The sequence below is a fragment of the Bacillus mycoides genome, from assembly GCF_018742245.1.
GTDB classification, from domain to species: domain Bacteria; phylum Bacillota; class Bacilli; order Bacillales; family Bacillaceae_G; genus Bacillus_A; species Bacillus_A cereus_U.
The window spans coordinates 1,227,354-1,458,039 of record NZ_CP036132.1; the positions used below are offsets into that span (position 1 = coordinate 1,227,354).

The window sequence follows — 230,686 nt, forward strand, 5'->3', positions numbered from 1 at the left end:
AAAGAAAACGGATATAATGAAGTGGGATTTTTTACAGGTGAGAGGGGAGACAGGATTTGAAACAAGAAAGATCAATCGCACTACCATTAGCAATTTCCATTATAGCCATTTCATTCGCAGCTGTTTTTGTAAAGATGTCCTCAGCACCATCTTCAATTTTAAGTATGTATCGATTATGGATTATCGTACTTATTATGCTGCCTATCGTTTGGAAAAAACGGGAAGAGTTTAGTAAGATTCAAATAAAAGATTGGGGATTTTTAATTGGATCTGGTTTCTTTTTAGCACTTCATTTTCTTTTATGGTTTGAATCCTTAAAGCATACGACAGTAGCAAGTTCGACGATTATTTTAGCGTTGCAACCTATCGTATCTTTAGTTGGAGGTTTTTTTCTATTTAAAGAAAGAACAACCTATTCAGCAATTGCGACGATGGGAATTGCGATACTAGGCGTAATGTGTATTGGCTGGGGAGATTTAGGGCTAAGTGAGCAAGCAATTTATGGGGATATATTATCCTTTTTAAGTGTAATAGCAGTTGTCGGTTATTTATTTATCGGACAAACGACAGTAAAGAAAGTATCGCATTGGATTTATAGTTTCACTGTATTTGCCTTCGCTGGTATATTTATAGCGATTTATAACGTTATACTTCAAGTGCCATTTACAGGCTATACGAAGTGGGATTGGAGTATTTTTCTTTTACTTGCGATTGTACCGACAGTGTCACACGTCATTAATAATTGGTTATTAAACTACGTAAATGCAACAACAATTTCAATGAGTATTCTAGGAGAACCAGTTGGGGCATCTATACTAGCGTTCTTCTTACTTGGAGAAAAATTAAACGCAATGCAAATTATCGGTAGCATGCTCGTATTGTTTGGTGTATCTGTTTTCTTACTACAGCAACAAAAGCGAACAGCAAAAAATGTAGTAAACAAACCGGTGTATACACAGGAATTATAATGTTAGGGGAGAAAAGAGAAGTTGTGATACTTCTCTTTTTGTTTTATAGAAATTTAAGTGAGGAAGGGGGAGAGAAATGGAAGAGATATTAAAGAAATATATGAAGAGTTTTACAACATTAAGTGAAGAAGAGCAGCAACTGATCCTCAGTGAATTACAAATTGAAGAATATAAAAAAGGAACAGTGCTCCTAAGACAAGGAGATGTTCCGTCTAAATGTTATTTTGTATTAAAAGGATGCGTGAGGCAGCACTGTATAGATGAAGCAGGGAGAGAGGTTACATCAAATTTTTATACAGAAGAACAAGCAATCGCAAATTTCAATCATCATAAACAAGATAAATCATCCCCGCATACGTTAACGTGTTTAGAAGACTGTATAGTAGTAGTTGGCGATCTGTATAGTGAAAAGGACATGTATAAGAAATATTCACAGTTAGAAGAAATGACGCGCCAAATGATTGAATACAATTTTGGTGAAGTACAAGAAGAACTTACATTATTTATTGCATCGACACCAGAAGAGCGCTACAAATCATTATTACAAAAACGCCCGCATTTAATTCATCGTGTTCCTCAATATCAATTGGCAAGTTATCTAGGTATTACGCCAGAATCATTAAGCAGAATTAAGAAACGACTCAAACAGTAGAGTTTTTTCCACCTCTAAGCAATAGCCATATACTAAATCCTAGTTCACCTGCGATCATCGGTAGTTGAAAGACAACGTTAAGAATGGAGATAATCGCATCATATTGTGAAAACATCGTATTCATGACGTGAATTACGATATAACCGATAGCAGCGATGAATAGTAGTACACTAATAAATTTCGGTATTTGTCTAGATAGAAAAGTTACATATCCTAAAACGAGAAGATGTAAGCCGAAAATGACTAATCCTACAGACCAAATGTATTCAAAAGCTTCTAGAAATAACATTGTATATGCTTCTGAATTAGCAACTGTACTTTTTGAAAGAAGTAATACAAATGTTAAATTGAATATAGCAATCCCAAGTATAGCTGTATACATAAGACGAAGACAGGCAGCCAGTAATGAGAAGCTAGCATGGATAGGTTTTAGAAAGAAATAAAGAGCCCACGAGGCGATAATATCCGTAATAAAAATGATAATCCATCCGAAAATTTCTGCTTTGAAAAGTGAACTTGAAGTTTGAATATTATGGAGTGTCGTGCTCGCATCTCCTTGTACAACGAGATTTCCGTGAACAAAACCGTAAGAAAAAAATGCAGCGAATGCCATAATAAGAAGAGAAGTACCAGCAAATAAGGCAAACTTTCGTTCATTCATATGTCGTCCTCCTATTTCAATATTACTTTTATTTTAATAAGAGAAGGAGGGGAATTCATTAACTTAAATCAAGAGAGGAGGGAGCGTAATGGAATTTCCATCAAAAAAAGATGCATGGTTATATCTGGTCTTTATAATCGTTATAGGTGCCTGTTTTGCTCCAATATTTGCAGGGAGAGAATACTTTCTCTTATTTTTTACAATTCCATTAGCCATACTGTTTAGTTGGAGTTGGTTTTCAACAAAATATATTGTAGGGGAAGAAGAGATTACTATTAGATCTGGTTTCGTTAAAAAACGTATTCTTATAAGGGATATAAAGCGAATTTCAGATACGAAAAATCCAATCGCAGCTCATGCACTATCATTCGATCGATTTGAAATTCTATACGGATCATATGAAACAGAACTTATTTCTCCAAGAAATAAAGAAGAATTTATTTTGTTGTTAAAAAGAAAAAATCCTGGAATTGAAATAAATTAAGAGAGTGGATTCATATCCACTCTCTTTATATCACTTTGGATTTGTCATATAAGGTTGTACGTGAACGACACATAAGTCGCGGAATTTTCCTTCAGCAGTTGTGACAATTACGACTGCTCTTCCTGCACTTTTTCCAGTAATCGTTACCGTATCACCTTTTGGATAGATTGTGATGACATCAGAATTCATATTTGTCCAAATAAGCTCTTGGTTCGTCGCTTGCATTGGCAAAACGGAAGCTGATAACTCAGTACTTTGCCCAGTTTTTATTTTTAACTTATTTTTTCCCATATGAACACCGATAACTGAAATAACAGAAGGAGCAATTGAAATTTTGGGCGGATTAGGTTGAATGTTTAAACAAGAAGCAGAAGTATTTGTGATGGGTGAAAATTTTCTTATATGTTTTTGCTGGAAAGCTGCTAACATTGGTGGAGTCCCCTTTCTGTATAGGTGTCGATACTAATAATATAAAGGAAGAATGTTATAGTAAATTTAACGAAACATAAAGAAATTGTTAAATTTGAGAAGAATATTGTCGAACTGTAGTAAAAAAAGCTCTGCTGTTACGATAACAGCAAAGCTTTTTTATAGACTATGACTATGTTGTTTTTCGAAATCCTCAAATTGCTCTTCAACTTCTTTTGAAGGTTGTGTTAGTAAACTAACGATTATGATTGCTAGTAAACTAATTGTGAAACCAGGAATCATTTCATATAAGAAGTTTGTTAAGAATTTAAATTGAGTCCATATAATAACAGTCGCGGCACCAGAAATCATACCAGCAAGCGCGCCCCATTTCGTCATACGTTTCCAATATAGACTTAATAAAATAGCTGGTCCGAATGAAGAACCAAATCCAGCCCAAGCGTATCCAACAAGAGCTAAAATCGTATCATTTTGTTTAAACGCTAATGCGCACCCAACTAAGGCGATACCAAGAACAGCCATACGACCGACAAATACAAGCTCTTTATCAGAAGCAGAACGTTTAAAGAATGTATGATATAAGTCTTCTGTTACAGCACTTGAAGTAACGAGAAGCTGAGATGAGATTGTACTCATAATAGCTGCTAAAATCGCTGCTAATAAAAATCCAGTAATAAGTGGATGGAATAAAATTTTTCCAAGCTCAAGGAAAATTGTCTCTGGGTTAGATAATGTCAAATCTTGTTGTGAATAGTAGGCAATACCGATAAGACCAGTAAACATAGCTCCGACAACAGAGAAAATCATCCAGCTCATACCAATTCTTCGTGCGCTTTTAAGTTCTTTTACAGAAGAAATTGCCATAAAGCGTACGATAATATGAGGTTGTCCAACATAACCAAGGCCCCATGCGAATAAGGAAACAATTCCTAAAGTGGAGGCACCTTTAAAAATATCTAAACGTGTTGGATCTACAGATCGAATTGTATCAAATGCAGGTCCAAGTCCGTTTGCATTCATAATTGTTACGATAGGAACAAGAATAAGAGCAACTACCATAATGATTCCTTGCACGAAGTCTGTCCAACTTACAGCTAAGAAACCACCAAATAATGTGTAAGCTACAACAACGCCTGCTACAATGAATAATCCAACATGATAGTTCATACCAAATGAATTTTCAAATAATACAGCGCCTGAAACTAGTCCTGAAGCTACATAGAAAGTAAAGAAAATCATAATAACAAGTCCGGATACTAAGCGTAGCATGTGAGATTTGTCGTGGAAGCGGTGTTCCAAAAATTCTGGGATAGTAATAGAATTATTTGCAATTTCAGAGTAGGTACGTAAGCGAGGAGCGACATAAAGCCAGTTTGCGTATGCGCCTAGTGTTAGGCCGATCGCAATCCAACTACTACTTAATCCAACGCTAAACATTGCACCGGGTAATCCCATTAAAAGCCAACCACTCATATCGGATGCTCCAGCACTTAATGCTGTTACTGCGGGGCCTAGTGTACGCCCGCCAAGCATATAATCTGTTAAGTTGGACGTTCGTTTGTAGGCGAAATAGCCGATTACTAACATCCCGAGCATGTAAATAGAGATAGAAGTTAAAGTTAACATCTGCGTACTCATGTAGTTCCCCTTCCTTTTGTCATGTCTTTTGATGCATTTTGCATATTTATAATCTATCATGATTATTCAGAAAAATCCATGCGCAAATAAGAATTTTCTGAAATTTAAGCGTTTTTTGACATCTTTTTACTTTTGGGATATATAACTTTCTGGCAAAAAACCTTAATTTTAATAGAGTATTTATTATTTTTACATAAAAACAGGTTGTTTTGTCAATATAATATCGAACGAAGAAATAATATTTTTTTCGGAAAAAGTATTGACTTATTAGAAACATGAGGAATATAATGAGTGCAACTTAAAAAAATGCAAGCGTTGATGAAGAAGAGTACACATGATGAACATGTCAGAGAGCTGATGGTTGGTGCGAATCAGTATGGGATTGATGTGGAATGGGCTTCGGAGCTTCCAAACCGAAACGAAAGAAGTAGGCTTTGGCGACATGATCTCATCGATACAAGAGACACGTATTATTTTTTGATACGGCAAAGTGCGTTACATTCGTAACGAATTAAGGTGGCACCACGGGAGTACCCGTCCTTTCTATAGGATGAGTACTCCCTTTTTGTGTACAAAAAATTGTTGAACGCCCTATAAAAATTAAATAAGTTAAATCGTTTAAGTAAGAAGAGTACGTATATTTGGAGACGTTACAGAGAGCCGGGGGCAGGTGGGAGCCCGGTACGGTGCCATATACGGAATGGGCTTACGAGAGGTATGCTGAACAATTTTATTCAGTAGGCAACCCGGGTTCCGCCGTTACAAGGATAAGGTATATATTTTGTACCTGAATAAAGCGGGATGCTTTTGCATCCAACCTGAGGTGGTACCACGGTAAATTTATCGTCCTCTACATATTTCGATATGTAGGGGACTTTTTTATTTTTCAGAGTGAGGTGAAAGGCATGATGACGAAAGAAGAATTTATGAAGCAAAAAGAACAAGGAAAAACATTTTTAGTAATCGCTGAAGAAGAAGGAGATAGCATTACGCCAATTTCTTTATATAGACGTATGAAAGGGAAGAAGAAGTTTTTACTAGAAAGCTCACAGCTTCATCAAGATAAAGGACGCTATTCTTGCTTAGGATGTAATCCGTATGGTGAAGTGAAAAGTGTTGGTACGGAAGTGGAACGAACGATTTACAGCCAAACAGAAAAGCTGCAAGGTAACGTACTGCAAGTGTTAGAAGAGGTAATCGCACCAGCGCAAGTAGAGAGTCCATTCCCGTTTTGCGGGGGAGCAGTTGGATATATCGGCTACGACGTAATTCGGCAGTATGAAAATATAGGAGTAGACTTACATGATCCATTAAATATTCCAGAAGTACACCTTTTACTGTATCGCGAGTTTATCGTTTACGATCATTTACGCCAAAAACTATCGTTTGTATATGTATGCAAGGAAGATGAATCAGCTTCTTATGAGGAAGTATACGAGAGATTGCAACAATACAAAGAGGAAGTGCTAAACGTAGAAGAAGAGAAGGTGAGTGAAGTAATATCATCTTTAGCATTCACTTCTTCAGTAACGGAAAAAGAATTTTGTGAAATGGTGGAAACAGCGAAAGAATACATTCGGGCCGGAGATATTTTTCAAGTTGTATTATCCCAGCGATTAAAAAGTGAGTGTAAAGGAGATCCGTTCGCATTATACAGGAAACTTCGAATTGCGAATCCATCACCATATATGTTCTATATCGATTTTCAAGATTATGTTGTACTGGGCTCTTCGCCAGAAAGTTTACTATCAGTAAGAGATGATAAGGTAATGACAAATCCAATTGCCGGCACGAGACCGAGAGGGAAAACGAAGCAGGAAGATGAGGAAATCGAAAAAGAACTGTTAGGAAATGAGAAAGAGCGGGCGGAGCATATGATGCTTGTGGATCTAGGCCGAAATGATATTGGCAGAGTAAGTGAAATTGGCTCTGTGACGATAGATAAATATATGAAAGTAGAGAAATACTCTCACGTTATGCACATTGTATCTAAAGTTTACGGAACATTGCAAAAACGGATGAGTGGATTTGATGCATTAGCGTATTGTTTACCAGCCGGCACAGTATCAGGCGCTCCGAAAATAAGGGCGATGGAAATTATTAATACGTTAGAGCATGAAAAAAGAAATGTATACGCCGGAGCAGTTGGATATATTTCATTCTCAGGAAATCTTGATATGGCGCTAGCAATTCGAACGATGGTTGTAAAAGATGAGAAAGCGTACGTTCAGGCAGGAGCGGGTATCGTCTACGATTCAGACCCTGTAGCTGAATATGAAGAAACATTAAATAAAGCGAGAGCGCTTTTGGAGGTTATGAAATGATTGTACTGATCGATAATTATGATTCCTTCACATATAACTTGTATCAACTATTAGGCGAGTACGAGGAAGAAATTGTTGTAGTAAGAAATGATCAAATAACAATTGAACAATTAGAGGAGATGAAGCCGAAAGGAATTGTGCTATCACCAGGACCTGGAAAACCAGAAGATGCTGGAATTTGTATCGATGTTATTCGTCACTTTTATAAGAACGTTCCCATCTTAGGAATTTGCCTTGGCCATCAAGCAATCATATCCGCATTTGGAGGAGAAATTGTTAGAGCAGAGCACATTAAACACGGAAAAACATCGCGTGTGAAACATAACGGAACGTCAATCTTTTCGTACGTTACGCAGCCGCTAACAGCGATGCGTTACCATTCACTCGTCGCAGCGCAAAATGGTTTGCCGCAGTGTTTTGACATACTCGCGACAGCGATGGATGACGGAGAAATCATGGCAGTTCGTCACAACTATTATCCGCTCTTCGGATTACAGTTTCACCCAGAATCAATTGCAACAGAAGAAGGCGGAAAGTTAATACGTGCTTTTTTGGCAGAAGTGAAAGAGGAGGAGAGAGTATGAACAGTTATCTTCGAAAGTTAGTAGAGGGACAACATTTAACAGAAGAGGAAATGTATGAAGCGGGACTTCTTTTATTAAGTGACAACATATTGGAAAGTGAAGTTGCAGCTTTCTTAGTATTGCTGAAAGCGAAAGGCGAAACAGCAGAAGAAATATACGGTCTCGTTCGTGCTCTTCGCGAAAAGGCATTACCGTTTTCAAATCATATAAAAGGCGCGATGGACAATTGCGGAACGGGTGGTGACGGTGCGCAAACATTCAATATTAGTACAACATCGGCATTTGTACTTGCCGGAGCTGGTGTAAAGGTTGCGAAACATGGAAACCGCGCTGTTTCTAGTAAAACAGGAAGTGCTGATTTATTAGAAGAACTCGGTGTAAACATTAGTTGTACGCCAGGTGAGATTGACTACTTATTAGAAAATGTAGGGATTGCCTTCTTATTCGCACCAGCGATGCATCCAGCATTAAGACGCATTATGAAAATAAGAAAAGAATTAAACGTTCCGACGATCTTTAACTTAATTGGACCGTTGACGAATCCGGTTAATTTAGAAACACAATTTGTCGGTATTTATAAACGAGATATGTTATTGCCGGTAGCGGAAGTATTGCAGAAACTAGGCAGAAAACAAGCGCTCGTCGTAAACGGAAGTGGATTTTTAGATGAAGCATCATTACAAGGAGAAAACTGCGTCGCTATTTTAAAAGACAATGAAATAATTGAAATGAGTATTGCACCAGAAAACTACGGTTTTTCAAGAGTGAAAAATGAGGAAATTAGAGGCGGAAATTCAAAAGAAAACGCAAAAATTACGCTCGGAGTATTGAGCGGAGAAAAAAGTGTATACCGCGATACCGTTTTACTAAATGCAGGGCTTGCTCTTTTCGCAAACGGAAAAGCGGAAACGATTGAAGAAGGAATTAAACTAGCAACGCATAGCATTGACTCCGGAAAAGCATTAGAAAAATTAAACTTATTAATTACAGCAAGCCATGAAAAGTTAGAAAGGGTGAATTAAAATGGGGACGATTTTAGACAAAATTGTAGAGCAAAAGAAAGTAGAAGTTGCGGAGTTATATGAAACATATTCACCAGTGAAAGAAAAAAGGAAAACACACTCACTTGTAAAAGCTTTAGAGCAATTTACTGTAATCGCAGAGGTAAAGCGAGCGTCTCCATCAAAAGGCGATATAAACTTACACGTTGATGTACCAAAACAAGTAAAAACATATGAAGAATGCGGCGCTGGAGCGGTTTCTGTTTTAACAGACGGTCAATTTTTTAAAGGATCGTTTCACGACTTACAAACTGCAAGAACAGAAAGTAACATTCCGCTTTTATGTAAAGATTTTATAATTGATAAGATTCAAATTGATAGAGCTTATGAAGCTGGTGCAGATCTTATTTTATTAATCGTTGCAGCATTGTCAAAAGAGAAATTAAAAGAGCTTTATAACTACGTACTAGAAATGGGATTAGAAGCGATTGTTGAAGTTCATGATGAACAGGAATTAGAAATTGCAACCCGATTAAATCCGCACGTTATCGGAATTAATAACCGTAATTTAAAAACGTTTGAAGTAGATTTAAGCCAAACTGAAAAACTCGGAAAACGACTGAATGAGGAAAATCTGCTTTGGATTAGTGAAAGTGGTATTCATTCAAAAGAAGATATCATCAGAGTCAAACGAGCTGGTGCCAAAGGCGTATTAGTCGGAGAAGCGCTTATGATATCATCTTCTATCAGTACCTTTTTTGAAGACTGTAAGGTGAGCATATGAAAGTGAAGATTTGCGGCATCACTGATATGGAAACAGCGAAAAGTGCGTGTGAATATGGCGCAGATGCAATCGGATTCGTTTTTGCAGAAAGTAAACGCCAAATCACTCCAGGGCAAGCGAAAGAAATTATTGGGGAAATTCCAGCCCACGTTTTCAAGGTCGGTGTTTTCGTAAATGAATCGGTAGAAGTGATCCAGAAAATTGCAGAGGAGTGCGGGTTAACGCATGTGCAATTGCATGGGGATGAAGACAACCATCAAATCAGGAGATTGAATATTCCGTCTATAAAAGCGTTAGGAGTAGCTTTAGAGAAAGATATTGAACATGCGAAAAAATACGAAACAGATTATCTGTTATTTGATAGCCCGAAAGAAAAGTTTTACGGAGGAAATGGAAGGACATTCTCATGGGAATTACTTGAGCATATGCCAAACGAGTTGCGAGAGAAAACGATATTAGCTGGCGGATTAAACGTCATTAATATAGAAGAAGCCATTCAAACCGTTCAGCCATATATGGTCGATGTGAGTAGCGGGGTAGAGACAGAAGGAAAGAAAGATTTGGAGAAAATAAAACAATTTATTAAAAAAGCGAAGGAGTGTTCCAAATGAACTATGCATATCCAGATGAAAAAGGTCATTACGGTATATACGGAGGACGATACGTTCCAGAAACGTTAATGCAATCCGTACTAGAACTAGAAGAAGCGTATAAAGAAGCGATGCAAGATGAAGCGTTTCAAAAGGAATTAAATCATTATTTACAAACGTATGTTGGAAGAGAAACACCGCTTTATTTCGCTGAAAATATGACGAAGTATTGCGGCGGAGCAAAGATTTATTTAAAGCGTGAAGATTTGAACCATACGGGAGCTCATAAAATTAACAATACAATCGGTCAGGCACTTCTTGCGGTAAGAATGGGTAAGAAGAAAGTTGTCGCTGAAACAGGAGCAGGACAACACGGAGTTGCAACAGCTACTGTATGTGCACTTTTCGGTTTAGAATGCGTCATCTTCATGGGAGAAGAAGATGTGAGACGACAAAAATTAAACGTGTTTCGAATGGAATTACTCGGAGCAAAAGTAGAAAGCGTTGCGGCAGGTAGCGGCACGTTGAAAGATGCGGTAAACGAGGCGCTTCGTTACTGGGTTTCACATGTACACGATACGCACTACATTATGGGATCAGTTCTCGGGCCACATCCATTCCCGCAAATTGTTCGTGATTTCCAAAGTGTAATTGGGAAAGAAACGAAAAAGCAATACGAAGCGTTAGAAGGAAAATTACCAGAAGCAGTCGTTGCTTGTATTGGCGGTGGTAGTAATGCAATGGGAATGTTTTATCCGTTCGTACACGATGAAGAAGTTGCTCTTTACGGTGTTGAAGCAGCTGGAAAAGGTGTTCACACAGAAAAGCACGCAGCCACTTTAACGAAAGGAAGTGTCGGTGTTTTACACGGATCGATGATGTACCTTCTGCAAAATGAAGAAGGGCAAATTCAAGAAGCACACTCTATTTCGGCAGGGCTGGATTACCCAGGTGTTGGGCCAGAACATAGCTTGCTAAAAGATATTGGCCGCGTTTCTTATCATTCCATTACAGATGAAGAAGCGTTAGAAGCATTTCAATTATTAACGAAAAAAGAAGGGATTATCCCGGCATTAGAAAGTTCACATGCTGTTGCATACGCTTTAAAACTAGCGCCGCAAATGAAGAAAGACGAAGGACTTGTTATTTGTTTATCCGGCCGTGGTGATAAAGATGTAGAGAGTATAAAACGTTATATGGAAGAGGTGTAAAAAATGGGAGTAGAAAAAATTAAAGCAGCGTTTGAAAATGGCAAGAAAGCATTTATTCCGTATGTAATGGGCGGAGATGGTGGACTTGAAAAGTTAAAAGAAAGAATTCGTTTTCTTGATGAAGCAGGAGCAAGTATCGTTGAAATCGGTATTCCGTTCTCAGATCCAGTCGCAGACGGTCCAACTATTCAAAGGGCAGGAAAAAGAGCATTAGATAGTGGTGTAACATTGAAAGGTATTTTTCAAGCATTAATAGAGGTGAGGCAAGAAGTTCAAATTCCATTTGTACTTATGACATATTTAAATCCAGTACTCGCATTCGGAAAGGAACGTTTCATTGAGAGCTGTCTTGAAGCAGGGGTGGACGGTATTATCGTTCCAGACTTACCGTATGAAGAACAAGACATTATTGCACCGCTCCTTCGCGTGGCGAATATCGCTTTAATTCCACTCGTTACCGTAACGAGCCCTATTGAACGAATCGAAAAAATTACGAGTGAATCACAAGGATTCGTCTACGCCGTTACAGTAGCGGGCGTAACGGGAGTACGTCAAAACTTTAAAGATGAGATTCGTAGTTACTTAGAAAAAGTAAAAGCACACGTCCACTTACCAGTAGTCGCAGGATTCGGTATTTCAACACGAGAGCAAATTGAAGAAATGATTACAATATGTGACGGTGTTGTCGTTGGAAGTAAAGTCATTGAGCTGTTAGAAAATGAAAAGCGAGAAGAAATTTGTGAGTTAATACATGCAGTAAAAGAAACAGAAGAGGCATAAGTCTCTTCTGTTTCTTTTATGTGAAAAGTGTTAAAATATACAGAAAACACTTATAAATTAGAGGTGAGAAGGCATGCTAAGACGGAAACTATTATATCTTCTTTTAACCGTACCACTATACGCTTGGCTAATTAGCATGACAAAAATAGAATTATTGGCTCTATTTCTAGGATATTTATTCATCTTTTCCAACTTAAATCGAATACAAGAGCAATCTATTTTCGAAGTATGTATATTTTCGGTTAGTATAGAACTATTTAGTATCGTTTCGATTGTATTATTAAATGAATTATTCCAATGGATCCATTCATTTGAATTAATAAAACTTGGGAATATTGTATTGCAAGTAATATGTGCTTATATTGTGTTTGTTGTACTAGAAAAAATGATTGGACAGCAGACGGTTTTTCAGGATAAAAGAAAATGGGAGTGATCCAAAAAAAGAGCTGTTTGGCTCTTTTTTTAATCTGTTTTAAAAATAATTGAAAATCGTGTTATCTGTTATATAATAGTTAAAAATTGTATTTTTAACGAAATGAGATGATCACATGTCCATATTGTTGGCACTTATCCCGATTATGATGATTTTCATTTGTTTATTTTTATTTAAACAAACGTCATTAAGATCCTCATTAATTTCTTATGCCGTTTCTGTTGGAATTGTTTTACTCTCGCCAACATTTCGGTTAGGGATAAGTGAAACTGTACATGCAACGATTAAAGGTTGGTTAATTTGTTTTATTGTTGGATACGTTTTGTTTTTCGGTATTTTTTTATTTCACCTCATGAACAAAATGGGATACATCGATCAAGTAGCGAGATTTCTAGAACAAGTCACGCGCGATCGATTATTGCAAATGCTTCTTATGTGTTTTGGTATTTGTCCACTTATTGAATCAGTGAGTGGGTTCGGAATTGGTTTTATGGTCGCAGCACCTATTTTTCTTTCTCTCGGTTATAAACCGTTTCAAGCTGTGCTACTTTCGTTTATCGGTTTACTTGCAAGTTCATGGGGCGCGATGGCAACGGGTACGATTATCGGTTCTCAGCTTATTAACATGCCACTCACGACTCTTGGTACAAATACAGCATTATTAAGCATTCCAATTTTTGCGTACTTCATCATCCTTTCCTTATACGTTGTCGGTGGATTTCAGGCGGTTATAGAAAAGTGGAAAGAGGGAGTTGGTTTCTTTCTATTATTTTCTCTAGGAATCTATCTTTCTAACGCATACGTAAGTGTGGAACTAGCAGGGATATTAAGTTCTATCGTTACCATTACATTTGGCTTTCTAATCATTAAACTAAAAGGAAAAGATGAGCAAAACCTTTTAACAGAACATGCGGCGGCTACGGAGAGAGAAGTATCCATTATAAAAATTATTAGCCCTTATATTTTTTTAACGGTTTGTATTTTACTTTCTCGCCTCGTTCCAGCATTACATGATCTACTCAGGTCATATGCAGTTCTCGATTTAAAATCATATTCTTACAAACTAGAGCTACTATATTCGCCAGGGTTTTGGCTCGCCATGACTTGTTTATTTACAATCATTTTCTTCCACATTCCATCTAATATTATTAAACAATCACTCTCGCAAACGATAAAACAATGGATTCCATTCGCAATTACAACGACAATGTTTATTGCGATTTCAGAGCTAATGGGGGCATCTGGTATGCATTCATTGCTCGCAAAAACAGCTGGTGAAACCTTTGGCACCTTTTTCGTTTTCGTAGCTCCGTTTATCGGCGGAATCGGTGGCTTTTTAACAGGTAGTAACGCAGGATCAAATGCGATGTTTATTAAGCTCCAAATGCAAACAGCGCAAAACGTAGCACTCCCGTGGCAATACGTCACAACACTCCAAAATACCGCATCATCAGTAGCGACAATTGCTTGCCCATCACGTATTACACTAGGTGCTTATTTATGTAATATTCCGTATCGTGAAAACGAACTACTAAAGAAGACGACGTTAATGATTTTTGGTGCGGTGTTGCTTGTAGTCGTAGAGGTGATTTTTTGGTATATGTTGATAAAGTGAAACTTTAATTAGTGGGGAGTGTTTTTCATCCCCACTAATTATTAGCTTCACCAATCGGGCTTTTATGGGCAGTTAGGCTCCAGTTAGATTTTTTGGTGGGAGTCTTACTGCCCGTTAATGCGGGGAAAAATAAAAAATCCTCCTGGTAAAGGAGGATTTTCTTTTTATATGGATAATGGCTTAAGTATGAACAGCTTCTACTAAATGAATAGGAGATGAAAGGTATGCCCTTAAAAAACTACGGTGTATTAAAAGGTACAGTTATACAATCTAAGATTGGAAAAGGCAAAACACCTCATTATCAAGTTCATTTACAAGGTGAAGCAGGAGTAGATTATCGCATTGCAATTAACGTGAAATCGCAAAGTTATCCGTCAGAAGTTTTATATTTTGCGAGCGACGATATTCGATCAGAGGCGATTCATATTTTACCGACATTACCGTTTGGTTTTACAGAAGTAAAAAACAATGAGCCGAAAGTAGCTTTAGACTACGTAAGAGGTAAGTTATTTGATTCGAAACAAATGATTCCTTTACCTGCTGAAAAAGTAGGAGTTGACAATGATTTAAATGAAAAAATAGAACGTTATATAAAACGAGCAATAGAAGAAAAAGCGACTATTTATGCGTTTGGTGAAAGGTGGGGACCAGAAGAAGAGGTTCCGGATTCGTATTTCCACTTTACACCTGGAAATGGTATACATGATATTCATATGAACCAAGGGAATGTAGAGAAATGGCAAGGTGATGATGGCAAATGGCAAGACGGTGGGATATTGATTTACTTTGAGAAGAAGGAAGAGTGGATTGGTATTTTTCTTGCCTTTCAGTCACAGTCATGGTGTACGGATGAAGAAGGGCATGCTCGTGTTTCGGTTGAGCATTGTGATTATAAGAGAAATAACTAATAAGAAGAGGGCGTTCACAATGAACGCCCTCCTCTTATTTTATAAAACCCAAAACTCACAAGTGTAGAAATACCAGAGAAAAGAAGCGCCACACTAGAAAATGCAATGAGATACATATTATATTTCATAATTTTACCGATTAGTTGGTTACTATCGTACTGAAACAGTCCCGCTATTATATTGAATAAAAATAACACGATAAACATGACGATAACACCGTCTATGGATCCTTTAATATCTGGTTTACTTAAAGCGATATGTGCGGAAATACAAATAGCGATAAATAAAAATAACCAAAAAGAAGGGGTCAATAAATTGCTCATTGTAAACAAGCTTTTTAATAAAAAGAATGTTGATAAAAACATGTTTTGGATCATGTCTAAGTTAATAGAAGTCGATGCAATTGTTGTTTCAAGAGTCGTATTAAATAAAGAATATGACTCTGGTACGAAATAGCGCATTAAAAGGATTAAGGCAGTAATACCAGAAATAATAGGACCGATGCCGATAAAGAAATTCCCGATTCGTTGATATATGCTTTTTTGATTGTATTGATGTTGTACGTAACCTAAAGCTCCCTGACTTGTATCTGTCGGGAAGAACTGCGTTGCTACAATTTTATGACGAAATAATAGACACATAATTGCATGTCCAAGTTCATGAATAGGGACACCGATCCATGCAGTCAAAAGAAAGCCTTTCCTTCCGAAAGCTCTCGACCAATACGTTCGTGTGAGAGATTCTAAATAACCTAATATAAATCCAATTACAATGATGATTCCAATTAAAGAAAATAATTGGATCACACTTGTAAGGAGTGTTTGAAAAATCGAGTTTACAAATTCCATTGTCTTCATCCAATCTGTTAAAAATGTTAGTTGCTCTGTTTCATAATAACATTATTTTTCTATATTACTAGCACGCATAGTTTCGTTTAAAAGAAGGATTTCATATTCTTTTTCTTGTAGTCATGTTTTATGTACAAAGTCATATATTGAATTTGTAACACCCTATAAGGTATATGCTTAAGGAGGGATGAGAGAATGAAATGTACGGCGTGTAATACAGAAAATGCAGCGGAAGCAAAGTTTTGCGGGAATTGTGGACATTCGTTATCGGAAGAAGTAGTAGTAAGTGGTGTGCAGGAAGAAGGGCAACTATCGAGCGCGGCACAAGTAAAGGAAACTCGCCCAAATGAAACGGTAGAGCAGGCGAAACAATTTGCAAGTGGCTATTTTCAGTTCTTTAAAAATGCTTTTAAATCACCATCGGCCATTATGGAAAGTGGAAATATTGAAGTGCGAAATGGAATTGTAAGTCTTGTGCTTATTTGCTTTTTAGGAGCATGTATTTTTTATAGAATGATGAGCACAGCGGCGACTGTTACGAGGACATTAGTGCCAGATGTATCTACTCCTACTTTCTTTGGAGAATCTGTAATGGTCTTTTTCTTTTTATTAATTTTAACTTTATTTGTCGGATTTATTATTTTTGTAAGTGGTAAGATGATGAAATCATCTTTTTCTTTTCTTGAAGCATTCGGCATATGGGGGACGATAGCGACGCCAGCTATTGCTATACTAGTTCTTTCTTTTCTTTTTAGTTTCTTATTAATCTTTTTCTTACCAATATTACTATGGATAGCTACGACATATATAGGGATTAGTATAATTGTAGCTATATTAAAACTAGATAACGGTGGATTAGATCCTGTGTACACACTTCTTATCGCAAATGTTTTAATTGGAATTGCAACGTTTATTGTGTTTTGGTCTTACATTAACACGATAATTCAAACCTTTACACAGGGATTAACTGGCTTCTAACGAAAAGGTGGTTGAATGGATGAATGTATGAACAAAGTGTGGGATTCATTTTGAAGACGGTGTGCAATTTTGTCAAAACTGCGGGACGAAGAGGGGAAATCCTGTAGTAAAGAAGCAAAAAATGAGCAAAGGGACAATAATTGGAATTACACTTTTAACATTTTTTATTATAGTATTGGGCGGATTATATGCGTATGGCTCTTCATATTACTCACAATCATCGCAAGTAGAGAGAATTATTACTGTTTTACAAGAGAGGGACGGAGAGAAATTAGCTGAGATCATAACGGCAGATGATCCAGCCGTTATTGTAACGAGAGAGAGTTTAACGCCTCTATTTTCATATATAAAAGAAAATCCATCTTACGTGAATGAATTGAAAGAATATTTGAGGCAAGGTGAAAAACAAGGGGATGGAATAGAAAGAGCAGATTTTTCTTTAACGAAAGACGGGAAGTATTTCGTTTTATTTGATCGGTATAAATTGAAAGCGAAGACGTATTATACGACTCTGCTTACAAATGAAAAAGGTACATCTTTAAAATTGAACGGAAAAGAAATTGATAAAACAAATGATAAAAAGTTTGACAAGCAATATGGACCGTTTCTTCCAGGAACTCAAGTATTTCAAGCAGAATATAAAAATGACTATGTAAAATTATTACGTGAGGAAAAGGTTGTACTTATGAAACAAAGTCAAAATAATGTAACGATAGATTTAACACTGCAAGGGCAATATATTACAGTTCAAACGAATGCGCCTGGTGCGACATTATACGTGAATCAAAAGCCAGTTACAGCGTTGACCGGAGAAGAAATTAGGTGGGGACCGATAGCGACTGATGGAAGTGCGGCGATTTATTTAGAACGAAATGGAGAAAGCGGAAGGGAAACGACAAAGGTAGAAACGGTAACGGCACTTTCGGCTTATAACCTTCCGTTTCAAAAGAAAAGTGTAGAAAAAACAGTTGTTTATAATGTCACTCCGCCAACTACTACTCATTATGTATATAATGGTTTCATCTTCCCTGATAGTGATATTCGAAAATTAACAAGTACGGACTTAACATATTTATCGAAAGAACAGTTGAAAATTGCTAGAAATGAAATATACGCAAGGCATGGACATATGTTTCAAACGAAAGATATGCAAGCGTATTTTTCAAAACAGTCTTGGTATAGAGAAAATCCGTATTTTACGGGAACGTTAACGAGTGTGGAATCTTATAATGTTGAACTGATTAAATCAAGAGAATAGAGTGCATGAAAAAGGTACAGTGTATATTACTGTACCTTTTCTATGGTTGTTTAGCTGGACCGGGATCCCTTGAGAAAAAGATGTGAAAGAGGAATGTGACTTTACTTGCCTTTCCGGATGTACTAGCCTGTACAGCGGATAACGAACTGGGTGATAAAGCCACTTCAGAATGGGGTGGTACGACTGTTTTGAGAGTATGATCTGCCTCTCCTGATGTAGTAACTGTTATTGTATCTGAAGATAAGTTAATAACTTTAATAGTACCACTTGGAAATATGGACTTACCAGCATGTGATGCTGAAGCGAAGCGAGTGCCTTTCCAAATATCTTGAGCGTAAGTATTATTGTCAGACAACCAAGCACGAGCGCTGTATATTGTTGCGTTAATGGAAAATTCTTGGTCAAGTGGCGTGGCGGCTTTCGGTTCTTGCGGTTCCTCTGGAGTTTGGGCGAGAAGGCCAGGGCACATGTATATTTCACCTACTTTCAATTGCTTCTGTTATAGCATATTACACATGTTGTTTATAAGACACGACGGATACCTATTCAAGCATAGGTTTGTGCACAAAATTTGTAGATGAAATGCACATTCTTTACAATAGAAGTAGGTGTTATTTCTATAAAATATGGAAATCGTAAAGAGTATGTAAAAAGAAGGAGTGGTAAAGTGAACTATGTCATTATTGGCGGAGATGCAGCAGGTATGAGTGCAGCAATGCAAATTGTTAGAAACGATGAAACTGCAAATGTTGTAACGTTAGAAAAAGGTGAAATCTATTCATACGCTCAGTGCGGATTACCGTATGTGATTAGTGGTGTTATCGCCTCTACTGAAAAGTTAATTGCACGCGATGTAAAAACGTTTCGTGATAAATATGGAATTGATGCGAAAGTGCGTCATGAAGTAACGAAAGTAGATACAGAAAAGAAAATTGTATATGCAGTACATACGAAGACGAAAGATGTATTTGAATTTTTATATGACCGTTTATTAATTGCGACTGGTGTACGCCCTGTTATGCCGGATTGGGAAGGTAAAGATTTACAAGGTGTTCATCTTTTAAAAACAATTCCGGATGCTGAGCGTATAGTAGACACATTACAAACAAATAGCGTTGAGCACGTAACGATTATTGGCGGCGGTGCAATTGGTCTAGAGATGGCAGAAACATTTGTAGAACTTGGTAAGAAAGTAAGAATGATTGAGCGAAACGATCATATTGGCACAATTTATGATGCTGATATGGCGGAATATATACATAAAGAAGCAGATAAACATCAGATTGAAATTTTAACGAATGAAAATGTAAAAGCGTTTGTAGGAAAAGAACGAGTAGAACAAATTGAAACAGATAAAGGTACGTATAAAACAGATCTCGTTTTAGTATCTGTCGGTGTACAGTCAAATACTGATTTTCTTGAAGGGACAAATATACGTAAAAATCCTAAAGGTGCAATTGAAGTAAATGCTTATATGCAAACGAATGTACAAGACGTATATGCAGCAGGGGATTGTGCAACGCATTACCATGTAATAAAGGAAATGCACGACCATATCCCGCTTGGAACGACTGCGAATAAACAAGGGCGACTTGCCGGACTCAATATGGTTGATAAACGAAGAGCATTCAAAGGTACGTTAGGTACAGGCATTATTAAATTTATGAATCTGACGCTCGCAAGAACAGGCTTAAATGAAAAAGAAGCGAAAGGGCTAAACATCCCGTATAAGACGGTCAAAGTAGATTCAACAAATATGGCGGGCTATTACCCAAGTGCTTCGCCACTTCACTTGAAATTACTATATCACGCCGATACGAAACAATTATTAGGCGGACAAGTAATTGGAGAAGAAGGTGTAGATAAACGTATTGATGTTATCGCAATGGCACTTTTCAATAAAATGAGCATTCACGATTTAGAAGATGTTGATTTAAGTTACGCACCACCATATAACAGCGTTTGGGATCCAATTCAACAAGCAGCAAGGCGAGCGGAATAGCACTTTTTTAAGTGCTATTTTTTTGTTAAAGGGGAATAAATAAAGTTTCACTTTATTTCGAATATACCGTTCGCTCTTGAAAACATAGTACGTATCGCTTATATTGTCATATAGTATTTATTTTTTAATAAAGCAATGAACGAACCAGGGGGCACAGTATGGCAATTAACATGAATACAATCGAAGAATGGATTGCTGAATCAAATGCAAGAAACGAAGAAGACTTAGGAAACGTTGTTGAAGAGATGAAAGAAGTATGTGTCGGACTTGATAACGCGACATTAATTTATACGAAAAACGTATTTTGTTTCGGTAAGAAAGTAGAAGTATTGTTCTTCTTCCAAGATCACGTTGTTATCGGAGAAGAGAAGGAAGAGTATATTGAGATTGGAAAATTAAAGTATGATGATATTACAAATAGTAACTTAAAAACAAATGACAAAAATACAACGTTAGAATTAAAGTTTGCTAACGGACAATCTATCAGTTTAGATAGTCTGAATGATAACTACGGTACGAAAAATTGGTTATTTGCGAGACAAATTAAGAGTATTTTTAAATTAATCTAGTGAAAAGCAGACCCCTAATGGTCTGCTTTTTTACTTATTTCCTATTACGCAAAGGCAACCTCTTTCTTCGTAACATTTCACGCTTGTAAATCCCGTCTTATAAAAAAGGTTTACTAATTCTTCGGTCGTCTTAAATTTATCCATATGATATTGAATTTTGAAAGTTTCAGCGACTAGTAAAAAGGATCCGTTCGGTTTTAAGACGCGAAATACTTCTTTCATATCATTCCCAACATCAGGCCAAAAGTAGTGGGTTTGAAAAGCGGTAATGAGATCGAAGAAGTTCGTATTGTATGGAATAGAGGAAACGTTTGCCTGATGAATGATTATTTTTTCTGTTTTTACATCCTTCATATTGGTTTTCTTTGAGTTTTCAACAGCTTGTTCTGAATAGTCAATGCCGTATATTTTTCCGTGGGGAGTTAGTCTTGAAAGGCTATGTATTGTTTTCCCACCTCCGCAACCGATATCTAAAATAACTGCATCTTCACGTATATGTATTTTTTGTAAAGCCCAATTTGTTAGTCTCGTATGCGCAGCATTCATAATGCAAAGCATAGAGGAACCAATTGTCCCGCGAGGGTTTTTCGCTTGCTCGATTAATTTTTGTAAAATACTCAATTCAAACTCTCCTTTTATATAAGAATATGTATTTATTTCGCTTTTAATAATTTAAGTCCTTTAAAAAAAGCACGCCATCAACCGGCGTGCTTCTAATTATGCAAATATCCCTTTAGCCAATTCCGCGCTCGATACGCTCCAACCGGAATTTGAATGAGTGAAGTTTTATTTCCGGCATCAATCCCGTACAATTGATCGCATGAATTTGTATCAAAACTTAGTAACGGATGCCCGCCCATCCCCAGAGCGGTTGCAGCTAAAACGAGTTTATGAACGAGCATGCCAGCTTCCATTTGATGAATTCGATATCCTCTATAACCTAATTTATTTTTATAGTAATCTTTATTTCCGATTACATGTAGACAAAGTGGTGCTTGAAAAAGATTTACGTTATCCATCGTCATACTGGACTGAAGAGAATAACGAAGGTCTCCATGCTGTATTGGCTGTAGGGAATGTGTCCTACTGTTATAAGCGTAAGCACCGTTTTCTATGTCTTTTACGTTATAAAAACATCCATATAATGAGACCCGTGCGTTTTCATTTACATACTTGCCATCAAGATCGTTGTAATAAGGGAAAGAGAGGCTCGCTTCTTGTAGTAGAGTAGCGAGCTCGGCTGCATCCCATTTCGTTAAAATGAAGTCAGAATCAGGTGAATATCGTTTTTTACAAAGTTGTAAAAAATCATATGATAAACGTTCCACTTTAGGTAGCTGTACAGCATGTGGACTATATTGTTGTCGTTCTTCACAGGTAAATGTTTGGAAGTGTTCTGTCGATTCAATCATAGATGCCGCGTTTATTTTTTTTATCATCGGATAGTCATCTACATGTTTTGAACGAACGAAATGCTCATGTGCTAATGGCGGGATTTGCTGCAGTAAGTTATGAGAAGTAACTGTTTTATTTTCGTGATGATCATCATGAAACCAATCTGTATTCGGTTCTGTACTTAAAGGAATAACAGCATACACACTTTCTTCACCTTCAGACAGTCCAAGTAAATGATTCATTGCCCGGTCTAGAAACTGAAAATATAAACCATTTGTATAACCGAATTGTTTTGCACATTCAAGTAATTGACCGATGAGCACACCGCTATCTAATCCTTGCAGACGATACGAAAAGTTATTGTATTTAAAGAAGTTTTTCCAAAACATAGTGGATACGAATGCAGCACCAAAACAAGAATGTATGTTGCAACGATTGCCGAGTGCTTCTGTAAGATAAGAATCGAAATTTCCTTCGCGAAGTAAGATAAGACGGTGATGTGCGGCGTCGTAATGGTAAATGCCGTCTGGATAATGCTCAATTTTTAAATACATATATAATTCATTTGGATATAAAGCACCCCCAGAAGGGATGAATCTTCGAAATAGAGATGTTGTTTTATTATTTTCTAGGTTAGTAGTAGGCTGACAGAATTGTGTTAAACCAAATGAGTACCAAAGATAATGACCGATATCCTCTAAGTTAGGTTTAGTAGAAGAATTCCGCAAAGTTAATGGGATTTCTAAAGAGAGAGGGATGACTGGTAAATTTCGATATAATTTATAAGGAAGTGGTGCGTCTTCCCAATCAATCTCTTTATCAGACGACATAATTTCATTAATAGAAAAATGGAGATGATGTAAAAAGGTATCCAGTTGCATCAAATTTCCCCCTCGCTATGAATTATGGAAACGGATGCGGGTGTGGATTTAACTTTTCATTCGTTAAAGGCTCAGTTCTATATCCAAGTGTCATCGGTACGGTATAGACTCTATCCAGTCCTGTAACCCGAGTAAGATGGTGACCGAACGTCATCGGTAACATGCCTGGAATAATGACTTTTACACAATGTAAGCCGTTCTTTTCTATAAGGCGGACCGTTTGATCTACAACGATTACTTCAAGTCTAGATTGATGTAGCCGGTTTAAAAGTTGATGAAGATCAGATGTTAAATCCATATCAAATGATTGTAATGCATTCATTTCTTGGAACGTTTGCACCGGAGCATCTTCACGTAAAAGGAAGTGAAGACGTTCTTCCGCTTCTTTCAATCCGTACAGCATACTATGATCTTCCATTTTATTAACGAGGTAGGGATCTTGTAAGCAGTTTTCGTAATACTCTCTTTTTTGATCGAGCTCTTCGTCTGCTATAAGTAACATGCCTGCTATTTCATGAATTGCACTCTTTAGAGCTCGGATTGGGTCTAAATGAGAGCCTCCTGCACAAACAACGTTCATTCCATTTTCACGCGTATTTTTTGCAATGACCCATAGGCTCGGGATGCCGTGTTCCATCGTTGCATTAAAAGCATGTAATTCATACCCGGTAATCGTGTGTAACCGCTGGATCATTAATTGTAATTCTGTATCATTTGCTGAACTGAGATCAAGGCGGGGAAGAGGTAATTCGGCATACCAAGTGAGCAAAAAGGCGTCACGCTCTACAATTTCTAAAATGCCGTGAAAAATTGCCTCTTCTAAACTACCACCAATTGCACATCCATTTGATGTTTCATATACGAAAGCATCTCGATGACCGAGGCTATAATAAGCGATTGATTCTGGAACTAAAAGTGGCTGGCTTTGTGATAAAGAGTATCCCCATACCCAGTTTTGCTCATAATCAGGATCAAACGGCTTAAATGGACAAGTATCACGATTGTAATGTTCAATTGTATGCACACCGAGTGTGAGGGGGTTCAGTGCAATATGCTCTAGCTCATGAAAACTACCATGCACATTTGGCTTTTTCCCGCGAGGCGACATACCGCAATATCTTTCTAACCCTTCTAGAATAGCGGTTGCTTCACTAAGTGCGAATGAATGAGTTCGGCCCGCGACACCTTCATTGCCGAACATTAATGGCATGTTTATAATAACATCAGAAAACGGTAATAAAGAATGTTGCATTTGGCCGTTTAAAATACCAGTCCGGTAATCTAAATAGTCTCTCGTTAAAAATGTGTTTAGCTCATGAATAGAACGGCAGCGATACGTTTCAGTACTCGTTTTTAAACTTGGTTGTAAAGAAATTTGCGCTGCATCTGCTGTATCGTCAGACAAATTGCTGCATACCGGACAGAGAGGGTCTGGAAGAAACGAATGCCGGGTACATTGTAACGTTTGTAAGTCCAGTAAAATGAGTTCATTGTTTATAGAAGAATGTTTGTTAGTTAATATCTTCTCTGTTTCAGCATGAATGAGCTGGCACATTTGTAACATTCCATTTTGGGTGGCGCGTACATCACGCCGTGTCACGTTATCTGCTTTTAATGCATATTTCCGTTGTAGTTCCCACATTTCTTTTTGATCAAATCCAGCTATAAACCGGCGTCCATCAGCGCAGTGGGAACATCCAGTTGTAAGAGGCTGAACGTAAGGACCGATAATACCTTCACCAAACGAAGTAAACGCGCGAAGCCATGGAATATTATTTGAGCGAAAGATAAGCTCAGCATCATGATGTACGGAAGAAGGAGACCCGTCATGTAAGACGAGAGCAAGATGAATGTTTTCAGGGAGAATTTCTGGAATGGTATGCTGGCGGATGAGTGAATATTGCTTACACAATTGCTCATGTACATAGTCTGTGAGTAGGCCATCTCCTATAAGTAATATGTTTTGAGTCATTGGTCATCCTCCTTTGCAATTAATACCCCATATACACCGTCTAAGTTGTCTCTTAAAAATGACTCAATAGCTAAATCAAAAACGAATGGATAAAAGTTGTTTTCCGTTAAATTTTGCAAAGCAACTTGTAAAGACTGTACGCCCGGAATTTCTTCCTCTTCTTGTATTGCTACTCTAACAGAATCCGTACTATATAAAACAATGGATGATTCCGGTAACATATTAGCTTTATAAGGAATCTCTTCATTTTGAATATGAAGGAGTGCTTGTTGCAGAGCATTTCTTAACGCGAGTGTTATATTAATATTTGCCGCACCATACCATCTATCATTTATACCGATCCAAACGACAGGAAAACCAAGTAACTCCTCACTCATTCCTACTTTAGGTATTTCATGAATTGTAGAGAGAGCATCGTAGTAAAACCTACAATGTTTATCATGAATTGCGGTTAAATCAAGCTCTGTAATCTCTTCTAGCATATGTGATTGGCGTTCACATAACTTATTATTTAAATGTTTTTGTAGTGCTCGGTATACACCTTCTGTCATCGTTTCCCCAGCACCAATACCGATATCAGTATGTTCGGGGATAAGACGATGAATCATTTCAGCTACATATGTTTCAACTCCTGTTAAACCAGCTTCGCGGCGTGCTTCATTATGAGTTAATCCACCGCAAGTTATAGTAGGAAGGGGAGAGGTAGGTCCATCTGATAATGGATTTGCAACTTGAATATAGCACTGTGATAAAGGCAATTGGTGTAAATCTTGTTCATCCCACATGTGGAATATGCCAGCTTCTTTAGAAGTTAACGTATCAAAAAAACGAAAAAGTTCAGTTGAAGTATATTGTCCGGAACGATGGGCAAGGTTTTCTTGAAGATTTTGCACTGTGTCAATTGTAAAGATTTCATCGGTTGCGAGAAGATGTTTTATGAAAGGGTGCCACTTTCCTTCAAGTGTTTCCAAGTTTAATAAAAAGAATTGAGGATTATGCTGCCTGTGTGAACCTTCAGCGACATGTTTAAATAACTCAAAAACGATAACATTTGCTAACATTGCAGATGCAATTGGTGAGAAAGGTTCAGGTGGATTTTCACTTTGTAAAGTAGTTTCGTGTAGACGATGCCAAGCTGATTCCCAGCATTCTTCACGGTCTGCGGTTACGACGGGTCCAGCTAAACCAATTCTTGATAAGCAAATAGCTGGTATGAAATTTTTCCTAAACTCTCTACAAATAGTATGGATTGCTCTTAAACTTTCAATATCTCCATTTTGGGAAACGTATAAAATCCAGTCGAAAGGCTCGAATACTTCATGCAAAGGGCGATCAATTGTAATATCTATTTCTTGAATAAGTACATTGTCATCATTTGCATATGCACGTTCGCTTAGTTCATGAATTCGATCGTAGTTTGTTTCAGCACGATCTGTAACAAGATAATGAAATGTAGGTAAACCAGATTCTAATAAAGAAGAAACTAGGGAAGTAAGCATATCGCCAGAACCAATTATAAGCACATTTGCTGCGCGGTACGTTTCGAATTTTAAAGCGCCTGAATGGGAATCAGCTTCTAAAAACTCAATTTGCGAAGCGTATCTGTCGAGTAATGCACTGTTTAATTCGTGGGGAGCATCTTGGCTTACATCACGAACGAAACCATTTTCATATAAAATCTCTCCAATTTCAAATACTCGATTTTGATAGGGGAGAGGGAGACCATCGGTTATTTCTGTCAAAGAATGATTACCGTTAAACATAGGCATTAATTTCTCAATCCAGTCATAAATTCCATCACCATCCATACGGAATGAACTGGAGTTATTTCGAAAGTAAACACCCCCGTTTGAATCGGGGAGGAAGAAAGTATCCTTATTTGCTTTAAGTTTTGCATGAACTGGAAGGTTACTCATTTTTATCCCCCTTACGTTTTAGACATACATTATTAGTCTATGTAGTGTGATGTGTCCCGTATGAATACAATAAAAAAAGGCTGTAGAATGAAACATTCTACAGCCTTTAATAGATTAATAATCTATCAACCTTCTAATAATAATGATTTTGGATCTTCAAGCATATCTTTAACAGCAACAAGGAAGCTAACTGCTTCTTTACCATCAACAATACGGTGATCGTAAGATAGTGCAAGGTACATCATTGGGCGGTTTTCCATACGCTCGTTATCGATCGCAACTGGACGTACTTGGATTTTATGCATTCCTAGAATACCTACTTGTGGACTATTTAGGATTGGTGTTGACATTAGAGAACCGAACACGCCACCATTTGTGATCGTAAATGTACCACCTTGTAGCTCTTTTAATGAAAGTTTATTATCGCGTGCTTTCAGACCTAAATTACGAATCTCGCTTTCAATTTCAGCGAAGTTCAATTGGTTAGCATCGCGTACAACTGGAACAACTAATCCATCTGGAGCTGCTACTGCAATACCGATATCATAGAATTTTTTAATGATAAGCTCATCGCCTTGAATTTCAGCATTTAATAATGGGAATTGTTTTAATGCTGCAACAACTGCTTTTGTGAAGAATGACATAAAGCCAAGACGTACATCATGTTTTTTCTCGAAAGCATCTTTGCGTTCTTTACGTAATTCCATGATTGCACTCATATCAACTTCGTTAAATGTAGTTAACATTGCAGATGTTTGTTGAACTTCTACAAGACGTTTTGCAATTGTTTGACGGCGGCGGGACATTTTCACACGCTCAACTGGTTTTTCGAATTCAGTTTTTGCAACTGGAGCCGGACTTTGTTTTGGAGCAGCTGGTGCTTCTTTTGGAGCTGCAGCGTGAGCTTGTACATCATGTGGTCTCACACGTCCAAGTAGATCTGTACTACGTACGTCGTTTAAGTCGATTCCTAATTCACGAGCCATTTTGCGAGCAGCTGGTGATGCGATAGGACGATTTGTATTTGGTAAACCTTGCAATGCTTTATTTTGTTCAGCACTTGGAGCTGCTGCTTTCGGTGCTTCAGTAGTTTCTTGTTTTGGTTGCTCATTAGCTGGAGCAGGTGTACTTACTGCAACTGCTGCACCGTTTGCGTCTAAAATTGCGATAGTAGCGCCAACTTCAACTGTATCTCCAGGTTCGCCTAGTAACTTCGATACAATACCTGAATCTTCTGCAATGATTTCTACATTGACTTTGTCAGTCTCAAGCTCAACAACGCTGCCACCTTTCTCAACTTTGTCGCCTACGTTGATAAGCCATTGTGAAATAGTTCCTTCTGAAATAGATTCTGCAAGCTCAGGTACTTTAATTTCGATCATTTTAAATGTCCTCCCCTTATTTGCCTAACGGTGTGTTTTGTCTTCTTTAATCTTCGGTAATCTCCATTTGTTAGCCCGGCTGTGGCAGACTATCTGCCACAGCCGGGCCTGAAAAACTCATTGTTACTTTCAGTTGCTAAAAACTTCAATTTCTTGTTTATCTTGACGGAAGTTGTACTTCACATCTAAAGCGTGTGCAACGATTAATTCTTGCTCAGCTTTGTGAGCGAATGGATCGCCACCAGATGGGCTAGAACGATCCGGGCGTCCAATGTAACCTGTTTTCACTTTATCCCCAGCTAGTTCAAACAGAATTGGAGCCATGTAATGCCAAGCGCCCATATTACGAGGTTCTTCTTGAACCCAAATGATTTCTTCTAAGTTTTTAAAGCGTTTAATAATAGATTGAACTTTTTCAGCAGGGAATGGGTACAACTGCTCGATACGAACCATATGAACTTCATCTAAGTTGTACTCATGCTTACCACTTTCGATTTCTGCTGCTAAGTCAATTGCCATTTTACCTGTACTTAAAACAAGGCGTTTTACTTTGTTTGGTTTTGCACCAAGGTTTCCTTGTTCTAAAGCAGGTTGGAAACGTCCTTCACTTAACTCACTACCTGTAGAAAGTGTAAGTGGGTGACGTAATAAGCTTTTCGGCGTCATAATTACTAATGGTCGAACAGCCTCTGTTCCTAAGATAGATGCTTGACGGCGCAAGATATGGAAGTATTGTGCCGCGCTCGTTAAGTTTGCAACTGTCCAGTTGTTCTCCGCAGCTAATTGTAAGAAACGTTCTGGACGTGCACTAGAATGCTCCGGTCCTTGACCTTCATAACCGTGTGGTAATAGAAGAACTAGACCTGATTTTTGACCCCATTTCGCTCTTCCTGCTGAAACATATTGATCAAATAATGCTTGCGCAGTATTTGAGAAGTCACCATATTGCGCTTCCCACATCACAAGAGTTTCTGGAGCAAATACGTTGTAACCATATTCGTAACCAACAACAGCAGCTTCTGATAACGGACTGTTATGAACAGAGAATGATGCGTTAATGTTCGGTAAGCGATGTAATGGTGAATATGTTTCGTTTGTATCAGTATCGTGTAATACGATATGACGATGCGCAAATGTACCACGCTGTGAATCTTGACCAGTTAAACGAATTGGCGTACCTTCTTGTAAAATAGAAGCGAATGCTAACGATTCAGCAAGTGCCCATTCAATTTTACCGTTTTCTTCAAGAGCATCTTTACGGCGCTCAAGAATTTTCTTCACTTTTGGATATACGTTAAAGCCTTCAGGCCAAGATAATAGTCCTTCATTAATTGCACGAAGTGAGTCAATTGAAACACCAGTGTCAATCGGTTGAATTCCTTTTGCAACAACTTCTGGAACTTTAACGTGAATTGTTGCAGCACTCGTATCAGCTGGTGGCACTTGTGCGTATTCAGCCTTTAATTCCTCTTGTATAAACTGAGCAATTGTTTCAACCTCATCTGCATTCAGAACGCCAGCAGATTGTAATTGATCTGCATAAATTGCTCTTACAGTTGGGTGGTTTTTAATTTTTTTGTACACTTGTGGTTGCGTAACTGCTGGATCATCCATTTCGTTATGACCATATCGGCGGTAACCGATTAAATCGATTAAGAAGTCCTTTTTGAACAGCGTACGATATTGGATCGCAAGGTTTGCAGCAGCAAGACAAGCTTCTGGATCATCAGCATTCACGTGAACAATCGGAATATCGAAACCTTTTGCAAGGTCGCTTGAATATTTAGTAGAACGAGAATCATAGCTATCAGTCGTAAAGCCGACTGCATTATTTGCGATAACATGAATAGTTCCGCCAGTTTGGTATGCATTCAATCTACTTAAGTTCAATGTTTCAGACACAACACCTTGACCAGGGAATGCAGCATCACCATGAACTAAAATTACGAATGATTTTGTAGTATCTTGTTCTGGAAGACCAGATTTTTTACGATTCTCTTGAGCTGCACGTGCGAAACCTTCAACAACAGGGTTAACGAACTCAAGATGACTCGGGTTATTTGCTAATGTAACACGAGTGCTAACTTCTTCATTACCAACGACTTGTTCTCTACCTAAATGGTATTTCACGTCGCCAGTCCAGCCAGCATTTGCCTTTACACCTTCTATTTTTGCATGTTTGAACTCAGCAAACATGTGACCATATGGCTTTTCTAATACGTGAGCGAGTACGCTTAGACGACCACGGTGAGCCATACCAATCATGACATCTTCTACGCCGCCTTTAGCACCTTCTGAAACAATTTCATCTAGTACAGGTACAAGCATATCAACGCCCTCTATTGAGAAACGTTTTTGACCAACGAATGTTTTATGCAAGAATTGCTCGAAACCTTCAACAGCAGTTAAACGTTTTAAAAGAGCAGTTCGTTTTTTATTTGATAATGGTTGACGCAATGAATTTGATTCCACCATTTGATGCAACCACGCGCGTTCTTCACTATCTTGTATATGTGAGAATTCATAAGCTAAAGATTTTGTATAAACGTCTTTTAATCTATGAATTACATCAAGTGCAGTGTGAATACCCTCTGGTGCATCTTGCCATACTGTTTTAGCTGGAATCGCTTTCAAATCAGCATCGCTCAGTTCGTTCATTGTTTTTTCGATAAGAGATTGTCCGTTTGCAGCATCTTCCATTGGGTTGATGTGAGCCAACGTATGCCCGAAAGAACGAATCTGTTCAACAAGTTGAACGACTTTAAGAATTTTTTCAATGTTACCTGTGTTTTGAGGAGAAAAATGTGTTGCTGTGTTGTCCCCTGTTACGACATCATCTTGAAACGAAGGAGCTCCAAAAATTTCAAAAAGCTCTTGTAATTCCGGATCAACAGAACCTGCTCCAGTTACGTAAAGATCATACTGTTCAATAACATAACCAAGGTTCGGACCATGGAACTTGGCCCAAGGGTTTGTCGTTGTATTCTTCCTCGTCATTTGTTTAAACCTCCCAATGCATATAATCCTTTTCCTATACAAAAGGTGCATTTTGCTCTTTTTCAATAATTGATGAACTAATAATTAATGTAAATGTTATCTTTACTCTTATGTTATTACAATAATTTACATAATACCAAACACTATTACTTATCTGTTTTGTAAAAAAACATTCACAATTACTTATCACCCAAGTTAATCTTTCATGTTATAAAGTAATTTTACAGAAAAATGGGGTGGATATATTTGGTATGCCTACATTAATAACTATAATTGTTGCATTTAAATATAAGTATAACTGTCGGAATGTTTCGATAAAGTTTAGTTCGAATTATGTATATTGAAATAATAAGCGCTTTCATTGATATTATACAACAATACAACGGAATATAGTATAAAAAATAAAAAATTATGAATTTACCATAAACTTTATATCGATAGTGTTAAATATTGAAAGGAAAATGAAGGATTTCTACAAAAAAAGTGGCTATACATAAAAAATGCTTCATAAACCGTTAGTTTCTATAAATATGGCGAAAAACAACGTAAAAACAATAGCGCACATCACCCAATAAGGAGAAGAATGAAATATTTTAAAAGGATAAAACAAATATGGAGATATTAAATTTTCACAAAAGCGGGGAGGAGATATAGTAACGGCTATATACATTGTTCCATGTTTCATTTCAAAATAGACGTGCTGAATTTGAAAAGTTTCTTCTATATAAATAGAATGCAAAATAATCTAAATGAATGTAAAGGAACCTTGACGTAAAGTTTCCTTTACCTATATACTCGGTATAAGGGAGGAGGGAGAAATTTCCTTGGAAAATAAAATGGTCGAATACCGAAAAAAATTTGGACTATCTCAAGAAAAATTGGCTGAGAAACTTGGAGTTTCCAGACAAACCATTATCTCGATTGAAAAGGGGAAATATGATCCATCACTTCCGTTAGCATTTGAAATAGCGAAAACATTTCAGACAACGATAGAACATGTATTTATTTACGAAGGAAAAGAAGAGGGGGAATAGGGATGAATTATTCACAAAAGTACTTTGTAATCATGGGAATTATTTTTCTATTTATGAGTGGATTTATGATATTAACAGGTATAATGACGCATTCTGCACCACCAGAAATAACTTATCCGTTGCTTGGGATGATGATTATGAGTTTCTGCCTAAGTTACTTACATCCGCAATTTAAAGAAAAAGATGAGCGAATGAAACTCATTCGTTACAAAGGAATGTTCGTGACATTTTTTGCATTAACAGCATACTATCTTCTTTTCTCTATTGGCTTAAACTTAAAAGTAATTACACTATCTGCGGTTGAACTATTGAACATATTAATGGCATTAACGATGAGTACAGTCTTTATCTCGTTTGTTGTTTTGTCGAAAAGATATTAAGATGTAAGAGAGAAAGGAAGATTAACATATGCAAATGATGTATGCTTTTGGCATGGGGCTTGTTTTATTTTTAGCGGTATTCTTATTTATTCGTAAAGACGTCCAAGGTGGGACGTTAACGAAAAGAGGATTTTATAAAATGATCGGCTGTTTAGTTGTTATGTTTATAGCGATTATCGTAATGATCGTTTTAATTAATAAAACATTATAGAATTTAAAAACGGAACCTTACTTTATAGTAAGGTTTTTCTATTTGAAATTAATACTAAAAATAACCATAAAAACCATTTACTAACTATACCTCCTGTTATATAATCCAATAAAATGATAGAAAGGAGAATAGTATATGAACAAAAAAGCTATCTTCTTTTTATTAACATGTCTACTACTTATAGCTAGTATTACTTATATAATATGTAACAAACGAGAACATGTACCACCTATATTAGTATGGGAGGGCCAGGAATACTACGTTACGAATGAACCTGCCAAAGCAGAAGAAGTCGGGCAAAAACTTGGCGAAGTAACAAAGAAAATGGAAACAAGCAAACAGCCTACTAAAGATAGTGAATCCAACATATTACAAGAAAAAACAGAAGTATTTGAAATAATTTTAGAAGAAGAGGATGAAAGGCGCCCATACTCGTAAAAGAACCTCATAGTGAAGAATATAGAGTAGCAAGGCCGATGTTAAAACAAGTACTATAATGAAAAGGAGATTCATATGCAGACAGTAACCTCATATCCATGGTCGTTAAGAAAAACATTTGTCTTTTTCCTTTGCTTTATTCTGCCCCCTATCGGTGCCATTTACATTTTGATGAATAGAGAGGCATTACAAAAAAGAGATATCATTTCATACCTATTATTTGCGGCTACTAATATATCACTTTGGTTATCGCTTATGGTTTTTGATCGGAGCATATGGATGGTAGCAGGACATTATGTACTTGGAGTAATTATTATTGTTTTTTCAAATATGAATAAGAGATAAACCAGCAATCTTAAAGTTGCTGGTTTTTATTTTATAAAGAAGGCCTTGTAGAAATACTACAAGGCTCTTTGTCTTTTGGGAAAGAATAGAAAACAAATCATATAAATGATATACTAAAAAATGTTTGTAATGTAAGTTTCATACTATTGTATAGTGATGACTTACTAGAAAAGATAAGAGGAGAATGAACGTGAAAAAGGTACAGAAATTATTGCTGCTAATGATGGTAATAGGATTAACAGTTGGTGTTCTAGCAGGATGTGCAAACCCGAAAGATACTGCTGAAGAATTTTTAACAGCGATACAAAAAGGTGACCTAGAAAAGGCTCGCACATTTGTTGAAAGTGATAAAGAGTTTAGTAAACTAAATGAAAAAACAGACGATGCTGACGGAAAAGCAATGCTGAGCGCAATTACGAAAAGCTTTAAATTTGAAAAGCTAGAAGAAGTATCAAAAAAGGATGACAAAGCAGAAGTGAAAGTGAAAGTTACATCTGTTGATCTGTCTATTGCCGTAACAAAAGCAATGGGAGAAGTTATGCCAATGGCCTTCGCTAGTGCCTTTAGCGAAGACAAAGAGCAATCCGAAAAAGCAATAGAAAAAACGATGACATCAACTATCATCAAAAATTTATCGGATAAAGAGGCAGCAATGGCAACTCGCGAAGTTACATTGAACTTAAAGAAAGACAAAGATGGCGACTACAAAATCGTTGCTGATGACAACCTGCAAGAATTGTTATTTGCTAATGCGAAATCTTTGGAGAAGATGTTTGGTGGGAAGTGATTAACTGGCAAGGTTTTTAGTTTTTATAAGAAGTGACTTGGAAAAAAGAGACACCATATCACCTAATAGGTTGATATGGTGTTTTTTTTATGATCCCGGAGAGGCTCGAACTCACGACCTCCACCCTGTCAAGGTGGCGCTCTCCCTGCTGAGCTACGGGATCTTCAATAATGCTTATGTAATAGCATCTTTAATCATTATGCTAAAGCAATTATATATAATTAACTGAAATTTTACAATATTTTCGTAGTAATCTTTTAAAGGTAAAGTATTTGGAATCACGCTAGTAGTGTATTAAGGAATATATAAGAAGAGCATTGAATTGAAAGTGGATTTTGAATAAACCGGTTATATTATGATTTCCGATACCAATCCAAAGGACCTTTATCGCTTAAATCAACAAGAAAAGGGAATAAGAAGTGTAAAGGTAAGCTTATGAGTTCTGGCATGGCATTCAATGTTTTCTTTGATATATATTGTCTTCCAAGACAATACGGACAATCTTTTTCAAATGTCAAGAGTATTGACCATACATCTTTTATTTTCCACTTCGTTTTACAATACGTACAACGCGCCATGGAGTTCCTCCTCATTTTAAAGTGTTTTCTAATATATTCCATTTGATTGTACTAAAGTCAAGTGTATTTGGTGTGATAGAATGTAAGTTGGTTTGTTTTTTTATATGGATGTATTCCGTAATTTATGACCAAATGAATGTAGTGTGAGGATTATATAGTAAGAGATTTTCATTTTTAATATGCAAATTGGCCAATATATCCTTTTTACAATTTTCAAGAAATCATGTATAAAAGAAGTACAAGATATTTATAAATATTCAGGAGTAGAGGGAGAATAATTGTAATGGTAAGAAAAACGTTCAAGATGCGTGTGTCTAGAAATAGAACGATTTCGATTGATGGTTCGATTCTTGATGTGGATGTGACGCATGATGAGTTTTTGCAAGAGTTCGTTGAGTGGGTCGATTCTAAAGGTTGGTCGTTTATGGGTATGACGGATGAGATTACGCCTGAGGAAGCTAGTCAAAAGTTAATAGATTCGTTGATTGATGAGAAGGATAAGAAAGAGTAATTCCTTCTTATTTTTTATTGTATATTTATGTTCCTTATCGTAAAAGTGTGATATAGTAAAAAATAGTGAATATTCTTCCAATTTAATACAAATTACATATAGATTGGTAGAGTTATTTTATAGAATGTGAAAGTAAAGGGAAAAGGGAGAGTCATATGGTAAATTTTAAGAAAATTTCGGTTTTTAGTATGGTTATTTGTTTATTTTTTTTGACACCTATGACGTTATATGCTGAGACGAATGTTGGAGTAAATCCGGAGCAAGTGGCACCTCCACCTGCGGAAGGGCCGAATGTTTTTAGTCAGTTTGCGACTACGATTGATGCGAAAACAGGAGATATGTTGTACGACAAAAATGCACATCATCGTGCGTTTCCTGCTAGTATGACGAAAGTGTTAACGGCGATTTTACTGATGGAGCATACGAAGCCAGAGGATCAATTTACGTTTTCACAGTTAGCATTAGATCAAGAGAAGAGTAATTATCAAATTGAGTTTCAACCTGGTGAGACTATTAATAGAAATACTGCACTTATGATTTTAATGGTGCTGAGTGCGAATGATGTGTCGTATGCGATTGCGGAGCGTATTGGAGGAAGTGTTGAAAATTTCGCTAATATGATGAATGAAAAGGCGAAGCAATTAGGGGCTAAAGATAGCCATTTTGTAACGCCAAATGGATTGCATGATCCAAATCATTATACGACGCCATATGATATGGCCATGATTACGAGAGGTGTGCAAAAGTATCCTGAAATTTTACAAGCGATGAATACGAAAAGAACGACGGTTACGACATCTACGCAAACAGTTTCTATTTTTAATAAGTCTACTTATTTTGAAAATCCATATAGCATTGGTGGTAAGACAGGGTTTACGAATGAAGCGCGCAATACGCTCGTTTTATTAAATGAGAAGGATGGGAATCGCATTATAAATGTAGTAATGGCTTCTCAAAGACCTGAAATTTATGAAGATTTGAAGCAGATGGCGGAATATTCTTTTGGGCAATTTACGAAGCAAACTGTATTAGATAAACATAGCTGGCATCAAAAGACAACGTATTTAAATAAAGATGTTGATTCTGAGCTCGAAAAAAGTGCTGAGCTTATGCTAAAGAAAGATGAAGGGAAAAATGTAAAAACGGCTTTTCGGGTTAATTCAGTGGATAAAGAAGCTTTGTACCAAAAAGGAATTCATCGCGGTGAAGTAGTTGGTGCGGTAGATATTATAAAAAACAATCAAACAATTGCAACTATTAATGTTCTTTCAAAAGAAGATGTTACGTTTGCGATGCCTAAAAAAGATACAGTTGCACCTGAAGTAAAGGAATCCAATGTGAAAGTGATCAGTGTTGGGATAGGTGCGATTGTATTATTTGGAGCCATTTTATATGTAGTGCTGCGCCGAAATAAACAAGGAATGAAATCAGAAGAAAAATAAATTGCTAGTATGGAGACTGTGATGAGGTTTTGTCACGGTCTTTTTGTATGCATTTCAAAAGTGATTTAACTAATAATTGTAAATTTTCTTATTGCATTTCTGTATTGTTCGTTATATTATTTACTTGTGTTCTTGTTAAAGAACTAAAGTGGATATTACATATTTCAAATAATATAAAACAACGGAGAGGGAGAGAGACGATGAAATTAGTTTGGAAGATTATTAGCAACGTTATCTCATTTGTTTTATTTGCGGTAATGGTTTGTTTAGCTTTTGTAGTTATTTCTTCAAAAGCGAGTGGTGGTGATCCAACAGTGATGGGATATCAATTTAAAAGCGTTCTTTCAGGATCGATGGAACCAACATTTTTAACAGGATCAATCATTGCGATAGAGCCAACGAAAGATGGTTCTAAATATCAAAAAGGTGATGTTATTACGTTTAAAGAGAAAGATGACAAAATTATCACTCACCGTATTATCGGTGTGAAAGATACAAATGGAAAAGTAATGTATGAAACAAAAGGGGATAACAACAACGGACCAGATTTAGCACCAGTACTTGCAGAGAATGTAATCGGAAAGTATGCAGATATTACAGTTCCATACGTTGGTTATGGACTGAATTATGCGAGTTCAAAAGCGGGAGCAGCATTACTTCTTATTATTCCAGGAGTCTTTTTACTTGGTTATTCCGCGATTTCTATTTTTGGCGCTATTCGTAGCATCGACGGAGAAAAGAAAGATAAAAAAGTAGAACAATCCGTATAGTTAGTTTGGTTATATCTTCCTATTAGGAAGTTAACAAATATATATTATGGGGGATTTGGACATGACTTTAAAGAAAAAATTAGGAATGGGTATCGCATCAGCAGTACTAGGAGCAGCATTAGTTGGTGGAGGAACATTTGCATTCTTTAGCGACAAAGAAGTGTCAAACAATACATTTGCGGCTGGTACACTTGATTTAGCGGCAAACCCATCGACAGTTGTTGATGTATCGAATTTAAAGCCTGGCGATACAATTAAAAGAGATTTTAAACTAGAAAATAAAGGCTCTTTAGACATTAAAAAAGTTTTACTAAAAACAGATTACAAAGTAAGCGATGCGAAGGGCGACAATAAAGATGATTTTGGTAAACATATTAAAGTAACATTCTTAAAGAATGTAGATAAGCATGAAACAATTGTAAAAGAAACAACGCTAGATAAATTGAAGGGTGACACACTTACAGCGGTAGATAATGATTTATCTGCTTGGTTCTGGGATGAAAAAGGTATTTCAGCAGGTAAGTCTGATAAATTCGCAGTGAAATTCGAGTTTGTTGATAATAAAAAAGACCAAAATGAATTCCAAGGCGATAAACTAAATTTAACTTGGACGTTTGATGCACAACAAACAGAAGGTGAAGTAAGATAATAATAAAAAAGGGCTATCACATGGATAGCCCTTTTTCTATTTTTCTAGCATATGGCTATCATTTTGTATAGTTCTTTATTATAATAAAGATAATGTTCTGTATAAAGAACGCATTGTTCGATGGGAGAGATTAAGATGCTGAAAAGACCGCGTAATTTAAAAAAGATGCTTATATTGCCGTGTGTGTGCTCTATTACGTTTTATTTAGGATCTCAAGTCATGACGCATACAGAAGCGGCATTTATTCATGAAACGAAAGTAGAAGCGACGCTTTCTACAGCAATTATATTTCCGAAAACAGTTAATACGTTAAAAGAGCAAGCTGAGCAACATAAACAGTTTATTGAGCATGAGTATGGAACAATGAAGGGGAAATTGAAAGCAACTTCTATTGAAGAAATAGAACAGACAATTGTAGTATGGCAGCAAGGACGTGAGAAAATTACTTCTGAGAAGGAAGCTTTACAAAATGTATATACTGCAATAGAAACTCCTTATAATCAAATACAAGAAGAATTAAAGGGAAATAAAGATGAGTCGATTCAGCAAGTAGCTTTATATGTGAATGAAGGCTTTCGCAGTATAAAAGAGAAGCGCGATTATATTGAGAAAGAAGTTAGCTTGCAAGCTATTGATGAACAGATCCAGGCTCTCCAGCAACAATTAAATGTTGCACTTGAAGCGGAAGGGCAAAAGAAAGTAGAAGAACAGAAGAAAGTAGAAGAACAGAAGAAAGTAGAAGAACAGAAGAAAGCAGAAGAACAGAAGAAAGCAGAAGAACAAAAGAAAGTAGAAGAACAAAAGAAAGTAGAAGAACAGAAGAAGATAGAAGAACAGAAGAAAGCAGAAGAACAGAAGAAGATAGAAGAACAGAAGAAAGTAGAAGAACAGAAGAAGATAGAAGAACAAAAGAAAGCAGAAGAGAAAAAGAAGGTAGAAGAACAGAAACAAACAGAAACAGCTAAGTAGCCTGAGCAAGTGATTTAATGAGAATGCTACTTCAACTAACCAATAATATTGTGGCTAGCACAACTTAGAGATCGTCATGAAAGAGAATAATGTATATAAGTGTGAGGGAGTATTTATCCTCGCACTTATTGTCTTGCTCTCGTGTGCTTCTAATAGAAAATGTGTTGGAATGAGCTAAAAAAACTGAAAAATCAAAACAATATTGAGAAATAAAAATAATTGAAAATACTAAAAAATATTGTTGTATTTATATAGGTTTGTTCGTTATAATGAACTTAAGGTTTTTAGAAAAGAACAAATATTAGCTAAGCTAATATAGTTTTAGTTACACCTCTTATTTTGAAATAAGAGATAAAAATACAAAAAACAGCTAGGGGGAATTGATTGTGAGTCTGAAAAAGAAATTAGGTATGGGAGTTGCATCAGCAGCATTGGGGTTATCTTTAATTGGTGGAGGAACATTTGCATTCTTTAGTGATAAAGAAGTATCGAACAATACATTTGCAGCTGGGACGTTAGATCTTACATTAAACCCTAAAACGCTTGTAGATATTAAAGATTTAAAACCAGGGGATTCTGTTAAGAAAGAGTTCTTATTAAAGAACAACGGTACTTTAGCAATTAAAGATGTTAAATTAGCGACAAAGTACAGTATTACAGATGCAAAAGGTGATAATGCTGGTGAAGACTTTGGTAAGCATATTAAAGTGAAATTCCTTTGGAACTGGGATAAACAAAGTGAGCCTGTATATGAAACAACTTTAGCAGATTTACAAAATGTGGATCCAGATGTTTTAGCTAAAGACATCTTTGCTCCAGAGTGGGCAGAGAACGGTGGTCTAGCACCAAATTCAGAAGACTATCTATGGGTACAATTTGTATTCGAAGATGATGGTAAAGATCAAAACAAATTCCAAGGCGATTCATTGAACTTAGAATGGACATTCAACGCAAGCCAAACAGATGGCGAAGAAAAATAATAAAGCAAAAAGCGGGGATTTCCCCGCTTTTTTTTATAAAGAAAAAAAGAAGTGCCCGTTTTAAGCACTCTTTCATATGTATTATTGTTGATTTTTCTTCCATTGTGTAAATTCAAGAAATTCACGAAACTGTTCTTTTGAGACACCGGAGCTCATCGCATCTTTAACGAGTTGTGTCCATTCGGAGTCTAGATGACTTTCTGTTGTTGTTTCATCGTGAAGTAACGTATCAACTGGAATTTGTAGAACAGCTGAAATTTTTTCGAGAAACTGAATGGAAGGGTTTTTTTGTAAATTTCGTTCTATAGAACTAATGTAAGATTTAGCTACACCAGCTTTTTCGGCGAGTTCTGTTAGTGAAATGCCTTTTTGTAAACGAAGGCGTTTTATACGTTCTCCTATCATATTTGCGCACCTTTCTATCAATATGTAGTCGTCTTATGATGTGATTATTATAACATAAACTTCGTTAAAAAGAACGAGGCTATTGAGCCTGGCTCGTATGCTTCATACGTTGAAGAAAGTGTTCAATATCTTGCAGGGCAATGCCAGCATCTAGAGCTTCAAGTATTAAATCAATCCATTCTTGATCTAGTGAGTCAGCCTTATCTTTGTACAAATGTAATTCCTCCCTAATATTGGTCATAATTGCTGCTACATAAGTAGACGATAATTAACCGAATTTTATATTTTATGTGTCAAATTATCGAATATTGTGTAGATGAAACAAAGATAAAATCCCCATTAAATTCCCTCTATGGAAATTATAAGGTCTTAGTCGAAACTTTTCAATATTTTCAGAAAACATTGTTGAATTGTGATATATTCGTATACTAACTATGAAATTTTTACAAATATATTAAAAAAATTACATAATGTGACTAAATATTGAAAAAATATTGAATATTTAATAAAATAAAATATGTAATACATATTTTATATTAGGGGAGGAAATAAGGGATGATAAAGAAACCATTTAAAGTGTTATCAACAATTGCTTTGACAGCTGCTTTAGGCCTTTCGTTTGGCGCTGGAAGCCAGTCTGCGTATGCAGAAACGCCTGGGGATAAAACAGCTACAAGCCCAGTTGATGATCATTTAATCCCAGAAGAGAGATTAGCAAATGCGCTAAAAGAACGTGGGGTAATTGATTCGTCGGCTTCAGAGACAGAAACAAAGAAAGCTGTCGAAAAGTATGTAGAGAAGAAAAAGGGTGAAAATCCTGGGAAAGAAGCGACAAATGGGGACCAACTTACGAAAGATGCATCTGACTTTTTAAAGAAAGTGAAAGATGCGAAAGCAGAAACGAAAGAAAAATTAGACCAACCTGCGACAGGTACACCTGCAGCGACAGGCCCAGTTAAAGGCGGACTAAATGGTAAAGTACCAACTTCACCAGCAAAACAAAAAGGATATAACGGTGAAGTTCGTAAAGACAAAGTACTCGTTTTACTTGTAGAGTATGCTGATTTCAAACATAACAATATTGATAAAGAGCCTGGCTATATGTATTCGAACGATTTTAATAAAGAGCATTATGAAAAAATGTTATTCGGTAACGAGCCGTTTACGTTAGATGATGGAAGTAAAATTGAAACGTTTAAACAATATTATGAAGAGCAATCAGGTGGTAGTTACACAGTGGACGGAACAGTCACAAAATGGTTAACAGTTCCAGGTAAAGCTGCTGATTACGGTGCAGATGCTGGTACAGGTCATGATAATAAAGGACCAAAAGGACCACGTGATCTAGTAAAAGATGCATTAAAAGCAGCTGTAGATAGCGGCCTTGATTTATCACAGTTTGATCAGTTCGATCAATATGATGTCAATGGTGATGGGAATCAAAATCAACCGGACGGTTTAATCGATCACTTAATGATTATTCATGCAGGTGTTGGACAAGAAGCTGGCGGTGGTAAATTAGGTGATGATGCAATTTGGTCACATCGCTGGACAGTTGGACCAAAACCATTCGCAATTGAAGGTACACAAGCGAAAGTTCCATATTGGGGCGGAAAGATGGCAGCATTCGACTACACAATTGAACCAGAAGATGGCGCGGTTGGTGTATTCGCACATGAATATGGCCATGATTTAGGTCTTCCGGATGAGTATGATACACAATATAGCGGTCAGGGTGAGCCGGTTGAAGCTTGGTCTATTATGAGTGGTGGAAGCTGGGCGGGTAAAATCGCAGGAACAACGCCAACGAGTTTATCACCGCAAAATAAAGAGTTTTTCCAAAAAACAATCGGTGGTAACTGGGCGAATATCGTAGAAGTAGATTACGAGAAATTAAATAAAGGTATCGGTCTTGCAACATACTTAGACCAAAGTGTTACGAAGTCAGATCGTCCAGGTCTGATTCGTGTTAACTTACCAGATAAAGATGTAAAAGGAATTCAGCCTGCATTTGGTAAACAGTATTACTACAGCACAAAAGGTGATGACCTTCATACAACGATGGAAACGCCACTATTCGATTTAACAAAAGCAACGACTGCGAAATTTGATTTCAAATCATTGTATGAAATCGAAGCAGAGTACGATTTCCTTGAAGTACACGCTGTAACAGAAGATGGTCAACAAACGTTAATTGAAAGAATTGGTGAGAAAGCAAATAGTGGAAATGCAGCTACGACAAATGGGAAATGGATTGATAAATCATATGATTTAAGTCAGTTCAAAGGTAAGAAAGTGAAATTAACATTTGATTACATTACTGATGGTGGTTTAGCGTTAAACGGATTCGCTCTTGATAATGCATCATTAACAGTAGATGGTAAAGTTGCATTCTCTGATGATGCAGAAGGTACACCACAATTTAAATTAAATGGTTTTGTTGTATCTAACGGAACAGAGAAGAAGAAGCATAACTACTATGTAGAGTGGAGAAACTATGCGGGTTCAGATAACGCATTGAAATTTGCTCGCGGTCCAGTATATAACACTGGTATGGTTGTATGGTATGCGGATTCAGCTTACACAGATAACTGGGTTGGCGTACATCCAGGACATGGTTTCCTTGGTGTAGTTGATTCTCATCCAGAAGCAATTGCAGGAACTTTAAATGGCAAACCAACATTTAAAAGCAGTACGCGATTCCAAATTGCTGATTCGGCGTTCTCATTCGACAAAACGCCAGCTTGGAAAGTGGTATCTCCAACGCGTGGAACATTCGTATACGATGGATTACCAGGAGTACCGAAGTTTGATGACTCTAAAAAGTATATTAATGAGCAAATTCCAGATGCAGGACGTATTTTACCGAAGCTTGGTCTGAAGTTTGAAGTAGTAGGACAAGCTGATGATAACTCTGCAGGTGCTGTTCGTTTATATCGTTAATACAGTAAAACTACCGGGAGATTTTCTTTCGGTAGTTTTTTTGTGAGCAACGAATTTTATATAAAGGGAAAAGTTATATATAATGTAACTTTAAGAATAGAAATTTGTTACATATGAAGTCTATATAAATAATGAAAGAATTGGATAAAAATAGTGGGAGAAGGTGAGCGCATGAGTATTTCCTCTATTGTAAATAAACAAAAGGAATATTTTTATAAAGGACATACGAGAAGTGTAGAGACAAGAAAGAATAATTTGAAGAAGCTTTATGATGGAATTCAGCGTTTTGAGGATGAGATTTTTCAAGCGTTGAAATTAGATTTGAATAAATCAGTTCACGAATCATTTACAACAGAAATTGGATATGTACTAAAAGAGATTTCTTTTCAAATGAAGCATATTTCATCTTGGAGTAAACCAAAGCGTGTTCGCACAGCTCTTACTCATTTTGGATCGAAGGGGAAAGTAGCGCCAGAACCGTATGGTGTGACACTTATTATCGCACCGTGGAACTATCCGTTTCAATTAGCAATTGCCCCACTCGTAGGAGCATTGGCAGCCGGAAATACAGTCGTTTTAAAGCCGTCAGAGTTAACGCCAAACGTTTCAAAAGTGCTTACGAGAATGCTAGAAGAATTGTTCCCAGAAGAGCTTGTATCGGTAGTAGAAGGCGGTGCTCAGGAAAGCACTGCACTTTTAAAGGAACCGTTTGACTATATTTTCTTTACAGGTAGTGTTGGTGTTGGAAAAGTTGTGATGGAAGCAGCGGCGAAAAAATTAACGCCTCTTACGTTAGAACTTGGCGGGAAAAGTCCATGTATTGTACATAAAGATGCAAAAATAGATGTAACCGCAAGACGTATCGTTTGGGGCAAGTTTTTGAATGCTGGGCAGACGTGTGTAGCGCCTGATTATATGTACGTTCATTCTTCAGTGAAAGAGCAGTTAATCGAGGCATTACGACATGAAATCGCAGAGCAATATGGAAAAGCTGCTTTGCAAAATGACAATTATGTGCGAATTGTGAGTGAGCGTCATTTTGAACGTCTATGTACATTTTTGCAAGACGGTAAACCTGTGATTGGCGGGAATTATAAGAAAGAAACATTACACATAGAGCCTACAGTGTTAACGAATGTTACATGGCAAAGTGCTGTTATGGAAGATGAAATTTTTGGACCTATTTTACCAATTATAGAATACGACAAAATAGAAGAGGTAATTGAAACGATTCAGCACCATCCAAAGCCATTAGCACTATATGTATTTTCTGAAGATAGAAAAGTGCAAGAGAAAGTGACGAGTAATATTTCATATGGCGGAGGATGTATAAATGATGTCGTATATCATCTTGCAACGCCATATTTACCTTTTGGGGGCGTTGGAAGTAGTGGGTTAGGCAGCTATCACGGTGAACAAAGTTTTCGGACTTTTTCACATTATAAAAGCATTTTGTCCCAATCTACAGCATTCGACATGAAAATTCGTTACTCTTCTACAAAAAGTGCTTTAAAATTCATACGAAAGTTGTTAAAATGATGATGGTGTTTATCAGTAGGCGTAGCCGTATGATAAAAACCCCTTCGCAACTGAAGGGGTTTTTCTGTTCGACATATGTATCATGCGAAAATGAATCAAACATACTACATAAAGAATAGAAGAGAACGCTGCTAAACAACCATTTTTGTTTGGATCGAAACAAAAAATAGTCTATAGAACATAAATATTTATTCATGAATATAAAAATTAAAATTTAAGGTAGATAGGACGGGAAAATGAAAAAGATTATTAAAGTTGAAGCAGTAGAAAAACATTTTGGAAATCAAGTGATTATCCCCCCTCTTTCTTTAGATATTAAAGAAGGAGAATTTTTAACAATTTTAGGACCGAGTGGTTGCGGGAAAACGACTTTACTTCGTATGATCGCAGGATTTGAAACGCCAACTAAAGGGAATCTTTTATTAGATGATGAAAAGATTAACGATTTGCCACCATACAAGCGTCATATGAATTTAGTGTTCCAACATTACGCACTATTCCCACATATGAATGTTGAAAAAAATATTTGTTTCGGTATGAAAATGCAAAAAGTATCAGCAACAGAACAGAAAGAACGTGCGGAAGAGGCAATGCGTTTAACGCAGTTACTTGAGTTCCGTAATCGTAAACCGTCGAAGCTTTCTGGTGGACAGCAACAGCGTGTAGCAATTGCAAGAGCAATTGTAAACAACCCACGTGTATTACTATTAGATGAGCCACTTGGAGCGCTTGACTTTAAGTTAAGAAAAGATTTGCAACGTGAATTGAAAAACTTACAACGTAATTTAGGAATTACGTTCATATATGTAACGCACGATCAAGAAGAAGCAATGAGTATGAGTGATCGTATTGTCGTTATGAATAAAGGGCATATCGAACAAGTCGGCACGCCTAAAGAAATTTACAATCAACCGAAAACATTGTTTGTTGCAACGTTCATCGGTGAAAATAATATCGTGAAAAATGGGGAAAACTACGTAGCAGTTCGCCCTGAAAATGTAAAAGTTCGCTCGGTTGAAGAGCCAATTTTAAAAGAATACCACCTTGGGCATATTGAAGATATTGAATTTGTTGGAAATATGGAAAAGCTATATGTACGTGAGGAGAAAACATCGGAATTACTAATGGCATACCAAACTGCTGAAGAAGCAACGCAGTGGAGCATTGGAGATAATGTATATGTAGGCTGGGAGCAAGAGGACGAGGTGACCTTAAATTGAAGAAAGGGAAATTACTCGCATTACCTACAGTCGTATGGCTGTTACTCTTCTTCCTAATTCCACTTCTGTTCGTATTAGCATTTGCCTTCATGCAGCGCGGAGCATACGGGACAGTGGAAATGAAATTTACATTAGATAACATAGCGCGTGTGTTTGATCCATTATATATGGGGACGTTATGGGAAACAGTGAAAATTGCGGTTATTACGACAGTACTATGTTTATTAATCGGTTATCCATTTGCCTATACAATTACAATTGTTGATCGTAAATATCGTTCTATCCTTTTATTATTGGCAACGATCCCGTTCTGGATTAACTTCCTTGTTCGTTCATACGCATGGATTGTTATTTTACGTTCACAAGGTCTTGTAAACACATTGCTATTGAAACTAGGTATTATTAGTGAACCTTTAAATCTGTTATATAATACACCTTCTGTAGTACTCGGAATGGTATATTCTTTATTACCATTTATGATTTTACCAGTGTATGCAGCAATTGAGCAGCTTGATAAGCGTAAGCTAGAGGCAGCTTATGATTTAGGAGCAACACCAGTAAAGGCATTTTGGAATGTAACAGTACCGATGACGATGTCAGGGATTACTACTGGTTCTATTTTAGTATTCGTTTCTTCTATCGGAATGTTTGTTGTATCAGACGTTATGGGTGGATCGAAAGTAGCATTAATCGGAAACGTAATTCAAAACCAATTCTTAGGTTCACGTGACTGGCCGTTTGGTTCCGCGTTATCTATGATTGTTGTTCTATTCTCTGTTCTGTTAATTTACTTATATTATCGTGCAACGAAAGTATATAAATATGATGGAAACGGAGGGGAATAGGCAAAAATGAAGAAGTTTTTAGTTTCTTATTCTTGGTTAATCTTATTGTTTTTGTATTTTCCAATGATGGTTTTAATGGTATATTCCTTCAACGATTCTCGCATTAATGCGGAATGGGAGGGCTTTACACTCCATTGGTATACAGATTTATTTCAAAAACAAGATGTTATTGATGCGTTTGTAAATAGTATTACGATTGCTCTTATAACGACAATTGTGACGACAGTTCTTGGTGTGATTTTTGCTATTGCATTACACCGTTACAAATATCGTTTTGAAGGGGCCATTAACGGTCTTGTATATTTACCAATTTTAATTCCTGATATTTTAATGGGGTTATCTTTACTTATCCTATTTAGTCAATTAGGTATGGAACTTGGAAAAACAACAATTATTATTGCACACATTACATTCAGTATTTCATTTGTTGTTGTTATTTTAGCGGCACGTCTTTCTGGTATGGGACGTGATTTAGAAGAGGCTGCAAACGATTTAGGAGCAACGCCGTGGCAAACGTTTCGTTATGTAACGTTTCCAGCAATTGCACCAGGAGTTATTTCAGCCGCATTATTAACATTCACATTATCGATTGATGATTTTGTAATTAGTTTCTTCGTATCAGGACCAGGATCAACAACATTGCCATTATACATTTATAGTATGGTTAAGCGCGGAGTATCACCTGAAATTAATGCTCTTTCTACAATATTAATTGTTGTAATTGTAGGATTAATGGTGCTATCGGAAATTTTCCGTAATAAAGGTGCAGACGGTGAAGAAAACTCTGGAGGACACCTTCCTTTATAATACGAATGATATAGAAAGAACGAGGAGGTAAAAAATCAATGAAATTGATGAAGACATTAGCTGGCGCAGCTATTAGCTTCGGCCTTGTTGCAGGTGTACTTGCGGGCTGTGGTGAGAAGAAAGAAGAATTGAATATTTATAGTTGGGCTGACAACTTTGATGAGCAAGTTTTAAAAGATTTTGAAAAGAAATATAACGTGAAAGTTAACTATGATAAATATGCAAGTAACGAAGAAATGCTTGCGAAATTACAAGCTGGTGGCGCGACATATGATTTAATTCAGCCATCTGATTACATGGTGAAAACGATGGCGAAGATGGACTTATTAGCACCTTTAGATAAGAAGAACATTCCGAACATCGAGAATCTTGTTTCTAACTTTAAAACACCTGCGTTTGATCCAGAAAATAAGTATTCTTTAGTATATACTTGGGGTGTAACAGGAATTGCATACAATAAAAAGTATGTGAAAGAAACACCTACAAGCTGGAATGATTTATGGAACGAGAAATATAAAGGACATGTTACTTTATTAAATGATTCTCGTGAAGTATTAGGAATGGGACTTAAGAAAAATGGTTTCTCTAATAGCACGAAAGAGGATGCACAGTTAAAGACAGCGTCAAATGATTTACAGAAGCTACTTCCAAACTTATTAGCATTCGATACAGATAACATTAAACAAAAATTCATTACAGAAGATGCTTGGATCGGGACAGTTTGGTCTGGAGACGCAGCATTCATCGCGAAAGACAATAAAGATGTAGGATACGTTGTACCAAAAGAAGGCGGCACAATTTGGGCTGACACATTAGCAATTCCAAAAGGTGCGAAACATAAAGAACTTGCAGAGAAGTTTATGAATTACTTATTAGATGAAAAAGTAAGTGTGAAAAACTACGAGTCAATTGGTTACAGTAATCCAAATGAAAAAGCTTATCCTCTTCATAGTAAAGAATATCGTGATAATCACATGATCTTCTTAACAAAAGAAGAATTAGATCGTACAGAATGGCTTGTTGATGTAGACGATAAGTTAAAAGACTACGATCGTTACTGGACAGAGTTAAAAACAAAAGGTAAATAAGTAAGAAAATGCGGTTTCTAAAGTAGAAATCGCATTTTTTCATAAGTAGGAGGAAATCGTTTGAAGAAAAAGTTACATCGATATGAGTTCATGTGTATGATTTTATTACTTGCTTTATTCGGCATTATCGCTTGGAGAGTACAAGCAAGCGGAGTTACAGCAGTGGATACATATGTCCGAGAGATGGTAAAAGGATTACAAACAGAAAGCTCAATTACATTCTTCACATATTTTACAAAGTTAGGATCTGCAATTGGAGTTATAACGACACTAATTATAAGTTTGCTCGTTTTTTGGAAAAAACGTTATTATGCTGCTATGATTGTGTATCCAATGGCTATATTAACGACACATCTTGTTAATAAAGGGATAAAAGAAATTGCAAAAAGAGACCGCCCATCATTAAATGAGGCACTTGACGCACTTGGGTATAGCTTCCCAAGTGGACATGCAATGCTATCTATCATAACATTCGGTTTTCTTGCCTATATCATTGCTGCGAATGTGAAAAGTATAGCTGGAAAATGTGGTATTACGATTTCGATGGGCATATTAATTATATTGATTGGATTAAGTAGAGTTATTTTAAATGTTCATTACCCGACTGATATTTTAGCTGGTTATTGCGCAGGTGGCATTTTGTTAATCATCGCAATTTATTGTCATCGTTTACTCACCGAGAGATTGGGACTTAATAACGAAAGATAGAAAAACGTCTAGAAAAACTAGTATTATAGTTTTTCTAGACGTTTTTTGTTTATGGAGAGATGTGATACAGTATAAATGATAAGTGAATTATATAAAGTAGGTGAAAATGTGTGAAGACAAATGTACATAAAATTGATAAGTGGGGGAAGTTAGGAACTTTTTTGTATCAATTTCGTTATACAGTAATTGTAGCATTACTACTACTTGCGATAGTGCTCGGTATTTTTGCACCAAAACTTCCAGGAGTATTGGGCGGTGATGGTTTTCAAACAGAAGGGGATTATCAAAAGACGAAAGAAATTTTAGATAAAGATTTTAAGCAGTCTCAAGATACACTTTTACTCGTTTTCGAGAAGGAAAAGGATACTTCGCATGAGGATTTCCAAAAGCGTATAGAGGGGATAATAAATCAAATTCAAGAGAAGGAAACATACGAATCTTTCCATCATCCCATGCAAAATAAAGAAATGTTACAAGATGATATCGGTTATGCGACGATTTTATTTTCCGGGAAAACAAATAAAGAACGAATGGAAAAGACATTACAATTCGCCGAAAAAATCGAGAAGGAAAGTAATAGCGTATTAAAAGTAACACCGACAGGATATCCGAAAATTAATCAAGAGATTAATGAAAGAACGCAAAATGATTTAAAAGTAGCAGAGATGATTGGATTACCTATTGCTTTTCTCGTACTATTATTCTCATTTGGTAGTCTGATTGCGTCTATTTTACCGATTGTAAATGGCGCGCTTAGTGTCATTAGTACGATGGGGATTTTATATTTTATAGGTAGTGATAAAGAGCTATCTATTTTCGTGTTAAATGTTGCGCCGATGATTGGGCTCGCATTATCAATTGATTTCGCACTGTTATTTGTAAATCGTTTCCGAGAGGAAGTTGCGAAGAGAACAGTGAAAGAAGCGATAGCGATTACGTATCAAACGGCAGGACGCGCTATCGTATTTTCAGGGTTATGTGTATTCGTCGGTTTATCAGGCTTATTTTTCTTTAAGATAGATTATATTCAGTCTGTTGCTATTAGCGGGATGATTGTCGTTATTATGAGTATTTTGTTTTCGCTCACACTTCTTCCAGCACTATTATCTTTAATTGGTAAAAGGATATTAAAAAAGAATCAGGCGGCGCCTACGCCATCAAAGGTCTGGCGTAAATTTGCACAGTTTGTAATGAAACATCCAATCGTCATGATTATTGTTGTTATAACATTTATTGTTATTTGTTTATTACCGCTACGTACAGCTAACTTGCAGTTTCCTGGTGTTGAAGCGTTACCTGAAAAGAGTGATACGAGAATTGCATTTGAGAAGTATGAAGAAGCCTTTAATAAGACTGTCAAAACACACGCCGATGTTACTTTAGTAGTAGAGACGAAGGATGATATAACAGAAAAAGAAAGCTTACAAAAGGTAGAAGATGTCGTTCAAAAGTTAAAAGATGACAAGCAAGTATATAAGGTGACAAGTGTATATGACGGGCTAAATGGAATGAAAGCAGATCAAGTTGCGGGAATGTTACAATCACCAGAAGCGGCGAAAATAGCTCCTGTATTTGAAGCGTATACGAAAGGAAATAAAACAACAATGGAAGTCTTTTTGGATACGAAGCCAAGTACAGAAACTGCAAAACAATGGGTTCGTGATTTCAAAAAGAATTATAAAGAAAACGATGTTACTTATTATTTAGGCGGGATGACAACGTTCCAACAAGAGTTGGAAGATGAAATTAAAGATAAAGTTGCAATTGGTATGTCTGTTATATTTGGGTCAACCTTTGTTATTTTATTATTCGCATTCCGCTCGATACTCATTCCAATAAAGGCGATTATTATGAATGTACTTAGTTTAAGTGCAACAATTGGAATTGTTATTTGGTTATTTGAAGGTGGTCATTTCGGATTAGATGAGAGTTCAGTTTTATTTGTATTACCAATCTTTATTTTCGGCCTCGTATTTGGGCTTAGCATGGATTATGAAGTATTTCTTATTTCACGTATTCATGAGCTATACGAGGAAACAGGAGATAACGATCAAGCAACGCTAGAAGGGCTTGTCTCGACAAGCCGCATCATTACATCCGCTGCTTTAATTATGATTGTTGTTACCGGTGCGTTCGCCTTTACTGATATTTTGCCAGTAAAGCAGATGGGTATTGGAGTCGCATTAGCGATATTTCTTGATGCAACAATTATTCGACTTATGCTTGTACCAAGTTTAATGAAATTGTTTGGAGATTGGAACTGGTGGTTACCATTTCGAAAGAAAAGAGAAAAATCATCGTAAAAAATGCTCATCTATAAGATGAGTATTTTTTTATGAATAGCGAGGCCTATATTTTGCAAATAGTATGTGATAAGAACAATACATACAAGTAGGTGAAGGCAATGTTTCGTTATTTTAAGTTTAAGCTAAATGATACAGTACAGTTTGCAGAAAAAGATGGGCATTTGTATCGCATTGTCGGTTATCGGTTAGAAAAAGGGTTTTATCCAAAAGATGAATGGACTCATATCATATATGAGTTACTTAGAGACTTTGACGGGTATACGATGGATGCGGAAGAAGAGGAACTTGTAAAAGTCATTCAAGTAGAGGATGAGTATTATAAAATACAAGAAGTATCGGGATATCGTTATCCAGTAAAAATGAAGCAAAAGCAGCAAGTTATGAAAGGAGAGAAAATAGACGACTTATTAGATACGTACAACGACTATAAACGATTGGCGGATTTCTTTAAAGATCTATTGTATGAACAAAAAGCTGAAGAAGTGTTGCAGGAGATGAAAAGGCTTAGAGCGTGAGGGGACAGTCGATTATAAGACTGTCCTCTATTTTTGACGGTGCATCAAAGTATGTTTTCCGTTACAATGAGAGAATCAATAGAAATAAGGTGATTATAGTATGGAAACAAAGAAAAAGGGCGAATGGTGTGAAATTACGGTTCCAGCGACGTGGAATGGTATAAGTATTGAGTCGTTGTTAAAAGTAGAATGGGAAGTACCAAAAAAGTTATTACATCAGCTTCGTATGGAAAAAGGTGTTACGGTTAACGGAGAACAGAGGAGATGGAATGAACTTTTAAAAGAAGGAGATAAGTTACAAGTTCATATGTTTATGGAGGAGGAGTACGGCGTAGAGCCGGAATATGGTGAATTAAATGTAGTGTTTGAAGACGATCACGTACTCATTGTAAATAAGCCTGAGCAAATGGATACACATCCTTCTGGAAAAAATGGGACGGGAACACTTGCCAATCTTGTTGCTTTTCATTTTCAAATGCAAGGTTTAGAGACGAAGGTTCGTCATATCCATAGGTTAGATAAAGATACGACAGGTGGTGTTGTATTCGCAAAACATAGAATTGCGGGTGCAATTATGGATCGTTTATTAATGGAACGGAAAATTAAAAGAACGTATACGGCACTTGTTGAAGGAAAAGTAAAAAAGAAGCAGGGGACAATTGACGAGGCCATCGGAAGAGATCGACATCATGCTACAAGGCGCCGTGTTTCTCCAAAGGGAGACCAAGCTATAACGTATTATAAAGTAGAGAAATATTTTAAAAAACAAAATGCTACGCTCGTAACGTTACAGTTAGAAACCGGTAGAACGCATCAAATTCGCGTTCATATGAGCTATAATGGAAATCCATTAGTTGGGGATGTATTATATGGTGGGCAAACAAAATATATGTCCGGGCAAGCGTTACATGCGATGAAGATTAATTTTTTGCATCCGATTACGAAAGAAGAGATCGTGGTTGACGTACCTTTCCCTACAAATTTAAACGACACAATGAAAAAATTTGAAAGAGAAAATGGGTAAAGTGTAAGCTTAAAGTTGAAAAAGGTAGATTTTTGCAGGGATTTCTCTAAAAGAGGCGAAGCCGTTAAGAGAAAAGAGAGGTGAGAATTACTTGATCAAATATAAATATATGCTAGGGATATTTTTCGCTTGTCTTTTACTTACTCTATGTATTTATCCATATTTACCAACTCGTATGGCAGTGCATTGGAACGAGAATGGTGGAGCGAACGAGTTTATGAGTAAACAAGTTGTCGTATTATGTATTCCTGTCCTTATTACTATTTTACATGGATTAATATATATTATTTCACATAATGTATATAAGTTTAATGAAGGGGAGCATTTCATTATAAGTGGATTTATAAAGAGTATTACTTTATTTATGATGTTTGTCCATATACTAATTCTTTTTATTAATTTGGGAAGTATTATATCCTTTCAGACAGGACTAACGATTGGAATTAGTATGTTTCTTTTTATGTTTAGTAAAGTGTTTAAAAAGGTGAAGGATAGAGAGAAAGAACCGATCAAATTACAAAAGATCCGTTTAGTTAGTAGGCGAATCTTTCAAGTGATGGCATGCAGCGTATTATTTTCATTGCTTTTGAGCCTGAAGTGGGGATTTTATTTGTTAATTAGTGTAATAAGCTGCGGGTCTATTTTGTTTATGTTCTACATTTTATACGCATACATATTAGAAAGCTATGAAACATAAAAAAGAGTCTTCTCATCATGAGAAGACTCTTTTAATCTATTTACTTCGTAATAAATTGTTGTGTCCAGTAGTTGCCGCTTTCTACATAACCAACACCGATATGAGTGAAGCCGCTATTTAAAATGTTTGCACGGTGTCCAGCACTGTTCATCCAAGCTTGTACAACTTCTTCTGGTGTACGTTGGCCTTGTGCGATGTTTTCACCTGCAGATGTATAAGAAATACCAAATTTCTTCATCATGTCGAACGGAGACCCGTATGTAGGGCTGTTATGATCAAAGTAGTTATTCTTTTGCATATCTTCAGATTTAGCGCGTGCAACTTTGCTTAATTCAGTATCAATTTGTAATGCTGGTAAGCCTTGTTTTGTACGCTCAGCGTTTGTTAATTCAACAACGCGTTGTTCGAATTCGCTTAAAGATTTTGCTTCTTCAGCAGGCTTTTGCTCAGCAGGTTTTTGTGTTTCATTTTGAGTATTGTTGTTTTCAACTGGTTTTTGAGCTTCTGGTTTAGCAACTTCTTCAGCAGGCTTTTGTTCCGCTGGTTTTTGAGTTTCCTCAGCAGGCTTTTGAGCTTCTGGCTTAGTTGTTGGTTGTTCAGTTACAACATTTTCAGTAGGCTGTTGACCAGGAATGAAGCAATCTTGTTGGAATTGACCTTGATTCCATTGTGCTAATGACTCAACTCCCATAGATTGTAAGAATGCTTGTAATTCTTGTTGGCTCATTTGTTTCATCATTACTTTTGAATGCTGAATATTTTGAACCTTTATGTTAGATGGTTGTACTGTTGCAGCTTGTGCATCTAAAGATGATACTCCTAAAGTAAGAGCTGTTGCAGCAGCTACAGATAATAAAACACGCTTTTTCATGATGTGTGTCCCCCTATATAAAGTTTTAATTTGTTTTCACACGATTTGTTTTTGACAGCCTGTCTGACTGACAAATCCATCGTAGCATACAATTTACAAGAAAAAAGATGGAAAAAAATTCATAGACTTTGAAATTACCTAATTTATCCTAAGAGAAGAAAAGGGAAGAAATAAGAGAAACATAGAGTATAAAAGGAATTTTTAGCATTTTTATACTTGGTTTTAAGAGAGGGTTTTTGGATAGATTTACCTAAATGGAAAATAAAGAATCCTATTGTATCAATGGTTTGAACATTTTTTTGAGGAATATACTGGATTGATTTTTACAAAACTGTAATGTTTCTGTTGTTCTTTTTTATAATAAAGTAACATATTTTTAATGTTGTAGCAGACAAAAAAGCGGCTATCTCTTTACATAGACGAAGGAGATAGCCGTTTTCCTATTATTACGTATGTTACGAGTTATTACGAGTTGGTTTCAATTGCTTCTAATAATAAATCTACAATGTGAATTCCTCTCATTTTATGAGAAAGATCTTCTCGTTCAATACCTAATTTCATTTGTAATAGACAACCTGGATTTGCAGTAACAATTGTCGCCGCGTCTGTTTCATGCACACGGTCCATTTTATAATCTAGAAATTCCATTGATAACTCTGAATGAACAATATTGTAAATACCAGCAGAACCACAGCAACGGTCCGCATCTTTCATTTCACGGTATGTTGCACCTTGGATTGCTTCTAGTAACATACGAGGTTCAGAAGATGTTCGCATAACATTGCGTAAATGACAAGAGTCTTGATACGTAATGATTTGCGGCGTGAGTCGTAAGTCATTACGTTTATGGAAATCTAGTTCTACTAGTATAGCAGTAATATCTTTAATTTTAGAAACAAATTGCTTTGCGCGCTCAGCCCATTCTGGATCATCCTTTAAAAGGTAATCATAGTCTACGAGGTAAGCTCCGCAACCACCTGCATTCGTAATAATATAATCGATGTTTAAATCTTCGAATGCTTTTATATTTCGTTTTGCTAATTCTTTTGCTCCACTCTTTTCACCAGCATGCCCATGTAATGCCCCGCAGCAACTTTGTGTTTTCGGAATAACGATATCACAACCAGCTAACTGAAGAAGTTTCATCGTTGCGTTATTTGTTTCTAAAAACATCGTATCCATTAAACAACCTGTGAAGAATGCAACTTGTTTTTTCTTTGCTACCTCAGCAGGTAAAAATTCAGGACGATCTTTCATTGCTTTCATTTTAGGGACTTTTGGCAAAACGAGATCTATCGTTGCAAGTGTTTCAGGGAATAACTTCATAATACCAGTTTTATGTGTTAGCGTTTGTAAACCAGATCGCTGGTAAAATCCGATTAGCCCTGTTAATGTTCTCATTCGGTTTTGATGCGGGAATAGTCCTTCAAAAACGACTTTACGAACGGCTTTCACTGGCACTGAGAATTTTTTATTTTGATTAATAATATCACGAGCTTCTTCTAATAAATGTCCATAATTCACACCAGACGGACAAACAGGTTCACAAGCACGACAGCCAAGGCAGACGTTTAATGTATTTTCAACATCTTCATCTGGCTCAATTAAACCATCAGCGACGGCTTTCATTAATGCGATACGCCCGCGCGGCGAATGTGATTCTTTATATCCAGATTGAATGTAAGTAGGACAAGTCGGTAAACAAAAACCGCATCGCATACAATTTAATAGTTCATCTTCACTTAATCGTTCTTTAAATTCCTTTTGAATGTTTTCTTTATTTAATGTGGTCATCGCTCAACCACCACTCTTTTACGAGAGTCTTTCGCGAACATCTTTCCAGGATTCATAATGTTGTTTGGATCGAAGGCTTGTTTAATCCCTTGCATAGCAGCGATACCTTCTTTACCTAATTTCATTTCTAAATACGGAGCTTTCATCGCGCCAACACCATGTTCACCAGTAATCGTACCACCAAGCTCAATCGCTTTTGCAAATATTTCAGCAAAAGCTTGTTCAGCACGGTGCATTTCTTCTTCATTACGGGCATCTGTCATACAAGTTGGGTGCAAATTACCATCACCAGCATGACCAAAAGTACAAATAGGAATATTATATTTCATTGCAATTGCATTAATTGCTTCAACCATTGGAGCGATTTGTGAACGTGGTACAGTTGCATCCTCTAATATTGTTGTCGGTTTTAGTCTTGCAAGTGCTGATAGTGCACTACGGCGTGCTGTACGAAGCGCATCTGCTTCGGCTTCATCTTTTGCAACGCGAACATCGACCGCATTCATAGCACGGCAAACGTTAGCCATTTTTTCGATATCTCGATTGACAACCTCGGGCGGGCCGTCTTGTTCAATTAATAAAATTGCTTTAACGTCAGTTGGTAAACCGATTTGTGCAAACTCTTCTACAACTTCAATTGTTGGTTGGTCTAAAAACTCAAGTGTCGCTGGAATAATTTTATTTGCAATAATAGCAGAAACAGCTCGAGCAGCTTCGTTAATATCTTCATATAGCGCAAGCATCGTTTTCTTCGTTTCAGGCATAGGGACAAGTTTTAATATAGCTTCCGTAACAACACCAAGTGTTCCTTCAGAACCAATAAATAAACGAGTTAAATCATAACCAGCTACATCTTTTGCTAATTTACCGCCAGTGCGAATGATATCGCCGTTCGGTAAGACAATTTCAAGCCCCATTACATAATCACGTGTTACGCCATATTTTAAACCACGTAATCCGCCGGAGTTTTCATTAATGTTACCGCCGATTGTAGAAATTTTCATAGAGCTTGGATCTGGTGGATAAAATAAACCTTTTTCTTCTACTGCTTTAATAATATCAAGTGTAATAACACCAGCTTGTACAGTAATTGTTAAATTCTCTTCGTCAATTTCTAAAATATTGTTCATATGGCGGAAAATAAGGACGATACCACCTTCAAGTGGACACGTACCAGCGCAAAGATTTGTTCCAGACCCGCGAACATATACCGGGATTTTATGAGTGTTACACACTTTTAACACATCTGCTACTTCATTTGTATTACGAGGAGCAATGACTGCATCAGGCATCGCTTGGAAGTTTGGAGTGGCATCATAACTATAAGTTAAACGCCCCATATTGGATGTATCTACATTATCTTCGCCAACAATAGATACGAATGAATCAATAATTTGCTTTTCTAACATTGGAAATCCCCCTCAAACTGTTAACGTATTTAGTAATAATAAAAAACGTTGTAACAGTGCTTTCATTATAATGATAAAAAAGTAGGGGGATTCTTTCTATATACAATCATCTAAAGATTAATCTGTTTTATCGTTATTTTTTGTATGATTATCTAATAAGAGGAGTGCGAAGTATAAAACATTTAAATCTTTGAATTGTTTCGGGTCAAGTCCTGTATGTTCTTCAATCTTTTTTAGCCTGTAATGCAGTGTGTTAATGTGTATATGTAATTGCTCAGCTGTTTGCTTATAAGATTGGTTATAATCGATAAATAAACGTAGAGTGTGCATAAGCTCAGGAGATGATACTAAGTTTTCAATAGTACGCTCTAGAAACTGTTCCCGGGTTTCAGTAGAAATATCTTGTAAGCACATTTCTAAACGTAAATCTTCATTAAATACAATTTTTTTCGTTTCAAGTGATACTGAAAGGGCGCGTAGTGCTTGTTCGTACGATAGGTTCATATTGCTTGGCGTAACTGTTTGCCCAATCCCGATATATAAAGTAATAGAAAATAAAGTTTCACAGTCTTGTTTTAACCGTTTTAAAAATTGAAAGGTTTGCTCTTTGGAGTGCATTGTTGTAAACAAAATAAACCGATCATTTCCCCAGCGAACAAATAAATTTTCTTTTGCTAAAATGTTGCGCAGATGTTGCCAAATTTTACGCTGGAGCATCGTATTATCTTGGGCGATTGATAATAAAATAAGTTGTTTCTTCTTATATAAATCAATGCCAAGCGTTTTTGCACGATCGAGAAAACTTGGAGACCAGTCTGTATTTTGAAGCCAATCAAAGACAAATGCTTCATAAGAACGGTGCTCAAGTTCTAGTTGTTCTAAAAAGTAGTTTTCATGAATTAATAATTCGGTCATCTTACGTAATATTTCTCCGTATTGTGAAATATTTTCAGGTTCTCCTGTAATTCCAATCACGCCGATTACTTCGTCATGGAATAGTAAAGGAAGATTCATCCCAGCTTTTACACCTTGCAGTCGTCGTTCATCATCTTTTGTAATAATGACAGTATTCTTTTGTTTCGCACAGCGGAGTGCCCCTTCATGAAATTGACCGATTCTTTCCGCATCTGTACTTGCGATAATAATGCCTTGTATATTAATAATAATAATATTTTCAGTAATTAATCTGCGTACTTCACGTACAATTTTATTCGCTAAATCAGGAAAAAGCATAATTTGCACACCTCAAATTCTATTTGTTGTACATTATATATGTAAGTTTATTAATAAAGGAAGATTTCACATTTTCCACACATTTATTTGTTACTTTACAATTATAACGAAATCATCCGAAGATGGAGGGAATCTTTTGAGAAAGTATGTTTTTCTTCTCTGTTTTTTATTTCTATTAGTAGGGTGTCAAGGAAGTTCGTATACACCGATTGCTAAAGATAAAAGTGTTATTATAACAACGAATATAAAGGAAGGTAGTATTAGTTTTATTGATAAAAAAACAAAGAAGCTATTAACAACATGGGAATTAAATGAGCCGATTGCGGGGGTTACGCTACTTCCAAATGGCGAGGAAATACTCGTTTATGGTAAGCAATTAGAATATATGTATGTATATTCACTAGCAGAAGGAAGACAAGTGGACAAATATAAGACTGGAAAAGGAATTGCTAATGTTATCGCATCAGATGATGGAAAACAATTATTTGCTGCCGATCAAAATGAACAAAAGGTAAGGTTCTTTACGATAAAAGGAAAAGAGACAGGGAGTGTTTCAACAGGAAAAGGGCCGATAACGATGGTAGAGCATCATAACCAGTTATCTGTACTCAACTTTTATGATACGAAACTAACGACCATTGATACAAAGAAAAAAGAAGTGATACAGTCCTTTATGATTCCGCCAGCATCAACAGGAGCGACGGTTAGCGCTGATGGGAAAGAGATATGGATTGGTGGACATGGTGATGGAAGTCAAGTGAATGAGAAAGTATTAGTGTATTCTTTACAGAGCGGAGAGATGATACGTTCTTTACATGCTCCGTTTATGCCTGTGAATATAACAAAGGATGATAAGTATGTATATGCGCTAAGTCACGGTTCAAATACGCTTAGAAAGTTTGATGCAAGTACGTATCAAGAGGTAGGATTTGCAGAAGTAGGATCTAATCCATTTGCATTTTTGAAAAGCGGTGCAGAAGGATATGTAGCTAGTTATGATAGCGATGAAGTATGCGTAATGGATATGAAGAATATGAAAATAAAACAAACAATTAAAGTCGGTAAAGGACCGTTTCAACTCATAGAGAGAGAAGGGGAAGGGCAATGAGTAAATATAAAGTGCTAGTCGTAGATGACGAAAGTGATATGAGGCAACTTGTCGGAATGTACTTAGATAACTTCGGATACGAGTGGGGAGAAGCTGAAAATGGAAAAGAGGCACTTCGAAAATTAGAGACGGATCATTACGATTTCGTTGTACTAGACATTATGATGCCTGAGATGGATGGGCTTTCAGTTTGTAAAGAGATTCGAAAAACGTCGGATGTACCTATTATATTTTTAACAGCAAAAGGTGAAGAGTGGAATAGGGTGAACGGCTTACGTATGGGAGCAGATGATTATATTGTAAAGCCATTTAGTCCTGGGGAACTAATTGCTCGTATGGAAGCTGTTTTAAGACGATATACAAAGCAAGAACAGCAAGAAGAGATTCAATTTGGACCGATTCTTATTAATGAAAAAAGTAGGAGGGTCGAGACGAATGGTGAGACGATTCCTCTTACGGTAAAAGAGTTCGATTTACTATATTTTCTTTGCCAACATAATGGACAAGTATTTAGCCGGGAACAATTGCTTGAAAAGGTGTGGGGATATGATTATGCAGGAAGTACAAGAACGGTAGATACGCATGTGAAAACGATGCGTCTAAAGCTAGGAGAAAGTGGAAACTACATTCAAACCGTTTGGGGTGTAGGTTATAAATTTGAGGTGTAACGTATGTTTACGATGGTACAAAAGCTTTGGCTTACAGTAGTATGTGCAGTATGTGTAACAGTTTCCTTTCTTTATTTTGTATCTTTATACTCATATGAAAAGTTATACGTTGATAATTTAAAAGATTCATTAGTAATGGAAGGGAAACGTCTTGCCACGCAATATGATAAACGTGAAGGAGTATCCACTTTTGAAGAGAAAGTAAGGGCATATGATCAAATATCTAGTTCAGATGTCCTTTTCGTATACAATCCGCGTGATTTAAGCGCATGTTTGCCTTTTGATGTTCATCATCATTCTCTTATAAGTGAAGGGGATAGACAGGCGCTATTAGATGGGAAAACTGTGACAAAGATAGGGTATGAAGAACATTTTAATCGTAATATTATGGGTGTTGTCATCCCTGTTTTAGATAATAAAAAATTAGTTGGTATTGTATACTCTTATATTCCTTTAAAAAGTATAAAAGATTTAATATTTGATATGGGTCTTATTCTAGCGCCGTTAGCACTTGCAATGATTTTAATTACAATATGGATTGGTAGAAAAATTATTATCGCTATTACGAGACCGCTTTCGCAAATGGAACGAGTTGCAAATCATTTGGCTACTGGAGATTTCTCAGAGCGGATTACAATTTCTTCAGAAGATGAAATTGGACGATTGGGAAAAGCTTTTAATAAAATGGCAAATTCTTTAGAAACAGAAGATGTAAAGCGTAAGGAATTTTTAGCTAATGTTTCGCATGAACTTAGAACACCGCTTAGTTATATTAAAGGATATAGTGAAGCTATTTTAGACGGTGTAGCGAAGGGGCCGCAGCAGGAAAAAGTAACGCAACTTATTCATAAAGAGGCAGGTCGCATGCAGCGCCTCGTTCATGATTTATTAGATCTAGCGCAGCTAGAAGGTGAACACTTTCCCCTAAAGAAACAACCTATCGTTTTTTCACAGCTTATTGAAGATGTACTAGATACGTACGAGTTACAGTTTATAGAAAAAACCCTTCGTATTTCAACGAATTTAAATCCTGAAATTATCGTAATGATTGATGAGGATCGTATGCAACAAGTACTTCATAATGTGTTAGATAATGCGATACGTTATACAAATCAAAACGGGGATATCATAATAACATTAAAGCAAATCGATGATTATTGTGAATTGCACATAAAAGATACAGGAATAGGTATTGATAGAGAGCATTTAGAAAATCTCGGGGAACGCTTTTACCGAGTAGATAAAGCGAGAAGTCGTCAACACGGTGGAACAGGTTTAGGTCTTGCAATTGTAAGGCAACTTGTTCATATACATGATGGTGAGTGGAGAATAGAAAGTGAAAAAGGTAAGGGAACGACAGTTATTATTAAATTAAAAGCACAAGATGAGGAGAGCATATTCTAACTTTTGGAATATGCTCTTCATATTGAAGGTAAATAGTTACGCGTAAATGTATTAATTAATATCAAACAAATATCAAAAAATTGACTATTTTATGAACAAAACATTTGTACTTCTTACTAATTCGTTCTAAAATAGTTATGGATGCTAAGTTCTTATAAAACGTTACAATTGTTGTTTGGAAGATACTGAGGTGATTTAACTGGAGTACAAATCTATTAAACCGAAGAAAATTTACGAAGAAGTATCTGAAGCTATTTTAACAATGATTAAAAATGGTACGTTAAAACCTGGTGACAAACTACTTCCTGTTCATCAATTAGCTGAGCAGTTTCAAGTTGGCAGATCTGCTGTTCGTGAAGCGCTAAGTGCGCTAAGAGCAATGGGCTTAATTGAAATGAAACAAGGAGAAGGTACATATGTAAGGAATTTCGATCCTTCTTCATTAACAAAATCACTAAATAACAAGTTATTAATGAAGAAAGAGGATATTTTGAATTTATTAGAAGTACGGAAGGTGCTCGAAGTGGGGGCAGTTCGAGCGGCAGCGGCAAAACGTACGGAAGCTAATTTGCAAAATATGAAGCATTGGTTAGATGAAATGGCAAAGAGCATTGGAGATGAGAAGGCTGGCGAAAAAGCAGACTTTCATTTTCATATGGGAATTGCAGAATCTTCGCATAATAACATCTTACTTGAGCTCATGAATCATGTTTCAGAGATGATTGCTGAAACGATTGGTGAATCAAGACGCATTATTTTATATGGTGAACAAACAACATCAGAACGACTTTTAGAAGAGCATCAATCTATATATAATGCGGTGTTAAAGCAAGATGTGGAATTAGCGCAGCAAGCAATGCTAAATCATTTAACAAATGTAGAACATATTGTCACAGGTAAAAGCGATATAAATTCGTAATTTAATCTTTTATTTTTCTAATTTTCTGATAAAATAGAGAGAGATTAAGTAAACGTTTTCTTTAGAAGAGGGAGAGGATAGGCCATGGTTGAGCCTACTTCTTCTAATCTTAGTCATCTGATGACCATATGATTGTTGGCGAAGTTGTAATGAGGGGGAATTATAGTTATGAAAGTCACTTTATTTGTTACTTGTATAGTCGATATGTTTGAAACAAACGTCGGCAAAGCAACAGTTGAAGTATTGGAGCGTTTAGGTTGTGAAATTGAATTTCCAGAAGCACAAGTTTGTTGTGGTCAGCCTGCTTATAATAGCGGCCATGTAGAAGCAGCAAAAGAAGCGATGAAACATATGATTGAAACTTTCGAAGATGCAGAATATATCGTTACGCCATCTGGCTCTTGTGCGACAATGTTTCATGAGTATCCGCATGTTTTTAAAGATGATCCGAAGTGGGCTAAACGTGCACAAAAGGTTGCTGATAAAACATATGAATTCACACAATTTATTGTAGATGTTTTAAAAGTTACAGATGTTGGTGCAAGTTTACCAGGAATAGCTACTATTCATAAATCTTGTCATATGACACGCCTGCTGGGAGTAAAAGAGGCACCAGGAATTTTATTATCAAACGTAAAAGGATTAACTGTGAGAGAACTGCCAAACGTGCAAAATTGTTGTGGGTTTGGGGGAACGTTTTCAGTTAAGATGACTCCAATTTCTGAGCAAATGGTAGATGAAAAAGTAGATAGTGTAATGGAAACAGGTGCTGATTATTTAATCGGTGCAGATTGTGGGTGTTTGTTAAACATTGGCGGACGTATTGAGCGTTTAGGAAAAGAAGTAAAAGTAATGCATATTGCTGAGGTCTTGAATAGTCGCTCATGAAGGGGGAACATAAGCTATGTCTATGAAAATCAGTGAGAAAAAATTTAATGATCGCGTTGGCGATGGAATTCAAGATTCGTTTATGCGCGGAGCAGTATCTTCTGCACAAACGCGTTTATATACAAATCGATTGAAAGCAGCTGAAGAGTTAGGAAACTGGGAAGAGTGGCGTGAACTAGGTGAACAAATTCGTCAACATACGTTAGAAAATCTTGATTATTACTTAATGCAGTTAAGTGAAAATGTATCAAAAAGAGGCGGTCACGTTTACTTTGCGAAAACGAAAGAGGATGCAGCAAAGTACATTCAAGACGTTGCAAAAAAGAAACAAGCGAAGAAGGTTGTAAAATCAAAATCAATGGTAACTGAAGAAATTAGTATGAATCATGCCCTTGAAGAGATTGGTTGTGAAGTGTTAGAGAGTGACTTAGGAGAGTATATCTTACAAGTAGATAACGATCCACCATCACATATTATTGCGCCTGCACTTCATAAAAACAGAACGCAAATTCGTGATGTATTTAAAGAAAAACTTGGATATGAAAATTCTGATGATCCATACGAAATGACAAAGTTTGTTCGTAAACAACTTCGTGAGAAATTTATGGATGCAGAAATTGGTGTGACAGGTTGTAACTTCGCTGTTGCAAATACGGGCTCTCTTTGTTTAGTAACGAACGAAGGTAATGCCGATCTTGTTATGTCGATTCCGAAAACACAAATTGCAGTAATGGGTATGGAACGTATGGTTCCGACAATGGAAGAATTAGATGTTTTAGTTGGTTTACTATGTCGTAGTGCAGTAGGTCAAAAGCTAACAAGTTATGTAACGGTAGCAGGACCAATTCAAGAGGAAGAGGTAGATGGACCAGAAGAGTTTCATTTAGTCGTTGTTGATAATGGCCGCTCTCAAATTCTTGGATCGGAATTCCGTTCAGTATTGCAATGTATTCGTTGTGCTGCTTGTGTCAATGTATGTCCTGTGTATCGTCACGTTGGTGGACATTCATATGGTTCTATTTATTCAGGACCAATTGGTGCAGTGTTAACACCACTTTTAGGTGGATATGATGATTATAAAGAACTTCCTTATGCATCTAGTTTATGCGGAGCGTGTACGGAAGCTTGTCCAGTAAAGATTCCGTTGCATGATTTATTATTAAAACATCGTCAAGTTATCGTTGAGCAAGAAGGACGTGCCCCACTTGCAGAGAAATTAGCAATGAAAATGTTTAGTATGGGCGCATCTTCAGCAGCTTTATATAAAATGGGATCAAAAATAGCACCGGCAGCAATGAGTCCATTTACATCTGGAAATCGTGTATCAAAAGGTGTTGGTCCACTTAAAAACTGGACGGATATTCGTGAATTCCCGGCTCCAAGTAAAGAACGATTCCGTGATTGGTATAAAGATCATAAGAAAGGCGGGGACAAATAATGACAGGATTAATTCAAAACCGTGAGTCCTTTCTAGATAATATCGCAAAAGAACTTGGGCGCGCGCGTAAAACAGAAGGCGTAGAACGTCCAGCATGGAAAAGTAATGTGAATGTAGAAACGTTAAAAGATTATTCACAAGAAGAATTGTTAGAAGTATTTAAAAATCAATGTACAAACATTCATACAACTGTTGTGGAAACGACAAACGACCGCTTACGTGAAGATATTCAAAAAGTAATCATTGAAAACGGCGGAGGACCTATTATATTATCAGCAGATGAACGTTTTGATTCCTATGGATTGACTTCTTTATTTAAAGAAGAGCTTCCAAAGCAAAATGTTGAGGTAAATGTATGGGATCCTGAGAAAAAAGAAGAGAATATGCGTATAGCGGAAAAAGCGAATATCGGTATTGCATTTAGTGATTATACATTAGCTGAATCTGGTACGATTGTTGTACAAAGTCATAAAGGACAAGGGCGTTCTTTACACTTTTTACCGACTGTATACTTTGCTATTATTCCACGTGAAACACTTGTACCTCGCATTACACAAGCAGTTCAACATATGAATTCTCGTGTGGAAAAAGGTGAAGCAGTCGCATCTTGTATTAACTTTATTACAGGACCAAGTAACTCGGCGGATATTGAAATGAATCTTGTTGTCGGAGTACATGGGCCATTAAAAGCAGTATATTTCATCGTATAAAATAGGGGAAAGCAGGCCGGAAAACGGCCTGCTTTTTTAATAGAATAAAGATAATATGAAGTAGAAGTTCTCTCCTTTTTTTGTTATGTTTTTTTGGAAAGGAGAGGAAGGGATGTTCACTTATTTATATGCATTGTTAATGGGTATGGTGTTTGGTTCTTTTTTTATGGTGATTGCGATGAGAGTTCCAGTAGGGGAATCTATTATTACACCGCGTTCGTACTGTTATTACTGCAAGTATACGTTAAAGCCGAAAGAACTGATTCCAATCATTTCATTTTGTATACAAAAAGGGCGTTGTACGAATTGTAAGAGGGAAATCTCAAGTTTGTACATAGTATTTGAATTTGTTACAGGTAGTTTATTTTTTCTTACTGTATATGTAATTGGAATAGAACGAGAGCTCATCATCATTTTATCGCTCTTTTCTTTACTTCTTATTATTTCAGTTACAGATTTAGTATATATGCTAATACCTAATCGTATTTTAATTTGGTTTGGGCTTTTGCTTATTTTAGAATGTATTTTTGTACCGTTAGTTACTTGGATAGATAGTTTAGCTGGTAGTGGAACTATATTCATTTTGTTATATTGCATGCAAAGGATTTATCCAGATGGTCTTGGCGGAGGTGATGTGAAATTACTTTCATTACTTGGATTTATAGTGGGAGTGAAAGGGGTTTTTATAACTTTATTTTTAGCATCTTGCTTTAGTCTTTGTTTTTTCGGAATAGGTATAGCGTTAAAACGTATAAAAATAAGAACCCCAATTCCGTTTGGACCTTTTATTAGCCTCGGAGCAATATGTTACGTGTTGTTCACATATGCAAAATAAAGAGGAGATAGAAAATGAATGTATATATGGATGATCAAAGAAGTTGCCCGTACGGATATGTTTTGGCAACTACAGTAGAATCTGCATTACAATTTGTTCGGAGTAATAAGGTAAACATCCTCTCTCTTGATTTTAACATGGGATGGAGGCAAAAGAAGGGGTTAGATTTTGTAGAAGTCTTTTGTACAGAAGGTCTATATGTTAATGAAATTCACCTTCATACAAATGATGTCATCGGTATGCATCAGATGAAACAGAGAATAGAGAGAGGGAAGGAAGAAGGGGAAATTAATCCTTGTATTGCCTTGAAATATGTAGGGAGCTAAAAACTCCAAAGTGAAACTTAAACAGACTATAATAAGAAGAGTTTTCGATTTGCCTGCAACCCACCAATCAGGATTAGATGAGATTCTTTTTGATTGTACGTATCGATAAGCTCTCTACTCGTATACCAGTTATCAACCAGCGCATATACTTACTCATCACTTGTTAGATAGTAATATTCGATATCAAAATCCTCTTATACATTAGTTATCAATACATATTTTCTATTGTTGTATAGATTCTTTCTATAATTCATCCCTTAAAAAGGAACTTATAATTAAGTCAATCATTCAAAATACATTTACAGAAATACTAAGAATGTTATTAAGATTAGACTTTCAAAATATGTTTAAAAGTGGTGAGTAAAATGCAAAAAATTGTTGGGATTATTGGGGGCATGGGGCCTTTGGCGACTGTTGATTTAATGAACAAAATTATTTCTTATACACCTGCAATGAAAGATCAAGATCATATCCATATCATTGCAGACAACTATTCTCAAATACCTGATCGGACAACGGCTATTTTGGGAAAGGGAATGGATCCGACCCCGTACATTGTACAATCAGCGCAGCGACTGCAAAACGCTGGTGCGGATTTTCTTGTTATTGCGTGTAATACCGCTCATTTTTTCTATAAAGCAGCTAAAAGGTCTGTTAATATTCCGATCTTGCATATGCCTTTAGAAACGGCTCGTTTTGTGCAAAAAAATAATTTTAGAAAAGTAGGTTTGTTAGCTACGGATGGGACGATTAAGACGGAACTATACCAAAACAGTTGTCAAAGTTGCAGGATTGATGTCATTGAGCCTGATAAAGAAATGCAAGAAAAAGTGATGGAAGGAATATATGCTATTAAAAGTGGAAATTTAGAAAAAGGATTTTTATATCTTTCAATGGTTGCTGATAAATTGAAAGATAGCGGAGCTGAGGCTATTATAGCAGGTTGCACAGAGGTTCCTCTTGTATTGAAATCATCCGAAAATATTTGCGTTATTGATCCAACAGAAATTGTAGCTAAAATGGTTATTAAAATAGCTAATAGAACAGAGAAAGAAATAATAAAAGTGTAATTTAGAAGTTGGGAATGCGGCAGAAGTGTTGCATTCTTATTTTATGGATGTTTGATGCATACGATTTTACGTGTACATGTTATAGTAAATTATAATAGAGAGCTAAAGTAAGGAGCGTTTAGACATGAATATTGAAAATATTGAAGCTTTTATATATGTTTGTCAACTTGGTAGTTTCAATAAAGCTGCCGAAGCTCTTTATTTAACCCAACCTTCTGTAACAGCACGTATCCAATCACTTGAACGTGAAATTAATATAAAGCTTTTTCATCGAAATGGCAATAAGATTTCTTTAACTGAAAAAGGAGAGTATTTTTTTCCACATGCACAAAAAATTTTGCAATCTTATCAGGAAGCTAAGTATGGGTTGCAACAAGTAACAATCCCATATGACTTGGTAATTGGGAGTGCTTTATCAATATCTAATAATATCCTCCCTGAAATTTTACCTGGTTTCAAATCTGAATTTAAGGATGTTAGAATAAAAATTGTAACTGGTCATTCACAAGACATCTTACAGAAGGTTATTAATAAAGAAGTTGACTTTGGCATCGTACGAACAGAAAAACATCCTCAAGTAGAATCAATCCGTCTTTATAATGACCCTATTGGCCTTTTTGTGCCTCGAAATCATATATTTTTAAAAGAAGAAAAAGTAACAATAGAACATGTAAGTAAACAACCCCTTATCTTCTTTGATTATGGATCAATGGATTGGCTCATGATTCATCGGCTATTTTCAAGTAATGATGTAAGCCCGACTATATCTTTAGAAGTAGATAATATGGAAACAGCGAAAAATTTAGTGATACAAGGGATGGGCATTAGCTTCTTGCCTGAACATTGTGTCAAACAAGAATTAGAAAATGGAGAATTGATCCGAGTGGAAATGACACCTCCAGTGAAAATTAATATTAGTATTGATTTTATCTATTTAAAAGGCAGACCAAAATCTGTTTTTATTGACTTTTTAAAAGAGAAGATGTGTAAATAAAACAAACTGATTGGTATATCAATCGGTTTGTTTTTGTTCTGGAGTTGATAGGCATGGGATCCTGGCGTATACCTATCAAGCTAAGAAAAGAGGTCACCCAAAAAACGATAAAATAATCTTCTCTGTTATAAGAGGGTCTAAAATTTCGTTCTGGGGGTGCTGCAAAATATTAACTTGATGGGAATGTGTCGCTACCCCATGCCCATCAACTTAAGAATTTAGAATTCCCCCCAAAAATTATGAGTTTTTTGTTACAAGTTATCACAAAATTTCGTTTTTGGGGTAGTTTTATTTTCTTAGCTTGATTGCGATGAGCGGTACCCCATAAAGGCCCCTGATACATAATTGATGTTCTGCCATTTGTAGAAAACAATCCACTTATACCATTTTAACAAGAAGAAATATCTCGTCCATGTTGTAATATTGGCTTACGTTAAGCTTGTGAAAAAATCATATTCATGTATAATACAATTGATGTATGATACATTAGTTGTAGGAGGGTGACCTTTTTGAAAAGAGAAGATGCCTTAAAACTAAGAACAGATATTAAGAAAATGATTATAATAACTGGGGTTTTTGAATCTCAAAATTTGCCCAATGGACCATTTGAAAAACCTTTACCAACTTCTCAAATGATGGCGTTAGAGGAACTAGAGGTGGAAAAATTAACTGTTTGGCAACTATCCAATAAACTTAGATTAGAGACTTCAACTGTAAGTAGATTGGTAGATAAGTTAGTAAAAAAGGGGCTTATTTATCGTGAAGTAAATGAAAAAAATAGAAGAGAACTTTTTCTGCACCTCACAGAAAAAGGTCACATAACTGTTAATTGCTTAAGAGAGCAATCCATTACATTTTATCAAAGTATTCTCAATAATTTATCAGAATCAGAACAAAAAATAGTTGTGGATGGTTTTGAATTATTTATTGATTCTATTTCTAAGCCTTTTGATTAGAGTGAGGTAAATCATAACATTTGGAGGATAAAATGAGTTTGGATTTTGAACGTCCTATTATTGAATTAAAAGAGAAATTTGATGAATTAAAGAAAATTATGAAAGAAAATAATGTAGATTTATCGTCAGAAATTCATGTATTAGAAAAACGTTTAAATAAAATGCAAGATAAAATTTATTCTAATATTACACCTTTTCAACGAGTTCAAATTGCAAGGCTACGTAACCGGCCCACGACATTGGACTATATACCTTTATTGTTTACAAACTTTCTCGAACTTCATGGTGATCGATTATATGGTGATGATAAAGCAATGATAGGTGGTATTGCAAAATTTAAAGGGATGCCCGTTACGGTTATTGGTCATCAAAGAGGTAGAAATACAAAGGAAAGTATAGAAAGAAATTTTGGAATGGCACATCCAGAAGGTTATAGAAAAGCGCTAAGACTTATGAAACAAGCTGATAAATTTAATCGCCCTATTATTACATTTATTGATACAATAGGCGCCTATCCAGGGAAAGGGTCTGAAGAACGTGGAATTTCTGAAGCGATAGCTCGAAATCTATTTGAAATGGCTACACTTAAAGTGCCAATTGTTTGTATTGTAATTGGAGAGGCATCAAGTGGTGGAGCTCTTGGCATTAGTGTCGGTAACCATATCCATATGTTAGAGTATTCATGGTACTCGGTAATTTCGCCAGAAGGAGCAGCATCTATCCTATGGAAGGACGCTAAGTATGCTCCAGAAGCTGCTGAACATATGAAAATTTCAGCAAAAGATTTAAAACATTTAGGAATTATTGATGAAATCATTCCTGAAATTAAAGGTGGAGCACAAAATGATATAAAATCACAGGCAAAAATGATTGAATCTGTAATCGAATCATCTCTAAAAAAATTGATACTATTATCCTCGGAAGAGCTTATACAACAGCGATATGAAAAGTATAGACAAATAGAGAATTATAAATGAAAATATTTAAAGTCCGTATTACATTTCGGAGGATTCTCGCAAAAAAATTCTAAATATTTTGTAAGTAACCTCTTAAACTGGGATATGCTGATACTATTACTCTACAAAAGATGTGTGATCGGTATGGAAAAGGAAAATTTGTTCAAATGGAAGCATTATCAGCAAGATATTATTTTGTTAACTGTACGTTGGTACGGTACAACTTAATTTTTCGTGATTTAGTAGAAATGATGAGGAACCAGGATTATCCTACCATTATGCTAGAAATATATATGTTATATTTTCTTTTCCACTACCTTTGCACCAGAACCAAAAAATACGCTATTCTTTCTGTAGAATCATAGGAAAGGATGGCGTTTTTGTATGTATCTATCAATTTCTGACGAATTACAATTATTTGCTGAAGAATTATATGAACATCTTACCCCTTCATTTTTGGAAAATCTTGCTAGAGAGCTAGGTTTTGTAAAACGAAAACGTAAATTTTCAGGGTATGATTTAGCTACTATATGTGTCTGGATTAGTCAACGAGTAGCGAGTGATTCATTAGTCCGATTGTGTAGTCAGCTACATGCATCAACAGGAACTCTTATGAGTCCTGAAGGACTAAATAAGCGCTTTAATAAAAAGGCAGTGTTCTTTTTGAAACATATTTTCTCCACATTATTAAAAAATAAAATTTGTGGAAAGTCAGCAATTCCAAGTGCTTCACTTACCTATTTTCAGCGAATTCGTATTTTAGATGCAACCATTTTTCACGTACCAAAACACTTGGCCAATGTATATCCTGGATCAGGTGGTTGTGCACAAACAGCGGGTATAAAAATCCAGTTAGAATATGATTTACATAGTGGTCAGTTTTTAAATTTCCAAGTGGAACCAGGGAAAAATAATGATAAAACCTTTGGAACAGAGTGTTTATCAACATTACGCCCTGGTGACCTATGTATTCGGGATTTAGGCTATTATTCACTGGATGATTTAGATCAAATGGATCAACGTGGTGTGTACTATATATCGCGACTCAAATTAAACAATAGGGTATATGTCAAAAATGAATTTCCTGAATACTTTCGAAACGGAACAATAAAAAACAATCTCAGTACATCAAAGTTGATTTAGAGCACATCATGGATACCTTAAAACCAGGACAGTCCTATGAAATAAAAGAAGCTTATATTGGAAAGGATAAAAAACTATTTACTCGGGTGATTATGTATCGATTAACAGAAAAACAACTTCGTGAGCGTATGAAAAAACAAGTGTACACAGAAAGTAAAAAAGGGATTACATATTCGGAAAAAAGCAAACGATTAGCTGGCATGAACCTATATGTTACCAATACACCTTGGGAGATTGCTCCGATGGAACAAATCCATAATTTTTACTCTCTCCGCTGGCAAATTGAAATCATTTTTAAAACTTGGAAATCCTTATTTCAAATTCATCATTGGCAACATATTAAACAAGAGCGATTAGAATGCCATGTTTATGGAAAACTCATTGCCATTTTTCTATGTTCTTCTACTATGTTCTTCTACTATGTTTAAGATGCGACAATTAATTTTACAAAAGAAGAAACAAGAATTAAGTGAATATAAAGCAATTGGAATGATTCAAGATCACTTATCGAGTTTGTATCAAGCCATACAACAAAACATCCAAGAAATAACAAAGATCCTAATCAGCCTGTTCCACCTCCTACAGAAGAACGGAAGAAAATCTCATCGATATGAGAAGAAGACTGTTTTTGATATTATGGGTGTTGTTTATGAGTATAATGGGTTGAAAAAACAAAAGAAAGTTGCATAATTTAAAAAAGGAAACCCGTTAGGGTTTATTTGGTATGCATATTATTAAGAGTATGCTTCTATTTTAGGAATGCTTACCTCCACAAAATGAAAGTACACTTTGTTTTCATTTTTAAGTTGATGGGCATGTGTCGCTACCCCACATCCATCAACTTAAGGATTTAGACTATTCTTAAACATAAAAGCACGTTACTATTCTCTTATGTTAATGAGAAAGGGTGACGTGCTTTTTATGAATATGCATCAAAAACAAGAGCTGTCTTTATTTGCCGAAGAGTTATATCGATATATGTCTCCCGCTAGACTTAATCAATTAGCTATAGAAGCAGGTGGAATGAAACGAAAACGTAAGTGCCATGGGCACCATTTTTTATCTTTGTGTGTATGGTTAAATCAACAAATCGCTACAACCTCTCTTACTCAACTTTGTAGTCAATTAGAAACTTCAACAGGAATTTTATTAAGTCCTGAGGGACTGAATCGACGATTTAACTCGGCTTCTGTAGCCTTCTTTCGAAATGTATTTACTACACTTCTACAAGCTAAAATTGGAGGATCATCTACAATTTCTCATTCTCTTTCTGCTTACTTTGAGCGGATTCGCATCCTTGATTCTACAACCTTTCAAGTTCCAGATCGATTCGCAGCTACTTATCCTGGTGCCGGAGGCTGTAGTCATACAGCTGGTGTGAAAATTCAATTAGAGTATGACTTGTTGAGTGGAGAGTTTTCTGATGTGAAAATTGAACCAGGAAAACGAAGTGATCAGGCATATGGGGCGACTCGAATGGACATGACACAAAAGAATGAACTATATATTCGTGACTTAGGGTATTTTCGTTTACAAGACTTTAAATCGATCCAAGATAAGGAAGGGTATTATTTATCGCGTCTTAAATTACCAACTAAAATATATAGAAAAGAATTCGAAACAGTGGTATTTAAAACAAAACCTGCTCAATTGAGACCGGTATATATACAAATTCATTTGGAAGACATCATGAACCAATTACAACCTGGCCAAGTGTATGAATTACATGATGTATATGTAGGGAGCAAAGACAAACTACCCACTCGCATTGTGGTTTATAGATGTACAGAGGAGCAAAAACAGAAACGTCTACATGATCGAGCTATTCGTGAAAAGAAAAAAGGGATTACATATACAGAGCGTACGAAACTTTTACAAGGAATTACAGTATATATGACAAACATTCCTACGGAATGGGTACCGAAAGAGAAAATCTATGATTTATATTCACTGCGTTGGCAAATTGAGCTGTTATTTAAAATATGGAAATCTTGGTTTCGAATTCATCGTTGTAAATCTATTAAACAAGAGCGATTAGAATGCCACCTTTATGGACAACTCATTAGTATCCTATTATGTTCTTCTACTATGTTTAAAATGAGAGAACTCCTGTTACGTAAGAAACAGAAAGAACTAAGTGAATATAAAGCGATGTACATAATTAAAGATTATTTCTTACTTTTTCATCAAGCACTACATAAAAACACCCAAGAATTATCAAAGATTCTCCTTCGTCTGTTTAACCTCCTACAGCGAAACGGACGAAAATCTCACAGATATGAGAAAAAAACAGTCTTTGATATTTTAGGTGTTGTGTATGAGTATACCACTTCTGCCCATCAGGTAGCATAACGAAAAATTTGAAACCCGTCAGGGTTTATTTGATGTGCCTACTTTTATAACATCTATAAAAGATAATAAAAAACTACGTGGAAAGACCGCATTTTGTATAAAAATATACGTTAAGTTGATGGATGTGTGTCGCTACCCCTATATGTTAGATTTCTTGTTTAGTGCAACAGTTAAATCAATTTTTTGATTAATTTAATTTAAACCCCCCTAACATATTAGACACATATAATATGTTAGGGGGGTGATTTAATAATATTTTTTTAAATTAGGTCTTGATAACAGACACTTTGGAGTTTTTAATGTTTCATATGTGCTTGTAAAGGAATAATTTCCTCTGTTTGAGCTGCTACTAATTCAGTTTCTTCTTGTTTAGCAACAGGTGCTTTCTTTGTTAAGTAATGATATACCATACCGACAAATACCGATCCGCCAATAATGTTACCGATTGTAACTGGAATTAAGTTATGAATAGCCCCAGCGAAAGTAATCGTATCAGGATGTGGTGAAACTAAAGATAAGGCAAACAATGATAAGTTTGCGATGCTATGCTCATAGCCAGATAAGAAGAATGTGAAAACGAGCATCATTATCATCAATATTTTTGCTGTATCACCTTTTACTTGAGAAGGTAAGAAGCAGGCAAGACATACGAGCCAGTTACATAAAATTGCTTTAAAGAATAATTGCATTGTAGGTGTGTTCATTTTACCTTCAACGACTGTATTCATTAAATGACCGTGATCAATTGCTCCGAAAATGCCAGTTGCGTAAAATAGTAAGGCAAAGAATAAAGCGCCAGCTAAGTTACCTGCATAACAAGCAACCCAGTTACGAAGTGTATCAGAAATCGTTGTTTCTTTTCGTAAAGTTGCCACTGTGAAATACATTGTATTTCCAGTAAATAGTTCAGCACCGCCATATATAATAAGTACGAGGGCAATTCCGAAAAACATGGACTCAGCTAAATAGGTTGCTGGTGAATCTGCAATGTGAAAAAAGTTACCTAATTTAAAACATAGTACAATAACAAAACCGATATAAATACCAGCAAGTGCAGCACGAATGAAATATTGCATTGGGTTTGTATCTATCATTTGCTTTTTGCTCTTAGCCAGTTTGACAACATAATCTAATCCTTGTTCTAGCATGAGTAATACGCTCCTTTAGTACATCGTCTATAAATACTCCTTATATGAATAAAGTACATGGATTTGTTCTCGTTTTCAATAAGTTTGTTCAATATTTCACAAAAAGGACATACATCCGAAAAGGAAGCGTTTACAAAAGGGAGTATAATGGAATTTTTTCTAAAAATAGAGAGGGATTGAAACGAGGAAAAAAGAAAAAGCGCTGTAATTACAGCGCTTTTTCGTCTAAATTCTTTTCTACTTTTACTTCTACTTCTTTCGAGAAGAACCAACCGCCAACTGCGATTCCAATTAATACAATCCAGAATGTAAGCTTCCACGGAGTAGATTCTGGGAATGAATGCGGAATGACACCTAAAGCAGGGTGTGCTAGCGTATAAATCGCTAATTTCACACCAACCCAACCTACAATTAAGAATGCTGCAGTTTCAAGTCCTGGTTTACGTTTTAATATTTGTACGAAAGCAGTTGCTGCAAATCGCATTATAACTAATCCGATAAGTCCACCTGTAAAGATAACGATAAATTGACCTGTATCAAGACTACCAATCGTACCTAATCCTGTTTTTGGTAAAGTCACTGCTAATGCAACAGCAGCTAAAATTGAATCAACAGCGAAGGCGATATCAGCAACTTCGACTTTAAATACAGTCCACCAAAAGTTCTCTTGTTTTTTCTTTGCTTCTTTTTCTTCTGTTTCTTCATGTGAATTCTTTTTAACATACGTTTTAAATAAGTGATTCCCCGCGATAAACATAAGATAAATCGCACCAATTGCTTGCACTTGCCATACATCTACTAGGAACGAAATCATAAATAGTGATCCGAAGCGGAAAACGAACGCTCCTGCTAATCCATAAAATAGTGCTTTTTTTCGTTTTTCTTCTGGTAAATGTTTTACCATGATTGCGAGAACGAGAGCGTTATCAGCCGCTAAAATCCCCTCTAGTGCAATTAGGATGAGTAATACCCAACCATACTCCAATAATAATGATACATCCATGTACATTCTCCTCTCATTTCTATAAAGACTAAACAAGTGAAGAAGTTCCCCACTGTTTAGTTTCCCCATACTCCTGCGTATCAACGGTGGAAGGAATTTGAAAACAAAAAAGACCTCTGCCGTTGATAGGCAAAGGTCTTGCTAGACATATGTAATGAAAATGCCAACAAAGCCGGAAGAACTAAGTTCTACGTAATGACGACTTTGTTTCCAAGAAATAGTTCTTGGACGCTACTCCCCTTTGGAGATATGCTATTGTATTCTCATTATATGGATAATTTATACGGTTGTCAACCTGTTAAAATATCTTCGTTGGGATATTTTATTTTTCTTTGTTTTTTACGTGCAAATGAAAAGGCTAATGTTAAAGGCCCCATCTTTCCAAAAAACATCATAAAGATAATAATTGTTTTGCCAATGATTGTTAAGTGTGGCGTCAAATTCATGCTAAGGCCGACAGTTCCAAATGCTGAAAATACTTCAAAAGCACTCATTAATAAAGGAACTTTTTCAGTGATGCTTAAAATTAAAATGGAAAGAAAAATAAACGAAATTGAAATAATAGTAATCGTTAATGATTTGACAATGAGCGTATCTTTAATGGATTTTTTAAATACGACAATATCATCTTGTTCTTGCAAAAATTTAAATACGCCTAAAAACATAATTAAAAAAGTTGTTAACTTAATCCCGCCACCAGTAGAAGCACTACCAGCACCAATAAACATAAGAAGCATCATTAATAAAAGAGATGGTTTTGATAATGCAGAGATATCAACAGTATTAAACCCGGCAGTACGCGTTGAAATCGCTTGAAAATAAGCAGCCATACCTTCTTCAAATGGTGTAAAACCTCTCATGGAAATTGAATTATGAAACTCGAATATGAAAATAAAAACTGTAGCAATAATATTGACGATCAGAGTAGAAGAGAGCATAAGCTTTGAGTGCAAAGTAAGGTTTTTAAAGTTTTTCTTTCTTTTTATATCTACGATAACCGTAAAACCAATCCCACCTAAAATAATGAGGGAAGAAATAACGAGATTGACGAGAATACTATGGGAGTGCGACATTAAATTATCGCTCCACACAGAAAACCCAGCATTGTTAAAGGCTGAGATAGAATGAAAAAAGCTGTAATATATCCCTTTGGCAACCCCGTATTTTGGTACCCATTCAAAGGAGAGAAATAAAGTAGCGATACATTCTACAGTAAAAGAAAATAAAAATAATGCTTTTGCAAGACGAATGATTCCGCCGACATTTGTTTGGTTTAATGCTTGTTGTAATAAAATCCGGTTTTGAAGGCCGATTTTTCTGCCGAGCATAATTGCGATTAAAACAGCAAAGCTCATAATGCCAAGCCCGCCAACTTGTATAAGTGTTAAAATGACACATTGGCCAAATAAGGTAAATACTTTACCAGTGTCCACAACACCAAGCCCTGTAACCGTACAAGCAGAAACCGTTGTAAATAAGGCATCTAGCCATGAAATAGACGTTGTTGTAGCAATTGGCAATTTCAATAGGCATGTACCGATAATCGATAGCATAATAAAAGATACAGTAAGAACACGGGGAGGACTCATGCTAATGTTAATCCGTTTCATTTCACATATCGTTCCTTTCGATTTGCTCTTACTAGTATGTGAAGAAGCACTATTATGTATGTTAAAAAAGAAAGAGGCAGAGAATATCTGCCTCTAAGCCATAGGTTATATAGTTATCCGCGTAATTGTTGTTGAGCTAAAGCAACAAGACGTTTCGTTACTTCACCGCCAACTGATCCGTTAGAACGAGAAGCTGTATTAGATCCTAAGCTTACACCGAATTCTTGTGCGATTTCATATTTGAATTGTTCAAGTGCTTGCTCTGCACCCGGAACTAGTAATTTGTTTGTTTTCACCATGTTGATACACATCCTTAAAGAGTAATCCAGTTTAGCTAAGTGCTACCTGGTAATGTTATTTTATGTGTAAACGACGTACTCATACACGGAAGTAAACGGTGTGATTAGAAGTTCTTGGATAGAAAAAAGAGTAGCAAATTTGCTACTCTTTTTTCAGTATTGTCGCTGTACCTTCTACGACAATATCATCAGATTGATTATATATGTTTGTTTGCAATGTGATGATTTTTTTATCGTCCCGCTTTTTAATAACTTCTGCCACAACGCGAAGTGTATCACCGATTTTGACAGGAGCACGGAATGAAACGTTTTGTGATAAATAAATCGTATTTTTGCCAGGGAGTTTCGTTCCAAGAATGGTAGAAATAAAACTTGAAACGAGCATGCCATGGGCAATACGTTCTTTGAACATTGTCGTTTTTGCAAAAGAGTCTAGAATGTGAATAGGATTTACATCTCCAGTCAATTTTGCAAAATTGATAACGTCCTCATCCGTAATTTTTTTTGTAAGTGATGCTTGATCACCGACTTGAATCTCATCGTAACGAAGCTCTGGGACAGTTTGTGCTTCTTGAAATGGATTCATTTTGTCCTCCTTCTTTTCCATATCGAAAAATGTAAGCCATCTTGATGTAGTAGGAGGAAGAAAGAGTTTTGTTTGTGCTGCAGTTAGTTGCCACATTTTTCTTACTTGATGGAAGTAAATAGATTTTTTGAGTTTTCTTCGAACTGCTTTGCGAGTTCTAGTTGTTTGGACTTGAACTCTCCCAAAAAAACTTCTAACTGTTTTTGAACCTCTTCACGCTGCGACTGTTGTTGTTCGATAAAGTGTTTTGTTGTTTCTTCAAATTGGCCGCTAGTTTGAGTAAGAATAGACAAAGATGTTTTCGTAGGCGAAACAGTAAGTTGGTGCATTTGATTAGAAAGCTCATTCCACTTTTCTTGCCACTCGTTAATTTGATCATTTAAGGAGTTTCCAGTTAATTGCTTCACATAGTCTGTATATTGGTTATTGAACTGAGCAGTGAATTGGTGTAGTTCTTTTTCTAGTTCATCTACTCCTGATGTTAATTTATGCAAAGCGTCTTGTTGTTGTTTTAACGTTTCTAAAGTAAGTTGCTCTAATTGTTTCCCAGCTGAAGAGAAGAGGGAAAGAGATTGAGACCAGTTTTTCCAAAATGCATCGACTAATTCGTATGGCTTAGTTTCCATTGTGTGACCTCCAAATGTTTTTTTGCATATTGTGAACGCAGATTACTCTGCTGTACCACCAGGTGAAGATGAAGAATCCTTTTCATCCTTTTCTGGAGAAGTAGAAAATGGAAAGAATGCATTGGTGTATAACGTGAAAAACGTCCGCAACATATTTTGATAATGTTCAAAAGAAGTCGCACATGTTGTTAAATATTGCTCTCCATATTCTGTTAAAGAATAAATTCGTTTCGCTGGCCCGCCTTCGCTTGTATCCCAAGTAGAAGAAATAAGATTTTCTTTTTCTAATTTGCGTAGTGTCCTATACACATTACCTTGGTCAACAGAAGAAAAGCCGATGTCCATTAGCATTTGAATAAGTTTGTAACCATGAAGACTCCAGTCTTTTAGACAGAGAAGTAAGAAAGGAACTAAGAAGTTTTTTGGCATGGAGTTTGGTTGTTTCGCTTGGTTTTTTTCCAAACTTTCTGGGTGTTCTGGTTCATTATGTAGCATGATTGTGCATCACCTCATGAATCAGTTAGATGGAATTTTTTGCTTATAAGTGCAATTTACACCTATCTGTTTTTAATGTCAATACATTTGTTGGAAAATAAAGAAAAATAAAATATAGACTTGAAGTTTTATTCGGAATATTAGAAAATAGTGAATAGGTTGAATTGTTTCAAAAACGATAAAGGGAGTGTAGGCGAAGTGATTGATCAAAAATTCGATCCATTGCAAGCATGGAAAAATGCTTATGAACAAACCGAAACATTTTGGGGAAAAGCGCTCAATGAAACAATTAAAACAGAAGAATATTCTGCTTGGATGGGCAGCGTTCTAGATTTGAATTTGTTTTATCAAAAAGCATTAAATGATACGACAAAAAATTATTTAGAACAGGTGAATGTGCCGACGAGAGAGGATATCGCTAGAGTAGCTACGCTTGTTATTAACTTAGAAAATAAAGTTGATAACATCGAGGAAATTCTAGAAGAGAAATTGGATTCATTAGGACAAGCTCCTACATTAAAGCGTGATGTTACGAAAGTAAAACAAGATATGCGCACGTTGGAAACGAAAGTTGATCAAATTTTAGAATTGCTAGAAAAGCAAAATGCAGTACTAGCTAAACTACAAGTACCTGTAAAAGAAGAAGTAAAGCCTGTAAATAAGCCAGAAAATAAAAAATGATAATTGCGTTTGTTTATAACGTGTAAAAGAGAGAGGGAGAATCTCTTTTCATGTATAAACAACGAAACATAATTAATATATGGACTCAATTAGTATGAGTACCAAAATGATTCATAACAATCGTTCACAAATTCATTTAAGGGGGAAAAGAAATGGTTCAATTAAATGGCAAAGTAGCAATCGTAACAGGTGGGGCAAAAGGAATTGGAAAAGCAATTACAGTAGCATTAGCACAAGAGGGAGCAAAAGTAGTTATTAACTATAACAGCAGTAAAGAAGCAGCTGAAAATTTAGTAAATGAATTAGGAAAAGAAGGACATGATGTTTATGCAGTTCAAGCGGATGTTTCTAAAGTAGAAGATGCAAACAGACTTGTAGAAGAAGCTGTGAATCATTTTGGTCAAGTTGACATTCTTGTTAATAATGCTGGTATTACAAGAGATCGTACATTCAAAAAATTAAATCGTGAAGATTGGGAGCGCGTAATTGACGTGAACTTAAGCAGTGTATTTAATACAACAAGCGCGGTACTTCCATACATATCGGAAGCAGAAGAAGGAAGAATCATTAGTATTTCTTCTATTATTGGTCAAGCTGGTGGATTTGGACAAACAAATTACTCAGCAGCAAAAGCAGGTATGTTAGGATTTACAAAATCATTAGCGCTAGAACTTGCAAGAACAAATGTAACTGTAAACGCAATTTGCCCAGGATTTATTGATACTGAAATGGTAGCAGAAGTACCAGAAGAAGTGCGTCAAAAAATCGTTGCGAAAATCCCGAAAAAACGTTTTGGTCAAGCTGATGAAATTGCAAAAGGTGTAGTATATCTATGCCGTGACGGTGCGTATATCACAGGTCAGCAATTAAACATTAACGGCGGATTATACATGTAATGAAGTAAGAAAAAAGTGCATATCCATAGCAGGAATGCACTTCTTTTTTTAGAAAGAAATTGACCAAAAAGGAGATAGAAAAAATGACTACATTCGTAACGGAATGGGAAAAGCAATTGGAGTTGTACCCAGAAGAATATCGTAAAGCATATCGCCGTGTGAAAAGAGCGAGCGAAATTTTATTACGCGAACCAGAACCACAAGTTGGTTTAACACCGAAAGAGGTTATTTGGACGAAGAATAAAACGAAGCTTTATCGTTACATTCCAAAACAAGAAAAAACACAGAGAGTTCCAATCTTATTAATATACGCTCTTATTAATAAGCCGTATATTATGGATTTAACTCCAGGTAATAGTTTAGTGGAATATTTAGTAGATCGTGGTTTTGATGTGTATATGCTTGATTGGGGCACATTTGGTTTAGAAGATAGTCATTTGAAATTTGATGATTTCGTGTTCGATTATATTGCAAAAGCAGTGAAAAAAGTAATGAGAACTGCAAAATCGGACGAGATTTCTTTACTTGGTTATTGCATGGGTGGAACGTTAACATCTATTTATGCAGCGCTTCATCCGGACATGCCAATTCGTAACTTGATTTTTATGACAAGTCCTTTTGATTTCTCTGAAACAGGATTATACGGTCCTTTATTAGATGAGAAATATTTCAATTTAGATAAAGCGGTTGATACATTCGGAAATATTCCGCCAGAAATGATTGATTTCGGAAATAAGATGTTAAAACCAATTACAAACTTTGTCGGTCCATATGTTGCTTTAGTCGATCGTTCAGAAAATGAGCGCTTCGTCGAAAGTTGGAAATTAGTTCAAAAGTGGGTAGGCGATGGTATTCCGTTCCCAGGCGAATCTTATAGACAATGGATTCGTGATTTTTATCAAAATAATAAATTAGTGAAGGGTGAACTCGTTATTCGCGGACAAAAGGTAGACCTTGCAAATATTAAGGCGAATGTCCTAAATATTTCTGCGAAACGTGATCACATTGCTCTGCCATGTCAAGTAGAAGCTTTACTTGATCATATTTCTAGCACAGATAAAGAGTATGTATGTTTGCCGACAGGACATATGTCTATCGTGTATGGTGGAACGGCTGTAAAGCAAACATATCCGACGGTTGGGAATTGGCTTGAAGAGCGTTCTAATTAAAGAGAAGAAATCCAACTAGCGTATGTTAGTTGGATTTTTTTATGGGAAATGACGAAACATAGGAAGGAGAAAAATACATTGTAGGAGTATAATTATGAAGCTTATGACTGGTAAGTTGTTTTGGAATGCTGGGGTTTCTGTACCTTGTTATCCAACGTTAGAAAATGATATGATATGTGATGTACTAGTAATTGGAAGTGGAGAAGCAGGTGCTCATATAGCGTATTCGTTAGCTAAAATTGGAATGCGTGTTATGCTCATTGAAAAAAGAGCAATTGCATGTGGTAGCACAGCTGCAAATACAGGATTATTACAATTTGTTCATGATAAATCGTTGACCTCTCTTATTCATACATTTGGTGAAGAGAAAGGGGTACGAGCATATAGACTTTGTTATGAAGCGCTGCAAACAATGGAGAAGGTTGTGCCAACTCTCGATATTGATCCCCATTTTATTCCGCGAAATAGTTTGTATTATGCAAGTAGAGATGAGGATATTTCATTTTTACAAGAAGAATATAATACGTTACGCCATTATGGATTTCCGGTTGAATATTTTACAGAGTCTGATATTAAGAAACGTTATTCTTTTGCAAAACAAGCAGCGTTATATACAAGCGGTGATGCAGAAGTAAATCCATATTTATTAGCGCATAGTCTTTTGCATAAAGCGAAACAAATGGGCGCTACTATATATGAACATACAGAGGCATTACATATTAAACAAATTCAAAAGGATTTAATTTGTTACACGAATACAGGAAATAAAATCGTAGCAAAGAATATTATTATGGCGACAGGTTATGAAGCAATTTTTGGAAAGAAAGAAAAAAACACAATAGTAGAAACGTCTTATGCCGTTGTGACAAATAAGATAGATCATTTTGAAGGCTGGCATGAGCAATCATTAATTTGGGAAACAGCACGTCCGTATTTGTATTATCGAACGTATCAAAACCGCATTATTGTAGGCGGATTAGATGAGGCGCTGAAAATTCAAAAAATCGGCGACACGAAATTATTGCATAAGCGTGATCTCCTTATTAACATTGTAAAAGAAATGTTCCCACTGCTTAATAATTTACAGGCAGAATACTATTGGGCAGCAGCATTTGGTGGCAGTCATGACGGTCTTCCTATTTTGAAAGAAGATAAAAAAATACATAATTTATATTACGCACTGCCATATGGGGGAAATGGAACTGTATACGGAATGGTATTTGCGAAACTATTTCAGCAGTTATTTACAAATGAAGAAAGTGATGATTTTTCTTTATTTAATCGATAGAAAAAAGGTAGCGAAGTGATGGAATGAGAGATATAAAAAAGTTTTTACAAAAGTTACGTCCCGTGCAACTTATCGTTGTATTTTATTTACTAGCGGTAGTTGTATCGGTAATTTTACTTAGTTTACCATTTGTTACGAAGCCTGGCGTGAAATGGACATTTATAGATGCGCTGTTTACATCTGTTAGTGCTGTAAGCGTTACAGGACTGTCTGTTGTGACTATTTCAGATACGTTTACAACAGCAGGAATTATTGTTTTAGCCCTGATTTTACAATTAGGCGGATTAGGAATTATGGCACTTGGTACATTCGTTTGGATTATAACGGGTAAAAAGATTGGTTTGCAGCGAAGAAGGTTAATTATGGCAGACCATAACCAAGGAAATTTATCGGGCCTTGTAGAATTGATGCGTTCTATTTTAATTGTAATTATTTCGATAGAACTCATTGGAGCAATACTGTTAGGTACAAGATTTTTACTATATTTCCCGACTTGGCAAGAAGCTTATTTTCACGGTTTCTTTGCCGCTGTGAGTGCAACAACGAACGGAGGATTTGATTTAACAGGACAATCACTTATTCCGTACAAAAAAGATTATATTGTTCAAATGATTCATATGTTGCTTATTATTTTAGGAGCTATCGGTTTCCCAGTGTTAATGGAAGTAAAGCAATTCCTTAGTAAAAGGCGACAGCAACTATTTCGCTTTTCATTATTTACAAAATTGACGACAACGACATTTTTTGCACTCGTTATTGTCGGAACAATTATGATTTTTCTATTAGAACGAAATCATTTTTTAGTAGGAAAGTCATGGCATGAAACTGTATTTTATACATTATTCCAATCTGTGACGACGCGAAGTGGTGGACTCGCTACAATGGACATACGTGAATTATCACAACCAACACTGTTATTTATGAGTATATTAATGTTCATTGGAGCATCTCCAAGTTCAGTTGGGGGCGGGATACGTACAACAACATTTGCTGTTAGTATATTATCGCTATATACATTTGCAAGGGGTGGGAGAACAGTCCGAGTTTTCAAACGTCAGCTACATGAAGAGGATGTGTTGAAAGCATCTGTCGTTATGACAATGGGGATTTTATTATGTGCCTCGGCGCTATTTATTTTATCCATTACGGAAAATGTACCACTTATGAGTTTAATAGTTGAAGTTTGTTCTGCTTTCGGGACGACTGGACTATCAACAGGTATTACTCCAGAGCTAACAACTGTTGGTAAACTTGTACTCATTGTACTTATGTTTATCGGACGCGTCGGTATTTTAACATTTATATTAGCTAGTGGTGGAAGAGAACAACCACCTCGCTATAAATATCCGAAAGAGAGAATTATTATTGGATAGTATGAAACCATTCTACCTACGTTAGGTAGAATGGTTTTTTTAATCGTTAATTCCAAATTGAGGGTGCATAAAAGCATCATTTTTGTTGTCAACTTCGTTTTTTAGTAGTTCTTGATTTTCTTCTGAAATCCACCCAATATCATTTGTAGGATGGATCCATTCTTCTCCAGCCATAATGGCAGGGTCTACCTCATCACTCCAGTTATTAAGAGGACTGTTAGTGGAATTGTATTTACTGTCTCCAATTACAACATCGTATTGATTAATAAAAGGTTGTTGCATTGGTTTTCCTGTTCCTTTAAAAGAGGGAAAGTTCATTTGATGAGGGAGCGTCTCGTCTAAAATTGGTGATTGGATCGTTTCTTTCTCCTTCAAAGTCATCGCTCCTTTTTATAATGGCTTGTTCGTATGTAGTATTTCCATATATAAGCTCTTATGTACTTGTTAACACTTCCCAGTAATAATTACTGTAAGTTGTTTCAAACTAGAATAGAAAGTTATTTAGTGAGAGCAGGTGAGTATGGTGGTAAAAAGAAAAGTAAAACAAAATGCAGCAATTAATAATAATAAAACTCCGAAAGAAAGCTTACCAGATGCAGAATTTGCATTAGAGTACGAAGGAGAAAATAGTGCGAAGTACGCAAATCGTAATTCAAAAAAAGGTAAACAAAAATGAGGCGTTTTTTACAAACGCCTCATTTTTTTGTGGGATTATAAAGGTTTTTTTAATTATTTGTAAATTTCACGTTAGATATTAGCAGAAAAATGCGAAAAAACATAGAAGTAGCAACGTATTACACAAAAACAAACAACAAACAAAAGATTAATGTTGGTTTAATACTGCTTTTACACTAGTTGTTTATATTTGAGTTGTACATAAGATTTGTAAAAGGAGAGAGAGACAGTGAAAAAAACAATCTTTAAAGCTGTAGCAACTGGAATGGTATTTTCGTTATTAATGGGGTGTGGTGCAAAGAAAGAAGAAAGTGTTGGAGCAAAAGTGAAAGATGATAAATTATCTGGATCATTAACTATTTACACAGCGATTGAAGAAGAGCTTGTACCGATTTATCTTGATTCTTTTAAACAGAAGTACCCAGACGTGAAGTTGAACATTGTTCGTGATTCAACTGGAGTTATTACAGCGAAATTGCTAGCTGAAGGAAAAAATACACAAGCAGATGTTGTATGGGGAACTGCAGCGTCTAGTCTATTAGCTTTAGATAAAAAAGATATGTTAAAAGGATACTCTCCAAAAGGAGCAGATCGTGTTCTTCCGCAATTTAAAGATGATAAGCAACCAGAAAAATGGGTAGGTAATACGGCATTTATGACGGGGATTGCTGTAAATAAAGAAGAATTAAAGAAGAAAAATTTACCGATGCCAGAATCATATGAAGATTTAACGAAACCAGAATATAAAGGAACGCTAGTTATGCCGCATCCAGCTTCTTCTGGAACAGGATTTTTAACAGTTTCTGCATGGCTACAAATTATGGGAGAAGATAAGGGCTGGGATTACATGAAGAAACTTCATGATAATATGGCAACTTATACGCATTCAGGTTCAAAACCAGCGAAATTAGCAGGGGCAGGTGAATATCCAGTTGGTGTATCAATGGTTTATAGTGCTTTGAAAGAGAAACAAAAAGGTGCACCAGTTGAAGTTGTACTGCCGAAAGAAGGATTAGGTTGGGAAGTAGAAGCGAACGCACTTATTAAAAAAGATAATGCAAAAAATGATAAATTAGCACAAGCATTTTTAGATTGGGCAATTACAGATGATGTAATGAAGTTATACTTCGAGAAAAATGGATTTGCGACAATTAAAAATGATTATAAACTTCCAGATGGATTCCCTAAAGATGTGACAGAAAAGTTATATAAAAAGAATGACTTTAAATGGGCAGCAGAAAATCGTGACAAAATTTTAGAAAAATGGGAAAAAGAGTTTGGCCAAAAAGCAGAACCGAAAAAGTAAGTGAGTGGGAGAGAGAAAAATGAGCGAATATTTATCAATTCAACACATTCAAAAACAGTTTGATGCATTTACAGCGTTAAAAGATATTTCTTTTACTGTGAAAAAAAATGAGTTTGTTTGTTTATTAGGCCCAAGTGGTTGTGGGAAAACGACGTTGCTCAGAATTTTAGCAGGACTAGAAGAGGCAACAACAGGTAGTATTGCTGTGAATGGAAATGATATTACAGCATTACCACCTGGAAAGAGGAACTTCGGAATGGTTTTTCAATCGTATGCATTATTTCCGAATTTAACTGCACTTGAAAATATTGAATACGGCTTAAAGACAAAAAAATATGGAAAAGCAGAAGTAAAAGAGAAAGCGCTATCGGCGTTAGAACTTGTTGATTTGATGAATGTAAAAGATAAATATCCTGCTCAAATGTCCGGTGGACAACAGCAGCGAGTAGCACTTGCACGTGCGCTCGCTCTGTCTCCCGATATTTTGTTACTTGATGAGCCGTTATCTGCTTTAGATGCAAAAGTGCGTGAAAAGTTGCGTAGAGAAATGCGTGATTTGCAAGAAAAAGTGGGAGTAACAACTATTATGGTAACGCATGATCAAGAAGAGGCATTAACGATGGCTGATAAAATTGTTGTAATGAATCATGCGGAAATTATGCAGATTGGAACACCAGAGGAGATTTATCAAAGACCAGCCAATCCGTTTGTGGCAGATTTTATTGGTTCTATTAATTTCTTTTCGAAAAATAACGAAGAACATGCAATTCGTCCTGAACATGTAACTATTGTACAAAATAATGGTATTAAAACAGTTGTAGAAAGCATGGAATTTCGCGGGTCTGTATACCGGACGGAAGTGCGGGTCATAGAAGAGAAAACACACCTTTATAACGAGAAAATTGTAGTGGATATATTGGCATCAGAAGTAGAGGAAACTGCTATTAGAAAAGGAAAGCCAATTCAAATCTCTTTCTCAGAAAATCATATGTTGTCATATGGAAAGAAGGTCATTGTATAGATGGAGATGTTAGAAAACTTTAAGGTGGAAAGTACGAAAAAAAAGATTAAGAGACGTATCGGTAAAGAAGAGTGGATACAAAGACTATTAATTATTGGTATGCTTCTTTCATTTTTTATCATGCTTGTATTGCCTTTATTACAACTGTTTACACAAGCCTTTTATGATAAAGATGGAGCTTTCGTTGGTGTTGCGAATTTCAGTAAATATTTCACAACACCAACGCTAGTTCAATCATTACAAAATACGGTATGGATTTCGGGCGCTACAACAATTATTTCAGTTACACTCGCTTTCGCTTATGCATATGCAATCGCTCGTACGAATGTTTTTGGAAAGCGCGTATTTCAATACATAGCATTATTGCCATTATTTGCACCGACGATGATGCATGGTATTGCGCTTACATATTTATTTGGTAATCAAGGGTTAATAACGAAAGGGATGTTTGGTTTATTTGAAGGAATACAAATACCGTTATATGGACCAGTAGGAATTGTAATGGCTGAAGTTATGTATACATTTCCGCAAGCATTCCTTATTTTATTAATTGCTTTCCAAGGTTCTGATTATCGTTTATATGAAGCTTCTAATATGTTAGGTGCAAGTAAAGCGAAACAGTTTCTTACGGTTACTTTACCTAGTGTGAAATACGGATTAATTAGTGCGATGTTCGTTGTATTTACACTTAGCTTTACTGATTTTGGGGCACCGAAAATTGTTGGAGGACAATATAACGTACTTGCTACTGACGTATATAAGCAAGTAATTGGACAGCAAAATATGTCCATGGGCGCAACTGTCGGAATGATTTTATTAATCCCAGCTATTTTCGCATTTGTAGTTGATCGTATTACGCAAAGAAAACAGGCGAATCTCTTATCTTCAAAAGCAGTACCATACAGAATAATAAATAATAAAAAAAGAGATGTTATTTCATTCGTATATTGTAGCGTAGTTACGTTTATGATCATTCTTTTATTTGTGGCAGTTGGTATTGCTGCAAGTGTGAAAGTATGGCCATATAATATGAGTTTTACACTTGAGCATTTTAATTTTTCAAGTTTGACAGGAGACGGACTTGAAGCATTTAAAAATAGTGTAATTGTCTCAGCCGTTACGGCAGTTATCGGGGCGATTTTAACATTTGTGTTCGCTTATGCGATTGAAAAAATAGAACAGCTACATTTTTTCAGAAAAGTAGGTTACTTTTTTTCTATTGTACCGTTAGCGATTCCTGGATTAGTACTTGGATTAGGATATGTCTTTTTCTTCAGTCAACCAACAATTCAAATTCTAGGACTTTCAGTAACAAATCCGTTTCATTCCTTATATGGCACAATTGCTGTTTTAGTATTAGTAAATATCATTCATTTTTACTCTGTAACGTTTGTTACCGCAACGACTGCTTTAAAGAAACTGGACCGAGAGTTTGAACTTGTTTCACAGTCGATGAGTGTACCATTCTATAAAACTTTCTTTCGAGTAACAGTACCGATGTGTTTACCAGCTATTTTAGAAATGGTTATGTACTATTTCGTAAATTCAATGGTAACTGTATCGGCAGTAGTGTTCTTATACGCGGCTGATTTTAAACTAGCTGCTGTATCAATTGTAAATATGGATGATGCAGGAAATGTAGCACCAGCAGCTGCAATGAGTGTACTTATTGTTGTTACAAATATTGTAGTGAGAGTTGTATATGAATGGGGAACGAAAGCACTTCGTAACCGAACTTCACAATGGCAAAAAAGATAAGTAAGAAGGGTGATGGATAGAATGAAAATTGAAGCAGTTATTTTTGATTGGGCAGGTACAACAGTTGATTACGGATGTTTTGCACCACTGGAAGTATTCATGAAAATTTTTCATAAACGTGGTGTTGAAATTACAGCAGAAGAAGCACGTAAGCCAATGGGATTATTAAAAATAGATCATGTAAGGGAACTAACAGAAATGCCTCGTATTGCGAATGAGTGGAAGCGTGTTTTCGGACAATTACCAACAGAAGCAGACATTCATGAGATGTATAAAGAATTTGAAGAAATTCTCTTTGCTATTTTGCCAAACTATGCCACGCCAATTGATGGGATAAGAGAAGTAATTACTTCATTACGTAAAAGAGGCATTAAAGTTGGCTCAACAACTGGCTATACGAGAGAAATGATGGACATTGTTGCAAAAGAAGCAGAGATACAAGGGTATAAACCTGATTTTCTTGTGACACCAAATGATGTTCCAGCAGGCCGTCCGTATCCGTGGATGTGCTATAAAAATGCGATGGAATTAGGTGTATACCCAATGAATCATATGATAAAAGTTGGAGACACCGTATCAGATATGAAAGAGGGCAGAAATGCTGGAATGTGGACAGTTGGTGTAATCCTCGGTAGTAGTGAGCTCGGTTTAACGGAAGAGGAAGTTGAGAATATGGATCCGTTAGAGCTTCGTGAAAAAATAGAAGTAGTTCGTAATCGTTTCGTTGAAAATGGGGCTCATTTTACAATTGAAACGATGCAGGAGCTCGAAAACGTAATTGAACATATCGAGAAACAAGAACTTATTATTTTATAAAGGAGGCATAGGGTCATGAATGAAAATCACTATTTATTATTAACGCCAGGACCATTAACGACAACAAAAACTGTAAAAGAAGTTATGTTATACGATTGGTGTACGTGGGATGTTGAATATAACACGATGGTGCAAGATGTAAGAAATAGGCTTGTATCGTTAGCGACAAAGGAAGAAGAAAAGTACACAACAGTTTTAATGCAGGGAAGCGGTACGTTTTCGGTTGAAGCAGTAATTGGTTCTGTTATTCCTAGAAACGGAAAGCTGCTAGTTTGTACAAATGGTGCGTACGGTAAGCGGATTGTACAAATGGCAGAGATGTTACATATAGATGTGGTGGTCAGTCAAACAGAAGAGTGGGAGCCTACTAATATTGCAGAAGTAGAACAGTTATTGCAACAAGATAAAAAGATTACGCATATAGCAGTTGTTCATTGTGAAACAACGACAGGTATTATTAATCCAATTGTAGATGTATGTGAATTAGGAAAACAATACGGAAAAGTTACACTGGTTGATGCGATGAGTAGTTTCGGTGGTATTGAAATAGATATCGCTGAGTTGCAAATTGACTTTCTAATTAGTAGTGCGAATAAATGTATTCAAGGTGTTCCCGGATTCGGTTTTGTCATCGCAAATCGTGATGAATTATTGAAATGCAAGGGGCAAGCCCGTTCTTTATCATTAGATTTATATGATCAGTGGGAAACGATGGAAGAGCAAAATGGGAAATGGCGCTTTACCTCACCAACCCATATTGTACGTGCCTTCTATCAGGCATTGCTTGAATTAGAAGAAGAAGGCGGGGTAAGAGCCCGTTACAATCGATATTATAACAATCAAAAACTATTAGTGAACAAAATGAAAGAAATAGGCTTTAAGTCATTAGTAGATGAAAAATATCAATCTCCTATTATTACATCTTTCATTTATCCAGAAGCAGGATTTGAATTTAAGCAGCTATATAACGAATTAAAGCAGTATGGATTTGTTATTTATCCAGGTAAAATTTCGAAAGTAGATACGTTCCGCATTGGAAATATCGGTGATGTACATGAAGAAGATATTAATCGCTTAGTTGATAGTATTGCTAAAGGGGTTGTTATAGGGTGAAAGTATTTTGCTTAGGTGGAGCAGGTAAAATTTGTCGTGAAGCAATTTTAGATTTAGTTCAATTTTCATCTTTTGAGACGATTACGGTAGCCGATTTTAATGAAGAGGAAGGCCGAAAAGTAGTAGAGTGGTTAAATGATCCTCGTGTTGATTTTGTAAAAGTCGATGTGACAAATCATGAGGATACGGTCGCAAAAATGAAGGGCTATGACATTGTAATGGATGGCACGACGATAAAGTTAAATGGCTTGTCTACTCGCTGTATTGCAGATGCCGGCTGTCACGGTGTGAACTTGAATGGATTTGGTGAAGAAAATAAATCCCATTCTATATTTGTTCAAAACGGAAAAGCATGTTTACCTGGGTTTGGTATGACGCCAGGTGTAACGCAAATGATGGCTATGTATGCAGCAAATCAGCTAGATACTGTAGAGTCAGTTAGAGTAAGTCATGGCTCATATCGTCCAATTGCTTTTTCTGCATCAATTACAGAAACAACGACATATGAATATGATCCACATTTACCGTCGCGTACAGTGTATGAAGATGGTGAATTTAAGCAAGTACCTCCGTTTGCGCGCCCGAGAGAAATTGCATTACCAGCGCCTTACGGAAAAACAATGCAGTATATCATCCCGCACTCAGAAACGATTACGTTAGCGAAGGCACTGGAGGATAAAGGTGTTGGGCTGATAGAAACGAGAGGTACTTGGCCAGAGCAAAATATGCAGCTCGTTCGTGCTTTATATGATTATGGTATATTGCGTAATGATCAAATTGAAATAAACGGTAAAGAAATTGGTATTATGGATTGTATTTCGAAGTATCTATTACAATCGAAAGAAGGGCAAGCAACAGAGCTTTATGGTTATGCACTTCATGTAGAAGTAGTAGGTATGAAAAATAATCAAAAACAGCGACATGTATTATACCATACACATCCGCTATCTGACGGTTCTGTAGTAGGTTGGGAGAAATTAAGAGCCTATACAAGAAATGTTGGTATCCCATTTGGAGTTGCTACAGAGTTAATTGCAAAAGGAGTAGTTAATAAAGTCGGTGTTATTACTCCTGAAGAAGCTTTTGAAAATCCACAAATTATTTTTGATGAATTGGAAAAGCGTGGTATTTATATTCATGAAGAAATTTCTACTTACAAAGAAAATTATAACTTTGTATAAGTAAGGCAGTTTATGAGGTAGATATAAATGGGGTGAGGCTATGTCTGTAGTAGGTGAAGAGAGAAAGAGGACAATTCTTGAGAAGGTAGAGTTTAAAGGGAAAGTAAAAGTTTCAGAATTAGCGAGAGAGTTCGCAGTATCAACAGAGACGATTCGTCGGTATTTAGAAGAATTAGATCGTGAAAAAAAATTGAAGAAAGTGTATGGTGGAGCTGTTCAACTTCCGGGAGCTGGGATAGAGGCACCGATGTTAGAACGAGAGATGCTGCATATAGAAGAGAAGAAAAGAATTGGGTATAAAGCAGCAACGTTTGTGGAAGATGGGGATGTTATTGCGATTGATGATGGAAGTACACCACTTCAAATGGTGCCATATCTTGTTCATCGTAAAAATTTAACGATTGTTACGAGCTCTTTTCCAGTAGCGACACAATTAATATCTTCTATTAATAAAAAGATGTTTCACGGTGAAGTTTTATTTATAGGCGGGAAAGTATCTCCAAAACATTCACGTGTGTCGGGTTCTATTTCGCAGCAAGTGATTCATCAATTCCATTTTCATAAAGCATTCGTTTCGATTGATGGATTGTTACCTAGCTTTGGGGTTTCCAGCTTTGAATTAGAAAAAGCGAAACTGTCAGAAGCGATGATTAAATTATCGGAGAAAACGTATATTTTATGCGATCATACAAAGATAGGCGTAAAAGGGAACTACCGAATATCAGGATTTTCTCGTATTCAACATGTTATTTGTGATAAGAAAATGCCATATAGTTTTGAAGAAGAAGTTAAAAAGCATAATATTCAATGGACAGTTTGCTAGTAATCAGTGGGAAATTCCATCTCTCTTTAATTATTAGTAATGTTTAACGTGAATTTTGAGATGCTCATGAATAATGAGTAATAAAGGTTTGTATTCGTGCAAAAAAAGTGGACACATTTTCTCATTTCCTTCATATAATTTACCAATAGAAAAAAAGTTGGCTGAAGGAAAGAGGGGACAGGAATGTCGGAACGGGTATATAACAAGCTTGTATTGTACGCGAATGTTTTGCAGAAGATCGGTGTTATTAATGAGAAGGAAAAAAGTGAAATTCTTCATACGTTAAGTAAAAAATCCCTTTGAATAAAGGGTTTTTTATTTTTTTCCTTTAAAAATATAAATTTAATGTAATATTCTCATTGACAACGATAATGATATTCATTATCATTTATTTGTATATAATTGATAAGTGTTATCAATTATAGAAATTATATATGATAGGGGATATTATTTTGAAAAAAAATTATATTAAGGCGCTAGTAGTAGCAACAACATTAGCAATTCCATTTGCTACATACTCTACTCCAGCATTAGCAGCACTAAAAATTGAAGAAAACCAGTCAGTAGCAGCGGCTAGTGATCGCACGTATGATACTGAGATTAAAATATATAAGGATCAAAAAGATGAACCATCTATGGTTTCTCAGTACATAAAAAATCCTAAAGTAGCTATTGAAGACGGGAAAAAAATTGTTACTGTAACGGTACAAGATAGTGATTATTTTCAATATCTTAGAATAGAAGATAGAAACCAACCAGGTGTATTTCATGATGTGAAAGTTTTGTCAGAAGATAAGAGGAAAAATGGAACGAAAGTAGTTCAATTTGAAGTTGGCGATTTTGAGAAGAAGCATAATATGCAAATGCATATACTTATTCCGGCTATTGGATATAATCATAAATACCAAGTTCAATTTGAAATTAAAGATCCGACTTTAGGCGAGAAAGAAACAGGGAAACCAGATGATGATTCTAATTCAGGCAATACGGAAACAGATACTCCAGTTGATAGTCAAAACATGATAACAGATAAGAAACTAAGAGAACTTGTTAATAAAAAAGTATTTAATAGAAAAGATTTAAATACACCAATTACGAAAGAAGAGTTATTACAAGTAAATGATTTGTTTTTAAATACGAATGAGATTCTTGATTATAGTGCATTAAAATATATGCCAAATTTAAAATCTTTAACAGTTGCGAATGCGAAGATAAAAGATCCGTCGTTCTTTACGAACTTAAAGCAATTGAAACATTTGGCTTTACGCGCTAATGAAATTGTAGATGTAACACCACTTGTTAAGATGGATAATTTAGAATCTCTTGATTTAAGTAATAATAAAATTACGAACGTTGCACCACTAACGGAAATGAAAGATGTAACAAGTTTATATTTAGCAGGAAATCAAATTGAGGATGTAGCACCATTAGCGAAAATGGAACAATTAGATTACTTGAATGTGGCAAACAATAAAATTTCAAACGTTGCTCCGTTAAGTAAGTTGAAAAATGTAACATACTTATCTTTAGCAGGAAATCAAATTGAAGATATTACACCGCTGTATACGTTACCGTTAAAAGATTTAGTATTAACGCGTAATAAAGTTAAAGATTTATCAGGAATTGATCAATTGAATCAATTACAAGAGTTATGGATTGGGAAAAATGAAATAAAAGATGTTACTCCTCTAAGTAAGATGACACAGTTGAAAGTTTTAAACTTACCTAACAATGAGTTAAAGGATATTACTCCATTATCAAGTCTAGTAAACTTACAAAAACTTGATTTGGAAGCAAATTACATTTCAGACTTAACACCAGTTAGCAATTTGAAAAAGTTAGTATTTCTAAGTTTTGTTGCAAATGAAATCCGTGATGTTCGACCAGTTGTAGAGCTAAGTAAAACAGCTTACATCAATGTTCAAAATCAAAAAGTATTTTTAGAGGAAACAGAAGTAAATAAAGAAGTGAAAGTACCTGTATACGAAAAAGATGGTAAAATCTCTACAAAAATTCGTTTGAAGAGTGAAGGTGGTACGTATAGTAACGATGCAGTGAAGTGGAGTACACCAGGTGAGAAAGTATATGAATTTGGTGTGAAAGATCCATTTGCGGATACAGGAATCTTCTTCACAGGGTCTGTTATTCAAAATGTTGTAAATGAAAAAGTAGCGGAAGAAGTAATTGAATTTAAAGATGTGCCAAAGGGCCATTGGTCAGAAGAAGCAATTAACTATTTAGCGAAAGAAAAGTTATTTATAGGCTATGGAAATGGGCAATTTGGATTTGGTGACAACATTACTCGCGGGCAAGTAGCACTTCTAATACAAAGGTATTTGAAATTAGAAACTGACTTAGAACAAAAAACGATGTTTACAGATACGAAAGGAAATATGTATGAAAAGGCTATTGATGCAGTAGTACAAGCTGGAATTATGACAGGATACGGTAATGATAAGTTCCGTCCAGATGGAGTATTAACTCGTTATGAAATGTCAGTGGTATTACAAAGGATATTCCAGTTAAAGGCAAATGGAAATAGTGTAGAGAGCTTTAAAGATGTACCATCTGGTCATTGGGCGGAAGGATATGTGAAAGCTTTAGTGGATAATAAAGTATCAAAAGGTGACGGCAAAGGGAATTTTTCAGGTGATGATTTCGTAACACGTGAACAATACGCACAATTTTTGTATAACGCAATAACTAAATAATAAATGAGAAAAATACGTTATTCTTTAATAAGAAGAATAACGTATTTTTTATATGTACAAAATCAAGTGAGAAATAGACAGGAGTACTTAGATGTGATATGCCTATTTTTCCGATAGGTACTGAAACCATATTGACAAAAAGGCATTCTCGTGTGATAATTCAATTAAATTTTTGGAATAATCAAAAAACATTCCTTTTACATAGAAAGGATTTGAACATTATATTAATATTACGCCGGGGGTGACGAAATGTTATTTTTTCTGAAGAAATGGAACGAATTAAAAGATGTGAAAGCAGAATTGGCACTTCGCGATTGGTTTTATGGTACAAAAATTAGTTTATCGATGTGTACGTCAAAAGAGCCATTAACATTTTTAGTGAATGTAGAGGGAAGAGATAAAGGGGTATTTTCTGAAGAAGATTTTATTGTCGTAAATTGCATGTGTGAGCCAGTATTTGAAAACGAAGAAAAACCAGCTATAGAGTCATTTATGCATGCGGATATTTATAAAAAAAGTAGTGCAGAATGTATTTTACAAGTGCAAACTGTAGATAGTCATTTAATGTCAGAGCTATATGGGAAAGAAGGAGAAGTAACATTCGAAAAACGCAGTGTGGAACGTGTTTTTGGAAAAGAAGGTATTACAGAAATGACAATACCAATTGTAGAAGATGAAAAAAAATTCGCTGATTTATTAGAAAGTAATGTTCCGAATTTTATTGAAGGTGGCGGAGTAGTACTTGTTCATAATTACGGAATGATCGTGTGGGGGAAAACCCCAGAAGAAGCGAAAAAATGGTTGGAAGGTATAGAGTATTTAATGAACTATCACGTAAAGCTTTTAATGATAAAAGGGGCAAAGAGCTCTGTTATATAAAAATGTATTCACAGTGGTTACCATTCCATAAACAAATGAAAGCGTTTTAAAAATAATTTTACTCATAAAATATAGGTCTCCTTATTATATATAGATTACATGTTGACATGTAAGGAGGAACATATTTTGCGAGTTAAATATCATTTTCTGCCAAAACAGCAGGTGACATTTTGCAAAACGAATGATTCTGGTGAAAAGGCGTTACAAATTATGAATGAAACGGGATTTCGCGCAATCCCTGTATTAGCAGAAAATGAGAAGGAATTCACGGGGATTATTTATAAAGTAGATCTGTTAGAAAAGAAGTGTAATAGCAGATTAGAGGATGTAAGTACAGAAGATGTACTGGAAAATCCAAATTCGTTTATTTTTGAAAAGGATTCTTTTTTTAGAGCTTTTTACGTTATCCGTCGTCTCCCGTTTTTAGCGGTTTTAAATGAGTATAATGAATTTGTCGGCATTTTAACACACTCTAATGTATTTGATGTTATTGAGGATTCGTTCGGTATGCGGACGGGTGGTTATATATTAACAATTGCAACACAAGATTGTAAGGGAACAATTAAAGAGCTTGGGACATTATTAAAAGCATATAATATCGGTGGACTGTTTACGCTTGATAACGGTGATCAATATATTCGCCGTGTTATCGTAAATATATCGGATGAGTTAAATGAAAAAAAATTAAAGCAATTAATTGAAAAGATAGAGAAAAAGGGATTTAGGGTGAGTCATGTAGATTATATTTAAGTTAAACAAGGTACCTATCTGCTACATGTAGATAGGTACCTTGTTTAGTGTGAGAAATGAATCTTATTTTGAAACAGAAGGTGGAGACAATGCTAAATCAGATAAAAAAATAAAGTCTGCATGCTCACGAATTTTAGGAATAGAAGTTTCTATAACACGTGATGTAATTTCACCTGGAGCCCCAACGTGTCCGATAGCTACCATAATGGGTTTGTCTTGGATTTTTTTTATGAGTAATTGTGCTTGTTTTGAAATGTGACTTACCGTATATACATCATCAAAAAATAATTGGTTTTCAATAATAGGCACGCCTAATTCTTTCCCGATTTTTGGGACAACACTATTAGGGTTTGTTTTACTATCTAAATAAAATAAACCGTGTTTTTTACAGGCAGAAAGTATAAGACGTACAATCCTTTCATCAGCGGTTACTTTTGATCCCATATGATTGTTCATACCTATTGCATGAGGTATTTCTTGAATTGCTTGTTCGAGTCGGTTGTTTATTTCTTCATCGCTTAAATCTGTTGTAATCGCTTTTGGTCCAAGCCACTCTTTTTTTCCTCTAATTGGTTCCATTGGCATATGTATAATAACTTCATGCCCTTTTTTATGGGCAGCTATTGCATCTTGTTTAGTAGAAGGAAGAAATGGCATAACAGCAACAGTGAGTGGAATAGGAAGTGATAACATCTTATCTGTGCCTTTCATATTATTGCCGAAATCATCGATGACAATAGCAACCTTATTCGTATGAGCATTTGCTTGAATAGGAAATAGGAAGAAGGGTATGAACAAGGTGAAGACGAGAAATGTAATAGTATATTTACGCATATAAATATTTCCTTTCTATTTTATTCCGCTATTTGCGGGCAGTAAGACTCCCACCTCAAAATTCGGCTGGAGCAAAGAAGTTAGGTGGGGGATCCACTGCCCGTAAACGCCCGATTGGTGAGGACTAATAGTCAGTGGGGATGAACAAAACCTCTACTGATTAAAGTTTCACTTTATCAATCATCATTATGTTTTGCGTTTTTATATAAATTAAACAAAAAATGTCGAAGAAAAGTATATGGAAAATAGGGAATCCGCAGTTTACTTGGTATTTGCTAAAAAAGAAGATGAAAAAAATGTCTATTATTGCGAATGTATTTACAAAGATAGAATAATTTGTAATAATTCTCAAAGTGAGGGTAAAGATTTGTAAATTACAGGGGGAAAATGTTAAAATTTCTGATTCTTCAAATTCAAATAGGATTAAGTGTTTAAAGGGCTAAAGTAGAAGAGACGTTGAGAGTATGGAAGAAAAATAAGGGGGATATGGATGTTTACTGTAAAAAGGAAGTACACATTAGAAAAGCTTTCGCATGATATTCATATGAAACGTGAAGAAATGATTCATTTAGGATTAACAAGTGGATTAAATAGTATGGAGACAATTCAAGTTAGTCAAGAATTGGACAAGCTTATCGTACAGTATCAGCGTTACAAAGAAAAACAAACACCGAAATGGTTTTCAATTATAAAGGTTCCTATTTTTCAAATTGGGTATGAAGGGAAATCGAGCAATTTTTGGAGAATGTTTGTGGCTGGTTTTATGAAATAAGTATAATTACCCTTTTAGGATAAGGATAATTATACTATGTGTAATGGAATCTCTATATGAACTGTCGTTCCTTTGTTTTCTTTACTATCAATAAATATATGCCCGTTGTACATCTCTATAATTCGTTTACATATGACAAGCCCAAGACCTGTTCCAGTATCTTTATTAGTAAAGAACGGATGAAAGAGGTGTTTTTGAATATGTTTTGGAATCCCTTTTCCAGTATCAATAATTTGCAATTGTGCATGTTTTTCATTGTTTGTTACTACAATGGTTAATGTATCACCAGAAGTCATAGCTTCAATTGCATTTTTTGTAATGTTTAAAACCACTTGTTTCATATGGTCTTTTGAGCAACGTATATGAACAGGGTGGTCTGGCACATGTAAATGGAATATAATATTATGCAAATTCGCCTCGGATTGAATAATTAATGCTACCTCATTAAGAATCGTTCTTACATCATATGTTTGTTCAATGATAGCAGTTGGCTTTCCAAGAATAAGAAATTCGCTTACAATTTCATTAATACGTTCTATTTCTTGTTCAATCACTGAAAAATAAAACTGATCCTGTTCATCTTTATATTTTTCTTTTAACAGAGCAACGAGTCCTTTAATTCCAGTGAGAGGGTTACGGATTTCATGGGCTGTACTAGCTGCAAAAGTTCCAACCAATTCAATTTTTTGCAGTTCATTTTGTTGTCTTTCTAGTTTTGTTTGACGTTTTAATAACATATATTGAGCAAGTAAAAATAAAATAGACAGTAAAAATAAAGTAGCTATACACTCTATTGAAACCCACTGGTATAAAGTTTTTTGATGAATAGGTAACGGAGAAACAGAGACTTTCCAATTTAATCTTTGGAGTGGGGTAGTAAGCATATTAGAATGCCCATCGCTTGTTTCGTTATTATCATCGGTTAGAAAAACTACATCATGTTTATCAGTCACTTCGAAATGATATTGTGGTTTAATAGCATTTAAAGAATATGAAATGTAGTCGAAGCGTAGACTTGCTAATAATAAGCCTGAGAGTTCCTTTTGCCTATTAAATATTGGCGAGGCAATCATAATAGCTTGATGTCCAAGAACGCGATCTGTAATAACTGATGATACAGTTGTTTTCTTAGATTGCAATGCATCTTGGATGTATTGGCGGTCAGAAACGTCAATAGGCGGCGAATCGCCTTCGGATGCGATTGTAATCATCCCATCTGTCGTAGCGTAATATAGACCGGAAAAACGTTCATCATTTCCATCCGTATCATGTACAATCTGTTTAATCCCATTGATGTTTCCAGTTTCGGTCCCTACGACTTTTGCGAGCATTTCTAAGGCAGATATAGCTTCACCAAGGTGATGGTCTAAATAGTCTCTATATAGGAAGAGAACAGTGTGAGCAGATAGTTTGTTTGCCTGTTTCATTTGATAAGTGTGATACGAAAAAAATGTGGCACCAATCCCTATCGTTGGCAATATAACAAGCAGTATGTAAAAAACTATGCTTTGTAATTTGACTTTCAAATTTGGTACTCCTTCTTTTTTTATTATCATTATATATAAACTATGTTAAAATTGTCATGTTTTTATTCAAGAATCATTTGCATTACATTAGGGAAAGGAAAAAGGATGAGTGAATATTCATTCGGCAGTTGTAATGAAGTGCTACGTTGCTTTTCTTTTTGTTGCGGAGAATTTAAGTGAAGGGTTGAAATGGTATGACATCAAACAATGAGCGAGAAGACATTTCTCAATCTTTAAAAGTATTTATTGCATTATCCCGTGTACATCGTTCTGTTATGGATACTACAAATAAATCCATACAAAGTAACGGATTAAATCCAACTGAGTTTGCTGTATTAGAATTACTATATCATAAAGGAGGCCAACCACTTCAGCAAATCGGTGAGCGTATTTTAATAGCTAGTGGCAGCATTACATACGTTGTAGATAAGCTAGAGAAAAAAGGGCTTGTAAAACGAATTCCATGCCCAAATGATAGGCGTGTTATTTATGCGCAATTAACGGAGTCTGGAGAGAGCTTTATTGCTTCTATTTTTCCAGGTCATGAGCAAGTTATACATCAGTCTTTTGAAATGTTAACGAAGGATGAGAAGGATGAATTACTTGATCTATTAAAAAAAATTGGAAAGTATGAAAAATGATGATATGTTCCAAAGAAGCTTTGGATAAAGAAATCCAAGGCTTTTTTGTGTGCATATATTCATGACATCATCTACCGCATTTTGCTGAAGAATAAGAGGAGATTTGTAAGTAAGCATTGAATTATAGTAATGATGCATATAATGGAGAGGGGGCTCGTTCATGTCATTTAAAGACTATGAATATAAACGGCCAAATATTGAAGAATTAAAAGAGAAGTTTATTGTTGCTTTAGAAAAGTTCGATAAGGCAAAAACGCTTGAAGAACAACAACAAGTAATTAATTCAATTAATGAAATTCGTAATGATTTTGGTACAATGGGGAACCTTTGTTACATTCGCCATTCTGTTGATACGACAGATGCTTTTTATAAGGAAGAGCAAGATTTCTTTGATGAATACTCACCAGTTGTGCAAGGTTATGGAACAAAATATTATAAGGCGTTAATTAATTCTCCATTCCGTGAAGAATTAGAAGCGTATTATGGAAAGCAATTATTTGCTCTAGCTGAATGTGATTTAAAAACATATTCAGATGAAGTAGTGAAAGATTTACAATTAGAGAATAAATTGTCTTCACAATATACACAGTTATTAGCATCTGCAAAAATTGACTTTGCAGGAGAAGAAAGAACGTTATCGCAACTTATTCCGTTTATGCAAGGAAAAGAAAGAAGCGAACGTAAAGCAGCAAGTGAAGCATACTACGGATTTTTAGCTGAGAATGAGGAAGAGTTAGATCGTATTTATGATGAGCTTGTTAAAGTGAGAACGAAAATCGCAAAAACACTTGGTTTTAAAAACTTTGTTGAATTAGGATATGCAAGAATGTATCGGACAGATTATAACGCTGAAATGGTAGCGAACTATCGTCAGCAAGTATTAGATTATATCGTTCCGGTTGCAACAGAGTTAAGAAATAGACAAAAAGCACGCATTGGTGTAGAAAAGCTCGCTTATTATGATGAAAACTTTGAGTTTGCTACAGGTAATCCAACTCCAAAAGGCGATGCCGATTGGATTATTAATCACGGGAAAACGATGTATAAAGAATTATCAGCTGAAACAGATGAATTTTTTAATTTCATGCTAGATAATGATTTATTAGATTTAGTTGCGAAAAAAGGAAAAGCTGGTGGTGGATATTGTACATATATCGAGAATTATAAAGCGCCATTCATCTTCTCAAACTTTAATGGAACGTCTGGTGATATTGATGTATTAACACATGAAGCTGGTCATGCTTTCCAAGTATATGAAAGTCGTAAGTATGAAATTCCAGAATATAATTGGCCAACATATGAAGCGTGTGAAATCCATTCAATGAGTATGGAATTCTTTACATGGCCATGGATGAAGTTATTCTTTGAAGAAGATGCGGATAAATATTACTTCTCACACTTAAGTTCAGCACTTCTATTTTTACCGTACGGTGTATCTGTAGATGAATATCAACATTATGTATATGAAAATCCAGAAGCATCGCCAGCAGAACGTAAGTCAGCATGGCGTAACATAGAGAAGAAGTATTTACCACATCGTGATTATGAAGATAATGATTATTTAGAGCGTGGTGGTTTCTGGCAACGTCAAGGCCATATTTATAGCTCACCGTTCTATTATATTGACTACACGTTAGCTCAAATTTGTGCACTGCAATTTTGGAAACGTGCAAGAGATAATAGACAAGAGGCTTGGGAAGATTATGTGAATCTTTGTCAGCAAGGTGGAAGTAAATCATTCTTAGAATTAGTAGAAGTTGCAAATTTAACATCACCATTCGCTGAAGGGTGTGTAAAAAGTGTAATTACAGAAATTGAAGAGTGGTTACGTGCTGTTGACGACACAAAATTGTAAAAAACATGCACTTTTTTCACATGTTTAACATCGACATAATGGAAAAATGATGAGATAATAAAAGAAAATTCAGAATTATTTTAGGGGTGTTTCTAATGGGGAGCACCCCTTTTCACCAACAAAAAGGGGGAAAGCACTATGCTTCAATCTAATATGGATGTTAGTTTAGAAACTTTAGTCCACTCATTACAGTCTACACGAAGCACGCTGTTATCAGAAATTGAAATGTTAAATGATACGGAGGTGAATGTAAAGCCACGCCGTGATAAATGGAGTATTATTCAAATTTTGCATCATTTGCATTTAGTTGAACAGTCTGTCACATCTGCCCTTGTATATGCTTTGCAAAAAAAAGAAAGAAAACTTGCTCCATTTAAAGACCTCCAACTTACGCTTGATCGCACACATAAACGAGAAGCTCCTCAACAAATGAAACCAACAGAAACATTAATGAAAAAACTGCAAGGAATTCAATTACTAGAACATTCACGACAAGAATTATTTCATGCACTTCATAGTGTGATAGATGAAAAAGAATTATTTGAAAATGGATTAAAACATCCTATTTTTAATGATTTGAATTTATATCAATGGGTTCAATTTCTGGATTTACACGAACAAAGACATCTTACACAGCTAAAAGAAGCGAAACATGCAATTTTACAGCGGTAAAGTGAAACTTTAATCAAGGGGCATATCACTGATTATTAGTCCGCAACAATCGGGCTGTCATCAAATAGCGGGAAAAAGGAAAAGAAGCGGCGAACCGCTTCTTTTTCCTTTTTTACTCATGCATAGTTTTATTTCTTATTTTGGAATACTACATGAGGAAGAGAAAAAGGAGTTGAAAAGTATGTCAAAGAAAAAGAGAGAAGAAGAGCGCGCTTGGAAAGCTCGGAAAGAAAATCAAAAGCCGCATGGAAAGGTGAAAGCTTTTGCAGAATTAGTTGAAGGAACAGAAAAAACGTGATGAACTTCATCACGTTTTTTGTATGATCGGGAAAGTTAATAAAAATGTTGTACCTGTTCCTTTTTCACTCATAATGTCAACCTTTCCATTCATTGCTTGAATAACACTGAAGACGACCATCATCCCCAGTCCGGTCCCTTTTTCTTTCGTCGAGTAGAAAGGTGACCCGAGGCGTTTTACTTGTTCTTGATCCATACCAATACCTGTATCTTTTATATATAATTGTATATGTTTATGATCTGGAACTAATGTAAGAATAAGGTCACCACCGTTAGGCATAGCCTCAATACAGTTTTTTAAAATATTTAATAGGCATTGGTTCAGCTTTTGCTTTTCACCAGCTATAAAGAAGGATGTACTTTGTTTTATGTAATGTATACGAACATTTGTTAAATTGGCGAGAGGTGTAATTAAAGATAACGCATGGAGTAATTCTTCCTCTACTTGTAATTGTTGTTCTTTTTCAATACTCGGTTTTGCAAAAGTTAAGTAGTCTGTAAGAACATGATTTGCTTGTTCGATACCATTAATGGCTATGTCGATATATAATTTTCGTTCCTTCTCAGAACATGTATCTGACTGTAAAAGTTGCAAAAATCCTTTCGTTGAAGTTAAAGGGTTGCGAATTTCATGAGAGATAGAAGCTGCCATTTCACCGATTAAATGAAATTTTTCAGCATTCATAAGTTCATTTTGGAGACGAACTTGCGTTTGTAATATGTGTAGCAAATATAGAATAAGGATTGTACCGAGCATCGTACATAGTTCGTACACGATAATATGTGGTATATAAGCTGCCGTATTTGTAACCTCTGAAAGGAAAAATGGTATCCAGCCAAATCCGAATATGAGGCTGTAAAAGATAGCGAGTGCTATTTTTATACGATTAGAACTTCGGTTAAACAGTTTGTATGTTAATAGTAGAACAATGAATAGTAGAACCGAAGCTATAAAGGATGGGAAAACACCTATCCCTCCTAATAAAAAGCGATATATGTTTAATACAGCTAAGATGGAAGCACCGGCAATAGGACCTCCTGTTAATGTACCGACAATTAATACGATATGACGCATATCAAATTGAAATCCATAGTTTGTTTTTGCTGCGAAAGTGATACATAGTATGGTAGCGAGGCAACATAATACAATAAACATAGCTGAATTTAATTTAGGAGAGCGTTTCCCTTTTTGATTCCAAAATAAATGATATAAAAGCATTGTAACAAGGATGGATAATATATTTAAAAAGAGATAAATAATAAAGAGTTTCAGTGGGATGTCTCCTCTCTTCTAACATTAAATTAATCATACTATAAAATGAAAGAAATGAAATATGAAATAGAGGAAAAAATCAGAAATTTTTTCTGGTAGTATACAATATGTTACAATAATCTTTGTCAATGAAAGAAGAAATTCCGTGCACTGCATGGGAGAGGTTCGCGAACTCCCTCTATAAAAAACTATGGAAACAACAATATCATTAGGTATTGTTTTGTTTTTTTATTGTGACAGTTCAAGAACGTTCTTTCTTCTTATTCGTAGTAGAGAAGGAGAATGAGTGAAATGAAAAAAGAAAAAGCAGTTGTTGTTTTTAGTGGTGGACAAGATAGTACAACATGTTTATTTTGGGCAATACAACAGTTTGCAGAAGTGGAAGCTGTAACGTTTAATTACAATCAACGTCATAAGTTAGAAATTGATTGTGCAGTGGAAATCGCGAAAGAGTTAGGGATTAAACATACGGTACTAGATATGAGTTTATTAAATCAACTTGCTCCAAATGCGTTAACGAGAACGGATATGGAGATTACACATGAAGAAGGTGAATTACCATCAACATTTGTAGATGGACGAAATTTACTGTTTTTATCATTTGCGGCTGTATTAGCAAAACAAGTTGGAGCACGTCATATTGTAACGGGTGTATGTGAAACTGATTTCAGTGGTTATCCAGATTGTCGTGACGTGTTTGTGAAATCATTAAACGTTACATTAAATTTATCTATGGATTATCCGTTTGTTATTCATACACCACTTATGTGGATTGATAAGGCAGAGACATGGAAATTATCTGATGAACTTGGAGCATTTGAGTTTGTTAGAGAAAAAACATTAACATGTTATAACGGAATCATTGGTGATGGTTGCGGTGAATGTCCAGCATGTCAACTTCGTAAAGCAGGATTAGATACGTATCTACAAGAACGCGAAGGAGCGAGCAACTAATGGATAACTTTTTTGGATTTCGCATCGTAGAAAATTTGCAAAAAATGGACAAGGATATTCAGCGTGAACAACTCAAATATCATAATAAAAGAGTAATGGTCAGCAAGGAATTTACATTTGATGCAGCGCACCATTTACACTGCTATGAAGGGAAATGTAAAAATTTACATGGTCACACATATAAAGTCGTATTTGGAATTAGCGGATATGTAAATGAAATAGGCCTTGCAATTGACTTTGGAGATATAAAAGAAATTTGGAAAAATGAAATAGAAATTTATTTAGATCATCGTTATTTAAACGAAACATTGCCAGAAATGAATACGACTGCTGAAAATATGGTCGTTTGGATTTATGAAAAGATGGCAGAAGCATTAACGAAAGATAATCGTGCGAACGAATACAAGGGAGCTCGTGTTGAATTTGTTCGTCTTTTTGAGACGCCAACTAGTTATGCGGAAGTAAGACGGGAGTGGATGCTCGATGAGTAAAATCCCCGTCTTAGAAATATTTGGTCCGACCATTCAAGGAGAAGGGATGGTTGTAGGACAAAAGACGATGTTTATCCGTACAGCGGGCTGTGATTATAGCTGTGCTTGGTGTGATTCTGCTTTTACATGGGATGGATCGGCCAAAGATCAAATTAAACAAATGACACCGGAAGACATTTGGAATGAGCTTGTAGAAATTGGTGGAGAAAATTTTTCTCATGTTACGATTTCGGGTGGAAATCCTGTTTTGCTGAAAAATATGCAATTTCTTCTTTCTATATTAAAGGAGAATGGAATGCGAACAGCGGTAGAAACGCAAGGGAGTAAATGGCAAGATTGGTTGCTTCAAATTGATGAGATAACGATTTCTCCAAAACCACCAAGTTCGGCAATGCAAACAGATTTTCAGATGTTAGATTCTGTTATTCATAAACTAGCAGAGAAAGATTTTAGTTTAAAAGTAGTAGTATTCGATGATCAAGATTTTGAATATGCAGTTAAGATGCACGATCGTTATCCGAATGTACCATTTTTCTTACAAGTAGGAAATAATGATACGAAAACAGTGGATGATGCGGTGCTTATAAAAAACTTATTAGAAAAATATGAATGGCTTATTGAAAAAGCTGTGAATTGTAAAGAAATGAATGATGCGAAAGTACTGCCTCAGCTTCATGCGTTAGTATGGGGAAATAAACGAGGGGTATAATGAGAAGGGATGTTTAAAATGACAGGAAGATTAGATGAAGATTTAAAAGATGTAACATTATTAGGAAATCAAAATACAAAATATTTGTTTGAATATAGCCCGGGAATTTTGGAGGTATTTGATAATAACCATCCAAACCGTGATTACTTTGTAAAATTCAATTGTCCTGAATTTACAAGTTTATGTCCGAAAACAGGACAACCAGATTTTGCAACAATTTATATTAGCTACATTCCAGAACAAAGAATGGTAGAGAGTAAATCTTTAAAGCTATATTTATTTAGCTTCCGAAATCATGGTGACTTCCACGAAGATTGCATGAACGTTATTATGAATGATTTAATTAAATTAATGGATCCACGCTATATTGAGGTATGGGGGAAATTTACACCACGTGGTGGTATTTCGATCGATCCATACTGCAACTACGGTCGCCCAGGAACGAAGTATGAACAAATGGCAGACTACCGCATGATGAACCATGATCTATATCCAGAAACAATTGATAATCGTTAATATATAATAGAAAGAAAGGATCTGTATAACATACAGATCCTTTCTTTCTATTATATTATGCATTTTGATTGATGACAGTATAGTTTTTATGACTTACAACTGTAAGAGGTTCCATATCTAGTTCTCTAAAATTCTCCATAATTGTTATATCAACAATAACAGAGTTTTGATTTACCTTTTGAACACGGCCTTGCATGCCACCTTTAAATTCGATGATATCTCCAGTTTCTGCGATCTGCATAAGCAACTCTCCTTGTTCCAGTTTTCCCAAAAAAAGAATAATTTGGGCTTTTTTATTTCCTCTTATTTTGAACTATATTTACTACTTTGTAAATGTTTCCAAAGCAAAAAAACGAAAAAAATTCACTTTTTGTAAGAAAATATGTAAAAAAATATTGTTTAGGGGAGGAATGATGAAAGTGCATACATTGTTTAGGGGAGGAATGATGAAAGTGCATACATCTTTATATAGGAGTATAATGAAAGATACAATAACCTACTAAAGTGGGAGGAATTAGGGGCGGTAAAATGATGTTTGAAGTTGTGGGGAGCTTTATAGCGATTTTATTATTTTTATTTTCTTATATACAGTTGAAGAAAGTGCGTCATCATGAAACAACTACATATTTTGATGGACTGGATGGTGTGCACACATCGATAACACATGATAGTGGTGGGGATATATAACTTTCTTTTTATGCATGGTATGATGGCAATAAGAAATAGTACGTAATATAGTTCGTAAGTGATGAATGGGGAGTGGAAAGAATGCGAATTTCTTTTATTCGTCATGGTCGTTTGGACAGTACTATAGAGCCAATGACAATTATTTCATTTCGTGAATGGATGAAGCAATATGATTTAGGGACTACAGTAAAAGAAATTCCTATACCAATTGAAACAATTGAGATGATTGAATCAGCGAATTTGATCGTAACGAGTGATCAGCGGCGTGCTGCGCGATCAACAGCCGAATTAACGGATTCTTTATCTTTTGTGCAAAATCCTCTTTTTAGGGAAGCTGAAGTTCCAACGAGTTTTTATTCTCCAAAATGGTTGAAATGTAAACCTAATGTATGGATGTTTATTGGACGTACACGATGGATAGCTGGTTATAGTAAAGATGTTGAGTCTTATAAGGAAGTACGAGAAAGAGCAAGGCAAGCTGCTAATATGTTGCACCGCTATGCGCTCGTACATGGACGTATTGCCCTTGTAGGTCATAGTTATTTTAATCCGATGATTGGGACTGAACTGAGGGCAATGGGGTGGTCTGGTTCGCCTATTTTCCATAGGAAGCCATGGGGATGTACAACGTATACATTTCATGAGGCGATGGATGGAAATGTATTAAATACAAAATTAACTTAAAAGAGGCTGTCCCTTTGGCAGCCTCTTTCTCTACATAACAAGCAAAAAAGAATTGTCCTTTTAAGATATAGAAACCAATGACCGTAATGGTTTTATTAGATGGGCATACGGTTCGCCAACGAGCATAACGGTTGTATCTTTTTTATAACCAAGTTTTTCATATAGTGAAAAAGCGCGTTTGTTTTCTAAATTAACAAGTAAGGCAATGTTTTCATGACCTTTTTCAGTTGCATGAAGTTCAGCTGCATCGATTAATTTAGAGCCAATGCCACGTCCACTGTACATATTTGAAACTGACAACGTGTCAATATAATACTCATCAAGTTCAGCTTCTTTTTCTAACGTAATGGATTCATCTTCATGTAGTTCTCTTAAGTGGTGTACGATTGGTGCATCAAGTTGCTCAGCGTCACTACCGTGATAAACGACAATAACTCCAACTACTTTTCCATCTTGTTCAGCCACTAAACAGTTTTCATAGCTCAATCGATTATTTTCTTTTGCGAACCATGTTTCAAGTCCTAGTATTACTTTTGCTTCAATTGTGCTACCTGTGATTTTTTCAGCAATTTCGTGCAGAGCGTCATACAGTAAAGGTGCTACTCCTACCGCATCTGTCTTTTTTGCTTTCCGAATCATAGTATCCCTCCTAGTTCTATGTATATATTGTAGCATAAAATAAAATAACAAACAGTGGCTTGGAACTTTGTTATACAGAGCGCCAAAAAGTTTGATATAGAGAAGTAGCTATGTTAGTATATGATATTTAGTGCGAATATAATAAAGTGATATAGCTATAAAAATAATGAAAGTGAATTACATAATAGTAACGGGATAATTTTACCGTTGTCGACCTATAGAAGATGCGATAAAATAAACTATTGCAGAGAGGTGAAATACATGGATAAACAATTAGCAAATGCAATTTTGGATCAGCTGAAAAATGGTGAAATAAAGGAGTATGTTGCGACGAAAGATGTATTTTATACGTTCAGGGAAGTTGTTGTAAATCGAGAAGATTTTAAACATATTATCGGGAACGCACAGCGCGGTGGACAGGTAATTTATACATATTCAGAAACACCACGTTCATAAATAGAAGATAAAGGAGAGGAGAATTATGGGGGATTTTAAACAAGGCATATTGCCACATTGGGATTACATGTGGAAAGATAGAGCTGGGAATAGGTTTATGGGAATGGTTATGTATCCAGAGAAACGAAAACGTTCAGCAAAAATGCTTCGGAAAATAAAAAGAGCATATGAGCAAGCAATAGAAATTAAAGTAACTGTACAAGTTCAACATACATATCAGTACGTAGAAGGAATGATTGTATACTTTGATGAAGAAGCTCCTGTATGTACAATGCTTGATAAAGATGAGAATCCACATCATATATTTGTAAAAGATATTTTGCGTATTGAGCACCCTGAATAATTTTTTTCATAAATAAATTGAAGTTCCATAATAATAATCTTTTTCTATAATAGTTATCTTTTAGTATGTAACGAGGAACGAAAGAGTATGTATAAATATTTAATAAAGTAAAATTGATAAATGTAATCGTTTTTTGGAACAGATTATCGTTTAAGGTCTGTTCTTTTTTGCGTGATGCTGGAGAAATATATTACTCCAGCATTTACTGTTTTATGACAAAAAATATTGTTAACTTTTTAAAAAATAAGGTTAAATTCGTTGACAACTTTTTTGAAAAGCACTTTATTGACATGAGTTTTAGAATGTTGTTTCATAGTCTTTGTATTGAAAAAAATCGACGGTCATGTCGAAAAGTAAAAGTTAAAAAAAGAAAGAATTTATACATATATCTTGTGTCTTATTTTGAAACGTAATACAATATATAGAGAAATCAAGAAACGACATACAGAGAATATAGATTGGAGAGGGAGGGTCGGAAATGTTAGTTGCATATGATTCTATGACAGGAAACGTGAAGCGTTTCATCCACAAATTAAATATGCCGGCCGTTCAAATTGATGAAGCTCTAGTATTAGATGAAGACTTTATTCTTATTACGTATACAACAGGTTTTGGAAATGTACCGGAACGTGTTTTAGACTTTTTAGAACGCAATAATGAAAAATTAAAAGGCGTATCTGCAAGTGGCAATCGTAATTGGGGAGACATGTTTGGTGCAAGTGCTGACAAAATTTCTACTAAATATGAAGTGCCTATTGTATCAAAATTTGAGTTATCTGGAACAAATAATGATGTAGAATATTTTAAAGAAAGGGTGCGGGAGATTGCGACACATTGAACTGAATAATGAAATCACGCAAATGCAGGACGGTTTTTATCAGCTTCATAAAGATAAAGAGGCATTAGAAGTCTTTATGGAAGAAGCTAGAGAGAATACCGTTCATTTTAATAGCGTGGCAGAGCGAATGGAGTATATGAAAGAACATGATTACTATTACAACGTTCTGGACGAGTATAGCTTGGAGGAAGTAGAAGGAGTTTATAACATCTCTTATGGTGAAAACTTCGAGTTCCAATCTTATATGGCAGCATCTAAGTTCTATAAAGATTATGCGTTAAAAACGAATGATCAAAAACAATACTTAGAAAGCTATGAAGATCGTGTAGCAATTGTTTCATTATACTTAGGACGCGGTGATGTTGCGAAGGCAAAACACTTCGCAAGCATGATTGTAAAACAAAACTACCAACCAGCGACACCAACCTTTTTAAATGCGGGAAGAAGCAGAAGAGGAGAAATGGTGTCTTGTTTCTTGTTAGAGATGGATGATAGCTTAAATTCAATCGGCTTTAACATTAATACTGCAATGCAATTATCGAAAATCGGTGGTGGAGTAGCTTTAAACTTATCTAAGCTACGCGCACGTGGTGAGCAAATTAAAGGTATTGATAACGCCGCAAGTGGTGTAGTACCTGTTATGAAATTACTTGAAGATTCGTTTTCATATGCGAATCAACTTGGCCAACGAAAAGGTGCCGGCGCTGTATACTTAAACATTTTCCATTGGGATATTATTGAATTCCTTGATACAAAAAAAATAAATGCCGATGAGAAGAGCCGTATTCAGTCTCTATCAATCGGAATTATCGTTCCGAGTAAGTTCTTTGAGCTTGCTGAGAAAAACGAACCTTTCCATGTTTTCGCGCCTTATACAGTATTTAAAGAGTACGGAAAACATTTAGATGATATAGATATCGACGAAATGTACGATGAATTAATGAGCAATCCGAAAGTGAAGAAGAAGCCACTAGATATTAGTGCGCGTGATATGCTTATTAAAATTGCTATGATTCAGCTTGAGTCTGGTTATCCATACTTAATGTTTAAATCAAATGCAAATAACCAACATCCACTGAAGGATATTGGAACTGTGAAGATGTCGAACTTGTGTTAAATATGTAGCACCTTCTAGTAGAAATGCTAGTCGAAAACTCCGTTAAACGGGGAAAGCCTCAAGTTTGAGGTAACCTACCGTGCTAAATCTTATCTTAGAATGAAAATATAAAAGTTCAGAATGTATCTTATTATTTTGTATAGCAGAGTTATTGAACAACATAAAGTAATAAGAGACTTTCTGAAAGATTAAGATAAGTAAAAGCCTAACGACTATCCCATTTGGGAGTAGAGCGCAAGCGATTGGCGTTCGAAAAGCGGAGCACCTAACCAGGTAATGCTGTAGGTGGTGATATAGTCTGTCCTGTATGGTGACATACAGCAGTTGCATGAGCAACGGACTGAGGAGTAGCGAACTCGGTTGAACATTCGAGACAGAAATCTTCCAGCTTCAAGAAACTTCTGAAATAAATGATTACGGTACAGAAGACATTATCCGCCGTGATATTAACTGTAACTTAGGATCGTTAAATATCGTAAACGTAATGGAAAATAAAGAAATTCGTGAAGCTGTTCATGCGGGAATGGAAGCTTTAACAGCTGTTTCTGATATGACGATCATTCCGAATGCCCCAACTGTGAAAAAAGCAAATGATGAGCTTCATTCAGTTGGACTTGGAGCAATGAACTTACATGGATATTTAGCAAAAAATAAAATCGCTTATGAAAGTGCTGAAGCGAAAGAATTCGCTCGTACATTCTTTATGATGTTAAATTACTACTCGATTGAGAAAAGTATGGAGATTGCTAAAGAAAAAGGCGAAACATTTAAAGACTTCGATAAGTCTGATTATGCAAACGGCACATACTTTGAAAAGTATGAAATGACAGATTACAGCCCAGTAACTGAAAAAGTTCAGCAATTATTTGAAGGAATTCATATTCCAACAAAAGAAGATTGGACAAGTTTAAAAGAGCAAGTACAGAAGAATGGTTTATACAACTCATATCGTCTTGCAATCGCTCCGACACAATCGATCAGTTACGTTCAAAATGCAACTTCAAGCGTAATGCCAATCGTAAGTCAAATTGAATCAAGAACGTATGCGAATGCGACAACATATTATCCAATGCCGTATTTATCAAAAGATACGTTCTGGTACTATAAATCTTCTTACGATATGAATCAGTTTAAACTAATTGATTTAATCGCAGAAATTCAAGAACATATTGACCAAGGAATTAGTACAATTCTTTACGTTAATAGTGATATTTCAACACGTGAATTAGCACGTTACTACATTTATGCACATAAAAAAGGCCTGAAGAGTCTTTATTATACGAGAACACGTAAGTTAAGCGTGGAAGAGTGCGTGGCTTGTACTGTTTAATATAAAAAGTGAGACATTATGAGCAGGGTTTTTCTGAACCCTGCTCATGCTTAGTTATCAATTTTTTATGTTTATTTAGAGAAGGGGCGATTTAATGCGTGCGGTAAACTGGAACAAAAAAGAAGATGATTTTAGTTTAATGTTTTGGAAGCAAAACATCGCTCAGTTTTGGACAGAAGAAGAAATCGCAGTGTCTTCTGACAAAAATACTTGGGCACAATTATCAAAAGAAGAGCAAATTGCTTATAAGCGTGTATTAGGTGGTTTAACACTTTTAGATACGAAACAAGGCGGCGAAGGGATGCCTCTTGTACTTGTTCATCTTGAAAATTTACAAGCGAAAAGTGTATTAGCTTTCATGGGCGCTATGGAAGAAGTACATGCGAAGAGTTACAGTCATATTTTCACAACGTTAGCTACTGAAGAAGAAATTGATGATATTTTTGAATGGGTAGATAACCATCCATTACTTGAGAAAAAAGCTGGTATTGTTACTAGTTACTATCGTCGTTTATTAAAGCCTGAAGTAACGAAAAAAGAGTTATACATGGCAATGGTAGCAAGTGTGTTCTTAGAAAGTTACTTATTCTATAGTGGGTTCTTCTATCCACTTTACTTAGCAGGTCAAGGCAAATTGACGGCAAGTGGTGAGATTATTAACTTAATAATTCGTGACGAGTCCATTCACGGCGTATTCGTTGGTATTTTAGCACAACAAATCTTCGCGGAACTTTCTGTAGAAGAGCAACAAGAAGTACAAACGGAAACGCAAGAGTTATTAATGAAACTGTATGAAATTGAATTGGCATATACAGAAGAAATTTACACTTCTATCGGTCTTGTAGAGGATGTAAATCGTTTCGTTCGTTACAATGCGAATAAAGGACTTATGAACTTAGGGCTTGAGCCGAAGTTTGAAGAAGAAGAAATTAATCCAATCGTTTTAAATGGTTTACGTACAGATACGAAAAATCATGACTTCTTCTCTGTAAAAGGAAATGGTTACGTAAAAGCAACGAATGTTGAAAAGTTAGCAGACGATGACTTCGTATTCAATTTTTAATATAGTGTTGTAGAAAAAGCTGTCTTTATAGAAAAGACAGCTTTTTTGCTATGAATAGTTTACATAATGTTATTATTTCATGGAAATATTTTAATCTTGTAAAAGCCCAATTTTTGAGGGAGTGGGAATAAAAAAACAAGGATTAAAGTTTTATTTTTCATATTTAGTCGTATGAGAGATTGAATAACTTATGCCAAAATGAATAAAAAATGAGAAGAAAAGAGACCAAACTCTACCTATATGTTCTTTTTAGTATTGAATTTTTAAATTATAGAAATTTTGGCTTAAAAATTGCATGAATATTTAAAAAGTAACGAAAAGGGAGGCAATACTCGGTGTGATATATATAGTTATTTGAAAGCGCTTCCTTTTAGCTGTCGATTTTTAAATGGAAATTAGATAGAGAAAGTAGGAGGAATGATAGGTGGGAAAAGTAGTTGGTTTAAAACGTTCATTAGGGCTTTGGTCAATTGTTATGCTAGGGGTCGGGTATATGACACCGATGGTTGGGTTTGACACATTTGGAATCGTTTCTGAAAAAACGGGCGGTCATGTTCCAGGAGCTTATCTTATTGCATTAGCAGGGATGTTGTTTACCGCGGCAAGCTACGGCAAAATGGTAAAGGTTTTTCCTACCGCAGGATCTGCCTATACGTATACACAGAAGACCATTAGTGCAAGGCTTGGGTTTCTTGTTGGATGGTCCGCGTTATTGGATTATTTGTTTCTACCGATGGTGAACGCACTATTAACGAGAATTTATATGTCAGCATTTTTCCCAAGTGTTCCTAATTGGGTATGGGTCATTGGCTTTGTTCTCCTGATTACATTAATAAACATGATTAGCGTAAATGCTACTGCTAATTTCAATACTTTCTTAGTAATATTTCAAGTATTAGTAATGGTCGTGTTTGTTTTTCTAGTTATAAAAGGCTTATTATCGGGAGAGGGAACAGGAGAAATCTTTTCCATTCAGCCGTTTTTTCAATCAGATATACAAATATCACCGTTAGTTGCAGGTGCGACAATTCTTTGTTTCTCGTTTTTAGGTTTTGATGCAGTAACTACATTTTCTGAAGAGACACCAAACGCGGAGAAAACAATTCCTCGAGCTATTTTTCTTACTGCTTTAATCGGTGGAGTTTTATTCATTACTACTACGTATTTTACACAATCTATGTTTCCAGATACATCTGTATTTAAAAATCAAGAATCAGCATCTCCAGAAATTGCACTATATGTTGGTGGGAAATTATTTCAAGCTTTCTTTTTAGTAGGAACCCTTATGGGGACACTTGCGTCCGGTTTAGCTTCTCATACAAGTGTATCCAGGTTACTATACGTAATGGGGCGAGATAATGTAATTCCGAAGAAAATATTCGGATACATTCATCCTCGCTGGCAAACTCCAGTATATAATATTATTTTTGTAGGAATTATTTCGCTCTTCGCTATATTCATTGATTTAGAAACAGCAGCATCTCTTATTAACTTTGGAGCGCTTATTGCATTTACATTTGTTAATTTGTCTGTGATTTCTTACTATATAATCAAGAAAAAAAGATATAAAACGATAAAAGATTTCTTAAATTACCTAGTTATGCCTATTTTGGGTGCTGCTACTGTAGCAGTACTATGGTTTAATCTCAATATCCATTCACTTATTTTGGGACTTTGCTGGGCTGCTATTGGAATTGGTTACCTTCTATATATTACGAACATGTTTCGTTCAGCTCCTCCGCAAATGCATTTTGAAGAAGTACAGGAAATATAAAGTGAAACTATAATCAGTGGGGGTTTTGTTCATCCCCCACTGATTATTAGCCCTCACCAATCGGGCGTTTACAGGCAGCAGGGCTCCCACCTAACTTCTGTGCTCCAGCCGAATTTTGAGGTGGGAGTTTTACTGCCCACAAATAGCGGGATAAAAAAGCAAAAGACATCGGGAATGGATCCGATGTTTTTTGCTTTGAAGATTGGGCAATCATGCAGTATTGCATAATTCATTCAACGATTCATAAGAAAGAGGGGCAAGTCTAGGGAGGATGGCTGATAAATGATGGTCAATATAGTATTTTCATTTGGCACAATTATTGCTTTGTACAATTAGTAAAAATATAAAAGCGGGGTGTTATTGTCGTAATCCAAGCAGAAAACATAATACAGTTGAACTTGAAAAGCATTTCATTGAAGGTGGTTGCAAAGTTATAGGAATAGCACGTCTAATATGCTAGTTGCATTTTTAACCTAAAGGAGGGACCAAATGAAACTGGATATTTTATTAGAAGAAGTGGAGAGACAACAAATCGGCTATTATTGCATTTTGTCGAATAGTCATCGTTACGATATAGCTGTTACGTATTCGCAACAGTTTCTTGGAAAAGCGATGGTTACCTCAATTCAAAATGGGAGAATGGTTTTATTAAGTCAAGAAGATATTGGAGAGGAACAATATTGGGCACCAAGGCTAGGAATTGAGGTAGAAGATATAGAAGAGCTTCAAAGCTTTTTCTATATGATTCTTCAGTCACAAAGGTTAGAAGAACAATATTAATAGAATAAAAGAAAGGGATGATTGATTGTGTATTATGATATTATTACGAGTCCGTGTTATGGAATAATTGAAAAAGTGTCTATTAATAAGGATTCGCGAATTTATGAATGGGAGCCATTATTCTCTATTAAAGATATGAATGGTAAACTGGAAGTAATTAAGATGGGATGTAGTGGAGAAGTTCAATCTTTAGAAGTAGAGGCAGGGGATAAAGTAATTCCAGGTATGGTATTAGCTTATATTCAAGAAGATCTTTTCGTTAGTGGTAGTGATTAAAGATAGAACAATGAGGAAGATGGAGGCGTTCATCTTCCTTTTTTTATTAGGTAAAGGAAAAAACGTTTTATTTTCAGATTAATTAAAAAAATATGTTTTTAATGTTACAATACAAATTAAATAGTTCAAAGGAGGAATAGCAACATGTTTTCCATTGCTCATAAAAAAATTAGACCTATTGTTTCTCTACCTATCGATCAATCTGAAAAGGAATGGAATATAGATGTTAAAAATATAAAAGAATCTTTTCTATTTTTAAAAAGAGAGGAGAAATTATTTGCATACGTTCATGTGAAGGATCTGCTATCAAATAGCAAGGGATTAACTTCTAAGGTATTGCTTTCAAATGCTGTTTCACTAGATACAATATGTCATCTTAGTAAAGATATTTCTTTAACAGCTCTTTTTCAAATTATTGGAGCGCCGATTGCGATAGTAAAAAATGAAATGGATGAGCTAACAGGATATATAAGAAGAGAGGATGTTTTTGCAGAACTATTTAAACAAGAAAATCAGAGTGTTGATATATTGAAAATTATTTTAACGTCTATTCCAATGGGGATTTTTGTAGTAGATTGTGAAAAGAAAATTGTAAATTGCAATGAGTCTGGTTTGAAGATGATTAAATCGACTCCTGAAAAAGTTATGAATGTACCAGCAGAAATGATTTTTAATGAAGAGCACATTAATAACGTATTTACAACGGGAAAAACGATCTTGAATCAATTACAAATCACAAATGAGATGGGTGTATTAGTTGACTATAGTCCGATTCCAAACTTTGATCAAAGTATTGAAGGGATGGTTATAATTGTACAAGATTTGCCGATGGTCGAGGACATGGCGATGGAAATTGAATATATAAAGGATTTAAATAAAGATTTACATGCAATTTTGTCTAGTATTTATGATGAAATATTAGTTGTTAATCATAAAGGGGAATTAATTCGTTATAGTGAAACTGTTATCAATGATTTTTGGGGGAGTAATTTGAAAGACCTTTTAGGAAAAAATCTTTTAGACTTAGAAAAGAAAGGATTATTTAGTCCATCTGTTACGCGATTAGTGTTGGAAAAACAAAAAAAGGTATCAGTTGTACAAGAAACAAAAAGCGGAAGAAAAATATTAGCAGTTGGAAACCCTGTATTTAATGAAAACGGAGAGCTTCATCGTATTATTATTGCCTCAAGGGATATTACCGAAGCAACGAGATTGAAGACGGAATTACATGAAATAAAGAAGATATCAGAGCAATATAAGAAGGAGTTAGATGACTTTAAAAATAAAGATCGTTTTCTTAAGAAGCTTATTTACTGTAGTCCGAAAATGGAGCAAATTATTAACCAAGCTAAAAAAATAGCAGATTTTTCTTCCAATGTTCTTATTTCTGGAGAATCTGGCGTGGGAAAAGAAGTAATTGCTCAGGCAATTCATCAACTTGGAAATCGATCTTCAAAGCCATTTTTAAAATTAAATTGTGGTGCAATTCCAGAAACTTTGTTAGAAAGTGAACTATTTGGTTATACGAAAGGTGCTTTTACAGGAGCCGATAAAAATGGAAAAGAAGGATATTTTAAGCGGGCTGATCAAGGTATTTTATTTTTAGATGAAATTGGAGAAATGCCTTTACATTTGCAAGTGAAGTTGCTTAGAGTCTTGCAAGAACAAGAAGTAATTCCTATTGGAAGTACAATACCTACGAAAATAAATGTACAAATTATTGCTGCTACAAATAAGAGTCTTGAAAAGATGGTGGAATCTGGAACATTCCGTGAAGATTTGTTTTATCGCCTAAATGTAATTCCGTTGCGAGTTCCTCCTCTACGAGAGCGAATGGAAGATGTTCCGGTACTTGCCTTTCATTTCTTGCAACAGTTAAATGAAAAATATAATAAAAATTATCATTTAACTCCAGATGCGCTTAGCTTACTAGAGTTTTACTCATGGCCAGGAAATGTACGTGAATTACAAAATATGATTGAACGTTTAGTAGTATCAGCAGACGATCCAGTAATTGAAGCGGAGTTTGTTAGTAAGTTTTTAACACCTGGTTATGACTTTAAAAAATCAAAACCAGTTATTACAAGAGTATTACCATTACAAGAAGCACTACATTCTGTAGAAGAACAATTGATTTTACTTGCAATGAAGCAGTATAAAACAACGACTAAGGCTGCAAAAGCTCTTGGAATCAGCCAATCTTCAGTGAGTCGTAAATATCAAAAAATTGTTAGTGAAAAAGGGATAGCGGCTGATATCATCTCTTATTCCTAAAAAAGGAGAAGGTCACATAGACTTCTCCTTTTTGTGTGCGCCCAGCATGTACATATTCTCTAGAGTTCAAGTCCGGGGTCGTGAAGGCGGTAGCGGTAATGATTAACGTTCCGTTTTATGCAAAATGGAATAGTGTATGCAGGAGTGCATAAATTGTTTGTTGTTTTAAGAAAATAGTCAGTTTATCCCGCTATTTGTGGGTAGGAAAACTCCCACCTCAAAATTCAGGTAGAGCAAAGAAGTTAGGTGGGAGCCCTGCTGCCTGTAAACGCCCGATTGGTGAGGGCAAATAATCAGTGGGGGATGAACAAAACCCCCACTGATTAAAGTTTCACTTTATGTATGATTCCTTTGAATTTTAAATATTGGCATGAAATTTGCTTATAAATATATAAACGATCGATAAAGGAGGATTCAATATAGTGCTAGATTTAAAAATGTATGTAAACGGTGAATGGAGAGACTCTAGTAATCAAGAGAAAAGAACGATTATTAACCCTGCGAATGGCAAGGGTATAGCATATGCACCTGAGGGAACGATTGAGGATGCAAAATACGCGATAGAAGTGGCAAGAGCGGCTTTTGATAGCGGAATTTGGTCAGAGACATCCACTGCTGAAAGGGCATCATATTTATTTAAAATAGCAGATGAAATTGATAAAAATATGGAAGAATTAGTATACCTTGAAACAATGGATAATGGAAAAACGTACCGTGAGGCAGAAGGAGATATTGGAGATGCAGCGGCTTGTTTTCGCTATTATGCCGGATTGATTACAAAGCCAGATGGTCAAACATATCATGTAGCCGATCCGATGCAAGCGATGGTTGTAAGAGAGCCAGTTGGTGTTTGTGGATTAATTGTTCCATGGAATTATCCGCTATTGATGAGTGTATGGAAAATTGCACCTGCTTTAGCAGCTGGAAATACAATTGTGTTTAAACCTTCTGAAGTGACACCAATCACTGCAACAAAGCTATTCGAAATCCTTGAAAAAGTAGGGCTACCAAAAGGTGTTGCCAATATGGTAATGGGGGCCGGTCCAATAGTAGGAAATGAAATTGCAGCGAGTAATAAAGTGGACATGATTTCCTTTACAGGTGGAACAAAAACAGGTAAGCACATTATGAGAACAGCGGCAGATAATATGAAAAAGATTTCGTTAGAACTTGGAGGGAAATCTCCAAATATTATTTTTGCAGATGCAGATTTTGAGACCGCTATTGATTATGCTCTATTCGGTATTTATGCAGGTAGCGGACAAGTATGTTCAGCAGGATCAAGAATCCTTGTAGAAGAAAAGATTTATGATAAATTTGTTAATAGTTTTGTAGAGCGAGCACAGCAAATTAACGTTGGGCCTGGTGATAATCCAGAATCAGAAATGGGGCCACTTGTAAGTCAAGAACATATGGAAAAAGTATTACGTTATATTGAAATTGGGAAAGACGAAGGTGCAAACGTTGCTTACGGAGGTAGACGAATAATGGAGGATGGAAAAGGTGATGGTTTCTTTATTGAACCAACAGTCTTTGTCAATGTAAAACCTGATATGCGTATTGTCCAGGAAGAAATCTTCGGTCCTGTTGTAGTAATTCAAAAGTTTAAAGACGAACAGGAAGCAATTGAGTTGGCAAACGGTACAGACTATGGTTTGGCTGGAGGGGTATTTACAGTTGATGGTGCAAAAGCAATGCGTGTGATTCGCAAACTTCGCGCAGGAATTACGTGGATTAATAGCTATCATCCAACATACAATGAGGCACCTTGGGGCGGATATAAGCAAAGTGGTATAGGTCGTAGTCTAGGAACGTTTGGTTTAGAAGAATTTCAAGAAATTAAGCAGATTAATATAAATCTAGAAGTAGAACCAATAGGCTGGTTTGCAAATAAAAAAAATGTAGGAGTGAAATAGATGGGAACGAACGTAGAAAATAAATTGAATGAGAAAGATGTAAAAGGTTCAAATGTAAATGAGTATATTACGAAAGTACTACAGTTAATTGAAAAAGAAAAGGTTACTGAAGAAGAGGCGAACTGGATTCAAAAAGAAACAGTAGATGGATTTAGAGAGCATGTAAACCCTGGTTTTCTTGCTTATAGAAAAACAGTAACAAAAGATGGACAATTTGCAGCAGTAGAATGGTCAGATGAAGGATCTTGTTTCATGGATATTAACGGTAAAAGATATATTGACTGTTTAGGTGGATTTGGAATTTATAATGTTGGTCACCGTAATCCGAAAGTGGTAAAAGCTGTGACAGATCAATTAAAACGTCAAGCATTGCACAGTCAGGATTTACTGGATCCACTTCGAGCAATGCTTGCAAAGATTTTAGCGGACATTACACCTGGTGATTTGAAATACGCCTTCTTTACAAACAGTGGTACAGAAAGTGTGGAGGCAGCATTAAAACTAGCAAAAATGTATAGTGAACGAACAACTTTCATTGCTACAACTCGTGCCTTCCATGGTAAGAGTCTTGGTTCCTTATCAGGAACGGCAAAAGGAATGTTCCGTAAGCCATTCTTACCATTGATTCCGGGTTTTCGTCACGTTCCATTTGGCGACATTGAGATGATGAGAAAAACATTTGAGACATGTGCATTAGTAGGAGAAGATGTCGCAGCAGTTATTTTAGAACCAATTCAAGGAGAGGGCGGTATTATTTTACCTCCAGAAAATTATTTGAAACAAGTACGAGAGCTTTGTGATGAGTTTGGATCACTCCTTATTTTTGATGAAGTACAAACTGGAATGGGACGTACAGGAAAAATGTTTGCTGCAGAATTATATGATGTAGTGCCGGATATTATTTGTCTTGCGAAGGCGTTTGGTGGAGGTGTAATGCCAGCGGGAGCTATTGTTGCGAAAGAAACAGTATTCAAAAGTTGGTTTGAAAATCCATTTATGCATACAACAACATTTGGAGGAAATCCTCTTGCATGTGCTGCTGCAATTGCAACAATCCATGTATTATTGGAAGAGAAATTACCGGAACGAGCTATGGAAGTTGGGGAGTATTTCTTAAATGGATTGAAACAAGCAGCAGAAGGGCACGAAGATAAAATCTTTGAAATTCGTGGTCAAGGTTTAATGATTGGGATTGAATTCCATAAAGACGAGATTGGTTATGAAGTGTCAAAGGCGATGTTTGATCAAGGTATTCTTGTTGCGGGAACATTAATTAACTCAAAAACAATTCGTATTGAACCATCCCTTACAATTAGTTATGAAGAAGTAGATACAGTTATTAATACGTTTAAATCTGTGCTAACTCAAGTAAAAGTAAAATAAATTTCGCAAAAGGTTATATGTGAATTCAAACGATTGAAACTATAATTAGAATAGATTTACCTGTATTTTATTACAGGAAGGCAGTGTAACGAAAAGTTACACTGCCTTTTTATTACATTTTATTCCGCTATTTGCGGGCAGTAAGACGCCCACCTCGAAATTCGGCGAATACGAGGAAGTTATGTTGTAAGTATTTACATATAATTTGTCTTAGTGTACTATTTAACTAACACACTAAGACAGGAGGGGGAAAATGAAAATCGAGTTTTCTCCAAACACACCAATTTACATTCAAGTAATGGAATGCATAAAAAAGGAAATTGTAACAGGACATTTATTGTCTGGTGATAAAATTCCCTCCGTACGTGAATTAGCGAGTGAATTGCAAGTAAATCCAAATACGATTCAACGTACATTTCAAGAGCTAGAACGGGATGAAGTTGTTGTAACACGTAGAGGAATGGGGCGATATGTAACGAATGAAGGGGAGAAAATTATGGAGCTGCGAAAAGATATGGCGAAAGAATTACTTCATTCTTTTATAGATGGAATGGACAATTTAGGTTTTTCAGAAGAAGAAATTCTTTCAATTCTTCGTTCTTCATTAAATAAGAAAAGGGAGGAGAACGAATGACAGAGCTATTAAGAATAGAGAATCTATGGAAGCGATATGGATTGAAAGCGGTGATCCGGGAATTAAACATAGAGATTACAGAAGGAAAAATCGTTGGGCTTGTTGGAGATAACGGGAGCGGGAAAACGACGTTATTGAAAATGATTGCAGGCTTGCAACATTCTTCAGAAGGTAGCATAGCAATTAACGGTAAAAAAATAGGGTTAGAGACGAAAGAAATCGTTTCATTTATGTCTGATAAGCCAGTCTTTGATGATTGGATGACTGTAAAAGATGCATTATTCTTTTATAGAGATTTTTATAAAGACTTTGATATTCAAAAAGCAGTAGGTACGATTGCGGAATTTAAAATACCATTAGAAGAAAAAATTACAGCATTATCAAAAGGTATGGTTGAAAAGCTTCAAATTATTTTAACGTTTTCTCGAAAAGCGAAGTTATACATACTGGATGAACCACTTGGTGGGATTGATCTCGTTTCTAGGGAACATGTACTTGAGCTAATCCTTAAATTTTATCGTGAAGATTGTACGCTGCTTATATCGACTCATTTAATAAGAGAAATCGAAAATATATTTGATGAAGTAATCTTTTTGAAAGATGGAGAAATAATATTGCATGAAAATGTGGAAGAACTACGATTTCAAAAAGGGAAAGCAGTACATGAGCTGTTTAAGGAGGCCTATGAGAAATGAATCAGCTTTTTCGTTATCTGTATAATTGTAATAAGAGAAAGATAGCCATTATTTACTTCGGATTTATTACAGTTTCATTAATTCTTTTATTTAATATGAAAGGAGTTTCAGGAGCTAGAATTTCAGGTAGGCAAGATATAATCATTATTATATTTTTAATCGTACTAGGTATAAATGGATTTGCAATTTTTCTAACAGGTATATCGTCTTTTCGAAAAATGCTAAAAAACTCTATGCTACGTTGTACTTCTATTTCAGCACAAAAGTATATATGTGCAAATGTTTTATTTTCTGTACTACTCTTTATGATTTTACTAGGAATAGGAATCATTTTTCTATACTATTTTTCTTTAAATATTTACAATGGAAAAACAAATTTAGGTGTTCAGCAAGCAATCCACAGTTTATATGATTATGGAATATTCCATCATATGTTATCTATTTTCTTATGGGGACTAGATTTTGTTAATATGCTAGTTTCAATTTATTTAATTATAGTAATTGTGAAGCTATTCAATGTGAAATCATCGATGAGTAAGATTGTTTGCGTAGTCTTATTCGTCATTTTTATCGCATTTAATGGGGGAATAACGTATATCTTTCAGCAAATAGAAAAGTATATGTTTGCCATAAATAATATTGGATTTATAGATCAAAATGGCTTTTTAAATACATCATTCTATTCTGGCACAGATATTACAGTTTTAAATCTATGTTTTAATTGTTTATTAACAATTATATTACTAGTCGTTACAGGTCGTATCATCGACAAAAAACTAGAAGTCTAAAGGAGGAGTAAGCATTGGGAAACGTAGTAGTGAAATTAGAAAATGTTCGAAAAAAGATTGGTAAGACAGAAATTATTCGGGGCTTATCATTTGAGGTTCAAGAAGGAGAAGTATATGGGTTCCTTGGACCGAACGGTAGTGGTAAGACGATGACAATTCGTATGATGACAGGTCTTATTTCGATGACAGAAGGTGATATTACAATTTGTGGCCATAGTATTCGCACAGAGCGTGAAAAGGCGCTAGAGCAAATTGGAGCGATTGTAGAAAATCCCGAGCTATATGATTATATGACAGGAATGCAAAACTTAAAGCAGTTTGCAAACATGGCAATTACCCCAATTAGTAAAGAGCGTATCGCTGAAATTATAAAGCTTGTTGATTTAGAGCATGCCATTCATAAAAAGGTGAAAACATATTCACTTGGAATGAAACAACGCCTAGGAATCGCACAAGCGTTACTTCATCAACCAAAAATATTAATTTTAGATGAACCGACAAATGGATTAGATCCAGCTGGTATTCGCCAAATTCGTGACTATTTACAACGATTAGCGAAGGAAGAAAATATTGCAGTCATTGTATCAAGTCATTTATTAAGTGAAATTGAATTAATGTGTGACCGCGTCGTTATTATAAAGCAAGGTGAGTTTGTGCAAGAGTATAACTTACATGAACAAGCGAAGCATGATGAAACGGTAGTTGTAGCGTTTGAAGTAGATCAAGTTCAGAAAGCAAATGAAATCATTAAAGGTAAGGAACAAGGGCATGTAATTGTGACACCTATAATGAAAGAAGAGATTCCGCAAATTGTAAAAGAGCTAGTAAATGCTGATGTACTCGTATACGGTGTTACTGTTCAAAATAAAACGTTAGAGGATGAATTCTTAGCGATTACAGGGGGAGTGAAAGCGTAATGTTTAAATTAATTCAAAATGAATTTTTGAAGTTACATGCGAAAAAAGGTATGTACATTTTAATAGGTGTAATTGCAGCATTGGAGATTTTGGGAGTTTTAGCGATGTTGAAATGGGGAGGAGGACATGAGTTTAAAGGATCATATTTAGACTTTGTAAGTTCAGAGATTGGTTTAATTACCTTGTTTGCAACAATTTTTGGAATTACGATTGCTTCTCGTACAATTACTGATGAGTTTCAAAAAGGTACAATTAAGCAGTTATTAATCCGTCCTAGAAAACGAATTACAGTTTTGTTCTCTAAATATATTACAGTGTTACTTACTATATTATTTATCATATTTGCTAGCACGTTAATCGCAATGATTATTGGCGGGATTGTAATGGATGGTAGTAAAACAGAATTAACGTTAGGAATCATAATGAAGTCCATTTTATATCAAGTACTTTCACCGTTCTTCTTTGCAACTCTTGCCTTTTTCTTGGCAAACGTATTTAGAAAGTCTGTATTACCATTAATTATTACGTTGTTCCTATTTTTCTTGCAAGGAGCAATTAATATGGTGCTAATAATGTTTGCAAAAGGTGTAGCGAAATTTGTGGTATTTTTCCACTTGAATTTAAGTGTTTACGACAGCAATAAATTAGTAAGTGGCGGAGTAGAACCACCATTTACAGAATTTACGTTTACAACTTCATTATTACTTGTAGTTGCATACTTTGCTGTATTACTTGTAGCATCAAGTGTATTATTCCAAAAACGTGACGTATTATAATAGAAAAAATCCCCGTGTTAACGGGGATTTTTATTAACCAGCTCTTTCTTCAATCGTTTCACGTTCCTAGCATGCTGCCAGCGTAAAATATCGGGTCTGTTTCAACTTCTTCTTGGTTTATAAAATGCAGCGAACACATATTTATTTAAGGATATACTGTTACTAAGTTGAAGATTGCTATAACACCCATAAATAGATCAGCTAAATCCTATACTACTTGAATTGTAGTGAATGAACTTAAAAATGTCATGTCAATTATAGCGGTATATCATTGAAACCGTTTTAATAGATATATTGTTTGAAATTATATGAGAAAAATAGGAAGATTTTCAACTATATTCATATTATAATTTAGTTATCCCGCCATTTGTAGGAGAGGGATTGCCTATAAAACATTGATTAAAGCTTTACTTTAACTATCTCTGGAGGTGTTCAATATTGCAATATGCACTTTCATGCATAAGGCTACGTAGTTTTTTTGGATGGATGATTATAGGGATGTTCCTAACGATGATTCCATTAAGTTTATCAGGTGCTTCTGACAATACGATAGAGTTCCTGTCACAAATATCAATCTTTTTCGCATTTCCACTATTGTGGCTATATTTAAAAACAAGTAAAAATAATATTGTTTTTAAAAGTTTTTTTGATAAACCCGGACGTTTACATTGGGGGTTAATTGTATTAGCAACGATAATGGGAATAATTTTTTCAGTCGGTATATCTCAAATTCAATTTTATATTTTAGCACATACTGTACCAAATTTCTTAGTTACTATGATAGAAGATGGAAATGTAATTAATACGAGTAACATATACATGACGATATTTACTTTCATTTCAGCATGTGTATTAGCCCCAATAATGGAAGAGGTTATTTTTAGAGGTTTTTTCTTACAACGAATGGCTTACAAATGGGGGATTAAACGTGCAGTTATTATATCCTCTCTTATTTTTGGACTAGGCCATTTTGATGTTATCGGTGCTTTCATGTTCGGTGTTATTATGTGCCTTCTATACATAAAGACAAAAAATATATGGACGAATATTGCTGTGCATGCTCTAAATAATTTGATTGCAACGAGTATGCAATTTGTAGGTGGAGATGGAAGTGACGCAATCTCGATTACTGAATTACAAGCACAAAGTAATTTATGGATCGGCATTGGTCTTGCGATTATCGGTTTATTATGGTTAATTCCTTTTACTTGGAAACAATGGCGTACTGTAAAAGAAGTAGGTGTGCCACCGCTTCGCTTAATAAATGAAGAAAAAGTGATGAATTCATCACGTGAAAATGAAATGTATAGCCAAGTTATACTAACGAATAGATTGATGGCGGTGGAACTGCCAGATGAGGCTGTCAACCAGCTTAAGTTAGAAGAAAATGAGTATGTAACAATAGCTGTAGAAGAAGATAAGATTATTATAAAAAAGGCGGATTATAGGCCATTAAAAAGTAGCTCTCCAGTATGAAAAGGAGAGCTACTTTTTAATTTGTAATAATCTCTACACGGAAGTTATTTCCGTTTTTCACGTATTTAATATCTGTAACGATCCGAACGGTTTTTAGAAGTTCAACTTTTTCACCAATTCGAGGGATGGTCGGAACATTGTCCCAAATACCAAGCAAGTCATCTAATTGTGCCGTTTTTTCATAAAACCAGATTTTCAATGTAAAGCCCCTTTCTCGAACTTTGTGTATTTTAATACATGATATATCATTTTTATTCTCAATGTAAGAGGTTTTTACTCTTTTTTGTGAATAAAGATGAATTAATCTTCTGGGAAGATATGTTCAATATCCGGAGTAAGAGCTACTTCTGATAATACGATATGAGAAACTGTCGTTGCATATGAAGAAACATCATTGATAAATTCTTCAAGTTCAACGAGTGAAGGAACAGAGATTTTTACAATGTAGCATAAGCTTCCTGTTACTCGGTAACAAAAACTTGCAGATGGATAAGACTGAATAAACTGTTGCATACGTGTTGTATCACCATTTTTTAAAGTGATTTCTAAAATACAATCTAAAACAAGTCCTGCTTTTTTATAATTGATATCGATTGTGTATTTTTGAATAATTCCTTCACTTTCAAGTTTACGAACACGCTCTGTAGTAGACGGAGCGGATAAGTTTACTCGTTTTGCCAATTCGCGCATCGAAAGGCGACTATCATTATATAATTCATTTAAAATTTTTCGATCAACACGGTCTAATTGCATTTGTAAATATACCTCCAGTAAAATGATGATTTTTGTAAAGGAAAATTATAAATTAAGATTCATATGAAATGTAAAGTGAGCTTTATTTATTTTACAATAAAAAAGAGGGAAATAGGAGGGGAAATGATGGAGAGAATTATATTATCAAATATAGGAGATACAAAGTTTCAAAAATTATTAGGGCATAATCCGGATATATTAAATTCGTGGAGTACGTTAGAGAATACACTGTATAGTACAGGGACCCTTTCCGCAGAGTTAAAGGAGCAAGTAAGAAGAACATTAGCGTTTGGGAATGAATGTCCGTACTGTATGGCAAAGGGAAAGCCGGATGATATACAAAAGATAGAAGAAATTAGCGTAGCCGTTACTTTTGCACATGCATTTGTTCATAACCAAAAGGCGATAGATGATAATATGTTTCATGTATTAAAACAATATTGGACTGAAAAAGAAATTGTAGAGCTTTGTGCCTATATTTGTTTTATTACTGCGTCACAGCAACTTGGTTTTCTGTTTCAATTACAGCCCAATTAACTAGGAGGATAATATGCTTAATCACGCAGCACTTATAATCATTGATGTACAGGAAGCATTTAACTTACCGTACTGGGGCACAAGGAATAACCTTTTTGCGGAAGAAAATATGAAAATTTTGTTAGAAGAATGGAGAAAAAGAGAATTACTAGTTATTCATATTCAGCATGTGAATAAAGAAAATGTGGAGTCAATGTTTCATCTAGATGCAGAAACAGTACGTTTTAAAAAAGAAGTGAGGCCGTTACCAGGTGAGATTATTATTCAAAAGGTTGTTAACAGTGCGTTCATTGGGACAAATTTAGAAGAGATATTACGAGTAAAAGATTATACTTCTTTAGTAGTTGTAGGATTAACGACAAATCATTGTGTAGAGACGACAACACGGATGTCAGGTAATTTAGGATTTACAACGTATGTAGTGAGTGACGCGACGGCTACTTTTAACCGCATCGGTCCAGATGGCACAGAGTATAGCGCAAAGGATATTCACAATATGACGCTTGTAAACTTGCATGATGAATTTGCTGCTATTGTGACGGCGAAAGAAATATTAAAAACTATTTCGATAAAATAATTGCAGAATTATGTAGAAAAAAATAAGAATATTTCGTATAATCTAAGTATAATCATTTTGAAAATAGGGGTGTCATCATATGGAGCAAATTCCAGTAAAGAAAATAGAAGAAGTACTCGTTTTAGCAGGAGATGATAAACAAAAGCAAAAGGAATTTTATGAATTGCTCTTAACAACGGAGTTTTATGTTGCTGGTTCATTAGAAGCAGAGGACGGGGCAACAGAAGGCACACTTCGTTTACGTCATTTCCAAGGAGAGGGTAGATGGATTGTTCCATTCTTTACACAATTGGAATTTGTAAAAGCTGTGTTGCCAGAAGGGACACCCCTTATTACGATACGTGGAAAAGAATTATTGGGTAGCATCGAGAAAGATGCTACAGCTGTATTAAATGTTGGAACAGATATGAGTAAAACATTTATTCCAGAAGAAATTGCAGAGATAGCATCAGGACGAATCTTTAATTATTATAAGTAAAAGGAAAAGCTTAGCAGCTTTTCCTTTTTAATTTGAACATGGAGTGGCTATACCAGAAGAAATAGAAACAGTTTTGTTAGTTGTATTTATTGTTGCTGTAGCTCCGAGGGGAATACCGATATTTGGACTTATATGTCCAATCGGTAAACCGAATAACACAGGTATATTATATGGCATGAAATATTCATATAATATTGTTTGCAATGATTGAGATGGCTTAGAAGGGTTGCAGTCGTGACAACTTGTAAAAATAACGCCACTGCATTCATTAAACTGTCCAGATAAAAGTAGTTGATTTAACATCCGGTCAATGCGGTACGGTTCTTCACCAATATCTTCAAGCAATAAAAGTCTATTTGACGTATTTATCTCATAGGGCGAGCCAATTATACTTGTTAACACAGTTAAATTCCCTCCAACTAATGTGCCTGTAACTGTACATGGAGAGGTAGGCACGATACATTCTGATGCATATAAGATAGATGAATACGGATGGAATAGTTGATTGAAAGAAGATAAAGAGAGAGAATCTATACCTTTTCCTAATTCTTCAATCATTGGACCATGAAAAGTTACAAGCTCTGCATAACGTGAAAAGGCAGTATGTAAAGCCGTAATATCGCTATATCCCCAAAAAATCTTTGGATTCCGTTGAATGATTTCATATTGAATGTAAGGGAGGAGACGAGCGCTGCCGTAACCACCTCGTGCACAAAAGACTGCTTTGACCTCAGTATTTGTAAATGCTTCATGTATATCATCAAGACGAACTTGATCACTTCCAGCTAAATATCCATATTTTTCATAAACGCTCTTTCCGATTATTACAAATAAACCCATCTCTTGTAATACGTTCACACCTTTTAATACATTCTCAAGTGTTGGTGGGCCAGACGGTGCAATAATCATTACTGTATCACCTTTTTGTAACGCATTTGGATGAATCATTGTTCTCAGCCTCCTTCTCTTTCAATATATTCGCTTGAGCGAAAGTTCAATCCTTGTAAAAGAAGGGGAAAGCATGTCATATAAAGAAGGTATAGGGAAAGTAGGAGGGAAAATGATGTTTACAAGTCGAGTAATAGATATATTACAAATTAAGTATCCGATCATTCAAGCAGGTATGGCAGGAGCTATTACAACGCCAGAACTTGTTGCAGCTGTGAGTAATAGCGGAGGATTAGGTACGCTTGGAGCAGGGTATATGAGCCCAGAACAAATCCGTGAAGCGATTTATAAAATAAGGGAACTAACAAATAAGCCTTTCGGTGTTAATTTACTTTTAACGAAAGAGATACAGATAGAAGAAGAGAAGGTAAACGAGGCGAAAGTATTACTTAGTGGAGTGAATAGAGAATTAGGTATAGAGGAAGAAAAGGCTTTAAAACTTCCAAAAAGCTATAAAGAACAATTACAAGTATTATTAGAGGAAAAGGTACCAGTCGTTAGTTTTGCATTTCAAACGTTAGAAAAAGAAGAAATAGATGATTTGAAAAAGGAAGGGATAAAAGTTATCGGAACAGCTACCCATGTAGCGGAAGCGAAAGCACTTGCTAAGTTAGGGGTAGATATTATCGTCGGGCAAGGTAGCGAGGCAGGAGGGCATAGAGGAACGTTTATTGGGAAAGAACAAGATGCGATGATTGGTACATTTGCATTAATCCCGCAATTAGTAGCGGAAGTACCTCATATCCCGATTGTTGCAGCAGGTGGTGTAATGAATGGGCAAGGGCTTGTCGCGGCATTTGCGTTAGGGGCAGAAGCTGTTCAAATGGGATCAGCCTTTTTAACGAGTGAAGAAAGTATTACGCATGACGTGTATAAAGAGGCGATTTTACATAGTACAGATACGAGTACAACGGTAACCCGTGCGTTTTCCGGGAAATATGCACGGGGTATTCGTAATGAATTTATAGAGAAACATGAAGGAAGAGAAAAGAATTTACCGATGTATCCAGTACAAAACGTATTGACTTCAAAAATACGTCAAGAAGCAGCGAAGCAAAATAAGGAAGAGTATATGTCGCTTTGGGCAGGACAAGCATCATCATTAGCACGAACGGAATCAGCTCAGCACGTAGTGAAACGTGTCATGAAAGAAGCAGAGAACGTAATTGAACAATTACAAGGTGTATATAGAAAAAGACCACTTGAATAATTCAAGTGGTCTTTTCGTTAGTTTGCTTTATAAAATTGTTGGATAGCTTCGTCGATGTAAACCCAGCCTTTCCAACCTAAGTGCATATGATCTTTTAAGAAGTACTTATCATATTCATGATTTGAGAAATCAGCAATTGGATAGCCAGCTTGCTTAATTTGCTCATGAACTTTATTGTAGTATAATTCGCGTTTTTCTTTCGGGAAGCCAGCGTAATCATACCAAGGACCTTTTACAGGAACAGAAATGAAGAGCGGTTTTGCGCCAGATTGTTTTAATAAATCAAGTACAATTTGTAAATCTTCATATTCTGGTGATTGGTCATAAGCATCATTTTTTAAGTAACCTTCACGTTGCTTTAATTTCTTCTTAATTTTGCTATTGAAGTAATCATCTTCGATACCATATTCGTTAGAGCTTGATTCTACTGCACCTGTTTGATCAGCATGCTTACGAGCTTCTTCCCAGTTCATTTGTTTTAATGATGGATCAAGCTTTTCTTTATGCGGCTTAATATCAAACATAACTGTAAATAAATCTTTACGATCTAGAATGTTACGATAAATATAAGCGAAAGGTTTAGCAGCAAGTGCTTTTACTTTATACTTTGTATCATCGTAGGCGATACCTTCAAGTGAAATTTTTAATAAAGTTTCTTTTTTAACAATCTCAAAGTTTAATAAGCGTTTTGCAATTTGTTTTTTCATTTCAGGTTTTAAATCATCGTTGAAAATGAAGTGGTAACCTTGTTGTTTTGAAAAGTTAGGTGCAAAGTGTGTCTCATCAATACCTTGTGGTACAAACCATTGCGGAGAAAGAACGAATATCATTTTCTTATCTTTCAATTGATCCATTGTAGATGCGAAGTTTAATACATGTACAAGGTCTTGTGTTCCGCCGCGTCCAAGTAGGAATGGTGTGAATCCTTCAGGCTTTACTTTGAAATAATTCGATGGATGAAAAGCATCCATACGTGCGAATTCCGATGAACCGTACATCGGAAGGTATTTCGGGTCTGCTAACATCTTTTGCTGTAAAATCATACTTTGAATCTTTTCTTCTTTTAAAGAAGTCGCAGCTTGTTCTACTTTCTCATCACTTAAAAGTGGGAGTAGGAAGCGCGTAGGAATAAGTAAGAATACAGCAAAAAGGGCCAATGCTAAAAGCATCGGACCAAATTTTACTTTGTTCATCGGATTTCTTCCAACTTTTTAATAACCATATTTGGTGTAGCCCACTCATCGCGGTCAAAATCAGAAATAGAAACTTCAATCTCTAAACGCTCTTGGAATTCTACTAATAAAGATACTACAGCGAAAGAATCAAGAATACCTTCTTCAAATAATTGAACATCTAAGTTTTCTTTCACAATATCGTTTTCACATACTTCTTCTAAAATATCTAATACTTGCTCTTTGAATTCTGCCATTTTTAAAATCTCCTTTATATCCGAAATATATTATATGTGCGACTTCTTAATAGTATAAGAAGGGTGCATTAAAAGTATCTGTTAAGGTGTCCAGAGAAGATCAGGAAACCGAAACATACAACGTGGAACGTAATTACAATCGCAAGGACATGCGTAAATTTATTATTTGGCCAAAACTTAAGCTTCTTGTTTTTTCGTTCGAAAATATCGAACAAGATAAACAAGGCAGCGTGATAAAGACCATAAATAATGTATTGATACACATGCTCACCAGTAATATGCCATATTCCCATGATGAAAAAGTTCAAAAATGCACCGATATACGAAATTGTGTAACGGTTTTTAATTAGCTTTTTCTTCGTTGCGAAAAAGACGAAACGCATGTAAATAAAGTCACGGAACCAGAATGATAAACTCATGTGCCAGCGATTCCAGAAGTCTTTAATGTTACGACTAATGAATGGTTTATTAAAGTTTTCTGGAGTTTTAATTCCCATCATATAACTTACACCAATTACAAATGAGCTATAACCAGCAAAGTCAAAGAATAAATATAAGCTATAGCTATACATGTAAATCATATTTGATAGGATTGTATCTTGCTGAGCGAATGCCGGATCCATAAAATATTGCTTTATTAAGTAAGCAATAATAAATTTATACAAGAAACCTTGGAAAATACGGTTTAGCCCTGTATATAGTAAATTTTGATATTCTTCTGCACTAGGTGGCTTTTGAATATCTTTTTGGAATCTGCGGTAACGATCGATAGGTCCCGTTGAGATAGCCGGGAAGAATAAAATGAATTCCCAAAAATTAAAGAAGGAAAGTTCTTTAATTAAGTTATCACGAACTTCAAATACCATTTGTACTGCTCTAAATGTTACATAGGACATTCCTAAAAATACAACAAACTTTAGCTCAGGTACAAACGGTGCGATTTTTGCCAAAATAAGCGGTAAAATCGATAAAATAACAGCCATACAAAATGTGAATGTACTATTATTTTGTTTTCTTAACATTAAATAGCCTTTAATAAGGGCATATTGCCAAATAATAAATGCTGCTAACATCATTGCTTGCTTCGGTTTATCAGAGAAGATAATAACGAGCATTACTAATGTTAAAACGGCATTATATTTACGCAACATTTTACCTTTTAATCCAGCTATGATAGTAGGTATTAATAAAATGCCTACTATAGCGAAAAAATAAAATGATCCATATGCGGTCATGCTGTAACCTCACTCAATAATTTTTTGCGATCTACCTTTCCATTTGGTGTCATTGGAATAGAAGATTGATACATGAATTTACGTGGAATCATGTAGTTTGGTAATCGCTCATTGAGTTCTTTTTTAATTGCAGATGTTAATTTGAATTCTTTTTCAAATGAATGCTCTCCAGGAACAACAACCGCTAATAAATAATCGTACTTTTCACCTTTTTTAATTGGAACAATAACTGCTCCTTCTACGTAAGAACACGCACGAAGGTGATGCTCAATTTCTTCTAATTCCATTCGATAACCATGAAGCTTAATTTGGAAATCAAGACGACCATTATAGAATAGAAGACCATTTTCTACATAGCCAGCATCGCCTGTTTTATAGGCGCGCTCGCCGTCAATCATGGTAAATGCTTTTTCTGTTAATTCAGGGCTTCCTAAATATCCAACGCTTACGCTTGGACCAACAATTACGATTTCACCTTTTTCACCGTCAGGTGCAAGTGTGCCGTCTTCTTTCATAATAAGAAGGCGACAGTCTGATTTACAGTAGCCGACTGGAAGTGATTTGTATTGATCAAGCACTTCTTCTGTAACGTGAATACCTGTTACAGCAACAGTAGCTTCTGTAGGACCGTACGTATTCATAATTGTTGCTTTCGGGAACCGCTCAATTAATTTTCTAGCCACTTCATTTGGTAACACTTCACCGCAGAATAAGAATGTTTTCATGTTTGGTAGCATACTCTCAGAGAAAGATGCTTCCATTAAACACATTTCAGCGAAAGATGGTGTCGAAGTCCATACTTGAATATCCGATTGCTCTAAAGAAGCAAACAAGTCTTTTGGACGTGCAATCATATCTTTATCGATTGCCCAAAGTGTACCACCTGTTACTAATGATGGGTAAATATCCATTACAGATAAATCGAATGAGAAAGGTGCTTGGTTTAAGAATACTTGCCCTGTTTGTAATTTGAAATCTTCTACAGCCCATTTTGTAAAGCTAACAAGACAGTTATAAGTAATCTGAACCCCTTTCGGATTACCTGTACTTCCTGATGTGTAAATAATGTAGAAGTTCTCATCACCTTTTACCGCATGTTCAGGATTTGGAATGTTCCCTTTATGAGTAAAGAAAATATCTTTTAAGTTGTCTTCACTTACAATGCGAACTGGTAAATCAGTTACAGTTACTTCTGTTCCTGATAAAAGTAATTTCGCACCAGAATTTTCAGCGATACGTTGTACGCGATCAGCTGGGATAGATAAATCTACAGGAATGTAAGCATGTCCAGCTTTTACACAACCTAAAAAGTTAATAATCATTTCAGGTTGCATATGGCCATAAACCATAATTGGTGAACGATCATCTGGATACTCAGAAGAAATCCAATGTGCTAACGCATCAGAATCTTCCTTTAATTGCTTGTACGTAATTTTCGCATCTCGCCAAACAAAAGCGGTTTGATCAGGCGTTTCTACAGCCCACTTTTCAATTTGTTCTAATAACTTCATAACGTTCCCACCCTAGAATTCATTGTAAATAAATGTACTTGTGTTTGTATCATGGAATCCATACAACCAAAGTAATGCAAATAAAATTGCAAGGTAATAAACCGTCTTTGCAACCCATTGTGTGAGTGGTTGAGACCATATCTCTTTTAATCTTTCCATGTCTTTCCCTCGCTTAATGAAATAATAGCTCTTTGTAGGTATCATGTCCTACATTATTGTGAAAAAAACAAAATCCCACATTTTAGGTAAAAATAAGTCAAAAGGCTCTTTTCTGATATTAGCACTAAATACTAAAAAAGAAAATCCCTAACTTAGCAATTATATTACATTCAGCATGAATTTGTAATGGGTTTGACATGTAAATAGAAAGTGGATTGTGTGAATACATAAAAGTGGACTATAAGAATACGTGAAAATATAATATTTGTTTTTTATTAATCGGTAGAGACTGAGCAAACTTTAAATTACTAGATCTTTTTAAAAGGAGGAAATTATCATGAATAGAGTGTGGAAGAGTCTTATTTCAGAAGAAAATATTATGAAATGGAGACGGCATTTCCATAAGTATCCGGAATTATCGTTTCATGAAAAAGAAACTTCGCAATTTATATATGATACATTATGCTCATTTTCTTCTTTTGAAGTAACGAGACCAACGAAGTACAGTGTACTAGCAATTAAAAGAGGAACGGAACAAGGGAAAGTAGTTGCGATTCGAGCGGATATAGATGCTTTACCAATTCAAGAGGAGACAAGGAAATCTTATGCGTCTGTGAATAAAGGGATGATGCATGCATGTGGGCATGATGCTCATGCAGCTATTTTGTTAAGTACAGCAGAAGCGCTATCAAATATGAAGGAAGATTTTGCAGGCGAAATCCGTCTGTTCTTTCAACACGCAGAGGAAGTGTATCCCGGTGGCGGACAAGAAATGGTGGAGGCCGGTGTTATGGACTGCGTTGATTATGTAATAGGTTTGCATGTTATGTCTGGATTAGAAAGTGGGAAGGTAGGAATTGTATATGGCCCTATGATGGCAGCACCAGACGTATTTACAATTGAAATTTTAGGAAAGGGTGGTCATGCGGCACGACCAGAAGAAACGATAGATCCTATTGCTATCGGAGCACAAATTATTACAAATTTACAACATATCGTATCAAGAAATACAAGTGCTTTTATGCACAGAGTAGTGTCAGTTACACAATTTCATGGGGGGATGGCCGATAATATCATTCCAAACAAAGCATCTTTAATGGGAACTGTTCGATCTTTTAATCAAACATTAAGAGAGGAAGCAAAAGAGAAAATTGAGCAAATTGTGAAAGGAATTACAGAAGCACATGGAGGGGATTATACATATACGTATCGTTACGGATATGATCCAGTTGTTAATAATGAGTACATTACGAAAATAGTAGAAAAAAGTGCGATAAAATTGTTCGGAAATCAGCGTATTGTGCATCTTGAACCTTCTATGGGAGGAGAAGATTTTTCAGCGTATTTAAGAAAAGCACCTGGTTGTTTCATTAAATTAGGAACAGGGAATAAAAATATTGATACTTGTTATCCACATCATCATCCGAAATTTGATGTAGATGAATCAGCTTTAATTTATGGAGTAGAATTATTTTTAGAAACAACGATAAGGTTACTAAAATCATAGAAAAGTATAAAAAAAGGCAACTGCGCTCTATCGCAGTTGCTTCTATTTCTTCCGTCAGAGAGGGCTGAGAAAGAACTATGCTCATTTATAGTATATGAATAGCTAACGGACAAGCTTGTACATTTTAACTATTTTTTTAAAAATAGTTATTGACTTTGATAATCAATTTCAATTAATCTAATGATATAATTGAAATTGATAATTATTATCAATGAAGTGGATGAGGAACCTTAATGAGAAAAACATTTCACCTTTTACGAAGGGGATTAAAAAATAAAGATGTTGATAAGCATATTGAATGGCAACGAAATATAATTCGTTCTGAATATGTAGATGAGAAGAGTACACTTCCAACAGAAAAAGAGATACAAGGTAAAAGGAGAGGTTCAGTTGAGTAAGTTAGTAATGATTTTTGCAAGTATGAGTGGAAATACGGAGGAAATGGCTGATCATATTGCGGGTGCAATTCGTGAAACAGAAAATGAAATTGAAGTCATTGATATTATGGATTCACCAGAAGCTTCTATATTAGAGCAATATAACGGTATTATTTTAGGTGCTTATACTTGGGGAGATGGTGATCTTCCGGATGATTTTTTAGATTTTTATGACGCAATGGATTCTATTGATTTAACTGGGAAAAAAGCGGCAGTATTCGGGTCATGTGATTCAGGTTATCCAAAATACGGGGTAGCGGTTGATATTTTAATAGAAAAGCTGCAGGAGCGCGGGGCAGCAGTTGTGTTAGACGGATTGAAAGTAGAATTAACGCCAGAAGATGAAGATGTAGAAAAATGTTTACAGTTTGGAGCTGAATTTGTAAAACACCTTTCTTAATGGCAGAAGGGAGATGAAGAGCAATTGCATGAAAAAATCGCAATCAAAACGATGACAGATTACCATTTGTATGATTTTATGCGTTGTCCACACAAATTTTATTTCCGTCATATAAAAAGAAGAGAACCATCTTCATTTGAATGGCAACAAATAGCACAAATGATTGTAAATCAAATTATTAATGAATATTACACGGTACCTGCCGGGCAACAAACAAAAATTTTTCTTTTAATACTTTTAGAAAAGTATTGGAAAAAAGTAAGGATTAATATGTTTGCTTCAAAGGCGGAGTACTATATTGTTTTAGCGAAGCTAACTGATCACTTACTACAGTTTGTTGAAAGGGATGGGAGTCAGGCACCGCCGTTATTTTTATATGAGAAGTTTCAAACATATATGGAAGAGTTAGGTGTTCACATGTCATTGACATTTGAAGTTGGTGAGTGGAGTGCTGAATCGTTTGTAATTAAAAAGTATGTGGTTGATGCGGATGAGGAAATGCTAGCTCTTTGTCAGAAATTAATGACTGTGTTTAGTTATAAAGCTTTCGGCATTCTTCCAGGAAAAATCGAAGTGATTAATTTAATAGAAGGAACTAAGTATGAGTACATTCCAAAGCAGGAAGATATTATAACTGGAATGGCTGATTTATTTAGAATGAAAGAAATGCTGCAACAACCTGAGCACTACACAGAGCGTCATTTTCGTTCCGAGTGTATGAGTTGTGCTTTTCGTAGTGAATGCCAAGAGGAAGAAGAAAAAGAGGAAACGTTGCAGAAGAAAAATATCGTACATTAAAGGATGCAATTTTGCATCCTTTTTATTATTGACATGAAAAGCTTTTCATCATTTACGGTATATGAGTAGCAGATTTTAATAAGGGGAGGAATAATCAATGAAAGATGAAACAAAAGTATTTCAATGGTTAAAAGAACAGAATGCTCCTTTTGGAATTCAACTGCAAATTTTACAGGCGTTTCAATTGTATAAAGTTATTGTTGAAATGGATAAAAAATTAATGATGTATGAAGAGAGAGAGTATAGGGAGAGAATTTAATCTCGTCCCTGTAATATTGCCTTCAATTGTTCTTTACTCTTGTTTAATTCTATTTCGTTATTTGTTTCAATGTTATAAATGAGGTTATGTAGTAAAGGGCTGTATTGATAAAAGGTAGTGATGCGGTGAATGAGTAATGGATCGCGGTGAGAAACAAGTGTACTGTATTGTTTATATACAGATGTAGTAAACTCATGACCGAAATCATAATATAGCCCAGCAAAATCAAAAGCGGGATCGCCAATTTGAGCATCTCCAAAATCGATAACACCTGAAATGGTTTTGTTCAGGTTGTTAAATAAAATGTGATGATGTGTAAAGTCAGCATGAATGATTGTATTTTGAAAGGTAGATTTAGCTATACAGGTAAAGAAATTTTCGAATAAACGATTTAAGGCTGATTTCTGTAATGAAGTAAGGCTGTTAGTAAGATATTGATTTAATTTTGTTTGTAGTTCTTTCCAGTAGGTAAGTGTTTTTTCGATAGGGAATCCTAACGTTTCAACACGTTTTAAAGGAATACTATGTAAAGCCGCAAGGAAAGTGGCTAATTGTGAAATAATTACTTCAAGTTCTTTTTTCTCTAACTGGGCAACTATTTCAGTTTTTAACGGTTTACCATGAATGAGAGGATAATAGCTAAAAAATGGAACAGTATCACAATTATTCTTATACAATACGCGATACTTAGGGACTTCGATTCTTTGTAATGAATGAGAAAGAATGGTACACAGCTCCTTTTCTAACGGAATTCGCTTTGCATATTCAAGTTTTCTTGGAAAACGAAACAGTAGCTCGTCATTTATAATAACCGCTATATTATCCCAGCCCTCTTCATTTTGCGAATATGAATGTATAGAAAGACCGGGCAGAGCTTCTTTTATATATTGTTTGTAAGAGTCCATAATCGTTCCTCGTTTCTAAGTTAAAGGTAGGTTATTCTACTACATGATATCAGAATTTTCTTTCTGTATATTAAAATGTAACTATCATTATGAGGGAGGGTGGGGTGTATTACGAAGAAAAGAATAGTAATCATTTCTCTATGTATCGCTTTTGGATTGTTTTGGTCATATAAAGAGGAGGTTTTTGCCACCTTTAAACCGATAGATCGCTACGAGTTAAATAAGGAATTAAAGAACAAAAGTATAGAAACTTTAACTCATAAAGAAAAGAAAATGATAGGAGAACACTTTGTGACAGCGCAATTATCAGTGTTTGAGTTTGATAATAAAGAAGATGTGAAGATAAAAAGCGAAGAGTTATTTGTAAACAAAGGGTATGAGCAATTAATGAAAAATTATTATCCAAATCGTTTTCGGAATTTAGAGTATAAATTTACAAACGAGGAGATACGTGAAGTGACAGATGAGAGTTTTTACTATCATGCTGTAGCGTACGTTGCTGGTACTGAAAATGGTAAGAGAAGTGAAATGAAATTAAATTATGACATGAAAATTGTAAAGGTTAATAATATATTTAGGGTGTTAGATCAAAAGCAGTACGTACAATGAAAAATCCCTCAAGGAGAAGAGGGATTTTAAAGATTTTCATTTTGTTGCCCAAGTTCTTTTTGAGCAATGTATAAATTTCCTTGCTCAACTTGTTTCAGTGTATGAACAGAATCTCCTGCATATCCTTTTTCTGTTTTAACAGTTCTTTTTGAACGATTTGAATCTTGTTTCTTCATATAATAGACCACCCTTCCTTAAAAATAGACGAAAATGATGAGCACGAGTAATACAGCTGCGAAAATGGTAATGCCCATTAAAAAAGAAGTATTTTTATATTTAGGTGGCTTATGTACATCTTGCCGATATCCAGGTGAAATTTCAGGGGCGAATTCTTCATCGAATGATTGTTTCTTTTGTTTTTCGTCCATATGTATCCACCTTTCTTTTTCATTATGTTACACGTTACAAGAAAAAATATGCATGAAGAAAACAGCCGCTATATCATTAGCGGCTGTTTTGCGTTGTATATTTTCTTTGTACTTGGAAGAGACGGATAAGCAGGAAGATTGCTCCAAATGCTAGACCGATAATAAGACCGATCCAATACCCTTTTGCTGCCCAGTCAGTATAAGTTGCTAACATGTAGCCAAGAGGTAGACCTATTACCCAGTAAGCTATTAATGTCATAATTAAGGCGACATTTACGTCTTTATAACCACGAAGTGCTCCTTGTACTGGAGTTGCAATCGCATCTGAAATTTGAAATAAAATCGCGAATATAAGAAATTCTTTAGCTAAATGATGGACATTTGCATTTGTCGTATAAATAGAAGCAATTTCATCATCAAAGAAATAAAGAAGGATTGAATATAAAAGAGCGAAAGCAAGGGCTAATCCAATTCCGATAAATCCATATTGTTTCGCATTATTGTATCGTTTTGCTCCAACTTCAAATCCAACTGCTATCGTCATTGCCATTGCTAAACTTAAAGGAGTCATATATAACAAGGAAGCAAAGTTCATAGCTGCTTGATGTGCTGCTATTGTTGTCGTACTAAAATTGCTCATCATAAGTGTTACCGCAGCGAAAATACTCGTCTCAAAAAAGATAGCAAATCCGATAGGGACACCAAGTTTCAGGAATTCCTTCCAGATCGTAAAGGAAGGGCGGTATAACTGTTTAAAGATATTGAAAGAAGCGAAAGGCTCTTTCGTACGAATAATAATGACGGTAATAATTAAAATACACCAATATGTTGCTGCAGAAGCGATTGCCGCACCAACACCACCGAGTTTTGGAAAGCCAAAGTGACCAAAAATTAATAAGTAATTTAATACTACGTTAATTGGTAATGATAGTAATGTAATAATCATCGTTGTTCGAGTTTTTCCTAATGCATCAATAAATCCACGTAAGACGGTGTAAGTAAATAAAGGGATAATTCCAATCGCGATAATACTTAAAAATTGTGCTGCAATACGTTCCACAGGTTCTTCTAATTGCATGCCATTTAAAATAGGTGAAACAGCGAAGAATCCGATAAGGATAACAACGAAACTAGCACAAATTGCTAAATATACTGCTTGTATGACAATGTGGGGAACGTCCTCCTTTTTCTTTGATCCAACGAGCTGTGCAACAATAGGAGTAGTAGCCATTAAAATTCCTGTTAAGCCGGTACTAACAGGAAGCCATATACTTGTCCCGATAGCAACACCCGCTAAATCAATAGGACTTGCATGTCCTGACATTGTCGTATCAAAAAAGCTCATCGCAAATAATGACATTTGCGTTACAAAAATCGGGAAAAAGAGTAATAAAAATTGCTTTAACTTTTGTGAGAATGAAGTAGTTTCTTTCATAAAATCCCCTTTCAGTGTAAAAAACAAACTCTTATTATCATACAATTTAATCAAAAAATAGAAAAGAAATAAGCGTATACAACAAATGAAATCAATAAAAAAAGGATGCACTTTGAAAAGGGATAAGGTATTATGATAAGGTGTGAAAAAATTACATATTCGTTATTAAGGAGGCACTACTTGTGGCTGATTGGTTAATTGGATTAATCATGGGTGCTGTTGAAGGTTTAACAGAGTTTCTACCAGTTTCATCAACAGGACATATGATTTTAACAGGTCATTTACTTGGATTCGACGATGAGAGAGCGAAAGTTTTCGAAGTTGTTATTCAGTTGGGATCGATTTTAGCAGTTGTTGTTATATTTTGGAAACGTTTATGGTCATTAGTTGGAATAGGGAAAGTGACTGATGGACCATCTTTAAATTTATTACATATTATTATTGGGATGATTCCTGCCGGCATACTCGGTGTATTATTCCATAGTGCAATTAAAGAAGTTTTATTCGGTCCAGGACCGGTTGTTATTAGCTTAGTAGCTGGTGGTATTTTAATGATTGTTGCTGAGAAGTTTTCAAAACCAAGTACAGCAAGAACGTTAGATGAAATCACATATAAGCAAGCATTTACAATCGGAATGTTCCAATGTTTAGCACTTTGGCCAGGATTTTCTCGTTCTGGGTCTACAATAAGTGGTGGTTTATTAGCTCGCGTTTCGCATACAGCGGCAGCTGAATATACGTTTATTTTAGCAGTACCAATGATGGTAGCTGCAAGTGGCTTAGATTTAATCAAGAGCTGGGATATATTAAGTGCAGCAGATATACCGTTATTTGCAACTGGATTTATTACAGCATTCGTTGTTGCGATGCTTGCAATTGTTTCATTCTTAAAATTGTTAGGTCGTGTAAAACTAACACCGTTCGCTTATTACCGTTTCATTTTAGCTGCGGTATTCTATTTCTTCATTATGTAAGAATAAATTGTCAGCAATCCCCTATAGAATAGACATTTGAAAAAAGTCTATTCTATAGGGGATTTTTTTATAGCGAGAGAAAAATAAAACTTTTACCTTCAATTACTTGTATTTCACCATGTGAAATATGCCATAATGATTTCGTTATAATAACTTTAAGAAAATCGATAGGGTATTTGAGAGGGGCAGTTTAGTGAGTTTTGCAATAGAAATAGTAATTCCAGCACCAATTGATGTTGTATTTGATTATGTAAATAATGACGAGAAAATAATGGAATGGAGTACTTTTATGGTAGAAAATAGGTATCCTCCAAACGTAGATATAAACAATCCCCGTGAAGGTGATAAATATATATCTGTGCAAAAGATGGGTAAGAAAATATATGAGTTTGAGGCGGAAATTTTAGAGTGTGAAGCACCTTATATCGTGTCAATTGGATGTGACATGAAGCAAGGCTATACAGCCATAACTTATATGTTAGAAGAGGATGAAGAAGGTACATCGCTTACTGTAATCGTAGAATTTGAACCGAAGAATTTTTTATATAAGATTATGTACAAGTTGACTGGATGGATGACGCGTGCGGTATATATGGGTGAGATGGAGCGTTTAGCAGAGTGCGTAGATGTTGCATATTCTCAGAAAAAAGGATTATAATTTTGTAAAATAAAAACCTGCCGAAATCGGCAGGTTTTTATTTTACTACTTTCTCAATCATGCTTTCCATTACATGTTCCCAAAGAGAAGTATCATCAGCTAATGTAGCACGGAAATTAGCGTACATTTCTTTTTGTTTTTCCTCGAATGTTGGATCTTCTTTTTCAGGCAATGTAGCACGCATGGAAGTTACTAATTCTTGTACTTTTGGAGCGCGTGGTCCAAAGACGGCTTGTTCATTTCCATCTTTATCAATGAAAATAAAGATTGGAATCGCACGTGCTGTTCCGTTTGTTAAGTATTGATCCATTAATTCTAAGTTTTCATCACGAATTAATAATCGCATATCGATATTTGCAACTTCAGAAATTCGTTTCATAACAGGTACGCATAAAAGAGCGTCACCACACCAATCAGCTGTTAATACGATAACGCGCCAGCCATCATTTTGGCGTTCTTCTAATACAGGAAGTAATTCATTTGGAATTAAAAAGTTATTGTAAATGTGTAGTAGCTCGTATTGGTTTACTTTCATTTCATTCACATATGTATCAAAGGACATACCTTTATCAGCCCATTGTTGTAAGTTCATAAGTAACACCTCTTTAGTATGATTTGTTTTTATTGTACCAATTTTTATATAGAAAAGCTTGTATTCTTACTCTTTCTTATCACTTAATAATTTATTTAGTGTGAAAAGGAATAGTGCGACATATAATTCAGCTGTATTTGACATTTGTACGCTCTCTATCCAGTCGTCAGCGGTATGAATGACGAACCAATCTAACGTAATTTCAATAATGGAGAGAAGAGCAATCGAGAGCCAATTAGGCATACTTGTCATCATTGGATGTAGGAGTACTTTAAAGAAAATGAATATAAAATATGTAATACCATCTAAGAAAAGGATAAGTAAAAAAAAGAGTAGTAGAGCTGTTCGTGATGAATATTCTATACCTGTGATTTGAAAGATTCCTACATATACAAAGAATATAAATGCAAAGAATATAATGAGAATAAGAATAACAAAACCAATAATAATAGTCTTATCTTTTAGACTGAGATTAGAAAACCTGTCTTCTTCACTCACTATTCCAACTCCTTTTTCTGGAAATTAACTTCATTGTAACATGAAATATATATTAAAAAAGTACGAATTATGGGAAAAAAAGGTGACAAAAAGTAAGATTTCATGTAAAATTATTAATAAGGTTTTTATTTAACTAAATGAAATAAAAGGGGCTGTCAAAGTTGTCTCAAAATAGAGAGCAATTAATGGAAGAACTATCGACAAATGTTTTTTCTATGTTTCGCACGTTGCGTAATGATATTGGAAAAATATTTGGTGGTTACATACCGTGGAATGAGTTCATCGTCCTTAGAATATTGAATCGTACGAATAAAGAAATGGTATCACGTGTAGCTAATGAATTAAATGTGTCGAATAGTCATATTACAGCTGTTACAGAAAAATTAATTAATAAAGGCTTTGTAACTCGTTCACGTTCTACATCAGATCGCCGAGTTGTATATTTAGAGATTACAGAACAAGGGAAAGATTTAGTTGCGAAAATGGAAGGTGAGAAAAAGAAATATTTACAAGAAAGATTCTCCTCACTTTCAGAAGACGAAATGAATGTAATGATATCTATTTCTAAAAAACTTATTTAAGTAGTTATAAATAAGAAAACGCTTACTTAACACAGAAGAAGACCTTCCTCATATATGGAAGGTCTTCTTCTGTGTGTAATAGATGATAAAAAATAAAATGTGTATGAAAAAAGATAGAGCGCCATACTACTAATAAAGGAAGGAGGGGGAAATATGACGAATCGTAATGGTAGTCAAGGAAGTGGAAATCAAGGTTCACCAAAATCAGGGCAATTCCAGCAGGAGTTTAGTGCTGATTTTGAAACAGGTAATGATAACAAAGGAAAAGAATATCGTTCGAAAAAAGGAAGCAAGTCAAAAAAGGAGTGAATCATTTCACTCCTTTTTGATTTAAGATGCTGCAGATTTATCAGTATTATATTTTTCTTCTGATTTTGAAACAATCATTGCACAAATTGTATCGCCAGAAATATTGACCGCATTCTAGACCTGTCTAGAATGCGGTCAATACCGATAATAATTAAAGCAATACCCTCTACTGGTAGATTTACTTGATTTAAAACCATCGTAAGCATTACAAGTCCAACACCTGGTACATCAGCAGTGCCAATACTAGCTAGTACAGCAGTTAATACAACCATAGCTAATTGCTGAAATAAGCGAAGAGAGTTAAGTTATGTGTTTGGAAAAAAAATAGACCATCACATGATGGCCTAGGGAAGGGGACAATTTATGTCAATTTAATTAGGGATGGAAAGCTGTTCAAGACACTGGGGAATGTCTTATAAATTAGGGAGGAACAGCTCCGATACATACAATATAAAAGATAGATGTGACCTAGATGTGAACATAGAGTGAAAGAGAGAGGGAGTTTTAAGTAAGAAGAAAGAGAGAATAAAAAAATAAGACCATCACATATAGGATGGCCTAGGGAAGGGGACAATTTATGTCAATTTAATTAGGGATGGAAAGCTGTTCAAGACACTGGGGAATGTCTTATAAATTAGGGAGGAACAGCTCCGATACATACAATATAAAAGATAGATGTGACCTAGATGTGAACATAGAGTGAAAGAGAGAGGGAGTTTTAAGTAAGAAGAAAGAGAGAATAAAAAAATAAGACCATCACATATAGGATGGTCAAGGGAAGGGGACAATTTATGTCAATTTAATTAGGGATGGAAGCTATTCAAAGACACTGGGGAATGTCTTATAAATTAGGGAGGAATAGCTCCGATACGTATACTATAAAAGGTAGATGTGACCTAGATGTGAACATGGAGTGAAAGAGAGAGGGAGTTTTAAGTAAGAAGAAAGAGAGAATAAAAAAATAAGACCATCACATATAGGATGGTCAAGGAAGGGGACAATTTATGTCAATTTAATTAGGGATGGAAGCTATTCAAAGACACTGGGGAATGTCTTATAAATTAGGGAGGAATAGCTCCGATACGTATACTATAAAAGGTGGATGTGACCTAGATGTGAACATGGAGTGAAAGAGAGAGGGAGTTTCAAATAAAAGATAGAAAGAACAAAAAAATAAGACCATCACATATAGGATGGTCAAGGAAGGGGACAATTTATGTCAATTTAATTAGGGATGGAAAGCTGTTCAAGACACTGGGGAATGTCTTATAAATTAGGGAGGAACAGCTCCGATACGTATACTATAAAAGGTAGATGTGACCCTCGTGTGAACTTGGAGTGAAAGATATAGGAATTTGAAAAGGGATAAAATAGTTGTTGTAAGAGTTATAGTATAAGTGGAGATATAATAGAGAATATTCTTTTGTAAAACGATAGGAATCTGAATATAAATAAAAGTTGAAATCTATGAAAAAAAGGATTATGCTCAACTATATTATAAGAATATAAGGTTTATCCCGCTACTTGTAGGCTCTTAAAGAGTCTTTATTTATGAGGGGATAAAAGCTTCACTTGATAAAGGGAGTTAGTGATATGGAAGTAGCAAAAAAACAAGGGTTGTATAATCGCCTTGTACGATTAAATCCACCACAAATTTTAGCATTAGGCTTTTTTTGTTTAATTGTGGTCGGAGGATTGTTATTAAAGTTACCGTTTGCAACGAAAGTACATATTAGTTGGGTAGATGCTTTCTTTACAGCTACGTCGGCAGCGACTGTAACGGGTTTAGGTGTTGTAGATACTGCAAGTACGTTTACGATGTTTGGTGAAATTGTTATTATGTTTTTAATTCAAACGGGTGGTCTCGGCCTTATGACGATTGCCATTTTAATTGTTTGGGTATTAGGTAAAAAAATCGGTTTACGCCACCGATTATTAATTGGAGAAGCATTTAATCAAACAAATATTGGTGGTCTTGTGAAATTAGTGAAACGAGTTTTTATTTTTTCTATTTGTATCGAGCTAATTGGGGTTATCTTTTTATCGATTCGCTTTATTCCAGAGTTTGGTTTTGGAAAAGGTTTATACTATAGTATTTTTCACGTTATTGCGTCATATAATAATGCCGGCTTTGCGCTTTGGCCAGATAATTTAACAAGATATGTAGGAGATCCTATTATTAATATTGGGATTTGTTCTTTAATTGTAATAGGAGGGTTAGGGTTTACTGTATTAATTGATATATGGTATAGCCGTAGTTTCCGAAAATTATCACTGCACTCCAAAATCATGATTGTTGGAACGATAGCACTTAATGTTATTGCGATGATTGTGATTTTTGTATTGGAATATAATAATGTGAAGACTTTGGGACACTTATCTTTAAATGAAAAATTATGGGCTTCGTTCTTCCAAGGAATTACACCTCGTACAGCCGGTTTTAACACGGTAGATTATGGGGGGATGGAAGAGTCATCGATACTATTTACGATGGTATTAATGTTTATTGGTGCGGGAAGTGTATCGACAGGCGGTGGAATTAAGTTAACGACATTCGTTATTTTAATTACATCAGTTCTTTCTTTCTTTAGAAAGAAAGAGGATTTTGTTTTATTTCAGCGTACGATTAAAATGTCGACAGTAACGAGAGCGTTAGCAATTGTCGTTGCTAGTCAAATACTTATTTTTACAGCGGTATTTGTATTAATGCTTACAGAAGATTTCAGTTTTATTCAGTTATTATTTGAGACAATTTCAGCGTTTGGCACAGTAGGGTTAACAATGGGGATTACTGCAAAGCTATCGGCGTTTGGAAAATGTATTATTATGTTTGTTATGTTTTGTGGATTAATCGGACCGTTAACACTTGTGTTCTCTTTGGCACGACCAGCGAAACAAAAAATTAAATATCCATCAGAAGATGTATTTACAGGATAAGGTATCCCGCATAAAGCGAGATACCTTTTTCTTTTTAAAAAAGAGAGAACAATAAACCAATAATCGCCGCTCGGAATAATATCGCAATGAGTGCAGCGATACCACCCACAATCGCTGCGGTGCCACCAGTTACAGTAGCCCCGCGATTATAAGCGTAAATACCGAGTAAAACAGACACAAGACCAAATAGTGTTGGGAATGTGAATAGTGATAATATTGCTAAAGCAAGAGCGATAAAACCAGCAGTCGATCCAGCTGCAGATGATCTTACATCATCGTTATCTTTATCATCATAATCAATACGCTGTGGTGCAACTTCAGCTGCGTATTCTTCTTTATAGTCACTATAATCACTATCTATTCGATCTCTTTTTTTATATTCATCAAATTTCTCAGTCAAAGTAAGGACTCCTTTCATAACAAGGTTCAATAGTAGTATGTTTCTCTTTACTGTTTTTATCCCGCTATTTGCGAGCAGTAAGACTCCCACCTCAAAATTTGGTTGGAGCGAAGAAGTTAGGTGGGAGTCGGGCTGCCCGTAAACGCCCGATTGGTGAGGGCTAATAATCAGTGGGGAATGAACAAAACCCCCACTGATTAAAGTTTCACTTTATCCGAACTTGTACAGGGAGTAATATCCAATCGGAAAGTGAAAAATGTTTTTTCAAAATAGGAAAACTTAGTATGACTTCCTCTATTTTGGAAAGTATAAAAAAGAATAATGAGGAAAGGGTGTAGTACATAATGGAACATCCAATTGAAAATTTAATGAAAACAGCAATGAAAAATTTAAAAGAGATGGTAGATGTAAATACGATTGTTGGAAGTCCGGTTTCAACAGCTGACGGAAATGTAGTATTAACAGTATCTCAAGTGGCTTTTGGTTTTGGAGCTGGTGGAAGTGACTTTAAAGGGGATTTTATTTCTGAAAAACATAATAGCGGACAAGGGCAGCATAAAGAGAACAAGCAAAGTCATCCATTCGGAGGCGGAAGCGGGGCTGGGGTTTCTATTAGCCCAGTTGCTTTTTTAGTAGTTGGCTCTAAGGGTGTGCAAGTATTACACCTCAATAGTAGTACACATTTAATTGAAAAGGCTTTAAATACTGTACCAAGCACTGTAGATAAATTTGTAAATGGTCGCCACAAGTGAACTTGCATTTTTTAGGAATTATGATATATTAGAAAAAGTGCGCTTTAGGATGATCGGAATAATTGAACTGTAAATATATATGATGTGTGGAATAAGGGAGAGGAATTTATGATTAATATCAAAAACTTAGTAGTTGGCTTATTTATGTTAGTAAGCGGTTTTGTTGTATATGTAATAAAAGAAAAAGCTCCATTCTAAAACAGACAAACCGTTAATGTCTGTTTTAAATTTGTGAAAAATGTTGACAAGTTATTGTATTGGTGTTAGAATTTTAATTCGTGTCTCGGTTAAAGCTAGTGTAAAGTAAATAAATCTTATGAATATAATACGAAAAGTTTGCGAAAGATCGGGTAGTCTTACCAACAACTTTTGTGAACAAACCCTATAAATTGTATATGTAAGCTTTATATGTATACTAGTGAATCAAGGAGCGGTCAGTGGAACCGTAATGATGAGAGAGAGGTAGGGCTTTCATCCAGTATATGTTACTTTCCCGTTAGGTGAATATAAAAAAGAGGGCTCCTTTTGAAAAGGAGCCCTCTTTCTATAGATAAATTGAAACTATAATCAGTGAGACCATTCCCGTTAAATGTTAGCTCGCAAATAACGTGATAAAAATGATTAAGTGCGGTTTTCAACTTGTTGACAAATTTCATCTGTTGTTAAACCATGTGCTTTAATTACAGATCCTTTTATCGATGCATCTGCAATACCCATCATATTAGAATCTTGCCCGGTTACAACGCAACAATCGCATCCATGTGCATCATTTTCAGAGTTAAGTGAAACGACTTCATGTCCTTGTTGCTGAAGAGCTTGTTGAACATCTGTTAAAGAGTTCTCAACACCAATTCTAGCCATAATTTTCACCTCCTACCACCTAGTTGCTAGTATGCTCAAGTCCATAGCATATATTTATGAAAAGATGGTAGGAAGAGAATATTTGTTTAGTCGTTATATACACCAGTAAGCATTTGACTAACGAATTGATCATTTAATGTATCTTGTGCTGAACTGTTATTGGATTGAATATCGATTGAAGCTGTATAGTTGTTATGTTTCCTGCTATTTGGTTCTACTTCAACGTAATTATCGAATTTACAAAATCCTTTCGTATCCATTAGATCAAATAGTTGTAGCATTTCTACTACCTCTTGTCTTGTTCCTTTAATTTGTACACACGCCATTTTTATTTCCTCCTTCAATTTGACAAATTGTTTTTTAAAAATAGGATTATGATTACTAAATGAAAAATATGAATGTTATTTTTAGACAGCGTTATTTTTGTTATTTTCCCCCTTTTTCACCAAAAGTCGTCGTATATTCCCGAATTTATAAAATCGGACGTCCGTTTATTGAATACAATAGATTCGTATCAATTGGCGAAAACCCTTCTTTTAAACAAATATTTTTTTAGTAGAATTTGGCGAAAAAAAAATTTTGACTTTTTGTAAACGTTAACAATGTTGTTAAATCAATATAATCAAAGATGTACGTACGATTAAAAATTAAAAATTTTCTAAAAATTCACTTGATTTATTTGAAAAGGAGAGTAAACTAGGAAACAATAAAAAACTCATAGAACATAGGGGGCGCTTTCAAGTGAACGAGCAGTGGATTTTCTTAAATGGAGAATTTGTTCCAAAAGACGAAGCAAAGGTTTCAGTATATGACCATGGCTATTTATATGGCGATGGAGTGTTCGAAGGAATTAGGGTATATAGCGGTAATGTTTTCCGTTTGAGAGAGCATCTTGTCCGGTTATATGAATCAGCGAAATCCATCATGTTAGAAATTCCATATACGTTAGAAGAAGCAACGAAAATCGTTGTTGAAACGATTCGACAAAACAAACTATCTAATGGATATATCCGCCTCGTTGTATCAAGAGGACCTGGGAATTTGGGATTAGATCCCGATTCTTGTACGAAACCAAATGTAGTAGTAATTGCAGAGCAATTATCTTTATTTCCACAAGAATATTATGAAAAAGGGATTCCGATTATAACAGTTGCAACGCGTCGTAATCGCCCGGATGTTTTATCGCCTCAAGTAAAATCTTTAAATTACTTAAATAATATTTTAGTTCGCATTGAGGCGAAACTAGCTGGAGTACAAGAAGCACTTATGTTAAATGACCAAGGATATGTAGCTGAAGGCTCTGGAGATAACGTATTTATTGTGAAGGGAAATAAATTAATTACACCACCAAGTTCTGCTGGAGCGTTAGAAGGTATTACACGAAACGCGATTTTAGAAATCGGTGAAAAACTTGGATATGACGTAAGAGAAGAATTATTTACAAGGCACGATGTATATGTAGCTGATGAAGTGTTTTTAACAGGAACAGCTGCTGAAGTAATTGCTGTTACGACAGTAGATGGAAGAACGATTGGTTTAGGGAGAACAGGGCCACATACGAATCGTTTATTAGAAGAATTCCGTAAATTAGTTGTAGAAGATGGAGAGAAAATTTACGAAGAAAATAAAGTTGGATAATAGCTCTTTATGACATGATAAAGCGTTGATAGGGAGGAGTAGTTGACTGTGAAGCCTCACAGAGAGTCGGTGGTTGCTGGAAACCGATGGTTCACGTCGACGAACATCACCCTTGAGTGCTAAGCTGAAGTGTTTGTTTAGGCTTAGACGGTAGCTCCGTTATTAGCTAGACTCATATCCCGAGTCACTGAGGCAAGAGTAATCTTGCAAAGAAGGGTGGTACCGCGAAATCTTTCGTCCCTTCAGCACATAGCTGGAGTGTGGACGTAGGATTTTTTTATTTTATAAATGTTTAAAAAAAGGGGGCTTATAAGAAAAATGTCTTCAAAAACGGAAGAGAAACTGGCAACTGGTGCACAGCTATTGTTAGAAGCGCTAGAAAAGGAAGAAGTAGAAGTGATTTTCGGGTATCCAGGTGGTGCGGTTTTACCTCTATATGATGCGCTTTATGATTGTGAAATTCCGCATATTTTAACGAGGCATGAGCAAGGTGCAATTCATGCTGCTGAAGGATATGCAAGAATTACAGGGAATCCAGGAGTGGTAATTGCAACAAGTGGACCGGGTGCTACAAATGTTATTACTGGTTTAGCTGACGCGATGATTGATTCATTACCGCTTGTTGTATTTACAGGGCAAGTAGCAACAACGTTAATCGGAAGTGATGCTTTCCAAGAAGCAGATATTATGGGGCTTACGATGCCGGTGACAAAACATAATTATCAAGTGCGAAAAGCATCGGATTTACCCCGAATTATTAAAGAAGCATTTCATATCGCTAGAACAGGAAGACCGGGCCCAGTCGTAATTGACCTTCCGAAAGATATGGTAGTAGAGCAAGGCGAGAGATGTAGCGACGTACAAATGGATTTACCAGGATACCAGCCTAATTATGAACCGAATCTACTACAAATAAACAAATTATTACAAGCGATTGAGGTCTCAAAAAAGCCATTAATTTTAGCTGGAGCAGGTGTATTGCATGCGAAAGCATCGAAAGAATTAACAAGCTTTGCTCGCAAATATCATATTCCAGTTGTTCATACATTACTTGGTCTTGGCGGGTTTCCGCCAGATGATGAACTATTTCTAGGGATGGGAGGAATGCACGGTTCATACACCGCAAATATGGCGTTATATGAATGTGACTTACTTATTAATATAGGTGCAAGATTTGATGATCGTCTTACTGGGAATTTAGCTTATTTTGCTAAAGAAGCGATTGTCGCACATATAGATATTGATCCAGCGGAAATTGGGAAAAATGTGCCGACTGAAATCCCTATTGTTGCGAGTGCGAAGCAAGCATTAGAAGCTATACTCACTTTTAAAGAAGGGGAAGTAGATTATAATGATTGGCTTTCGTTATTGAATAGTAGAAAAGAAAAATATCCTCTTTCTTACAAAGAACATGCAGAACGTATTAAACCTCAATATGCAATTGATATGCTATACGAAATTACGAAAGGAGAAGCGATTGTAACAACAGATGTTGGGCAACATCAAATGTGGGCAGCTCAATATTATCCATTGAAAAACCCAGATAGATGGGTAACTTCTGGGGGATTGGGAACAATGGGCTTCGGGTTTCCAGCAGCAATAGGTGCACAAATCGCAAAGCCTGAAGAACTAGTTATTGCAATTGTCGGTGATGCTGGATTTCAAATGACCTTGCAAGAACTTAGTGTGTTGAAAGAGCATTCTTTACCGGTTAAAGTTTTTATTTTAAATAATGAAGCTTTAGGGATGGTAAGACAATGGCAAGAGGAATTTTATAATAGGCGATATTCGCACTCCTTACTTTCATGCCAACCAGATTTTGTCGCACTTGCCAATGCATATGGTATAAAAGGTGTTCGTATTGAAGACCCACTTCTTGCAAAGCAACAATTACAGTATGCAATTGAATTAAGAGAGCCAGTCGTAATTGATTGCCGCGTACTTCAATCTGAAAAGGTTATGCCGATGGTTGCACCAGGGAAAGGGGTTCACCAAATGGAGGGGGTGGAGAAAAGGTGAAGAGAATTGTAACAGCGACAGTTCGAAATCAAAGCGGTGTGTTAAATCGAATTACAGGTGTTATGACACGTAGACATTTTAATATTGAAAGTATTTCAGTAGGTCATACGGAATCATCGGATATTTCGAGAATGACGATTGTTGTACACGTTGAAAATGAACAGCAAGTTGAGCAGTTAATTAAACAACTTCATAAGCAAATCGACGTACTGAAAGTATCAGATATTACAGAAGAAGCGATGATCGCTAGAGAACTTGCACTTATTAAAGTAGCAACGTCTGTAGCAAGAGCAGAATTATATAGTTTAATTGAACCATTTCGAGCCACTGTAATAGATGTTGGGAAGGATTCCATAGTGGTGCAAGTAACAGGTACTCAGGAGAAAGTAGAAGCGTTAATTGAATTACTTCGTCCATACGGTTTGAAAGAAATTGCTAGAACAGGTGTAACAGCATTTACACGTAGTATGAAAAAACAAGATAAACAAGTTATGTTAATTCAATAATTATTTAAAAAATAGGGGGAAATGAAAATGGCGAAAGTTTATTATGAAAAAGACGTAACGGTAAATGTATTAAAGGAAAAGAAAGTAGCGATCATCGGATATGGATCGCAAGGCCATGCGCATGCACAAAACTTACGTGATAACGGATTTGATGTAGTAGTTGGACTGAGGAAAGGGAAGTCATGGGATAAGGCGAAAGAAGACGGATTTTCTGTATATACAGTAGCGGAAGCAGCAGAAAAAGCGGATGTAGTAATGATTCTACTACCTGATGAATTACAGCCAGAAGTATATGAAGCTGAAATTGCACCAAACTTACAGGCAGGTAATTCTCTTGTGTTCGCACATGGCTTTAATGTTCACTTTGATCAAGTAAAACCGCCAGCTAATGTAGATGTATTTCTAGTAGCACCGAAAGGTCCAGGACATCTAGTACGTCGTACGTTTGCAGAAGGGGGAGCTGTTCCTGCATTATTTGCAGTATATCAAGATGCAACAGGAGTTGCGACTGAAAAGGCACTTTCATATGCAGATGGAATTGGGGCGACGAGAGCAGGTGTATTAGAAACAACGTTTAAAGAAGAAACAGAAACAGATTTATTCGGAGAGCAAGCTGTACTTTGCGGCGGAGTGACTGCACTTGTAAAAGCGGGATTTGAAACGCTAGTTGATGCTGGCTATCAACCTGAACTTGCATATTTTGAATGTTTACATGAACTGAAATTAATTGTTGACCTTATGTATGAAGGTGGACTTGAAAATATGAGATACTCAGTTTCAGATACAGCGCAGTGGGGTGACTTCGTATCAGGGCCACGTGTTGTTACTGAAGATACAAAGAAAGCGATGGGGGAAGTATTGGCAGAAATTCAAGATGGTACATTTGCAAGAGGCTGGATTGCAGAGCATAAAGCGGGAAGACCAAATTTCCAGGCGACAAATGAGAAAGAAAATGAACATGAAATCGAAGTAGTTGGACGTAAATTACGTGAAATGATGCCTTTTGTACAGCCGCGAGTAAAGGTAGGGATTAAATAATATGAAGCAGATTTTGTTCATGGATACGACGCTTCGTGATGGCGAACAATCACCAGGAGTTAATTTAAATGAACAAGAGAAATTACAAATTGCGAGGCAACTAGAGAGACTTGGTATTAATGTAATGGAAGCTGGATTCGCAGCGGCTTCTGAAGGTGATTTTCAATCGGTAAAACGTATCGCAAATACCATTCAAAATGCTACTGTTATGAGTTTAGCTAGAGCAAAGGAAAGCGATATTCGAAGAGCATATGACGCAGTGAAAGGTGCTGTCTCTCCTCGATTACACGTATTTTTAGCTACGAGTGATATTCATATGAAATATAAGCTGTGTATGTCGAAAGAAGATGTATTAGATAGTATTCATCGCTCGGTTACACTTGGAAAATCATTATTTCCAACAGTGCAATTTTCAGCAGAAGATGCGACAAGAACATCGAGAGCATTTTTAGCTGAAGCAGTAGAAGTAGCGATTCGTGCAGGAGCGAATGTAATCAATATACCTGATACAGTTGGATATACGAATCCAGAAGAATATTATTCTCTTTTTAAATACTTAAAAGAATCCGTTCCTTCGTATGAAAAAGCAATTTTCTCTTGTCATTGTCACGATGATCTTGGGATGGCAGTAGCGAACTCGTTAGCTGCAGTTGAAGGCGGAGCGTTACAAGTAGAAGGAACGATTAATGGAATTGGAGAAAGAGCAGGAAATGCAGCCTTAGAAGAAGTCGCAGTTGCTCTTCATATTAGGAAAGATTTCTATAAAGCGGAGTCTTCTATGACACTAAAAGAGATTAAATCGACAAGTACGTTAGTAAGTCGTTTAACAGGAATGGTTGTACCGAAAAATAAAGCAATCGTTGGAGCAAATGCGTTTGCTCACGAATCAGGTATTCATCAAGATGGTGTTTTAAAGGAAGTAACGACATATGAAATTATTGAACCGTCACTTATAGGAGAATCTCAAAATCTATTTGTGCTTGGTAAACATTCTGGGCGTCATGCATTTACCGAAAAAATGAAAGAGCTTGGTTATGAATTTACAAACGAAGAGCGCGATGTGGTGTTTGAGGCATTTAAAAAATTGGCAGATCGTAAAAAGGAAATTACGGAAGAAGATTTACGTGCGCTTATGCTTGGTGAAGCAGCATTTGCAGCGCAGCAATATAGCATTAAACAATTGCAAGTACATTTCGTATCTAATAGTGCACAATGCGCGACAGTCATACTGAAAGATGAGGAAGGAAATGTATACGAAGATGCAGCAACTGGATCTGGTAGTATTGAAGCAATATATAATGCAATTCAAAGAATTTTAGGGTTAGAATGTGAATTGGCAGACTATCGCATACAATCTATTACGCAAGGCCAAGATGCACTTGCTCATGTTCATGTTGAATTGAAAGAAGGAACTCATCAAGTATCAGGTTTTGGTGTTGCACAAGACGTATTGGAAGCATCGGCAAGAGCTTACGTTCATGCAGCAGGAAAATTGAAATCTTTTATAGCGCTTGTAAAATAATTGTTTGATAAGTGAGGGGCTTTCCTCACCTATCAAATTAAAGTTCTGAAAATTCAGTCAAAGGAGTGTTTACATTGGAAAAACGTATCGTTTGTTTAGCTGGTGATGGTGTTGGCCCGGAAGTTATGGAAAGTGCGAAGGCAGTATTGCATATGGTAGAGAGGCTATATGGACATCATTTTCATTTGCAAGATGAGTACTTTGGCGGGGCTGCTATCGATTTAACGGGGCAACCATTACCGCAGCGAACGCTTGCCGCTTGTTTAGCGAGTGATGCGGTTTTACTTGGAGCAGTTGGTGGACCTCGTTGGGATAGTGCGAAAGAAAGGCCAGAGAAAGGGTTATTAGCATTAAGAAAAGGACTTGGTGTATTTGCGAATGTTCGACCTGTAACGGTAGAAAGCGCAACTGCACATTTATCGCCATTAAAAAATGCTGACGAAATTGATTTCGTTGTCGTTCGTGAATTAACAGGGGGGATTTATTTTTCTTATCCGAAAGAACGAACGGACGAAGTAGCAACAGATACACTTACGTATCATCGCCATGAAATTGAACGTATCGTTTCTTATGCTTTTCAATTAGCGAGTAAGAGAGAGAAAAAAGTAACGTCCATTGATAAGGCGAATGTTTTAGAGTCTAGTAAATTATGGAGAACTGTTACGGAAGAAGTAGCGCTTCGTTATCCTCATGTTGAATTAGAGCATATTTTAGTAGATGCAGCTGCTATGGAGTTAATTCGGAACCCAAGGAGATTTGACGTTATCGTAACAGAGAATTTATTTGGTGATATTTTAAGTGATGAGGCTTCTGTATTGGCTGGATCATTAGGAATGCTTCCATCAGCAAGTCACGCTGAAAACGGCCCTTCGTTATACGAGCCTATTCACGGATCGGCACCGGACATTGCGGGGAAAAATAAGGCGAATCCAATTGCGATGATGCGTTCTGTTGCAATGATGCTTGGGCAATCATTTGGATTAACGCGAGAAGGATATGCGATTGAAGAGGCAATTTCTGCAGCTCTTAAATCTGGAAAATGTACAGCAGATATCGGGGGAGATGAAACGACAACTTCATTTACGAAGGCAGTTATGCAAGAGATGGAAGAGCAAGCGCTAGTAGGGAGAGGACGATAATGGGAAAAAGATTACTAGATAAGCTTTGGGAGAGACACGTAGTTACGACAAACGAAAATGGATTGGATTTATTATATATCGATCTTCATCTCGTTCATGAAGTAACGTCACCGCAAGCCTTTGAAGGCTTGCGGCTTGCAAATCGAACGGTCCGGAGACCTGATTTAACATTTGCAACAATGGATCATAATATTCCAACGAAAGACGTTTGGAATATTACCGATCGCATTGCAAAGCAACAATTAGATACACTTCGTGAAAACTGCAAACAATTTCAGGTGCCATTAGCAGATATTGGTGATGAAGAGCAGGGGATTGTTCATGTTATAGGACCAGAGCTTGGACTTACGCAACCGGGAAAAACGATTGTTTGTGGTGATAGTCATACGGCTACTCATGGTGCGTTCGGTGCACTAGCATTTGGTATTGGTACGAGTGAAGTGGAGCATGTATTAGCAACGCAAACGTTGTGGCAACGAAAGCCAAAGGCGATGGGTATTGAGTTAAAAGGAAAGTTACCGCAAGGTGTTTATGCTAAAGATATTATTTTGCATCTCCTTTCAAAGTACGGCGTAGCAGTTGGAACAGGTTACGTAATGGAATTTTACGGAGAGACAATTCATGATATGGAGATGGAAGAGAGGATGACGCTTTGCAATATGGCAATTGAAGGGGGAGCAAAAGCGGGGATTATCGCACCAGATGAAAAAACATTTTCTTATGTAAAAGGGCGTAAATATGCACCGAAAGACTATGAATCTATTAAGAAAAAATGGTCGGAACTTTATACAGATTCAGATGCGATTTATGATTTACATATTTTGGTTGATATTTCAGATTTAGCACCGTACGTTACGTGGGGAACAAATCCGAGTATGGGTGTTCGTATTGATGAAAAGTTGCCAGAAAAGCATGATGCAAATGACGAAAGAGCATTTTCGTATATGGGATTAAGCCCTGGACAAAGCACGTATGACATTCCAGTTCAGCATGTTTTCATTGGATCTTGTACAAATTCCAGGCTCTCTGATTTAGAAATTGCTGCATCTGTTGTGAAAGGGAGAAAGGTAAAAGAAGGTGTGCGAGCACTCGTTGTGCCTGGATCGAAAAGAGTAAGGGAAGCGGCGATGCAAAAAGGATTACATCACATATTTGAAGAAGCAGGATTTGAATGGAGAGAGCCTGGATGTTCGATGTGTCTCGGAATGAATCCAGATCAAGTACCTGAAGGAGAACATTGTGCATCTACTTCAAATCGAAATTTTGAAGGAAGACAAGGAAAAGGCGCACGAACGCATTTAGTTAGCCCAGCAATGGCAGCAGCAGCTGCGTTATATGGTCATTTTGTTGATATTAGAAAGGAGAGTTATAATGGAGCCATTTCGTATTCATAGAGGTACTGCCGCGGTACTTATGAATGATAACGTTGATACAGATCAAATTATTCCGAAGCAATATTTAAAGAGAATTGAAAGGACAGGGTTTGGAAAGTTTTTATTTGATGAGTGGCGATATGATAATGATCGTCATGAAAATCCTAAATTTCCGCTTAATGCACCAGAAAGAAAAGGCGCGAGTATATTAATTACCGGGGATAATTTTGGATGTGGTTCTTCAAGAGAACATGCTCCGTGGGCGCTTGCTGATTATGGTTTCCGCGTTATTATCGCCGGGGGATTTGCAGATATTTTTTATATGAATTGCATGAAAAATGGTATGTTACCGATTGTAATGGATAAAGAAATGCGTGAACAACTTGCTAAAACGGATGCGAGAGAACAAATAGAAGTAGATTTGGAGAATGAGGTAATTACAACGAATACGCATAGGTTTCATTTTACAATCGAAAAAATGTGGAAAGAGAAATTATTAAATGGTCTAGATGAAATTAGCATTACGTTGCAATACGAACGAGAAATTGGAGAGTATGAAAGAGAGATAGCCTTATATTAAGAAATAACGGAATATTAAAAAATCTATTTACATTCAGAATTAACTGTTATATACTATGTGAAAATCAGAGGAGAAAGGGAGTAAGTATTATGAATATCGTACAATCTATTAAAATGCTTACAAAACTACATCATCATACATGAAACCCTTGAACCTAACGTGAAAACGTGTAGGCACAAGGGTTATTCCCGTTGTACCTACACTCTACTAAAGAGCCTTGTAGGTATTTTTTCTACAAGGCTCTTTTTATTTTCGGTTTAGGTGAATGGAATGAGCATACATTAAAGAGGGAGAGGTGTGTGAAATGAGATGGCAAAGTGGAAGCGTGCAAATCCGAATGGAACGAGGGATTACTTATTCGAAGAATGTACGTTAATTGAAGAAGTGGAACAAAAATTAAGACGGACCTTTTTAGGCAGAGGTTATGAAGAAATAAGGACACCTACAATTGAATTTTACGATGTTTTTGCATTTCAAAATAGGCCAATAGATGAAGAAAAGATGTATAAATTTTTTGATGAAAAAGGGCGGATTATCGTTTTACGCCCAGATATGACAATTCCTTTAGCAAGAGTAATAGGAACGCAGAGATGGGACACTCCTCTTAAAGTGACATATAGTGGAAATGTATTTCGGGCAAATGAGTCGCTTTCTGGCAAATATAATGAAATGGTACAAAGTGGTATTGAAATTATCGGGATTGATAATGTAAGAGCGGAAATTGAGTGTGTCATAAGCGTAATTCAAGCACTTCAAAAATTGAAGGTACAATCTTTTACAATTGAGATTGGGCAAGTGCAGTTATATAAATGTATTGTAAAAAAACTCTCCATTCATGATGAAGAAGAGAAGTTACTTAGAACATATATTGAGAGTAAAAATTATGCCGGTCTCTCAAATTTTATCGAAGAAAAAAAATTAGATCGGTGTGATGAAACAGTAAGATTACTTGAGAAACTACCAAGGTTATTCGGGAGTTTAGATGTTATTGAGGAAGCAGAAAAACTCGCCTCAAGTAATGAAATGAAAATGGCCATTGCAAGAGTGAAAGAAATATATGAAACAATTGAACAGTTAGGATATGGCCCTTACATATCAATTGATTTAGGTATGGTTCAACATTTGGATTATTATACGGGTGTTATTTTCAAAGGGTATATATATGAAATTGGAGAAGAGATTGTTAGTGGCGGAAGGTATGATGAATTAATTGGAAATTTTGGAGAGATGATGCCAGCGGTTGGGCTCGCGGTGCAAGTAAATCAAATAGTTAAGGCACTTCAAGAGCAGCAAGAACCATATAAACGAAAGAGAATAGATATTATGATTCATTATGAGTTAAATAGATTAGCAGAAGCGGAAAGGTTACGAAATTTACTTCAAAAGGACGGGAAGAATGCCCAATTATCTTTATTCTCTAATTTAAACGATACTTTTCAATTTGCAAACAAGAATAAAATAATGACAGTCGTTGAGACGAAGAGTGAATCATTAGTGGAATATGTATGGAGAGAGAAATGGATCATCCAGAAAGAAGGAGAGGCTTCATGCGTAACATTCAAATTGCGTTAACGAAAGGAAGATTAGAAAAGCATGTTATTCCACTGTTTGAGAAAATTGGAATTGATTGTTCGGAGCTCAAAGATAAAGGAAGAAAACTTGTGTTTAAAAGTAAAAACACAAACATTTCATTTATTTTAGTGAAAGCGGTAGATGTTGCTACTTATGTAGAACATGGCGTAGCTGATATTGGAGTCGTTGGAAAAGATATATTAATGGAATGTGAGAAAGATATATATGAGATGGTGGATTTAGGAGTAGGCGTGTGTAAATTTTGTGTCGCTTCTATTCCTACGTATAATCCGAAGAGTTATCGAAAAAAACGAATTGCTACGAAATATCCGCACATTACTTCTACATATTTTCATGATAAAGGGGAGGATGTAGAAATTATTAAAATAGAAGGATCTGTAGAGATTGCTCCACTTCTAGGTTTGGCAGATGCAATTGTGGATATTGTTGAAACAGGAAAAACATTACAAGAAAACGGGTTAATTGTATTTGAGGAAATGTGCTCTATATCAGCTCGAATGATTGTGAATAAGGCTGCATTGAAAACTAAAAAAGACGAAATATTCGGTATTATAAATATGATGGAACAAGAAATTTTGTCAGGGAAATAGGGGGACTTTCAATGGAGATAGTTTGTGAAGATTTCCAAGAGGCTTTATCGAAAATAAAATTGCTACGAGAAAGCGCTAATTTAATAGAAGAAACTGTTCAAAGAAGTGTAAGCGAAATTGTTCAAAACGTAAGGGAGAGTAAAGATAAAGCTGTATCGTTCTATACAAAAAAGTTTGATGGTGTAGAGATAAAAGATTTTCGTGTAAGTGCAGAAGAAATAAAACAAGCAAGTAAGTTTGTAGAACAAGCTTTTTTAGAAGCGTTAGAAGAGGCAAAGAAAAACATTGTCTCGTATCACGAAAAGCAAACAAGACAATCTATGTTCGATTGCGTGAGTGAAGGGGTAATTAGAGGACAGCTCATTCGGCCGTTAGAAAATGTAGGTGTATATGTGCCGGGCGGGACAGCTTCGTATCCTTCATCAGTATTAATGAATGTATTGCCAGCAAAACTCGCAGGAGTGAAAAAAATTGTAATGGTAACACCGCCGAGGCAAGGAGGAATTGATCCGCATATTTTAGCTGCTGCAAGTCTTGCAGGTGTAGATGAAATTTATATGGCCGGTGGTGCTCAAGCAATTGCTGCTCTAGCATATGGAACGGAATCGATTCCTAAAGTAGATAAAATAGTTGGACCTGGAAATTTATATGTTGCTCTAGCGAAGCGAGAAGTATATGGGATAGTCAATATCGATATGATTGCTGGACCATCAGAAATTGTAGTTATCGCAGATGAAACAGGAAATGCCGAATATATTGCTGCTGATTTATTATCACAAGCAGAGCATGACGTGAGAGCGACTGCCATTTGTATTACAACGAATGTACAGCTTGCTAAAGAAGTAGAAAGAGAAATAGAAAGACAGCTAGAGACGTTACCAAGAAGTGAAATAGCTCGTGAGTCAATAAAAAGAAATGGAGCAATTTTTATTGTTCCTTCTTTAGAAGAGGCGTTTCACTTATCAAATGAAATCGCCCCTGAACATTTAGAGCTACACATAAAAGAGCCAATGAATGCTCTAGCTTATGTAAAGCATGCTGGATCAATTTTCCTTGGTCCATATGCACCTGAACCGCTTGGAGATTATTTGGCGGGGCCGAATCACGTATTACCGACAAGTGGAACGGCAAGGTTTTTCTCTCCGTTATCCGTCGATGATTTCGTGAAAAAATCAAGCTTCGTTTCTTATACGGAAGGAGCGTTAAGAAGTGTACAGCATCATATTGTAGAACTTGCAAATAAAGAAGGCTTACATGCACACGCAAGAGCAATCCAAATTAGGTTTAAGGAGGAAGAATAATGCGTCAATCTAGTCAAGCACGTGAGACGACTGAAACAAAGATTAAATTAAGTTTGCAGCTCGATGAAAGTACGAATGTTTCTGTGCAAACGGGAGTTGGTTTTTTTGATCATATGCTAACTTTATTTGCTAGGCATGGAAGATTCGGTTTGCAAGTTGAAGCTGAAGGTGATGTATTCGTCGATGCGCATCATACGGTTGAAGATGTTGGCATTGTACTTGGAACTTGCTTGAAAGAAGCATTGCAAAATAAAGAAGGGATTAATCGTTACGGCTCAGCGTATGTACCGATGGATGAATCTTTAGGATTTGTCGCGATTGATATAAGCGGGCGCTCATATATTGTATTTCAAGGTGAATTAACAAATCCGAAGCTAGGAGATTTTGACACAGAATTAACGGAAGAATTTTTTAGAGCAGTTGCCCATGCTGCAAATATTACGTTACATGCTCGCATTTTATACGGAAGCAATACACATCACAAAATTGAAGCTCTATTTAAAGCATTTGGTCGAGCGCTTAGAGAGGCAGTCGATAAAAATGCCAACATTACTGGTGTAAATTCAACGAAAGGGATGTTGTAATTGATTACTATTATAGATTATGGAATGGGGAATATTCGCAGTGTGGAACAAGCATTAAAATATATTAGAGCAGAGTACATCGTAACGGATGACAAAGAAGAAATATTGAGAAGTGATGGCGTTATTTTACCGGGAGTAGGTGCATTTCCGAAGGCGATGGACATTTTAGAAGAAAAAGATTTAGTATGTGTGCTAAAAGAAGTTGGAAGTTCAGGAAAACCACTTCTAGGTATTTGTTTAGGAATGCAGCTTTTATTTGAAAAAAGTGAGGAACTACAAGACTGTAACGGATTAAATTTATTGCCAGGTGTCATTAGAAAGTTAAAAGTTCCTTATAAAATTCCACATATTGGGTGGAATGAGTTGAAGAAAGATGGAGAAATACCGCTTTGGAATGGAGTAGAGGACGGTTCTTTCGTATATTATGTCCACTCTTATTATGCAGATTGTCCAAATGAAATTGTGTATGGGGCAAGTGAGTATGGAGTGCAAGTACCTGGTTTTGTAGCAAAAGGAAATATATTTGGCGCACAGTTTCATCCTGAAAAAAGTGGTGAAATTGGAATGCAAATGTTAAAAAATTTCAAAGGAGTGGTAGAAGCATGGAAATCTTCCCAGCTATCGATGTAAAAGAAGGGCGATGCGTAAGGCTGTATCAAGGAGAGTTTAGTAAAGAAACGGTGATGAATGAAGACCCCGTCGCACAAGCAACAGTATTTGAAAAAATTGGAGCGAAAATACTACACGTTGTTGATTTAGATGGAGCAATTGCTGGGGAGTCAGTAAATTTACCTGTCATTGAAAAAATATGCAAGGCGGTACGTATTCCGGTGCAAGTTGGAGGAGGAGTTCGGTCACTCGCGGCAGTGGAGAAGTTGTTGTCAGTAGGTGTAGAAAAAGTGATATTAGGAACGGCTGCCCTTTACGATAAATCATTTTTAGAAGAAGCGGTTCGTCTATATAAGGAGAAAATCATAGTTGGAATTGATGCGAAAAATGGTTTCGTAGCAACAAGGGGGTGGCTCGATGTGTCTGAAATTTCGTACATCGATTTAGCGAAGCAAATGGAAAGCTTAGGTGTTCAAACGATTGTGTTTACGGACATTTCAAAAGATGGGACGCTTGCAGGACCAAATTTTGAGCAATTAGAGTTACTACAAAAAAGTGTGGGTATTCGTGTAATTGCATCTGGAGGTGTCGCATCTATTCAGGATGTAAAAAAATTAAATGATATGAATATATATGGCGTCATAATTGGAAAGGCACTTTACGAGAAAACGATTGATTTAGAAGAAGTGTTACAGGTAACAAAGCTATGTTAGCGAAACGAATTATTCCATGTCTAGATGTAAAAGCAGGGCGGGTCGTAAAGGGTGTAAATTTTATAGGGTTACAAGACGTCGGTGATCCTGTTGAAATAGCCGCATTATATAATGATGCGGGAGCAGATGAAATCGTATTTTTAGATATTACTGCGACGCATGAAGGGCGAAAAACGATTATAGATGTTGTAGAAAAAACTGCTTCAAAAGTATTCATTCCTCTCACAGTTGGCGGGGGGATTTCAAATGTGAGAGGAATGTACAATTTACTAAGAGCTGGAGCGGATAAAGTTTCAATAAACTCAGCGGCAGTGAGAAATCCGAAGTTAATCCAGGAAGGTGCAGAACATTTTGGCTCACAATGTATTGTCGTAGCAATTGATGCTAGAAAAGTAGCAGAAGATAAATGGAATGTATACGTAAATGGTGGAAGACTTAATACAGGGATGGATGCAATCGAATGGGCGAAGCGCGTTGCCCAGCTCGGAGCAGGAGAAATTTTGTTGACTAGTATGGATGCAGATGGAACGAAAAACGGATATGATCTTCATTTAACAGAAGCAATTTCAAACAGCGTTTCTGTCCCAGTAATCGCATCAGGTGGATGTGGTCATGTGGATCACATTATAGAAGTATTTCAAAAGACAACAGTTGATGCAGCATTAGCAGCATCAATCTTTCATTATGGTGAAGCGACTGTACAGGATGTAAAGCGAAAATTAAGAGAAGCAAACGTTGAGGTGCGGTTATGAAACCTAACTTTGCAAAAGGGTTGATACCAGCTGTTGTTATCGAGGAAGATACGAAAGAAGTTTTAATGTTAGCTTATATGAATGAAGAAGCGTATGACAAGACATTGGAAACGAAAAGAACATGGTTTTATTCCCGTTCGAGACAATTGTTATGGAATAAAGGAGGTACATCGGGAAATGTCCAATATGTGCAATCACTTTATTTAGACTGTGATCAAGATTCAATCGTTGTTGTCGTAAAGCAAGTAGGGCCTGCTTGTCATACGGGAGAAAAAACGTGTTTTCACTACCAAATTATATAGGGGGATACATATGGAAAATGTTTTTAAATTACTATTTGAAACAATTGAAGAACGAAAGGAAAGTCCACTTCCTGAATCATATACAAACTATTTGTTTTCCAAAGGAGAAGATAAAATTTTAAAGAAAATTGGTGAAGAATGTTCCGAAGTAATCATCGCATCTAAAAATAATGATAAAGAAGAGTTAGTGAAAGAAATGGTGGATGTATTTTATCACTGTTTTGTTTTATTAGCCGAAAAAAATATATCATTAGAAGATGTTATGAAGGAAGTGAAAGAACGAAACGGAAAGCTTTCGAGAGTAGGGGACAGAAGAGAAATAGATACATTATAGGGGGGATATGTATGAAAGTGGACTATCATATTCATTTAGAAGAAGGACCTTATTCAATAGGCTGGCTTGCTAAAATAAATGATGCACTACAATGTTTTGAACCGCTTAAAGAAGAAAAACATTCTATGGAGTGGCTTATGAAAACACAAGAACGCCTGCAAAAACGTGTGAAGGAAGGTCCATTTACAGCGAAATGGATTGATTTATATTTAGAAGAGGCTTTGCGAAAGGGTATAAAAGAAGTTGGTATTGTTGATCATTTATATCGTTTTCGAGAGGCGCAAGGATATTATGAGAAATATGTAGATATTAGTCATTCAAAGCTTGGTCGTTTACAGAAGGAATGGTTAGATCAAGTAAGAATAACGTCTATTTCTGAATTTACAAAGGCGATTGAAGATGCAAAAGAGCGATGGAGTAAACGGGGGATAACGCTTAAGCTTGGAATTGAAGCAGATTATTTTATCGGCGGGGAACAAGAGTTAAAAGGTTTGCTAGCACTAGGAGATTTTGATTATGTAATCGGTTCGGTCCATTTTATAGATGGATGGGGATTTGATAATCCAGATACGAAAGAGTATTTTGATACGCATGAGTTACATACTTTATATCATACGTTTTTCGCTACAGTTGAAAGTGCTGTTCGTTCTGAGCTCTTTGATATAATAGCTCATCTTGATAACATAAAAGTATTTAATTACCGATTAGATGAGAATGAACAGCTTTCTTATTATAAGGAAATTGCGCGTGCGTTAGTGGAAACAAATACCGCAACAGAAATAAATGCGGGATTGTACTATCGCTATCCTGTGCGCGAAATGTGTCCAAGTCCGCTTTATTTGCAAGTATTAGCTAAGTATGGAGTTCCGATTACTCTATCCTCAGATGCTCATTATCCGAATGATTTAGGAAGGTATGTGGAAGAGAATATAAAGACATTACGCAATCATGATATTTCTCACATAGCTACATTCACGAAACGAGTAAGAACGATGAGATTGCTTGAAGAAGAAGTAACAATTTCAAAATAAAACACGATTTTTTGATGAAAACGACCCTTTTTGTTCAAAATAAGAAAGAATGAAAAGGAGGGTGGAAAATGGCGAAACAACAAAATAAACAAAACGTACAAGCGGCAGATCAAGCTTATACTTCTGAAACGAATAATACAGCTAACTCAGTTATCGAGGAACAAATTAGTGATACAGTTGCAGAAGGAACAATAGATGCAAAGCTTGGGCAAGAATCGCAAGAGAAAGCGTAAGAAGAGGGGAGAGATGAATCTCCTCTTTTCTTATGGGTAAAAAAGTGTCGATTTTCAAAACTATAATCAAATTCCTTGGTTTTTACATGTGGATTTCTTACAATGAATTATAAGAGATATCTTATTTTGTATAGAAGAGGTGTTAGTAGTGGCGAAAATATTAGTTGCAGGGAAAATTCCAGAAATCGGATTAGAACTATTAAAAGATCATGATGTAGAAATGTACGATAAAGAGGAGTTAATTTCTTTAGATGAATTAACAGAGCGTGTAAAAGATAAAGATGCATTGTTAAGTTTACTTTCTACAAAGGTGCCGAAAGAAGTTATTGATGCAGCACCTAATTTAAAGATTGTTGCAAACTACGGTGCTGGTTACGACAATATTGATTTTACGTATGCAGGAGAAAAAGGAATTGCAGTATCGAATACACCGAAAGTATCAACTGAAGCGACAGCAGAATTAACATTTGCACTTCTTTTAGCAGCGGCACGTAGAATTCCTGAAGGGGATACGTTATGTCGTACAACTGGATTTAACGGCTGGGCACCATTATTTTTCTTGGGCCGCGAAGTGCACGGTAAGACAATTGGAATTATTGGCCTTGGAGAAATAGGGAAGGCAGTTGCAAAGCGTGCGAAAGCATTTGGAATGGATATTTTATATACAGGGCCAAATCGTAAGCCAGAAGCTGAAAGTGAACTGGGAGCAACGTATGTAACATTGGAAGAATTATTACAAACAGCGGACTTTATTACAATTAACTGTGCTTATAATCCGAAATTACATCATATGATTGATGAAGAACAGTTTAAAATGATGAAGAAAACAGCATATATTATAAATGCTTCACGTGGACCAATTATGCATGAATTTGCACTTGCTCATGCACTAAAAACGAATGAAATTGAAGGTGCAGCTCTTGATGTATTTGAATTTGAACCGAAAATTACAGAAGAGCTAAAAGGATTAAAGAATGTGGTACTTGCGCCTCACGTAGGGAATGCAACGTTTGAAACGCGTGATGCGATGGCTGAAATGGCAGTAAGAAATATTTTAGCTGTATTAAACGGTGAAGAACCTGTAACACCTGTAAATCAAAAAGTATTGGTTACAAAATAAAAAGAAACCTTCCAATTTCGGAAGGTTTCTTTTTATTTTTCTTTATTTGCTTTTTTAGAAGGTCTTTGTCTAAGGAATTGAGATAGCATATACAAAATATATAGTGGAATGGCAATGAATAAGAAAACAGAAAAATTACCAAAACCTGTTTGGTACATTGTGATAATACTTCCAACTAAAAATAGTGTAATAATTATGCTATATCGTGGAATTGGTACATCTTTTAAACTTGGGATGCGAATTCGGCTCACCATTAAAAATGCGAACGTTACAAATACTGTAATAAGAACGATTTTTGGAATGGTATTTGAAAATAATGTTAGGAAAGCGACAAGCCCTCCAGCTGCAGTAATCGGAACTCCAGTGAAATATTTCATGGAAGTAGAAGATGGTGTTACATTAAATCGTGCTAAGCGATATGCTCCGAACAGTGGGAATAATCCCGCTATGTATAGTCCAATGATTCCGTAGTTGGAAAAAGATGTGTAATACATTAAAACAGCAGGTGCTGCGCCAAATGTTACAACATCTGCGAGTGAATCAAGCTCTTTTCCCATTTGTGAATCAACGCGTAATAAACGAGCAACACGACCATCAAGACTATCTAACATCATCCCGATAAGTACTAAAATAGCAGCTGATTTATAATATCCTAAAGATGCATAGCCGATTGACAAGAATCCGCTATATAAATTTCCGAGCGTAAATAAGTTTGGAATAGCTGCTCTATACAAAATCTGATCCCTTGCTTTCTGTTATAAATTCTTAATTAGTGTACGAAAGTTTACTTATTTTATCATACCATAAATTTCTTTCTCGTACGAAAGAAATTCCCAATTTGTGAAAGATTTGAAGTGTAAGTAAAAAAGAAGCAACTTTTCACAAAGTTGCTTCCTACATTATTCAAATTTCGTTGTCATCGTTCCAGTTTTAAATCGATTGTTAGGATCGAATCGTAATAAATCTCCATAAATCAGTTTGTCAGAGAGTTTTAAATCTGTTTTTGCTTTTTCAATATACGGCTGACATAGTGCTACATCTGCCTCTTCACCTGAGCTTTTTTTGTAGCACATATTTTTTGTATACACATAATCCTCTGTTACAAAACTACCATCGCGCATTACCATAAGTGGATCTTTTTCTTTTATAAATAAGTCAGTTCCGAATTCAACTGATTGATTCGTTTTAATACCAAGTAAATGAAGCAGCGTTGGTTTAATATCAATTTGTCCTGATACTTTAGAGATAACTTTGCCTTCTTGACCCGGTACATGAATAATGAGGGGGACGCGCTGTAATTGCATAGAATCAAATGGTGTAATAGCGTCTTTCCCAAGGAACTGAGCCATAGCTGCATTATGGTTTTCGGAAATGCCGTAGTGATCCCCATAAATGACAATAACGGAATTGTCGTATAGTCCTTCTTCTTTTAATTGGTTAATGAATAATTTGAGAGCTTCATCCGTGTAGCGAACTGTTGGGAAATAGCGGTTTAGAACACCGCTTTCCGAATTAAACTCATCAACATATTGATCTTCTGGACTTAAGAGAAACGGAAAATGATTTGTTAAAGTAATAAATTTCGTATAGAACGGTTGCGGTAAAGATTTTAACTTTGGAATAGATTGTTCAAAGAACTCTTTATCTTTTAATCCCCAACCGACAGACATTTGTTCAGTGCCTACGTAATCATTTAAATTAAAATAACGATCATATCCAAGTGCAGGATACATTACATCACGATTCCAAAATGTTTTATCGTTTGAATGGAAGACAGCGGAAGAATATCCGTATTTCTTTAACTGTTCGGGTGTGGCAGTATATTCATTTGTTGCATGAGTAAAGAATACAGAACCACGGTCTAACGGATAAAGTGAGTTTTCAACGATAAATTCAGCATCGGAAGTTTTACCTTGTCCTGTTTGATGATAGAAGTTATCGAAGTAAAAACTATCTTTTATAAACTGATTTAAAAATGGAGTAATCTCTTTTCCATTGATTTTTTTATTAATAACAAAACTTTGTGTAGACTCCATTGAAATTAAAATTACATTTTTACCTTTTGCAGCTCCAAATAAGTTTTTATCAACTTGCTTATCTTTTGCGTCAGTATAATTTTTAATTTCGGAGAATCCGTCGCCACTTGCAAATACACGTTCAGCCGAAGATTTAGATTGAAGTGTAATATCGAATAGATGATATGTGTATAAACCTAAGTTTTTCACGACAGTTTGACGATCAAATGAGCGTGAGAACATTTGTGGTTTATAAATAACTGAAACAGCAATTTGCAGTGCCAATAGCGCTGTTACACCACTAAAGAAAGTCCGTTTCTCAGAACGAGAAAGTGGCGTCCTGTCACAAAATGATGGGAATTTACGTGAAATAAACATTAAAATAATTGCATCTGCAAATAAAAGTAATGTCTTGTACGTAAAGAGCTCTTTAATGCTCGTTCCTAAGTCAGCCATATTATTTGTTTGGAATAAAACAGGAAAAGTAACAAAATCGTTATAGAACCCGTAAAACATTGCATTTCCAAATAAAATAAATGACAGTATAAAACTAATTCCAATAATAATTCGGTTTCGGTACTTAGATGCAAGTAAAGCTAAACCGAAAAATAAAAGTAATGAAGCTAGTGGATTAATAAAAAGCATAAATTCTTCAAAGAAATTATCAATTTTAATATCAAATGCTAGCTTGTACACAATATATGTTTTAATCCATAATAAAACGACTGCAACGAGTGCAAATCGTAATTTTGGAAACAGATGTTGTAGCATAATATACTCCTCTCTTAAAAGCATGACAGTTCCTGTGAGTTTGTTTGAAAATCGTCTCACTATATATATACGAACAGTCCTTTATTATTATGATTATTATACTATGAGTATCATTATACGAAAATAAAGGAGAGTTGTGGGCTTTTTTTGCAACAATTGAGTAGAAAAAGCGAAGTGGGAGACAATAAAATGGAATTTCTATGTATGATTATTATCATTCGTTAAACATGGAAAGTATCGCGTAATGATACGGAGGTTATGATGCGGAAATTATTATATTTTATAGTATGCATTAGTTTTATGCTTTTTGTTTCACCGAGTGTATCAGTAGCACAATATGATGCACCGCTCATGGAAGATGCTCTTTATTCTGTGTTATTTCCAAAAATGAATGAAGCGATTGAGAAACAATATGGAAAATTAAAACCGTTTGATTGTCCCAAAATTATTAGTCTAAAAAAACTTTATAGCGGTACATATTTATTTCAAGCAGTAATTGAAATAACGAAATATGAATCAGGAATAGGTGGAAAAGTACTTCCGCCGTTTGAGAAGATAAGTATGACATTTAACAATGAAGAAGGAGAATGGACTGTTACAAAAATTTCTATAAAGCGCTTACCAAATGATACGAAATTAAACTGTAAAAAAACAATATAAAAAATTGTTTGACAAATAAAATGGTCCTTTGGTATTGTTAATAGCAACAATTAGATGTTTGAAAATTAAATAGACTTACCTCATCTACTCTCAAAGGTAGAGGCCGCGATAGGAAAGAGTAAGCTATGGGAGATTTAGTGGAATCTGTGATCATAGGTTGAAAGGGACTATTGCCGAAATATAAGAATGACCACGTTATTCATATATTGGGACTGCATTGAATAAATGTAGTACTGTCATAATATTTATTTTATGGAGAGCTATTTGGAGATGTTGATGCGGTTTCTTATTTTGAGAAGATAACAACTTGTTTATTTTTTCAATATATATTTTTCCTAATAAGAAACGCGTGTGAACATTGTTCCGCGCGTTTTTTGTCTATCTAAAAACGTGCTGCAATGAATAGAAGATTGGGGTTATGAGTTTTAGAGGAAATAAGGGAGGAATTCAAATGTATTTACACGGCACAAGCCGAATCAATGGGCAAGGACACTTAGAAATTGGAGGGTGCGATACGACGCAACTAGCAAAACAATACGGAACACCACTTTATGTATACGATGAAGAGTCTATTCGAGGGAAATGTCGTGCGTTTCATCGTGCTTTTAAAGAAAGTGGTTTCTCTTATCAAGTAGCATATGCTAGCAAGGCGTTCTTGTGCATGGAGATGTGCCGAGTAGCTCGTGAAGAAAATATGTCTTTAGACGTTGTCTCTGGAGGAGAATTATATACTGCACTCCAAGCAGGATTTCCGGCGTCGCGCATTCATTTTCACGGAAATAATAAAACAGAAGAAGAAATGATTATGGCTCTTCAGGCAAATATTGGTTGTTTTGTGGTAGATAATTTCTTAGAATTAGAAATTTTACATGATTTAGCAGTGCAACATGGGAAATTTGTGAACATATTAATCCGTGTAACGCCTGGAGTAGAGGCACATACACACGAATATATAACAACAGGTCAAGAGGATTCGAAGTTTGGATTTGGTGTTTCAAATGGTCAAGCGATGCAAGCAATTGAGCTAGCTTTGCAAAAATCAAATTATAATGTGCTAGGAATTCACTCGCACATCGGATCACAAATATTCGAAACGGCTGGTTTTGTTCGAGCAATTGAAGTACTACGTCAATTTTTAGAAGAAGTGAGAGAGCGAGCAAACTATGTGGTGAAAGTATTAAATGTCGGCGGAGGTTTCGGTATACGTTATACGGAGTCTGATACACCGTTAACACTTGAAACGTATGTGCACGCTGTAACAAGTACGGTGAGAGAGCAGTTTACATTATGTGAATATCCGCTTCCTGAAATATGGATTGAGCCAGGGCGTAGTATTGTAGGGGATGCGGGAACAACAATTTATACAGTCGGAGCGGTGAAAGAGATTCCAGGCATAAGAAAATATGTTTCAGTCGATGGTGGGATGACAGATAATTTAAGGCCGGCTCTATATGGAGCACGTTATGAGGCGATGTTGGCGAATCGAGGGAATGATGAAAATGAGGAACTCGTTTCGATTGCTGGGAAATGTTGTGAAAGTGGAGATATGCTGATTTGGGATATTAATCTTCCTAAAGTTGCTTCTTCTGATTTACTAGCGATTTCTTGTACAGGGGCATATGGGTACTCGATGGCTAATAATTATAATCGTATTCGTAGACCGGCTGTAGTCTTTGCAAAAGGCGGAACATCACAAATTGTTGTAGAACGTGAAACATATGAAAATATTATTGGGAACGATCGCATACGTATTAAAGAACTTGTTTAAATATGAAAAAAGGAGTTGTTCAGGATGAGCAATTCCTTTTTTATAAAATAATTAAAATATATCGGAAAACTAGGATTGAAAAAATTCAGAATTATGATAAAATACAAATACAAAGCTTATCAAGAGAAGCTGAGGGAACTGGCCCTACGAAGCTCGGCAACCTGCTTATAGAAAGCAAGGTGCTAAATCCAGCAAAATGGAATCCATTTTGAAAGATAAGGTAAAATATATTACCGAACAGTCTTTTCGAAATGGGAAAGATTTTTTTTATGAATAAAAAGGGGGGCTGTTTGCGTGAGCGTACGGGAACATTTTGATGAAGTGTCCGAAAAAATTCAAACGATGCTTGCTGATATGAAATATGGTTCAATTACAATTGTGGTGCAAGATGGAAAAGTGATTCAATTAGAGAAAAGTGAAAAGGTCCGTTTAAAGTAAAAAGCGCTGACTAGAAAAACTAGAGGCGGTTTTAATCTATTTTATAGATTAAAACCGTCTTTTTGCTTTTACAGGGGGAAAAAACATGTTGACGTATGAAACGTGGGAAGAAAATGGTATTTCATTTTCAGAAGAAGATGAAACGAAAGGCGCGCTATCAGTATTAAGTTGGGCTTATAAAGAATATAAAGGTGAAATTGTATATGCATGTAGCTTTGGAGTGGAAGGGATGGTTTTATTGCATCTTATAAACCAAGTAAATCCATCTGCTAAAGTTGTATTTTTAGATACAAATGTTCATTTTCAAGAAACGTACGAATTAATTAAAAAGGTACGAGAGAGATTTCCTTCATTAAATATTATAGAAAAACAGCCAGCACTTACACTTGAAGAACAGGCGAAGCTTCATGGAGAAAAATTATGGGAAAGTAATCCGAATCTCTGTTGTAAGATCAGAAAAATTTTGCCGCTAGAAAAATCATTAGCAGCCGAAAAAGCGTGGATATCAGGCCTTAGAAGGGAACAATCAGAAACGCGTAAGCATACAAAATTTGTGAATCAAGATCATCGTTTTCGGTCTATTAAAATTTGTCCGCTCATTCATTGGACTTGGAAAGAAGTTTGGCGATATGTATACAAACATAGTTTGCCGTATAATCCGCTACATGATGTTGGCTATCCAAGTATTGGGTGTGAAAAATGTACATTGCCTGTAGGAGATGGTGGCGACTCAAGAGATGGAAGATGGGCTGGGAAAATGAAGACAGAATGCGGACTTCATTTTCAATAAGATAAATCTTGAAATAAAGCTAAGAGGGGATATAAAAAGATGAGTACAACAAATAAATTAGTAAACCGTATTGATGAAACATATGACATATCGAATATTGTAAAAGAAATTGAGCTAGACAAAATTGCGCTTAGTGATTTAGAACTTCTGGCGATAGGGGGATATAGTCCACTTACAGGATTTTTAGGGAAGAGAGATTATGACTCAGTTGTAGAAACACTGCGCTTAGTAAACGGTAGTGTTTGGAGTATACCGATTGCATTACCAGTAACAGAAGAAGAAGCGGATAGATTGAAAATTGGAGAAGAAGTAAAACTGGTTAAAGGTGGAACTGTATATGGTGTTATTCAAATAGAAGATATTTTTGTACCGGATAAAGAAAAAGAAGCGTTACTCGTGTATAAAACGACGGATGAGGCTCATCCAGGTGTGAAAAAATTGTACGATCGACCGAACGTTTACGTTGGAGGAGCTATTATTCTAATACAACGCTCTGAAAATAATCAGTTTGCTTCTTATTATTTAGATCCAATCGAAACAAGAGAAGAATTTAAAAAACGGGGATGGAAAACAGTAGTTGGTTTTCAAACACGCAATCCTGTACATCGTGCACATGAATATATTCAAAAATCTGCACTTGAAATTGTAGATGGTCTCTTTTTAAACCCGCTCGTTGGTGAAACGAAATCAGATGATATTCCAGCTGATGTAAGGATGGAAAGTTATGAAGTATTACTGCAAAATTATTATCCAAAAGATCGCGTTTTTTTAGGGGTATTTCCCGCAGCGATGCGTTATGCAGGACCACGTGAAGCGATATTTCATGCGCTTGTAAGAAAAAATTTCGGCTGTACACATTTTATTGTAGGGCGGGATCACGCTGGAGTGGGAAATTATTACGGAACATATGAAGCGCAGGAAATCTTTACTGACTTTACGGTGGAAGAGTTAGGAATTACGCCGCTATTTTTTGAACATAGTTTTTATTGCGTTAAATGTGAGGCGATGGCTTCGACAAAAACGTGCCCACACGAGAAAGCGGACCATGTTATTTTGTCAGGTACGAAAGTAAGAGAAATGTTACGAAATGGAGAGATTCCACCAAGTGCGTTTAGCCGTAAAGAAGTAGTGGAAGTGTTAATTAAAGGTTTGAAGAAAGAAGCAGTAACAGAATAGGGAGAGAACGAGATGGATACAAATATTACTTGGCATGCAGCGTCTGTTTCAAAGGAAGAGAGAAGAGTGAAGAATGGTCATCATAGTTTTGTAATTTGGTTTACAGGCTTATCAGCTTCGGGTAAATCAACAGTAGCGAATGCGGTGGCTCGGAAACTATTTGAAAACAATATCGGAAACTATGTATTAGATGGGGATAACATTCGTCACGGTTTAAATAAGGATTTAGGTTTTTCTGAAAGTGAACGTATGGAAAATATAAGGCGTATTGGTGAAGTGGCGAAGTTGTTTGTAGATGAAGGAACAGTTGTCCTTACAGCGTTTATTTCACCATATCGAGTAGATCGTAAACAAGTTAGAGACCTTTTGGCAGCAAATGAATTTATTGAAGTCTTTGTGAAGTGTCCGATTGAAGAATGTGAGAAACGTGATCCGAAAGGACTTTATAAAAAAGCGAGACAAGGTGATATTAAGCAGTTTACGGGCATTGATTCACCGTATGAGGAACCAGAACGAGAAGAATTAATTGTAGAAACGCACAAGTATTCTATTGAAGAATGTGCAGAACAAATTGTGAAGTACTTACAAGAGCGTAGTTTCATATAGGGGGATAAAAGATGAGTTATGAAAAAGTGTGGGCTAATACTGAAAAATTAAATCAAACAGAGAAAAAGAAATTAGAGAAAGACGGATTAGAAATCTTTAATGATATTCCTTACTATGCGGAGAATGGATTTGAATCTATTCCGAAAGAAGAGTGGGACGCTTTTAAGTGGGCGGGATTGTATTTGCAACGACCGAAAGAAGCAGGCTATTTTATGATGCGTGTCAATATTCCTTCTGGGATTATTACAAATGCGCAGGCAGAGGTGCTAGCTTCCATCGCTGAAGATTATGGGCGTGATGTGTTAGATATTACGACAAGACAGGCGATTCAGTTTCATTGGTTAGAAATTGGGCAAATTCCGGATATTTTTAAAAGGTTAGCGAGAGTTGGTTTATCTTCAGCGGGGGCATGCGGTGATATTACGCGTAATATTACAGGTAATCCACTTGCTGGAATTGATGCGAATGAACTATTTGATACAACATCGATTGTTAAAGAAATATACGATTACTTCCAACATAATGAAGAGTTTTCTAATCTACCACGTAAATTTAAAATGTCTATTAGTTCTAACATTTATAATTCAGCAAATGCAGAGATTAACTGTGTGGCATTTACACCTGCTACGAAAGAAATAGATGGTGAGAAAAAAGTTGGTTTTCACATAAAAGTAGGCGGAGGCTTATCAGCTCGTCCGTACTTAGCGGAAGAATTAGATGTATTCGTTTTACCAGAAGAAGTGAAGGCAGTATCGATTGCAATTGCTACTATATTCCGTGATTTTGGATATCGTGAAAAACGCCACTTAGCACGCTTGAAATTTCTTGTCGCTGACTGGGGCGCTGAGAAATTTAAAGAGAAATTAGTAGAATACACAGGCCTATTGCAAAGTAAAGGGGAAAGTGCTCTCGAAGGCTGGAATGCAGGATACTTTTATGGTGTTCAAGATCAAAAACAAGAAGGATTAAAGTATGTCGGCTTTAATGTACCAGTAGGACGTTTACATGCAGAGGAAATGTTTGAGATTGCTAGAATTGCAAAGCAATATGGAAACGGGCAAATTCGTACTTGTAACTCACAAAACTTCATTATTCCGAATGTTCCGCCAGAAAATGTTGCAGGATTATTAAGTGAACCTTTGTTTGAAGCAATTTCTGCAAATCCGAAATCATTTATTGGTCATGCGGTTTCATGTACTGGTATTGAGTATTGCAATCTTGCGTTAGTAGAAACGAAAGAAAGATTACGCAAAATCGCAGAGTACTTAGATACACAAATTGCACTCGATGTTCCAGTTCGAATTCATATGGTAGGATGCCCGAATTCCTGTGGTCAACGTCAAATTGCTGATATTGGTTTGCAAGGGATAAAACTGAAAACGAAGGAAAAGGGAATCGTTGAGGCGTTTGAAATATATGTGGGCGGAACGCTATTAGACGGAGGAGCATATAACGAAAAATTAAAAGGGAAAATAGATGGAGAAGATTTGCCGGATGTTCTCGTGTCCTTTTTAAGTTATTTCCAAAAGAATAAATTACTAGCCGAAACGTTTTATGATTTCGTAGGGCGTGTTGGAGTGGAAGAATTACAAATTGTACTAAATCGTGTATTAGAAGAAGTAATAGCGTCTTAGGAGGGACAATATGGATTTATATCGATTTGAAGCTGTAATAGCGAATAGTGTTGTTCCAATAGTCGTTGTTGCTCAAAGTGAAGAACAAGCATTTAAGCTTGCCGAGATAGAACTTGAAAAATACTTTTTACCGCTACCAGAAGTGAAGGAGATTTCTTTGTTTGAAAAAAAGAAGATTCGAAAAGGGGCAGCATTTGTTATTCATGAGTAAGGAGAAGTGTAATACAAATAATAGTAACTTCCATTCGTGATGAAGAGTGGAAGTTTCATTTTATAGTAGAAATGAGGAGAGATGATGGGGAAGGTTTATATCGTTGGGGCGGGTCCTGGTGATCCGGATTTAATTACTGTTAAAGGGTTGAGATGCATCGAGAAGGCTGATGTTATTTTGTACGATCGTCTCGTAAATAAAGAATTGCTTTCTTATGCAAAGCCTGAAGCAGATTTAATTTATTGCGGGAAACTCCCAAATTATCACACGATGAAGCAAGAGACAATTAACACATTTCTTATTAAATATGCGAAAAAAGGAAAAGTTGTAACGAGGCTTAAGGGCGGAGATCCATTTGTATTTGGAAGAGGTGGAGAAGAAGCTGAAGCGTTAGCAAAGCAAAGTATCCCATTTGAAATTATTCCTGGTATTTCAGCTGGTATAGCTGCTCCTGCTTACGCTGGAATTCCAGTAACGCACCGCGATGCAAGTGCAAGTTTTGCTGTTGTGACAGGGCACCGGAAAGAAGGGGCTGAAGAGGAAGTGAAGTGGGAAAGTTTAGCGAAAGGTGTAGATACATTAGCGGTCTATATGGGGGTTAGTAATTTACCTTACATATGTGAACAACTAATAAAACATGGAAAAGATCAAAGCATACCTGCCGCTATTATTGAGTGGGGAACGACATCTATGCAGCGTACTGTTACAGCGACGTTAGGAACAATTGTAGATGTTGCTAAAAAAGAACAAATTCAAAATCCGAGTATGATTGTTATTGGAGAAGTTGTTCGTTTTAGAGAAAAGATACATTGGTTTGAGAAACAAGCGGAAAATGCATATCCAGTAAGCGGAGTATTGTAAAATGAAGGCTGTATTATATATATGTCATGGAAGCCGTTTGAAAGCAGCAAAAGAAGAAGCCGTTGCATTTATTACGTCATGTATGAACCGTGTAGAGGCAAATATTCAAGAAATTTGTTTTTTAGAGCTAGCGAGTCCTTCTATTGAAGAAGGATTTCGTACATGTGTGAAGCGTGGTGCTACAGAGATTGTCGCTATTCCTGTTTTTTTATTAGCGGCAGGACATGTAAAGAAAGATATTCCGCTTGAATTACGAAAGTTAAACGAGGAATATCCGGATATCAAAATAGTGTATGGTAATCCATTTGGTGTATCAGAAGTGCTTGTAAAAGCGGTATATAACGGAAGTGGCATCCAAGACTATGAAGAAGAAGTAACACTTTTGCTTGTTGCAAGAGGGAGTAGTGATCCGGAAACTTTACAAGACATAAATTGGATTTCTTCTTTATTTCAAAAAGAAGAGAACATTAAAGAGGTGGAAGTTTGTTATTTAGCAGCTGCAGAGCCGAAGTTTGATGAGAAGTTGAAAGAAATTGTAGAACAAAAAGAACGGAACATTGTTGTGTTACCTTACTTATTATTTACAGGCTTACTCATGAAACATGTTGAGAAAGAAGTGCGTCAATATGAGTCGGAAGAGATAAAAATAAGTCCATATTTAGGAAAGAATGTAGCGTTTCGAGAGATGTTAATTCAGAAAACAGAGGAAATATTGAAGGGAGATCAATATGTATCCACTTACAGTGCGAGTTGATAAGAAACGTGTTGTTGTCATTGGTGGAGGGAAAGTAGCAGGGTTTAAAATTATTCCTTTACTAAAACAAGGTGCGGATATTGTTGTGGTAAGTACAGAATTAGATGCAAATTTGGTGAAACTTGTAGAAGAAAAGCAAATTCGTTGGTATCAAAGAGAGTATGAGAAAAGTGATATTAAAGATGCTTTTTTAGTAGTTGCAGCGACTAGCAATTCGGTACTAAATGAACAAATTGCTGAAGATGCCTCGGTAAATCAATTGGTAAATGTTATTACGAATCCGGAAAGTGGAAATGTTCATTTTCCGGCGGCAATTCATCGTGGACTACTTAATGTAGCTGTTTCTACTGGAGGGGCAAGTCCGAAACTTGCAAAAAAAATTCGTGATGATATCGCAAATAAATATGATGAGAAGTATGAATCGTATCTTGATTTTTTATATGAAGTTAGAATAAAAGTGAAAGAATTACAAGTAGAGAAAAGGCAAAAAAATATATTGTTGCAAGAAGTATTAAAGTCGATATATGTTCAAGATGAACAAAAAAGAGAGCTTTTTTTACAAGAATTCGAGAGGGGAATTTATATAGGATAGTGAGTGAATTGTGCTTTACAAATATAAAAATATAATTTATAATCACAAGTAACTTCAAAAGATGAAATCGATGAGCAAGAAGAGTACGTATATTTGATGCGTTCAGAGAGCTGGGGTAAGGTGTGAGCCCGGTACGATAAAATATACAGAATGGGCTTGCGAGAGGTATGCTGAACATTGCAGTAGGCAACCCGGGTTCCGCCGTTAAAAGGATAGGGTATCGGAATTTTCCTGTACCTGAACAAGTGGGATTTATTGATCCAATTGAGGTGGTACCACGGTATTCTATTACATATATCGTCCTCTACATGCATATTTGCGTGTAGGGGACTTTTTTATTTTCTAAAGGAGGTGTGCGAGTATGAAATGAAAGTGTATAATTGATAAAAGTTATAATATTCAGAAAAGGAGAAATTATAATGAAAGAAACACAGCAATGGACGTCGAAAATAGGCTTTGTACTCGCAGCAGCGGGAGCCGCAGTAGGTCTTGGGGCAATATGGAAGTTTCCATATGTTGCAGGTAATGGCGGGGGAGGCGCATTCTTCCTTGTATTCTTACTATTAACTATATTTATTGGTATGCCTCTTCTTGTAGCTGAATTTGTTATTGGCCGTAGTACTCAAAAAGAGGCAGTTACAGCTTATAAAGTATTAGTACCAAATAGCAAGTTATATCCTTGGATTGGTCGTATGGGGGTTGTTACTTGTTTTAGCGTACTGTCTTTTTATAGCGTTGTAGGTGGATGGATTTTACTTTATTTATACTATAGTGTCACAGGTAGTTTCTGGAACGGAGTAGTCGATTATGGGCAATTGTTTGCTGAAACAATTGCAAATCCAGTAAGTGCGATTGGGGCGCAATTCATCTTTATGCTTTGTACCATTTTTGTTGTTAGTAAAGGTGTGGAAAAAGGCATAGAAAAGGCAAGTAAGTACATGATGCCGCTATTATTCATTTTATTTATTGCTATCATTATTCGTGCGTTAACACTTGATGGTGCTATGGCTGGGGTAGAGTTCTTCTTAAAACCAGATTTTTCAAAGCTTACAGCAGATACGATTTTATATGCGATGGGACAATCTTTCTTCTCACTAACGGTAGGTGCCTCGGTAATGGTAACGTATAGTTCGTATTTAAAGAAAGAAGAGCATTTAGCTAAATCAGCAACATCTATTGTAAGTTTAACTGTATTTGTTACAGTACTTGCAGGATTAGCGATTTTTCCGGCGATTTTCGCATTAGGAGTTAAACCGACAGAAGGACCAGGGCTACTGTTTATCATTCTTCCTGCTGTCTTTGCGAAAATTCCATTTGGACAATTTTTCTTCATTATGTTTTTAGTTTTATTCTTCTTTGCGACTTTAACATCTGCGATTTCAATGCTTGAAATTGTAGTAGCATCTGTTGCGAAAGATAATGAGAAGAAGCGTCCGTCAGCTTCGTTATTAATTGGTATTCTTATTTTTGCAGTTGGAATTCCATCAGCGTTATCGTTTGGAATTATGAGTGATGTGAAAATATTTGGTAAGACATTCTTTGATTTCGTCGATTTTTCGGTGAGTAATGTGTTACTGCCGTTAGGGGTACTAGCCATTTCGCTATTCGTACCAAATAAAATGAGTAAAGAGTTATTAATGAAAGAATTAGAAGTTACGGAAACGAAAGGGAAAACATTATTTAACATTTGGTTCTTCTTACTTCGTTATGTTATTCCGGTAACTGTAATTATCGTATTTTTAAATGCGGTAGGCGTATTTAAAATGTTTGCATAATAAAAAAGACGGAGATTTCTCCGTCTTTTTTATTATGTTGTAGAAGTATTTAATAAGCGATTATATGCTTTATAAGCTGTGACAACTGCGATAAATGATCCAATTAAAAATAACGCTGAGCCGCCGAATGTAAATAACCGACCGATGTATGTTTCTCTAGCTTCTTCTATTTCTTCTTGTAATTGTGTATTCATATTTACCACCCCGCAAAATATAGGCATTTAGTTGTAGTTTATGTAAAATGCCTAAAAAGTGTGAAATGGTAGTAAAAAAACTCGGTCTGCACCGAGTTTTTTATAGTCCGATATAAGGAGATGGATCGACAGCGTTTGTCTTACCGACATTCCATTCTCCAAGGTGAAGCTCGAAGTGTAAATGTTGTCCGAAAGATTGGCCAGTATTTCCCATAAACCCAAGTTGATCACCTTGTTTTACAGTTTGTCCATTAGATACAGAACGGCTACTCATATGTGCATATACAGTTGTATATGTTTTTCCGTTTATACGGTGAGATAAGTATACAACGTTTCCGTAACTAGATGATAATTCTGAACGGATAACGACGCCATCTGCAGCAGCCATGATTGGCACTGTCCCTGAAGCGGCAATATCGATTCCTTTATGGTTATCTAAAGAACGTGTACCAAATCCTGAAGTTTTCGATCCAGCTGCTGGTTTAATAAATCCACCTTTGTTCGTATCTTGCGGTGTTGGTGCGGATTGTGTGCTTTCTTTAGCAGAAGCGGCGGCTTGTTTTTTTGCTTCCTCAGCCTTGCGTGCCTCTTCAACTTTACGCGCTTCTTCTGCACGTTTTTCTTCTTCAATTGCTTTTTGAACAGCTTGACGCTGGTTTTCTAAAATACCTTTTGACTCTTCTAATCCTTCAATCTCAGAATCTACTTTTGCTACTTTCGTATGTAGATCGTTAATAAAAGTTTGTTGCTGTTGTTGGTTATTTTGTAACTCTTGTTGTTTTTGTACTAATTTTTGCTCGGATTCTTTCAGTTGTTGCTCTTTTTTCTCAACAGCTTCTTTTTCTGTCGTCACAGCATTTTGATCACTTGTTTGCTTTTTCACAATATCTGTATCGTTATTTAAAATTAAACTTACAGAATACATATTATCAACAAGATCGGCAATATTTGCAGAATTTGTTAATACTTCTGTAATGATACTCGTACGAGGCTTCTCTTGCATAGATTGTAGTCGTTGTTTAATAACTTCCTGCCGTGTATCTATGTTTGTTTGTAATTGCTCGATATGTTTCTTTTTTTCAGCAATTGCTTGCTGCGTTTTGCTAATTTCTTTTTTTGTATCGTTTAATTCAGCTTCGTTTTTATTAATAGAAGTAGTTAATTCGTCGATTTTTTTTTGTAATTCCTGGATTTCTTTTTCTATTTGTTCTTTCTCAGCTGATTTATTTTGTAAGTCATTTTGTTTGCCTTCTAATTCAGATTGAATATTAGATAATTTATTTTCATTCGTTTCAGCGTATACGGGTGACAGTAACGGGGAAACGAAAATCGTTCCAGCTGCTAAAACACTAAACGCTGCAAATTTCTTTTTCATTGTTGTCTTGCTCCTTTCCCTATGAATGTATATATCATAAGAAGAAGAAGGGTGTCTATTGTTGTAATCATAATGTAAAGAAAACTTTATAAAATTGCTAAGTTTTGTCGGAATTTAGTATCTTTTCGTAGTGTTTGTCATAAAGTGAAATTTTTGCATGCATACAAAAATGCACCATTTTCTATTTTGTTCTAAAAAAACATGGAAAATGATGGAGTTTTCGATGGTGAAACATTACTTTAAAAACCTATAAATCACTAGTGAGGAATCGTTCTCATGTGAGGTTTTCTGACATGGGTTTTGTTTTTGTCAAGAAAATTATTTGCATTCGGGCAAACTTATTTTGTTGTCAGATTTTAAATTTTGATTTATGATTTTTAACAGGGACAAAATGTAGTGAATTGTCGAATAATATGTAATACTCTTAATTTCATGTTTTATAGAGATAGAATGAGAGATAGAGTGACACATCGAAGAGGGGGTTACCACAAGTATGAAAAGAATAGGACTTGCATGGCAAATTTTAATAGGACTTGCGCTTGGTATTGCAGTTGGAGCGATTTTCTTTGGCAATCCGGCAGTGGTTGATTATTTAAAACCAATTGGTGATATTTTCATCCGATTAATTAAGATGATCGTTGTACCAATTGTTGTAGCAAGTATCGTTGTTGGTGTTGCTGGTGTTGGTGATGTTAAGAAGTTAGGCCGACTAGGCGGAAAAACAATTCTTTACTTTGAAATTATTACAACGATTGCAATTGTTGTTGGTCTATTAATAGCGAACATTTTCCAACCTGGAAAAGGCGTGAATATGGATCAATTGACGAAGACTGATATTTCTAAATATGCAGAAACAACAGCTCAAGTACAAAGTCATTCGTTTGCAGATACATTTGTGAATATCGTTCCAACGAATATTATGAAATCATTAGCTGAGGGTGATATGCTTGCGATTATCTTCTTCTCTGTACTATTTGGTTTAGGAGTTGCGGCGATTGGTGAAAGAGGAAGACCGGTTCTTCAATTTTTCCAAGGTGTAGCTGACGCAATGTTTTACGTGACTAACCAAGTTATGAAATTTGCACCGTTTGGTGTATTCGCATTAATTGGTGTTACAGTTTCTACATTCGGTTTATCTTCATTAATTCCATTAGGGAAATTACTCATTGTAGTATACGGAGCAATGATCTTCTTCGTTGTAGTTGTATTAGGACTTACAGCGAAAATATTCGGTATTAACATTTTCCAATTCTTTAAAATTTTAAAAGACGAGCTTATTTTAGCGTATTCTACTGCAAGCTCAGAAACAGTTTTACCGAAAATTATGGAGAAAATGGAGAAATTCGGTTGTCCGAAAGCAATTACATCTTTCGTTATTCCAACAGGTTATTCATTTAACTTAGATGGATCAACTTTATATCAAGCAATTGCGGCAATTTTCTTAGCACAAATGTACGGTATTGATTTATCCATTACAGAACAAATTACATTATTACTTGTATTAATGGTTACATCAAAAGGTATCGCGGGTGTACCGGGCGTATCATTCGTTGTATTATTAGCAACACTTGGTACAGTAGGTATTCCAGCTGAAGGTTTAGCGTTTATTGCAGGTATTGACCGTATTCTAGATATGGCTCGTACAGCAGTTAACGTAGTAGGTAACTCTTTAGCGGCTGTAGTTATGTCTAAGTGGGAAGGTCAATATGACGCTGAAAAAGGACAAGCCTATTTAAAAGAGATATCTGAAAAGGGTCAAGCGGCTTAATTATGATTTGAAAAGCTCTCACATATTATGTGAGAGCTTTTCTGTATGTAGAAGAGGAGAGAAAGTTATGAAACGTAAGTACGGTGATGGTTCTACGTGGAAGCGATTACTAGAGAAGACATACACAGTAAAACAAGCTGAAGCAGGTATGTTAGGAATATTGGATATAAAAAAGGTGAGAGAGCCTAGTTATAAAGAATACAATAGTAAAGAGCTTTGCATTGCAGGTGATGGGTATACATGGATGCAATATTTTATAAACGGGAAAAACTTTGCAATTACAGCTATGTTAGACAATCAAAAACAATTAGTGCAATATTATATCGATGTGACGAAAGAATTTAAAATAGACGATCGTGGTTTACCTTATTTTGATGATTTATACTTAGATGTAGTATTGTTACCGAACGGTGAGATCTATGTACTAGATGAAGACGAGCTAGAGGATGCTTATAAAACTGGTGATGTTACAAAAGAAGAATATGAGTTAGCATGGAATACAACAAAATGGATTATAGCGACTATAAAAAATAGAAAATTTTATTGGATCTCAATATTTGATAAAGAAATCGAAAAGTTAAAATGATTGGTTTATTCATATTTTTGTATAATTACCAAAAAAATCTATACAAAAAATAATTGACTTTTGTTTTGTAAGCGAGTAAAGTTAGGAAAGAAATTATTATTAAAAAATAAATATGAAACCTTCTTATAAAGAGAGGCGGAGGGACTGGCCCTACGATGCCTCGGCAGCGGACTCGATTTCAGAGTGCTGTGCCAAATCCAGCAAGCATGTGCTTGAAAGATGAGAAGAGTGTTTCTTATAGATGTATAAGACCTCTTCTCGTTGGAAGAGGTCTTTTGTTATTCATTAGAAAAAGGTTGAAACTAGGGAGAGATGGTACTTTGAAAGAAACGAGAGGAAATGGTTTAGCTTTATTACCACTTGGGATATTTTTGGCACTATTTATTGGTTCTGGAATTATTACAGGGGATTTCTATAAATTGCCGATACTTATAGCGATTTCAATTGCAGTAGGAATCGCATTAGCGATGAATCGTAAAGAAAGTTTTAATGTGAAAGTGGAACGATTTGCAAAAGGTGCAGGAAATCCAGATATTATGATTATGGTATTAATCTTTGTACTTGCAGGGGCGTTTTCTGAAACAGCAAAAGGAATGGGCGGAGTGGATTCAACTGTTAATTTAGCGTTATCTATTTTACCACAAGGATTTATCGTTGCTGGAATTTTTGTTATAGGGGCATTTATTTCATTAGCGATGGGAACCTCAATGGGAACTATTGCTGCATTAGCGCCAATTGCTGTAGGTATTAGTGGACAAACTGATATTTCAATTGCACTAACGATGGCTACTGTTGTGGGCGGAGCGATGTTTGGTGATAATTTATCATTTATTTCTGATACAACAATTGCAGCTGTAAGGTCGCAAGGAACAGAAATGAAAGATAAGTTTAAAACGAACTTTTTAATTGTATTGCCAGCTGCAATCATTACAATTGTACTATTAGTAATGGTTACTTTAGGAAGTGATACAGAAATTAAAGCTCAAACATTTGATTGGGTGAAGATATTACCATATGCAGGTGTACTTGTTACAGCATTACTTGGTTGGAATGTACTTATCGTATTGACAGGTGGAACTGTACTATCTGGTGTTATCGGTCTTATAGATGGAAGTTATACGTTAGAGAGTTTCTTTAAAAGTGTAACGACTGGAATGGGCAGTATGATGGAATTAGTATTACTTGCCATTTTAATCGGTGGTATGGTTGAGCTTATTCAGTATAATGGTGGTATTCAATATTTAATGAATCTTTTAACACGTAATATTCGTTCGAAAAAAGGAGCAGAGTTCGGCATTGCTGGTTTAGTGAGTATGACGAATATCTGTACAGCAAATAATACAATCTCTATCATTTTTACAGGTCCGCTTGCGAAAAATATTGCGGATCAGTATGAAATTGATCCCCGTAAATCAGCGAGTGTACTGGATCTTTTCTCTTGCTGTATACAAGGGTTAATCCCATATGGTGCTCAAATGTTAACAGCTGCAGGATTTGCTGCGTTATCTCCGATCGAATTGTTACCATATGCATTTTATCCGATCTTAGTTGGAGTATGTGGAATCATTTCTATATTAATTGGTTTCCCGAGGTTTTCTAAAGTGGCGGAAAAGAAAGAGTATCATAAAACAGCATAATTAAATATGAATTTTATTCGTAGCAACAAAAAGCCGTACAGAGAATATTCTCTGTACGGCTTTTTATGTGCGATAAAAGAGTGAGTTATCCTATCTTTCCTTATATTTTTACAAAAGGCTGAATGGAACTCAGTCTTAAGTCTGAGTTAAAAACGGTTCTTAAGCTCGTTATGAAAAAATGAAAAAATAGTTAAGATAAGAGTATCAAATCGAAGGGAGGCAAGCACAAGATGAAACAATTTCTAGCGTTTATCGCGGCCGGTATTTTGGCTTTAATTGCTCTTGGTAGTCTTGCTGGTATTGTAGGATTCGCCATTGGAGCAGGAGTTGTGTACTGGAGCTATAAATCATTTGTGCGAGCTAAATCATTCTTTGGAAAGTTAGCTTGGGGTATTGTTGGTTTAATCGGTTTGTCCATTGCACTTTCTCATTCCCCAGCATTAATCGGTATCGCAGCATTAGTAGTTTTATACTACGGATACCGTGAGTGGAAAAAAGGAAAAAATGTAGTTGTTGATTCTGCTCCAGAAAGTTCTAAACCATATAGCAACTTTGAAGATGAGTGGAACAAGTTAATGAAAAACTAATATAAAATAGATCAAATTATAAAGTAGAAGAGAGGAAGATTATAATGAAACAATCTTTATTCGGACGTGTACGCGATGCAATTTTAGCTGATTTTCATAATGTGTTAGATGAGAAAGAAAGAAAAAATCCAATTGCTATGTTAAACCAATATTTACGCGATAGTGAGCGTGAAATAACAAAAATTGAGAAGTTAATTCAGCGTCATAAAACATTAAAATCTAACTTCGCTCGTGAGCTTGAGCAAGCACGTTATTTCGTTAATAAAAGATCAAAGCAAGCTATCATCGCACAAGAAGCAGGCGAATTACAATTGCATGAACGTGCATTAGAAGAAGTAGCGTATTATGAAGGGCAAGTAACTCGCTTAGAAGAAATGTATGCTGGTGTTGTAGAGCAAATTGATGAGTTAGAGCGTCGTCTTTCAGAAATGAAAAATAAATTAAAAGAAATGAACGCAAAGCGTATGGAATTAATGGCACGTGAAAATATGGCGCATGCAAACCGCCGTATGAATACTGCTATGCATAAAATGGATGAAAATAATCCGTTCTTACGATTCGAAGAAATTGAAGATCACATTCGTGACATAGAGCTTCGTATAAATGAAGAGCATGAGCGTGATACATTTGATATGAAAATTGCAAAACTAGAGAGTGAAATGAAAGAGAAAAATGAAGTATCGTTAACGAAAGAAGTAACAAAATAATTGTAGTATATAATAAAACAGGCTTATGATATAGTGATAGGAGAAAAGGTGTTGGAAAGCAATGCCTTTTCTTCTATGTATATGTGACAAAGAGGGGGGGAGCTGAAATGAAGAAGCACTTTTCAAAAACACAATTAATGGGGATGCTCCTCATCATATTTGGATTCGGTCTTTTTCTTGATATGATACTTGGACATTTTGAACCAGGTGGTCTAATATTTGCATTTATTATGATTATGTTTGGAAGACATTATCGAAAGAAGAACCGTCATGTAAGAGGGAACGTATTTTTATTTGTCGGTGGTATTGTATTCTTATTCTTCTTATTTTCATCAGCAGCATTCGTACTTGTTGTATTTGCTTGTTTAGCTTTAATTGGTTATCAACTTATTCAACAAGGACATCAGCAAAAAGCAATGAAAGTTGAAATTAAAGAAAAGGGATATATAGATGAAGAAAAACAAATATATCGTACAGAACCGTATATAAAAAATATGTTTGTAGGTAATGTCCGGATGATGGATCATATTTATGAACTTGAGGATATTAACGTCCAATATGGTGCTTGTGATGTTGAAATTGATTTAACAACTGCGATGATTCCAGAGGGAGAAACGGTAATTGTTATTCGGGGAGTCGTTGGTAATATTCGTTTATATGTACCATATGATATTGAATTGTCTTTAAATCATTCTGTTATTGTTGGGCGCGTGCTCTTGCCAGGACACGAAGAAACTGGATTTAACCGTAATGTTACGTTTAGAACAGAACAGTATAAAGAAGCCCCTCGTCGTATTAAAATTATTTCTTCGCTTGTCGTAGGCGATACGGAAGTGAGGAAAGTATAATGAAAAAACAAAGGAATATTTCGTGGATGTATATTCGTTATTCTATGTTGTCCTCTGTGAGTATCGCACTTATTTGTACAATTGTATATGTATGGAAAAGCGAGCAACAAGTTTATGATTTACTATGGAAAGAATCCATTGCTTCTGTTCCAATTGGCTTGTTTATTGTGAGTACGAGTCTTCTTATCGGAGGAATTGTAGGATATGCAATCGGTTATTATATAGAGCAGCGTATACAAGGATTAAATACTTTTCTATTTGAAGTAGAGCGAGGGAATTTTCCAAGTGATGTTTCATTTACTGCGGACGATGAATTTCATGAAGTGGAACGAAAAGTAATTGGTCTTGCTCGTCGCTTAGAGGAGCAAGCTGGGCTATTTCAAAAAGTAACGAATGAACGAGCCCATTGGAATGAAGAGATGAGACAAGAAGCGATTTCTCAAGAAAGGCATCGATTAGCGAGAGAGCTGCATGATTCTGTAAGTCAGCAGCTTTTTGCAATGTCGATGATGATGTCAGCCATTAATGAACAAGCAGCTGAAATTCCAGACACGACGAAAAAACAGTTGCAGCTTGTTGAGAATATGGTTGTAAATGCACAATCAGAAATGAGAGCATTGCTCCTTCATTTACGCCCAGTGCAGTTAGAAGGTAAGAAACTAACAGAGGGTATAGAAGAATTATTAACAGAACTGTCTAGAAAGCAACATATGAAAATTGAATGGTTAATTGAACCGATTCAATTAAAAAAAGGTGTAGAGGATCATTTATTCCGTATTGTACAAGAGGCGCTGTCTAATACTTTACGGCATGCGAAGGCAAAGAAAACCGAAGTACGCCTTCGGAAAATTGATCAATATGCGATTTTGAAAATTATTGATGACGGTGTTGGGTTTAAAGTTGGGGTTAATAAGGCTGGTTCATACGGTTTAAGATCAATGCAAGAGCGAGTTCATGAAATTGGTGGTACATTAAAAGTTCTTAGTTTTCCGAATAAAGGTACACAAATAGAAGTGAAAGTACCGATTATGATTGAGAGAGGGGGAGAGAATCATGATAAAAGTATTACTAGTTGATGATCATGAAATGGTTCGAATGGGTGTATCAGCATATTTATCAACGCAGCCAGATATTGAAGTAGTTGGAGAAGCTGAAAATGGAAGAAAAGGTTCAGAGTTAGCTTTGCAATTAAGACCGGATATTATTTTAATGGACCTTGTTATGGATGAGATGGACGGGGTTGAAGCAACACGTGCTATTATTCAAGAATGGCCAGAAGCGAAAATTGTAGTTGTAACGAGCTTTTTAGATGATGAAAAGTTGTATCCTGTTATTGAGGCGGGAGCGACAAGTTATTTATTAAAAACATCAAGAGCGAGTGATATTGCAGACGCTGTACGAGCTACTTATGCTGGGGAAACGGTATTAGAGCCGAAAGTTACTGGCAAAATGATGTCTCGTATGCGTCAGAAGAAAGAACAACCTTTGCATGAGGATTTAACAGAAAGAGAGTCTGAAATTTTGTTATTAATTGCAGAGGGGAAAAGTAATCAAGAGATTGCAGATGAGTTGTTTATTGCTCTTAAAACAGTAAAGACACATGTGAGTAATATATTAAATAAGCTAAATGTAAGTGACCGGACACAGGCGGTTATTTATGCGTTTAGACACCAGTTGACGAAATAAGAAGGAAGCTTTGACTATATATGGTCAAAGCTTTTTGTTGACGGTTATTTATGTAAGCGTTATCATTAAGGTGTTAACAGTACATACAAAGGGGAGAGAGTGTATGTTAGTTCAAACGATATTTGGAATGGATGAAACGAAAAAATTAGGTAACTATGTGAATGCGTTGCAAGCACTTTGTGAACAATATGATATTGAAACAGATCGTATTGCAATTATTGAGGCAACAGAAGAATATTATTTATTTCTAGTAAAACAAGAAGATTGCTATGATGTTGTAAAAGTAGAAACGGTGGATACGAATATTGATTACTATACGAAAGCTTATAAAGTAAGTAGCTTTAATCATACTTCTTATCAAATGTAAAAAAACTCCCGAAATGGGAGTTTTTTTATGATACTTTCGATTCAGGTGAATGATCCGTTAATGGTACTGCTTTTGCACCACTTAATTTTGCGATAGCAAAACCGATAATAGCCCCAACTAATGCTGGCACTAACCAGCCAATTCCTTCATTATATAATGGAATAAACTCGAAATAAGATGTGATAAATGAAACAGGAATATTCCCTTGTTTTAATCCGTCAAAAACGCTAACAACTGCTGTTCCGATTAAAGCACATACATAAACAGATCGATAGCCACCGAAATATTTATGAAGTAATGATAATAACACGAGTACAATTGCAACTGGATATACAACAAGTAAAATAGGAACAGAGATTGCGATAATTTTTGTTAAACCTAAGTTGGCAACTAATAATCCTAACAAGCAAATGACGCTTGCTAACGTTTTGTATGAAAAATTTGTCAATAATGTTGAGAAGTATTGACTGCATGCAGATACAAGTCCAACGCATGTTGTTAAGCAAGCGAGTGTAACGATAAGAGATAACAGAATTAGACCATATGGACCGAATAATTGTTGTACGATAATGGTAAGTAGCTGTCCTCCATTGTTTGCGTATCCAAGAGAGACACTAGTTGTACCGAGCCAGCCAAGTGCACCATATACAAGTACGAGGCCAGTAGCGGCAATAAGTCCTGCTTTTGCTGTTGCGATGGCAATTGATTTACGGTCATTCACACCTTTTGAGCGAATTGCATTTACAACGATAATCCCAAATGCAAGTGCTGAAATGGTATCCATCGTTAAGTATCCTTCCATAAAACCTTTGAAAATTGGAGAAGTTTGATACTCTTGCATGGCTGGTCCAGATTGCCCGAGGGGTGTAAATACACTCTTAACGAATAATAAGAAAATAGAGAGTAATAAAATAGGTGTTAATACGCTTCCGATACGATCGACGAGTTTAGAAGGGTTTAAACTAAGCCAAAATACGATAGCAAAAAAGATGACTGTGTATAAAAATAGCGTTAGGTTGCTAGAGCGAATAGTTTCTGGTAAGAAAGAACTAACTCCCATTTCATAAGCGACATTAGCAACACGTGGGATGCCCATAGATGGACCGATTGCAATGTATACAATTACTGTAAAGAATATTCCGAATAATGGGTGAACATGACTTGCAAGTTGTTGCATTCCATTTCCTGATAGAGAAATGGCGATAACAGTAAGTAGCGGTAAGCCGACTCCTGTTAGTAAAAAACCAATCATTGCTGGCCAAAAGTTTTCACCAGCATTTTGTCCAAGCATTGGAGGGAAAATTAAATTGCCTGCTCCAAAAAATAAAGAAAATAGCATAAGACCTGTGAAAAAAACATGTTTTTTTGATACAGTGTTCATTGTTTTTTTCCTCCTTTTTTGTAAATTCATTGTAAGAACACAAAAAACTCGTCCCTTAAGAAAGGGACGAGTTATATTTACCCGCGATACCACCCTAATTTATACATGTAGAAATATATCTATATGTATACGGCTTTACAACGTACAACATGATACGTGTTCCTTGTAACGGGGGACGACCGGTAAGAACTTACTTCAGCATTCGGTTCTACTTCTCGGAGATGATTTTCGGTTGCGAACTGAGCATTGGCTTTCAGCAAAATACCAACTCTCTGTGGAACAGCTCTATAACATACTCGTTCTCGTCAATGAATTTTTATTCAAGTATTCTGACAACATTTTCACATGTTTTTTTTAGAAAGTCAACATATTTTTTGGGAAATACACTTTCTTGTAGAAATATAGCTGAGAATATAAGGGTTAATGCTATTTGTAAAAATGCTGTAAAACATTATAGAGAATTGTAAAGTTTATGGAGAAAATCGATATTTATAGGAGTAAGGAAGGGATTGTTTGAATTTACAGAGAATAATACAACAATCCACTTGCTGGAAAGAACAAACCAAAAGAGGTGACTGAAATGCTTGCGATGGGAGTATTATTTGGCATTATTGCTATAATTGGTTTTATGTGGTTATATTATTCGCGTTCGTTTAAACAAGCAGAAGTTTTACTCTTTCAAAAAGGTAGTTTGTTGACAAATCAGTCTAGATATTTAGTATGTCCGAAGTGTGGAAGTGCACAGGCCAGGAGTGGAGGATATCAAGAGTGTTGCAAAACTAGATTATGAAAGAAGGAAGCCTCACATTATTTTGTGAGGCTTCCTTCCTTACAATTTTTTCGCGCTCCAAATTGTCCAACGATCTCTTTCGATGATAGGAGAGACGTTTTGTAATGCCGTTTGGATATGATGTAGAAGTTGAGAAAGTTCATTATCTGTTAATTCATATAGAATGGATCGTCCGGTTCGAGGAGATAAATCTTGCAGCAATGCTTCTACAGAATCATGTGTTTTTCGTACTTCCCAGTGTGCTTGAATGGGGAACACTTGAAGAGAATATTTTTGTAATTCTTGCTGTATAGTAGTGGTTTTTGGTCTTCTTTTTGATTCTATTTCAATGAGTTTTGGAAATACAGAGAAAAAGTATCCACGAATGTGTTCAGGACTTCCTGGAATTGTACAATCTTCAATAGTTCGGTCTTGTAAAATAAGTATACCGTCTTTTTTTAATATACGAGAAGCCTCTCGTATAAATGTAGGAATATCTTGTAAGTGATGAATGACTGCACGCGAAATGACAAGGTCGAATGATTCGTTAGGATATGGAATGTTATGCGCATCACCGTGAATGAATGAAATGTTTGGGAAGGCATTACAATTTTCTTTTGCAGCTTGTAATATTTCTTTTGAAAAATCAAGCCCAACAACATTTTTGGCTCCCATAAGAGCAAGTTCTTTCGTATAAATGCCTCCACCACAACCTATATCAATTACTTGTTTGTTTTGTACATCTACAATATTGTTTATTGTTTCCTGCCATGAAATATGTGCGTTACGATTTGCATACGTATACTTATTATTTGCATCATGAAAATTAATGGACATTGTAAAATCCTCCCTTCAGTGTATAGTATAGCTCATTCTATATAATGTAACGTTTTTGTTTTATGTATGAGGATTATAAGAATTTCTTATTGGGAAAGGAGAATCGATTTGAAAGGGAAATATTTAATGTTTTTATGTGTTATTTTACTCGCGTCGTGTGGTCAAGCCGAGCAAAAGAAAGAATCAAAACAAGTAGAGGAGACAGTGAATGAAGTGAAAGAACCATTACAAGTAACTGTTATGCAAAAAGATAAAGAAGAAAAAATTTTAAAGAAAATGGATGCGGAGTTGGTGGTGGATATTATAAACAAAGCGGAAAAACAAGAAGTAACGGGTAGTTTTGGTGAACCGGAATATGAAATACAAATTAGTAGAGATGGGAAAAAAGAAACATATTATGCATGGTTAAGAGGAGAAGATCGCCGAGGATGGATTCAATATAAGAAAGATATGTATATGCTGAACGAAAAAGATACTGAAAAACTTTTGGCTATATTTCCAAAGATTCCAGAACAAAAAGAAGATGAGATGCAGGTAGGGCCTTTAACGGAAGTAACGAAAAAAGATTTGCAGATTACCGCGTTTCATATTAAAGCAGGGGATCAAAATGTGAATTATAAGGTACGTTATACGATTTCACAATCACTATATAATAAGTTAGCAAAGGAACAAGAATATTATTTGCAATTGATTTTCCCGGAAAAGGTTCAAAAATTAATTGGAGCAAAAGAGAGTGAAATGATTTCAGCTGAAAAAGTAAAGGAAGGGTATAAACAGTATGAATTGAATGTTACTGTTCCGATAAAAGATGCTTCAGAAGCACAATTAAAATCACTAGAAACCTATTATGATAATTACGATTTACAAATGTTAAATAGTAAGAAAGAAAAAGTAGGAGCATTTCAAAATATTATTCAAATTGTTAAAGAGTATGGTGAAAAAATGAATTTACAAAGATAAAGTGAAACTTTAATCAGTGTGGGGGGGCATCCCCCACTGATTATTAGCCTTCACCAGTCGGGCATTTATGGGTAGCCAAAATCCCACCTAACTTCTTTGCTCCAGCCGAATTTTGAGGTGGGATTCTTACTACCCGCAAATAGCGGGCAGTAAGAATCATAAAGTATATATGGCCTTTCCTAGGAAATGATAATAGAGGGGAAAGATCCCCTCTATTATTTTGTTTTTGCAGATGGCCCATTCATTGATTTTCGTGTAATTAGAAAGGAAATCATAAGAGCAGAAAGAATAATAAGGGCTATAAATAAGTGATTTGGCAACCAATCTAATAATAATACGTAGCTGACGGTATAAAAAATAAGAGTTGAAGCTAAAAACGATAGAGCACCTATCATAAGAGATTGTAATTTCATTTGTATTTACCTCCTTTTATTTTTATTTTTGGCTAAAAATGGATGAAATAAACATTATTTCTAACAATAGAAAAAAATATGTCATAATAGAGAAAAGAATAAGTTTTGATGAGTGTATATGGCTCAGTAAAGCGAGGTAAAGGAGAGGAATATGAAAAATAATAAAAAAGGGTTATGGGGAATTATTGTTGCAATAGGGTTATTTTTGCTATCTAAGTTAAAATGGGTATTTGCAATTTTTAAGTTAGCAAAATTTTCAACAGTATTTAGTATGTTTTTATCGCTTGGTGCATACGCAGTCATATATGGTTGGAAGTTTGGGGTAGCACTCGTGTATTTATTGTTTGTACATGAGATGGGGCATTTATGGGCAGCGAGAAAGAAAGGTATACCAACATCGCCAGCAATCTTCATACCATTTATGGGAGCTCTTATTGGGATGAAAGAGATGCCGAAAAATGCAAAAGATGAAGCTTACATTGCATATATGGGACCTCTTTTCGGATTGCTTTCATTTTTACCCGCGATCCCACTGTATATAATAACGAAAGAGCCGTTTTGGGCGCTTATTATTTTACTTGGAAGTATGATTAATTTCTTTAACTTAATTCCAGTTTCTCCGTTAGATGGTGGACGAATAATTTCAGTTGTAAGCACGAAAATTTGGGGAGCAGGGCTAGTTTTACTACTCGGCTATTCTATTTACTTCAAGAGTATTTTAGGAGGATTTATTTTTATTATCGGCTGTATGGAACTATATAGAGTAATAAAGAGAGATGAGCCGATTAAGGAATTAGGATATAGAATCGATGGAATGAAAAAATATGTTACTAGGCTTGAAGAGGAATTAAAAGAAACTGGTGCGGTGCATCGAACGATTTATATGATTCACCATGAGATGAATGTATTAAGACAAAGAGAACGTGAAAAAGAACTAAAAACAGGAGGACTTCAAAAGATTGAAGTTCTAGAGTACCTTTTACCAAAGTTTGAGCCACTTGATTATGTCCCATATGAAGATGAAAAAGAAATGCATACAATTCATATAAGAGAAGCATTTGAAATGTCAGAAAGAAAATTAAATGAATGGGAAACAGAAAAAGAACAACAAGAAAATTATTATAAAGTCGATACGAAAACGAAATGGACAGTATTTGCTTGTTATATCGGATTAATGGCTATACTCGGTTATACAGCTTATGAAGGTTATGTTGTTTTACAAGAGCATTTACCAAGGAGAAGTTTGTAGAAAAATAGTGTCGAAATGAAAAAAAGGATTTAAACAGGAATTACATTTCTACGAGAGAATGTTACAAGTGGAACAGTACATTGTAATATTCATAGTAGAAAAGGGGTTCTGTATATGAAGAAATTGTTAAGTGTATTGGTAACTATTACTGTGATGGCAATAGCGAGCTATAGTCTTATGAAAGTACTATTATATTATGCGAATAAGTCTGCTGGAGTAAATACAGTAGCACAAATAGAAGAGGTGCAAGAGAAGAAGAAGACACTCGATTTTGTTCGTACGACACATGAAAGTTATAATAATTTCTTGAATTATGGTAAGGCAGAGAAATATACAGATGGGGATTGGAAACATTTTAAACAATGGTTTCAAGAGCAAGAAGCCTCTTTAAAAAATATACATAAAGAAATAAAAAATGAAAAAATAAAACGCGATGTGAATAGAAGTTATGAAATTGTAAAAAAAGGTGTGGAGCTTCAGAATATGGAGTATGTAATCTATGCTCATCGCGTATACCATGACCTGGATATACTTGTGAATAAATATAAAGGTGAAACGAATATATGGGGGTATACAGAGTTTGGAGATGGGCAGAATATAAGAGTAATTGAACAAGCGATACAAATAAAGTAGTAGGCTAGCTAGAATTCTAGTTAGCTTTTTTTGAGCACAATTAATGAGGGCTAATTAAAATTTACTTAATATGTGCATTGTTCATATATTTTTCACAAAAACACCGTGTTAATAGTGATTAAAATCACAATATGTATTATACAATTCAGTTAAACTAAAAACAGTTAAGGAAATAGAGGAGTGGGATACAATGTTAAGTGCAAAAACAATTGAAATCGTAAAGTCAACAGTACCGTTATTACAGGAAAAAGGCGTTGAAATTACAACGAGATTTTATCAAATTTTATTTTCGGAACATCCGGAGTTATTGAATATTTTCAACCATACGAATCAGAAAAAGGGAAGACAACAACAAGCGTTAGCAAACGCTGTTTATGCAGCTGCAACGTACATTGATAATTTAGAAGCTATTATTCCAGTTGTAAAACAAATCGGTCATAAGCATAGAAGTTTAGGTATTAAAGCAGAGCATTATCCAATAGTAGGTACATGCTTACTACGAGCGATTAAAGAGGTCGCGGGCGCACCTGATGAAGTTTTAAATGCATGGGGAGAAGCGTATGGCGTCATTGCTGATGCATTCATTAGCATTGAAGCGGGTATGTATGAAGAAGCTGCACATAAAGAAGGTGGATGGAAAGATTTCCGCAACTTTGTGATTGTTAAAAAAGTGAAGGAAAGCGACGTTATTACATCATTTTATTTAAAACCTGAAGATGGCGGGAAAGTTTCTTCATTCATCCCAGGACAATATGTAACGATTCAAATAAATATTAAAGGTGAAACATATACACATAATCGTCAATATAGCTTGTCTGATGCTCCAGGAAAAGAATATTATCGTATTAGTGTAAAGAAAGAAAAAGGTGTAGATACACCAGATGGTAAAGTATCTAATTACTTACATGATCATGTAGGGGAAGGAGATGTCTTACCAGTAAGTGCACCAGCGGGAGATTTCGTATTAAATATGGATTCAACATTACCTGTTGTACTAATTAGTGGTGGGGTAGGGATTACACCGATGATGAGCATGTTAAATACGCTAATTGAACAAGAATCAAAGCGTAATGTATGCTTTGTTCATGCGGCGATAAATAGTAATACACATGCGATGAAAGAGCATGTTGAGACAGTAGAAAAAGAGTATGAACAAGTTAAAGCATATACTTGCTATTCTTCACCGACAGAGCAAGATGTGGAAATGAAGAATTTTGATAAAGAAGGATTCATTGAACGTGAATGGTTACAAACTATTATTCCAACAACTGAAGCAGAATTTTATTTCTGCGGTCCAGTACCATTTATGAAGCATATAAATGCTGCATTAATTGATTTGGGTGTTAAACAAGAGAACATTCATTATGAATTTTTCGGTCCCGCAGCAAGCTTACAATAGATTAATGTTGCCAAGCAAAAAACGAGGTATTATTTTACCTCGTTTTTTGCTTGTTCTCTTAATAAGCGATTAACTGTTTCGCGGCGTACACCTATGAGCTGACCAATTTCAGTTTGTGTTAATATTTCATAAATAGGGATGTCACCTAAATATAAGGTGAACCATTCTTGTAAACGATGAAGGCGCTCTTTAGGAGAGACAGTTGTCAATTGATCGATACGCTGTTGCATCATTCTTAACTTCGATTGTAATTGTATAGCGATATTTTCATATGATGCAGGATTTTCTTGAAGTTTGTCGTACCATTCATTGCTAATTATAGGCTCCACTTCTGTTTTCATTAAAGCGATAGCTGTACCGTGATATTCTTTCGGTGAAATTAAAGAATGGTGAGGTATCGTTTCACCAGGAACGATAATATTAAATAAAAATGGTGTTCCGTCTTCTTCTAACCGAATAACTTTTAATAAACCTGTTTTTATAAAATATAATGGACCGTCCTCACCTTGACGGAATAATAGATCTCCCTTATGTAGAATCAATGTTAGCCCCCCATTAAAATATTTCTATTTCTTATATTTTAGCGTATATGTGTAAAGACAATATGCTTTTTAAACAGCAATTTCATTGACGAAATGTATGCTATTACAGTAGTATACTATTTAGTGTGTAATAGTACTAGCAATGAATACGCTGTAGGGGGTTTAGTATATTGTTAGATGCGATGAAGATGACGGATATGAGAATTCCGGCGAATGCTATCATTCATGTAGAAGAGATGAAAGGTGGAGTCGTTTTATCCGTTGAAATAGACGGCCAAATTATTTATACGATGGCTTATGATGAAGAAACAGATAGTTATGCTGAATTATATGATCGAAACGATAAGAGGGCGTGCCAAGTACATGAAGACTTTATGGGATGGTCACTTCTTCACTAAAAAGATGTCAATATGACATCTTTTTTTATTGAATCGATAGATTATACAAAGAAATGAAATATAAGGATAAAATTTGTAATAAATGATTTTGCATTGTTAGCACTTTGTAACTGTAAGATAACTGTTTTTTCGCTATCATAAAGATAACAGTCATAGCTATAGGAGTGATCAACTTGAAGAAATTACATATTTCAAATTTTATGCTATTAAGTGTTTGTTTAGTTTTATTTGTTCTCCTAGGAGCCTTTTTATATTCATGTGTATAAGAAAAAACGCATTCTAGAAAGAACGCGTTATAAAAATGAAGTAATGATTAATCTAGTTCCAAGAATAATTAATGTGATACGTAATAAATTAATTACTGCATTACCACTTAATTTTGTGTTAATATAAGCCCCGATTTTTCCGCCAATCCATGCACCAGGAATAAGAATTAATGCATAAGCCCAGCTGACATTTCCTAGAGAGATGTGAGTTAAAGAACTTACAATTGCTGAGAGAAATACGATAAACATTGAAGTTGCTACAGCAATGTGTGCTGGGAACGCAAAAAGGAGCATCATCGCTGGCACAAGTAAGGCACCACCACCGATTCCAAATAATCCGGATATAAATCCAACTATAAAGGCAATAAAGATAGCGAGAAATGGTGGAAATTGATAGTCTACAGTATTTCCTTCGTTATCTGTAAAAGATCGCTTAATTACAGTCATATTTGATAGGGAAAGAGGTTTCAATTTGTCTCGTAGTATAAGAAGAATGGAGACGAATATAAGAAAAATCCCAAAGTATAAAGAAAATGTATCTTGGTTTAAAAATTTGTTTGCCCATGATCCGATGATACCACCAGGGCCACTCCCGATAAATAAAATAAGTCCACTTTTATAATCTACCCGTTTATGTTTCATATAAGTAAGGGTAGAAGACAGCCCCGTAAAAACGACGGTTACCATAGAAGTTCCTACTGCGAGTTGTGGTGATAAACTGTGTAATCCAATTAATAACGGAACGATAATAATTCCGCCTCCAAGTCCGACTAGGCTCCCGACTGTCCCGGCGATTAATCCGATGAAAAGTAACATGATGTATTCCAAAATTGTCAACTCCTCTATATAACTTATCCATCAATCATTATACACGCTTTTTAATAAGAAATAGGCTTGTTCACAAAAAAGTCGTCTTCCTAGAAAAATAAGGAAGACGACTTTTGATTAAAAGATTAAGTGTAATAAGTAGTAAAATAATGCAGCTAAAGAAGCTGAAATAGGAAGTGTAATAACCCATGTAATTAACATGCGTTTTGCAGTTCCCCATTTTACACCTTTCACACGATGTGAAGCACCAACCCCTAAAATAGAAGAAGAGATAACGTGCGTTGTACTAACCGGTAAGTGAATGAATGTTGCGCCGAAAATAACAAGTGATGATGATAAATCAGCAGCTACACCATTTACAGGACGAATTTTCATAATTTGTCCACCGACAGTTTTAATGATTTTCCATCCACCGACAGAAGTACCAAGACCCATTGCGATTGCACAACATAATTGTACCCAGAACGGGATGTCGTCAGAAGTATGATAGTTATTGGCCATAAGAGCCATCGTAATGATTCCCATTGCTTTTTGTGCATCATTCGTACCATGTGTGTAAGCTTGTAATGCTGCAGTGAAAATCTGGAATATACGGAAGTTCTTGTTCGTTTTCGTTAAGTTAAAGTTTTTAAAGACCACTTTAAAAATACTATATACGATGTAACCAATAACAAAGGCGATAATCGGTGAAATGATTAAAGCTTCAAGAATTTTTATAAACCCTTTATAGTTTAATGAGCTAATACCAGCAGCAGCAATTGCTGCACCTGCGATTGCGCCAATAATTGCATGAGAAGAACTACTTGGAATACCATAGTACCAAGTAATCAAATTCCAAGCTATTGCCGCAAGTAAAGCAGCTAAAATTACAAGAGAACCATTTGGCAAGGCAAACGGGTCAACGATATCTTTTGTAATAGTTTTTGCTACACCTGTAAATGTCATCGCACCTAAAAAGTTCATAATAGCTGCCATAATAATTGCATGTCTAGGCTTTAGAGCTTTCGTTGAAACAGCCGTTGCAATAGCGTTTGCTGTATCGTGAAATCCATTGATAAAGTCAAAAGCTAAAGCGCAAATGACTACTAAAACGGTCAGTATCAAGAGTGTATCCATGATCAAACTCCTTACGCGTTCTTCATAATGATTGTTTCTAATACGTTTGCAACGCTTTGACAGCTATCAGCTACTTCTTCAAGCTCTTCGTAAATCTCTTTAAATTGAATAATCTTAATCGGATCTTTCTCACGAGAGAATAGATGCTTAATCGCATGACGGCGAATATCATCACATTGTGACTCGTAATCCTTAATCTTAATCGCATTTGTACGAATATCGACTAATTTCTTTTTAGACAGTAGTTCAACAGAATTTGCAATCTCAATTGCACATTGATTAATTGCTTCAACGAATTTAATCATGTATTCATCAGCTTCTGTAATAGAATACATTTCGAATAGACCAGCACTGTGATCTAATCCGTCTAATACATCATCCATACTCATTGCAAGCTGTAGGATGTCTTCACGTTCAATAGGAGTAATAAACGCTTTGTTTAGCTCCATAATGATTTCGTGAATGAATGAGTCACCTTTTGACTCATACTCTTTCATGCGCATAGAAAACTCTTTTAAATCGCTAGCATTTTTAATTTTATACTCCACGAAAAACTGCGCGCCTTCTTTTAAATTTTCGGAAACATTCATTAGCATTTCAGAAAATTTATCTTTCTTTGATTTAAAGACCATTATTGTTACCCCCACAAAAGTAATATATGTAAAATATATTGGCTAATCAATTCTAACAAAAAACTGTCGTTTTTTAAAACATTTTATCGAAAAGTTTACAAAAACTTAACATAACTCACATTGTTGTATTAATAATATTAATACTGAATAGTGAATATCTTACTTGTAGAATGTCCTTTTCTTGTGAAAAGTATGAATGTGAAAGAAAAGCTTTACACTATAGGAATGACTACGTTATTATAATAAATTTAAAAGGAGGTATATTCTTCCTTTTAAAAAAAGAGTGTAAACAAATGAAGGAAGTGAACGAATGAAATTGAAGAACACTCACTTTAAAAAAATGCTTGAGTGGTTCAATAAGAGGAAGAAACTACGCAATTCATTAATTGTATTGGGAAGTTTACTTGCTACTCTATTTATTGTTGTAAATATAATAATTTCCATTCAAGATATATCTGAATTAAAACAAGCTGTTCCACAACCAACTTTAATTTATGATGCAAATAATGAAGTTGCGACTAAATTAGCTTCTTCTAAAACAGAAGGAGTTAAAAGGAAAGATATTCCTGATATTATGGTTCAAGCAATTGTTGCAGTAGAAGATAAGGAATTTTTTAGTCATCATGGTATTTACTATAGTGGAATCATAAGTGCTGTATTTAAGAACATTACAGCTGGTGAAGTTGTGGCAGGTGGTAGTACAATTACACAACAACTTGCAAAAAATGTATTTTTGACACAAGATCGCACATACTCACGTAAAATAAAGGAATACTTTTTAACAAAAAAAATAGAGCGTACTTATTCAAAAGATGAAATTATAGAAATGTATATGAATCAAATTTATTTTGGTGAAGGTGCTTGGGGGATAAAAAGAGCAGCTAAATCGTATTTTGATAAAGAGGTAAAAGACTTAACAATTTCAGAAGCTGCAACGATTGCAGGATTAATTAAAGCGCCATCTGCATATTCGCCGTATAAAAACTTTAATAAATCAATTGAAAGACGTAATGTCGTATTAGGTTTAATGAAGGAGCAAGGGTATATTTCTGAAGAACAATATAGTCAGGAGAAAGAATCAGGTCTTGTATTACGACGTGGTGTTGACGATAAATATAAGGGGAAATATTCTCAATACGTAGATTATATTGTTAGAGAAGCGATGGACAAGTATGAATTAACACAAAATGAAATTTTAGCAGGTGGTTATCGTATTTATACGGAACTTGACCCGAAAAAACAACAAGCGGTTGAAGATGTTGTGAATAATGATAGTTATTTTAAAGGTAGTGGTTCAGATCAGCTTATGCAAACTGGAGTGGTCCTTATGAATCCAAAAACTGGCGGTGTTCCGGCTTTAGTTGGAGGTAGAGGTCCTTATCAATTTTTACAGTTTAATCATGCAACACAATTAAAAAGACAGCCAGGTTCAACGTTAAAGCCTCTTGCAGTGTATGTACCAGCGTTAGAGCAAGGGTATGAAGTATACGATGTCTTAAAAGATGAACCGTTTAATATTAAAGAATATGCACCACAAAATAGTGATCATACGTTCCATGGTAATGTAACGATGTATGAAGCAGTGGCAAAGTCATACAATGTTTCAGCAGTTTGGCTATTAGAGCAAATTGGATTAGATAAAGGATTGAAATCTTTAGAGCGGTTTGGTATTCCATTAGATCCTGAAGACCGTACGTATCCGATTGCTTTAGGGGGTATGCATGTAGGAACTTCACCATTTGTAATGGCTCAAGCGTATAGCGCATTTGCAAATGATGGTGTCCAAGTAGAAGCTCATGCCATTAGAGAAATCCAAAATGCTGAAGGGGAAACAATTGGAAAATGGTATAAGAAAGAAACTCGTGTGACGAATGAGAAAGTTGCCCAAAAGATGACATACTTATTAAAAGGTGTTATTGAAAGGGGAACAGGTGAAAAAGCGAAAGTTAATAATATCGATACCGCAGGCAAGACAGGGACTACCCAGCTTGTAAATGGACCAAGCACTGGTGCGAAGGATTCGTGGTTTGTTGGATACACACCGGATTTAGTAGGTGCGATTTGGGTAGGGTATGATAAAACGGATAGTGAGCATTATGTGCCAGGAGGCAGCCAAATTACAACGACAATGTTCCGGGACATTATGAAGAAAGCGAATGGAAATCCAACTCAAAAGGCATTTCAGTTATCACTAATACCTGAGGCGGATTATACAAAACAATTAAAAACGATTGAGGAAGAAAAACGAAGGAAAGAAGAAGAGAGAAAACGAAAAGAAGAGGAAGAACAAAGAAAAGAACAGCAAAATGAATGGATAGATAAAGTAAAAGAGTGGATTCCATTTTGGTAAAAAAAGAGGCGAATAACGAGTTCGCCTCTTTTTTATGAGAAATGAGTGATTTTATCTCGATTCAAAATGTGGAAACAGAAAAGAAGTTAGGTGAGAATGGAGCTGCCTATAAAAATTTGATTGGTTTAACTTAATAATAAGTGGGGATGGGAAAAGCGCCACTTATTAAAGCTTCAGTTTATTTATTTAGCGTAACATTGGTCCTGCCGAAGGATTGAGAATCAAACGTGACGGTTATTATTCCTTTACTAATAGGTTCATATGGTAATTCCTCTTCGAAACTTCCAGTATTTTCATTATGGATAGAGAGTGTTATTTCATCAACGTCTTTATTTTTATATTGATCTTTAATCGTTTCAGCGATTTGAAGTAGGTTTTCATAACTAGAAGCTTCTGTAATAAGCATTCCTTTTATAACTTTTTTTTCATTTTGTGTGGAAGAGGAATACGGGATGTTGTTTTGTTTTGTATACAGAAGTTCGTATGGAATTGTTTTTCTTTCTGCTTTTGAAACATTTGAATATTTTAGAGTTAAAAGAAACCCTATACATAAAATTATGCAAACCATAAGAACAAACCAAAAACGTGTCAGTGATATAATTCTCATTATCATCCCTCTTTCATGTCTTTGTCTTCACTATTTATCATACAAAAAGAGGATTAAGCTAGAGTAAATTTGAAGTAAAGAAACGTAAAGAAGGAGCACTTATCCTCCAAAATAAGTGCTCCTTTTTATTAAAAGAGAGATTTAACATGCAATCAAAATAATACAAATTACTATAAATTAAACATTCTTTGTCTTTCAAAAATAAGATAAAAACTAAAAGTTAGTAAATTCGGAAGACTGATAGTGTAGCTGTTGTGTCACCAGTGTTAGGGATGGAAATAGTATTTACTGTAGGTTGTACAGAGATTGTTGTACCAGCTGTTAAAGTAATAATTGTGGAGAAAGAAACCGCACTACCGATAACGTTAGTTGAAAAATTACGAGTAGGTGGTTGACCGTTGAATGAAATACCGAATCCAAACGGTGAAGAACCCGGGAAGGTTGTAGATGCTGAGAAACTAATATCGTATACTCCTGTTTCTAAAATAGTTAAAGTATCTGAAGTGTCATTAAAAGAGAGATTATTTAGTTCGAAAACTTGATTGAATTGGATATTTGTTCCAGGTGATATAGTTTGTGGATTAGAATTTCCTATTGCTGCTATAGTTACAGGGAGTGGTGTGCCCGACGGTCCAGTAGCGCCACGAAGTCCTTGAGGTCCAGTAGCACCGGTAGCACCAGTAACGCCACGAAGTCCTTGAGGTCCAGTAGCGCCGGTAGCACCAGTAGGACCACGAAGTCCTTGAGGTCCAGTAGCGCCGGTAGCACCAGTAGGACCACGAAGTCCTTGAGGTCCAGTAGCGCCGGTAGCACCAGTAACGCCACGAAGTCCTTGAGGTCCAGTAGCGCCGGTAGCACCAGTAGCACCTCCACCAAGGCAACCAGAGCCATATTTAACTAAAATGGTTTGGATTTCTATAATCAGCTTAACAAGTTTGTCGATAGTACAGCAATTAACTTTAAATAACTTAGCGATATACAGTAAAAAATTAAGCAGGCTTTGCAGTTCAACGTATAATGCTCCGCACGAGAAAGGTTTTGTTTTTAGAATAGTTAATAGGTTAGTAATAATAGAAGTTCCGATTTTTTCTTGTGCAGGTGATAAGTCTAAACATTTGAGGGATTTTTGTAGATTATCTAGGGTAGCTATAAGTTTATCAATATTACTTTGAGAAGGATTTTGGAATATATCTTTAATATTTTGTCCAAGAGCTTGAAGGATTTTAATAAATTCTTTAAGTTCAGATTTAGAGATGTTAATAAAACTACAAGCCCGGACTTCGCAACAATCGTTACCGAAGAATACTTTCCCTTTATTATTATTGTTCATCTTTTCATTCCTTTCTTTTATAGAATAAATAGTCTCAATATAATAAAATGAAAATAAAACTAAATTCGTGATGGACAAACTACTATTTCAAAAAAAATAAGGGTTTTACCTACTTACTTAGTAAGGGGAATTAAAGAGATTGAAGGATTTCTATCTAGCAAAAGGCTGATTAGTTGGGGTTAATAAGCAGTAGGAGATGCAAAAAACGCTGATTAAAGTTTCATTTTATATAGTTTTTTAGGAAAATGATGAGTTAAACAAAAACAGTGGGGGCAGTTTTTAACTGCCCCCACTGTTTTTGTTTATCGACACTTCAATTATCTCTTTTGGGCAACAATGGGATAGATATTGTAAAAGTTGTCCCACTGTGATCACTAGTAACTTTTAATGTGCCATTATGATTTTGAATAATTTTCTTCGTTACTGATAATCCCAGTCCCGTTCCTGAGTCTTTTGTAGAGAAAAACGGATCAAATATATATTCTTGAATAGCTGGAGGAATGCCGGTTCCATTATCTTTGAAAGTAATACGAACAAAATTATCTAAGCGATAACTAGTAATTTGAATAGAAAGAGGTTCTTCACCTTGAGCGTCGACAGCATTTTGAAATAAATTTAAAAAAACTTGCACGAGTTCATGGCGATCAATATTGACGAGTACACCATCTAATTCGGTAGAAAAATCATAGTCAATAGAAATGTTGTGCAAAAAAACTTCACTAGCAAGTAGTTGTTGAATATACTCACGTAAAAACGTATTGATTGGAAAATGTTCTCTAGTAAATTCACGCGTTTTTGAAATAGCTAAAAATTTTGTAATAATACTATTGGCACGATCTAATTCAGGGATGAGTAGACTTTTAAACAATTCTTTATTGGATGGAGAAACGCTATCTTGTAGAAATTGCAAGTACCCACGTACCGTTGTAAGGGGATTTCGTACTTCATGTGCAATCCCAGCTGCAATTCGCCCAGCTAGGGAAAACTTTTCGGCATCACGTTCTGTATTTAAATAATGAAATACACTAATAACTCGAAAAATCTCCCCATTATAATCACGAATAATACGGTTATTTACGATGCCATAGTTTTTGTCTAACACTTCCTCATTATATATTTCGGTTCCCGTTTTTAACGTTTCAATAGCTTTAATTTGTTCTTCAGGTAAGTTTAGTAATTGTTGAATTGGTTTTCCAATTATAGAATTTCGTATTACACCAAAATCATCTGCTGCAGCTTGATTACATAATGTAATGTTGCCTTTATTATCAATAAAAGTGACGTGATGCGAGAATGCATCGAAAATATGAACAAAATGTTTTTCTAGTTGTTCAAATAAAAATAGTGAATCGCAAGTAAGCTGAAAGGTAGGCTCTTTATCTTTTTGTTGTATGTGTTGAATAGAATGAGATGTTCTCGTTTTTTTTATTTGCAAACCAATATGTGGATTTTTATATGTGAAATGATGTGGTAATTGATTTACAAGTTCTTCATATAACCGTACTTTATTTTCCAATTCTTTTATTCGATTTTCATGAGATAAAATAATATCGTCTTGAAGCATAAATAAATAACTCCTCAATTTAAAAATTCTTCCATCTAGTATATCATATTTTTATACGGATACTCTTAAAGGAAGAGCGACTTTATGAAAGTGATCGGATGGTATTTTTGTGAAGTAATATAGAATGAGTGTAAGCTGAAGTTGGGAAGGGAGGAATTCATTTGTTTTTTATTGGAGTGACGGGATGGGGAGATCATGATTCTTTATATAGTAATCCCTATGAAAATAGAAATAAATTGCGAACTTATAGTGAACATTTTCCCATTGTGGAAGTAGATAGTTCATTTTATGCGATACAACCTGCGCGGAATTATACAAAATGGGCGATGGAAACGCCGAAAGATTTTTCTTTTATAGTAAAAGCTTATCAAGGAATGACAGGACATATGAAAGGGGAAATCCCTTTTTCTACGTTCGATGAGATGTTTGATGTGTATAAACAATCAATTCTTCCTTTAATAGAAGCGAATAAATTAAAAATGATTTTATTTCAATATCCACCATGGTTCGATTGTAAAGTGAAAAATGTAGATTTACTTCGGTACACGAAAGAAAAAATGGAAGATTTCCCATGTGCAATAGAATTTCGAAATCAAACATGGTTTTATCCAGAAATGAGAGATAAGACGTTACAATTTTTAGAACAAGAAAAATGGATTCATACAATTTGCGATGAGCCTCAGGCAGGAATAGGATCAGTACCGCTTGTATTAGAGGCAACAAATTCAGACATGGCGTTAATACGTTTTCATGGCCGGAATGTTCATGGATGGCTTGACAAAGGAGAAAATTGGAGAGCGGTTCGTTGTTTATATCGCTACAATAATAATGAGTTGAAAGAATGGGTAAACCGATTAGAGCAATTGAAAAAAAAGACTAAGGACATATACGTTTTGTTTAACAATAATTCGGGTGGGGATGCGGCGGACAATGCGAAACAGTTGATGGAAATGGCGAATATTACATATGGCGAGCCGAAACCAGAGCAATTAAATTTATTTGAATAAATACAAACAAGAAAAGCACTGTACAAACAGGGGGAATGTATAATGCTTTTCTATATGAAAAAGAGGGGTAACAATGTTACTGAGCGTTTGGTTGATTCATCAATTGTTGGCTTCATAATAAATGATAATGGTTATCATTATCATAGTCAATAGTTTTTCGGAAAATAAATAAAAAACTTTTGATATTTTGAAAATAAATAAAAAAAGAACAGCGATTACTGCTGTTCTTTTCCATTGACGAATTGTTGTAAATCAAAAGGAGTTATCGCTTGGATAAATTCCTTTGAGATAAGTGTTTGAACAAGAGTGCTTTCAGAAATTGTAGCACCTGTTTTCTTTTCATAAGATTTCTTTAATAAATCAAGTTTTTCAGCCGTTTCTTTCGGTAATTCAATTGTTAATGTGTTCATAATTTCTCCCCCTTACTATTAGAGTACCACTACAGTATAGGAGAGACAAGAAAAGAGAATATGAAACATAAAAAAGGTTACCAAATTTACAAATGGTAACCTTTTTTATGTATAAGAGTTATTAAGCAATACCGATATACTTTAAAGTTTTTGATGGAGTACTGTGATCAAAGAAGTGTTGTAAAAATGCAATATCAACACCTGATTTGTATGCACAATAGCCCCAAGTTTTTCGAAGTGTATGTGAGCTAATCCCTTCTAATCCAACTTCTTTTGCAGCTTTGTTTAAAATGTACCATGCATGTTGTCTCGTAATAGACTTTGTTCCTTTTTGAGACTTTAATAATGGTTCATTACGTTTCCAAGTTTTACGTTCTTTCATGTAGTCTTCGATTGCGTGCTGTAAGTCTTCATTTACAGCAAACCATTTATGTTTCTTTACTTTTTCATTGTAAAATAAAATGGAATGGCGAACATTTTCATTTTCATCGATTACATCACTAACTTTTAATTGTAAGATTTCACTTACTTTTAAGCCAGAATTTACAGCTAATACGAATAATAAGCCATCACGTTTCGAAGATTGTAAAAGTATATTTTTGATAGTTTCTAATTGTTTTTCGTTTTGAATAGGTTGTCCTGCTTGTTTCATTTCACGCACTCTCCTCTTTTATATGTGTAAAGGAAAGGATTAACTTGTTTCTTACTATAAAGGGAGAGTGTGAATTTCATGTGAACTCCTAGTGAAATTAAGACAAATTATTTGACTTCTTTCACTTTTTGTAAATTAAAATAAAATACAACGCTATTAGTGGTATTATACACACCGTACTCGGCGTGATGGAGATCTAAAATGTTTTTTACAATGGATAACCCAAGGCCAGTACCTCCAGTATGACGGCTACGAGAAGCGTCTAAACGGTAGAAGCGATCCCAAATTTTTTCAAGGCTTTCCTCTGGAATAGGATTGCCTGTGTTTTCAATTTCGATTTTCACTGTATCTTCCGTTTCTACAACAGAGACGTGTATTTTTTCACCATCTGGAGTATATCGAATTGCATTGCTAAGCAAGTTCACAACTACTTGCTCAATACGGCTACGATTTGCTTTAACAAATAGAGAAGAGTCAGCATGGATGTCCACTTGTAAATGTTTTTCCTCCATACTAAATAATAATTTTGTATAGATTTGTTGAATTAATTCACCGATTGAGAATGTCGACATTTCTAGTTTGTACGTACCAGATTCTAGTTTTGCTAATTCTAACATTTCAACAATGAGCCTGTTCATATTATCTGTCTCTTCCAAAATAACATTTGTATAATATGTCGTATCTTTACTTACGCCATCTTGAATACCTTCAGCGAAGCTACGAATAACACTAAGTGGTGTTTTTAATTCGTGAGATACACCAGAAATGAATTCTTTTCTCGTTTTTTCTAATTGACGTTCGCGTTCAATATCTTGTTGTAATTTTGTATTGGCAACATTTAATCGGTCGATGCGATCTTTTAAATTTACAGAGAGTGTATTAATACTACTTGATAACCCGCCAATTTCATCGTCTGCTGTAACAGGTAACTTCTCGCTAAAATCAAAGTTGGCCATTTTTTTTGTAACGCGATTTATCTTAATTAATGGTTTAACAATGATTTTTGAGTAGTAGAAGGATAACAAAATAATAACGAGAAACACGATAATTAAGGCATAGACATAATAATCTTTTAAAACGAGCATCGCTTCATTAACAGGTTGTAAAGATGCTATCGCAAAAGCGTACTCCTTAATTTCTCCGTTTTCCATAATAGGCTTTACAAAGACACTGTTTTTTATATTTTCCCCACTATCTAAAATATACGTGTTTAATTGATTTGAATTAGAAGTACCTTGTCTAATAGTTCTTGCAAAATATTGAACAGCTTGTAATGTTTCAAAATCCTTTGCAAGACGAACCTCAGTCTTGGAAGGAAGCTGTAATTTAGATATTACCCCAGTAAAATGGATTGGAGAACCAGTATTATCATATCGATTTTTAAGTTTATTTTTAGATGGATTACCACTAATGGATTGAAAATCTGAATTGAATTGTTCATTTTCCCATCTAGTATTATTAGTTATTAATTCTTGAGGTGTTATTATATTATTCGGTTGGAGTAGTCCGTCTACATAAATTATTCCATCTTTTTTTAATCCTAAGTTTGCGAATTTATTATATTCTTCTGGTGTTAAAAGATTGTTAAGGGGGATGGAATAGGTTTTGTTATTGTTAGGGTTAATCACATCAATGTAAAAACTGTTTTCACTTTTAATAATTCCGTTAGAATCTAAAAATTGGATTTCGGCATTTGTTTTATCATGAAATTCTTGTTTTAATTTTCTAGTTTCCTCAAATCCTTGGTCACTTTTTTCGTAATTATCTACGAATTTTTCAAAAGCCGTTTGAACGGTTTTTACTTTCTTATTAATATAGAACTTCTCTAAAAATAGAGATTGTCCAAGGAAAAAAAGGAGAAATATGATTGTAAATAAAGTTGATGTTAATAAAAATAGTTTAAAGACGATGCTTCTGTTCTTCACTGTTTCACCTCGTATGAAAAATACTGTAATATAAATGATTTCTTAATTATAACAAAGGTTACAAAAAAGTAGAGGGGATAAATCTGTCTCTCTCTAAAGTAGTTTTTTATAGAAAGTCACATAAAGAGAAGGTGCAGTGACTGTCGAAGTATTGTAGCATAAAAAAGAACTCGCCAGACGTATGACAAGTTCTTTAGTGTGCTATTGCTGAATTGCTGCATCTAAAGCGATTTCAATCATTTCGTTAAATGTAGTTTGACGCTCTTCAGATGTTGTTTCTTCACCAGTGAAGATATGGTCGCTTACTGTTAATACAGATAATGCATTTACACCATATTTAGCTGCTAATGTGTAAAGAGCAGTCGTTTCCATCTCTACTGCTAATACACCGTAATCTCCAAGTTTTTTAACCATGTCCATGCTCTCACGATAAAATACATCTGCTGTTAATACGTTACCAACACGAACGTGTAAACCTTTTTCTGTTCCAGCATCGTAAGCTTTCTTTAAAAGATCAAAGTTTGCAGCAGGAGCAAAATCAAAACCTGGGAATGTTAAGCGGTTCATATTAGAATCTGTACAAGCCGTCATCGCAATAATAATGTCACGTACCTTAACATCTTTTTGAATTGCACCACATGTCCCAACACGAATTAAATTTTTCACTCCGTAGCTTTGAATTAATTCGTTTACATAAATAGAAATAGAAGGAACACCCATACCTGTACCTTGAACAGATACACGCTTTCCTTTATAAGTTCCAGTGAAACCTAACATGCCACGCACGTTGTTATAACAAGTAACATCCTCTAAAAATGTTTCAGCAATATATTTTGCACGTAATGGATCACCAGGTAATAGAATAGATTCAGCAATTTCGCCTTGTTTTGCTTCAATATGTACACTCATGAAAAATCCTCCTTATAATGTATTGATAGAAATCAATATCATTTGCATTATACACTACGACTCCTTTCAATTAAAATCTTTTTTATTTGTAATATGTGCAAAAGAGGAGGATTTCATAAATCATAATCTAGAATATATATTTAAGAGGTTTTGTATGGATAAAGACAATAAAAATGGTAGGTGATATTTTGAAAAATCTTGTCATTGGGCTTATTGCACTAGTACTTATTGTGGCAGGAGGATTTTACATAAAAAAATATCAAGAAACTGTAGAAACGACCGGAGATGTTCAAGAAGTGAAATGGGATGTGAAGAATAAAAAGGGAAATGAAAAAGTCGATATTTCGTTTCAATTGCTAAATAAAATGAATAATGAAGTTCGTGGTGTGAACGATCAAATTCGAGCAGTGATAGTGGATGGGAATTTGAAAAACATACAACAAACGAAGCCTATATTTGCTGGAAATGGATCGTATAAGCTATCTTCAGATGTAGCAAAAGGTGAAGAGTACACGATATTTTTGTATGAAGATGAAAACAAGTCCGTGGAATCATTTGCTAAGAAAGATTTTGGTGAAGAAAAAAAGGAGAAAAACAAGGACAAGAATAAAAAGAAACTACCTGTCGATACTGTACTTACAAAAAATATAGGAGAGCATCAAGTGTCTCTTTTATTTGGTGCATTACATCCGAATGAGGCAACGACATTAACATTTCAGTTTCAAGCGAAAAAGGGAGGAAAGCTGAAATTAAATTCAGGGAGAGGTGAAGTCAACGCTCTATATATCGTTGATGAAACGAGGAAACATTTTTTATATGCGATTCCTGTTGATATGGATGAACAATTACAATATCGTATTACCTTTCCAGAAGAAGGAACATATAAAATATGGGGGGATTTCTATATAAATGGTAAGAAGTATGAAAAGGAGTTTAGTATACAAGTGCAAAAACGAAAAAACAGCTAAGTACTTAGCTGTTTTTTCGTTTTCCTATTAATTTTGTTACAGAGAGCATTGTAATTGGTAAAGAATGATTCTTTCGAAATGCTAAATATTTTCCACTCCATGCAGGTTTGTATTTTTCTTTAAAATGTCGTAAACCGCTAAAGCTATATGTGTAACGAACGTTATTAAATATTGCAGCAGCAACTCGTTCAGACCAGAACGATTGCGTTGATAAACCGACATTTGAGAGTGGTGCCATACCAATATTAAAGGAATGGTATTCATTTTCTTTTGCCCAGTGGAATAAGTGGATAAAAATTGCATCCATAATTCCGCTAGGTGCATCTGGATAATAACGCATTAAATCAACAGATAATATGCCACTTTGATATACTGGCATAAAGGTTGTGAATGCAATGATTTTTCCTTCTGCATCAGATAATGTAGCGATAGGGGCACGACTAATATATTCACGATCGAAGTACCCAAGTGAAAATCCCTTCTCTTTTTTTCCGCCGAGCCAAGCATCAGACACTTTCTTTAATTCCTCGTATAATTCGTCTGAGAATGGTGGCTTATGAATAGAGAATGTATAACCTTCTCGTTCAAAACGGTTGAAAGTAGCTCGCATACCAGCACGTTTTTTTCCTGTTATTGTAAACGTATTTAAATCAACGACAGCCTCTTCGCCAAGTTTAAAGAAGTTGTAGCCGAAATCGTGGTATAAGCTCATCCATTTGCTTTCAATTTGATAGAATACGCAAATATATCCAAATCGATCTGCTTCAGCTAAAAACTCTTGTAACACAGTGCGGTAGGAGGATGGATCACCAATTGGATCACCTAGTACAACAAGACGTTTTCCAGTAATTGAAAAGAGAAGAAGTGCTTTTCCGTCACTACTGAAGAAGAACTGTTTATCTCCTAAAAAACCTAAATGACTAAGTACGTTCCCACCATGTTCATCTAAGAAGTTTTCTAACCTTTTATCATTTGCTGGTTGCCCGGGAAATTGACTACGGTAACGATTGGCAATTAGTGAACCGATAAGTAAAAAAGTAGGAACGAAAAAGGCTGCTGCTAATGCACTTCGTTTAACTTGTGTAATATTTCGAACGACAAAATCAGGTTGGAACGCTTCTTTTGCCCCCGCAAATAAAATACCTAAGTTTTTATATAAATATAACGTAAGTAATAAGAAGATAAACACTTTTACGATGTCAGAAAGAGAGACTTCCATTTTCTCGCGTACAAATCTTTTACGAAGCATATACAACACAGCAAGTACGATTAATAAAATAAAGGTTTCTTCAATATCAATTCCTTTTAGGGTATTAAAAATTGCTGCTCCAATTAAAGAAACAATCGTCATATAGTAAGAACGCTTTGTTCCATAATATATTCCTCGCGAAAGAATCAGGAGGAGAATACCGAATGTTAATGATAAGCTAAAAGAAAATTGAATAAGGTGCTTTGGAGCTAAAATATGTAAGGCGTGAGCTCGATTTATACTAGTAGGTAAAATTGTTGATAGAATAACCATTAAGCCAGCGAATACGGTTAAAGCGGCGGATGCCCATGAACCTAATTTCCCTAAAAAATCACGTTGTAAAGTCCAAATTACACCAGTTGTTTCTAATGCAGGTGCAATAAATGGTTTATCTTCAATTTTTTTTATGGCCGCTCCTGTCATTTCAAATGCTGCAAAAATGAGACCAAGGCAGAATGGTAAGATGTAATAGACAAGTCGATATAATAACATAGCGGGTAGTAATACGCCTGTATCAACTCCGTATTGTCCTAGTCCGGTTAAGAAAACAAGATCAAATGAACCAAGGCCACCAGGGACAAGACTTACGACACCAGCTAAAGCAGCAATTACATAAACACCTAAAAACTTTTGAAATTCGATATCAATTCCAAACAATATTAAAATGACGTACATAACGATACCAGCAGATACCCACTCGACTAATGAAACTAATGAATATAAAACAGTTGGATTTTTCTCTTCTTCTTCAGTCTCTTGTCCGTCTAGCTGTTTTGTTTTTCTATTTTTAATTTTAGAAAACCCAATATATATAGGAACGAAAAGAGCAAAGAAGATAAGAACAGGCCATAACCACGGTTTTTCGTGCAGAATAAAACTAGTGTCTAATATCCCAATAAGGCCGAGGAATGACAGAATGGCTAATCCGTTAATAAAAGCAGTTGTCATCCAAGCAATGCTTTTAATAAGTTTCCCATTCTCTTTTATATGTGGACGATAGAGCATTGTACGTACACCGGCACCAACAAGACCACCAAAACCGATAAATCCATTTAAAGTGTTTGCAATCCATGAGATGCGGAAAATCTTTTGTACAGGTATATCTGCTTTTAAGTAACGAAGCATAACAAAGTCATAAAAGAACATTGTTGAAACGGCAAATGCACCGAGTGTAATCGCTAAAAATACCCCACCAGTTGGAATGTTTTTAATTGTTTCAATTGCTTCTAAAAAAGAAATGCCTGCTAATTCCTTTTTAGCTTGAAAGAAAACAATTGTTAAGACAACAAATGGGAAGATTATTTTCCCGATTTGTAAGAAACGTTTCCATGAAAACGACATAAATACAACTCTCCTTGTGTAAGAAAACTGAGACAATAATATTATTATGACAAACTTCAAGAAAAATAAAAAGGTAAATTCCTGTATAGGGAAGCTATTTTTTATATAGGTTATATTTAAAAGAATATTTTGTTTATCAGAAAATTAAGTTAAGATAAGATGAAAGAAGGAAGAGAGGGGAAGTAGATGATTATAATAGGTTATGCAGGATATGAGTTAGAAAAAGCAAAACCGAATACATCAGAAGATTTTTTCAATAGATCTGAAGTGACATATATATTAAATAATCAAGAGAAAACCTTTTCTGTCTTATATGTTCGATATTTTGAAGAAATTTTACAAGAAATTATCCCTTTTGAAGGAAATCCAGTTTATAAAGTAGAAGAACAAGACGTATATTTACGAGATATTGTAGCGATTGCTTGTTTAGTGAACAATAAAGAGCTACGTGCGCAGAAACGCTTGTATCTCAATGAAGTAACAGACTTTCAACGATACTTTGACGAGGGAACAGTGGTGAAAGTACAAGAAATATTAGCTGAATTACATAAAAATAAAAGAGTAGAAATAGCGTAAAACGGCAAAGGAGAGAGAAGCCATGTCTAATTTGATGGTTGAAAATCAAACAGAACAAGTTTCTATATTTTTAGAAGATGTAATTTCCTTGATAACTAATTATGTGAATTATCATACGTTACCTTCTTTATTGGAGGAGACACCAACAGGAAACGAGCAATATTATAAAGGTATATTAGCATCAATAAGAAGACTTCTTGTTTTTTGTGAAGAAGGACTTGATGCATGTTTTGTTTTGTTGAATGGCCAACCATTTCGAAAGACCGCAGCTGAAAAAGTTTTATATAAGATTTACCATCAAGTAATTGCAGAGTTTTTTTCGCCAAAGAATGATCATTGGTATGAAAATAGTCGTTCTGCTTATACAGGGAAAAATTCTATTGTTTTTCAGCAAATCCCTCCTGGATCTATAGAACGAGTGATGAAGGAGTTAGAAGGGAAATTTCAATTGATGCGTGAAGAACTAGAATATTATGAGACAGATTACCAAACAAAAATGTTGCACAAATATTAATTAAGGAAAAGAAGCTAAGGACACTTAGCTTCTTTTCCTTTTGTCCAGTTATATAAGGGATTTTAATTGAATATAGTTAAAGTGGATAGCATCAAGGAGGTGTGACATGAGTCAGCAAGGTGTATTTACAGATTACTTTCATGAAGTAGAAAGCTGGTGTGAAAGTGTTCTTCAAGTATTAGATAGCCGTGCAATGGAAGTGTATGATGTCCATATGCTTGCTTATAAAATTCAAACGTTATTAGAGCGTATGAAAGAGCATGAATACGACACAGATGCCGAGTTTATGTATGAAATAAGTGATGATGTAGAACATATTCAACACCATTTACAGGAAGTGTTTATGCAAGAAGGAGAGGAATATGAACTATGTGAAAGAGGGGATAGCGAACGAGCTGTTCCGATTGGGGGGCATACCCTTCCGCCATTACCTTATCCATATAATGCGCTAGAACCGTACATTTCACGAGAAATTATGATGTTACACCATGATAAACATCATCGTAGTTACGTGGAAGGATTAAATAAAGCAGAGAAGATGATGGAAGAAGCGAGAAAAACAAATCAATTTGATTTAATTAAGCATTGGGAAAGAGAAGCGGCTTTTCATGGATCAGGTCATTACTTACACACGATATTTTGGAATAACATGAAAAAAGATGGTGGTGGAAGTCCGAGAGGGGCTTTTTCACAACAAATTGAGCAAGATTTCGGAAGTTTTTTACGTTTTCAAAAGCATTTCACAGAAGCAGCTTCTAAAGTGGAAGGTTCAGGATGGGCGATTCTTGTATGGGTACCCCGTTCAGGAAGGTTAGAAATTTTACAAAGCACGCTTCATCAATTGTTTACACAGTGGGATACGATACCACTCCTTGTACTGGATGTATGGGAACATGCGTATTATTTACAATATCAAAATCGAAAAGATGAATATATTAAAAATTGGTGGAATGTTGTAAATTGGCCAGATGTAGAAAAGAGATTTGAAAGTGCGAAACAAATTGAATGGACACCGTATTAGACGCATATCCCATGCGTCTTTTTTAGTGGAGGTGGAAGGAAGATTTCGTTCATATTTTAAAAGGGCAAGCATACACTTGTACAAAAAGTGCCAAAAGGACGTGGGGGGGAAATATGAGACGAATTTGTATAATAATTACGCTAATTATAATGTACGCAAGCGTTATGCCGATTCCTGCATATGCAAAAATGAACGGTGGTGTCAGTGCTCGTAACGCAGTCTTAATGGAACAACAATCCGGTCGTGTGCTATATGGAAAATTAGAACATGAGCCACAAAAAATTGCTAGTATAACAAAAATTATGACAGCATTGTTAGCTGCTGAATCAGGAAAAATGAAAGAGTTAGTATCGGTTAGTAATGAAGCGGTACGAGTAGAAGGATCGGCAATTTATTTAAAACCTGGACAAAAAGTGAAGTTAGAAGATTTAGTTTACGGATTAATGCTTAGATCTGGTAATGATGCAGCACAAGTAATTGCTGAAAATGTGGGAGGGAGTATAGAAGGATTCGTATATTTAATGAATGAAAAGGCGAAAGAAATCGGAATGAAAGATACGCACTTCTCAAACCCGCATGGATTGGATGGGGATGGGTCGCATTATTCATCGGCTTATGACATGGCATTATTAACGAAATATGCAATGGGGAACGAGACCTTTAAGAAAATTTTTGGAACAAAAACGTATAAATCAGATTCTTGGGATTATCCGTGGAAAAATAAACATAAGCTTGTGACATCTTATTATGAATTTGCAACAGGGGGAAAGACAGGTTTTACGAAGAAAGCAGGACGGACGCTTGTCACAACAGCTTCAAAAGATGGACTAGATTTAATTGTCGTAACTTTGAGCGCTTCTAGTGACTGGGATGATCATATGAATTTGTTTGATAAAGGCTTTGAACGCTATAAGCAAACGAAAGTTTTAGGACAAGGCGCACTCGCTGAAATAAATGAAAAGAAATATGCCAACCATGTTTATACGAAAAATAGTTTTTCTGCACCTTTAACTGAAGAGGAAAGAAAGAATGTGTTATTGAAAGTTGAGCTCGATAAAAGTGCAAAACTTACGGATGGAGTAAAGATTGGGAAGACAGAAATTTATGTAGGGAACGAGAAGGTTGGAGAACGAAATTTGTTTTACAGTAAACGAAAGTTAGTAGCTACAACGGGAATGTATTGGAATAACGTAAAAGAAATCTTCTCTTACATGATAGGTGTTGGGATAGATGGTTAATCTCGTATGGGCAGCGATGGCAGTTATAGGGATTGTATATGCCATGATAAATGGAACGATGGAAGAAGTGACCAAAGCAGTGTTTGAAGGGTCAAAAGATGCTGTAACGATTTGTATTGGACTTATTAGTGTTTTAGTATTTTGGCTCGGTTTAATGAAAATTGCTGAGGAAGCTGGATTGTTAAAGAAGTTAGTATCACTTTTTATGCCGATAGTAAAAAGATTATTTCCAGAAATACCGAAGGATCACCCGTCAATGGGATTCATTTTATCAAATATGATGGCGAACTTTTTTGGGTTAGGTAATGCAGCAACACCTTTAGGTATTAAAGCAATGGAACAACTGAAAGAGTTAAATGGTGGAAAGGATTCAGCAAGTCGTTCTATGGTGACGTTTCTAGCATTAAATACTTCAGCAATTACATTAATTCCGACTACTGTCATTTCGATTCGAATGACTTATGAATCAGCAAACCCTACTGAAATCGTTGGCGTAACATTTATAGCACAAGTGTTATCGATGATTGGAGCGATTTGGATTGACCGCTATTTTTACCGGAGAAGGAGTAGAAAGGGGCGGAAAAAATGAGTATTGTAAATACAATTTCATTATGGGTAATTCCTTGTGTAATTGGTTTTATCCTTTTGTATGGCACGATAAAGAAAGTTCCAACGTATGAATCGTTCGTTGAGGGCGGAAAAGAAGGGATTCAAATTGCGGTTTCCATTTTGCCGTTTATGGTTGGAATGCTTGTATCTATTTCTATTTTCCGGGCATCAGGTGCTTTAGATGCGATGATATCGGTAATGAAGCCGATGTTAGACCTTATTCATGTACCAGCCGAAATCGTTCCACTTGCACTTATACGTCCGATTTCGGGATCTGCTGGTTTAAGTATTACGACCGATTTAATCGCTACATATGGGCCAGACTCGTTTATTGGTAGGTTAGCTTCAACGATGCAAGGTAGCACAGATACGACTTTTTATATATTAACAGTATACTTTGGGGCTGTCGGTATTAGAAAAATGGGAGATGCATTAAAGGTAGGACTTTTTGCAGATTTAATCGGAATTATTTGTTCGATTGTGTTTGTTTCCCTATTGTTTCGGTAATGCTATTCATTTTTTGTGCTATTTCGCTTATAATACGTATACGACCACTATTAACGTGTAGTTTAATAGTGGTTTTTTTATGCGGTATTTTTGACAAAATGGTGAACTTTTATCGTGGACAACATGAAAAAGTGTAAATAATAATAAAGGGTGAAAACGTGATATAGCCTTTATACGTTTATTATCATTGCTATGTTGTTAAAGATAGGCGAAGTAAATGGCATAAAGCTTAGGCGGTTGCCAAGTCTTTCTAATGTAAGGTAAGATAAATTTGAGGTGAAAAAAAGAAATGGAACGATTACAAAAAGTGATTGCGCAAGCAGGTATTGCATCGAGAAGAAAGGCTGAGGAATTAATTCAGCAAGGGAAAGTGAAAGTTAATGGGAAAATAGTGAAGGAGTTAGGAACAAAAGTAACTCCTCAAGATAAAGTGGAAGTAAATAACATCCCTCTTGAAAAAGAAGAACCTGTTTATTTTTTACTATATAAACCAACTGGTGTAATTTCAAGTGTATCAGATGATAAAGGAAGAAATGTTGTAACAGACTTTTTCCCTGAAATTAGACAACGTTTATTCCCAATCGGACGCTTAGATTATGATACGTCTGGCGTATTATTGATGACAAATGATGGTGAATTTGCAAATGTATTAATGCATCCGAGATATAAAGTTGAAAAAACGTATGTTGCGAAAATTAAAGGGCCATTAACAGGTGAGAAAATTCGCATGTTAGAACGAGGTGTTGCATTAGAAGATGGGAAAACAGCACCAGCACAAGTGAAAATTATTTCTTGGGACAAGCGTAAAGAGATGGCGATTGTACAATTAACGATTCATGAAGGACGTAACCGTCAAGTACGCCGCATGTTTGAAGCGTTAGATTGTAAAGTAATGAAATTAAAACGTGAACGTTATGCCTTTTTAGAAGTGGGTAGCTTGCGTCCTGGTGATGCAAGAGAATTGACACCACATGAGGTGAAACAATTACGTGCATTGGCTTCTACAAAGCCTCGCTAATCTATATTGTGAAACTTTCACCAGTGGAATGCTCCGCTGGTGATTTATTAAAAAATACATATATTTATCACTCGTCGAAGAGAGGGGAGACAACATGAAAAAAAATCGCTTATTATTTCGTGTTATCATTTTGCTCATTTTAAGCGGTGCGGTAGGGTTTACGCTATATCAAGGATTTTTTACTGATAAAGAGAAAATGCAAATTGGAAAAGAAGCACCTAACTTTGTTGTAACTGATTTAGAAGGAAAGAATATTGAATTAAAAGATTTAAAGGGAAAAGGTGTATTTTTAAATTTTTGGGGAACTTGGTGTAAACCTTGTGAAAAAGAAATGCCTTATATGAATGAGTTATACCCGAAATATAAAGAAAAAGGCGTTGAAATTATTGCCTTAGATGCAGATGAAACGGATATCGCAGTGAAAAACTTTGTGAAACAATATGATTTGAAATTCCCAGTTGCAATTGATAAAGGGCAAAAGATCATAGGTACATATGGAGTAGGCCCATTACCAACAACCTTTTTAATTGATAAAGAAGGCAAAGTAGTAGAGCAAATTATAGGTGAGCAAACGAAGGAACAATTGGAAGAGTACTTAAAGAAAATTACTCCATAATTAAGAAAGCCTTTACATAAGAGGTGCTTACGTATAGCACCTTCGTTTTAAAGATTCTGAGTATTGCGGTAACTCTAAGCTGAAATATACAATAGTACATATAGATAAAAGGGCGGTGAGAGCTTTGAAAGAGATTAAGTGTGAATGTGGACATGTTAATCCGATAGGAACCATTTTTTGTGAAGCATGTGGGAAACCATTTGAAAGTAATGAAAATATGAAATTATTGGATATGAGATATGAGGGGAGTGCCCGGAGATCTCTCACACATACAAAAACGATAGTCGATAAAATTTGGAGTTTTTTCTCTTCTGTAAAAGTAGGGGTATGGTTAATTGTAATAACTTTAGCTGCATCGGCAATAGGAACTATCTTTCCCCAAGAAATGTACATAACTCCAGGAATCGAACCAGCTGAATATTATAAAACCGAGTATGGATTTTTAGGACAATTATACTATCAATTAGGATTTAATAATTTATATGGATCATGGTGGTACATGATTTTAATTGCTTCCATTGGTATTTCACTTGTTATATGCAGTTTAGACCGTGTCATTCCTCTTTATAAAGCTTTAAAAAAACAAGGGGTGAAAAGACACCCAAGTTTTTTAAAAAGACAGAGAGTGCACGGGACTGGTACGCCGCATGAAGGTGACTTAGAACGAGTTCAAATTAATTTAAAGAAACGTAATTATAATGTGAAAGTGGAAGACGGGAACGTTTTAGCGGAAAAGGGACGTTTTTCCCGTTGGGGTCCATATGTAAACCATATTGGTCTTATTATCTTTCTATTCGGTGCAATGCTACGTTTTTTACCGAGTATGTATGTAGA

At 35.6% G+C, this 230,686-nt stretch carries 240 protein-coding genes, 1 tRNA gene, 5 pseudogenes, 5 riboswitches and 5 other annotated features (1 of these 256 running past the window's edge); of the genes and pseudogenes, 177 read left to right on the forward strand and 69 right to left on the reverse strand.

The window, feature by feature from the left end; genetic code table 11:
- The first annotated feature begins 56 nt into the window (after positions 1-56).
- Entirely contained in the window at positions 57-968 is a 912-nt protein-coding gene (locus EXW56_RS06210) for a DMT family transporter (protein WP_002158858.1), read from the forward strand.
- A gap of 76 nt (positions 969-1,044) precedes the next feature.
- Entirely contained in the window at positions 1,045-1,620 is a 576-nt protein-coding gene (locus tag EXW56_RS06215; protein WP_002158855.1) for a Crp/Fnr family transcriptional regulator, read from the forward strand.
- On the opposite strand, the gene EXW56_RS06220 is transcribed toward EXW56_RS06215, so the two are convergent.
- Positions 1,610-2,281 carry a DUF4386 domain-containing protein gene (locus EXW56_RS06220; RefSeq protein WP_215597312.1) on the reverse strand — a complete coding sequence of 224 codons (672 nt, stop codon included), beginning with the start codon at positions 2,279-2,281 and terminating at the stop codon, positions 1,610-1,612. The genes EXW56_RS06215 and EXW56_RS06220 overlap by 11 nt on opposite strands.
- Positions 2,282-2,369: 88 nt before the next feature.
- On the opposite strand from EXW56_RS06220, the gene EXW56_RS06225 reads away from it, so the two are divergent.
- Positions 2,370-2,765: a PH domain-containing protein gene (locus tag EXW56_RS06225; RefSeq protein ID WP_199659814.1), complete on the forward strand. Its 396-nt coding sequence runs from the start codon at positions 2,370-2,372 to the stop codon at positions 2,763-2,765.
- Between the two features lie 30 nt (positions 2,766-2,795).
- Here the strand turns inward: EXW56_RS06225 and EXW56_RS06230 are convergent, their stop codons facing one another.
- Positions 2,796-3,194: an Ig-like domain-containing protein gene (locus tag EXW56_RS06230; protein WP_002202749.1), complete on the reverse strand. Its 399-nt coding sequence runs from the start codon at positions 3,192-3,194 to the stop codon at positions 2,796-2,798.
- 159 nt (positions 3,195-3,353) lie between these two features.
- Positions 3,354-4,832: a sodium/proline symporter PutP gene (gene putP / locus EXW56_RS06235; RefSeq protein WP_002158851.1), complete on the reverse strand. Its 1,479-nt coding sequence runs from the start codon at positions 4,830-4,832 to the stop codon at positions 3,354-3,356.
- Positions 4,833-5,138: 306 nt separating this feature from the next.
- Positions 5,139-5,377 (forward strand) — a binding site (T-box leader).
- Between the two features lie 63 nt (positions 5,378-5,440).
- Positions 5,441-5,686, forward strand: a binding site (T-box leader).
- A 51-nt stretch (positions 5,687-5,737) separates the two neighbouring features.
- Between putP and trpE the strand changes: the two genes are divergently transcribed.
- From trpE to EXW56_RS06285, 10 genes are all read left to right on the forward strand, one after another.
- Positions 5,738-7,156 carry an anthranilate synthase component I gene (gene trpE, locus EXW56_RS06240; RefSeq protein WP_215597313.1) on the forward strand — a complete coding sequence of 473 codons (1,419 nt, stop codon included), beginning with the start codon at positions 5,738-5,740 and terminating at the stop codon, positions 7,154-7,156.
- On the forward strand, positions 7,153-7,740 hold the full coding sequence (locus EXW56_RS06245) for an aminodeoxychorismate/anthranilate synthase component II (protein ID WP_002201346.1): 588 nt from the start codon (positions 7,153-7,155) through the stop codon (positions 7,738-7,740). Before trpE ends, EXW56_RS06245 begins: the two co-directional genes overlap by 4 nt.
- The gene (gene trpD, locus EXW56_RS06250; protein WP_002201345.1) at positions 7,737-8,762 is read left to right on the forward strand and encodes an anthranilate phosphoribosyltransferase; all 1,026 of its coding nucleotides are present in this window, start codon (positions 7,737-7,739) and stop codon (positions 8,760-8,762) included. Before EXW56_RS06245 ends, trpD begins: the two co-directional genes overlap by 4 nt.
- A 1-nt stretch (position 8,763) precedes the next feature.
- Positions 8,764-9,525 (forward strand): indole-3-glycerol phosphate synthase TrpC, encoded by a 762-nt coding sequence (gene trpC, locus EXW56_RS06255; protein ID WP_215597314.1) that lies wholly within the window; start codon positions 8,764-8,766, stop codon positions 9,523-9,525.
- Positions 9,522-10,136, forward strand: coding sequence for a phosphoribosylanthranilate isomerase (locus EXW56_RS06260; RefSeq protein WP_002158845.1), 615 nt, complete (start codon positions 9,522-9,524; stop codon positions 10,134-10,136). The genes trpC and EXW56_RS06260 overlap by 4 nt, the downstream gene beginning before the upstream one ends.
- The gene (trpB, locus tag EXW56_RS06265; RefSeq protein ID WP_002140871.1) at positions 10,133-11,326 is read left to right on the forward strand and encodes a tryptophan synthase subunit beta; all 1,194 of its coding nucleotides are present in this window, start codon (positions 10,133-10,135) and stop codon (positions 11,324-11,326) included. The genes EXW56_RS06260 and trpB overlap by 4 nt, the downstream gene beginning before the upstream one ends.
- A 3-nt stretch (positions 11,327-11,329) precedes the next feature.
- Positions 11,330-12,106 carry a tryptophan synthase subunit alpha gene (gene trpA, locus EXW56_RS06270; protein ID WP_215597315.1) on the forward strand — a complete coding sequence of 259 codons (777 nt, stop codon included), beginning with the start codon at positions 11,330-11,332 and terminating at the stop codon, positions 12,104-12,106.
- 73 nt (positions 12,107-12,179) lie between these two features.
- Entirely contained in the window at positions 12,180-12,539 is a 360-nt protein-coding gene (locus tag EXW56_RS06275; protein WP_215558161.1) for a DUF4029 domain-containing protein, read from the forward strand.
- A 115-nt stretch (positions 12,540-12,654) separates the two neighbouring features.
- Positions 12,655-14,154 (forward strand): L-lactate permease, encoded by a 1,500-nt coding sequence (locus tag EXW56_RS06280; RefSeq protein WP_215597316.1) that lies wholly within the window; start codon positions 12,655-12,657, stop codon positions 14,152-14,154.
- Positions 14,155-14,378: 224 nt separating this feature from the next.
- Positions 14,379-15,062, forward strand: coding sequence for a DUF2278 family protein (locus EXW56_RS06285; RefSeq protein ID WP_215597317.1), 684 nt, complete (start codon positions 14,379-14,381; stop codon positions 15,060-15,062).
- A gap of 14 nt (positions 15,063-15,076) precedes the next feature.
- Here the strand turns inward: EXW56_RS06285 and EXW56_RS06290 are convergent, their stop codons facing one another.
- Positions 15,077-15,910, reverse strand: a complete 834-nt coding sequence (locus tag EXW56_RS06290) for a hypothetical protein (RefSeq protein ID WP_215597318.1) — start codon at positions 15,908-15,910, stop codon at positions 15,077-15,079.
- Between the two features lie 195 nt (positions 15,911-16,105).
- On the opposite strand from EXW56_RS06290, the gene EXW56_RS06295 reads away from it, so the two are divergent.
- Positions 16,106-16,888 (forward strand): zinc ribbon domain-containing protein, encoded by a 783-nt coding sequence (locus tag EXW56_RS06295; protein ID WP_215597319.1) that lies wholly within the window; start codon positions 16,106-16,108, stop codon positions 16,886-16,888.
- A gap of 121 nt (positions 16,889-17,009) precedes the next feature.
- Positions 17,010-18,146 (forward strand): TcaA 3rd/4th domain-containing protein, encoded by a 1,137-nt coding sequence (locus EXW56_RS06300; protein WP_427223487.1) that lies wholly within the window; start codon positions 17,010-17,012, stop codon positions 18,144-18,146.
- Between the two features lie 40 nt (positions 18,147-18,186).
- On the opposite strand, the gene EXW56_RS27535 is transcribed toward EXW56_RS06300, so the two are convergent.
- Entirely contained in the window at positions 18,187-18,615 is a 429-nt protein-coding gene (locus EXW56_RS27535) for a hypothetical protein (RefSeq protein WP_252197282.1), read from the reverse strand.
- Positions 18,616-18,813: 198 nt separating this feature from the next.
- Here EXW56_RS27535 and EXW56_RS06305 point away from each other — a divergent pair, with 198 nt between their 5' ends.
- Together EXW56_RS06305 and EXW56_RS06310 are read left to right on the forward strand one after the other, a co-directional pair.
- Positions 18,814-20,148 carry an FAD-dependent oxidoreductase gene (locus tag EXW56_RS06305; RefSeq protein ID WP_215597320.1) on the forward strand — a complete coding sequence of 445 codons (1,335 nt, stop codon included), beginning with the start codon at positions 18,814-18,816 and terminating at the stop codon, positions 20,146-20,148.
- 158 nt (positions 20,149-20,306) lie between these two features.
- Positions 20,307-20,717 (forward strand): DUF3908 family protein, encoded by a 411-nt coding sequence (locus tag EXW56_RS06310; protein WP_002158830.1) that lies wholly within the window; start codon positions 20,307-20,309, stop codon positions 20,715-20,717.
- Positions 20,718-20,747: 30 nt separating this feature from the next.
- On the opposite strand, the gene EXW56_RS06315 is transcribed toward EXW56_RS06310, so the two are convergent.
- From EXW56_RS06315 to odhA, 6 genes are all read right to left on the reverse strand, one after another.
- The gene (locus EXW56_RS06315; RefSeq protein WP_002201332.1) at positions 20,748-21,338 is read right to left on the reverse strand and encodes a class I SAM-dependent methyltransferase; all 591 of its coding nucleotides are present in this window, start codon (positions 21,336-21,338) and stop codon (positions 20,748-20,750) included.
- Positions 21,339-21,430: 92 nt separating this feature from the next.
- On the reverse strand, positions 21,431-22,993 hold the full coding sequence (locus EXW56_RS06320) for a SagB family peptide dehydrogenase (RefSeq protein WP_002201331.1): 1,563 nt from the start codon (positions 22,991-22,993) through the stop codon (positions 21,431-21,433).
- A 22-nt stretch (positions 22,994-23,015) separates the two neighbouring features.
- Entirely contained in the window at positions 23,016-24,965 is a 1,950-nt protein-coding gene (locus EXW56_RS06325) for a TOMM precursor leader peptide-binding protein (protein ID WP_098988187.1), read from the reverse strand.
- A complete protein-coding gene (locus tag EXW56_RS06330; protein ID WP_002201329.1) occupies positions 24,962-26,881 on the reverse strand; it encodes a putative thiazole-containing bacteriocin maturation protein in 1,920 nt (639 codons plus the stop codon). The genes EXW56_RS06325 and EXW56_RS06330 overlap by 4 nt, the downstream gene beginning before the upstream one ends.
- Before the next feature lie 125 nt (positions 26,882-27,006).
- Positions 27,007-28,263, reverse strand: coding sequence for a 2-oxoglutarate dehydrogenase complex dihydrolipoyllysine-residue succinyltransferase (gene odhB, locus EXW56_RS06335; RefSeq protein ID WP_002201328.1), 1,257 nt, complete (start codon positions 28,261-28,263; stop codon positions 27,007-27,009).
- Positions 28,264-28,392: 129 nt separating this feature from the next.
- Positions 28,393-31,260: a 2-oxoglutarate dehydrogenase E1 component gene (odhA, locus tag EXW56_RS06340; protein ID WP_215558174.1), complete on the reverse strand. Its 2,868-nt coding sequence runs from the start codon at positions 31,258-31,260 to the stop codon at positions 28,393-28,395.
- A gap of 824 nt (positions 31,261-32,084) precedes the next feature.
- Here odhA and EXW56_RS06345 point away from each other — a divergent pair.
- From EXW56_RS06345 to EXW56_RS06370, 6 genes and pseudogenes are all read left to right on the forward strand, one after another.
- Positions 32,085-32,294, forward strand: coding sequence for a helix-turn-helix transcriptional regulator (locus EXW56_RS06345; protein WP_000428506.1), 210 nt, complete (start codon positions 32,085-32,087; stop codon positions 32,292-32,294).
- A 2-nt stretch (positions 32,295-32,296) separates the two neighbouring features.
- Positions 32,297-32,674 carry a hypothetical protein gene (locus tag EXW56_RS06350; RefSeq protein ID WP_002201325.1) on the forward strand — a complete coding sequence of 126 codons (378 nt, stop codon included), beginning with the start codon at positions 32,297-32,299 and terminating at the stop codon, positions 32,672-32,674.
- A 28-nt stretch (positions 32,675-32,702) separates the two neighbouring features.
- Positions 32,703-32,885, forward strand: coding sequence for a DUF3976 domain-containing protein (locus EXW56_RS06355; RefSeq protein WP_002011459.1), 183 nt, complete (start codon positions 32,703-32,705; stop codon positions 32,883-32,885).
- A gap of 135 nt (positions 32,886-33,020) precedes the next feature.
- A pseudogene (locus EXW56_RS06360) lies at positions 33,021-33,382 on the forward strand (hypothetical protein).
- A 16-nt stretch (positions 33,383-33,398) separates the two neighbouring features.
- Positions 33,399-33,668: a hypothetical protein gene (locus EXW56_RS06365; protein ID WP_002201323.1), complete on the forward strand. Its 270-nt coding sequence runs from the start codon at positions 33,399-33,401 to the stop codon at positions 33,666-33,668.
- Between the two features lie 190 nt (positions 33,669-33,858).
- Positions 33,859-34,455, forward strand: coding sequence for a hypothetical protein (locus EXW56_RS06370; RefSeq protein WP_002201322.1), 597 nt, complete (start codon positions 33,859-33,861; stop codon positions 34,453-34,455).
- Between the two features lie 90 nt (positions 34,456-34,545).
- Here the strand turns inward: EXW56_RS06370 and EXW56_RS06375 are convergent.
- A tRNA-Val gene (locus tag EXW56_RS06375) sits at positions 34,546-34,618 on the reverse strand.
- Positions 34,619-34,808: 190 nt separating this feature from the next.
- The gene (locus EXW56_RS06380) at positions 34,809-35,033 is read right to left on the reverse strand and encodes a hypothetical protein (protein WP_002201290.1); all 225 of its coding nucleotides are present in this window, start codon (positions 35,031-35,033) and stop codon (positions 34,809-34,811) included.
- A gap of 283 nt (positions 35,034-35,316) precedes the next feature.
- Between EXW56_RS06380 and EXW56_RS06385 the strand changes: the two genes are divergently transcribed.
- The 6 genes from EXW56_RS06385 (at position 35,317) to calY (ending at position 40,354) form a co-directional block, all read left to right on the forward strand.
- The gene (locus tag EXW56_RS06385; RefSeq protein ID WP_002201289.1) at positions 35,317-35,544 is read left to right on the forward strand and encodes a hypothetical protein; all 228 of its coding nucleotides are present in this window, start codon (positions 35,317-35,319) and stop codon (positions 35,542-35,544) included.
- A gap of 155 nt (positions 35,545-35,699) precedes the next feature.
- Positions 35,700-36,986, forward strand: coding sequence for a D-alanyl-D-alanine carboxypeptidase family protein (locus EXW56_RS06390; RefSeq protein WP_002201288.1), 1,287 nt, complete (start codon positions 35,700-35,702; stop codon positions 36,984-36,986).
- A 200-nt stretch (positions 36,987-37,186) separates the two neighbouring features.
- Positions 37,187-37,756 carry a signal peptidase I SipW gene (gene sipW / locus EXW56_RS06395; protein ID WP_002201287.1) on the forward strand — a complete coding sequence of 190 codons (570 nt, stop codon included), beginning with the start codon at positions 37,187-37,189 and terminating at the stop codon, positions 37,754-37,756.
- Between the two features lie 61 nt (positions 37,757-37,817).
- Positions 37,818-38,405, forward strand: a complete 588-nt coding sequence (locus EXW56_RS06400; protein ID WP_215597321.1) for a CalY family protein — start codon at positions 37,818-37,820, stop codon at positions 38,403-38,405.
- Between the two features lie 120 nt (positions 38,406-38,525).
- Positions 38,526-39,374, forward strand: coding sequence for a DUF4047 domain-containing protein (locus EXW56_RS06405; protein ID WP_215597322.1), 849 nt, complete (start codon positions 38,526-38,528; stop codon positions 39,372-39,374).
- Positions 39,375-39,760: 386 nt separating this feature from the next.
- Positions 39,761-40,354: a biofilm matrix protein CalY gene (gene calY, locus EXW56_RS06410; protein WP_002201283.1), complete on the forward strand. Its 594-nt coding sequence runs from the start codon at positions 39,761-39,763 to the stop codon at positions 40,352-40,354.
- A gap of 81 nt (positions 40,355-40,435) precedes the next feature.
- Here calY and EXW56_RS06415 read toward each other — a convergent pair whose 3' ends face one another.
- Both EXW56_RS06415 and EXW56_RS06420 read right to left on the reverse strand, forming a co-directional pair.
- Positions 40,436-40,759: a helix-turn-helix domain-containing protein gene (locus EXW56_RS06415; protein WP_002064339.1), complete on the reverse strand. Its 324-nt coding sequence runs from the start codon at positions 40,757-40,759 to the stop codon at positions 40,436-40,438.
- A 79-nt stretch (positions 40,760-40,838) separates the two neighbouring features.
- Positions 40,839-40,973 carry an anti-repressor SinI family protein gene (locus EXW56_RS06420; RefSeq protein ID WP_002201282.1) on the reverse strand — a complete coding sequence of 45 codons (135 nt, stop codon included), beginning with the start codon at positions 40,971-40,973 and terminating at the stop codon, positions 40,839-40,841.
- Positions 40,974-41,314: 341 nt separating this feature from the next.
- On the opposite strand from EXW56_RS06420, the gene inhA1 reads away from it, so the two are divergent.
- The 11 genes from inhA1 (at position 41,315) to EXW56_RS06475 (ending at position 54,451) form a co-directional block, all read left to right on the forward strand.
- The gene (gene inhA1 / locus EXW56_RS06425) at positions 41,315-43,702 is read left to right on the forward strand and encodes a M6 family metalloprotease immune inhibitor InhA1 (protein ID WP_002201281.1); all 2,388 of its coding nucleotides are present in this window, start codon (positions 41,315-41,317) and stop codon (positions 43,700-43,702) included.
- A gap of 153 nt (positions 43,703-43,855) precedes the next feature.
- Positions 43,856-45,241, forward strand: a complete 1,386-nt coding sequence (locus EXW56_RS06430; protein WP_286119274.1) for an aldehyde dehydrogenase — start codon at positions 43,856-43,858, stop codon at positions 45,239-45,241.
- A gap of 236 nt (positions 45,242-45,477) precedes the next feature.
- On the forward strand, positions 45,478-46,461 hold the full coding sequence (potA, locus tag EXW56_RS06435; protein WP_002011479.1) for a spermidine/putrescine ABC transporter ATP-binding protein PotA: 984 nt from the start codon (positions 45,478-45,480) through the stop codon (positions 46,459-46,461).
- Positions 46,458-47,306, forward strand: coding sequence for a spermidine/putrescine ABC transporter permease PotB (gene potB / locus EXW56_RS06440; RefSeq protein ID WP_002201279.1), 849 nt, complete (start codon positions 46,458-46,460; stop codon positions 47,304-47,306). Before potA ends, potB begins: the two co-directional genes overlap by 4 nt.
- Positions 47,307-47,312: 6 nt before the next feature.
- Complete coding sequence (gene potC / locus EXW56_RS06445; RefSeq protein ID WP_002149696.1) at positions 47,313-48,113, forward strand: spermidine/putrescine ABC transporter permease PotC; 801 nt, start codon at positions 47,313-47,315, stop codon at positions 48,111-48,113.
- A gap of 38 nt (positions 48,114-48,151) precedes the next feature.
- The gene (gene potD / locus EXW56_RS06450; RefSeq protein ID WP_002201278.1) at positions 48,152-49,201 is read left to right on the forward strand and encodes a spermidine/putrescine ABC transporter substrate-binding protein PotD; all 1,050 of its coding nucleotides are present in this window, start codon (positions 48,152-48,154) and stop codon (positions 49,199-49,201) included.
- A gap of 60 nt (positions 49,202-49,261) precedes the next feature.
- The gene (locus EXW56_RS06455; RefSeq protein ID WP_002201277.1) at positions 49,262-49,909 is read left to right on the forward strand and encodes a phosphatase PAP2 family protein; all 648 of its coding nucleotides are present in this window, start codon (positions 49,262-49,264) and stop codon (positions 49,907-49,909) included.
- Between the two features lie 110 nt (positions 49,910-50,019).
- Positions 50,020-52,212 carry an MMPL family transporter gene (locus tag EXW56_RS06460; RefSeq protein ID WP_002201276.1) on the forward strand — a complete coding sequence of 731 codons (2,193 nt, stop codon included), beginning with the start codon at positions 50,020-50,022 and terminating at the stop codon, positions 52,210-52,212.
- 101 nt (positions 52,213-52,313) lie between these two features.
- Positions 52,314-52,730 (forward strand): hypothetical protein, encoded by a 417-nt coding sequence (locus EXW56_RS06465; RefSeq protein WP_002158768.1) that lies wholly within the window; start codon positions 52,314-52,316, stop codon positions 52,728-52,730.
- Positions 52,731-52,830: 100 nt separating this feature from the next.
- Positions 52,831-53,754, forward strand: a complete 924-nt coding sequence (locus EXW56_RS06470) for an RluA family pseudouridine synthase (protein ID WP_215558187.1) — start codon at positions 52,831-52,833, stop codon at positions 53,752-53,754.
- A 91-nt stretch (positions 53,755-53,845) separates the two neighbouring features.
- A complete protein-coding gene (locus EXW56_RS06475; protein WP_002201274.1) occupies positions 53,846-54,451 on the forward strand; it encodes a DUF1648 domain-containing protein in 606 nt (201 codons plus the stop codon).
- A 40-nt stretch (positions 54,452-54,491) separates the two neighbouring features.
- On the opposite strand, the gene EXW56_RS06480 is transcribed toward EXW56_RS06475, so the two are convergent.
- From EXW56_RS06480 to EXW56_RS06495, 4 genes are all read right to left on the reverse strand, one after another.
- Positions 54,492-55,322, reverse strand: coding sequence for a CAP domain-containing protein (locus tag EXW56_RS06480; RefSeq protein WP_002201273.1), 831 nt, complete (start codon positions 55,320-55,322; stop codon positions 54,492-54,494).
- Positions 55,323-55,787: 465 nt separating this feature from the next.
- Entirely contained in the window at positions 55,788-57,116 is a 1,329-nt protein-coding gene (locus EXW56_RS06485) for a (Fe-S)-binding protein (RefSeq protein WP_002201272.1), read from the reverse strand.
- Entirely contained in the window at positions 57,113-58,525 is a 1,413-nt protein-coding gene (gene glcD / locus EXW56_RS06490; protein ID WP_002201271.1) for a glycolate oxidase subunit GlcD, read from the reverse strand. The genes EXW56_RS06485 and glcD overlap by 4 nt, the downstream gene beginning before the upstream one ends.
- Before the next feature lie 117 nt (positions 58,526-58,642).
- A complete protein-coding gene (locus EXW56_RS06495) occupies positions 58,643-59,758 on the reverse strand; it encodes a CdaR family transcriptional regulator (RefSeq protein WP_002201270.1) in 1,116 nt (371 codons plus the stop codon).
- Between the two features lie 136 nt (positions 59,759-59,894).
- On the opposite strand from EXW56_RS06495, the gene EXW56_RS06500 reads away from it, so the two are divergent.
- The 16 genes and pseudogenes from EXW56_RS06500 (at position 59,895) to EXW56_RS06575 (ending at position 75,525) form a co-directional block, all read left to right on the forward strand.
- Positions 59,895-60,866 (forward strand): YncE family protein, encoded by a 972-nt coding sequence (locus EXW56_RS06500; protein ID WP_002201269.1) that lies wholly within the window; start codon positions 59,895-59,897, stop codon positions 60,864-60,866.
- Positions 60,863-61,534 (forward strand): response regulator transcription factor, encoded by a 672-nt coding sequence (locus tag EXW56_RS06505; protein WP_002158760.1) that lies wholly within the window; start codon positions 60,863-60,865, stop codon positions 61,532-61,534. Before EXW56_RS06500 ends, EXW56_RS06505 begins: the two co-directional genes overlap by 4 nt.
- Positions 61,535-61,537: 3 nt before the next feature.
- Positions 61,538-62,938 (forward strand): sensor histidine kinase, encoded by a 1,401-nt coding sequence (locus EXW56_RS06510; RefSeq protein WP_002201268.1) that lies wholly within the window; start codon positions 61,538-61,540, stop codon positions 62,936-62,938.
- 229 nt (positions 62,939-63,167) lie between these two features.
- A complete protein-coding gene (locus EXW56_RS06515) occupies positions 63,168-63,857 on the forward strand; it encodes a FadR/GntR family transcriptional regulator (RefSeq protein ID WP_255298756.1) in 690 nt (229 codons plus the stop codon).
- 168 nt (positions 63,858-64,025) lie between these two features.
- Positions 64,026-64,745 (forward strand): (Fe-S)-binding protein, encoded by a 720-nt coding sequence (locus EXW56_RS06520; protein WP_002149679.1) that lies wholly within the window; start codon positions 64,026-64,028, stop codon positions 64,743-64,745.
- A gap of 16 nt (positions 64,746-64,761) precedes the next feature.
- Positions 64,762-66,183, forward strand: coding sequence for a LutB/LldF family L-lactate oxidation iron-sulfur protein (locus tag EXW56_RS06525; protein WP_002149674.1), 1,422 nt, complete (start codon positions 64,762-64,764; stop codon positions 66,181-66,183).
- Positions 66,183-66,893: a LutC/YkgG family protein gene (locus tag EXW56_RS06530; protein ID WP_002201267.1), complete on the forward strand. Its 711-nt coding sequence runs from the start codon at positions 66,183-66,185 to the stop codon at positions 66,891-66,893. The genes EXW56_RS06525 and EXW56_RS06530 overlap by 1 nt, the downstream gene beginning before the upstream one ends.
- A 112-nt stretch (positions 66,894-67,005) precedes the next feature.
- Positions 67,006-67,728 carry a prepilin peptidase gene (locus EXW56_RS06535; protein WP_002201266.1) on the forward strand — a complete coding sequence of 241 codons (723 nt, stop codon included), beginning with the start codon at positions 67,006-67,008 and terminating at the stop codon, positions 67,726-67,728.
- A gap of 14 nt (positions 67,729-67,742) precedes the next feature.
- On the forward strand, positions 67,743-68,054 hold the full coding sequence (locus tag EXW56_RS06540) for a cyclic-phosphate processing receiver domain-containing protein (protein ID WP_002201265.1): 312 nt from the start codon (positions 67,743-67,745) through the stop codon (positions 68,052-68,054).
- Between the two features lie 365 nt (positions 68,055-68,419).
- The gene (locus EXW56_RS06545; protein ID WP_002201264.1) at positions 68,420-69,124 is read left to right on the forward strand and encodes a cysteate racemase; all 705 of its coding nucleotides are present in this window, start codon (positions 68,420-68,422) and stop codon (positions 69,122-69,124) included.
- Positions 69,125-69,248: 124 nt separating this feature from the next.
- A complete protein-coding gene (locus tag EXW56_RS06550) occupies positions 69,249-70,118 on the forward strand; it encodes a LysR family transcriptional regulator (RefSeq protein ID WP_002201263.1) in 870 nt (289 codons plus the stop codon).
- Positions 70,119-70,627: 509 nt separating this feature from the next.
- Positions 70,628-71,074, forward strand: a complete 447-nt coding sequence (locus tag EXW56_RS06555; RefSeq protein WP_000817662.1) for a MarR family winged helix-turn-helix transcriptional regulator — start codon at positions 70,628-70,630, stop codon at positions 71,072-71,074.
- A 32-nt stretch (positions 71,075-71,106) separates the two neighbouring features.
- Positions 71,107-72,051, forward strand: a complete 945-nt coding sequence (locus EXW56_RS06560) for an acetyl-CoA carboxylase carboxyltransferase subunit alpha (protein WP_016091897.1) — start codon at positions 71,107-71,109, stop codon at positions 72,049-72,051.
- 123 nt (positions 72,052-72,174) lie between these two features.
- Positions 72,175-72,293 (forward strand): annotated as a pseudogene (locus tag EXW56_RS06565) (IS6 family transposase); the annotation flags it as partial.
- Between the two features lie 121 nt (positions 72,294-72,414).
- Positions 72,415-73,863: pseudogene (locus EXW56_RS06570) on the forward strand (IS4 family transposase).
- 231 nt (positions 73,864-74,094) lie between these two features.
- The gene (locus EXW56_RS06575) at positions 74,095-75,525 is read left to right on the forward strand and encodes an IS4-like element ISBce2 family transposase (protein ID WP_215557207.1); all 1,431 of its coding nucleotides are present in this window, start codon (positions 74,095-74,097) and stop codon (positions 75,523-75,525) included.
- Positions 75,526-75,821: 296 nt separating this feature from the next.
- Here the strand turns inward: EXW56_RS06575 and EXW56_RS06580 are convergent, their stop codons facing one another.
- From EXW56_RS06580 to phaQ, 7 genes are all read right to left on the reverse strand, one after another.
- Positions 75,822-76,673, reverse strand: coding sequence for a formate/nitrite transporter family protein (locus tag EXW56_RS06580; RefSeq protein WP_002201260.1), 852 nt, complete (start codon positions 76,671-76,673; stop codon positions 75,822-75,824).
- Positions 76,674-76,881: 208 nt separating this feature from the next.
- A complete protein-coding gene (locus tag EXW56_RS06585; RefSeq protein WP_002201259.1) occupies positions 76,882-77,676 on the reverse strand; it encodes a TerC family protein in 795 nt (264 codons plus the stop codon).
- A gap of 79 nt (positions 77,677-77,755) precedes the next feature.
- Positions 77,756-77,928, reverse strand: a riboswitch (yybP-ykoY riboswitch).
- A 38-nt stretch (positions 77,929-77,966) separates the two neighbouring features.
- The gene (locus tag EXW56_RS06590; RefSeq protein WP_002158751.1) at positions 77,967-79,286 is read right to left on the reverse strand and encodes a TrkH family potassium uptake protein; all 1,320 of its coding nucleotides are present in this window, start codon (positions 79,284-79,286) and stop codon (positions 77,967-77,969) included.
- Positions 79,287-79,399: 113 nt separating this feature from the next.
- Positions 79,400-79,585: an alpha/beta-type small acid-soluble spore protein gene (locus EXW56_RS06595; protein WP_000241212.1), complete on the reverse strand. Its 186-nt coding sequence runs from the start codon at positions 79,583-79,585 to the stop codon at positions 79,400-79,402.
- Between the two features lie 142 nt (positions 79,586-79,727).
- On the reverse strand, positions 79,728-80,171 hold the full coding sequence (locus EXW56_RS06600) for a MaoC family dehydratase (protein ID WP_001067911.1): 444 nt from the start codon (positions 80,169-80,171) through the stop codon (positions 79,728-79,730).
- Positions 80,172-80,272: 101 nt separating this feature from the next.
- Entirely contained in the window at positions 80,273-80,797 is a 525-nt protein-coding gene (gene phaP / locus EXW56_RS06605; RefSeq protein ID WP_002011575.1) for a polyhydroxyalkanoic acid inclusion protein PhaP, read from the reverse strand.
- A 42-nt stretch (positions 80,798-80,839) separates the two neighbouring features.
- Entirely contained in the window at positions 80,840-81,292 is a 453-nt protein-coding gene (gene phaQ, locus EXW56_RS06610; RefSeq protein WP_000903018.1) for a poly-beta-hydroxybutyrate-responsive repressor, read from the reverse strand.
- 198 nt (positions 81,293-81,490) lie between these two features.
- Between phaQ and phaR the strand changes: the two genes are divergently transcribed.
- The 5 genes from phaR (at position 81,491) to EXW56_RS06635 (ending at position 86,699) form a co-directional block, all read left to right on the forward strand.
- Positions 81,491-81,973: a polyhydroxyalkanoic acid synthase subunit PhaR gene (gene phaR / locus EXW56_RS06615; protein WP_002201258.1), complete on the forward strand. Its 483-nt coding sequence runs from the start codon at positions 81,491-81,493 to the stop codon at positions 81,971-81,973.
- A gap of 152 nt (positions 81,974-82,125) precedes the next feature.
- Positions 82,126-82,869 carry an acetoacetyl-CoA reductase gene (locus EXW56_RS06620; protein ID WP_002030515.1) on the forward strand — a complete coding sequence of 248 codons (744 nt, stop codon included), beginning with the start codon at positions 82,126-82,128 and terminating at the stop codon, positions 82,867-82,869.
- A gap of 83 nt (positions 82,870-82,952) precedes the next feature.
- A complete protein-coding gene (gene phaC, locus EXW56_RS06625) occupies positions 82,953-84,038 on the forward strand; it encodes a class III poly(R)-hydroxyalkanoic acid synthase subunit PhaC (RefSeq protein WP_002201257.1) in 1,086 nt (361 codons plus the stop codon).
- Between the two features lie 94 nt (positions 84,039-84,132).
- Positions 84,133-85,326, forward strand: a complete 1,194-nt coding sequence (locus EXW56_RS06630) for an NAD(P)/FAD-dependent oxidoreductase (RefSeq protein WP_215558191.1) — start codon at positions 84,133-84,135, stop codon at positions 85,324-85,326.
- A 23-nt stretch (positions 85,327-85,349) separates the two neighbouring features.
- On the forward strand, positions 85,350-86,699 hold the full coding sequence (locus tag EXW56_RS06635) for a TrkH family potassium uptake protein (protein WP_002201255.1): 1,350 nt from the start codon (positions 85,350-85,352) through the stop codon (positions 86,697-86,699).
- A gap of 39 nt (positions 86,700-86,738) precedes the next feature.
- Here EXW56_RS06635 and EXW56_RS06640 read toward each other — a convergent pair whose 3' ends face one another.
- A complete protein-coding gene (locus EXW56_RS06640; RefSeq protein WP_002201254.1) occupies positions 86,739-87,074 on the reverse strand; it encodes a DUF3905 domain-containing protein in 336 nt (111 codons plus the stop codon).
- A gap of 148 nt (positions 87,075-87,222) precedes the next feature.
- Between EXW56_RS06640 and EXW56_RS06645 the strand changes: the two genes are divergently transcribed.
- The 11 genes from EXW56_RS06645 (at position 87,223) to cbpA (ending at position 99,732) form a co-directional block, all read left to right on the forward strand.
- Entirely contained in the window at positions 87,223-87,375 is a 153-nt protein-coding gene (locus EXW56_RS06645) for a hypothetical protein (protein WP_000240799.1), read from the forward strand.
- 228 nt (positions 87,376-87,603) lie between these two features.
- Entirely contained in the window at positions 87,604-88,680 is a 1,077-nt protein-coding gene (locus EXW56_RS06650) for a putative 2-aminoethylphosphonate ABC transporter substrate-binding protein (protein ID WP_215558192.1), read from the forward strand.
- 19 nt (positions 88,681-88,699) lie between these two features.
- Complete coding sequence (locus EXW56_RS06655) at positions 88,700-89,701, forward strand: putative 2-aminoethylphosphonate ABC transporter ATP-binding protein (protein WP_215558193.1); 1,002 nt, start codon at positions 88,700-88,702, stop codon at positions 89,699-89,701.
- Entirely contained in the window at positions 89,702-91,459 is a 1,758-nt protein-coding gene (locus EXW56_RS06660; RefSeq protein ID WP_002201251.1) for a putative 2-aminoethylphosphonate ABC transporter permease subunit, read from the forward strand. It begins immediately after the preceding gene.
- 21 nt (positions 91,460-91,480) lie between these two features.
- Entirely contained in the window at positions 91,481-92,275 is a 795-nt protein-coding gene (gene phnX / locus EXW56_RS06665; RefSeq protein ID WP_002201250.1) for a phosphonoacetaldehyde hydrolase, read from the forward strand.
- 15 nt (positions 92,276-92,290) lie between these two features.
- Entirely contained in the window at positions 92,291-93,388 is a 1,098-nt protein-coding gene (phnW, locus tag EXW56_RS06670; RefSeq protein WP_002201249.1) for a 2-aminoethylphosphonate--pyruvate transaminase, read from the forward strand.
- Positions 93,385-94,569: a saccharopine dehydrogenase family protein gene (locus tag EXW56_RS06675; RefSeq protein ID WP_002201248.1), complete on the forward strand. Its 1,185-nt coding sequence runs from the start codon at positions 93,385-93,387 to the stop codon at positions 94,567-94,569. Before phnW ends, EXW56_RS06675 begins: the two co-directional genes overlap by 4 nt.
- Positions 94,570-94,609: 40 nt before the next feature.
- Positions 94,610-95,392: a DeoR/GlpR family DNA-binding transcription regulator gene (locus EXW56_RS06680; protein ID WP_002201247.1), complete on the forward strand. Its 783-nt coding sequence runs from the start codon at positions 94,610-94,612 to the stop codon at positions 95,390-95,392.
- Positions 95,393-95,826: 434 nt separating this feature from the next.
- Positions 95,827-98,103, forward strand: a complete 2,277-nt coding sequence (locus EXW56_RS06685) for an NEAT domain-containing leucine-rich repeat protein (protein ID WP_215597323.1) — start codon at positions 95,827-95,829, stop codon at positions 98,101-98,103.
- Positions 98,104-98,352: 249 nt separating this feature from the next.
- Positions 98,353-98,982 carry a class II aldolase/adducin family protein gene (locus tag EXW56_RS06690; protein ID WP_002158733.1) on the forward strand — a complete coding sequence of 210 codons (630 nt, stop codon included), beginning with the start codon at positions 98,353-98,355 and terminating at the stop codon, positions 98,980-98,982.
- Positions 98,983-99,108: 126 nt separating this feature from the next.
- The gene (cbpA, locus tag EXW56_RS06695) at positions 99,109-99,732 is read left to right on the forward strand and encodes a cyclic di-AMP binding protein CbpA (RefSeq protein WP_002140932.1); all 624 of its coding nucleotides are present in this window, start codon (positions 99,109-99,111) and stop codon (positions 99,730-99,732) included.
- Between the two features lie 63 nt (positions 99,733-99,795).
- Here the strand turns inward: cbpA and EXW56_RS06700 are convergent, their stop codons facing one another.
- Positions 99,796-100,566, reverse strand: a complete 771-nt coding sequence (locus tag EXW56_RS06700; protein WP_002158732.1) for a divergent polysaccharide deacetylase family protein — start codon at positions 100,564-100,566, stop codon at positions 99,796-99,798.
- 490 nt (positions 100,567-101,056) lie between these two features.
- On the opposite strand from EXW56_RS06700, the gene EXW56_RS06705 reads away from it, so the two are divergent.
- On the forward strand, positions 101,057-101,338 hold the full coding sequence (locus EXW56_RS06705; protein ID WP_002149628.1) for an aspartyl-phosphate phosphatase Spo0E family protein: 282 nt from the start codon (positions 101,057-101,059) through the stop codon (positions 101,336-101,338).
- Between the two features lie 29 nt (positions 101,339-101,367).
- On the opposite strand, the gene EXW56_RS06710 is transcribed toward EXW56_RS06705, so the two are convergent.
- Positions 101,368-102,864: a DUF3149 domain-containing protein gene (locus EXW56_RS06710; protein ID WP_002201244.1), complete on the reverse strand. Its 1,497-nt coding sequence runs from the start codon at positions 102,862-102,864 to the stop codon at positions 101,368-101,370.
- Between the two features lie 194 nt (positions 102,865-103,058).
- Here EXW56_RS06710 and EXW56_RS06715 point away from each other — a divergent pair, with 194 nt between their 5' ends.
- The 4 genes from EXW56_RS06715 to EXW56_RS27540 all read left to right on the forward strand — a co-directional run bounded on the left by EXW56_RS06715 (position 103,059) and on the right by EXW56_RS27540 (position 106,330).
- Positions 103,059-103,505 (forward strand): MarR family winged helix-turn-helix transcriptional regulator, encoded by a 447-nt coding sequence (locus EXW56_RS06715; RefSeq protein WP_000203343.1) that lies wholly within the window; start codon positions 103,059-103,061, stop codon positions 103,503-103,505.
- 160 nt (positions 103,506-103,665) lie between these two features.
- Positions 103,666-105,360: a M3 family oligoendopeptidase gene (locus EXW56_RS06720; protein WP_002201243.1), complete on the forward strand. Its 1,695-nt coding sequence runs from the start codon at positions 103,666-103,668 to the stop codon at positions 105,358-105,360.
- A 138-nt stretch (positions 105,361-105,498) separates the two neighbouring features.
- Entirely contained in the window at positions 105,499-106,032 is a 534-nt protein-coding gene (locus EXW56_RS06725; RefSeq protein ID WP_002149622.1) for a DinB family protein, read from the forward strand.
- A 181-nt stretch (positions 106,033-106,213) separates the two neighbouring features.
- The gene (locus EXW56_RS27540; protein ID WP_000038354.1) at positions 106,214-106,330 is read left to right on the forward strand and encodes a DUF6254 family protein; all 117 of its coding nucleotides are present in this window, start codon (positions 106,214-106,216) and stop codon (positions 106,328-106,330) included.
- Between the two features lie 9 nt (positions 106,331-106,339).
- On the opposite strand, the gene EXW56_RS06730 is transcribed toward EXW56_RS27540, so the two are convergent.
- Complete coding sequence (locus EXW56_RS06730; RefSeq protein ID WP_002201242.1) at positions 106,340-107,548, reverse strand: ATP-binding protein; 1,209 nt, start codon at positions 107,546-107,548, stop codon at positions 106,340-106,342.
- Between the two features lie 208 nt (positions 107,549-107,756).
- Positions 107,757-107,800, forward strand: a riboswitch (PreQ1 riboswitch).
- Between the two features lie 93 nt (positions 107,801-107,893).
- On the opposite strand from EXW56_RS06730, the gene queC reads away from it, so the two are divergent.
- The 4 genes from queC to queF are packed head-to-tail and all read left to right on the forward strand — an operon-like array spanning position 107,894 to position 110,272.
- On the forward strand, positions 107,894-108,556 hold the full coding sequence (queC, locus tag EXW56_RS06735; protein ID WP_002158728.1) for a 7-cyano-7-deazaguanine synthase QueC: 663 nt from the start codon (positions 107,894-107,896) through the stop codon (positions 108,554-108,556).
- Positions 108,556-109,047, forward strand: coding sequence for a 6-carboxytetrahydropterin synthase QueD (gene queD / locus EXW56_RS06740; protein ID WP_002011526.1), 492 nt, complete (start codon positions 108,556-108,558; stop codon positions 109,045-109,047). The genes queC and queD overlap by 1 nt, the downstream gene beginning before the upstream one ends.
- Positions 109,040-109,756, forward strand: a complete 717-nt coding sequence (queE, locus tag EXW56_RS06745; protein ID WP_002201241.1) for a 7-carboxy-7-deazaguanine synthase QueE — start codon at positions 109,040-109,042, stop codon at positions 109,754-109,756. Before queD ends, queE begins: the two co-directional genes overlap by 8 nt.
- Before the next feature lie 18 nt (positions 109,757-109,774).
- On the forward strand, positions 109,775-110,272 hold the full coding sequence (queF, locus tag EXW56_RS06750) for a preQ(1) synthase (RefSeq protein ID WP_002201240.1): 498 nt from the start codon (positions 109,775-109,777) through the stop codon (positions 110,270-110,272).
- Between the two features lie 55 nt (positions 110,273-110,327).
- On the opposite strand, the gene EXW56_RS06755 is transcribed toward queF, so the two are convergent.
- Positions 110,328-110,513, reverse strand: a complete 186-nt coding sequence (locus EXW56_RS06755; RefSeq protein WP_001165081.1) for a YkvS family protein — start codon at positions 110,511-110,513, stop codon at positions 110,328-110,330.
- 287 nt (positions 110,514-110,800) lie between these two features.
- Between EXW56_RS06755 and EXW56_RS06760 the strand changes: the two genes are divergently transcribed.
- Both EXW56_RS06760 and EXW56_RS06765 read left to right on the forward strand, forming a co-directional pair.
- Positions 110,801-110,959: a hypothetical protein gene (locus EXW56_RS06760; RefSeq protein WP_033706566.1), complete on the forward strand. Its 159-nt coding sequence runs from the start codon at positions 110,801-110,803 to the stop codon at positions 110,957-110,959.
- Between the two features lie 81 nt (positions 110,960-111,040).
- A complete protein-coding gene (locus EXW56_RS06765; protein ID WP_199659852.1) occupies positions 111,041-111,643 on the forward strand; it encodes a histidine phosphatase family protein in 603 nt (200 codons plus the stop codon).
- Between the two features lie 60 nt (positions 111,644-111,703).
- Here EXW56_RS06765 and EXW56_RS06770 read toward each other — a convergent pair whose 3' ends face one another.
- Positions 111,704-112,282: a GNAT family N-acetyltransferase gene (locus tag EXW56_RS06770; protein ID WP_002201237.1), complete on the reverse strand. Its 579-nt coding sequence runs from the start codon at positions 112,280-112,282 to the stop codon at positions 111,704-111,706.
- 261 nt (positions 112,283-112,543) lie between these two features.
- Here EXW56_RS06770 and EXW56_RS06775 point away from each other — a divergent pair, with 261 nt between their 5' ends.
- The 18 genes and pseudogenes from EXW56_RS06775 (at position 112,544) to EXW56_RS06860 (ending at position 131,118) form a co-directional block, all read left to right on the forward strand.
- Complete coding sequence (locus EXW56_RS06775; protein WP_002149609.1) at positions 112,544-112,738, forward strand: hypothetical protein; 195 nt, start codon at positions 112,544-112,546, stop codon at positions 112,736-112,738.
- A gap of 25 nt (positions 112,739-112,763) precedes the next feature.
- A complete protein-coding gene (locus EXW56_RS06780; RefSeq protein WP_215597324.1) occupies positions 112,764-113,081 on the forward strand; it encodes a hypothetical protein in 318 nt (105 codons plus the stop codon).
- 478 nt (positions 113,082-113,559) lie between these two features.
- The gene (gene nrdI / locus EXW56_RS06785; RefSeq protein ID WP_000959445.1) at positions 113,560-113,919 is read left to right on the forward strand and encodes a class Ib ribonucleoside-diphosphate reductase assembly flavoprotein NrdI; all 360 of its coding nucleotides are present in this window, start codon (positions 113,560-113,562) and stop codon (positions 113,917-113,919) included.
- Positions 113,906-115,033, forward strand: a pseudogene (locus EXW56_RS06790) (ribonucleotide reductase N-terminal alpha domain-containing protein); the annotation flags it as partial. The gene nrdI and the pseudogene EXW56_RS06790, both read left to right, overlap by 14 nt.
- 382 nt (positions 115,034-115,415) lie before the next feature.
- Positions 115,416-116,366 carry a ribonucleotide reductase large subunit gene (locus EXW56_RS06795; RefSeq protein ID WP_332306798.1) on the forward strand — a complete coding sequence of 317 codons (951 nt, stop codon included), beginning with the start codon at positions 115,416-115,418 and terminating at the stop codon, positions 116,364-116,366.
- 94 nt (positions 116,367-116,460) lie between these two features.
- Positions 116,461-117,429 (forward strand): class 1b ribonucleoside-diphosphate reductase subunit beta, encoded by a 969-nt coding sequence (gene nrdF, locus EXW56_RS06800; RefSeq protein WP_002202689.1) that lies wholly within the window; start codon positions 116,461-116,463, stop codon positions 117,427-117,429.
- 424 nt (positions 117,430-117,853) lie between these two features.
- Entirely contained in the window at positions 117,854-119,203 is a 1,350-nt protein-coding gene (locus tag EXW56_RS06805) for an APC family permease (RefSeq protein ID WP_215597325.1), read from the forward strand.
- Positions 119,204-119,692: 489 nt separating this feature from the next.
- Positions 119,693-119,983, forward strand: a complete 291-nt coding sequence (locus tag EXW56_RS06810) for an SAV0927 family protein (protein ID WP_002149603.1) — start codon at positions 119,693-119,695, stop codon at positions 119,981-119,983.
- Between the two features lie 27 nt (positions 119,984-120,010).
- A complete protein-coding gene (locus tag EXW56_RS06815; RefSeq protein WP_002149602.1) occupies positions 120,011-120,259 on the forward strand; it encodes a biotin/lipoyl attachment domain-containing protein in 249 nt (82 codons plus the stop codon).
- Between the two features lie 144 nt (positions 120,260-120,403).
- Positions 120,404-122,533 (forward strand): sigma 54-interacting transcriptional regulator, encoded by a 2,130-nt coding sequence (locus EXW56_RS06820; RefSeq protein ID WP_215597326.1) that lies wholly within the window; start codon positions 120,404-120,406, stop codon positions 122,531-122,533.
- A 422-nt stretch (positions 122,534-122,955) separates the two neighbouring features.
- Positions 122,956-124,449, forward strand: coding sequence for an aldehyde dehydrogenase family protein (locus EXW56_RS06825; protein WP_002201230.1), 1,494 nt, complete (start codon positions 122,956-122,958; stop codon positions 124,447-124,449).
- Positions 124,450-125,832, forward strand: coding sequence for a putrescine aminotransferase (locus EXW56_RS06830; RefSeq protein ID WP_002149599.1), 1,383 nt, complete (start codon positions 124,450-124,452; stop codon positions 125,830-125,832).
- Between the two features lie 253 nt (positions 125,833-126,085).
- Positions 126,086-126,466: a GntR family transcriptional regulator gene (locus EXW56_RS06835; protein WP_002158714.1), complete on the forward strand. Its 381-nt coding sequence runs from the start codon at positions 126,086-126,088 to the stop codon at positions 126,464-126,466.
- Positions 126,463-127,161, forward strand: coding sequence for an ABC transporter ATP-binding protein (locus EXW56_RS06840; protein ID WP_215597327.1), 699 nt, complete (start codon positions 126,463-126,465; stop codon positions 127,159-127,161). Before EXW56_RS06835 ends, EXW56_RS06840 begins: the two co-directional genes overlap by 4 nt.
- Positions 127,158-127,949: a hypothetical protein gene (locus EXW56_RS06845; protein ID WP_002158712.1), complete on the forward strand. Its 792-nt coding sequence runs from the start codon at positions 127,158-127,160 to the stop codon at positions 127,947-127,949. The genes EXW56_RS06840 and EXW56_RS06845 overlap by 4 nt, the downstream gene beginning before the upstream one ends.
- A gap of 14 nt (positions 127,950-127,963) precedes the next feature.
- Positions 127,964-128,866: an ABC transporter ATP-binding protein gene (locus EXW56_RS06850; protein ID WP_215558201.1), complete on the forward strand. Its 903-nt coding sequence runs from the start codon at positions 127,964-127,966 to the stop codon at positions 128,864-128,866.
- Positions 128,866-129,642: an ABC transporter permease gene (locus tag EXW56_RS06855; RefSeq protein WP_016104267.1), complete on the forward strand. Its 777-nt coding sequence runs from the start codon at positions 128,866-128,868 to the stop codon at positions 129,640-129,642. The genes EXW56_RS06850 and EXW56_RS06855 overlap by 1 nt, the downstream gene beginning before the upstream one ends.
- 438 nt (positions 129,643-130,080) lie before the next feature.
- Entirely contained in the window at positions 130,081-131,118 is a 1,038-nt protein-coding gene (locus EXW56_RS06860) for a CPBP family intramembrane glutamic endopeptidase (protein WP_215597328.1), read from the forward strand.
- A gap of 16 nt (positions 131,119-131,134) precedes the next feature.
- Here the strand turns inward: EXW56_RS06860 and EXW56_RS06865 are convergent, their stop codons facing one another.
- On the reverse strand, positions 131,135-131,317 hold the full coding sequence (locus tag EXW56_RS06865) for a DUF3913 family protein (protein WP_000707108.1): 183 nt from the start codon (positions 131,315-131,317) through the stop codon (positions 131,135-131,137).
- A 101-nt stretch (positions 131,318-131,418) separates the two neighbouring features.
- Entirely contained in the window at positions 131,419-131,871 is a 453-nt protein-coding gene (locus EXW56_RS06870; RefSeq protein ID WP_002011610.1) for an Lrp/AsnC family transcriptional regulator, read from the reverse strand.
- 123 nt (positions 131,872-131,994) lie between these two features.
- On the opposite strand from EXW56_RS06870, the gene EXW56_RS06875 reads away from it, so the two are divergent.
- The 3 genes from EXW56_RS06875 to EXW56_RS06885 all read left to right on the forward strand — a co-directional run bounded on the left by EXW56_RS06875 (position 131,995) and on the right by EXW56_RS06885 (position 133,463).
- Positions 131,995-132,408, forward strand: a complete 414-nt coding sequence (locus EXW56_RS06875; RefSeq protein WP_171902550.1) for a carboxymuconolactone decarboxylase family protein — start codon at positions 131,995-131,997, stop codon at positions 132,406-132,408.
- A gap of 13 nt (positions 132,409-132,421) precedes the next feature.
- Complete coding sequence (locus EXW56_RS06880; protein WP_215558203.1) at positions 132,422-132,985, forward strand: cysteine hydrolase family protein; 564 nt, start codon at positions 132,422-132,424, stop codon at positions 132,983-132,985.
- A 79-nt stretch (positions 132,986-133,064) separates the two neighbouring features.
- Positions 133,065-133,463 carry an SseB family protein gene (locus EXW56_RS06885; protein WP_002201223.1) on the forward strand — a complete coding sequence of 133 codons (399 nt, stop codon included), beginning with the start codon at positions 133,065-133,067 and terminating at the stop codon, positions 133,461-133,463.
- Positions 133,464-133,490: 27 nt separating this feature from the next.
- On the opposite strand, the gene EXW56_RS06890 is transcribed toward EXW56_RS06885, so the two are convergent.
- On the reverse strand, positions 133,491-134,411 hold the full coding sequence (locus tag EXW56_RS06890) for a S66 peptidase family protein (protein WP_002201222.1): 921 nt from the start codon (positions 134,409-134,411) through the stop codon (positions 133,491-133,493).
- A 73-nt stretch (positions 134,412-134,484) separates the two neighbouring features.
- Between EXW56_RS06890 and EXW56_RS06895 the strand changes: the two genes are divergently transcribed.
- On the forward strand, positions 134,485-135,621 hold the full coding sequence (locus EXW56_RS06895) for an NAD(P)H-dependent flavin oxidoreductase (RefSeq protein ID WP_215558204.1): 1,137 nt from the start codon (positions 134,485-134,487) through the stop codon (positions 135,619-135,621).
- 17 nt (positions 135,622-135,638) lie between these two features.
- Here the strand turns inward: EXW56_RS06895 and dltD are convergent, their stop codons facing one another.
- The 5 genes from dltD to EXW56_RS06920 form a co-directional block, all read right to left on the reverse strand.
- Positions 135,639-136,814, reverse strand: a complete 1,176-nt coding sequence (gene dltD / locus EXW56_RS06900; protein WP_002201220.1) for a D-alanyl-lipoteichoic acid biosynthesis protein DltD — start codon at positions 136,812-136,814, stop codon at positions 135,639-135,641.
- Complete coding sequence (gene dltC / locus EXW56_RS06905) at positions 136,811-137,050, reverse strand: D-alanine--poly(phosphoribitol) ligase subunit DltC (RefSeq protein WP_002011622.1); 240 nt, start codon at positions 137,048-137,050, stop codon at positions 136,811-136,813. The genes dltD and dltC overlap by 4 nt, the downstream gene beginning before the upstream one ends.
- A gap of 68 nt (positions 137,051-137,118) precedes the next feature.
- The gene (gene dltB / locus EXW56_RS06910) at positions 137,119-138,285 is read right to left on the reverse strand and encodes a D-alanyl-lipoteichoic acid biosynthesis protein DltB (RefSeq protein WP_215558205.1); all 1,167 of its coding nucleotides are present in this window, start codon (positions 138,283-138,285) and stop codon (positions 137,119-137,121) included.
- The gene (dltA, locus tag EXW56_RS06915) at positions 138,282-139,796 is read right to left on the reverse strand and encodes a D-alanine--poly(phosphoribitol) ligase subunit DltA (RefSeq protein ID WP_002201218.1); all 1,515 of its coding nucleotides are present in this window, start codon (positions 139,794-139,796) and stop codon (positions 138,282-138,284) included. Before dltA ends, dltB begins: the two co-directional genes overlap by 4 nt.
- Positions 139,797-139,808: 12 nt before the next feature.
- Positions 139,809-139,955 (reverse strand): teichoic acid D-Ala incorporation-associated protein DltX, encoded by a 147-nt coding sequence (locus tag EXW56_RS06920; RefSeq protein ID WP_002011626.1) that lies wholly within the window; start codon positions 139,953-139,955, stop codon positions 139,809-139,811.
- A gap of 337 nt (positions 139,956-140,292) precedes the next feature.
- On the opposite strand from EXW56_RS06920, the gene EXW56_RS06925 reads away from it, so the two are divergent.
- The 5 genes from EXW56_RS06925 to EXW56_RS06945 all read left to right on the forward strand — a co-directional run bounded on the left by EXW56_RS06925 (position 140,293) and on the right by EXW56_RS06945 (position 143,356).
- Positions 140,293-141,462 carry a M20 metallopeptidase family protein gene (locus EXW56_RS06925; protein ID WP_002201217.1) on the forward strand — a complete coding sequence of 390 codons (1,170 nt, stop codon included), beginning with the start codon at positions 140,293-140,295 and terminating at the stop codon, positions 141,460-141,462.
- A gap of 233 nt (positions 141,463-141,695) precedes the next feature.
- Positions 141,696-141,860 carry a hypothetical protein gene (locus tag EXW56_RS06930; protein WP_002158699.1) on the forward strand — a complete coding sequence of 55 codons (165 nt, stop codon included), beginning with the start codon at positions 141,696-141,698 and terminating at the stop codon, positions 141,858-141,860.
- Positions 141,853-142,299, forward strand: a complete 447-nt coding sequence (locus tag EXW56_RS06935; RefSeq protein ID WP_002201216.1) for a flavodoxin — start codon at positions 141,853-141,855, stop codon at positions 142,297-142,299. Before EXW56_RS06930 ends, EXW56_RS06935 begins: the two co-directional genes overlap by 8 nt.
- 24 nt (positions 142,300-142,323) lie before the next feature.
- Positions 142,324-143,097: a hypothetical protein gene (locus EXW56_RS06940; protein ID WP_002201215.1), complete on the forward strand. Its 774-nt coding sequence runs from the start codon at positions 142,324-142,326 to the stop codon at positions 143,095-143,097.
- A 97-nt stretch (positions 143,098-143,194) separates the two neighbouring features.
- Entirely contained in the window at positions 143,195-143,356 is a 162-nt protein-coding gene (locus EXW56_RS06945) for a hypothetical protein (protein WP_002149564.1), read from the forward strand.
- Here EXW56_RS06945 and EXW56_RS06950 read toward each other — a convergent pair.
- Positions 143,353-144,261 (reverse strand): aminoglycoside phosphotransferase family protein, encoded by a 909-nt coding sequence (locus EXW56_RS06950; RefSeq protein ID WP_215597329.1) that lies wholly within the window; start codon positions 144,259-144,261, stop codon positions 143,353-143,355. The genes EXW56_RS06945 and EXW56_RS06950 overlap by 4 nt on opposite strands.
- A 99-nt stretch (positions 144,262-144,360) precedes the next feature.
- On the opposite strand from EXW56_RS06950, the gene EXW56_RS06955 reads away from it, so the two are divergent.
- A complete protein-coding gene (locus tag EXW56_RS06955) occupies positions 144,361-144,870 on the forward strand; it encodes a hypothetical protein (RefSeq protein ID WP_002201213.1) in 510 nt (169 codons plus the stop codon).
- A 26-nt stretch (positions 144,871-144,896) separates the two neighbouring features.
- On the opposite strand, the gene EXW56_RS06960 is transcribed toward EXW56_RS06955, so the two are convergent.
- The 3 genes from EXW56_RS06960 to EXW56_RS06970 all read right to left on the reverse strand — a co-directional run bounded on the left by EXW56_RS06960 (position 144,897) and on the right by EXW56_RS06970 (position 146,673).
- A complete protein-coding gene (locus tag EXW56_RS06960; RefSeq protein WP_000743737.1) occupies positions 144,897-145,046 on the reverse strand; it encodes a hypothetical protein in 150 nt (49 codons plus the stop codon).
- A gap of 18 nt (positions 145,047-145,064) precedes the next feature.
- The gene (locus EXW56_RS06965) at positions 145,065-145,238 is read right to left on the reverse strand and encodes a hypothetical protein (protein ID WP_000343684.1); all 174 of its coding nucleotides are present in this window, start codon (positions 145,236-145,238) and stop codon (positions 145,065-145,067) included.
- A 76-nt stretch (positions 145,239-145,314) separates the two neighbouring features.
- Positions 145,315-146,673 (reverse strand): MATE family efflux transporter, encoded by a 1,359-nt coding sequence (locus EXW56_RS06970; RefSeq protein ID WP_002201212.1) that lies wholly within the window; start codon positions 146,671-146,673, stop codon positions 145,315-145,317.
- 182 nt (positions 146,674-146,855) lie between these two features.
- Between EXW56_RS06970 and uppP the strand changes: the two genes are divergently transcribed.
- Together uppP and EXW56_RS06980 are read left to right on the forward strand one after the other, a co-directional pair.
- A complete protein-coding gene (gene uppP, locus EXW56_RS06975; protein ID WP_002201211.1) occupies positions 146,856-147,647 on the forward strand; it encodes a bacitracin resistance undecaprenyl-diphosphatase in 792 nt (263 codons plus the stop codon).
- A gap of 193 nt (positions 147,648-147,840) precedes the next feature.
- Entirely contained in the window at positions 147,841-148,305 is a 465-nt protein-coding gene (locus EXW56_RS06980) for an SRPBCC family protein (protein WP_002201210.1), read from the forward strand.
- A 37-nt stretch (positions 148,306-148,342) separates the two neighbouring features.
- On the opposite strand, the gene EXW56_RS06985 is transcribed toward EXW56_RS06980, so the two are convergent.
- Together EXW56_RS06985 and EXW56_RS06990 are read right to left on the reverse strand one after the other, a co-directional pair.
- Complete coding sequence (locus EXW56_RS06985; protein ID WP_080013734.1) at positions 148,343-148,930, reverse strand: thioredoxin family protein; 588 nt, start codon at positions 148,928-148,930, stop codon at positions 148,343-148,345.
- Between the two features lie 33 nt (positions 148,931-148,963).
- Positions 148,964-149,395 carry a YrvL family regulatory protein gene (locus tag EXW56_RS06990; RefSeq protein WP_002201208.1) on the reverse strand — a complete coding sequence of 144 codons (432 nt, stop codon included), beginning with the start codon at positions 149,393-149,395 and terminating at the stop codon, positions 148,964-148,966.
- A 161-nt stretch (positions 149,396-149,556) separates the two neighbouring features.
- On the opposite strand from EXW56_RS06990, the gene EXW56_RS06995 reads away from it, so the two are divergent.
- Positions 149,557-149,976: a MarR family winged helix-turn-helix transcriptional regulator gene (locus EXW56_RS06995; RefSeq protein WP_002201207.1), complete on the forward strand. Its 420-nt coding sequence runs from the start codon at positions 149,557-149,559 to the stop codon at positions 149,974-149,976.
- A 153-nt stretch (positions 149,977-150,129) separates the two neighbouring features.
- Positions 150,130-150,285 carry a hypothetical protein gene (locus tag EXW56_RS07000; RefSeq protein WP_002158686.1) on the forward strand — a complete coding sequence of 52 codons (156 nt, stop codon included), beginning with the start codon at positions 150,130-150,132 and terminating at the stop codon, positions 150,283-150,285.
- Positions 150,286-150,306: 21 nt separating this feature from the next.
- Here the strand turns inward: EXW56_RS07000 and EXW56_RS07005 are convergent.
- Positions 150,307-150,566 (reverse strand): annotated as a pseudogene (locus EXW56_RS07005) (cation:dicarboxylate symporter family transporter); the annotation flags it as partial.
- A 1,312-nt stretch (positions 150,567-151,878) separates the two neighbouring features.
- On the opposite strand from EXW56_RS07005, the gene EXW56_RS07010 reads away from it, so the two are divergent.
- Positions 151,879-153,222 carry a TrkH family potassium uptake protein gene (locus tag EXW56_RS07010; RefSeq protein ID WP_002201206.1) on the forward strand — a complete coding sequence of 448 codons (1,344 nt, stop codon included), beginning with the start codon at positions 151,879-151,881 and terminating at the stop codon, positions 153,220-153,222.
- A gap of 34 nt (positions 153,223-153,256) precedes the next feature.
- On the opposite strand, the gene EXW56_RS07015 is transcribed toward EXW56_RS07010, so the two are convergent.
- A complete protein-coding gene (locus EXW56_RS07015) occupies positions 153,257-153,622 on the reverse strand; it encodes a hypothetical protein (RefSeq protein WP_002149534.1) in 366 nt (121 codons plus the stop codon).
- A gap of 344 nt (positions 153,623-153,966) precedes the next feature.
- Between EXW56_RS07015 and ytfJ the strand changes: the two genes are divergently transcribed.
- Together ytfJ and EXW56_RS07025 are read left to right on the forward strand one after the other, a co-directional pair.
- The gene (gene ytfJ, locus EXW56_RS07020; RefSeq protein WP_215597330.1) at positions 153,967-154,374 is read left to right on the forward strand and encodes a GerW family sporulation protein; all 408 of its coding nucleotides are present in this window, start codon (positions 153,967-153,969) and stop codon (positions 154,372-154,374) included.
- A gap of 108 nt (positions 154,375-154,482) precedes the next feature.
- Positions 154,483-154,572, forward strand: coding sequence for a hypothetical protein (locus tag EXW56_RS07025; RefSeq protein WP_000608227.1), 90 nt, complete (start codon positions 154,483-154,485; stop codon positions 154,570-154,572).
- A 423-nt stretch (positions 154,573-154,995) separates the two neighbouring features.
- Here EXW56_RS07025 and EXW56_RS07030 read toward each other — a convergent pair whose 3' ends face one another.
- Positions 154,996-155,235, reverse strand: coding sequence for a YkuS family protein (locus tag EXW56_RS07030; protein ID WP_002158681.1), 240 nt, complete (start codon positions 155,233-155,235; stop codon positions 154,996-154,998).
- Between the two features lie 86 nt (positions 155,236-155,321).
- On the reverse strand, positions 155,322-155,561 hold the full coding sequence (locus EXW56_RS07035) for a DUF3911 family protein (protein ID WP_002011724.1): 240 nt from the start codon (positions 155,559-155,561) through the stop codon (positions 155,322-155,324).
- 415 nt (positions 155,562-155,976) lie between these two features.
- Between EXW56_RS07035 and ilvE the strand changes: the two genes are divergently transcribed.
- The 20 genes from ilvE to EXW56_RS07135 all read left to right on the forward strand — a co-directional run bounded on the left by ilvE (position 155,977) and on the right by EXW56_RS07135 (position 174,212).
- Positions 155,977-156,873, forward strand: coding sequence for a branched-chain-amino-acid transaminase (gene ilvE / locus EXW56_RS07040; RefSeq protein ID WP_002011723.1), 897 nt, complete (start codon positions 155,977-155,979; stop codon positions 156,871-156,873).
- Positions 156,874-156,889: 16 nt separating this feature from the next.
- Positions 156,890-157,118: a binding site (T-box leader), on the forward strand.
- Between the two features lie 73 nt (positions 157,119-157,191).
- On the forward strand, positions 157,192-158,892 hold the full coding sequence (ilvB, locus tag EXW56_RS07045) for an acetolactate synthase large subunit (protein WP_002158679.1): 1,701 nt from the start codon (positions 157,192-157,194) through the stop codon (positions 158,890-158,892).
- Entirely contained in the window at positions 158,889-159,398 is a 510-nt protein-coding gene (ilvN, locus tag EXW56_RS07050; RefSeq protein ID WP_000822949.1) for an acetolactate synthase small subunit, read from the forward strand. The genes ilvB and ilvN overlap by 4 nt, the downstream gene beginning before the upstream one ends.
- 27 nt (positions 159,399-159,425) lie before the next feature.
- Entirely contained in the window at positions 159,426-160,436 is a 1,011-nt protein-coding gene (gene ilvC, locus EXW56_RS07055; RefSeq protein WP_002158678.1) for a ketol-acid reductoisomerase, read from the forward strand.
- A gap of 1 nt (position 160,437) precedes the next feature.
- Positions 160,438-161,958, forward strand: a complete 1,521-nt coding sequence (gene leuA / locus EXW56_RS07060) for a 2-isopropylmalate synthase (protein ID WP_215597331.1) — start codon at positions 160,438-160,440, stop codon at positions 161,956-161,958.
- A 74-nt stretch (positions 161,959-162,032) separates the two neighbouring features.
- The gene (leuB, locus tag EXW56_RS07065; protein WP_215597332.1) at positions 162,033-163,097 is read left to right on the forward strand and encodes a 3-isopropylmalate dehydrogenase; all 1,065 of its coding nucleotides are present in this window, start codon (positions 162,033-162,035) and stop codon (positions 163,095-163,097) included.
- The gene (gene leuC, locus EXW56_RS07070) at positions 163,097-164,491 is read left to right on the forward strand and encodes a 3-isopropylmalate dehydratase large subunit (RefSeq protein ID WP_215597333.1); all 1,395 of its coding nucleotides are present in this window, start codon (positions 163,097-163,099) and stop codon (positions 164,489-164,491) included. The genes leuB and leuC overlap by 1 nt, the downstream gene beginning before the upstream one ends.
- The gene (gene leuD, locus EXW56_RS07075; RefSeq protein ID WP_215597334.1) at positions 164,469-165,050 is read left to right on the forward strand and encodes a 3-isopropylmalate dehydratase small subunit; all 582 of its coding nucleotides are present in this window, start codon (positions 164,469-164,471) and stop codon (positions 165,048-165,050) included. The genes leuC and leuD overlap by 23 nt, the downstream gene beginning before the upstream one ends.
- A 309-nt stretch (positions 165,051-165,359) precedes the next feature.
- The gene (locus EXW56_RS07080) at positions 165,360-166,622 is read left to right on the forward strand and encodes an ATP phosphoribosyltransferase regulatory subunit (protein ID WP_215558207.1); all 1,263 of its coding nucleotides are present in this window, start codon (positions 165,360-165,362) and stop codon (positions 166,620-166,622) included.
- The gene (hisG, locus tag EXW56_RS07085; protein WP_002202661.1) at positions 166,598-167,233 is read left to right on the forward strand and encodes an ATP phosphoribosyltransferase; all 636 of its coding nucleotides are present in this window, start codon (positions 166,598-166,600) and stop codon (positions 167,231-167,233) included. The genes EXW56_RS07080 and hisG overlap by 25 nt, the downstream gene beginning before the upstream one ends.
- Positions 167,234-167,244: 11 nt before the next feature.
- On the forward strand, positions 167,245-168,534 hold the full coding sequence (hisD, locus tag EXW56_RS07090) for a histidinol dehydrogenase (protein ID WP_199661117.1): 1,290 nt from the start codon (positions 167,245-167,247) through the stop codon (positions 168,532-168,534).
- A complete protein-coding gene (gene hisB, locus EXW56_RS07095) occupies positions 168,534-169,118 on the forward strand; it encodes an imidazoleglycerol-phosphate dehydratase HisB (protein WP_002201200.1) in 585 nt (194 codons plus the stop codon). Before hisD ends, hisB begins: the two co-directional genes overlap by 1 nt.
- Positions 169,119-169,748 carry an imidazole glycerol phosphate synthase subunit HisH gene (hisH, locus tag EXW56_RS07100; protein ID WP_002158669.1) on the forward strand — a complete coding sequence of 210 codons (630 nt, stop codon included), beginning with the start codon at positions 169,119-169,121 and terminating at the stop codon, positions 169,746-169,748.
- Positions 169,721-170,440: a 1-(5-phosphoribosyl)-5-[(5-phosphoribosylamino)methylideneamino]imidazole-4-carboxamide isomerase gene (gene hisA / locus EXW56_RS07105; RefSeq protein WP_002201199.1), complete on the forward strand. Its 720-nt coding sequence runs from the start codon at positions 169,721-169,723 to the stop codon at positions 170,438-170,440. Before hisH ends, hisA begins: the two co-directional genes overlap by 28 nt.
- On the forward strand, positions 170,434-171,192 hold the full coding sequence (hisF, locus tag EXW56_RS07110; protein ID WP_002201198.1) for an imidazole glycerol phosphate synthase subunit HisF: 759 nt from the start codon (positions 170,434-170,436) through the stop codon (positions 171,190-171,192). Before hisA ends, hisF begins: the two co-directional genes overlap by 7 nt.
- Entirely contained in the window at positions 171,189-171,494 is a 306-nt protein-coding gene (gene hisI / locus EXW56_RS07115) for a phosphoribosyl-AMP cyclohydrolase (protein WP_215558209.1), read from the forward strand. Before hisF ends, hisI begins: the two co-directional genes overlap by 4 nt.
- 10 nt (positions 171,495-171,504) lie before the next feature.
- Complete coding sequence (gene hisE, locus EXW56_RS07120; RefSeq protein ID WP_002201196.1) at positions 171,505-171,828, forward strand: phosphoribosyl-ATP diphosphatase; 324 nt, start codon at positions 171,505-171,507, stop codon at positions 171,826-171,828.
- Between the two features lie 11 nt (positions 171,829-171,839).
- Positions 171,840-172,859, forward strand: a complete 1,020-nt coding sequence (locus EXW56_RS07125; protein ID WP_215558210.1) for a histidinol phosphate phosphatase domain-containing protein — start codon at positions 171,840-171,842, stop codon at positions 172,857-172,859.
- A 68-nt stretch (positions 172,860-172,927) separates the two neighbouring features.
- The gene (locus tag EXW56_RS07130; RefSeq protein WP_002158663.1) at positions 172,928-173,092 is read left to right on the forward strand and encodes a YozQ family protein; all 165 of its coding nucleotides are present in this window, start codon (positions 172,928-172,930) and stop codon (positions 173,090-173,092) included.
- Positions 173,093-173,240: 148 nt separating this feature from the next.
- The gene (locus EXW56_RS07135; RefSeq protein WP_002201194.1) at positions 173,241-174,212 is read left to right on the forward strand and encodes an NAD(P)-dependent oxidoreductase; all 972 of its coding nucleotides are present in this window, start codon (positions 173,241-173,243) and stop codon (positions 174,210-174,212) included.
- 32 nt (positions 174,213-174,244) lie between these two features.
- Here EXW56_RS07135 and pssA read toward each other — a convergent pair whose 3' ends face one another.
- Both pssA and EXW56_RS07145 read right to left on the reverse strand, forming a co-directional pair.
- Complete coding sequence (pssA, locus tag EXW56_RS07140) at positions 174,245-174,946, reverse strand: CDP-diacylglycerol--serine O-phosphatidyltransferase (RefSeq protein WP_002158661.1); 702 nt, start codon at positions 174,944-174,946, stop codon at positions 174,245-174,247.
- 165 nt (positions 174,947-175,111) lie between these two features.
- Positions 175,112-176,998, reverse strand: coding sequence for an LTA synthase family protein (locus EXW56_RS07145; protein WP_199661121.1), 1,887 nt, complete (start codon positions 176,996-176,998; stop codon positions 175,112-175,114).
- A gap of 261 nt (positions 176,999-177,259) precedes the next feature.
- On the opposite strand from EXW56_RS07145, the gene EXW56_RS07150 reads away from it, so the two are divergent.
- The 12 genes from EXW56_RS07150 (at position 177,260) to EXW56_RS07205 (ending at position 188,263) form a co-directional block, all read left to right on the forward strand.
- A complete protein-coding gene (locus tag EXW56_RS07150; protein WP_002158658.1) occupies positions 177,260-177,658 on the forward strand; it encodes a DUF3888 domain-containing protein in 399 nt (132 codons plus the stop codon).
- Between the two features lie 89 nt (positions 177,659-177,747).
- Positions 177,748-177,929: riboswitch (Lysine riboswitch) on the forward strand.
- A 180-nt stretch (positions 177,930-178,109) separates the two neighbouring features.
- Entirely contained in the window at positions 178,110-179,426 is a 1,317-nt protein-coding gene (gene lysA, locus EXW56_RS07155; RefSeq protein ID WP_002201192.1) for a diaminopimelate decarboxylase, read from the forward strand.
- A 113-nt stretch (positions 179,427-179,539) separates the two neighbouring features.
- A riboswitch (SAM riboswitch) is annotated at positions 179,540-179,648 on the forward strand.
- A gap of 72 nt (positions 179,649-179,720) precedes the next feature.
- On the forward strand, positions 179,721-179,864 hold the full coding sequence (locus tag EXW56_RS07160) for a YezD family protein (RefSeq protein WP_002149491.1): 144 nt from the start codon (positions 179,721-179,723) through the stop codon (positions 179,862-179,864).
- An 85-nt stretch (positions 179,865-179,949) separates the two neighbouring features.
- Positions 179,950-180,654 (forward strand): phosphoadenylyl-sulfate reductase, encoded by a 705-nt coding sequence (locus tag EXW56_RS07165; protein ID WP_002158656.1) that lies wholly within the window; start codon positions 179,950-179,952, stop codon positions 180,652-180,654.
- Between the two features lie 39 nt (positions 180,655-180,693).
- The gene (gene sat / locus EXW56_RS07170; protein ID WP_002201191.1) at positions 180,694-181,830 is read left to right on the forward strand and encodes a sulfate adenylyltransferase; all 1,137 of its coding nucleotides are present in this window, start codon (positions 180,694-180,696) and stop codon (positions 181,828-181,830) included.
- Positions 181,831-181,842: 12 nt separating this feature from the next.
- Positions 181,843-182,436, forward strand: coding sequence for an adenylyl-sulfate kinase (gene cysC / locus EXW56_RS07175; protein ID WP_002158654.1), 594 nt, complete (start codon positions 181,843-181,845; stop codon positions 182,434-182,436).
- Between the two features lie 11 nt (positions 182,437-182,447).
- Positions 182,448-184,070, forward strand: coding sequence for a nitrite/sulfite reductase (locus EXW56_RS07180; protein WP_002201190.1), 1,623 nt, complete (start codon positions 182,448-182,450; stop codon positions 184,068-184,070).
- A gap of 10 nt (positions 184,071-184,080) precedes the next feature.
- Positions 184,081-184,281 carry a DUF3906 family protein gene (locus EXW56_RS07185; protein ID WP_002201189.1) on the forward strand — a complete coding sequence of 67 codons (201 nt, stop codon included), beginning with the start codon at positions 184,081-184,083 and terminating at the stop codon, positions 184,279-184,281.
- 84 nt (positions 184,282-184,365) lie between these two features.
- A complete protein-coding gene (gene cobA / locus EXW56_RS07190; protein WP_002201188.1) occupies positions 184,366-185,142 on the forward strand; it encodes a uroporphyrinogen-III C-methyltransferase in 777 nt (258 codons plus the stop codon).
- Between the two features lies 1 nt (position 185,143).
- Positions 185,144-185,896: a sirohydrochlorin chelatase gene (locus EXW56_RS07195; RefSeq protein WP_002158650.1), complete on the forward strand. Its 753-nt coding sequence runs from the start codon at positions 185,144-185,146 to the stop codon at positions 185,894-185,896.
- On the forward strand, positions 185,871-186,488 hold the full coding sequence (locus tag EXW56_RS07200) for an NAD(P)-binding protein (RefSeq protein ID WP_002201187.1): 618 nt from the start codon (positions 185,871-185,873) through the stop codon (positions 186,486-186,488). The genes EXW56_RS07195 and EXW56_RS07200 overlap by 26 nt, the downstream gene beginning before the upstream one ends.
- A gap of 61 nt (positions 186,489-186,549) precedes the next feature.
- Positions 186,550-186,796, forward strand: a binding site (T-box leader).
- A gap of 111 nt (positions 186,797-186,907) precedes the next feature.
- Positions 186,908-188,263: a sodium-dependent transporter gene (locus tag EXW56_RS07205; protein WP_002201186.1), complete on the forward strand. Its 1,356-nt coding sequence runs from the start codon at positions 186,908-186,910 to the stop codon at positions 188,261-188,263.
- 32 nt (positions 188,264-188,295) lie between these two features.
- Here EXW56_RS07205 and EXW56_RS07210 read toward each other — a convergent pair whose 3' ends face one another.
- On the reverse strand, positions 188,296-188,457 hold the full coding sequence (locus EXW56_RS07210) for a hypothetical protein (RefSeq protein ID WP_002158647.1): 162 nt from the start codon (positions 188,455-188,457) through the stop codon (positions 188,296-188,298).
- Positions 188,458-188,557: 100 nt separating this feature from the next.
- Positions 188,558-189,832: a murein hydrolase activator EnvC family protein gene (locus tag EXW56_RS07215; protein ID WP_002201185.1), complete on the reverse strand. Its 1,275-nt coding sequence runs from the start codon at positions 189,830-189,832 to the stop codon at positions 188,558-188,560.
- A gap of 493 nt (positions 189,833-190,325) precedes the next feature.
- On the opposite strand from EXW56_RS07215, the gene gltP reads away from it, so the two are divergent.
- The 9 genes from gltP (at position 190,326) to EXW56_RS07260 (ending at position 198,018) form a co-directional block, all read left to right on the forward strand.
- Positions 190,326-191,600 carry a glutamate/aspartate:proton symporter GltP gene (gltP, locus tag EXW56_RS07220; RefSeq protein WP_002201184.1) on the forward strand — a complete coding sequence of 425 codons (1,275 nt, stop codon included), beginning with the start codon at positions 190,326-190,328 and terminating at the stop codon, positions 191,598-191,600.
- Between the two features lie 67 nt (positions 191,601-191,667).
- Positions 191,668-192,186 carry a ribonuclease FAU-1 family protein gene (locus EXW56_RS07225; protein WP_002201183.1) on the forward strand — a complete coding sequence of 173 codons (519 nt, stop codon included), beginning with the start codon at positions 191,668-191,670 and terminating at the stop codon, positions 192,184-192,186.
- Positions 192,187-192,306: 120 nt separating this feature from the next.
- Positions 192,307-192,412, forward strand: a riboswitch (SAM riboswitch).
- Between the two features lie 94 nt (positions 192,413-192,506).
- The gene (locus EXW56_RS07230; protein ID WP_016104299.1) at positions 192,507-193,823 is read left to right on the forward strand and encodes a Na+/H+ antiporter NhaC family protein; all 1,317 of its coding nucleotides are present in this window, start codon (positions 192,507-192,509) and stop codon (positions 193,821-193,823) included.
- Positions 193,824-194,053: 230 nt separating this feature from the next.
- Positions 194,054-194,410: a lmo0954 family membrane protein gene (locus EXW56_RS07235; protein WP_002149463.1), complete on the forward strand. Its 357-nt coding sequence runs from the start codon at positions 194,054-194,056 to the stop codon at positions 194,408-194,410.
- A 44-nt stretch (positions 194,411-194,454) separates the two neighbouring features.
- Complete coding sequence (locus tag EXW56_RS07240) at positions 194,455-195,117, forward strand: PspA/IM30 family protein (RefSeq protein WP_002011675.1); 663 nt, start codon at positions 194,455-194,457, stop codon at positions 195,115-195,117.
- Between the two features lie 107 nt (positions 195,118-195,224).
- Positions 195,225-195,965: a cell wall-active antibiotics response protein LiaF gene (liaF, locus tag EXW56_RS07245; RefSeq protein WP_002149462.1), complete on the forward strand. Its 741-nt coding sequence runs from the start codon at positions 195,225-195,227 to the stop codon at positions 195,963-195,965.
- The gene (locus EXW56_RS07250) at positions 195,965-197,041 is read left to right on the forward strand and encodes a sensor histidine kinase (RefSeq protein WP_215597335.1); all 1,077 of its coding nucleotides are present in this window, start codon (positions 195,965-195,967) and stop codon (positions 197,039-197,041) included. The genes liaF and EXW56_RS07250 overlap by 1 nt, the downstream gene beginning before the upstream one ends.
- A complete protein-coding gene (locus tag EXW56_RS07255) occupies positions 197,019-197,651 on the forward strand; it encodes a response regulator (protein ID WP_002201181.1) in 633 nt (210 codons plus the stop codon). Before EXW56_RS07250 ends, EXW56_RS07255 begins: the two co-directional genes overlap by 23 nt.
- 10 nt (positions 197,652-197,661) lie before the next feature.
- Complete coding sequence (locus EXW56_RS07260; RefSeq protein ID WP_002126339.1) at positions 197,662-198,018, forward strand: DUF3992 domain-containing protein; 357 nt, start codon at positions 197,662-197,664, stop codon at positions 198,016-198,018.
- 25 nt (positions 198,019-198,043) lie between these two features.
- Here EXW56_RS07260 and brnQ3 read toward each other — a convergent pair whose 3' ends face one another.
- Positions 198,044-199,399 carry a branched-chain amino acid transport system II carrier protein BrnQ3 gene (brnQ3, locus tag EXW56_RS07265; protein WP_002201180.1) on the reverse strand — a complete coding sequence of 452 codons (1,356 nt, stop codon included), beginning with the start codon at positions 199,397-199,399 and terminating at the stop codon, positions 198,044-198,046.
- A gap of 59 nt (positions 199,400-199,458) precedes the next feature.
- Positions 199,459-199,717, reverse strand: a binding site (T-box leader).
- 262 nt (positions 199,718-199,979) lie between these two features.
- On the opposite strand from brnQ3, the gene EXW56_RS07270 reads away from it, so the two are divergent.
- Positions 199,980-200,189, forward strand: a complete 210-nt coding sequence (locus tag EXW56_RS07270; RefSeq protein ID WP_000880631.1) for a hypothetical protein — start codon at positions 199,980-199,982, stop codon at positions 200,187-200,189.
- A gap of 39 nt (positions 200,190-200,228) precedes the next feature.
- Here the strand turns inward: EXW56_RS07270 and EXW56_RS07275 are convergent, their stop codons facing one another.
- A complete protein-coding gene (locus EXW56_RS07275) occupies positions 200,229-201,005 on the reverse strand; it encodes a class I SAM-dependent methyltransferase (protein WP_002201179.1) in 777 nt (258 codons plus the stop codon).
- A 108-nt stretch (positions 201,006-201,113) separates the two neighbouring features.
- Between EXW56_RS07275 and EXW56_RS07280 the strand changes: the two genes are divergently transcribed.
- A complete protein-coding gene (locus EXW56_RS07280) occupies positions 201,114-201,965 on the forward strand; it encodes a YhfM domain-containing protein (protein WP_002201178.1) in 852 nt (283 codons plus the stop codon).
- A 215-nt stretch (positions 201,966-202,180) separates the two neighbouring features.
- Here EXW56_RS07280 and EXW56_RS07285 read toward each other — a convergent pair whose 3' ends face one another.
- The gene (locus EXW56_RS07285; protein WP_002201177.1) at positions 202,181-202,378 is read right to left on the reverse strand and encodes a hypothetical protein; all 198 of its coding nucleotides are present in this window, start codon (positions 202,376-202,378) and stop codon (positions 202,181-202,183) included.
- Between the two features lie 151 nt (positions 202,379-202,529).
- On the opposite strand from EXW56_RS07285, the gene EXW56_RS07290 reads away from it, so the two are divergent.
- From EXW56_RS07290 to hmpA, 3 genes are all read left to right on the forward strand, one after another.
- Positions 202,530-203,627, forward strand: coding sequence for a site-2 protease family protein (locus EXW56_RS07290; RefSeq protein ID WP_002201176.1), 1,098 nt, complete (start codon positions 202,530-202,532; stop codon positions 203,625-203,627).
- A 114-nt stretch (positions 203,628-203,741) separates the two neighbouring features.
- Complete coding sequence (locus EXW56_RS07295) at positions 203,742-204,260, forward strand: hypothetical protein (protein WP_002201175.1); 519 nt, start codon at positions 203,742-203,744, stop codon at positions 204,258-204,260.
- Between the two features lie 190 nt (positions 204,261-204,450).
- Complete coding sequence (gene hmpA, locus EXW56_RS07300; protein WP_002201174.1) at positions 204,451-205,659, forward strand: NO-inducible flavohemoprotein; 1,209 nt, start codon at positions 204,451-204,453, stop codon at positions 205,657-205,659.
- A gap of 29 nt (positions 205,660-205,688) precedes the next feature.
- Here hmpA and EXW56_RS07305 read toward each other — a convergent pair whose 3' ends face one another.
- Positions 205,689-206,201, reverse strand: coding sequence for a Crp/Fnr family transcriptional regulator (locus EXW56_RS07305; RefSeq protein WP_002201173.1), 513 nt, complete (start codon positions 206,199-206,201; stop codon positions 205,689-205,691).
- 170 nt (positions 206,202-206,371) lie between these two features.
- Here EXW56_RS07305 and EXW56_RS07310 point away from each other — a divergent pair, with 170 nt between their 5' ends.
- Positions 206,372-206,599, forward strand: a complete 228-nt coding sequence (locus tag EXW56_RS07310; protein WP_000883004.1) for a hypothetical protein — start codon at positions 206,372-206,374, stop codon at positions 206,597-206,599.
- A gap of 293 nt (positions 206,600-206,892) precedes the next feature.
- On the opposite strand, the gene EXW56_RS07315 is transcribed toward EXW56_RS07310, so the two are convergent.
- The 3 genes from EXW56_RS07315 to EXW56_RS07325 all read right to left on the reverse strand — a co-directional run bounded on the left by EXW56_RS07315 (position 206,893) and on the right by EXW56_RS07325 (position 209,441).
- Entirely contained in the window at positions 206,893-207,693 is an 801-nt protein-coding gene (locus tag EXW56_RS07315; RefSeq protein WP_002158631.1) for a sulfite exporter TauE/SafE family protein, read from the reverse strand.
- Positions 207,694-207,810: 117 nt separating this feature from the next.
- A complete protein-coding gene (locus EXW56_RS07320) occupies positions 207,811-208,809 on the reverse strand; it encodes an inorganic phosphate transporter (RefSeq protein WP_002201172.1) in 999 nt (332 codons plus the stop codon).
- Between the two features lie 11 nt (positions 208,810-208,820).
- On the reverse strand, positions 208,821-209,441 hold the full coding sequence (locus EXW56_RS07325) for a DUF47 domain-containing protein (RefSeq protein ID WP_000231445.1): 621 nt from the start codon (positions 209,439-209,441) through the stop codon (positions 208,821-208,823).
- Positions 209,442-209,751: 310 nt separating this feature from the next.
- On the opposite strand from EXW56_RS07325, the gene EXW56_RS07330 reads away from it, so the two are divergent.
- Positions 209,752-211,791: a transglycosylase domain-containing protein gene (locus tag EXW56_RS07330; RefSeq protein WP_215597336.1), complete on the forward strand. Its 2,040-nt coding sequence runs from the start codon at positions 209,752-209,754 to the stop codon at positions 211,789-211,791.
- A 178-nt stretch (positions 211,792-211,969) separates the two neighbouring features.
- Here EXW56_RS07330 and EXW56_RS07335 read toward each other — a convergent pair whose 3' ends face one another.
- The 3 genes from EXW56_RS07335 to EXW56_RS07345 form a co-directional block, all read right to left on the reverse strand.
- A complete protein-coding gene (locus EXW56_RS07335; protein ID WP_002158629.1) occupies positions 211,970-212,398 on the reverse strand; it encodes a hypothetical protein in 429 nt (142 codons plus the stop codon).
- 220 nt (positions 212,399-212,618) lie between these two features.
- Positions 212,619-213,728: a Gly-Xaa-Xaa repeat protein gene (locus tag EXW56_RS07340; protein WP_215597337.1), complete on the reverse strand. Its 1,110-nt coding sequence runs from the start codon at positions 213,726-213,728 to the stop codon at positions 212,619-212,621.
- A 313-nt stretch (positions 213,729-214,041) separates the two neighbouring features.
- Entirely contained in the window at positions 214,042-215,292 is a 1,251-nt protein-coding gene (locus tag EXW56_RS07345; RefSeq protein WP_002201168.1) for a PAS domain-containing sensor histidine kinase, read from the reverse strand.
- A 161-nt stretch (positions 215,293-215,453) separates the two neighbouring features.
- On the opposite strand from EXW56_RS07345, the gene EXW56_RS07350 reads away from it, so the two are divergent.
- Entirely contained in the window at positions 215,454-216,299 is an 846-nt protein-coding gene (locus EXW56_RS07350) for a DUF72 domain-containing protein (RefSeq protein ID WP_002201167.1), read from the forward strand.
- Between the two features lie 215 nt (positions 216,300-216,514).
- Here EXW56_RS07350 and EXW56_RS07355 read toward each other — a convergent pair whose 3' ends face one another.
- From EXW56_RS07355 to deoD, 4 genes are all read right to left on the reverse strand, one after another.
- On the reverse strand, positions 216,515-216,709 hold the full coding sequence (locus EXW56_RS07355; protein WP_002149425.1) for a DUF3924 family protein: 195 nt from the start codon (positions 216,707-216,709) through the stop codon (positions 216,515-216,517).
- Between the two features lie 121 nt (positions 216,710-216,830).
- Entirely contained in the window at positions 216,831-217,361 is a 531-nt protein-coding gene (locus EXW56_RS07360) for a tyrosine-type recombinase/integrase (RefSeq protein WP_000806236.1), read from the reverse strand.
- 107 nt (positions 217,362-217,468) lie between these two features.
- Positions 217,469-219,286: a sensor histidine kinase gene (locus EXW56_RS07365; RefSeq protein ID WP_002201166.1), complete on the reverse strand. Its 1,818-nt coding sequence runs from the start codon at positions 219,284-219,286 to the stop codon at positions 217,469-217,471.
- Between the two features lie 201 nt (positions 219,287-219,487).
- Positions 219,488-220,195 (reverse strand): purine-nucleoside phosphorylase, encoded by a 708-nt coding sequence (gene deoD, locus EXW56_RS07370; RefSeq protein WP_002158622.1) that lies wholly within the window; start codon positions 220,193-220,195, stop codon positions 219,488-219,490.
- 173 nt (positions 220,196-220,368) lie between these two features.
- Here deoD and EXW56_RS07375 point away from each other — a divergent pair, with 173 nt between their 5' ends.
- Positions 220,369-221,163: a hypothetical protein gene (locus EXW56_RS07375; RefSeq protein WP_002201165.1), complete on the forward strand. Its 795-nt coding sequence runs from the start codon at positions 220,369-220,371 to the stop codon at positions 221,161-221,163.
- 4 nt (positions 221,164-221,167) lie between these two features.
- Here the strand turns inward: EXW56_RS07375 and mprF are convergent, their stop codons facing one another.
- A complete protein-coding gene (gene mprF / locus EXW56_RS07380; protein WP_002201164.1) occupies positions 221,168-223,753 on the reverse strand; it encodes a bifunctional lysylphosphatidylglycerol flippase/synthetase MprF in 2,586 nt (861 codons plus the stop codon).
- Positions 223,754-223,939: 186 nt separating this feature from the next.
- Here mprF and EXW56_RS07385 point away from each other — a divergent pair, with 186 nt between their 5' ends.
- The 9 genes from EXW56_RS07385 to resB form a co-directional block, all read left to right on the forward strand.
- Entirely contained in the window at positions 223,940-224,329 is a 390-nt protein-coding gene (locus EXW56_RS07385; protein ID WP_002158619.1) for a hypothetical protein, read from the forward strand.
- Positions 224,330-224,351: 22 nt separating this feature from the next.
- A complete protein-coding gene (locus tag EXW56_RS07390; protein ID WP_002158618.1) occupies positions 224,352-224,843 on the forward strand; it encodes a YpuI family protein in 492 nt (163 codons plus the stop codon).
- Positions 224,844-224,949: 106 nt separating this feature from the next.
- The gene (locus EXW56_RS07395) at positions 224,950-225,864 is read left to right on the forward strand and encodes a superoxide dismutase (protein WP_002030730.1); all 915 of its coding nucleotides are present in this window, start codon (positions 224,950-224,952) and stop codon (positions 225,862-225,864) included.
- Positions 225,865-225,977: 113 nt separating this feature from the next.
- Positions 225,978-227,102: a D-alanyl-D-alanine carboxypeptidase family protein gene (locus EXW56_RS07400; RefSeq protein WP_002201162.1), complete on the forward strand. Its 1,125-nt coding sequence runs from the start codon at positions 225,978-225,980 to the stop codon at positions 227,100-227,102.
- Positions 227,095-227,691 carry a spore maturation protein SpmA gene (gene spmA, locus EXW56_RS07405; RefSeq protein WP_002086662.1) on the forward strand — a complete coding sequence of 199 codons (597 nt, stop codon included), beginning with the start codon at positions 227,095-227,097 and terminating at the stop codon, positions 227,689-227,691. The genes EXW56_RS07400 and spmA overlap by 8 nt, the downstream gene beginning before the upstream one ends.
- Complete coding sequence (gene spmB, locus EXW56_RS07410) at positions 227,688-228,218, forward strand: spore maturation protein SpmB (protein ID WP_002201161.1); 531 nt, start codon at positions 227,688-227,690, stop codon at positions 228,216-228,218. The genes spmA and spmB overlap by 4 nt, the downstream gene beginning before the upstream one ends.
- 289 nt (positions 228,219-228,507) lie before the next feature.
- Positions 228,508-229,236 (forward strand): 23S rRNA pseudouridine(2605) synthase RluB, encoded by a 729-nt coding sequence (gene rluB, locus EXW56_RS07415; protein ID WP_002201160.1) that lies wholly within the window; start codon positions 228,508-228,510, stop codon positions 229,234-229,236.
- 94 nt (positions 229,237-229,330) lie between these two features.
- Entirely contained in the window at positions 229,331-229,852 is a 522-nt protein-coding gene (gene resA / locus EXW56_RS07420) for a thiol-disulfide oxidoreductase ResA (RefSeq protein WP_002064495.1), read from the forward strand.
- 124 nt (positions 229,853-229,976) lie between these two features.
- On the forward strand, positions 229,977-230,686 hold the 5' portion of the coding sequence (gene resB, locus EXW56_RS07425; RefSeq protein WP_215558218.1) for a cytochrome c biogenesis ResB family protein. 913 nt of this gene lie beyond the right edge of the window; the window shows 710 of its 1,623 coding nt (coding positions 1-710); the start codon lies at positions 229,977-229,979; the stop codon falls past the right edge of the window.

Excerpts from the sequence above, each read along its gene's own strand:
- EXW56_RS06215 (WP_002158855.1), top strand. The coding sequence starts at position 1,045 with ATGGAAGAGATATTAAAGAAATATATGAAGAGTTTTACAACATTAAGT.
- EXW56_RS06220 (WP_215597312.1), bottom strand. The coding sequence starts at position 2,281 with ATGAATGAACGAAAGTTTGCCTTATTTGCTGGTACTTCTCTTCTTATT.
- EXW56_RS06225 (WP_199659814.1), top strand. The coding sequence starts at position 2,370 with ATGGAATTTCCATCAAAAAAAGATGCATGGTTATATCTGGTCTTTATA.
- EXW56_RS06230 (WP_002202749.1), bottom strand. The coding sequence starts at position 3,194 with ATGTTAGCAGCTTTCCAGCAAAAACATATAAGAAAATTTTCACCCATC.
- putP (WP_002158851.1), bottom strand. The coding sequence starts at position 4,832 with ATGAGTACGCAGATGTTAACTTTAACTTCTATCTCTATTTACATGCTC.
- trpE (WP_215597313.1), top strand. The coding sequence starts at position 5,738 with ATGATGACGAAAGAAGAATTTATGAAGCAAAAAGAACAAGGAAAAACA.
- EXW56_RS06245 (WP_002201346.1), top strand. The coding sequence starts at position 7,153 with ATGATTGTACTGATCGATAATTATGATTCCTTCACATATAACTTGTAT.
- trpD (WP_002201345.1), top strand. The coding sequence starts at position 7,737 with ATGAACAGTTATCTTCGAAAGTTAGTAGAGGGACAACATTTAACAGAA.
- trpC (WP_215597314.1), top strand. The coding sequence starts at position 8,764 with ATGGGGACGATTTTAGACAAAATTGTAGAGCAAAAGAAAGTAGAAGTT.
- EXW56_RS06260 (WP_002158845.1), top strand. The coding sequence starts at position 9,522 with ATGAAAGTGAAGATTTGCGGCATCACTGATATGGAAACAGCGAAAAGT.
- trpB (WP_002140871.1), top strand. The coding sequence starts at position 10,133 with ATGAACTATGCATATCCAGATGAAAAAGGTCATTACGGTATATACGGA.
- trpA (WP_215597315.1), top strand. The coding sequence starts at position 11,330 with ATGGGAGTAGAAAAAATTAAAGCAGCGTTTGAAAATGGCAAGAAAGCA.
- EXW56_RS06275 (WP_215558161.1), top strand. The coding sequence starts at position 12,180 with ATGCTAAGACGGAAACTATTATATCTTCTTTTAACCGTACCACTATAC.
- EXW56_RS06280 (WP_215597316.1), top strand. The coding sequence starts at position 12,655 with ATGTCCATATTGTTGGCACTTATCCCGATTATGATGATTTTCATTTGT.
- EXW56_RS06285 (WP_215597317.1), top strand. The coding sequence starts at position 14,379 with ATGCCCTTAAAAAACTACGGTGTATTAAAAGGTACAGTTATACAATCT.
- EXW56_RS06290 (WP_215597318.1), bottom strand. The coding sequence starts at position 15,910 with ATGGAATTTGTAAACTCGATTTTTCAAACACTCCTTACAAGTGTGATC.
- EXW56_RS06295 (WP_215597319.1), top strand. The coding sequence starts at position 16,106 with ATGAAATGTACGGCGTGTAATACAGAAAATGCAGCGGAAGCAAAGTTT.
- EXW56_RS06300 (WP_427223487.1), top strand. The coding sequence starts at position 17,010 with ATGAGCAAAGGGACAATAATTGGAATTACACTTTTAACATTTTTTATT.
- EXW56_RS27535 (WP_252197282.1), bottom strand. The coding sequence starts at position 18,615 with ATGTGCCCTGGCCTTCTCGCCCAAACTCCAGAGGAACCGCAAGAACCG.
- EXW56_RS06310 (WP_002158830.1), top strand. The coding sequence starts at position 20,307 with ATGGCAATTAACATGAATACAATCGAAGAATGGATTGCTGAATCAAAT.
- EXW56_RS06320 (WP_002201331.1), bottom strand. The coding sequence starts at position 22,993 with ATGCAACTGGATACCTTTTTACATCATCTCCATTTTTCTATTAATGAA.
- EXW56_RS06325 (WP_098988187.1), bottom strand. The coding sequence starts at position 24,965 with ATGACTCAAAACATATTACTTATAGGAGATGGCCTACTCACAGACTAT.
- EXW56_RS06330 (WP_002201329.1), bottom strand. The coding sequence starts at position 26,881 with ATGAGTAACCTTCCAGTTCATGCAAAACTTAAAGCAAATAAGGATACT.
- odhB (WP_002201328.1), bottom strand. The coding sequence starts at position 28,263 with ATGATCGAAATTAAAGTACCTGAGCTTGCAGAATCTATTTCAGAAGGA.
- odhA (WP_215558174.1), bottom strand. The coding sequence starts at position 31,260 with ATGACGAGGAAGAATACAACGACAAACCCTTGGGCCAAGTTCCATGGT.
- EXW56_RS06350 (WP_002201325.1), top strand. The coding sequence starts at position 32,297 with ATGAATTATTCACAAAAGTACTTTGTAATCATGGGAATTATTTTTCTA.
- EXW56_RS06355 (WP_002011459.1), top strand. The coding sequence starts at position 32,703 with ATGCAAATGATGTATGCTTTTGGCATGGGGCTTGTTTTATTTTTAGCG.
- EXW56_RS06365 (WP_002201323.1), top strand. The coding sequence starts at position 33,399 with ATGCAGACAGTAACCTCATATCCATGGTCGTTAAGAAAAACATTTGTC.
- EXW56_RS06380 (WP_002201290.1), bottom strand. The coding sequence starts at position 35,033 with ATGGCGCGTTGTACGTATTGTAAAACGAAGTGGAAAATAAAAGATGTA.
- EXW56_RS06385 (WP_002201289.1), top strand. The coding sequence starts at position 35,317 with ATGGTAAGAAAAACGTTCAAGATGCGTGTGTCTAGAAATAGAACGATT.
- EXW56_RS06390 (WP_002201288.1), top strand. The coding sequence starts at position 35,700 with ATGGTAAATTTTAAGAAAATTTCGGTTTTTAGTATGGTTATTTGTTTA.
- sipW (WP_002201287.1), top strand. The coding sequence starts at position 37,187 with ATGAAATTAGTTTGGAAGATTATTAGCAACGTTATCTCATTTGTTTTA.
- EXW56_RS06400 (WP_215597321.1), top strand. The coding sequence starts at position 37,818 with ATGACTTTAAAGAAAAAATTAGGAATGGGTATCGCATCAGCAGTACTA.
- EXW56_RS06405 (WP_215597322.1), top strand. The coding sequence starts at position 38,526 with ATGGGAGAGATTAAGATGCTGAAAAGACCGCGTAATTTAAAAAAGATG.
- EXW56_RS06415 (WP_002064339.1), bottom strand. The coding sequence starts at position 40,759 with ATGATAGGAGAACGTATAAAACGCCTTCGTTTACAAAAAGGCATTTCA.
- inhA1 (WP_002201281.1), top strand. The coding sequence starts at position 41,315 with ATGATAAAGAAACCATTTAAAGTGTTATCAACAATTGCTTTGACAGCT.
- potA (WP_002011479.1), top strand. The coding sequence starts at position 45,478 with ATGAAAAAGATTATTAAAGTTGAAGCAGTAGAAAAACATTTTGGAAAT.
- potC (WP_002149696.1), top strand. The coding sequence starts at position 47,313 with ATGAAGAAGTTTTTAGTTTCTTATTCTTGGTTAATCTTATTGTTTTTG.
- potD (WP_002201278.1), top strand. The coding sequence starts at position 48,152 with ATGAAATTGATGAAGACATTAGCTGGCGCAGCTATTAGCTTCGGCCTT.
- EXW56_RS06465 (WP_002158768.1), top strand. The coding sequence starts at position 52,314 with ATGTTTCGTTATTTTAAGTTTAAGCTAAATGATACAGTACAGTTTGCA.
- EXW56_RS06470 (WP_215558187.1), top strand. The coding sequence starts at position 52,831 with ATGGAAACAAAGAAAAAGGGCGAATGGTGTGAAATTACGGTTCCAGCG.
- EXW56_RS06480 (WP_002201273.1), bottom strand. The coding sequence starts at position 55,322 with ATGAAAAAGCGTGTTTTATTATCTGTAGCTGCTGCAACAGCTCTTACT.
- EXW56_RS06485 (WP_002201272.1), bottom strand. The coding sequence starts at position 57,116 with ATGACCACATTAAATAAAGAAAACATTCAAAAGGAATTTAAAGAACGA.
- glcD (WP_002201271.1), bottom strand. The coding sequence starts at position 58,525 with ATGTTAGAAAAGCAAATTATTGATTCATTCGTATCTATTGTTGGCGAA.
- EXW56_RS06495 (WP_002201270.1), bottom strand. The coding sequence starts at position 59,758 with ATGCTTTTTCCTGATTTAGCGAATAAAATTGTACGTGAAGTACGCAGA.
- EXW56_RS06505 (WP_002158760.1), top strand. The coding sequence starts at position 60,863 with ATGAGTAAATATAAAGTGCTAGTCGTAGATGACGAAAGTGATATGAGG.
- EXW56_RS06510 (WP_002201268.1), top strand. The coding sequence starts at position 61,538 with ATGTTTACGATGGTACAAAAGCTTTGGCTTACAGTAGTATGTGCAGTA.
- EXW56_RS06520 (WP_002149679.1), top strand. The coding sequence starts at position 64,026 with ATGAAAGTCACTTTATTTGTTACTTGTATAGTCGATATGTTTGAAACA.
- EXW56_RS06525 (WP_002149674.1), top strand. The coding sequence starts at position 64,762 with ATGTCTATGAAAATCAGTGAGAAAAAATTTAATGATCGCGTTGGCGAT.
- EXW56_RS06530 (WP_002201267.1), top strand. The coding sequence starts at position 66,183 with ATGACAGGATTAATTCAAAACCGTGAGTCCTTTCTAGATAATATCGCA.
- EXW56_RS06535 (WP_002201266.1), top strand. The coding sequence starts at position 67,006 with ATGTTCACTTATTTATATGCATTGTTAATGGGTATGGTGTTTGGTTCT.
- EXW56_RS06540 (WP_002201265.1), top strand. The coding sequence starts at position 67,743 with ATGAATGTATATATGGATGATCAAAGAAGTTGCCCGTACGGATATGTT.
- EXW56_RS06545 (WP_002201264.1), top strand. The coding sequence starts at position 68,420 with ATGCAAAAAATTGTTGGGATTATTGGGGGCATGGGGCCTTTGGCGACT.
- EXW56_RS06550 (WP_002201263.1), top strand. The coding sequence starts at position 69,249 with ATGAATATTGAAAATATTGAAGCTTTTATATATGTTTGTCAACTTGGT.
- EXW56_RS06560 (WP_016091897.1), top strand. The coding sequence starts at position 71,107 with ATGAGTTTGGATTTTGAACGTCCTATTATTGAATTAAAAGAGAAATTT.
- EXW56_RS06575 (WP_215557207.1), top strand. The coding sequence starts at position 74,095 with ATGAATATGCATCAAAAACAAGAGCTGTCTTTATTTGCCGAAGAGTTA.
- EXW56_RS06580 (WP_002201260.1), bottom strand. The coding sequence starts at position 76,673 with ATGCTAGAACAAGGATTAGATTATGTTGTCAAACTGGCTAAGAGCAAA.
- EXW56_RS06585 (WP_002201259.1), bottom strand. The coding sequence starts at position 77,676 with ATGGATGTATCATTATTATTGGAGTATGGTTGGGTATTACTCATCCTA.
- EXW56_RS06590 (WP_002158751.1), bottom strand. The coding sequence starts at position 79,286 with ATGAAACGGATTAACATTAGCATGAGTCCTCCCCGTGTTCTTACTGTA.
- EXW56_RS06595 (WP_000241212.1), bottom strand. The coding sequence starts at position 79,585 with ATGGTGAAAACAAACAAATTACTAGTTCCGGGTGCAGAGCAAGCACTT.
- EXW56_RS06600 (WP_001067911.1), bottom strand. The coding sequence starts at position 80,171 with ATGAATCCATTTCAAGAAGCACAAACTGTCCCAGAGCTTCGTTACGAT.
- phaP (WP_002011575.1), bottom strand. The coding sequence starts at position 80,797 with ATGGAAACTAAGCCATACGAATTAGTCGATGCATTTTGGAAAAACTGG.
- phaQ (WP_000903018.1), bottom strand. The coding sequence starts at position 81,292 with ATGCTACATAATGAACCAGAACACCCAGAAAGTTTGGAAAAAAACCAA.
- EXW56_RS06620 (WP_002030515.1), top strand. The coding sequence starts at position 82,126 with ATGGTTCAATTAAATGGCAAAGTAGCAATCGTAACAGGTGGGGCAAAA.
- phaC (WP_002201257.1), top strand. The coding sequence starts at position 82,953 with ATGACTACATTCGTAACGGAATGGGAAAAGCAATTGGAGTTGTACCCA.
- EXW56_RS06630 (WP_215558191.1), top strand. The coding sequence starts at position 84,133 with ATGAAGCTTATGACTGGTAAGTTGTTTTGGAATGCTGGGGTTTCTGTA.
- EXW56_RS06635 (WP_002201255.1), top strand. The coding sequence starts at position 85,350 with ATGAGAGATATAAAAAAGTTTTTACAAAAGTTACGTCCCGTGCAACTT.
- EXW56_RS06655 (WP_215558193.1), top strand. The coding sequence starts at position 88,700 with ATGAGCGAATATTTATCAATTCAACACATTCAAAAACAGTTTGATGCA.
- EXW56_RS06660 (WP_002201251.1), top strand. The coding sequence starts at position 89,702 with ATGGAGATGTTAGAAAACTTTAAGGTGGAAAGTACGAAAAAAAAGATT.
- phnX (WP_002201250.1), top strand. The coding sequence starts at position 91,481 with ATGAAAATTGAAGCAGTTATTTTTGATTGGGCAGGTACAACAGTTGAT.
- phnW (WP_002201249.1), top strand. The coding sequence starts at position 92,291 with ATGAATGAAAATCACTATTTATTATTAACGCCAGGACCATTAACGACA.
- EXW56_RS06680 (WP_002201247.1), top strand. The coding sequence starts at position 94,610 with ATGTCTGTAGTAGGTGAAGAGAGAAAGAGGACAATTCTTGAGAAGGTA.
- EXW56_RS06685 (WP_215597323.1), top strand. The coding sequence starts at position 95,827 with ATGATAGGGGATATTATTTTGAAAAAAAATTATATTAAGGCGCTAGTA.
- EXW56_RS06690 (WP_002158733.1), top strand. The coding sequence starts at position 98,353 with ATGTTATTTTTTCTGAAGAAATGGAACGAATTAAAAGATGTGAAAGCA.
- EXW56_RS06700 (WP_002158732.1), bottom strand. The coding sequence starts at position 100,566 with ATGCGTAAATATACTATTACATTTCTCGTCTTCACCTTGTTCATACCC.
- EXW56_RS06705 (WP_002149628.1), top strand. The coding sequence starts at position 101,057 with ATGTTTACTGTAAAAAGGAAGTACACATTAGAAAAGCTTTCGCATGAT.
- EXW56_RS06715 (WP_000203343.1), top strand. The coding sequence starts at position 103,059 with ATGACATCAAACAATGAGCGAGAAGACATTTCTCAATCTTTAAAAGTA.
- EXW56_RS06720 (WP_002201243.1), top strand. The coding sequence starts at position 103,666 with ATGTCATTTAAAGACTATGAATATAAACGGCCAAATATTGAAGAATTA.
- EXW56_RS06725 (WP_002149622.1), top strand. The coding sequence starts at position 105,499 with ATGCTTCAATCTAATATGGATGTTAGTTTAGAAACTTTAGTCCACTCA.
- EXW56_RS27540 (WP_000038354.1), top strand. The coding sequence starts at position 106,214 with ATGTCAAAGAAAAAGAGAGAAGAAGAGCGCGCTTGGAAAGCTCGGAAA.
- EXW56_RS06730 (WP_002201242.1), bottom strand. The coding sequence starts at position 107,548 with ATGCTTTTATATCATTTATTTTGGAATCAAAAAGGGAAACGCTCTCCT.
- queC (WP_002158728.1), top strand. The coding sequence starts at position 107,894 with ATGAAAAAAGAAAAAGCAGTTGTTGTTTTTAGTGGTGGACAAGATAGT.
- queD (WP_002011526.1), top strand. The coding sequence starts at position 108,556 with ATGGATAACTTTTTTGGATTTCGCATCGTAGAAAATTTGCAAAAAATG.
- queE (WP_002201241.1), top strand. The coding sequence starts at position 109,040 with ATGAGTAAAATCCCCGTCTTAGAAATATTTGGTCCGACCATTCAAGGA.
- queF (WP_002201240.1), top strand. The coding sequence starts at position 109,775 with ATGACAGGAAGATTAGATGAAGATTTAAAAGATGTAACATTATTAGGA.
- EXW56_RS06755 (WP_001165081.1), bottom strand. The coding sequence starts at position 110,513 with ATGCAGATCGCAGAAACTGGAGATATCATCGAATTTAAAGGTGGCATG.
- EXW56_RS06760 (WP_033706566.1), top strand. The coding sequence starts at position 110,801 with ATGATGTTTGAAGTTGTGGGGAGCTTTATAGCGATTTTATTATTTTTA.
- EXW56_RS06765 (WP_199659852.1), top strand. The coding sequence starts at position 111,041 with ATGCGAATTTCTTTTATTCGTCATGGTCGTTTGGACAGTACTATAGAG.
- EXW56_RS06770 (WP_002201237.1), bottom strand. The coding sequence starts at position 112,282 with ATGATTCGGAAAGCAAAAAAGACAGATGCGGTAGGAGTAGCACCTTTA.
- EXW56_RS06775 (WP_002149609.1), top strand. The coding sequence starts at position 112,544 with ATGGATAAACAATTAGCAAATGCAATTTTGGATCAGCTGAAAAATGGT.
- EXW56_RS06780 (WP_215597324.1), top strand. The coding sequence starts at position 112,764 with ATGGGGGATTTTAAACAAGGCATATTGCCACATTGGGATTACATGTGG.
- nrdI (WP_000959445.1), top strand. The coding sequence starts at position 113,560 with ATGTTAGTTGCATATGATTCTATGACAGGAAACGTGAAGCGTTTCATC.
- nrdF (WP_002202689.1), top strand. The coding sequence starts at position 116,461 with ATGCGTGCGGTAAACTGGAACAAAAAAGAAGATGATTTTAGTTTAATG.
- EXW56_RS06810 (WP_002149603.1), top strand. The coding sequence starts at position 119,693 with ATGAAACTGGATATTTTATTAGAAGAAGTGGAGAGACAACAAATCGGC.
- EXW56_RS06820 (WP_215597326.1), top strand. The coding sequence starts at position 120,404 with ATGTTTTCCATTGCTCATAAAAAAATTAGACCTATTGTTTCTCTACCT.
- EXW56_RS06830 (WP_002149599.1), top strand. The coding sequence starts at position 124,450 with ATGGGAACGAACGTAGAAAATAAATTGAATGAGAAAGATGTAAAAGGT.
- EXW56_RS06835 (WP_002158714.1), top strand. The coding sequence starts at position 126,086 with ATGAAAATCGAGTTTTCTCCAAACACACCAATTTACATTCAAGTAATG.
- EXW56_RS06840 (WP_215597327.1), top strand. The coding sequence starts at position 126,463 with ATGACAGAGCTATTAAGAATAGAGAATCTATGGAAGCGATATGGATTG.
- EXW56_RS06845 (WP_002158712.1), top strand. The coding sequence starts at position 127,158 with ATGAATCAGCTTTTTCGTTATCTGTATAATTGTAATAAGAGAAAGATA.
- EXW56_RS06855 (WP_016104267.1), top strand. The coding sequence starts at position 128,866 with ATGTTTAAATTAATTCAAAATGAATTTTTGAAGTTACATGCGAAAAAA.
- EXW56_RS06870 (WP_002011610.1), bottom strand. The coding sequence starts at position 131,871 with ATGCAATTAGACCGTGTTGATCGAAAAATTTTAAATGAATTATATAAT.
- EXW56_RS06875 (WP_171902550.1), top strand. The coding sequence starts at position 131,995 with ATGATGGAGAGAATTATATTATCAAATATAGGAGATACAAAGTTTCAA.
- EXW56_RS06880 (WP_215558203.1), top strand. The coding sequence starts at position 132,422 with ATGCTTAATCACGCAGCACTTATAATCATTGATGTACAGGAAGCATTT.
- EXW56_RS06885 (WP_002201223.1), top strand. The coding sequence starts at position 133,065 with ATGGAGCAAATTCCAGTAAAGAAAATAGAAGAAGTACTCGTTTTAGCA.
- EXW56_RS06890 (WP_002201222.1), bottom strand. The coding sequence starts at position 134,411 with ATGATTCATCCAAATGCGTTACAAAAAGGTGATACAGTAATGATTATT.
- EXW56_RS06895 (WP_215558204.1), top strand. The coding sequence starts at position 134,485 with ATGTCATATAAAGAAGGTATAGGGAAAGTAGGAGGGAAAATGATGTTT.
- dltD (WP_002201220.1), bottom strand. The coding sequence starts at position 136,814 with ATGAACAAAGTAAAATTTGGTCCGATGCTTTTAGCATTGGCCCTTTTT.
- dltC (WP_002011622.1), bottom strand. The coding sequence starts at position 137,050 with ATGGCAGAATTCAAAGAGCAAGTATTAGATATTTTAGAAGAAGTATGT.
- dltB (WP_215558205.1), bottom strand. The coding sequence starts at position 138,285 with ATGACCGCATATGGATCATTTTATTTTTTCGCTATAGTAGGCATTTTA.
- dltA (WP_002201218.1), bottom strand. The coding sequence starts at position 139,796 with ATGAAGTTATTAGAACAAATTGAAAAGTGGGCTGTAGAAACGCCTGAT.
- EXW56_RS06920 (WP_002011626.1), bottom strand. The coding sequence starts at position 139,955 with ATGGAAAGATTAAAAGAGATATGGTCTCAACCACTCACACAATGGGTT.
- EXW56_RS06925 (WP_002201217.1), top strand. The coding sequence starts at position 140,293 with ATGAATAGAGTGTGGAAGAGTCTTATTTCAGAAGAAAATATTATGAAA.
- EXW56_RS06930 (WP_002158699.1), top strand. The coding sequence starts at position 141,696 with ATGAGAAAAACATTTCACCTTTTACGAAGGGGATTAAAAAATAAAGAT.
- EXW56_RS06945 (WP_002149564.1), top strand. The coding sequence starts at position 143,195 with ATGAAAGATGAAACAAAAGTATTTCAATGGTTAAAAGAACAGAATGCT.
- EXW56_RS06950 (WP_215597329.1), bottom strand. The coding sequence starts at position 144,261 with ATGGACTCTTACAAACAATATATAAAAGAAGCTCTGCCCGGTCTTTCT.
- EXW56_RS06960 (WP_000743737.1), bottom strand. The coding sequence starts at position 145,046 with ATGAAGAAACAAGATTCAAATCGTTCAAAAAGAACTGTTAAAACAGAA.
- EXW56_RS06965 (WP_000343684.1), bottom strand. The coding sequence starts at position 145,238 with ATGGACGAAAAACAAAAGAAACAATCATTCGATGAAGAATTCGCCCCT.
- EXW56_RS06970 (WP_002201212.1), bottom strand. The coding sequence starts at position 146,673 with ATGAAAGAAACTACTTCATTCTCACAAAAGTTAAAGCAATTTTTATTA.
- EXW56_RS07000 (WP_002158686.1), top strand. The coding sequence starts at position 150,130 with ATGACGAATCGTAATGGTAGTCAAGGAAGTGGAAATCAAGGTTCACCA.
- EXW56_RS07010 (WP_002201206.1), top strand. The coding sequence starts at position 151,879 with ATGGAAGTAGCAAAAAAACAAGGGTTGTATAATCGCCTTGTACGATTA.
- ytfJ (WP_215597330.1), top strand. The coding sequence starts at position 153,967 with ATGGAACATCCAATTGAAAATTTAATGAAAACAGCAATGAAAAATTTA.
- EXW56_RS07025 (WP_000608227.1), top strand. The coding sequence starts at position 154,483 with ATGATTAATATCAAAAACTTAGTAGTTGGCTTATTTATGTTAGTAAGC.
- EXW56_RS07030 (WP_002158681.1), bottom strand. The coding sequence starts at position 155,235 with ATGGCTAGAATTGGTGTTGAGAACTCTTTAACAGATGTTCAACAAGCT.
- EXW56_RS07035 (WP_002011724.1), bottom strand. The coding sequence starts at position 155,561 with ATGGCGTGTGTACAAATTAAAGGAACAAGACAAGAGGTAGTAGAAATG.
- ilvB (WP_002158679.1), top strand. The coding sequence starts at position 157,192 with ATGTCTTCAAAAACGGAAGAGAAACTGGCAACTGGTGCACAGCTATTG.
- ilvC (WP_002158678.1), top strand. The coding sequence starts at position 159,426 with ATGGCGAAAGTTTATTATGAAAAAGACGTAACGGTAAATGTATTAAAG.
- leuA (WP_215597331.1), top strand. The coding sequence starts at position 160,438 with ATGAAGCAGATTTTGTTCATGGATACGACGCTTCGTGATGGCGAACAA.
- leuC (WP_215597333.1), top strand. The coding sequence starts at position 163,097 with ATGGGAAAAAGATTACTAGATAAGCTTTGGGAGAGACACGTAGTTACG.
- leuD (WP_215597334.1), top strand. The coding sequence starts at position 164,469 with ATGGAGCCATTTCGTATTCATAGAGGTACTGCCGCGGTACTTATGAAT.
- EXW56_RS07080 (WP_215558207.1), top strand. The coding sequence starts at position 165,360 with ATGGCAAAGTGGAAGCGTGCAAATCCGAATGGAACGAGGGATTACTTA.
- hisG (WP_002202661.1), top strand. The coding sequence starts at position 166,598 with ATGCGTAACATTCAAATTGCGTTAACGAAAGGAAGATTAGAAAAGCAT.
- hisD (WP_199661117.1), top strand. The coding sequence starts at position 167,245 with ATGGAGATAGTTTGTGAAGATTTCCAAGAGGCTTTATCGAAAATAAAA.
- hisB (WP_002201200.1), top strand. The coding sequence starts at position 168,534 with ATGCGTCAATCTAGTCAAGCACGTGAGACGACTGAAACAAAGATTAAA.
- hisA (WP_002201199.1), top strand. The coding sequence starts at position 169,721 with ATGGAAATCTTCCCAGCTATCGATGTAAAAGAAGGGCGATGCGTAAGG.
- hisF (WP_002201198.1), top strand. The coding sequence starts at position 170,434 with ATGTTAGCGAAACGAATTATTCCATGTCTAGATGTAAAAGCAGGGCGG.
- hisI (WP_215558209.1), top strand. The coding sequence starts at position 171,189 with ATGAAACCTAACTTTGCAAAAGGGTTGATACCAGCTGTTGTTATCGAG.
- hisE (WP_002201196.1), top strand. The coding sequence starts at position 171,505 with ATGGAAAATGTTTTTAAATTACTATTTGAAACAATTGAAGAACGAAAG.
- EXW56_RS07125 (WP_215558210.1), top strand. The coding sequence starts at position 171,840 with ATGAAAGTGGACTATCATATTCATTTAGAAGAAGGACCTTATTCAATA.
- EXW56_RS07130 (WP_002158663.1), top strand. The coding sequence starts at position 172,928 with ATGGCGAAACAACAAAATAAACAAAACGTACAAGCGGCAGATCAAGCT.
- EXW56_RS07145 (WP_199661121.1), bottom strand. The coding sequence starts at position 176,998 with ATGCTACAACATCTGTTTCCAAAATTACGATTTGCACTCGTTGCAGTC.
- EXW56_RS07150 (WP_002158658.1), top strand. The coding sequence starts at position 177,260 with ATGCGGAAATTATTATATTTTATAGTATGCATTAGTTTTATGCTTTTT.
- lysA (WP_002201192.1), top strand. The coding sequence starts at position 178,110 with ATGTATTTACACGGCACAAGCCGAATCAATGGGCAAGGACACTTAGAA.
- EXW56_RS07165 (WP_002158656.1), top strand. The coding sequence starts at position 179,950 with ATGTTGACGTATGAAACGTGGGAAGAAAATGGTATTTCATTTTCAGAA.
- sat (WP_002201191.1), top strand. The coding sequence starts at position 180,694 with ATGAGTACAACAAATAAATTAGTAAACCGTATTGATGAAACATATGAC.
- cysC (WP_002158654.1), top strand. The coding sequence starts at position 181,843 with ATGGATACAAATATTACTTGGCATGCAGCGTCTGTTTCAAAGGAAGAG.
- EXW56_RS07180 (WP_002201190.1), top strand. The coding sequence starts at position 182,448 with ATGAGTTATGAAAAAGTGTGGGCTAATACTGAAAAATTAAATCAAACA.
- EXW56_RS07185 (WP_002201189.1), top strand. The coding sequence starts at position 184,081 with ATGGATTTATATCGATTTGAAGCTGTAATAGCGAATAGTGTTGTTCCA.
- cobA (WP_002201188.1), top strand. The coding sequence starts at position 184,366 with ATGGGGAAGGTTTATATCGTTGGGGCGGGTCCTGGTGATCCGGATTTA.
- EXW56_RS07195 (WP_002158650.1), top strand. The coding sequence starts at position 185,144 with ATGAAGGCTGTATTATATATATGTCATGGAAGCCGTTTGAAAGCAGCA.
- EXW56_RS07200 (WP_002201187.1), top strand. The coding sequence starts at position 185,871 with ATGTATCCACTTACAGTGCGAGTTGATAAGAAACGTGTTGTTGTCATT.
- EXW56_RS07205 (WP_002201186.1), top strand. The coding sequence starts at position 186,908 with ATGAAAGAAACACAGCAATGGACGTCGAAAATAGGCTTTGTACTCGCA.
- EXW56_RS07210 (WP_002158647.1), bottom strand. The coding sequence starts at position 188,457 with ATGAATACACAATTACAAGAAGAAATAGAAGAAGCTAGAGAAACATAC.
- EXW56_RS07215 (WP_002201185.1), bottom strand. The coding sequence starts at position 189,832 with ATGAAAAAGAAATTTGCAGCGTTTAGTGTTTTAGCAGCTGGAACGATT.
- gltP (WP_002201184.1), top strand. The coding sequence starts at position 190,326 with ATGAAAAGAATAGGACTTGCATGGCAAATTTTAATAGGACTTGCGCTT.
- EXW56_RS07225 (WP_002201183.1), top strand. The coding sequence starts at position 191,668 with ATGAAACGTAAGTACGGTGATGGTTCTACGTGGAAGCGATTACTAGAG.
- EXW56_RS07235 (WP_002149463.1), top strand. The coding sequence starts at position 194,054 with ATGAAACAATTTCTAGCGTTTATCGCGGCCGGTATTTTGGCTTTAATT.
- EXW56_RS07240 (WP_002011675.1), top strand. The coding sequence starts at position 194,455 with ATGAAACAATCTTTATTCGGACGTGTACGCGATGCAATTTTAGCTGAT.
- liaF (WP_002149462.1), top strand. The coding sequence starts at position 195,225 with ATGAAGAAGCACTTTTCAAAAACACAATTAATGGGGATGCTCCTCATC.
- EXW56_RS07250 (WP_215597335.1), top strand. The coding sequence starts at position 195,965 with ATGAAAAAACAAAGGAATATTTCGTGGATGTATATTCGTTATTCTATG.
- EXW56_RS07255 (WP_002201181.1), top strand. The coding sequence starts at position 197,019 with ATGATAAAAGTATTACTAGTTGATGATCATGAAATGGTTCGAATGGGT.
- brnQ3 (WP_002201180.1), bottom strand. The coding sequence starts at position 199,399 with ATGAACACTGTATCAAAAAAACATGTTTTTTTCACAGGTCTTATGCTA.
- EXW56_RS07270 (WP_000880631.1), top strand. The coding sequence starts at position 199,980 with ATGCTTGCGATGGGAGTATTATTTGGCATTATTGCTATAATTGGTTTT.
- EXW56_RS07275 (WP_002201179.1), bottom strand. The coding sequence starts at position 201,005 with ATGTCCATTAATTTTCATGATGCAAATAATAAGTATACGTATGCAAAT.
- EXW56_RS07285 (WP_002201177.1), bottom strand. The coding sequence starts at position 202,378 with ATGAAATTACAATCTCTTATGATAGGTGCTCTATCGTTTTTAGCTTCA.
- EXW56_RS07290 (WP_002201176.1), top strand. The coding sequence starts at position 202,530 with ATGAAAAATAATAAAAAAGGGTTATGGGGAATTATTGTTGCAATAGGG.
- EXW56_RS07295 (WP_002201175.1), top strand. The coding sequence starts at position 203,742 with ATGAAGAAATTGTTAAGTGTATTGGTAACTATTACTGTGATGGCAATA.
- hmpA (WP_002201174.1), top strand. The coding sequence starts at position 204,451 with ATGTTAAGTGCAAAAACAATTGAAATCGTAAAGTCAACAGTACCGTTA.
- EXW56_RS07320 (WP_002201172.1), bottom strand. The coding sequence starts at position 208,809 with ATGGATACACTCTTGATACTGACCGTTTTAGTAGTCATTTGCGCTTTA.
- EXW56_RS07325 (WP_000231445.1), bottom strand. The coding sequence starts at position 209,441 with ATGGTCTTTAAATCAAAGAAAGATAAATTTTCTGAAATGCTAATGAAT.
- EXW56_RS07330 (WP_215597336.1), top strand. The coding sequence starts at position 209,752 with ATGAAATTGAAGAACACTCACTTTAAAAAAATGCTTGAGTGGTTCAAT.
- EXW56_RS07335 (WP_002158629.1), bottom strand. The coding sequence starts at position 212,398 with ATGAGAATTATATCACTGACACGTTTTTGGTTTGTTCTTATGGTTTGC.
- EXW56_RS07340 (WP_215597337.1), bottom strand. The coding sequence starts at position 213,728 with ATGAACAATAATAATAAAGGGAAAGTATTCTTCGGTAACGATTGTTGC.
- EXW56_RS07345 (WP_002201168.1), bottom strand. The coding sequence starts at position 215,292 with ATGCTTCAAGACGATATTATTTTATCTCATGAAAATCGAATAAAAGAA.
- EXW56_RS07355 (WP_002149425.1), bottom strand. The coding sequence starts at position 216,709 with ATGAACACATTAACAATTGAATTACCGAAAGAAACGGCTGAAAAACTT.
- EXW56_RS07360 (WP_000806236.1), bottom strand. The coding sequence starts at position 217,361 with ATGAAACAAGCAGGACAACCTATTCAAAACGAAAAACAATTAGAAACT.
- deoD (WP_002158622.1), bottom strand. The coding sequence starts at position 220,195 with ATGAGTGTACATATTGAAGCAAAACAAGGCGAAATTGCTGAATCTATT.
- EXW56_RS07375 (WP_002201165.1), top strand. The coding sequence starts at position 220,369 with ATGGTAGGTGATATTTTGAAAAATCTTGTCATTGGGCTTATTGCACTA.
- mprF (WP_002201164.1), bottom strand. The coding sequence starts at position 223,753 with ATGTCGTTTTCATGGAAACGTTTCTTACAAATCGGGAAAATAATCTTC.
- EXW56_RS07385 (WP_002158619.1), top strand. The coding sequence starts at position 223,940 with ATGATTATAATAGGTTATGCAGGATATGAGTTAGAAAAAGCAAAACCG.
- EXW56_RS07390 (WP_002158618.1), top strand. The coding sequence starts at position 224,352 with ATGTCTAATTTGATGGTTGAAAATCAAACAGAACAAGTTTCTATATTT.
- EXW56_RS07395 (WP_002030730.1), top strand. The coding sequence starts at position 224,950 with ATGAGTCAGCAAGGTGTATTTACAGATTACTTTCATGAAGTAGAAAGC.
- EXW56_RS07400 (WP_002201162.1), top strand. The coding sequence starts at position 225,978 with ATGAGACGAATTTGTATAATAATTACGCTAATTATAATGTACGCAAGC.
- spmA (WP_002086662.1), top strand. The coding sequence starts at position 227,095 with ATGGTTAATCTCGTATGGGCAGCGATGGCAGTTATAGGGATTGTATAT.
- spmB (WP_002201161.1), top strand. The coding sequence starts at position 227,688 with ATGAGTATTGTAAATACAATTTCATTATGGGTAATTCCTTGTGTAATT.
- rluB (WP_002201160.1), top strand. The coding sequence starts at position 228,508 with ATGGAACGATTACAAAAAGTGATTGCGCAAGCAGGTATTGCATCGAGA.
- resA (WP_002064495.1), top strand. The coding sequence starts at position 229,331 with ATGAAAAAAAATCGCTTATTATTTCGTGTTATCATTTTGCTCATTTTA.